Origin of the sequence: Paenibacillus pedocola, from assembly GCF_031599675.1 — a bacterium.
GTDB lineage: Bacteria > Bacillota > Bacilli > Paenibacillales > Paenibacillaceae > Paenibacillus_AQ > Paenibacillus_AQ pedocola.
On sequence record NZ_CP134223.1, the window covers coordinates 6,252,817 to 6,472,393 of the forward strand.

Consider the following 219,577-nt stretch of genomic DNA (forward strand, 5'->3'; position numbering starts at 1 on the left):
ACCGCTGCATGGCCGGAAAATCCGTGTTGCTGAATACCGGACGCACACTGGCGGTGAACGGGATGCCCGCCTCATACAGCCGGCCGGCCAGTTCTTCCAGCAGCGCCAGATCTGAGAACGGATAAATCTCCTTAATCACGAGATAAGGTCCGGCTGCGGGAGCAGCCTCCAGCCAATCCTTCAGCACAGCAGCTGCTGCTAGCACACTAGCATTGCCTTTCTCCAGGTAGGGGATATATGTGAAGTTCCCGGAACTAACAGCATACGGCACCTTGCGGCCGCTGTTCTTCAAGAACAGGCTGCCGTATTCCCGCTCTGCCTTACTGGAAGTAATATAAGGCACCTGCAGCAGCTTAAGATCCTCAGAGCGGAACGCCCCTGCCGTAAGCGTTGCGCTCTCCTCCTCCGCCAGTCCGGTGGACAGCTGCAAGGCCTGCTCCAGCCTGACCGGAGGTTGATAGCCAATATGCAAATATTGTCCGTTATACCGGTCTAAGTCTTCTATATACGGCTTATTCTGAGACAGCTTCAGATCAGACGCATTGATGACGGTTATGACGTTTGGGAACGCCGTCATCATCCCCTGCTCATAGCGGTCCAGCGCGGCCACTGTGACCTGCAGATGATACGCGGCCAGCTGGCGCTGCACTTCCCGCACATTGCCTTCCCGCGGGGTTCCCGCTGCCAGGCTGTCATACAGCAGCAGAACCTTGGGCTGCTGCATGGCGGACTGCGCTTCGGCGGCAGCGTGAGCCGGGACAGCCGGCTGGACTAATGCAGCTATAATCAGCAGCAGCGCCACCAGCAGCGTGAGCCCGGCATCCTTATGCCGGCTCATACGCTGACGCCCTCCTGCACATTCGGCATTTTGCCGGCTCTGTCCGCTGCCGGTTCGCGGCTGCTTGAGACTCTGCGCCCGATCACACCGGATACAGCCAGAAGCGAGACCAGATCAAACGCCAGGGTGAACAAAAATTCATGCTTCGAAATGTCCGCATCCCCCGCTCCGATGATGGAAACCAGAATCCCGGACAAACCTATCGCCATGCTGGCCACAATCAGCATCATCCGCTGCAAGCCCCTGAGATCCCGTGCCTTCAACGCTTTTACAAAAGAAGGCATATACAAACCGATGACCAGCACCATCCAGAGCAGGATGAACCCGAAGGTTTTGGGGGCCAGAATCCCCTTCAACAGACTATAGAGTGTAAAAAAGTGGCTCTGGGCCCGAAATTCCTTACCCGCCGCTTCCTCATAATTGCCCATGGCCGCCGGCTTAATCGAAAAGGCGCTCTGGGCAGCCACATTGAGCATTGAGCTGAGCTGGTCGGGATTCTTGACATAATATTTCAGGATGGAGACAAAACCGTATTTGCTGTAGAAGTCCTTCTCCAGAAGCGGCGAATTCACATCGACCGTCCCGTATTGCTCATAGTAAATATTGCTTTTTAGAATCGCATACTGCCTATTGATCCCGAAGGATTCCAGCGAAGTCTCCGGATTGGCCGAATCCTGCAGTACGCCGCGGGTCATCGCATGATACTGGTTGATGTTTACGAATTCCTTGGAGATGTTGAGATAAGTACCAATCCCGGCTGCCAGCAGCAGAATCAGCGAGACCACCGTAAGGCTGCGGAAAATCCGGTCTCTTCTTACCCACAAAAGCGAGAACCCCAGCACCGATAAAATAATGCCTACAGGAGCATTCTGTTGTTTGGAGGTCGTCAGAATCAGCCCGCTGATTACAAACAGTACCAGCAAAAAATAATCATTGTACCGTTTGCGGTATAACAGCAGCCATGCGGCAAAGATAAACAGCATCATGATCAGTACAAGGCTCTCACTGTAAAAAGAATTGAAATAAGCGGTGTATCCCGTATCGCCAAAAATGAAAACCGCCAGCACCGCCACGATCATCCCCTGCTTCCGGGTCATCCGGCACGTGATCGCTTCCACCAGCAAATAAATAGCGGCTACATAAAGAATCGTATAGAATGCCGCCTGGAACCGGATATCGAACACCGTGCTGCTGAACAGCAGTTTATTCAGGGCTATAGCCAGCTTGATGAACAGAGACTGGGAAGAATCAAGGGTCGCCCCATTCTCGTTATAGTATTGATAGATTCCAAAATGCTTCACGAAATAGCCAAAATACTGGCTGTCATAATCCGGCTGGCTGAAATAGAGTCCGTTGCTGTAAATATTGCGGAAAAAATCGCCGTTATCAGCCATCCCGATATAAGGAGCCGTAAACAGGGCGGCCACCGTAATCAGCAGTACTCCGAAGGCTGCTATAAAGGCTGGGGATGCACGGAAGCCGGCAAGCATGACGCCCTGCCGCAGGGTTGTTTTCACAGTGTTGTAGAGCATGCGGATTCACCTTCGTTATTGTTCGTTTTTGGGCTGATAGGAATAGGCTAATAAAGCCATCAGATTGTCAAAAGAGTACGCCTGTCCAGTATTCGGATCACCAAACCCGCCGTACAGCGGGCTTGCAGGATCTGTAATTCTGAACTCATTCATCCGCTCGATACCTGCTTCATAGAGGGCATCATCACCGGCCTCCGCACCAATCATCGCTGCTAACGCATAGATTGCCGTGGAGCGTATATCATTCGCCGGTTTTCCTTCACGGGTATATTGTCCGTACAGCGTACCTGCCTCGACCTGCTGCTTGATGAAGCGGATGCTCTCCGGACGCTGGCGGCCCACCTCTGCCAAATTCAGAATGCTCAGCAGCGATTCCACTGTATTGATATGTTCTGATCCGTACGCTCCGGACTTATAATCAAATCTCGTTTCATAGAAAGGAAATGAGTCTGACAGATAGCCTTGCTCAAGAATTCTGCTCATATTATCCAACAAAATATCTAAAGATTCGCTATCAATCGACAATTTTCGCAACACACTCAGATTAATATAACATAAAGTAATAAACCCGTTATTTTGTTGGTATAAATTGTCATATAGGTCATACATGTTTCCGTCTTTAACATTACTAGAATAGAATCTCCTGGAATATTGCTCAGCTTCCTCTGTATACTGCTGATTCCCGAAAACCTCTCCCGCAGCAAATAAAGCACCGATCATTCGCAGGTCGTCCACCGCCGCATTAACCGCGTACTGCTTCTGCTGCTTCGGGCTGTACCGGTAGCTGAATCCGCCTTCCATGCCGAAGGTCTGTTTGCCGAGCGCCCATTGCCGGGCAAAAAGCTGTGCATCACCGTTCCGGACAGCACTTAACATCATCAGGGAAGCCGATTCGCTTAATACCTCATGACCGGTGGCGGCTTCTGCCGACTGATCCGTATCCAGTAAATTGGTATACACCCCAAAGGGGCCGGTAAGTTTCGTATTTATGAAAGTATATAGTTCCTGCTTTTCTTTTACATGCTCTTCTGACGGCTGTCCCGGTCCGGCTGATGAGCTGGGCGAGACTACTGCACTTGCTGAAGGTACCGGCTGCGCCCCATTACTGCAGGCGGCCAAGAAGGCAAGAGACATCAGACAAGCAAGAACTGTGCTGCGTCCTCTACCCAAACCATCACTCCTCTATGAAAGGCGTTTTTTGTCGATAATTATATTACGGTAATATTAGTCACAAAGTTGACTGTTTTACCAATTATTTTGTGTCAAAATAACAAAATGATTCGTTTTTACTACTATTTTCTGTAAAAAAACGGACTTATAACACAAAAAGAGCTGCCTTCAGGTCGAAAACAACCCTGGGCAGCTCTATTGGTATGAAGAATAAATTAGATCATTCCGTTCCTATCCTTTGATTCTACGGTAAGTTTCTTCATCGGTGACAATATATAATCGTGCATCGGCCGGGACCGGCTGGTCCAGCTTACGGTTAATCCCCATATCGCTATGGTCGGAAATTAGGGTAGCCCCCTGAAGGAGCAGATCCTGAAAGGCTTCCCCGTAGGTTCGCCAGGCTGGATTCCGCGGCACTTCATAGATGTCATCGCCATGCTGGCGGCTGAGCAGCTGGCTGATCACCTCAGAATTCCCTTCCTGCAGTGCCGACCTCACGGCCAGCCTGGATATGGCATCATGCGAAAGTACGAACTCATTCACATGAACATGCCGGAAATTCTTAATATTCTTCTCCTGCATAATCTCGACTGTAGTATGTACCTGCGGGGCGATCCGCTCAATACTGGAGACGATCAGCAGCGATTTGCCGTCAATCAGCGAGGTTTCGTCTATGCGGTTGTCGCCAAATACTATAGCCGCTCTCGCTTCCCCGATGCCGGCCTTCAGCAGAATATCGTCGCTCGAGGCATCGCCGCTGATGAAATGCACCTGCTCCATCTGCTCCAGCGGATGCTGGCCTGTCTCATCAATGATCACAATCCGGCACTTCGGGTCATAACATAGAATCTCATCCACGGCCGCCTGCGTTTTCCGGCTCCAATTAATCAGCAGCACATGATTTTTCCCGTGAAAGCTCAAGGTTCCAGCCCCTCTCCTCCTCTGTATCTCCCCCATGGCCTCAACCACTTTACCGATGACCAGGCTTAACAGACCGATGCCAAAAATGTATAGAAAAATAGTAAACAGCTTACCGGAAAACGTCTTGGCAAAAAAATCGCCATACCCGACGGTAGACATCGTTGTCATTACCCAGTAGAACGCGTTGAACCAGTTGTTAAAGGTACCAGGCTCCAGTGTGTAGGCAATGGTGGCGCTCAGAACAACAAAACAAAGAATCATAAGTGCAATGGTCTTCTTCTTAAGAGCCATCAGCTTTCCTGATATCCTGAGGAGAAAATGCATCCGCCCGCCCCTCTTCCCTGATTAATGTGGTGCCCCGCACAGATGACACCGTGCGGGGCAGCCCCAGAAGCTTAAATGATCAGACTGCTGACGGCAAAGGAGGTTCCGATGAAAACCAGACAAAGCATGGTGCCCACGGCTACATTTCCCTTTTGCAGCTGTTCGGATATTCTGAAGCCAGGGGTAAACAGCTCAAATATCCAGTACGCCGCGATCAGGCAGACATACCCTACAGCGAACCACAGCATCATGTGCCAGATCGACGTATTCGTATAGGCCGCTACCCCAAGGATAATCGCCGTAGCCAGGAATTTGCCGCCGAGCGCCAGAGCCACAGCGACATTGCCCTTCTTAATCTCATCCATATCCTTAAATGGAGTCATCAGGGTAAAGACGACCATGCCGAGCACTTGCAGCAGAATGATCGTTAAAACACTTACTACCAGATTAATAACTATCGTCAATTTGCCCACCCCCGAAATTTCGCATAAGCCGAATCATAATCGGCGAAATCATGCACTTCCTCCAGCACTACAGAGGCTTTTTTTGCTTTCTCCAGTGCCGTGTAGCGCTTATCGTCTATCGGCTGCTTGATCCGGTTGCCGGAGGGCAGCTCAAGCACGGCGAAGTTTCTCGTCTTCTCCTGGTACTTGGTCTTGTATACCCCGACAAGGTCAACATCGGTGGTAATTGATACCTTCAGATTCTTCAGATCTTCCGCTGCCGTCTCTTGCGTCCCGTACGATTTGATCGTAGTCCAGGCGGACAGGCGGACCTCATTCTTTTGATCGGCATCTGTAGTCAACTCGGCATCCATAAACTGCAGTGTCCAAATCTTGTCGCCTGTAGCATAATTGCCGTCATTGGGCAGAAGCTCATTATCAGGCAATACAGTCATGTCGCTGCCGATCAAATCGCCCACTGTACTCTCCACTACCCGGTAATCCCAGGGTACACGCGATACGCTGGCCGTTGTTTCTGCTGAAGTCCCGGTATGAAATACACTGTCTTCGTTGCTGGAGCATGCACTCAGCAGCACCGCAAGCAGCAGCATACCCAAAACTGCACTCAGCCGGATCCTCGCTTTTCCGTTGATCCGCTTCTCTCTCAGTTGGTTCCTATTCAAGCTCCCTCACTCCTAGCGCGATAAAATGACTGGCATTGCCTGTAATCGGCCCGCCTGCCCGCCCGAGCAGCCCGCAGGGCTTCCCGTTGATCACGAACATGCCGGTCAGCAGATGAAGCTCACCCTCCGCCGTTTGAATCCGGGCCAGTTGTGCCCGCTTCTGGTACACGGTCGGGAATAATACACTGCTGTCAAAGCCTTCCTCATCCTGAAGCTCAAGTTCCCCGGTGTCGCCATACAGACGTACTGAACCGCCTTCACGTCCGAACACCGATTTGGACACAAAGCTTCCGGAGAATACCGGCTTATTGTAGGTCGGCAGGATGTAGCTGGAAATGGCCCCGCGTTCTTCTTCGGTAAACAGCAGCCCCAGTTCATACATGCCCCATACCGCGGCAATCAGTCCCTTGGACTGCAGCAGAATGCTGTGCGGTCCGTTGAACAGCTGCAGGCGCCCGGTCTCTATGGCATAAGCAAGGGCATCTCCGCCTTCGTCAACCGCCATCCATTCCTTCGGATACAGGGCGAACATCCGCTCAATTCTCCGGTTCTCCCCGTCATACACCGTTCCGTTATCAATCCATAAATCCAGACAATCCACACATTTAATGTCCAGGCCGCTGTGGCGGACCAGCGCCTCAATCGTGCCGGAATCCTCCTGATGAGAGCCATAGGCCACACAAGCTGCCGTGTCCGGGCGTTCCTCACCCCAGGCTCCGGCCAGCTGCTCCTTCATCCCAGCATTCGGGCTGGATATTCCGGCCTGCCCGCAGATCCATGGTGTCGCGATGGAAGCTTCCACATAACCTGTGGGTGTATCCGCATTCAGCTCCAGCAGCTTAATACTGCCGTCATCCGCCACGGCAAAATCAAACCGGGCATAACGGCTGATCAGGCCCGGTTCCGGCAGCGGCATGTCATCCAGCATCTGCCACAGTACAGGAGGGATGCCGAGCAGATCATACAGATCATGCCTGCGGTGGACGTACCGTACCGCTTTATCGAGGATCATCCATAACTTCCCGGAAGCCTCCTCCAGCTCCCTGTAAAGCTCTCCCGGCATGACTGCAATAGCATCCAGCCAGTACTCTTCCTCCCCAAGATCAGCCCAGGTAAAGCCCAGCTCACGCAGCTGTTCTACCCGGGGCGCCCGTTCCAGCGCTGACTGATCCAGTAATTGAAAGACACTCTCTACCTTGGTCATCCGCCGAAACCGCTCTTGCTGGAGCCGGACCGGGATGACGAACCGGACTTGCTGGAGCTTGAACTCTTGGAAGAGCCCAGGCCACTTGATGTGCCTCCGACCCCGCCGGCCTTGGAAGAGCCTCTTCGGGTGATGGAACCTGTGGAAGAGGTGGATGTCCTCGGCTTAACCACTGACCCGGCGACCGGCTTATTCTGAAAGCTGCCGCTGTTGTAAGACGGTGGTCTATAGGTAGTCCGTGTACCGCCGTAATAGGTTGGCCGGTCATTGTACCAGCCTCTGGACGAATAGAAGGAACCGCTGTTGAACAGCATGTGGTAGAGCAGCAGATCGTCCCAGCCAAATCCGGAGCTGTAGCCGCCGTAGTTATTGATGACTGTCGTTCCGCCTGAGGTAACAACTCCCGTCCCCTCCTGCACCGTCTCTCCAGCGTTCTCTTCCGGATAAGGAATGTTCCAGTCTACATTTTTGTCAAAATAAGCTTTGACCTCTTCGGTCGACCAGGAGACCAGCTGCGGTTCTTCTCCGCTGCCGCTCCCGGTGGCATGAACGCCTCCCGGAATGAACATCGCATTGGCCAGCAGCGCAATGCCCAGCGAGGTGGACAATACACGCAGCGGTTTGCCTTCCGCATTAAACAATTTGGACCCGGCTGATTCTCTGTCCGGTCCCTTCGGTTTTTGCTCATCGTTCTCCAACCTTTTTGCCTCCTTTCCTGACACCTACATTTAGTCTTCGGTCCGCATCGGGACGAGCAGAAGCTCCAGCTTCCCCTGGTCCACATTCAGCCGCCCTTCAACCGCTTCAAACTCCCGGTTGCCGACCACAATGTAATTGACATGCTCCAGCGCGGTAATCATATTCATACTCCACGTGCGCTCCTCAATGACGCGAAGGTCGCCCTCCGGCATTTTTTCCAGCAGAATGACACCCATTCCATTATCCACTTTATTACACTTCCTTCCTGTTAACTATTACGCTTCTGATACGCAATTATCCTCTTTTCGTTTCATCCTGAACAGGAACAGAAGGAAGGGAAAGGGTACTAAAAGACCTTTTGCACCCAGTTATCCATAATGCTGCCGGGATGAATTCCCAGTTCGCTTTGCAACAGCGCTTTGTAGTTCTCGTAGTGGTTTCTGAATCCCAGAAAATCACCCATATCCGCATAACTGCGCAGTGCCAGCCTGCAAATATCCTCCGAATAGGGATCTACCTCCTGCAAGGCAGTCAGCCGTGTAAGTGCCTGCTGCGGACGCTGGGAGCCCAGTTCATACTCTGCCGAACGGAGTGCCATCTGGAGATACTTGGCCCGCAGCTCCTTGCGCTTCGTCTCGGCCCAGTCATAATGATGCTCGCCTAAATAATCCCCGCGGTATAAGGCCAGCACAGCCTCCCGGCGCTCCCATTCCTGTTCGTTCTCCACAGGGCCGCCCAGCCAGCCGCGTACGAATTGCTCCACATCCAGCGCCACATTCCCTAGAACCAGGCGGTAGCGTTCCTGCGAAAATTCCACAACCACGTCCATCCCCCAGGTCTTCAGGAGCTTGCGGATATGATACACCGTTGTATGCAGATTGGTAACCGCCTTCTCCGGCTGGAAATCCGGCCAGACGAGATCCACGATTATATCCTTCAGGATCCATTGCCCGTGGTAATGAAGCATTAACGCGAAAACCTCCTGCGCCTTGCTTGTTCTCCACTGTGTTTTCCGCCCCGGGTCTTTCTGGTCCATGAACTCAAGCCGTTTGAAGCAGCGGATATAGGGATTGTCTCCGGCTGCCGGGGATACGGAAGCTTCCTCTGCCGGTTCTTCACGGCCCACCAGCCGCTCCAGCGTTTTGTTCAGCCGCTGGGCAGTAACCGGCTTTAGCAGATAATCAACCGCATTCAGTTCAAACGCATCAATGGCATAATCAGTGTACGCCGTAATGTAGACAATCCGGATACTGCGGTCCACTCCCATAATATGCTCGGCTGCTTCCAGGCCATTCATCTCCGGCATTCCGATATCCAGGAAGACGATGTCGGCCTTCTCCTGCTGCAGATGCTGGAGCCCCATTTTTCCCGAAGTGTATTTGCCGGTAATTTGCAGCCGCCCGTCTCTGGCCAGCAGGCGTTCAAGGTGCTGCAGCGCAGGTTTTTCATCATCTATCAATATTGCCTTCATAGGCCGGGTTCACCTCTTATTTGTCATTCTAAAGCTGCGTCCGTTCGAGGAATAGCGAAGGAAATCCGGGTTCCCGTGCCGGGAACACTCTCAATCATTAGGCCGGTTCCATATATTTTGAGCAGCCGCCGCTGAATATTTCTCAGACCAATGCCGCCTCCGGTACGTTCTTCCGACAGCACCTCACCAATCCGCTCATGGGACATACCGATTCCGTCATCAGAGACAGCAATTACCAGCTGGCGCGGCAGAAGCCTGATGGTCAACGTGACCGTTCCTCCGGATTCCTTTTGCATCAGTCCATGGTTTACGGCATTTTCGACTATCGGCTGAATGCTGAGCGGCGGGATCAGCTCCCTGATTCCCTCGGGCACATCGATTTCAATGTTCAGCCGTTCGTCAAACCTTGCCTTCTCCAGAGCCAGATAAGAGCGCACCAGCTCCAGCTCCTTCCCGATCGGTACGGTTTGTCCGCGGTTCTGAAAGTCAAAGCTGCTGCGCAGATATTGGCTGAGATCCAGCAGCAGATCGGTTGCCTTCTCCGGATCATCCGGACAAACCGAGATAATAGCATTAAGCGCATTATATAGAAAATGGGGCTTGATCTGCGCCTGCAGAAAAGCGATTTCCGTCTCAACAGACATGCGGATTGACTTGCGCATATCAAGCAGGGTCTGCGCACGCGCCCTGAATTCCCTCAGCTCCACAGGCTGGCTCAAATAATCATTGGCACCTGCCTCAAAAACGGCCTGAATATCCTCCGGGCGGTTCCCGGTTGTCAGAACGAGTATCGGCAGCTCCGATAAGATGAACCGCTCACGAATGGCTTGGCATAAAACCAATCCAGGCATTCCCGGTATAGCCCAATCCATGACGACCAGGTCAAGTTCAGGCTGCTTCTGCATAATCATTAGCGCCTCAGGACCGCTGACAGCCGTAATCACCTGATGCTTCTCCAGCCGGAGCGCATTGGACAGCACCTGCAGATTAACAGGATCATTATCAACAACAAGGATTGTGCAGCATTCCCCTTCCCGGGTCCGCACCGGCGAATCTTCTTCCAGCTCCGCCATGGCCGCAGTTTCCCAAACTGTGACTTCCAATAGCTCCTGGCCCAGAAGTGCCGTCCGTTCTTTCAGCACCGGCAAGGTAAAGCGGAATACCGACCCTTGTCCCAGCGTAGAGTGTACCTCTATCTTTCCGCCGTTCAGCTCCACCAGCTTCTGGGTAATACTGAGGCCCAGGCTGTTTTCGCGGTACAGTTTCTGGGCTCCTGTGACTTGCGGGTCATAAGCATCAAAAAGCGTCCGTAAACGCTCTGGTGCAAGTCCCGCTCCGGTATCAGCCACTTGAACAGCCACATAATCTTCTTTAACCTCCGCCGACACGGTTATCACACCCGCTTGGGTATAATTTACGGCATTTTCCAATAAATTGAACAAAATCTGGGCCAACCGCTGCTCATCCGTTTCAATCAGCGGCAGCTCCTCCGGCAGATTCAATCTGAAACTCAGGCCGGGATTACCAGTTACATGACGGGTAACCTCCATAACAGAAGAAGCTACGCTACGGAGATCTACAGCCTGCCGCTGCAGAAACAGATCCCCATGGTTCAGCTTGGCGAAATCGGACATATCATTGATCAGGGCGGACAGTCGTTTACCGGTGGAGACAACCATCGACAGCTGTCCGTTCTGCTGAGCATTTAAAGGGCCTGCCGCCCCCTCCGCCAGCGTCTGCGCAATGTTCACAATCCCCTGCAAGGGGCTGCGCAATTCACGGGAGGTAGCGGCCATGAAGTCATCCTTCAGCCCGTCCAGCGTGATCAGTCTGCGGGAGAGCTGCTCCACTTCAAGGAAAGAAGCGGCATATTGGCGGGCCATCACAATGGCCTGGAAGAATCCGAACAGAATAATTTCATAGGACAGCACGTAATAATGAAAGGCCAGATTCCAGACGCTGGCCAGATAGTAAATGATGACTACACTCAGGCTTTCGATGCTGACCATCATCAGGAACATGTTCTTCGGATTTTGCCTGGTCCCGGTGACCATAGAGTAGAGCACAAAGCTTATAGCCACAACGCCCCAGGTCAACAGCATTCCTTCCAGATAGCTGAAATACTGCGCCGGAACGAACACTGCGATCAGCAGAAGCACGGAAGTAATCGCTTTGGAGGCTTTCATAACCGCTTCGGGCATCGGATAGTTGATCGAGTTAGCTACGTATCTTAGCAGATAATAGTAGACAAGTGTGGAGGAGGCGAGCTGCAGCTTCAGCACAATTTCGTAGGGCAGACCGGGCATGACAGCTGAAATCAGCTTCTCCCCATGGGTCAGTATATACACAAGAGCCGCGAGGCTGAACAATCCCAGATACAGCGTAATTCCCCGGCTCGCCCTTATCCTGGAGAACATCAGCAGAAACAAGGCAAGCGTGAAAAATCCGAACAGCGTTGCCCCGTCCACAAACAGGGCAAATTCCCGGTGCTTCAGAATAGCCGACTGCCCCCCGATGATGATCGGCTGTACAATACCGCCGGAGGAATAAATGTAATTTGACACTTGTACTATAATCTCCAGCTTATCGCCGTTCACTGCAGCGAATCCCATGTATGGAATATTGTTAGATTTGCCCCCGGATGGAGTGGCCGCGGGGAAACCGCTGCTCCCGATCTCCTGGCCGTTCATGAATATCCGGCTTGCAGACCGGATATTAAGCGTACGCAGGCCATATACGACTGCCTGTCCGCCGGAGACCTTCGCCTGCAGACGGTAGGTGGCAAAGCCTTTGGCCTGCGTTTTTCCCGTAGCCGATATGTAGGTATTCCATTTCTCCGGCACGTTGATCATCGTAGACACTGCCGGAGCCGCCCGGCCGGACTCCCGTGAATGAAAATCCTCCGGCGTCAGCAGCCTGTCACGGTAAAACTCCCATTCCCCGTTCAGCTTCACGACCCCGTCCTGCTGGAAATCCCAATTCCGCAAATCGATCATGCCTTGCCTGGAAACCGGCATATCCTGTTTCACCACAAGGTTCTGAAGGATGGAGAACAACGGCACTATGCATACCAGCAGCACGCTGCACAGTATGCTTAGCCAATATTTCTTCATATTCTCTGCCCCTTTCTGGCCGCGTGTGAAAATTATACATTGGAATACTTTCGTAAATAAAGAAAAAAACCGATTCCACTTATTTCGGAATCGGCAGTCAAACTTTTAATAGATTGAATTGGAAGATTTTTATTTCATCTCTTGGGCAGGCGCCGGAGAAGCAGCAGCAACGGTATGATCCTGGGTCTTGGATAAAAAGATGTTCAGAACAATCGCTGTCAGCGATCCCGAAACGATACCGTTTTGCAGCAGCATTCTGGCGAATTCCGGCAGCTGGTCAAACATGGAAGGCAGTACTGCGGAGCCTAAGCCAACGGCAATGCTGCAGGCGGCAATCAGCAGATTGCCGTCCTTGCGCAGATCCACCTCGGACAGAATAGACATCCCGGAAGCGGCGACAGACCCGAACATCACGATCATTGCGCCTCCCAGCACCGCATTCGGCACAACGGTTGTCAGCGCCGCCAGCTTAGGCAGCAGACCCAGCACAACCATAATTCCGCCTGCCGCGAAGATCACATTGCGTGTCTTAACACGGGTCAGGGACAACAGACCGACATTCTGGGAGAACGCCGTATACGGAAAAGCGTTGAACAGCCCGCCCAGCATAATCGCCAGCCCTTCAGAGCGCAGGCCGTTTACGATCTGCTTCTCCTCCACCTTCTGATCCGTAGCCTTGCCAACCGCGAAATACACACCTGTCGATTCGACCATTGAAACGATATTGACGATAATCATTGTGAAAATTGCCGTCACACTGAACTGCGGCCAGCCGAAATAGAAAGGCTGGGCGATACTGACGTAAGAGGCCGTACCAACGGCAGAGAAATCAACCAGACCGAAGAAGTAGCCAATTGCCGTACCGGCAGCGAGGCCTACCAGCACCGAAACAGAACGCAGGAAGCCTGTAGCCAGCCGGTTCACCACAAGGATAACCAGCAGCGTGATCAAGGCCAGCAGCAGATTGCGGGGCTGTCCAAAATCGGCGCTGCCCTGACCGCCAGCCACATTGTTCATCGCTACCGGAATAAGCGACAGTCCAATGATCGTCACCACAGATCCGGTGACTACCGTAGGGAAGAACTTCAGCAGCTTCCCGTAAACCGGGGCTGCCAGCACTACAAACAGGCCGGATATAATAATCGCACCATAAGCGGTTGCCAGGTTAGAGCCCGAGGCAATGGCAATGATCGGGCTGACCGCGGTAAATGTGCAGCCCAGCACGACCGGAAGGCCGCTGCCGAAGTGCTTGCTGCCGATTACCTGCAGCAAAGTGGCCAATCCGCAGGTGAATAAATCGGCGGCGATCAGATAAGCCATCTGCGCTGCGCTCAAATTCAGTGCGCCCCCTACAACCAGCGGTACAATGACCGCCCCCGCGTACATCGCCAGCACATGCTGCAATCCCAGAGCGAATACCTTTTGCTTACTTAACATCCTGCACTCTCCTTAATCTGCTCTTCATTAGCGATAAAATGAACTTCTCCCGGAGCCATGGAAGAGATGCGTGCCAGTGCATGCACCGGAATGCCTCTCTTCTCCAGCAGGCTCCGCCCTTCCTGAAAGCTCTTCTCAATCACACAGCCCACGCCCAGTAGCTGTGCCCCTGATTCCATAACGATATCAACCAGTCCGACCAACGCAGCCCCGGTAGCGAGGAAATCATCAACGATCAGCACTTTGTCCTCCGGCCCCAGATATTTCTGTGAAATGCTGATCAGGTAGTCTTCCTGACGGGTAAACGAATGAACCGGTGCCGAATAGACCCCTTCTGACAAGGTAACAGCCTTCTTTTTCTTGGCATAAATAAAGGGAACTCCCAGCGCAATTCCCGCTGCCATGGCGAACTGGATCCCGCTGGCCTCCACGGTTAAGATCTTTGTAACCGGCAGATGTCCAAAGACTGTCTTGAACTCCTGCCCGATTTGCAGGGCAAGCTCCGTATCCACTTGATGGTTCAGAAACGAGTCCACCTTCAGTACGGTCTCCGACAGGATCAGGCCTTCTTCTCTAATACGTTCCTCTAATACTCTCATAACAGCAGCTTCTCTCCTTCAAGGTTCTTCCCGCCCAATCCTTTAGCGAAACAAAAAAGGACAGATTCACTTGAGCGTTTCTCTCAAGTGAATCTGTCCTTCTGGGCTTTTGTCCCTAAGTGGTGTAACACATCGCAGTGTCCGCATCGCTCGGACCAGCCTTTCCTATACCTCCGCACGGCATAGAAAACGGAACCCTAGATGCGCTATTTCACTCATAGTCGGACAATTACGATGGTTATCCGGTAGAAACTTATGGGCCATATTCCCAAGATTATATGAGTTGTTATATGAATAATCCGATTAAAACCTTTGTATATCTTACACGCTCTGTACGCTCCTTACAAGCTTTAATTCGTGAAAAATTTCAGCATTTAATGACAATTTTTCATGAGATACATATATTTCTTTCAGAACCGGTAGTGGGACAATAATAAAACAGCAGAATATCGCAGTGAATGCCTGAAAATCATACTAATTTATGGTTAAACTGGCCTTTTGCCCTTGTTTGCCCTATCACCGCATCTCTATTAAAAGTATAATTAGTAAAACTAGCGACATAAAGGCGGAATAGCATGAAAATAAAACAACAGATTTGGTTCGCGGCACTCGCTTCTATACTGCTGATTGGCAGTATGATTACTATATCTATTATCTATCTGGAAGGAGTTCCGCTTTATCTGTCTTTAGGGGCGGGTACAGCAGGCATTCTGCTTAGCACTTTCTTCCTGGCTGGCATTCACCGGAGCTTAACCCGCGGTATCGGCAGCATCCTTACAATATCGCAGGATATTGCCCAAGGTACACTTGATTCCTCGGGAAAGGCTACTGCCGATAGTGATGAATTGGGACAGCTGGCACAGTCCTTTTATACCCTTGGAATGGATCTGCACCACAAGACGGAAGAAGAACGCAGCCTGCGGCTGAAGGCCGAAGAACAGGCCTGGATCAATACCGAGGTGTCGGAAATGGTCCTGATGCTTCAGGGCTCCGTGCATTTGCAGACGGCGGCGCGAATCTTCATCGGCCGTCTGGCGTCTGCTGTCGGCGGAAGCTACGGGGCGGTGTACTTGGTACAGCATAACCAGCTGCAATTCACGGCCGGCTATGCTTTTGATGAAGCCTCCGTGAACCGTGAACCGTTCAGGCTGGGCAGCGGACTGGTTGGTCAATGCGCAGTTGACGGGCAAATGATCGTGATGCACCATCTGCCGGAGAATTACGTCAGGGTTCACTCCGGACTGGGCGAAGCAGCTCCCTCCACACTGATTCTGCTGCCGGTGCTTTATGAGACCGAGGTAGTCGCCGTGGTTGAGCTGGCCCTGATGAAAGAACTGGCCGACAAGGAGCTGCAATTCATCGAGCGGACCGGCCAGAACATGGGGGTTCTGATCAACACACTGGCCGATGTTGCCCGTATTGAGGAACTGCTCAGTGAAACTCAACTGCAGAAGGATGAACTTGAGGCGCAGACCGAGGAGCTGCAGGCCCAGACCCAGGAGCTGGAGGCGCAGACAGAAGAACTACTGGCGCAAACGGAGGAGCTGCAAGCACAGACCGAGGAATTGGCTACCTCCAACAATAATCTGCAGCAGCAGATGGAGCTGACCGCACGGCAGAAAGAGGAGATCCAGGAGCAGGCCGACGAGCTATTGGCCCAGACGAATGAGCTCCAGGACCAAAAGGAAGAGCTGCTGGCGCAAACCGAGGAGCTGCAGGCACAGGCCGAAGAATTGGCTACCTCTAACAATAATCTGCTGCAGCAGATGGAGCTGACCGCACGGCAGAAAGAGGAGATCCAGGAGCAGGCCGACGAGCTATTGGCCCAGACGAATGAGCTCCAGGACCAAAAGGAAGAGCTGCTGGCGCAAACCGAGGAGCTGCAGGTACAGACCGAGGAGCTGCAAGCACAGGCCGAAGAATTGGCTACCTCCAACAATAATCTGCTGCAGCAGATGGAGCTGACCGAACAGCAGAAAGCCGAGATCAAAGCCCAGGCGGAAGAGATCTTCATGGCCGCACAATACAAGTCGGAGTTTCTTGCCAACGTCTCGCATGAACTGCGTACACCGCTGAACAGCCTGCTGATCCTGTCACAGATTCTGGCTGAGAACAAGGAAGGTAATCTCGGTGTAAAACAGCTTGAATACGTGCATACCATCTTCTCGGCCGGCAAGGATCTGCTTCAGCTGATCGATGAGATTCTCGATCTGGCGAAGCTCGAGGTCGGCAAAATGACGCCTGTGCTGGAGCCCGTTGCGCTGCATGATGTCAGCACTCATCTGTTCCGCCGGTTCGAGCAGCAGGCGAAGAAAAAGAATATCCGCTTTGACGTCCATTGTGACAGCAGACTGCCGGAGCATCTGATGACCGACGGCCACCGGCTCCAGCAGATCATTAACAATCTGCTGTCGAACGCCGTGAAGTTCACTCCCGAGCAGGGTTCTGTCTCACTATCCATCCGCCCAAGCAGTGATGAAGTGATCTTCTCGGTCAGCGACACCGGGATCGGCATTGCTCCGTCCAAGCTGGACAGCATCTTCGAAGCCTTCCAGCAGGCCGACGGCACAACCAGCCGCAAGTACGGCGGCACGGGCCTGGGCCTCACCATCTGCCGTGAGCTGGCCACCCTGCTCGGCGGAAGAATCGAGGTCGATTCCCTGGAAGGCAAGGGCAGCACCTTCTCGCTGACTATCCCCGCTGCGCTGCCTGATGAGGATACACTTGCCCAGGTAGCCGCCTCCTTCGCAGCTGCGGCCACTATGGAGATCATTGACCCGGAACCTGCGGTCAAGGAACAATCCGCATTCCGGGAGTCCTTCGTACCCGACATTTCGATTTCCAATCCGAAGCTGCTGCAGTTCGCTGAAATGGACGATGACCGGAATAATCTCCTTAGCAGTGACACTCTGCTTCTGATTATCGAAGAAGATGCCGAGTTCGCGGCGATTCTGCTGCAGCTGGCCCGCAGCAGAGGCTTCAAGGCGATTGTGGCCTTCCAGGGTGACCAGGGTCTCGCTTTGGCCCATGCCTACAAGCCGGATGCGATTCTGCTCGACCTGCACCTCCCCGTTCTTGACGGCTGGTCGATCATCAGCCGGCTAAAGAGCCGGCCGGAGCTGCGCCACATTCCGGTACACGTCATTTCAACCACCGAAGAGAACCAGCAGAGCCTGGCGATGGGCGCCCTCTCCTTCTGGAAGAAGCCGAGCGACCAGACCGAGCTGGAGGCTTCCTTCCTGCAGATTGAAACGTATATCCGGCGTCCGGTCAAAAGCCTGCTGATCGTAGAGGACAACCAGCTGCTGCGCAGCAGCCTTGTGGAGTTCATCGCTCATCCCGATGTGCGCATTGTCGCCGTCGGTACCGGGCGGGAAGCCATGGAGCAGCTGAGCAGTCACCATTTTGACTGCATGGTGCTGGATCTGGGCTTATCCGACATCAGCGGCTTTGATCTGCTCGAGCAGGTCAAAACCAACCGCAAGCTGCAAACCCTGCCGGTCATTATCTATACCGGAAAAGATCTCAGCAAGTCCGACGAGCAGCGGTTGAAGCATTATGCCGAGAGCATCGTGATCAAGAATGTGCGGTCGATGGAGCGGCTCTACGATGAAACCGCACTGTACCTGCACCGCAAGCATGCTGACCTGCCGCCGGACAAACAGCTGCTGATCGAGAAGCTGCATAATCCGGAGGCCGCCTTTGCCGGGAAAAGCATTCTGCTCGTAGATGATGATATGCGTAATATTTTTGCGTTGTCGAGTGTACTTGAAGGCTATAATATGGATATCAGCTTTGCCCAAAACGGCCGGGAAGCGCTGGAGCATCTGGAACAGCATCCGGAAACCCAGCTTGTATTCATGGATATTATGATGCCGGAAATGGACGGGTATGAGACGATGAAGCATATCCGATCCAGACCCGAGTATGACCAGATGGTAATTATAGCCCTGACCGCGCGTGCTTTGGAGGAGGACCGGATCAAATGCCTGCAGGCCGGTGCCTCCGACTACATCTCCAAGCCGATTAACACTACACAGCTGGTTACTGTGCTCAAGGTATGGTTAATTCAATAACTGCCGGAGCTCAGCAACGGACCTACAGAACATTTTGACTCGGTGGGAGGAACTATGGAATATCCTGTAAATATTTTACTTGTAGACGACCGGCCGGATGAACTTCTCTCCATTCAGGCCCTGCTCGCTGACACACCCTATCAGCTGATTGGCGCAACCTCCGGGATGGATGCCCTGAAATGCCTGCTGGAGCAGGAATTTGCGCTAATCATTATGGATGTGCTGATGCCGGACATGGATGGCTTCGAAACGGCCAAACGGATAAAAATGCGCAAGAAATCGCGGGATATCCCGATTATTTTTCTAACCGCACTTACCTCCGAGCTGGAGAACTATATGATGGCCTATTCAGCCGGAGCAATTGATTTTCTGACGAAGCCCTTCCATCCCCTAGTCCTGAAAAGCAAGATCGACGGCTTCGTCCGCCTGTACCAGACCCGCAAGGAGCTGCAGATTAAATCGCAGGAGCTGGAATCGGCTAATATCGTGCTCACGGAACTGAAGGATACGGCGGAGCTTGCCCTAAGGATCAAAAGCGGCTTTCTCGCCATGATGAGCCATGAAATCCGCACCCCGCTCAATGGCATTATCGCAATGTCGGATGTGCTGAGAACCTCGGAGCTGACGCCGGATGATCTGGAGATGGCTGAAATCATTCATACCAGCGGTCATGCGCTGCTGTCTGTCATCAACCACATTCTCGATTTCACGAAGATTGAATCCGGCAAAATGGAGCTGGACTACGAGCTGTTCAACTTCCGCTCCTGCCTCAAGGAAACGATCGACATGTTCAGAGCGCTGGCCTTGAAACGCGACCTGCAGCTGGAAATGTTCATTGACCCGAATATTCCGGACCTGCTGGTCGGTGACCCCAACCGGCTTAGACAGGTACTGAACAATCTGATCGGTAACGCGATTAAATTCACCTCCAGCGGAAGTGTGAAGGTCCATGCGGGCCTCAGACAGGTGCTGGATGGTGTGCTGCAGCTGGAATTCGTCATTGAGGATACAGGCATCGGGATCCCTGCTGACAAAATGAAATATCTGTTCCAGCCCTTCACCCAGATCGGCGCGACCATTGATCACAAGTTCAAGGGGACGGGCCTTGGCCTCTCCATCTGCAAAATGCTGGTGGAGCTGATGGGCGGTACCATCTACGCCCGGCCGGATATGGAGCAGGGTGCGGCGTTTGTCTTTACGATTCAGGTCACCGAAGGCAGCCCGGATTAAGATCCGCTGCTCAAAACACACAAAAACCGCAAGTCTCCGGGATATGGAGCGCTTGCGGTTTTTGTGTGTTTATCCGGCTACGGCGTCTGCCGGGGGCAGTGCCCGGAGCTTATTCGCCGGTCAGTCCCGCCGGAGCAGGATGCGCAGTAATGTACTCCAGGGCGTTATAGATCATTTCCGCGGCTTCAGCACGCGTAATCCCCCTAGCCGGATGGAACTTGCCGCTGCTGTCCAGACTGGCGATGCCCAGCACCAGCGCCCGCTGGATGGAGCCGTCATACCCGGAGGTGAACTCCGCGTTGTCGGCGATGACCACCGGCATGATTTTGATCATCGGAAGATTGCTGTGCTTCTCGATGGTCAGGATCAGCTGATGGGTGAACTCCTCGCGCGTCCATTTCTTGCCGGGATCAAGGTCTGATGGCAGGCCGATATCGTTATTGGCCGCGATGATCAGCGCGTCCGCATACCAGGCATCATTATTGGCATTTGCGTAGTAGTCGGTCGCCAGCGGCGCTTTGAAGAACCGCAGCAGATCAATGTTCAGGTCAAAAGCGTTTACGAACATTTGAATCCCCTGCGCAGCTGTAACCGGAGCATCCGGGAGGAATTTAGTATCGCTTACCCCGTGGAGCACGCCCTGCTGCTGTAGCTGTACAATTTTATCTTTAGCCGGTGTGGCATTCAAGTCATCAAAGGATGCGGCGGCCGCCAAGCTCTGTCCGGCAAACGTCAGGGTCAGTACCGCTGCTGCCGACAGGGTCAGCCGTTTAAATGTAGTAGTCTTCATGATGGATCACCTCATAATAGTTTAGTTTGCGGGATCTGTGCTTCTTTCTTCCAGACGGGTGGGATGCAGAAAGGTTGCAGCTCCCCTAACGCTATCTTGCGAAGCGCCAAAAAGCCCGGCTCCCTGCGTTTGTCCGCAGGAAGCCGGGCTGGCCGGCACGACTATATTGATGATCGGATTGGGTGAGCTATGCTGTCTTGCCCGGTCCGTCTGCACTCCAGCGCTGAACCGGACTTGATGCGTTACAGCTGCTCCGCCCCGGTTGTCTGGACCTCAAGCTTCTTATGGTTGAGTACATTATCCTCCAGTACGGCGAACTTGTCGCCGTATTCTCTGATGATATGCTGCTCCCCCCAGGCGCATAAGGAATCCAGAATGGAGCGCAGTGATTTTCCGTAATCACTTAGCTCATATTCTACTTTGGGCGGTACCTGATTATAGCTGATCCGGTTGACAATGCCGTCCTGCTCCAGTTCACGGAGCTGCTGGGTAAGCATTTTCTGCGTAATGTTCGGCATATGGCGCTTCAAATCACTGGTCCGCATCTTGCCATGCGTCAGGTGGCAGAGGATGACGCATTTCCATTTGCCTCCGATAACCTCCAGCGTCGCTTCCACAGAGATATTATATTTTTTGGACATGAGGTCCTCCTGAAAATTATGTTATGGGTACTTTTTAGTACCTATATTACTTGAAAGTACGTACTATCCATTATTGCCTGCATAATTCATAATAGCATTTACCGGCCGGTGATTACCATACTATAGGAGTGGAAAACATGTCCTTAGAACAAAGAAGAAGCACCCTAGCGCTGCTGGCTCTGGCAGTCAGCGCTTTTGCTATCGGAACAACCGAGTTTATCAGTGTCGGCCTGCTGCCGCTCATTGCTGATGACCTGCATATATCCGTAACTGCGGCGGGTCTGACCGTCACATTGTATGCCCTGGGCGTCACCTTCGGTGCCCCCGTGCTGACATCGCTGACTACAGCGGTATCCCGCAAAACGCTGCTGATTGCGCTGATGGTGCTGTTCATTCTCGGCAACAGCCTTGCCGCCGCTGCTGGCGGGATTACCCTGCTGCTGATTGCCCGGGTGATCTCCGCCCTGTCGCACGGCCTGTTCATGTCAATCGCCTCAACGATCGCTGCCGATCTTGTTCCTGAGAACCGCAGGGCCAGCGCGATCTCTATTATGTTCACCGGCCTCACGGTCGCTACCGTCACGGGTGTACCGCTCGGTACGTTTCTCGGCCAGCAGCTGGGCTGGCGGGCCGCTTTTATCGCCATTGTCGCCACCGGCGTTGTCGCGCTGGCTGCCAACCTCATTCTCATCCCTTCAGGACTGCGCAAAGGCACCCGCACGCCGCTCAGCGAGCAGGTGAAGCTCGTGACGAACGGCCGGCTGCTGCTGGCTTTTGCCATCACCGCTTTAGGGTACGGCGGAACCTTTGTCGTCTTCACTTATTTATCCCCGCTGCTGCATGAGATCAGCGGCTTCAAGGAACAGACTGTCGCGGTTATTCTGCTCGTCTACGGCGTTGCCATTGCCATCGGCAACATGATCGGCGGCAGGGCAGCCAACCATAAACCGATGAACGCCTTGTTCTATATGTTTGCCCTGCAGGCGGTTGTTCTGCTGGTCCTAACCTTTACGGCCCCGTTCAAAGCCGCAGCCTTGATTACGATCTTCTTCATGGGGCTGCTCGCCTTTATGAATGTGCCTGGGCTTCAGGCTTATGTGGTAATCCTGGCGGACCGGTATGCGCCCAGTGCCAGAGATATCGCCTCTGCTGTTAATATCGCTGCCTTTAATGCAGGCATTGCCATCGGCGCTTATCTCGGAGGACTGGTTACGGATCACATGGGTCTGATTCATACCGCCTGGGCCGGAGCGGTTATGGTGCTTGGGGCAGTGTTTCTTACTGCCTGGAGCCGTGCGCTGGAGCGGAAGGACGAACGGACACTGGAGCATAAGGCCGCATAATCAATCAAACATTCAATCCGGCCTAATTCAGAGCACTAATTACATTTCGGAGGTTATGGATAATGACACAGCATACAGCACAGCATCTGCAAGATTGGACAGCATTACAGAACGGAGTGAATATGCCGTGGTTCGGCCTTGGGGTATTCCAGGTCGCTGACGGCGCAGAGCTGGTGGCGGCAGTGAAATCAGCCATTGCCCACGGCTACCGCAGCATTGATACTGCAGCTATCTACGAGAATGAGCGGGGAGTGGGGCAAGCATTGGCGGAAGCAATTGCCGAGAACAAGCTCTCCCGGGAAGATCTCTTTATCACCTCAAAGGTCTGGAATGCCGACCTCGGCTATGAAGCGACCATTGCCGCCTATGAAGCCAGCCTGGAGAAGCTTGGCCTGGACTATCTCGATCTATACCTCATTCATTGGCCGGTGGAGGGCAAATATAAGGAAGCCTGGAGAGCACTCGAAACACTCTATAAAGCAGGCCGCGTAAAAGCGATCGGAGTCAGCAATTTTCAGATTCATCATTTGGAGGATCTGCTGAGGGATGCCGAAATACGGCCGATGGTCAACCAGGTCGAGCTTCATCCCTACCTGCCCCAGCAGGCACTGCGAACCTTCTGCAGGGAGCAGGGCATTCAGATCGAAGCCTGGTCGCCGCTGATGCAGGGCGGGCTGCTGGATCAGCCTGACCTGCAGGAGATTGCTGCCGGATACGGCAAATCGGTTGCCCAGGTCATCCTGCGCTGGGATTTGCAGCATGGCATTGTGACGATTCCGAAGTCGACCAGGGAACAGCGGATTACCGAAAATGCCGCCATCTTTGATTTTGTCCTGAGCGCTGAGGATATGGCCCGGATTGACGGGCTGAACCGCGATCAGCGGGTCGGTCCGGACCCGGACAATTTCAATTTCTGATGCGCAGAAAGCCCCTCTTTCTCAGTGAGAAGGAGGGGCTTTGTTTGTCGTACTGCCTGTAAGCCGGTCAGACGCTACCTACCGCGGCAATCAGCACCGGCAATACAAGGAAGGAAGCCAGCGTGGTCCAGACTATACAGCGCGAGACCAGCGAAGGCGAGCTGCCGAAGCGTTCAGCCAGCACGACGGAATTAACAGCGACCGGCATGGAAGCCAGGATAAGCAGCACCGAGAACAGCGTGCCGGTTATATTCAGCAGGAGCAGAACGAGCAAGGCGATCAGCGGAGCCAGCAGCAGGCGGACGGTCAGACCCGTCCAGAAGGCGAGCTGCACATTGCGCTCCGTGTGGGCGGCCTTGACCTTGACCATCTGGGCACCGAGGATTGCCAGGACCACCGGCGAATACGCCCCGGCCACCATGGACACTCCTGTGGCCAGCTCATGCGGCAGCTGCAGGCCGAGCGCCCGCAGCAGAAAAGCCGCAATCGCCGCGTAGATGGCCGGCAGGGCGAACACCGATTTCACGGCGCTGCGGACATTAAACTGCGATCTGGCGGCGAAATATACGCCGATCGTATTGACGATGACCATCTGGGCGATGACATAAACGGATGCCTTGTCGAGCCCCAGCTGGCCGAAGGCCAGCAGTACAAGCGGCAGCCCGTAATTCACGCTGTTGGTAAAGGTGGAAATCAGGGTCAGTCCGGCTGCTTCCGGCGGAGCCAGTCTCAGGATCCGGCCGAGAAGTACCGCCACGATCCATAAGAACAGCAGGTTCAGCAGTGCAAAGGCAAGCGTCTTATAAACATCATCAAGGGAAATCTCAGCCTTAGCCAGCGTATCCAGAATGATCGCCGGGCTCAAAAAATACAAATAAAGCGTCAGCAACGGCTTAGTATCTAAATTCTTGTAACGGCCCAGCAGCGCACCGGCAGTGACGGGAATGGACAGCGGCACAATGACCTCTACTAAAGTCGACAACACAGTCTGAATCACGGCCAGGACTCCTCTGTTCTATAGTTAATCCCTACTATACCTCCGTAAACAGGAGCCGTCTAAGATATGGAAACAATATGCTTGATAGACAATGCCTATGGCAGCACATTACTTCCCGTAAGATAGTATTGTGCTATGATAGACAAAAACATCGTTTCCAGAAGGAGGCTGAATGAATATGAACGGACAAGAGCCTGTCGTTTTGACCAAAGGTGTACCGGGCGAGCCCTGCCCCATCGCCAAGACACTTGATGTCATCGGCACCAAGTGGACCTTTCTGATTATCCGCGACCTGCTGATTGAAGGCACCCTGCGGTTCAGTGATCTGCTGAAATCGCTGGAGGGGATCAGCCCGAAGACACTGTCGCTGCGGCTCCGTGAGCTGGAGAACCATGGCATCGTTGAACGGACGGTGTATCCCGAGGTTCCGCCGCGCGTGGAATATACGCTGACCCCCAAAGGTATACAGCTGGAAGGAATTTTTATCGAGCTCAAAAGATACGGCCTGGCACTTTAAGAAAACAGCTTCTTCGTCCACTCAGATATCTAAATTCTTCTATCCAAAAAAAGTTTTGGTCCGCGCGTCAGCGGCAGCACAAAACTAACTTTTAGGAAACTGTATGTCGAAAAGGTAACTACTTCCCTAATGGAAGTAATGAGAATATACTCTCCTCAAAGAGCAGCACAAACTTATCTTTAGGGGAGGAATTATTATGTTAACAGGACAAAAGATAGTCATTATCGGCGGAAGCTCGGGGATTGGACTGGAGACGGCAAAACGCGCTGCATCCCAAGGCGCGGAGCTTATCATTGCCAGCCGCTCCCGGCAGAAGCTGGAGCAGGCCAAGGCTGCCATCGGCGACAACGCTAAGGTTAGCGCTTATACGCTGGATGTGACGGATGAGGAGCAGGTGCAGGCTTTTTTTGCGGAAACCGGAGTCTTCGATCATCTGGTTGTCAGCGCAGCGGAAACGGGCGGCGGGGCTTTTCTGACTACGCCTACGGGTGCTGCGCGCGGGCTGTTCGAGAATAAATTCTGGGGCCAGTATTATGCCGCCAAGTATGGTGCGCCGAAGCTGAACCCGCAGGGGTCCATTACCCTGTTCTCAGGCATTGTGGCCTTTAAGTCCATGTCAGGCTCATCAGTGCTCGGTGCGGTGAACGCCGCTGTTGCCAATCTGGGACAGACCTTGGCTCTGGAGCTGGCTCCGCTGCGGGTGAATGTGGTCTCCCCGGGCATTATCGATACCCCTTCCCGCGCAGGAATGGCGGAAGCAGCCCGCAGCGCATTCTACAGCAGTACGGCTGCCAAGCTGCCGGTGCAGCGCATTGGTACAGCAGAGGATGTGGCGGAAGCGGTCCTTTATCTGATTCATAACGGCTTTGTAACAGGCACGGTACTGCATGCGGATGGCGGGCACCGCCTGATTTAAGACCATATATTTAGAAAAAATCCCCGTCCCCCGGCATGTAGTCAGGGAACAGGGATTTTTCATTACAAGGCTTTGATCTCCAGCAGCTCATATTTAATGACGCCCATTGGAGCATTAACGCTGATAATGTCGCCTACTTTTTTACCGATAAGCTCTTTGCCCAGCGGACTTTCGTATGAGATCTTGTTATCCAGCACATCGGCCTCAGCAGGTCCCACCACTCTATATTCGATTCTTTCCGAGTATTCCACATCATTCAGAATCACGATGGAGCCCACGCTGACTGCGCTCAGGTCCATGCTGCTGGCATCGACGATCTGGGCTTTGGTCAGCATTTTCTCCAGAATCATGATGCGGGTCTCCATGAATGACTGGTCTTCCTTGGCCGAGTGATATTCACTGTTCTCCTTCAAGTCCCCATAGCTGATCGCCAGCTTAAGCCGGGCCGCAAGCTCTTTGCGCCCTACTTCCTTGAGTTCCCTAAGCTCTTCCTCGAGCTTGGCCAAGCCTTCTTTGGTCAAGAATACTTCTTCATTGGACATGTTTCACAACTCCTATTTTTGCCTGCTTTATTGTATTCTACCCCATATTTCCTAAACATGCGAAACAATAAGTGGAGAATACACTGCAGAGGCGACCAATCCCTTACACATTCACTTCCTGGTTGGCGGAAGCAGATTTCACTGCGGCTGTGGAGGCTCCGCCCTGCCCTCCGCCAGTTCTTAGCAGGAAGGTCAGCGGAATGGCGAGTAGGCCAACCACAGTGGCAATGAGGAAAATGTCCTGCACACTCATAGTCATTCCTTGTGCTTTCAGCAAGGAGCCGGCAGCAGAAGCCGATCCACCCGTCAGCTCCTTCAGATGCACAAGGGACCGCGAAGACAGCAGTGAGCTGAACACGGCGATGGATAGTGCCCCCGTCGCCTGGCGGACCCAGTTCGTAACGGAAGAGGCATGGCCGGTGATCTGTTTCGGCACGGCAGACATCCCCGCATTAGTCACCGGCATAAAGGCCAGGGCAATCCCTATATTGCGCAGCGTCATCAGCAGAGCAATATACGTATGGGTAGCAGCCAGTGTAATGTGGCTGAGCTCCCAGGTCGAAATGCTAAGCAGCAGAATACCGCTGAGAATCAGCCAGAACGGGCCGACCTTGGAATACAGCTTGCCGACCACGGGCGACAATACCGCCATGACGATGGAACCGGGCAGCAGCACCAGTGCGGTCTTCAGCGGAGTAGACTGCTGGATATCCTGCAGGAATACCGGAATCAGGAATGTCCCTGAATAGAGGGCGACGGTGATGATGCAGTTAATGATCAGGCTGTACGTGAAGCGGTTCTGCCGGAAGACGGTCAGGTTCAGCAGCGGCTCCTTCAGGGACAGCTCTCTGCGGATGAAATAAGCCAGGGTGATGCACCCGGTAACCAGCAGCGAGAGCGTCTTCCAGGAGGCCCAGCCCCAGGCATTGCCTTTATTAAAGGCCAGAATAATGAAGGCACTGCTGAGAATAACCGTTACAAAGCCCGGCAGATCGAAGCTCCTGGACTCTCCTGCGCTCCGCTGGAAGGGCAGGCATTTAAGGGCTACTACAATGGCTATAATCCCTATAGGCAGGTTAATGAGGAACAGGGACTCCCAGCCGAAATAACCGGTCAGCCAGCCGCCCAGCGTGGGTCCGAATGCCGGGGCCAGCATGGAGGAAAGACTCCACAGGCTCATGGCAAAGGCCTGCTTCTCCTTGGCGATGAACTGATAGATCATAGTCATGGTCGTAGGAATAATCAGCCCCCCGAATACCCCTTGGAGAATCCGGAAGGTAATGAGTGAATGAATGCTCCAGGATACGGTACACAGTCCGGAGAACAGGGTAAAGCCCGACAACGCAAACACGTACAAATATTTGTAGCTCCACTTGTCGCCAAAATAGCCGACAACCGGAGCAACCACTCCGGTTGCCAGCAGATAACCGGTAATCATCCACTGGACGGTGCTGATTTCCGCATGAAAGTCCTTCAGGAATACCGGAAAGGCTACATTAATGGTCGTAGTGCTCAGGATCGCCATAAAATTGCCGAAAAATATCGCCAGTATAATAAGCCAGAACGATGAAGCATTTGCCTTTTGCTGATTCAATGGGTTCACTTCAACTTTCTATATCAAATAGGTGTATAATACAATTAATAATATATGTGTATTATACAACTATCAATTTGAAAGTCAATGTGACTTGTTTCATGGCACTTTCAAAACAGCTGGCCATTTTTAACCGTGCGCCTGTATTTTCACTTATACTATGGAGAAGAGTATTGAACAAAGGACTGAATAATCCAATGGATGAAAAAAATCTTGATGCCCTTAACAATGAGATGATGACCCTGATACGCCGTTCCACGCTGGACAAGAAGCATGGCGGGCTGGACCGCTCGTCCTATACCCTGCTCCATTATCTCTCCAGGCACGATAAGAGCGGCGTTAAGGCGCTGGCCGAAGAGCTCGGACTGGACACCTCAACCATCAGCAGACAGACCGCTGTGCTGGAGAGCAAGGACTATGTCGTGCGGATTCCTGATCCGCAGGACGGGAGATCAAGCTATTTTCAGATTACGGAGTTTGGGGCGCAGACCTTGGCTAATGCCCGGCGGCTCCGCCTGCAGCGGTATGAGGAGATTTTCGAAGAGTGGTCACCTGAGGAATGCCAAACGTTCCGCACGTTGCTGGCCAAACTTAACCGTAAGCTGACGGAGTAGCATTACTCCCCTTAAAAGGATTGACGAAAGCAGATACAGCTGGTAGATTAGATTAAATTAATCATACGGTTCAACTCGGAATTACATTTTAGCCAAAGGGGCTGATCCCTATTAACTTTGTTTTCTTTTCCCCTCATTTCCCTAAGAACAGTGCTGATTTCTGTACCCAGCTGCAGCGCCAGGGGGTCATCGTGCTCGGGATTGGTGACGCCGAATACGCCCATTTAGAGGACAAGCTGCAGCTCGCGCTTACGGAATATTACAAAGTGTCTGATCTGGAGAATTATGAGGAGATTCTGCGGGCCGTCGGCTATTTCACACATAAATACGGCAAAATTGACCGCTTCGAGTCGCTGAACGAATACTGGCTGGAGCAGGACGCGAATATCCGGACCGACTTCAACATTTACGGCACGAAGAACGATTTCGTCGCTAACCTGAAGCAGAAGTCCAAGATGAAAGAGTTTTTCCGCAAAAGCGGTGTAAGCACCGTTCAGTTCTCTACCGGAACTACCCGCGACAGTGTAGATGAATTCATCCGCAGTGCCGGATTCCCGCTGGTGGTGAAGCCGGACCTCGGTTCCGGAGCCAGCAATACTTACAAAATCAGCAATGAGGATGAGCTGCAGCACTTTTTTGATACGAAGCCTGCGGAGGTCTCCTTCATTATTGAGGAATTCATTGACGGGGTGATTCTCACATATGACGGGCTGGTGGATATTAACGGGGAAGTGCGGTTTGCCGTCAGCCATCTGTTCGAGAACAGCGTCATGGAAGTGGTCAACACCGATAACCATCTTTACTATTTCTGTCTGAAGGAGATCAGTCCTGAGGTCGAGGAGGCCGGACGGAGTATCCTGAAGGCTTTTGACATCCGGGAGCGGTTCTTCCATATCGAGCTGTTCAAGTCCAATAAGGATGGCCGGATCATCGCACTTGAGGTGAATATGCGTCCGCCCGGTGCGTGGATGACCGATGCCATTAACTTCTCATATGATATCGATGTGTATAAAGAATGGGCGGGCATGATCGCACATAATGAAGTCGGCGGCCCGTATGAAGGCAAATATTATACCGGCTATGCCAGCCGCAAGCAGCACAAGCATTACACGCACAGCCATGAAGACATTTACCGCACCTACGGCGCGAAGATTGTGAATTACGCCGAGATAGAAGAGGTATTCAGCAGAGCGATGGGCAACAGCGCCTATCAGTTCCGTTCTCCATCCTTAGAGGATGTCAGGGAAATGGTAAGGTATATACAACAAGAAGAGGGATAGGATGTGTTAACGGATGAAGACAAGCTACCGCAAGGAATACAGCCGTCACCTGCAGAGGGACATGGAGTATAAAGTATACGGCCACGCCGGCAAACCGATGCTTGTCTTCCCCACCTCGCTCGGCAGATTCTATCAGTACGAGGATTCCGGGATGATCGAAACGCTCTCCGGATTTATCGAAGCCGGGAAGCTGCAGATCTGGGCCTGTGACAGCATCGATGAGGAGACCTTTTTCTCCTCCCACTGGAACCATGAGGACAAGGCCATCCGGCATGAGCAGTACGACAAGTATATTACGCAAGAGCTGATTCCAGGCATTCTGGGCGAGAGCAAATGGAACAATGGCGGGGACGACCAGAAAATCATCATTTCCGGCTGCTCCATGGGCGCGTATTACAGCGCCAGCTTCTTTTTCCGTTATCCGCACTTTTTCGATACCTTAATTGCCCTGAGTGGCGTCTACTCCACCTATTATTTCTTCGGCGACTATATGAGCGAGAACGTCTACTTCAATTCTCCGCTCCATTACCTGCCCGGTCTGAGTGATGAGCATTACCTGGGTCAATACCGCAGCAGCAATATCATCCTCTGTGTCGGACAAGGAGCTTACGAAGACGAGATGCTTCATGAGACCCGTCTGCTCCAGGACCTGCTGCAGCGCAAAGGCATCCCTGCAAGGATCGACTATTGGGGCCATGATGTGAACCATGACTGGCCCTGGTGGAATAAGCAGATTCATTATTATGTCAGCAGCTGCCTCTGATATTCGCTATCGCTGCAGCAAGAAGAAACGGCTTCGCCGTCCTATTAGGGACGGTATCCGTTTCTGCGAAAAATAGAAGGATAAATTATAGCGTAAAACATATAAATTCTTATATTTCCAAAAAGCCCCGGGCTATATGCCCGGGGCTTTCTTGTGTTCCGTTATTCCGGCAAATGCTCTTTGCAGAACTGAGCCAGCTCAGCTTCCTCGTCCTCTTCCAGATCGAACTCCAGCAGCTTGCCGGTCGTCGTTTCCAGCAGATCGCAGGAGACTACCTTAACGTCTCCCTCTTCGACTTTGATCACTGCCCGGGCAGATACGCCGTTCTCTTCGTATAGCTCGTCCTCTTCCGGCACATCCAGATTGACGACGAACTCATATCGCTTGCCGCTCAGAATACCAAAAGGGTCTTTAATATTCTCAACGGTGTAACTCGTAAATGTCAGCACTGCGCATTCCTCTTTTCCTGAATCTCTGCCAAGCTATTGTATCACAAAATCAGGAACCGGCAATGATGCCCGGGCAGGGCGACCTTAGCTTACCCCACCACCGCTGTATCCGCTTTGGTCTTTCTGATCTGCTTGCTGCGCAGCTGGCCGCAGGCGGCGTCGATATCCACACCATGCTCCAGCCGGGTACTTACGCTGACGCCCTGCTTCTTCAAGGTGTCAAAAAAGGCCCGTACCGTCTCCCGCTCCGTCCGCTGGTATTGGCTGTGCTCATCCACCGGGTTGTAAGGAATCAGATTCACATTCACAAGCTGCCGGCGGCTGCCGATCAGTTCGGCCAGCTCCAGGGCATGCTCCTGGCGGTCATTGATATCCTTCAGCAGAATATACTCCAGCGTAATCCGCCGGTTCGTCTTCTCCAGATAGTAATCAATAGCCGGCATTAATTTCTCTATAGGAATCGCGCGGTTGATCTTCATGATCCGGGTCCGCAGCTCATTATTCGGCGCATGTAATGAAATCGCCAGGTTCACCTGCATATTGGCATCGGCGAATTCTCTGATTTTGTCGGCCAGACCGCTCGTGGAGACGGTGATGCCTTTGCCGGCAATCGCCAGCCCCTTATGATCCTTGATCGTGGTCAGGAAGTTCAGCAGGTGCGTAAAATTATCGAACGGCTCGCCGATACCCATTACCACGACATGGCTGACCCGCTGTCCAAGCCCGGCCTGATCCAGATGCTGCTGGACCTTCATAATCTGCTCCACAATTTCTCCGCTCGACAGGTCACGGCTCTTAGCCAAAAGCCCGCTGGCACAGAAGCTGCAGCCAATATTACAGCCGACCTGAGTAGTCACGCAGACGGACAGGCCATACTTCTGGCGCATCAGTACGGTTTCAATCAGGTTGCCGTCATTCAGGCGGAACAGGAACTTAATCGTGCCGTCGGCCGATTCCTGCTTCACATGCTCTTCCATCGTATGAAACACAAAATGCTCCGACAGCAGCCGGACGCAGTCCTGATTCATCTCCGACATATCTTCAAAGCCGTTGACCCGCTTGCGGTACAGAAACTCCCATACCTGTGAGGCGCGTGACTTCTTATGCCCGTGCTCCAGCAGCCATGACGCCAGTTGCTCCAGGGTTAATCCATAAATGGATTGTTTATTCATTATTTATCCTCTTTTCAAAACATTAAAGTTCGGTCTATAGTACTCATTCTCTCAAATTTATTTTATTAAAACAAGGGGAATTACCGCCTGCGGCCCCGGTATATGACAATTTCATTGCCAACACACAAAAAGCGCACCCCGGCCAAGAGTGCGCTCTTCCTGTTGATGTTATTTGAAAATGGCGAATTTCAGCCCTTTTTCCTTTAGGTAAGCAATAATTTCGGGTAGCACTTGAACCGTAATGCTCTTCTCATGCAGCAGATAAATGCCGCCGGAAGGATCGGTGTCATGGAAATATTCCACGATCTTCTCCGGGCTGTCCGCCTTCCAGTCCTCCGGGTCACGGTTCCAGAGCAGCACCTTTAGATGCTGTCTGCCGGCCTCTTCCGCCAGCTGCCGGTTCACCGCTCCATATGGAGGACGGAAGATCGTGACCGGGCCGGTAATCAGCTGCTCCAGTGACCGGTTCGCCCGGGCCAGATTATCCCGGTTCTCTTCTGCACTGTTCACCGTCAGATCGCTGTGGTCCCAGGAATGGTTGCCGACCGGCATCCCATGCTGATCCGCATAACGGACCGCTCCGGGGTAACGGCTGACATTCTGCCCGATGAACAGAAAATTCGCCGCTACGCCTTCCTTCACAAGAATATCTACGAGCTGTTCGGTGTAGCGCGACGGGCCGTCATCGAAGGATAAAGCGACATAGCCTTCCGGCAGGCTGTACTCATAGCTGTCTCCGGTAAGCTCAATCGCCTCATAGGACAGCTCCGGCTGTTCAGGCGGCTCCACAGGTATCGGCGCCGCCTCCGTTTGTCCGCTCTGGAGAGCAGCCAGCCGGACATCCGGGATATAAGCAGCTGGTGCACGCTCCTCCGCCCCCGGTCCAGCCGCTTCCACGGAGACATCCTGCTTCGCTTCCACACTGTTCGTAAACAGCTCCACTTCGCCATCCATACGCAGGAGGAACACCGCCAGCAGAAGGCTGAACACGAGGCCCCGCAGGAGGATGGGCCGGCTCCACAGCGCTGTCCGTTCGCGCTTGTGCCGTGGAGGTGCTGCCGGAACAGTCACTTCAGCCGCTTGCGGGGCTGTTTCGGCGGAAGGCGCTTCTTCTGGCAGCTTAAGCTGGGACAGCAGCGATTTATAGCTCTCCGAACAGGCAAAATACAGCGTTTCGCTGAATGTCCGGTTCATTTTGACCAGAGTGCTGAAATGGGTCCGGCGAAACGGGTCCCACTTCGTGTAAAGCGACAGCCGTACTCTCTGCCCTTCAAAAGGGCCTAAAGCAAGGAGTTGCAGGTATGTATATTCATCGATGCTAATAATCTGTCTCTTATGTAATCCGCCGCCGCGGGTTAGACCTACCTCCATCTGACAGCCATCCTGCCTGTGCTCAAGCGACAGCAGCTCAACCATCAGAGTGGCGCTTATGTCATGAACCGGCATAGGCTCTAGGTGTCCCCGTTTCCTTCATTGCGCTCTGCAGCGGGCATGCTGCCGCCAAAAGGAACCGTCATCCGGTTCGTGAAATCACTGATCATGCTGGAGAGGTAGGCTTTCTCCTGCCGGACCGTTTCGTACTTCTGTCTTAAATGGCTGTTTTCCGTTTCCAGCCTTCCGATCTTTTCTTCCAGCTCGTTCATCTTTTTCAGCTTTTCCGCGTGGGCCTCGTCATGCTTTTGCACCAGATTGGCGTACTTTTGCTGCTCCAGATCAATCGTGCTCTTTAGTTCATCCATTTCGCCTGACAAGGACGCATGAAGCTCGCGGTAGTCCTCAAGCACCTGGTCGACCTTAAGATTCCTCTCCACCAGCTTGTGCTCAAGCTCCATAATGTTCTTTTCCCGGTCTTCAATCACCTTATTCAGGTTCTTCAGATCCTTATTCAGCCGCTCCACATGTCCGCTGGAATGGGTCAGCCGGTCCTGCAGCTCATGATTATTGGTCTCGGTATGCGCTCTGGCCTGAATCATCTGCTCCACGGCAAAGATCAGATCGAGCGATTTCTTGTCCAGCTGCGCCTTGCCTGTAGAGATCAGGCTGGCCGGACTCTCACTCTTCTCGTAGCTGTCCAGGTCTTCCGGAGGGGCTTCCTCCACTTGCATCTTTGGAACCATGCCCGGCCTCAGCGTTTTATCCACCGCATCTCTTTTCTTGAAAAAAGGAGCAGCCATCTATAAATCACCTCATTATAATGTCAAAAAATGTCGAGCATATACGAGATTATTATAGATGATTTGCCCGGTGTATAAGTGAGCCTTAATGTCTAACTTTGCTAAATATATCCTAAGGCCCATTTTATCTGTTAAGGAAGGAGTACCCAAGTCTTTGGAACGACTTATGAACCCAAACACAGCAAAAAGCGCAGCCCCAAAGGACTACGCTTATGCATCAACAGCTTATTTATACAGTACTTTCTCAACATTGTATTTCGCCTTGAGCTTGTTCACGATGTATGTTTCATAAATCTCCCGGTCTACCGGATCTTCGACGATGCAGACTTCAATCTTGGTGACCTCATCGCGGTGCCCCTTCATTACCGATACAGTATCTTCAAAATGCTTTTTGATCCGGGGTCTAAGCTTTCTGGCTTTGCCCACAAACAGCAGCTCATCCTGATCATTGTAGAACATGAAGATGCCGCCGGCTTCCCGTGTGATCAGGTGGAAGTCCGTAAACCCGTAAATATGGCTTAGTACAGGGTTCTCCTGTTTGAATATGGTTACATCCGGTGCAGGAATTGTAATGCTGATCATTCGTGCTCACTTCCCTCTTATATATAGAAATAAATAGTATCACAGATCAAAGGGCCTGACTATTTCTATCTTCCGCCGGAAAGGTTGTTTTTAGTCCTCGGTTCACAAAGATTTCGCCTGCCGGTCCATAATCGAGCGGATGGTATCCCGAATGCCCTGCTCAAACGGCGTGGCCGGGATTTTGCCGGCGAGCTGCTTATATTTATCCCCGCTTAGGACAAGCGGCTCCTTCGTCAGATAGAGCATCTCCACGATCTCTTTCATCACGGGGAGGAATAATCCCAGCAGGGATAATCCGGCTGCGCCTACGGGAATAACCGGCTTGGACTTGCCGCTGGCCTCCCGGGCGAGACGGACGATCTCTTTGCCCGAAATGACGCCTGCCCCGGGAATGTTCCAGTTCTGTCCGTAGGCTTCCTCCCGTCCCGCCAGCTCCACGATCATTACCGCGGCATCCGGCAGATACACATATTCCCGGGCTACCGTCATATTGCCGATGAACATCGCCGGCTTGCCGGCGGCAATCGCCTCCAGCGTTGAACCCAGGTAGGACGCCTCATTGGCGGTCGGACCATAATAATCAGGCAGCCGGACTATAAGTCCCTTGGCCTTGCTCCAGCGCGGGCTGAAAAACATCCGTTCGAATTCGAGCTTAACCTTGCCCTTTTTCGTGTGCGGATTCTTCGGATGATCTTCATGAACCGGCTGCTCATCCACTCTTCTGCCATAAGGATAAATCCCGTCCACGGCCACAACCCGCGTACCCAGCCTGTTCGCCGCCTCCATCACAGCGATTCCCATCGGCAGCAGCTTAGTGCTCATTTCATGATAAGGTACCGAAGCGCTGTGGAAAATAACATCCGCCCCCTGTGCGGCCTTGAACACGTCATCAGCATTAAATACATCCCCGGTCTTCAACGTTAGACCCGCCGGATTCCCCAGCCCCGCTGCAAGCTGCGTAAGCTTAGGCATAGACCGCCCGAATGCAACCGTTTCGACGCCTCTTTTCAGCAGCTCCGCTATAATAACCGTTCCTGTTCCACCCGTAGCACCCAGTACAACCGCTTTGTTTAACATGTTCATTACCTCCTGATTTTAAAGTTGTTTTATTTGCTTCTTAATGGAATCGAAATTGTTAGTGACTGATCAATAACTATAAATGAAAATGTAACCTGTTTTGGCCGCCCGCTATTCTGCTGCCTGTTATTCTGCTGCCTGCTGTTAGTATAAGCCGTTTGTGTCATCAGTTTTTTGTTATTGATTAATCACTATTTAAATCATGCTTCAGGGCCTTACACCCTGAAATTCAAGAATAACTGATTGCTCCCCGCTGCGCAGGGCCCTACTAGTCCAGCTTCAAATGCTTCGGCTTAAGCGAAGGCATTTCCAGCACCATCGCGATATTGCAGAGCATGCCGTTGGCCATAAAGGTGCTTACTTCCACTTCGGGATTCGCTATTCCCGCTGCTATAAACTTTCCTTCGACCAGACGGATTACCTCCTGCATGCCTTTCTGCACCGCCTGGCGGATTGCCTCATCGCGAATGCCGAAGGCCTGCACCTGCAGTACAATCTCACTCGGATGTGTCTCCATCAGCTGCTCATACACACGGATGGTTTCATTAAGCAGTTCTCCTGGCGAAGCCGTAACACTCTGAAAACTGCGGATAATCCGTTCAAAAGCCCGGTCCAGCGCCGCCACAAACAGCTCCTCCTTGTTCTTGAACAGCTTGAAGATATAAGGCTGGGAAATCCCCACCTTCTCTGCCACCTGCGCCGTCGTCGCCCGGAAATATCCATGTTCCGCAAAAACTACAACCGCCGCCTCTAAAATCTGCTCCCGCCGGTTCACGCTGGTTGCTTCTGCCGTCTTGAGCCGGGGCGTGCCTGACTGTCCGCCTGTCATGTCTCTGCCTCCTGTTCCTGTTATTTCGATTGGTTATTGATCAATCACTTTCTTGATTGAAGTATACCCCGTGCCATTTCAATAATCAACCCTCAATTTAAGATTCCGCAAAAAAGGGCGGCACCGCCACCCCTGCATTCTAACCTTTAGACGTATGCAAAACATGCTCCGCACCTGTCACTTCTGATGATGGAAGGGACACGTCAGCTCTTCCGGAACAGCGTCCTTCGTCTCTTCCATCAAGCCAACAAAAGCCGGCTTCTGATAAATCAGGCGCGGGCTGAGGTTAAGCTCCCGGAGCTTATTGTCATTCCAAATCGGTGTAGAGGACGGCGACATGGGCGGAATCAGCCAATGCCATTTGCCGGATACCTCCCGGCCCTGCTGCTGCTCCTGTTCCTGAAACCGGACGAATTGGTCGGCCGCCGTATGATGGTCAACAATGCTGACCCCTGCCTGCTTGAAGGAATGCAGCACGGCGCGGTTCAGCTCCAGCAGCGCCCGGTCCTTCCACAGCGAAGTGTTGGTCGAACGGTCCAGTCCGAGCAAATCGGCCACCATCGGCAGGCGGTTATAGCGGCCGGCATCGCCCAGATTGCGGGAGCCGATCTCCGTCTCCATATACCAGCCATTAAAGGGAGCGGCCGGATAGCGGATGCCGCCGATCTCCAGAAGCATGTCCGAAACAACCGGAACGGAATACCAGCGCAGCTGAAGCTCGCCGAACCGTTCAATGTCCGGATGGCTGAGCGGAACTTCCTGCACCAGTTCCTCCGGAATCCTGAACCAGCGCGGCAGGGCTTCCCCGATGCTGATCACCAGCGGCAGTACATCGAAGTCACCGCCCTTGCCCTGCCAGCCGAGCCTACGGCAGACTACAGTGAAGGCATCGGAGGCAGGATCGCCGCAGCGGGGGTGCTCTCCATCTCCGGGATAACCGGCATAGCGGATCAGCTGGTGATTCCAGATGCGGATCACCTTGGCCGGATCATCACCACTTTGGAACACGGTCATCACCGGGCGGATGCGCCCGCCGTTAGCGGCCCGCTTCAGATGACTGAACAGCGCTTCGGCCACCTGCTCCGCGGTTTCAGCCCCGCGGGCATCAATAACCTCCAGTGTGTGCCAGAACAAGCGTCCGATGCAGCGGCTGTTATGCCGCCAGGCCATTTTGGCGCCATGAGCCAGCTCTTCTGCTGTATGGCTGTAGGTACCACACCGCCTGATTTCCTCACGCACAGCCTCGCTGCGGTCAATAAGCTCAGCCTCAGATTTCCCCAGCTCCCTGTAACATAACCGGAGGAATGCTTCCGCCTGCTCTATTAATTCTTCTCCGTTCAGCACTCCGTCATTTCTGCTCTCCATATGGCCCACTCCCTGTAAAATGCGTGTCACCAAGATGCTGCTCGTCAATAGCTCAATCATAGTAACTCCTGCCGGATTACGCAAGAATCTGGACGGGCGGCACCCGGACCTTATCTTTTATTCACTACAAATGCCACCGCGATCAAGGAAAAGACAGAGCAGCTGTTGAATATAGAACCTTGAGTCTTCCTGTCAAAATAGGGAAGAGACCAGCTCAGAAGCCCAGTATAGGAGGAATTTGCAGTGAGTACGATTATTCAGTTTCCTGAAGATTTTGTCTGGGGGGTCTCCACCTCTGCCTATCAGATTGAAGGGTCCCTGGACAAGGATGGCCGCGGGCCAAGCATATGGGACGAGCTCGCCGCCATCCCCGGCCGTATTTATAACGGCGATGATGCCAGCGTGGCCTGCGACAGCTATGAGCGCTACGAGGAGGATATCCGGCTGATGAAGGAGCTGGGTGTCAAAGCCTACCGCTTCTCCGTCTCCTGGCCGCGCATTTATCCGACTGGCAGCGGTGAAGTGAATCCGAAAGGGATAGCGTATTACAAAAAACTCGTCACAGCGCTGCTCGATAACGGCATTGAGCCCTTCTGCACGCTCTACCACTGGGAGCTGCCGCAGGCGCTGCAGGAGCAGGGCGGCTGGGAGAACCGGAAAACCATCGATGCTTTTGTGCAGTTTGCCGAAACCATGTTCCGGGAATTTGACGGCTTGATCAAGCACTGGATCACGTTCAACGAGCCATGGTGCATCGCCATTAACGGCCATCTGCTGGGCAGACATGCACCGGGCATTCAGAGCTGGCAGTCAGCCATCCAGGTCGCTCATCATGTGCTGGTAGCGCACGGCGCGACGGTACGCAAGTTCCGTGAACTGGGGACGGCAGGAGTCATCGGCTATGCGCCGGACATTTACTGGTACGAGCCGTTCTCGCAGAAACAGGAGGATGTGGATGCGGCCTACCGTGCTTTTTCCATCTATACCTGGTTCGTGACGCCGGTCTTTACCGGCAAATATCCCGAAGCCATGGCGGAATGGTTCAAGACCAAAGGCGCTGAACCGGTGATTGAAGCAGGGGATATGGAGGTTATTTCGCAAAAGCTTGATTTCCTGGGCCTGAATTTCTACGGCGGAAACATCGTGCGGCACAAAGCGGGGAATAACTATCTGGACCTCGAGCATGTGGACATCGGCTACGACAAATCCGACAAGGGCTGGTTTATTTTCCCGGAAGGGCTGTATTTGACCTTAAACTGGCTAAAAGAGCTGTGCGGCCCGCTGCCGATCTATATTACCGAAAATGGCGCCTGTTACAATGACGAGGTGATTGACGGACGGGTGCCGGATGAGCGGAGAATCCGCTTTTTGCAGAGCCATATTACCGAGCTGGGCCGGGCCATCGACTCCGGTGTCAACGTTAAAGGGTATCTGACCTGGTCGCTGATGGACAACTTCGAATGGGCATTCGGCTACTCCTGCCGCTTCGGGCTGGTGCATGTCGATTTCCGTACACAAAAACGGACGCCAAAGGAAAGCTATTACTGGTACCAGAAGCTGATCCGCAAAAACTGGCTGGAAATCGAGAGCAGATAATGAAGGCGCATATATAGTCAAAAAAAAAGCGGGTTCCGCGGCATCGCTCTTGGATAGCCTGCCTGGAATCCGCCTTTATCATCCTGACATAGAAACTGGAAACTTAGGAGCGTGAACCATGAGTAAATTCGGAATGTATGCGAAATTCACCGCCAAACCGGGCCAGCGCGATGCCCTGGCGGCCATTCTGCTGGAAAGTGCAGCTGCTGCCGAGGCTATAGACGAATGTGAGCTGTACATTATCAATATCTCTGATACTGAGCCCGATATCCTCTGGGTAACAGAGGTTTGGGGCAGCCCTGAGGCCCATGCAGCCTCACTCACCCTTGAAGACACCCAGGCTGCGATCCGGCGCGCCATGCCGCTGATTGCCGGTGTTGAGTCGACGAAGATCAAGCCGGTAGGCGGTAAAGGGCTGGTATTCGGCTAAAGCCGGAATTACCCCTGGCTGGCCTGGCTATTCGCTGTCCAATTCGGCCAGCCGGGCAATGATTCTCCGTTTGCGGTAGAGCATCTGCGCGGCATCCGCCACATCCTCCAGCGCCTGGCGGTTGATGAATGCGCCGAAAAACATCCCTGCCACCGGAACGGTCTGCAGCAGCTTCTTCCAGCCCCAGTTGTCACGGTAGACGGTAATGACCTCGCGCCAGCCCTGGATGGAGGAGACGGCGGTGTTTGATCCGGCTGTAATATCACCGTCGCCTCCGGCCTGCAAATTCAGCTCTCGGAGAATGGTCTGCTTACCCACGATGTCGGAAGAAGCAAACTGCATCACCTTCACTGTAAAGATCCGCTCGGCTTTCTCTGTAGGATTATATCCGTAGCATAACCCGATCTCCTGAATGACCTTCAGCGACAGGCCCAGAACAGCAGGAATATCGGCGGCGAGCGTGAACACACCGCCAAAGCCGGTCGTCGCTCCTTGCGCCGTTGCAACATTGCGGCTGCTCTGACTAAGCTTCTGTGCAGCGGCATCCATAACAGCCAGCGGGAACGGACCTTTCTCCGGGGCTCCCGCAGCCTTGCTTGCAGCTTCCATCAGCAGCCCCACCTTGCGGCCGGCCACCAGATAGTTGCCCCCATTCTGAATATAGCTGCCCAGCTCGTCCAGCAGCTTGCCCACCTTCTCGTGAATCACCTTCGGGGTGACCTTGTCGAGCAGTTTGAACGGCAGGCGGGTGATCCGGTCCCAGATCATCAGCTTATTCTGTTCCTTTTCCCACTTGGCAATTCCGGCAAGCGCAGCCTGCAGCTCCTCCCGTGTTTCCAGATGTGCGGATGGTTCCGCCGGTTCCAGCATATAATCGCCTCCTTATATCTCTTACTTCTATAACCCGATACGGGCGGTTTGAATGCGGTTGTCTGCGTTTAGCTCAGGATTTAACCACAGGAAAAAGGCATTCCCGGCCATTGCCGGAAATGCCGAGACCCTGCTGTCTATGACTTGCCTAGTCTTCGAACCGGTATGCTTGCTCTTGCAGCCCGGCCAATCTTTCTTTTTCGTCAGCCAGCCGTTCTTCAGTCAGCTCCACACCGTGTCTGCCGACCGAACCCTCCGGGGCATGCCGTACAGCTTCTTCAGCATGCTCCAGACTATTCTCTGCCTGGGTAAGGGTCTGCTCGTTCGGATGGCTCAGCGCCTGGGATACAGCATTATGCAGCTTCGTTACCGAGTCCTGCGCCTGATCCACTGTACTATTCGTGCGCAGACTGGATTCATAATGTTTCATACTAAGAACACTCCCCCTTCTCACGCTTTCGTTCCCCTTTAGCATGGATAGGGAGAGCATTTCTTATGCACCGCAGCTCCGGCAGGAGAATTCTATACCAGGAACATGGCGACCACTGTCATCGCTGCGAGGCCCAGCAGGACCGGCTTCAGATTGCGCCGGGCTAGTTCGAACGGGCTGACGCCGCAAATGGCGGCAGCTGGAATGAGTGCCCACGGAATCAGTGTGCCGCCGCCAACCCAGATGGCGGTCACCTGGCCAAGGGCAGTCAGCGTTGCGGCGCCGGAGTGAATCGCCGCCGCAAACATCTGGGCAATCGAGCCGGCCAGCGAGATGCCCGAGAAGCCGGAGCCGTCGAGACCAGTGATCGCCCCGATCACCGTCAGCGTTACGGCTCCTACCGCGCCGTTAAGCGGCACATGGTCCGCCAGGGCGACGCCCAGGTCGTTGACGATGCCGTGGGAGCCGGCCGGCAGCGTGCTGCCGTACAGTTCGGTAAAGGCGGAATCGCCGAGATAAAAGAAGGCGGCAATCGGAATCACCGGACCGAATACTTTGAAGCCAAACACGAATCCTTCGATCAGGTAGGAAGTGACCTTCTCCAGCCCCTGGTTGCGGTGTGCGAGCAGCGTGATGACAATCAGAATGAATACGGCCGTTCCGCCGATAAGTGCCGTGGCATCACCGCCCTGCAGGTCAAGGGCGAACATCCCCACTAAGTCCAGCAAGAACAGCAGCGGGATGGCAATCGCCAGCCCTTTTCTAAGATTTGCGCTCATGAACACCGGGGCTGTATCCTCCGCCTCAGCTGCCGTAAGCGGGCCTGCTCCGCCTTTGAAGGACACGAGTCCGTCTCTCCAGGTCCCGTTCTTCTGATCCCTGCGCATCATCCAGAAGGCGGCGACTGTAGTCACCAGGCCCATAACAATAACCAGCGGGATACTCGCCTCCATCACACTGGATACCGGAAGGCCGGCGGCATCCGCCGTCAGCTTCGGAGCTCCCTGGATAATATAATCACCGGATAATGCGATGCCGTGGCCGAACAGGTTCATTGCCATCGCCGCGCCAAGCGCGGGCAGGCCGACCCGCAGCGCCACCGGCAGCAGCACGGCACCGACCAGCGCAACTGCAGGCGAAGGCCAGAAGAAGAATGAGGTCACCATCATAATCAGCCCGATGCCCCAGTAGGCCATCGCCGGGGTGCGCAGGAAGCGGGTAAGCGGAGCGACCATCGCCTCATTGATGCCTGTGATAATCAGAATCCGGCTCATCGCCACAATGATGGAGATAATCATAATGGTGCCCAGCAGCTCTTTGGTCGCGTAGACAAAGGAGTTGAAGATCCCCGACACCGAACCGCTAAGCGTTTCTGTAGCCAGCAGCCCCAGGGCGAAGATCCCGGCCACACAGATCATGGTCGTGTCACGCCGCCGGATCAGCAGCGCCAGGATGAACACAATAAACACCAGATATACATAGTGGATCGCACCTAAATGGATGTCCATTATAGATAGCGCCTCCTTTCCTTTATAGCAAGATGGTGCTATATGCTATGCATCGGGTTAGGCGTTTGTTCGCGGAGTCCGGCGGGAAATGACAGTATTCGTCAGCCTCATAAAAAGCGGTATGGCTGGAGCAGCAGATAGCAAAAAACCACCCCGGCAAGCCGGAGTGGCGGTTTCTGTTAAGCTTTTATAGCGATAATAAAAAACCTGTGCTCAGTACTCCCGATATAACCTGTCTTGGCAAGCTGCTCCTGCAGCAGGCACAGCCGGTCATAACACTTCTCCACCGAGAAGCCGGGGAACTCCCATTCAATAATCTTTGCAAAGTACACCAGTGCCCCTACATCCTTGAACTTCAGCAAGGGAAAGGCTTCGGCCGACTGAACAATCGTAAAGCCGCTGCTCCGCAGCTCATCACTGACCTGCTCCGCGTTGAAGGCTTCATCGACCGGTGCGGCTTCGCCCCCGAGCAGAAACTCCGATAAGGCCCGGTTGTTCCGTCCGCCCACTTGCTGGGTAACAAAGACCCCTCCAGGCTTCAATATCCGCTTTACCTCCTGAATGGAGAATGCCTCATGCCGGTTTATGATCAGATCAATGCTGTTGTCATCAAACGGTAGGGAATCATCGCTAAACACCTGTCTCAGCTCGATTCCGTGCGGCGGGAACAGCTCCCTGCAAAGTTCCACATTGGGCGGATACGCCTCTGTAGCGTACGTCCTTCCCGGCGGAGGCGAGAGCGACAGGAGAAATTCACCGCCGCCTGTCCCCATATCGAGCAGGGCGCCCTCATTGTTGTTCATATATGTTCTAACTGCTGCTTCATAATCCCACGGCAGACCATCATCCTCCATCCGCCCGGATAATGCAGAGAAATCCCATCCCTTGAAGGAACGCCGTTCCTCCTGCAGCCAGCTGTGCTTCCATTCGCTGCTCAAATCACCTGTTCCCATAACTATACCCCTCTCGCATGTGTATTGCCCAACGCTCTGCGGATAAGGTGCAGCTGAGATCTTACCTGATAACCTATTCATTTCGAAACGCCCGGCACTATCCTGTTATCAGATTAGTCTGGCCGCACCGGGCAGTTACCTCGTGAAATCACCATGATTATAGCCCTCGCTTTTAGGGAATCTTAATTACCTTTTTATAGTAGCATAGCGGCAGAGCAAAGGGGAAGCCTGACGGCCCCCCCTCCCATACTCCTTATTACCACAGCGTAAATGTTATTTAGCCAAAGCACCCGCCGCCGCATCCTCGCCGCCGAGACGCCCGGAGGTGAAGGAGTAGCCGATGCCGACACCGTTGCCGACATAAGTATCATTAAACAATACGCCTTCCGATTCCAGACCGACAGCGTACAGGCCCTTGATTGGCACCCGCTTGTCATTCAGCACCTGGAACTTAGTGTTGACGAGTAATCCGCCGACCGAACCGAGATTGTTGATCTCTGCGATCACCGCGTAATAAGGTCCGCTTTCACCCATCGGAAGCAGATATTCCTTAGCTTTGCCGAACTCGGTATCCACACCGGTCTTAGCCGCTTCCTGATATTTAGTGAAAGCCTCAGTGAATACAGCCGCATCCATGCCGGCATTTTGCGCCAATTCTTCAATGGTATTGCCTTTGTAACCGTCCCCGTTAGCTACCATGGATTCGAACACTTTATCCGCATCCTTCCAAGGGTTGTCGAGCGTAAACTGATCGGCAAATGCAGCATAGAATTCCGGCGGCATTCCCGGCAGGGCAGGTGCTTTTACCCCTTTCATTCCTTTTGCCTTAAGCGCATCGATTTGTGATTGTGAGACAATAACCAGATGATAAGCTCCGTTAAAAGCACTGGTATTGGCCGCTGCTACAGCTGTAAGTGTCGCCGCTTCATCTCTGAATCTCGCCCCGGAAGGGCCGACGTTCATGAAGTTAGGCAGGTAGGTGGTCATCAGCGGATAGCTGGCCTCAAACGGCTCATACTGGGCTTTCAGCTTCTCTGTGGATCTGGCCAGGGTCTGGTGCAGCATCTGTCCGCCGAAATTATCAGGAACCTTCGCGCCGGCATCCCAGGACATCTGCAGGCCTTCCCCGATATTCTGGCCGAGTCCGCCGTTTACACCTTCGAAGCCGAAGGCTTCTTTGACCATTTCTTTGTTGGCGGCATAACCGCCGGTTGCCATCACAATGCTTTTACCTGTAATTTCGAGGGTTGTACCGTCCGCCTTCTCAGCCACTACTCCGGTTACCTCTCCGTTTGCGCCTGTAATCAGCTTCTTGGCCGTGGTTTCGGTAATGACCTGTCCGCCGCCTTTTTCCACCGATTCCGCCAGCATTGCCCGCAGCAATCCTTGTCGCGTATCATAAGCCGGCAGCATATGCAGCTGTTCTCCGGCGAAATTAATGAAGGTCGTCGGATAACCCTTTTTGGCCAGCCAGTCATAGGTATCTCCGGATTTCGTCACATACTGGCGGATAGCCGCCGCATCCACCCGCCAGTGGTTATTGGCGATCCAGTCGGAGATTTCCTTCTCGACGCTGATTTTAAGCCCGCTGCTGACTGCAGCTGAGGAATTATAGAATTTACCTGCCCAGGACAGATTGCTTGCTCCGCCGATGGTAGCGGTTTTCTCAATAATGATAACCTTTGCGCCTTTATCTGCAGCCGATACAGCCGCCGACACGCCGGATGCTCCTGCGCCCACGACGACAACATCAGCCGAGAGCTGTTCCGTTTTACCTTCGCCCGCCTTGGCGACTTCACGTGATTTGAACGCCTCTACGTTGCTGCCTGCCTGCTTAAGGGCATCTTCTACCGCAGCCAGAACGGCATTGCTGGACTCGGAAGCACCGCTGACCGCATCGACCGCAAGAGTCTGGCCGGCAATAATTTCGTCCTTAATCTTATTCATGGCCTCCACGCCGATGCCTGCCGTTTCACTCTGGCTGACGACCTTGATATCCGTAATGGTCTGCGCGGCATCCAGTGTAACCTCTACCCGGATTTTGCCGTCCTTGCCGTCGGCCTCCGCCTGGTAGGTTCCCGCTTTAAAAGAAGCCGGTATCTCGCTGCTGTCCGCCGCCCCCTGCGTGGCTTCAGGTGACGCCGATGGCTGCTCTGAAGCCGCCGGTTCAGCGGAGTTGCCGCTGCAGCCGCTGATGACAGCCAGGATCATAACGAGACATAGCGACAAAATGAACATTCTAGAAATGGTTTGCTTATGCACTTCTATTTCCCCCCATGTGGTTAGTGGCTGACCGTTTTCTCTGCTGTGGGCCGCCTATATGCCACCGAGTGTAAACCTTGGTGCAGCACCAAGGTCAATGAAATAGTTGTGAATTTTTTCTCAAAGTCCTTCTGGAAGATACAGTCCGGGTTTGTTTAGACAGGAATGTTGATCTCCAGATAAGATTTGTTCTCCCCTTTAACGCGTTCCGTAAAAAGAATCTTGCCGAATATATCGCCAGTAACCGTATAACACTGTTCCTCGGCGTAATCGAGCATAAACTGGAAGACCTTCTGTTCGATATATTCTTCATCAGAAGCGACGATAACCGCGGAGATACAGGTGCAGGGCGGAAGATACTCCACGCTGTCGTTCAGGCACACCCCAAGCTGCTCCTGATCCTCTTCAAGCAGGGCCAGGCCCCAGCTGTAATCAAACTCCCCGTCGCTGCTGATTCCGGCCGTGTTCCGGGTGCGGAAGGAATAGAAGGTGAACGGCAGCAGCTCCATCCAGGCTTGTACGGTTCTTTTGAGACAATCCTTCTGCAGCAGATGATTTTTGTTCGTCTGCCGGATCCGGTACATACCCGGCATCTGCTTAACCCGGCACTTGTAGAAGGATTCGCCGATGGCCATAAGCTCCTTATGGATGTCATTGATTTTGTCCAGCAGCATCGTGCTCCGCCGGATCTCTGCTTCTAATTGCAGCTGTGCGGCGGCGATAGATTCCACTACCCGCTCCGCCGGCGCCTCGTTGATCAGCTCCGCCACATCCTGCAGCGGAATCTGCATACTGCGGTACCAGCGGCTCGACAGCAGATTCCGGGCATCCAAATCATCGAAGTAACGATAATTGTTATGATGATCCTTCATCGGCCTGACAATATCATGTTTCTCATACAGCCGCAGTGTATCCGCTGTGATTCCAAGAATCGATGCGAACTCCCCGATAGAATATTTCATATAAAAGCCCCCCAGCTCTGGCGAAACTCATGGATTTCATATCCATAATGATACGGGGTTCCGGCCGGGGCTTTTGTGGTCTTTGTCACATGGCAGCAGCACCGGGGCCTGAACCCGGCCGCTATCCGGCACCCGGCCAACGCAAAAAGCGGCCCCGGAGGACCGCTCTGCTAAAGGTTATTATCGAAAACGATTTTGTGGAGAACGATTCTATTGGGAGCGTCCCTCGCTCAGATTCAGAACTGCCTTGCTGATGCGCCGCTGCCGCGTTTCGGCAGTCTTAGCCTCTTCAATGGACAGCACGAACCGCCGCTTATTGCTGTAGGACAACCCGTCGAAAAAGCTCCGGGCCGCAGGTTCCCTGTCCAGCGCCTCCGCAAAATCAGGCGGTACTGCCACTTCCCTGGGCTCGTTATCGAGTACAAGCTCTACCTCAATTTCCTCTCCGGCGCTAACGCCGGCGCCCTTGCGGTGCTCCGCACTAAGCGGAATGAGAAACTGTCCGCCCATAACAGCCACCGTGCTGGGATATGTATAGCCGCCAATCGTTACCTTGACCGCCGGCTTCTTGCTTGTGCCCAGGCTGGCCACAACCTCTGCCGGAACCGGTATCCCCGTTGCCGTCTTGCCGCCAAGTATTACAGTTGTCCGGAATTTCATCGGTCTACCCCCTGTCAGGATGCCACTCTATTAGTACTCCCATTGTAGAACGAAGCCTTGTACTTTTCCAGTCGCCTGCAGGTGCAGCTCTCGTATATACTTAAATATATCAATGAACGCTATGCGCGGAGGTGACTCCCTATGAATCTAACCGAAAAAGTGCAAAGCCTCCCCTTAACGCCGGGTGTCTATCTGATGAAGGACAGCCTCGGCCACATCATTTATGTCGGCAAGGCGAAGCAGCTGCGGAAACGGGTGCAGTCCTATTTTTACAATAACAAAGGCCACTCCCCGAAAGTGGTTCAGCTTGTCCGCAATATCAGAGACCTTGAATACAGGCTGACCGATACGGAATTTGAAGCCTTCATGCTGGAATGCCAGCTCATCAAAGAAATCAAGCCGATGTACAATAAAAAAATGAAAAATCCGCTGGCCTACAGCTACATCTCCATCCGCGCAGATAGGACCGGGCGCCGCCAGATTGAAGTGGGCTATGATCCCGGCCCTCCCGGACAACATCTGCATTTCGGGCCCTATACGAGCAGGAGCACCGTCGAGCGGGCGGTACAGGGGATCAAAGAAAGCCAGCGGATTCTCTGCAGCAGCCCGAACACCGGGCATTCGCTCTGCCTCAACCACTCGCTTGGCCTCTGTATCGGAATGTGCGGCGGCGGCGAAGCACTGGATACCTATAATATAATCATAGACCGGATTATCGCTCTTCTGGACGGAAGTGACCGAGGGATACTTAACGACCTGGAACAGCGAATGGACGAGGCGGCGGAGCGGTTTGATTTCGAGGCGGCCGCCAAATACCGCGATTATGCAGGAGCAGTCCAGGCACTGCTTCAGAAGGAGCAGGTCTCCCGGTTCACCGGAGAGAACAAAAATATTGCGTTACTGGAGCCGGTGGACGAGCATACCCTTAAACTGATCCTGATCAAAGGCGCAAGGATTCTCTTCCGCACCAAGCTGGATATAAGCCAGCCGGATATGGAACAGCTGCACCGCACGGTACTCGCGGCGGTCACCGGGCATTTCGCTGCTGCATCCTCTGAGCTGGCCGGAGAGATCAGCCGCCATACCATTGATGAAGCCCAGATTATCTTCAGCTATCTGAAGAGCAGCTCCGGCAGCTATCTGATTGTTCCGCAGGAATGGCTTGGCGGGAAGCCGGAGCCCTTACTGGAGGAAGCTGTTCACAGGCTTCTGGAAAATTCTATATCTACTCTTTAAAGATGGACGGCTCCTTAACGTACCACTCCGTCAAGCCACAGGTTGAACAGACGTAGGGGGCAAGTTCACTGGTTTTTTTGGCTGCAAATACTCTGTTCTGCTTTTTGATAGCAGAAAATTGCCCAACCGTATTTGTCGCTGTACATTCTATCAGCTTGACACCGCAATTCCGGCACATATGTATCATTTCAATCATCTCCTTCTATAATTTTCAAGATCTGATTCATATATCCGTCTCTTTCTACAGGAATGATTTTGTTCTGAAATAGGTGTACATCATAGTCATCCACATACCATCTTGCATCCGTTATTGAGAACTGATAGTGATGTTTGATATTGGTTATGGAATGCAGGGTCACCGTCTTTTTGACCGTTCCCTCTCCGATCAGATATACATTTTGCAGTTTCTGGACAAGCATCAACGTCAATATTTCACTACAGCTTGCTGTACGATGATTTACAAGTATAAATATTTTTTTAAAGCTATAGCCCTCACTATTAATTTTCCGGTGTATTACTTGCTTCTCCTTATAATTCAAGAGCAGCATGTCGCATATGGGAAGCAGTTGTCTGGCGATTTTCAGACAAGCCTCTAATTTGCCGCCGCTGTTATTTCTGAGATCCAGGATCAAATAAGTCATATGCTGGTACTTATGTAATAAACCTTCAATATTAATAGCCGACTCATCATTAAAGTTAGTAAAAGAAATGTACAAAATATCATGCAGCTTGATATCAGACTTTACTGAATCAATTTTTTTCCTCTTCACAAATGATTTACCCGGGTAAAAATAATTAAATTGAGTATAAACTGAATCTGTAGTACTGCTCACAAACTCCTGAAAATCCAGATGAGAAACCTTTCGTTTGTTCAGCAGAGTATGCTTTTTATCTTTATAAGCATCCTCCATTGCTAAGTTTAATTCTTTTTCTTCATATACCTCGACAAGCATTTTGACTAGCCGTTTGGGAATATAGCGATGCGGTCTGAGTGTGAGCATTCCTCATTCCTCTATTGTGTTACTTTCCTCAAATGTCTTAAGCAGCTTCTGTGTGTTGATTATTAAATTCTCTTTGTTCGGATTATTAACGATCCAGTAAGAAAACCATAAAGCGAATAGGGCCAGGACAAACGACAAGCCTGTGAGCTGCAGAGAAACATGTATCTCTTTTCCGTAATAAAACAAAAACAAAAAAGGATTGGCATAAATCAATAAGCCTGCCACAGATGCCAAAACCTGCTTGAATTTGGAGTAATCTGAATAATGAATTGTAGAAAACCCAATGATTGAGGCACCAATTACTATATTTAGGACATTTTGCAGCATTGCCTGAGTGGTTATATTGAAGTCTATACCGAATAGGAAGGGTCCGCTAAGAACAGCCAGCCACAAGATAATGTTTGAATATATAAAACCAATTACTGCAGTGTATAAAAGGTTTACCAACCATATTTTTTTTATTGATGTATTAGTCGCCAGTATGACTTCAGTGGATACAAGTTCTTCAATGGAGAAAAATACGAATGTCTGCAGGAGGATTACGCTCAGGGAATAAAATGCGATTATATTTTCTGTTTTTATATTCAACATTAACAATAAGAAAAAGTAAGCCGCCGGCAGGATAATGAATACGAGCATTCTGATTTTGCTTTTTTGGAATTCGTTATATTTCTTCCACATTAACGCTCTCATATTACAGGCTCCTTCTCACGATTCTTTCTTTCCTTATATCTCTTCTAAGAACAAAGTTCATTACGATTATCAATAGAAAACTTACGAGCACTGCAATTACGAACTCTTTTTTGTCCAGGTTTAGGATCAGGTAGTAAACAAGGTAATCAAGCAATAACACAGTAAATTTATATTTTTTACCAATCCGCCATATCAGTTTATATAACATCAGGTGATATGCAAAAACCCAGGCCAATAAGCAGGCAATCTCTAAGAAATTCATATTAAAGGATACGTCAGCTACATGAAGAGTCATAATATTGATGCCTGAAACTACAATACACTTACACATTAAATATACCGTTTTGCCAAGCCAGACATTTTCCACATTTATAGGCAATGCCAGTAAGGACTCTATGCTCTGATTCATATCCGAAATGATCATTTCCATCTGAAAAACAAAATATATGGCCAGCAGCAAATAAACATCATAATTTTGAAAAGAACTTTTATACCTGATTAAAACGTAGTTCCCAAGAATAATAAACAATAAAGAAACCAGATTGGATCTCGTCCTTAATTTATCCTTTTTAATTTCACGCCAAAATATAGTTTTATAAATGCTCATAGGCCTCCATACCAATTACTCATTAATAATTTTATTGTACAAATGCTTCAAATCATTGTTCACTTTCTTCATCTCCAGAATCTCCACATTATCGCTTACAATCCACCTGGACAAATGATTTGTCTCGTCCTTTAGTTGAACAAACACTCCCTCCTCGATTATTTTGCAGGATAGCACAAAGGGCTGGTCCTTTAGTTTGTTTATCAGCTGATTGTTGTCTTCCGACTTTAGAACATAGGTGTTGTCTGAATAAGCTTTCTCCAGTTCGTTGTATGTATTCATATGAAGAATACTGCCCTTTTTGAGAAATGCCACATGTGTGCACACCTCCTGTAATTCGTTAAGGTCATGGGAATTGAAAATAATCGTACATCCCTTACCTGTAAGCTCTTGGATAAACTCCTTTAGGAGCATTCTGCCTTCTACATCTAATCCTCTGCTGGGTTCGTCCAAAATTAATAATTCCGGTTCATTGATGAGTGCACGGGCAATAGCCAGTCTTTGTTTCATCCCCCTGGAAAAAAAGGTGATTCTATCTGATCTTTTATCAAACAAGTCAACCTTTTTTAGCAGCCGTCCTATTCTTTCCGATCTTTCCGGATATTTGGCTGAAGGGTAATAAATACGATCAAAGAATTCGAGGTTATCCCAACAATTCAGGTCTTTAAAAAGGCCGATATTGTCCAATAGGAAGCCTATTTTATTTCTGACTGGAGTATATTCCTTAGAAGACACATCAACATTATTTACCAGAATTTTACCTTCGGTGGTATTATACAGATTCAAAATCATTCTGATAATTGTTGTTTTCCCGGCACCATTTGGCCCCACAATAGAAAAGACAGACCCCTTGGTTATGTGGAGATTAATTTTGTTGATAATCTCTTGTTCGCCTATCCTTTTTGTAACATCTATTAATTTGACTTCCATAGTCCAGCCTCCAAGTTATACTCACAGCTTTTTTCGATATTGACCTTATTACATGCATTACATGCGTATTTAAACTCACACCGGATACACTTGCCGGATTTGTCCTTGGTATAAACAGGCTTATTCCAATACTCTTCTACAAGTATCTTTAATATGCTTGAAATGCCCATTCTGTTTACATTCCCGATCACCTCATCCCGTTTGCCCAGACAGCTTATGACATCGCCATTATGACAAATGGTTATTCTGCCGCTTAAGCACCAGTCATTCATTTTCTTAATAAAAAATTTATTCATCCCTGTTTTAATAATCGAGCTCTCTCTAATTACCGGATTCTGAACCGAGGTTCTCACAGTCCGCCATGATTGCTTGATAGCAAGCGGCAAAAAATCGATGTCTATTAATGCAATAGTCACATTGTCATATGGATCATAATTGTTCATGACTTGTTTAAGATCCCCTGGATTAAATAAATTAATATATACATTGGTCTCCAGCGGCAGTGCATCAATTTTTATCAGGCCATTGGTACTTATTGTGACATTGAGCTGTTGGTTCAATCCATAGTTAACGATGTCAACCAGATGAGGGAAAACAGCCGGTTCCCCACCCGTTAACACCAAATTTGTTACGCCAAAAAAGCTAAGCTCGTCAATGAGTTTATACCAATCATCTTCCCTCAAGCTGTTGGTATTATTTTCTAATTTTATACACATTGGGCAAAAAGCGCTACTACAAAAACTGCAGTCCAGATTACACTGATTAGTCAGTTGTAATATCGCGGAGCTGATTACGGGGGTATCTTTCCAAAACTTCTTCTGATTAAAAACATTTACCGTTCTGAGCTTATCTATAAATATTTTGGTATCCGAAAAAAACCCCCAGCCCATACTGCTTAAATCCTTAACCAGCTTCTCATCGGTGCTTACCTTTTCATTGCGTTCGCATCTCAACAATAACTGGGTGTTCTCTTCATCAAGCATTACCATTCTTTCTTGCAATAGATTGTGTATGACCGAGTTCTTCTCTCCTACTTCCAAATAACATTCAGGGTATAGATTAAAGTATTTATAGTTCAATTCTTTCTCCACCCTTCTCATAGATTGTATTGAAATAGTCAACCGTTATATCTTCAAAAATATCCGGTCTCTCTTCCAGAATGTTCAAGAAACTGGTCAGCCTCTCCCTAACAGAACGTTCAATGTTTGAACACAAGGAAGCTGACTTTACAAAGCCTTTATCCGTCGCACACTGTACAAAGCACATGCTGCAGAATCGGGTAAAGTTGCAATCCTCGCAATGATCACAGATGTTCTTGTTGTATTCATTGACGATGGACGTGATTTTCCCGTAATCCAAGCCGTCATCCACATTGCCGATCCAATGCTTCTCATTAATTTTTTCGCACATATGTATTTTCCCGTCTGCGGTCACGTATATTTTTTCTCCGGGAACACAAGTTGATGTAAATGGAAGGCACTCTGTGCGTCTTTCGTTAATAACCGAATGAAATGCCAGTTCAGAATAATTTATTCCGATCAGAGCATACAGAAATGAGTCCTTCTTGATCTTATTTTCACTAGCTAACTTATAGAATTTGGTCTGCAAGCCTGCCATCATCTCGTCGAATTCATTCAGATCACAGTGAGAGAACTGCTGATAATACGTAGAATTAACCGCCTCTACCCGCGCAAGCTTAACCATGAACAGATCTTCCTCATCCAGGAACTGCTCATAGTCAAAGAGATTGCTCTTCAAGTCATAACAGGCACTTATTCCAAATTTCGAATAATCCTTATAATTTCTTTTAAATTCACGGATATTGGCGATTACTTCGTCAAAACTGCCTTTACCGTTCAGCTTCACTCTGTTTCTGTCGTGGTTCTCTTTATTGCCGTCTAAACTGACAATGATGGAAAATCCGTTATCGACCAGAAATTTCTGTACATCCTTATCGAAAAGTACGCCATTCGTCGTTACATTAAATAATACTTCTCCATATTGCGTATAAGTACGCTTGGTATAATCAACAATTTCCATTATGGTTTTGATATTAATTAACGGTTCCCCGCCGTAAAAGCCTATAACAGGCTTCCTATTTGGATTTCTATACTGAATAATCTTGAAATTTTCAAAGTAAAAATCTATCGCTTTTTTGCCTACCTCAAAGGTAAGCTGAGCGTTTTCATATCCTTTCGTGTATTGATAGTGGTCTGAGTATATGCAATATTTGCATCTCAGATTACAACTGGAGGTGCTTTCCAGTATTAATTGTCTGAAACCGTTAGCATGCCGAAATAAATAATCTTGAACCTGCTGGGCGTCTACAGGGTATGATCTTAGACTCTGCCGAACAGGTATTATTGAGCTGTATTTATCGAAATGCTCTTCTTTAGTCCACGAGTCACCTGTAATTGGATTAATAATGCCTGTTGTGTCATCATAAAAGTACTTATTCCCTGCATTACTCTCTAAAAATAAACCTTTCATTTAATACACTCCCTATGAAACAAAAATTTGAAATCAAGTGCTTGTGAATAATTGCACTAAGGGAAGTAAACCAAATTACTTCCCTCATTAGCTACCGCTCATTATGGATATAAAGATTACGTTTAAGTATGTCCTAGCTGCTAGCTACATTGATACCGACTGCCCCGGCACTTGTAGTTGAACCGGCAATTTCCAGTGTAGCTGCTGCTGTGGCGGCTTGTCCCAGAATTGGAATAATACATGCCAAGCAAGCCAAGCAAGCTATACAAGCGACACAAGCATAACAAGCTACGCAACCAGCCAAACTTTCTTCTGTTCCAATCTCACGCATCCTTTTCCCTCCTCTCCCTATTGTGATTTAGCTCTTTTTTAATGAGCAGCTCCATTATAATTCCAATACCTGTCAAAAAAACAATGGGCGTCCGAACTGCAAAAATTAGAGTCCGAGTGGTATATTGTTTTAATTTTTTTGGGTTTTAACGTTTAATGGAATAGATGTTAATTATTAAATTCTATAATATAATTTATGTAAAAATATAGGATGTTATTGTATACTGTTTATTGTCTGTTTTTTGCGCATTCATTTGCAGGGAGGGTTAAAATTTGATTAACATTGCAGTGTGTGATGATGATATTAATGAGATCGCCCGGTTACAAAAAATGTTTGCAAGACTAGCTGTTTGCTCTTCATTTGACATACAAATTCATTACTTCACGTCTGGAGAGCAACTCCTCCGAAAATATAAAGAGCAAACGCCCTCAACATTTCAGATTTTAATGCTTGATATAGAAATGCCTGATATTAATGGAATTGACTTAGCCCAAGAAATACGAAATTTCCCGGACTTTGATGTGCAAATTGTCTTCCTGACAAATTACCCTGCTTATATACTGGATAGCCTGGACACCCAACCCTTTCAGTATTTAATAAAGCCGGTCCCTTATGAGTTTTTTGAATCCAAAATGATCAAATTGTTAAATCACCTGTATTCTCAGTCCAAAAAATATTTATCTATTAAAATTGAAGGAGAGGACTTTTTCTTTAGATATTCGGAGATTGTAGCCATACAGAAAAGCAAGAAGGTGGTTGGGCGGGACTATATGGAGATTATTACTACGTCGGAGGAATACTATACTTCCAAAGGAATATTATCGGAGATTTATTCAAAGCTGGAATTTCCGTTTCTGCAGGTTCATCGTTCAGTACTTATTAATCTGGATCATCTCCGTAAATTGACAGCATCATCGGTTATCATGATCAATGATTCTCAGTTCCCCCTCAGCCGTTCTAAATCCAAGCTCGTTAAAGAAGCATTGGCACGAAATTTGGTTACGGGTCTAAAAAGCAATGTTTAAAGAACTTTCAATATGGTATATGGGGGCTTCTTTGTTTTCTATTTTTATAGCCAAACGTTACTTTTCAATATATTTTCAAACGCTAAGGAATAACACATTCATTCGATTATTTTGCCTGTCTATGGGAAGCATTCTGTATACCCTATCAAATTCACTCATTCTGCCCATTATTGTTCACGCCTGTCTGACCGTTTCCGGAACCTTGCTATTTGCCGTTGTTTATAGAGATGGAGCTGCCCGGATCATGTACTATTCATTCAGATACGTATCACTGGTAGCCATAACACACATTGGTTCAAGCTGCCTTTTTTTTCTGCTTTTAAAATTCACACATCTGAATGTATCAAACGATGAATCCCATTTTTTAATTATCTTACTGTCATTGGTATTTTTATTTCTCCTTATAACTTTTAGCTCATCAATAAAAAAAGAACCTACACCCGGTTTGTCTAAATTGCAATGCTTCGCCTTCATCCTAATTCTTGTCAGTAATATATTTATCACAGCTTATCTGTTCATTAACAACAAGCACAACACGCTATATCTTCTTGCTGCGATGGCAATATCATGCACTTGCCTATTTATCATTTATTATTTTGAGTTGGCTGCCAAAGCCACTAAACTGTCTAAAATAAACAACCAGCTAAATGAACAATTTATAGCTCAAGATAACAATTTAAAACACATGACAAATACATTTAAGAGCATCCAGAGTGTAATTCACGATATCAACAAGCAGTTAATATACATTGAAAAATGTATTGTTGAAGATTTGTCGCAAGATGCTGTTATACATATAAACCAAATTCTTCGAAGAGTTCATAATTCATATCATCTTGTAAATACCGGAAACATAATCATTGATGCACTTGTGGGTTATACCCTAAATACTGCTAAACAAAAGAGGATTGAGGTTACCCATCAAATTCATGCTGTTCCGAATAACATCAGCATTGAGCGGTATGATCTATGTATTCTCATGGGAAATATTCTGGACAACGCAATAGAAGCTGTGGAGGGGATTGGACAGACGCCGAAGTGGATCGAGATCAATATTCACTCTAAGAAAAACTTTCTGATTATACAAGTTATCAATCCATATGAAGTCCCTCATGCTGAATCCGATTCCGGCAGGTATGACTGCAAAACACGCGGTTATGGCTTAGACAACATTAGAAATGTAACCGATAAATACGGAGGAAGTATGAGCGTCTTGAAAAATGAATCCACCTTCGATATCATTGCTGTCTTACCTTTCTCCAAAATCGCCTAAAAGAGAAGGCGGCCCTGTATACAGAGCCGCCTTCTCTTTTACTTTACTGCAAAACCTGCACTGGTGTACCAGATGCTTTAGGATGACTTAAGCCTTGGCACCGTTCAGGATTGCACTTACACCCTCGCTAAGCGGCGTAAGCGGACGCTGCAGCAGCTTCTCCAGATCGCTGCTCTCGATGTCCAGTGCCCCTTCACGGATTGCTGCCTGGATAGCTACTACTATCGGCAGTACCGCTTCCGGTACACCCGCCCCAGCCATCACACTGGAATATGTAGCATCATCCACCTGCTGCACGGGTACTTCCTTACCGAGCACGCTGCCGACAACCGCCGCCAGTTCCCCTTGGGTAGCCGGTTTACCGGATAATTCGTAGACCGAATTCTGATGGCCTTCAGCGGCGAGAACAGCGGCCGCAGCCTCTGCATAATCACGGCGGGTTGCCCAGCCAACCTTGCCTTCTCCTGCGGATGTCAGCCAAGGAGCTCCAGCTGCAGCAGCCTGAATCGAGCCGGCCTCATTCTCCAAATACCAGTTGTTGCGCAGGAAGGAGTACGGAATGCCGGATTCACGAATGAACTGTTCGGTTGCACGGTGTACAGGAGCAAGGAACAGCGAGCTGGAATCGGCATGCCCAACGCTGGTATAGACGATAAAACCTACGCCTGCACGAACTGCAGCGTCTACAGCCGCCTTATGCTGGCGGATACGTGTATCATTGTCGCCGTCTGCCGAGACAATCAGCAGGCGCTCCACACCGGCAAACGCCGCATCCAAAGTCTCCGGCTGATCGAAATCGCCGTGGCGGACGTCAACACCGCGGGCCCGCAGGCTATCCGCCTTCTCCGGGTTTCTTACACTGGCCACAAGACTGCCGGCTGGTACAGATTTCAGCAAAGCTTCTGCCACGATAGAGCCAAATTGTCCGGTTGCACCTGTTAATCCGATCTTCATCTCAATTTCCTCCATTTAAGAACTATTTATTTGTGTTGCTGTGCATTTCGTGTTGTATTCAAGGATTCGCGCTTCCTGTAACTATTGTAGTTACAAGTTGGCCGGTTGTCAAATCCTTTGTTTTTCGTGACGCAAAAAGCGGCCCCGCCCACAGCCTGGGGAGCCCGCCGTCAGTCCATTTATTTGTTAGCCTTCCCGCATAGTGCTATTCTTAACAGCATACGAATACCATTCCCGTTACTCAGAAAGGTTCTTTTATTATGCCTAAACCAAGAGCATCTGTTTATCAGCGTTATCTTCCATCCGTTAATCCAGACCCGGAATACAGCGGATCTGCCTATTGGTTCATCACCCATTCCGGCAAGCTGCTGGTAACGGAAGCTTCCGAACAAGCAGATATCCCGCAGCTGGAATCGCCGGATCAGCTTGCGGCAGCCCCCATCCGGACACTCTATCTTGGCCTGTTCGCCGGCACACCCTGCTTCGCGGCAGAGGTTCCGTCAGATATGCCTGAACCTGCCGGTATGGCCTTCCATCCTCTGCGCACCTTGTATGATGTGCTCGATGAGGATGTATTCCATCTGGCGGGAAGGGCCCTGCAGCTGCTGGCCTGGGATGAGACCCATCAGTTCTGCGGCAAGTGCGGCGCAGCAACCGTCCTCTCCGGAGCAGAGCATGCCCGGGTCTGCCCGGCATGCGGACAGGTCAGTTATCCGCGGATCGCACCGGCAGTGATAACCGCGATCCTGAAGGACGGCCAGATTCTGCTCGCCCATGCCCCGCATTTCCAGAATAATATGTACGGGCTGATTGCCGGCTTCGTCGAGCCGGGCGAGACGCTGGAAGACTGCGTGCAGCGTGAAATCAGCGAAGAAGTGGGCATCAAGGTCAAGAATATCACTTATTTCGGCAGCCAGCAGTGGCCCTTCCCCCATTCGCTGATGGTCGGCTTCCTGGCCGAATATGAGAGCGGTGAAATTGCCGTAGACGGGGTAGAGCTGGACCATGCCGCCTGGTTCACGCCGGACAAGCTGCCGAATATTCCGCCACACGTCAGTATAGCCCGCAAAATCATTGACTGGTACGTGGAGCAATATTCCTGACCTTCCGCAGGGGACACCGCCGGCCTATCCGCAACGCTTCTGCTGCAGCGGCTTAGCCGCTCACCGTCTTGAAATAGCGGTATACCTGCTGAAGCTTGCGTTCATGCTTGCCACGCGGACTCTCCATGCTTCCGAACTCAAAAAACTTCACCTTGCGGATTCCGACATAGTTGAACAATGCTTTGCGCATCAGGATCTTGTGCGCATTACCCAGCCACAGCAGCGGATAATGCGCCGGTCCCTTCATGACGGAGATACACACTACAGATTTCCCCTTCAGCAGCCCCTCCGGCAGTATCCCGCCCTTATCCTTGTAAGCGAACCCTGAAGCAAACATCTGATCAATGTACCCCAGGAGCATTGCAGGAGGCCTGCCCCACCAGATCGGATAGACCAGTACAATCCGGTCAGCCCAGATCAGCTGCTCCCTGTACACAGCCAGCCTCGGATCGCTGTGCATATCCCTGCGGCGTTTCTGTTCATTAAACACCAGCACCGGATCAAAGCCCTCCTCATATAAATCCAGCACTTTAATTTCTGTAACTTCAGCATTTTCCCGGCTGCCCCGCAGCACTTCTTGCAAAAAAGCATAGCTGAGGCTCTGATGATTCGGATGAGTATAGATAACCAGTGTGTTCATATCGGCACCCCTTTACTTATCATTTGATAACCAAAGGGTAGCACACCATGAATTTAGTTGTCAAATGATAATTGTTTTATGATAATTATTTTGCTATGGTTTCCTCTAGAGGTGATCCTATGGACAACAATACTTTATTTCAGAAATTCGTGACCTTCACCACCGCCGTCCATCAAATAACCAGCGAAATATCTAAAGATGTGAAATCCGAGGCGCTAACGCCTTTGCAGTATAAAATTCTCGAATATATTGCGGTAAGCCAGCCGGTGACACTGAGCGAAATCAGCGATTGCATGCATATGTCTATGCCTAATACGAGCCGCGAGCTGAAGAAACTAACGGAGAAGCAGCTGTGTGAGCGGCTGACCGATCCCGGGGACCGGCGCAAGCAGGGCATCACGCTGTCCGCTGCAGGTCAAGACATGATGAACGAAGCGTTCCGGCACATCGGGATCCGGTTCGCCGAGCGCACCGGACATCTGAGCGAAGCCGAACGCCAAGAGATCAGCCGGGCGCTTGATCTGCTGCAGGAAAAAGTATTTTATTGACCGCTATTTAATCAGGCTATGGACTGCCATCATTTACCACAAAACCAATCCGCCTTGCCGGAGTTCAACTGTATAGAACTAATTCTATCAGCAAGGTGATGAACACATGATGAAACGCAATACCGTAATTCTCTCACTGCTAATCCTATCCCTATGCGGCTGTGGAGCTGCCTATGCAGATCCCCTGCCGCAGGAGCAGGCAGCATCCGGGGCCATATCCGTCTATCTGGACGGCAAGCAACTTCACATGGAGGTCCCGCCGCTGAACGAGGGCGGAACCGTACTCGTGCCGATGCGCGGGCTGTTTGAAGCGCAGGGGGGCGAGCTGAGCTGGAACAATACGGACAAGACAGTTACTGCAACCAAAGATGGCACCACGCTTACTTATGAGATGGGGGCCTTGACTGCCGCCTTGAACGGGCAGAGCATCGATGTGGCTGTTCCCGGCCAGATCACGGGCGGTTCTGCAATGATCCCGCTGCGCTTCGTCAGTGAGGCCTTGGGAAATATCGTAGATTGGGTCCCAAGCACCCAATCCGTGCAGATCACATCCGCGATCATTTATGAGACCTCGATCCTCCGCGACGTAAATCTGCGCAGCTTGCCGGATGCCGGAAGTGAGCCTGTTAGTACAGAAATGCTCTCAGCAGGTACAAAGGTGCATGTGGTCAGCGTTGCCGATGCCCTCTGGTTGAAAGTAACGACCGAGGACAATCAGACCGGATACATCTCGGCGAAGCCGAAATTTACCGACTACACCAGCACCTCTCTTGCAGATAAGCAAGCGAAGGCCTTAATCGCCTATGGCAAGACCTTTTACGGTACCCCGTATGAATTTGGGGCTTCTCCCGATCAGACAGATACTTTCGACTGTTCTTCTTTTGTAAAACGTGTATTCGGGGATATTTTGTCCATCGAATTGCCCCGTGTCTCCTATGATCAGGCCAAGGAAGGCAAGGAGGTTGGGCTCGATGAGCTGCGTCCCGGAGACCTACTGTTCTTCAGCGCACGCGGCCTCGACATTGGCCATGTAGCCATCTATGCCGGGAACAATCAGATTCTGCATACCTATTCCTCTAAGCTTAATGTTCATATGGAAGCCTTTGACGGCCAGTGGAAGGACCGCTTTGTGACCGCCCGCAGAATTCTATAGTGATCATACAAAGAGCCCCTCAGAAGGTGCGGCCGGGAAACCGGCATCACGCTTTGAGGGGTTATTTGGCCATGTCTTTATAAGTGCAGTATGCAATACTCTTCAAAAGGAATAACCGGCGAATTTCTCCGCATTGCTTATGCTGGTCCAAATATCAGGACTCTCCCCGCCTATATGCCAATAGGCAATTCCGGCTAACTTCTGCTTCACCGCCAGATTGTATTTTGCCGTAAGGGACCGCCCGTCCTCCAGCCAGAGGGTATGCTTCAGCGACTGCCTGGTATAGCTGGCCACATATTGCCCCAGCGTGCTGTTCCATATAGGGTGCAGTGAATAGCTGCCCAAAAGCTGGTTCTGCTGAGTAAGCGATAGTTCAGCGGATGACGGAGTGATGCCGTTCTGCTTGAGCGTCCAGTCACGGGTGTATAGGGGCATTGCCAAAATCACCTTTTCGGCGGATACAGATTTCAGCAGTGTGCTTACCGCGTGCTGAACATAGGGCAGCGAAGCGTTAGAGCCGGGACTCATACTTCCGCTATAGTGCTCGTCATATCCCATCATCACCAGATAATCAGCCTGCCTGCCAAGTGCCGCATAATCAAAAGCCTCGGTCCAGTCTGTCCCGAGATCGGGCGACACATCCATCGACAGCACTGCGCCGAGCGCATGCAGCCTCCCGGCCAGCTGTGTAATGAAGGCGGTCAGCGAAGGCCTGTCTGCCGCTGCCACATTCTCAAAATCAATATTCAGCCCATCCAGGCCGTATGTACTGACTAATCCCGCCAGTTGATTAACCGCCGTATTCCTCGCTGCTGTATTGGACAGCATCTGATGTGTCGCCGCCTGATCAAACCGGTTGCCGACCAGCGGCCACACCTGCTTGCCGTTCTTCTTCGCCCAGGTTACCAGTGAAGCCGCCGTGGAATCCGGGACTACACCCGTACTCCCTACAAAATACCAGCGCGGAGATAAGGTATTCACATTCGACCGCAGAATATTACTCTCATACTCCGCGACTGTCTGGCCATACTGCCATCCAAGCACAATTTGCGGGTCCTTTGCACCCGCTAGCTCTGCCGTCCATTTCTCCTGCTGCAGCACCCGGTACAGGAGCACCGCCGTTTCCTGCCTTGTAATCGGGGCGGCCGGGCGGAAAGCGCCTGTTCCGTCGCCTTTCATCAAGCCTAAGCGGTTTACAGCTTCCACGGAACTGTCTGCCCAGGCAGCGATGGTGCTTGCGTCGGTAAACACCGTTGCCCCGCCCGCTGTGCTCCCCGTTTGCTTGAACGCTTTGGTTAACCAGACGGCCGCTTCCTGGCGCGTTACCGGATTCGCGGGTGCAAAGGTAGAAGCCGAGGTGCCGCCCGCCAGGCCCAGCTGAACCGCTGCCTGTATCCAGCCGTAATGCCATGCGCCCTTCGCGACGTCTGTATACGGAGATACAGGACTTGTCACAGGCTCAAGCTTCAGCAGTCGGCCCAGCATCGTAATGAACTCCGCTCTCGTCACCTTACCCTCCGGCGAGAAGCTGGTCTCCGAGATGCCGGTTAATATCTTCCGGTTATACAAGTCTATGATCTCATTCCTGGCATAGCTGGCTGCTATATCGTCAAATGGCAGCGTGTCCTCAGCGGACGTTGGCTGTGCATCCTGAATAAACAGTCCGGCTGCGCACAACACAGCGGCTGCCCCGGCTGCCAATCTCCCTAGTCTACTCTTCACGGATTTGAGACGCCTCCCCGGTATCAATTTGCCGAAAGTATACCAGAGACAGAGTCTATTATCATCGCAAAAATACTGGAAGCAAAATGAATAGTGACAGATTCCCGGGCAATCAGGCGTTTAATTAAAAACCCGCGTGGTTATGAATGTGGATAGAGCAAAACTTTGAGGAGGTCATTCTATGATGAAGGATTCCGGTTCAAATGGCGGAACTCCCCCTGCTGCGGGCGGTTCCGGCCTCACCGCGCAGGCAGTAGATGCTATTGAAGATTTGTCCGGCGTCCATCCCGGCTACCGCCGTGCGCATGCCAAGGGTATCTGCTGCCGCGCAGTCTTCCGCCCGAATGGACTCGCCGCCCCTTTCACTACTGCCGCACATCTTCAGGAGCAGGAGGTAGAGGCGGTTGTCCGTTTCTCCGGCAGCTCTACCGATCCGGCACTGGCCGATCTCCTCTCCCCGGCCAAAGGGATAGCGGTACAGTTCAGCTTGCCGGATGGCAGCATTACGAATCTGATCGGGGTGACGCTGCCGGTTTTTTTCGCCCGCACCCCTGAATCCTTTGTTGACATCGTGCGTTCCGTACACCGGGCACGCGCAGGCAATCTGGGCCCGCTGGAGCTGATTAAGGAGATTTCGGCCCACTTCACCGAGAGTAAGGCGAGCTTCCTTGCCCTCAAAAAGCTGCAGCCGCCGGCCAGCTATGCCGAATCTCATTATTACTGTATTCATACTTACTTCTTCGTGGATGCTGAGGGAAACAAGCAGCCGGTGAAATTCGAATGGACGCCGGTTACCGGCGTTCGTTCCTTGTCCCTGGAAGACGCCTCGCAGCAGCCGGACCATTATCTGGAGGATGAGCTGGAGCTGCGCCTGCAGGATGAGTCCCCTGTGTTTCAGCTCGCCGTTATTTTCGGTGAGGAGGATGACCCCACTAATGATCCGACCCATGCCTGGCCCGATGACCGGAGACGAATCGATATCGGGAGCCTGCACCTTACAGAAATTATAGACGAGCCCGACGGGCTGCTGATGGACCCGGCAGAGGTTCCCGCAGGTATAGCCTTGTCTGATGATCCTATCCTTCATTTCCGACACAGCGCCTATGGGGAATCCTTCCGCAGGCGGCGCGAAGAACACTAACCTGAGCACGAGAGGACGAGGTTACCGATGGAACAAGCAATGATTATTATCAATCCTACTTCCGGCAAAGAAGAGGGACTCGCATATATCACTATGGTGGAAGAGATTCTGACTGCGCAGGGGTACGAAATTACCGTTAATGAGACGCAAAAGGCAGGCGATGCTACCACATTCTGCATCGCGGCGTGTGAGGAAGGCTATGAACTGGTAGTTTCGATCGGCGGGGATGGTACACTGCACGAGGTGATCAACGGACTGGGCGGCCAGCCGCACCGCCCGAAGCTGGGGATTATCCCGCTTGGAACGGTTAATGACTTCGCCCGGGCCATCGGACTTCCCCTGGCTCCGGAGGAAGCCATTAAGGCGCTCGCCTCCTCCAGCACCCGCGAAGTAGATGCCGGCCGGTTAAATGACCGCTTATTCATCAATGTCGTAGCCGCAGGGGCCATTGCTGAATCGGTCTCTTCCGTAACCTCAGAGGATAAGTCGAAGCTGGGGGCACTGGCTTATTTCAAGGAGGGGATTAAAGAGCTGACAGGCAATACCGCTCATCACCTGAGCATTACCCATGACGGTGAGGTATGGGAAGGGGACTCTCCGCTGTTTATTGCCGCGTTGACGAATTCAGTCGGCGGCTTTGAGCGGCTGGCACCCGGTGCCGCCGTTGACGACGGCCTGATCCACTGCTTTATCCTCAAAGACCTCACGATCCTGAGTACCTTGACCGTCAGCCTCTCTCTCCTGCTCGGCAATCTTAATAATCATAAGGATGTGATTTACTTTACGGCCCGCAGCGTAACTGTTGAATCGACCGACATTATGCGGACCAATGTTGATGGTGAAGAAGGGCCGGCGCTGCCGATCCGGCTCAGCCTCCTTCCCCGTTATATCGAGGTCATCGTACCGGAGCCATGATCCTCCAGCTTGCCATGTATTCAGGCTAAGTGTTTCAGCAGTTTGCGGATATAGACGATCTGACCGATATGATAAGCATTATGCGTTGCTGCATTGCTGATGATCTCCCACCACCGGGCCGGCTCAGGGAAGCCGGTCACCTGTGCTTCCAGGCTGTCTTCCGCAAGGATGGTCTGCCATCGCAGCAGCACCTCCAGCAGAGCCGTGCTCAACTCACTGTAAGAGGAGTTCTCCGGCAGGATAAAGCTGGCGTTGTTGTCCCCGATCGGCGGCACCGCATCCACACGGCCTTCGGTATACCGGATCTGCCAGGTTTCATTCCAATACCGCAAATGCTGCGTCAGCTCGGCAATACTGTTACTGTCATCTCCCGGCTTCCAAAAGGCCTCCTCTTCCGTAATCCCCTGAACCGCCTGCATGAACGGCAGGTGCCAGCTGGGATCATTGGCACCCGCGAGCAATTGATTGACCAGCACTTCTTTGGCATGAACCATGGTTCTCACTCCTCCGGCTTATATTCACTTAATTTCCCCTGGTAGATTAATTCCAGCCGTCCGCTCTGGCGGAAATCATCCGGCGTCACTAGCGCAGGCAGCTTATTCCATAGCTTAATTCCGGAACGGTCCAGTATTTCCGCAACAAATTGCGAGCAAAAGTAAGAGTTGCTGAATTCAACCGGCTCTTTCAGCGCGATGCCGATTACACCGAGAATGTTGTACAGGTACTTCTGCTGGCTGCGGATAAAAATATGCAGGACCCGCTTCATTTTCTCCACTTCACGCTCCGTGACTTGAAGCTTGTAGATGACGCAGGTCGTATTCGGATATTTGCTGTAGGTGCCTGTCTGAATATCCTCCTTCACAAAGCCCCCGTTCAGGGGATTGCTGGGATGCTTTCTCCCGAAGCTGTACATCTCTGACAGATCACGGGTAAATGAGATTGAGGCATGGTTATATGGAGCCTTCGTGTAGCCCTGAATGAGCCTGGTAAACAGTGTTCCTGTATTCGTAAGCAAAATAAAGACCGATTGATCACCTGTCATTTTACAAATTTTCCCCTTATCATGTTCGGAGTTTTCCTCCATAATAACATATGATTCCTTTAATGGAATCCTATCCTGCAACAGGCTGGTGATTGCTGGTGAACAGCTCCTTATTCACGCTACTCCTTATTTTTGCCGGCCTATCGGCCGTCCATCTGATCTATCTGGCCGTGAGCAGACTTCAGAAGGACAAGGACTATACAGGCATCGGCTTCCGCATCAAAACCTGGTGGGGCATGCTGTTTATTTTCTGCCTGGCCACCCTCTTCAATTCCGTAGTTTCCCTGCTCTCGCTGATGGTGCTCTGCTTCTTCGCGCTTAAAGAATACTTCTCTATGATCCGCACGCGAAAAGCCGACCGCAGGCTGTTCCTGTGGGCTTATCTGGCTATCCCGTTGCAGTTCTACTGGATTTATATCGAGTGGTACGGGATGTTTATCGTCTTTATTCCGGTTTATGTCTTCCTGCTCCTGCCGCTCCCCCGGCTCCTTAACAAAGGAACACTCGGATTTCTGCGCAGCGTCAGCTCCACCCAGTGGGGGATGATGCTGATGGTGTTCGGGCTTAGCCATCTGGCCTATTTCCAGTTTGCCACCCCGGAATATGGAGCAGGACTGGTCCTGTTTCTGGTGGTGCTCACCCAGCTGAATGATGTGGTTCACTATCTGGCGTCGCTCTATTTCGGCAAACGCAAGGTGGTCCCGACCGCCAATCCGAATCTCACCTGGGAAGGCTTTATCTGCGGATTTGTGGCAACGACCGCCGTGTCGTATCTGATCTATCCTTACCTGACACCGCTCACTCCGCTGTTCGGATTGCTGTCAGGGATGCTGATCAGCCTGAGCGGCTACTTCGGCAGCTTAACCGTCTCCGTCCTGAAGCGTGACCTGCTGATCGGTGACGATGACAAGTTTGCTGCACTCCAAAAAAGCTATCTGAGCCGGGTCGACAGCCTGGCATATACCTCGCCGATCTTCTTCCACGTGATCCGCTACTTTTTCGATTTCATGTAAATCTGAACGGTGAACAGCGGGGCGTCTCTTGGGTTACCGTTGCCTGCTTTCGGCGGATTCAACGGTATTTATACCGTTCATTTCGCCCCGTTGCCCGCTTTCGGCGGATTCAACGGTATTTATACCGTTCATCTCGCCCGTTTCCCGCTCAACAAGAACGAACAAGCTGGCGCATTTCGCGCCAGCTTGTTCGTTCTTATTCTTAATTATTGTACGTCATCGCCGGTTGGAGGCGTGCCTCCCGCTGTTCCGCGGTCAGGTCTTGCCCCGCCGCCAAAGCCGCCCCGGCCTCCGCCCATGCCGCCACCCATACCTTGTGTGGCAGTGGTTACGCCTGATTCATTCAACCAGGTTACGCTATCAGAGATGTCGAAGGATACCACTTCGGTACCGCCGCTATAAGCGCCGTCTGCGTACAGTCCGTCCACTGCTGTGCCTGTAGAGGTTCCGCCGGTGGAGAGTGTGTAAGATCCGCCTTCTTTCAGATCCGGCGAGCTGATGACAACCGCCCGGTAGGTCTTCGAAGGAGCAAAGGTCGCAATCGTGTTTCCGTCACTGTCCTGCAGATTCACCAATTGTCCGGCCTCCTGCGAATCCGTGAACGTCATGGCGATCGAGTATTGGCTGGAGGCATCCGATGGAGCCTGAAGCATACCCGCACTTCCCGCTACTACCAGATAACCGCCGGTATTCTCGAAGGTTCCATCGTAATCCAAGGCACCGTTGCCGTCACCGGTCGGTCCATTGACAATCGCTGTTCCGCCGCTCATTGTGATCGAACCGTTGGAATCCAGTCCGTCACCTGTAGAATCGACTGTTAATGTACCACCGCTGATCGTCAGCAGGCTGCTGCCGGAGCTGCTGAACTGATCCTGTTCACCAGTGGTTTGTGCGGCATTCTCATCATTACCTCCTGATACGTTAATACCGTCATCGGAGGCTACCACATGCGTATCGCCGCCGGAGATCGTGATGTCGCCGCCTTCAATCCCTTCATAACTCTTCGTAATGTTGACGGTTCCGCCAGCAATGGCTGTCAGGCTGTCGGCATGCACGCCATCATCGCCGGCCTTAATTTCGAATTCTCCATCCGTAATAGATACATTGCTGTTGCTGTGCAGCGCATCATCTGCTGAATCAAGGGTGAAGCTGCCGCTGTTAACCGTAATGTCACCTCCGGCTTTAAGACCTTTTGCGCTTGTTGATTCAGTGTCTGTTGCTGTGTCTGTTGCTGTTGCTGTTTCAGTAGAAGCCTTCGCACTGCTGTCAGCAGGTGCAGCTCCTGGCTCGGCTTCGGCTGTAGCGCCTGCCACTCCGTCAGCTGCCGGCATTTCCGGTGGTGCAGCCTGATCCGTCCCACCACCTGATGCCGGAGCCTGGCCGCGCATTCCGCCGCCGCCCATTCCGCCAAAGCCGCCTTCATCATTGGTCTTCACTTCAGCGTTGGCACTGCCGCCGCCTGTAACCAGATTGTACGTACCTCCGTCGATCACGAGGGAAGTCTCACCTTGAATCCCGTCGTTTACAGCCGTAATATCAAAGGTTCCTCCGGCGATGGCAATGAAGCCTTTATCTGCATCTTCATCATTGGTCGATTTGATGCCGTCACCTTCCGCCTTGATGGTAATATTTCCGTCTTGTACAGCTACCAGATCCTTGCCGACCAATCCGTCATCCGCAGCCTGTACTTCAATGGTGCCGGAGACGATTTTCAGATCGTCTTTGCTGGAAACTCCGTCTTTATAATTGCCGGTAACCTTCAGCGTGCCCGTTCCATTAATCGTCAGATCTGCCTTACTGAAGATTGCTGCGCCCGGCTCCTCGGCCGCGGCATCAGCAAATACGTAGGCCGCTCCGTCTGTTACCGTGTTCTCTGTGCCATCCTCCAGCGTCATGATCACTTTGCCTGCTTCTTTAATGTAGACCGGTGCGCTGTCGTTGTTCGCAAGCTCTACCCCGTTCAGCACGAGATGAACGCTGCTGTCATCCTGAACATCGACGATAATCTGGCCGTCGCTCAGCGTTCCGCTCAGTACATAGGTCCCGCCGGCTGAGATCGTCACCGTGCTGCCGGAGGCTGTGGCTCCAGCGCCGGTTACGGTCGCACTAGCTCCATTCAGCGCAATTGTTGTTGCACTGTCCGCGCTCCAGGTTGCAGTAGTATCCTCTTCGTCAAAGGTTACGAGGTCCGCCGTCTTCACACTTGCCAATTGTACATTTGCCGCAGCCCCGCTCGTGGCAGCTGAAGTAGTCACTGCTGCCGCACTAGCTGACGAAGAGGTAGAGGCGTTGTTAGTTGCACTGCAGGCTGAGATGACCGCTGCCAGCAGCAGAATCAGGCCCGCCTTACTTGCCATAATAAATTTATTCATATGTGATCAATCCCTTCATTCTTCGTTTTAGTATTCCGTGGTAGTAGGACTCATGGTCAGCGACAGATCCAGATTGCCGTTCCGGGTACGGATGGCATCGAGGAATTCCTTCTGGCTGGTAGTTTCATTAAGCGTAACGGAGTAGACCAGTTCATACAGGCTGCCAAGCTCGGTAGTTCTGATCTTTTTCAGCTCATAAGCGACATTGAATTTGTTAAATACTTCGGCAAAAGCCTCTTCGTAGCCCAGATTCTCAGGAATCGTAACCTTTAGTGTTTTCTGCATCGATTTTCTAACGCCAAAGCCTGTACGGTTCAGGATCACCATGATAATGCAGAGAATGATGGTGAACAGGACCGCGTAACCGTAAGCGCCAACGCCGCAGGCAAGGCCCGATGCCATGGTGAACAGGACAAAGGTAATATCCTTAGGATCACCAGGTGCGCTTCGGAAGCGGATAATCGAGAAAGCCCCGGCCAAACTGAAGGCTCTCGCTACGTTGCTGCCGATTAAGAGGATGATTATGGCTACAATGACCGGCAGCAGCACCATGGTGAGGGTGAAGCTCTGCGAATACCCGGAAGGACTGGTCTTCATATAAGTCAGGCTGATTAGCGCCCCCAGAGCCAGGGAGATCAGAATAGTCAGCACTGCGTTGCCAAAGGTTAGCGCCGTAGAATCAGAGACGGCGGCGAAGATGGAATCAAGCATAGAGTACACTCTCACTTTCTACTTTGCTGTTTCTCAGCATTTTTTTATATTCATTGCCGTATTTGGAGAAGCTGGTGCGGTACATTTGATGCTCTGAGAGCATTTTGGACAGCCAGACCGGAATCGTCTTCTCGGCTTTGACTTCCATCAGCCATTGGCCCGGCTCCATCAGCAGTTCACCATGCGTGCCGTGCTCCATCTTGAGATCGTACCGCCGGCTTCTGATATTCGTATCAAAGGTGATTCTGAGATCACGGTTATTTTTGCAGAACAGCGCTTTACGGTCGTACGAGAGATACACCATCGGCTTAAGGTCATAACAGCTCAGGAAGTACTTGATTTCCTCAACGACCTGCTTGTTCATGTAATCCTTATATTCCGGCGGGATACCGGTGCGGACAAACTCGTAAGCTTCATTCAGCTTGAGCGGGGTTCTTCTTTTGTTGACGAGACCGAAGACCTTCTTCTTAATTTCCAGGTAGACCTTGGAGTCTCCGTTCGGAACACCGTAAGCTCTGAGGCGGAGTTTCTCTTTGTATTTCGGCTTGGACAGGCTGTTGCGGATCAGCGTATTGCTCGGTGTGTCATAGTACAGATTAGTAATGGAATAAAACTCATGCTGTTTGTTGTAATCGTCCGGTTCCATGTATTCGAGCAGTTCATTATAGAGCTGGTGGTAGGCTGTAGTATCGAACAAGTATTTGTTCTCATATCGGTTGAATACTTCGATAGCCATCGGGATCAGTTCCTTTCTCATTTGAGTAGTTCGCGTGTCTCGCTTGCTTATGAATGTATCTTAGCTGCTGAACCTTTAATGAATCTTAAATGCTTTTTACACTGCGTTGATTAATTTACACCCGCTTAACAAACGGAGATGGACGGCTGCAGAGGTCCCGAATACATTGCCGGCTATCAGGGATATCTAGTAGAAGCTTTATCTTTTGTTGCCGCGGTTAAGGTTGATTAAAGGTAATCTTGATATAATAGCGGAAGTTAAGCAGTACACATCAAGCAAGCAGAGGATGACAAACCTATGAGAATATTAATCGTCGAAGATGAGGTGCATCTGGCCGAGGCCGTAACCCAAATCTTGAAAAAACATAATTATTCGGTCGATGCGGTGCATGACGGCAGATCGGGCATGGACTATGCGCTGAGCGGGATCTATGATCTCCTGCTGCTCGACATCATGATGCCGGAGCTGGATGGAATCAGCCTGCTGCGGGCGCTCCGTACCAAGGGCGTAGCCACTCCCGTCATCTTCCTGACTGCAAAAGGAGAAATTACCGATATGGTGACCGGGCTGGACTACGGGGCCGATGACTATATCGCCAAGCCTTTTTCGTCGGAGGAGCTGCTGGCGAGAATTCGAGCAGTGCTGCGGCGTAAAGGCGAGATTCTGCCGGATGATGCGCTGAAGTTCGGGGATCTGGAGCTGAATACAACCAATTTGCGGCTTACAGTGAGCGGTAAGGAAATGAAGCTGAACCTGAAGGAGAGCGAGCTGCTGGAGCTGCTGATTCTGCGTAAGCAATCTGTAACCTCCAAGGAGCAGATTATCGAGAAGCTGTGGGGGTTCGATTCGGAAGCGGAGCATAACAATGTGGAGGTGTACATCTCTTTTCTGCGTAAAAAGCTGACGTTCCTCGGCTCGGGGACACGGATCAGCACGATACGGAATGTAGGCTATGTATTAGAGGTGAATGCCTGATGTTCACAAAGCTCAGAAACCGCTTCTTGATTGTGAATCTGGTGACGATCTCCGTAATGATGCTGGTCGCCTTTGCCACCATCTATGTTATCAACTACTTGGATGTGCGTAATGATATCAACATGGATCTGCAGCGGAGCGTGGAATTGTACCAGAAGCCTGGCAACGGGGAGCACCACGGCGGGATTACCAATGGGTTTGATGGCGGCGCGGATGGCGGGATTGACGACGGAATACAGCGTCAGAACGGCGGTTCATTCGGCAAGATAGGCGATCCTCCGCCGGAGCGTCTGATTTCCTTCATGATTGAAACTGACGCCGAGTGGAACCAGATAGGGACACCTGCATCACAGCTAACCATGGATGACGAATTTTATGCACAGGCGCTGCAGGAAGCCGTGGACATGGATACCACCCGGGGACAATTCGAGCTTGACGGCAGTCTCTGGATCTTTGAGATCAGGCCGACCACTGACGGGCATAAGCTCGTATTCCTTGACATTACCGCCAGACAGAAGATTCTCACCAACCTGATTTATACCTTCTCCCTTGTCGGTGTCGTGATGCTGATTATCCTGTATTTCACCAGCCGCTACTTTGCGAACCGTTCCATCAAGCCGGTAAAGGAGGCCTTCGATAAGCAAAAGCAATTCATCGCCGACGCCTCCCATGAGCTGAAAACACCGCTGGCCATCATCAATACCAATACCGATGTGCTGTTAGCCAATGAGGAAGACACGATTGTTAACCAGTCCAAATGGCTGCATTATATCAAATCAGAGACGGAGCGGATGGCGAAGCTGACAAATGATCTGCTCTATCTGACGGAAATGGATGATTCGCGCACCGGTATGATTCACGCTCCCTTCAACATCAGCGAAGCGGTTGAGAATATCATCCTGACCATGGAAGCCGTCATCTTCGAGAAGAATGTTGCGCTGGAGTATGAGATTGAGCCTAATCTGACCGTTCAAGGCAACAGTGAGCAGATTAAGCAGGTTGTCATGATTCTGCTGGACAATGCCGTGAAATATACGGGGCCCAAAGGCGAGGTGACCCTGTCTCTGCGCAGACAGTATAACGATGTAGTGCTGGCCGTCACCAACACCGGAGAGGGTATCGCTCCAGAGCATCTCACCCGGATTTTTGACCGGTTCTACCGGACCGATACCTCCCGCGCGCGTAAGCAAGGCGGCTACGGACTCGGTCTCGCGATCGCCAAATCGATCGTCGAGCAGCAGCATAAAGGCAAGATCTACGCGAAAAGTGTTGCCGGTGAATCGACTACGTTCTATGTACAGCTGTCCCAATAGCGTCTTTCGGTGAAACCAAGTGAAGGAACCTTCCGTATCAGAATTATTATGGAAGGAGGAGATTCTCAGCAATGTCCATGTTCAAAAGAATGCTCGCCAGCGCCGGAATCGGTGCCGCCGAAGTTAACCTTATGCTCCATCAGGATGTGGTGAAAGCAGGAGATACACTCAGCGGAATCGTCCGTATCCAGGGCGGCCGCGTAGATCAGAAGGTTAATGATGTGTACGCCTTCGTCAAGACCCGTTACGTGAAGGAGCATAATGATACCAAGAGCCATGTCGAAGCGACGATAGCCAAGTTTCTGCTTGCTTCCGGATTCACCGTGGAAGCGGAGAAGGTCTACGAGTTCCCTGTATCCTTCCAGCTTCCGGGGGTTACTCCGGTAACGATGGGCAGAACTCCCGTATGGATTCAGACGGGTCTTGATATCAAGGAAGCCGTGGATCCGAAGGACGAGGATCATCTCCAGGTACTGCCTCATCCGCATTCGGCGGTTGTACTTGACGCAGTAACCCAGCTCGGCTTCCGGCTCCGCGAGGTCAGCTGTGAATATGCTCCTCATTACGGCAAGAACAACGGGCTCCCTTTCGTTCAGGAATTTGAATTCTCACCTTCCAGCCAATTCCGCGGCCAATTGGATGAGCTGGAAATCATGTTCTACCCGGATGAGCATGGCGTTGAGCTGCTGCTGCAAGTCGACCGGAGAGCACGCGGATTATCCGGACTGTTCGCCGAAGCGCTTGATGCGGATGAGAGCTTTGTGAAGCTTCACTTTGACCGCAATCAACTGGCAGCGGGAACCGGCTATATCGCCGACCAGCTGCTCGCAGCCATCCGCAGACACGCTTAGTTGTAGCGCTAAGCCATATGATATGCAAAAAGAGCTGCCCCACTCGCGGGCAGCTCTTTTCTTCTATAAATTCAACTATGCAGAATTTCCTGCAGATAGGCGCTTAATACCCTGGCCGCCTGCTCATGGGCTAATCTGCCCGGATGGCTCCTCGCGCCTACGCTTTCCTCTGTAATATTGGGCAGCTGGAAGACTGAGACCTTCCGGTCTCCTGATTTCGCCGTGTAGCTATTTACTGCGCGGTAGATAGCCGGCATCATCGGAAGTCCCAGCATACCGTACACCCACACAATATGCGCCTCCGGGTTATATTGTCTGAGCTTCACAAGGAACGACTCAGCTGCGGCCTCAAAAGCCTGCAGATCCTCCGCGTTGACGGTGCCGTCATCGTTCACCCGCTGTTTATAGACTCGGCCGGTGGCCGGATCGGTCCATTCCGGGGAATAAAAAGCGCCGCCGTCATTGGTACCCAGATTAACGATCACTGCATCCGGCTGCCATGCTTCAAAGTCATTCCCCTGAGAGGCTCCGAGCGCTTCGTTCCGTTCCCCGCCGAGCACCCCGCAGACCTGCCCGTAATAATCCGGCAGATTGTGGTCCGGATTATTATCCCAGCTTGTCAGCACGCCCCATCCGCTCTGGGACAGCACCCGGTAATCCGCCTTTAGCGCTTCTGCGGTCATGGCCGTATAATTAGTTGCGCTGAACCACATCGGAATCCAGTCTTCCTCCGCCTTCGCGCCGATCACACCTTCTCCTGAAGTGATGCTGTCCCCGATGAACTCAAGCTTGAGCGCCCGGTCTGGAACCGGCAGGAACTCCCCGTCTAACTTAACGGCGTGTATCTGCAGACAGCACCGCGGATCGTCGCTCATGGCCTGCAGCTCTTTCACAATCCGGACATTCTTCACCACATCTTCATTCATGCCTCTGAATACACAGACCCAATACCTGCCTGCCGTTAACATCTGTCTGCTGACAGGAAAGGAATTAATCTCTATGCTGATCCACGGTTCATAGACATCGTAATCCGCCTCTACCTCCACCCACAGCTCTGAACCCTTGGCATTGAATTCAACCGCGCTCCCTGTCCAGAACAGGGTGAGAGGAGCAAGACTCCCCGAGGTTCTGCCGTGAACCTTCACATGTGCAACTTCGGATAAGGCCGCTTCCTTTAGCTTCCCGTTCTCTTTCATCCCATGTTCCTCCCGGATTTCCCTTACATAGCTTGAACTACTTATCCTTGCTTGATCGGTGCCGCCAGCACAATCTGTCCTCTGGGGGTTACTCCGCCGCCATCCGGCTCCAGCGTAATTGCCACGGTGTCGTATTCCTGCGGCTCAAAGGTATAATACAGCGCCCCGTTGCCGCCCTGTGACACGAAGGTGCCCGCATTCTGCGGGACGTCGCCCTTGATCAGCCAGACCTGATAGACCTCTGTACCCTTAAGCTCCGGCAGCTGCTCGGCCTGGACCACGAGATGCGTCCCGCTCTTGTCCGCGATAATGGTTGCCAGGCCTTTCGCCGCAATATCCGCGGCAGCCGGACTCAGCGCAACCGCCTCATTCACCTTGAGACCCTGCAGCGGCTCTGTACTGACAGCTACCTGCTGCTTCAGCCGGCCGACATCCTCGCGCAGCTGGCCGTTATAGACGAGCAGCACCACAACCGCTGCCGCGAGCCCAGTGCTGAGATAGCGCCATACGGGCAATCTTCTGGCCGCCGGCCCAGCCGTTTCCACTGTGATTTCCCGCTCCACCACAGGTGCATTAGGCGCCTCAGTTACAGGCTTACGCTCTACTTGAACCGGTGCATCTGCTTTGAATACAGAAGACATAATCCGCTTTTTCATCCCCAGCGGCGGTGCAACAGGCTCAGAGGCAAGAGGGAGCATGCCGATTACCTGGCGGTATTCCTTTACCAGTTTCTCACATTCCGGACATTCCTGTAAATGAACCTCGAACCGCTCCATTTCGTCATCCTGAAGTGCGCCCAGCGCATACAATTCGGCCCATTCGCATAAGTCATTTCTCTCTTCAGTCATGAGCATGATCCCTCCTTCCCCAGTGGATTAACCGCTTCTGTAGCTGCTTCATAGCCAGCCTGACCCTGCTTTTGACCGTTCCCAGCGGCACGGCAACACGAATGGCTACCTCCTGCTGCGTCAAGCCTTGGTAATAGATCAGATCCATGACCTGCTGCTGGTCCCTGCTCAGCTCCTGCAACGCCTCTCTTACCTGCTCCCCGACCATCAGCAGCTCGACCATATCCTCGGTCATGGTTCCGGTATCGCGGATCTCCTGCAATTCCTCTGAACCGGCTGGCTGCTGCGGAATTCCTGAATTCTTTTTACGGAGCTGGTCAATGGCAATATTTCGTGTAACCGTAAACATCCAGGTCGAAAGCTTGCCCTTAGTGGAGTCATACTGCTCCGCGTTCTTCCATATACGCATAAACAATTCCTGCATCACTTCCTCGGCCGCCATCGAATCCTTCACAATCCGGTACGCAAAGCTATAGATCATTCCTTCATACCGGTCGTAGAGCATTTCGAGGGCAGCCGGGTCTTTTTGCCTGATAAGCTCCATCAACTGCCCGTCGTCAGCGACATCGTACAATCTTAAGCCCCCCATTTCCCCTGCATAACCTCTAAGATGGATTTTTCGCATGAGCCTCTAAGTTGGATGAATATATATTTCAAATTTAATTTACTAAAAAGTGATCCAACTCCAGGTTTCCTACGTTCCACTGAGTATAACCGCTTTTGATTAGCGGCTCAACTTTGAATGAAGGAGTGATTGAATTGACAAAACTGCAAAGTAAGCTGGCTATCCTGATGCTGTGTCTGAGTTTATTTATACCTGTGCTTGCCAGTGCCCATGAAGTGGATACGAACGGGGCCGCACCAAATTTACAGGCAACACTGGGTGAGCTGCTCGGGGAGCATGCCCTGCTGGCTGTAATTGCGATGCAAAAAGGTTATGACGGAGCCGCAGATTTCGGAGATGCCGCCGCCGCTCTGGGCAAGAATACAGATGACCTCAGTGCAGCGATTGCTTCCGTCTACGGGCAGGCCGCAGGCGATGCCTTCAAACCGGTCTGGTCCTCCCATATCGGCTACTTCGTAGACTATGTCAAGGCAACGGCGGCTAAAGATGAAGCCGGTCGCCAGAAGGCGGTTGCTGAACTGGATGAATACCGGATGAAGCAGGCTGAGTTCTTCCACAATGCCAACCCGCAGTATTTCCAGACGGCTGCCATTGCAGACGGTCTGAAAATGCACATTGGCCACCTGCTGGATGCTTTCAACAGCTATGTGAATAAAGATTATGCCGTCGCTTATGCGGACACCCGGACAGCCTATGCGCATATGTTCATGACCGCCGCTGCACTGTCCGCCGGAATTGAGGCCCAGTTCCCTGCTACATTCCCTGCGGAGTCTGTAGCCTCACCGGGAATCGACCTGCGTGCCGGACTTGGACAATTGCTTGGTGAGCATGCCACCCTGGCCGCCCTTGCTATGCAAAAAGGCATCGACGGCGCACCTGACTTTACCGCTGCGGCGGGTGCCCTGAACAGCAACACCGAGGACCTGTCTGCGGCGATTGCCTCCGTGTACGGCAAGGCTGCCGGCGATGCCTTTAAGACGATCTGGACTTCCCATATCGGATATTTTGTGGATTATGTAAAGGCTGCTGCGGCGGGTGATGAAGCCGGACGGCAGAAGGCAGTTGCTGAACTGGAGGACTACCGGATGAAGCAGGCCGCGTTCTTCCATAGCGCGAATCCCGCTTACTTTGAAACAACGGTCATCGCCGGGGGGCTGAAGTTGCACATCGGCCACCTGCTGGACACATTCAACAGCTATGTAAATAAAGACTTCGCTAGCGCGTATACCTTCGAACGCACCGCCTATGCCCATATGTTCATGACGGCAAGCGGGCTGACCGGCGGCATCGTCGCCCAGTTCCCGGACAAGTTCCACGGGAAGACTGCAGCATCGGCTAAAGACATGACAACCATCTCGATGATGACAGGCAGCACTGCTGTAACCGTAAACGGTAAGACCAGCAAGATGGATGTTACCCCGGTTATGAAGAACGACAGCATCTTCATCCCGCTCCGTTACCTCGGTCAAGCCATCGGCGTCGATGTCACCTGGGATAACACTAAGAAAGCGCTCTGGATCAAGGATGGCGGGAATACCGCAGTGTTCTGGGCCGGACAGTCCTACATGGAGCTGAACGGACAGCGCAAGAACATCGGAGCTCCTGTCTTCCTGGATAAGGGCCGCGTACAGGTTCCCGTGCGCTTCATCGCCGAATTGCTCGGCTGGGATGTGAAGTGGACTCAGAGTAATGGGGCGATTACGCTGACTAAGGTAATGCCCGCAGCAACGGCCACCTCAATGGAGCATAGCCATTAATTAGCTGGCAGCTGAATAGCAATAGAGGCCATCCCTTGGCGGGATGGCCTCTATTGTCTAATAATTCTCCCCGCGGTAATACCGCTCCAGCTTATGCTCCAAGTGAACAAGCTGCGCTTTCTTCTTCTCGATATCCTCCAGCAGTGCCTGCCTCTGGTCTTCAATAAGCTTCGTTCTTTCCGGCAGGGTTGACGTTCCCGTCTTGACCATATCGTAGTACCTCTTAACCTCTTCCACACTCATTCCCGTCTCACGCAGGCATTTCAGAAATTCCAGCCAGCCGATCACATCCTCACTGTACAGCCGGTTATTCTGTTCATTGCGGACCGCTGGCTCCAGTAAGCCTTTGCGTTCATAGAACCGGATCGCCCCTATGTTCAGCCCTACCTGCTTGGCAACCTGTCCGATCGTAAACATCTCCATCACGTCCTGAAATTTTTAGTGTTGACCTACACTTAGTGTAGCATAGTAAGCTTCAAATTATTGATAGATTTTACTCCGAGAAAGAGGGATAACGATGACGAAGACAGCTTTGGTAACAGGCGCAAATAAAGGAATTGGACTGGAGATCGCAAGACAGCTCGGGGCAGCGGGCTGGAAGGTATTGCTCGGTGCACGCAGCACGGAGCGGGGTGAGGCCGCAGTTGCCGAATTAACCGGCCAGGGCCTGGATGTGGAGTTTCTGCAGCTGGATATGACGAATCTGGACAGTATTGAACAGGCCGCCGCTGCCATTCAGACACGCTACTCTGATCTGGCGCTTTTGATTAACAATGCCGGTATGCCGGGGGCGTTCTCCAGCTCGTTCAGCGCGACCCGGGAGGAGGATTTGCGGAACGCTTTTGAGGTGAATTTCTTCGGTACCTTCCGCCTGAATCAGCGTCTGTTCCCGCTCATGAAGCAGAATGATGGAACGATTGTGAATGTTTCAACGGATATGGCCTCTCTTCACTTCATGCAGCATGCGGAGTATGCGCTGAATGCGTTCGACTACAACGCCTCCAAAACAGCCAACAACGCCATGACCGTTGCGATGGCTATTGAACTCAAGAACAGCAACGCTCAGGTATTCGCAGTCACCCCCGGGTTCACGAAGACCGATCTGAACGGCAATGCCGAAGGCGGAAAATCCAAGGAAGACGGGGCAGCAATTATCGTAGGATACGCCACAGACGGCAAGCGCCATAACGGAGAATTTCTGGATCTGAATGGCATTTATGCCTGGTAAAAAGAATACGGTCGCCAAAAAACCGGGAAGGCCTCTGCTTTCCCGGTTTTTGTGCATCAGCAGCAGCTTCATAAGCCGTGACCTGCGGCTGCCCTGCTGTCCTGCTTACTCCTGATCCAGCGGCTGACGGATTCCGTCCTCATAGAAATCGAATACCAGCTGCTGCTGTGTGCCTTTTACCGCATAGAACACATCTGCCAGCGTCTTGCCCTTCCGTTTCTTCCCAAGCTCACTCTCCAGCCACTCCCGGGTCAGCCCGTGCAGCTTCAAATTATCCTCCACCAGCACACCATCCATAATCAGCTCGACAGGAAAATCCTGCGCACGCAGAGGAATGCCCATATCCTTTTTCGTTACAAACTGGTAGGCTTCCTTCTTCAATATAGAGACCTCTCCATTGTCTTCTAGTACGGCGTAGTCCACTTGTTCGATGTTGAAGATCCCCTTCTCCCTTAAGGATTGGTCCAGCGAATCCAGGGTATAGCGGATTTTTTTCATGTTGTTTTCCATGATCTTGCCATCTTCAATGAGTACGGTAGGAGAGCCGGAGATCCAGCTTCTCATCTTGCGGTTTTTTAGAGCCAGGAACGACAGCAGAAAAGCGGTAGCCGTAAACACCACAAGAGCCAGGACTAAATATGAGGCCTTCAGGCTGACATTAAACGCAAGGTTGGCCGCAAGAGAGCCCAGCGTAATACTGGTCACAAAATCATGAAAGGTCATATTTGAAATCGTCTGCTTGCCCAGTATTTTGGGGATGAACAGCAGCAGTACAACCGCTAGAATCGCCCGGATCAAAATTTCAGTATAGGTCATCCTTACCTCCTCCTCTCCCCATTATCCCCAAACGCCAACCACAACATATCCTTCAGAATAAATTCTCCCAAACGACAGGGACTGATATAATAAAGGTTATTTCCAACTCTGTTCTAAAGGAGAGCATATATGCCAATTAACGCGGTATTATTCGATTTTGACGGTACGCTTGCCGATACGCTGCCTTTATCATTCACTGCCTTTAAAGCCGTGTTCAGACAATACGAGAACAGGGATGTAACGAGTGATGAGCTGGTTGCGATGTTCGGCCCGACGGAGGAAGAGATCATTGAAGCTAATTTTAGCAATAAAGCTGCTGTGCCACAGGCTATTCAGGATTATTTCTCGATCTATGAAACAGGCCACGCCGGAGAATCGGTCCGGAATCAGGAGATTGCCGGTTTGCTGCAATGGCTGAAGGATCAGGGCATTAAGACCGCGGTGATTACCGGCAAAGGAAAACGCGCTTACCGCATCTCCTCTGAGGCGCTGAACATGCAGGAATTCTTCGGGCTGGCGGTTACAGGGGATGACGTGGAGAAGCCCAAGCCTGACCCGGAGGGTATCCATAAAGCGCTGGACATTCTGGGCATAGACCCGGCAGATGCTGTGTTCATCGGTGACAGCAACGCGGATATCCTCGCCGGCAAAGCTGCCGGACTGCGTACCTATGGCGTACGCTGGCTGTCTACTTATCAGAGCCAGACTTACGATGTGGAGCCGGATGGGGTGTTTAGCCACGTCTCTGAATTTCTTGAGCTGCTGGCGGAGAAACGCAGGTAGGGTAGGCACAGAATGTATGGAAGAGACCGCAGCCGCGCTGGCTGCGGTCTCTTTGCTGCCCAGAAAAAAGTAAAATCCGGCCTGTTTATGTAGAACAATAGTTCACGGCTTCACTCATCTTTACTCGCAATAGCACTTTGTTTAGCGAATGGGCACCACCTTTGTCACCCGTGCAGGGAGTCGCTTTCGAAAGGCGAATTGTTAATAGCAAAATACCCCAAGCGGAGGAATCAAAATGGAAATGTACAAGACCAAGGAAGTTGCAGAGCTGCTGTCCGTCAGCCAGACCACGATTAAACGTTGGGCCGCCATGTTCCCTAATGTCTTTCCAAAGGACCGGTTTGGGCACTATATCTTCTCCCAGCAGGAAGTCAGCCTGCTAAAGTCTATTAAAACCCGCATCGATCAGGGGGAAACCCTGGACCGCATTACCCTGACGGGCAACCATCAGCCTGTAGGGCCACTGCAGAGCACACGGCCGGTGCAGGCAGAGGATAAACCCATGCATGAAATGTGGTCCCGCATCAATCAAATCGAACACTCGCTGGACCAGAAAGCGGACGAGGTGGTCTCCGTACAGCTGCTCCGCCAGCGCGAGGAGCTTGAAGACCTGCGCCAGATGATCCAGCAGCTGGCGTTATCCATAGAAACGATACAACAGCCAGGACTCCAGGCAGCCGCAGCCCATGAAGAGCTGCACCCCGTTGCCGCCGCCAAGCTGAAGGCCCCGCCTAAGAAACGCAGCCTGCTGCGTACTTTATTCTCGCTGTGAAGTACAATCAGCCCAGGCCCCATGAATACGGGATCTGGGCTGATTCTATGTTACTCCTGCTGCTGCAATAAGCTCTGGGCTGCCTCCACTAACTGCTCTTTGGTCATCGACACGGAGTCCGTCTGGACATGATAAGCCACGGACTTGTCTCCGGTCTGACTGAGCCAAGTCACGTCCTGATGAACAGGGCTCTGCCCGAACAGCGACTGATAATTCTTCAAATAATGTGCGCTTATTCCGCCTATCTGGGCATCTTCAGAAGTAATCCCGGGAGGACTTAACTGAAAGATCACGGGATTACTATCACTGCCGGCAATCTGCCAGGTTAAATAAAGCGTATCACCAGCTGCATTGCGGTAAACAGAGGTATAGGTAGCCACAATATCATCGGTTGCACCGGTCTTGCGCCACAGCATCTCACTTCCCGATGTCTTGCCCTCGGCCTTCAGCTCATCCAGAATAGCGTAAGCATCCTTCCCTAAATTAGCCTGGAAAGGCGATGTCTCCATACCTTCGGCCAGATTATAGCCTCCCAGCAGGGTATCGGGAAGCTTCTCCTGGACACCCTGCTGCTGCAGGGCCGTTTTCCATGCCTCTAACGGAATAAGCAGCGGATTAGTGATGCCGAAGACAACAGGTGTCCCCTCTACCTCCAGGTCATAATCCCGAAGATATACGACGGCTGTTTCCCCGGGACTTAATTGTGCTTTTACTTGCTGCAGGGAACCACGGATCTTCGCCACATCCTCTTGCTTGAACTCCAGCTGCTGCTCTGTCCGGTTGCTGATAGACAGCTTACCGTGATCAAAGAACAGCTGCTTGCCCCCGGCATAGCCGAATCCACACACCAAGATAAGGATAAGTGTAACCAAGATGTACTTGGGCATTTTACTTTTTTTGAACATCAATGATTTTCCCCTTTGTTGCATCACCTGCTGCCTGTATTCCGCCATTATCCGGACATCCAGATCGGAAGGACACTTCCGGGAATCCCGTTCGAACTCCTCTGCCAGCTGCTTCTCAATAGACAAAGCCATCCCCCTCCTTTCGTACATCCTGCCCGTCGAACCTATGGCGTAATTGCTTAAGCGCATGATGATGCCTGGATTTTACAGTGCCTAACGGAATCTTCAAGAGCCTGGAGATTTCCTCTAGAGAACAATCCTGATAATAGCGGAGGACGATAACCTCCTTCAGCTTGAGCGGTAACGTCTGGAGGAGCAGCAGTAATTCCAGCTGGTCATCCAGCGCTCTAAACTGCATCTCTGCGGCAGAACCTGCCGACCTCTGAGTGCTGAGCTTCAGCTTCTCCGTAATCCGAAAGAGACGCCATTCCTTCCGCTTCCAGCCCCGCACCTGCCTGACAATCAAACCGCTGAACCATGAGCCGAAATTCTGCTGCGGATCATACTTATGCACACTTCTAAAAAGCTCAAGATACACCTCGCTCATAATATCACCGGCATCCTGCGGACGGGGGGCGAGATAGCTGATGAAGCGGTAAGCATGATCCCGTGTAGCTTCGTAAACGATTTGGAACGCTTGCTCATCTCCCTGGCTCATCCGGATAAGCCACGGGGTTAAATCTAAGTCCTTCATAAGGCCGGCCTCCATTCAGGTGTTACAAAGGATATTGGCTGGGTGGGGTAAAAAGGTTCAAATGGGCAGGAGGGAAAAAATAACGCCGTTCACTCTGCCTAAATAACGCCGATCCTATTCACCGGTGTTCAATCCACAAAAATATAGTTAAGATAACGGTAGAGTTACGCATCGGCTGCAATAGTAAAATTTATAGTGGGAAAACCTCCACCTAAACCTTTCAGTTTCACCGTAAATCAGACTTTAAATGGAAAACCTCTATCTAAATTCTCGGAAAATGCTCATTTAGAAATGTATGTAAGGAATTAGCGGGACAATTTCCCACTAGAATCTCTCTCTGTCCCTTCAAGTGATAATTAGATGGAGAAAATCCCACTACTATGCCTACACAAAGTTCAAAAAGCCTGTGCCTCTCAAGGAGCGCCTTTGGGACGAGCCACACTGCTTCCATGCTTAAAATTAGTTAGTTTATTCTGTACACCACCGCTTGCCGCAGGCAGGTTAAGAAGGAGCCGCCTATGTCTATCCTTGAAATCATTCCCTGGATTGTCACTTTCATAGTTTTGCTGTCCGTGGTGTGGATTGTGCTCTTAAGCTGGAGAAACGGGATCTCGCCGATGCCTACTTCCAAATCTGTCCGGCTGGCAGTTGCGGCAGAGGTGAACCGGATTCCGGGGTATGGGAACATCATCGAGGCGGGTTCGGGGTGGGGGACGCTGGGGCTGGACGTCATCCGTCATTGTCCCGGCAAAAGGCTGACCGGTATTGAGAATTCCAGCCTGCCCTTGTGGTTTTCTCAGCTGCATACTATGCTGCTCACCCGTTTCTTTCCTGCAGCCGGCAGCCGGGAGAGTCTGCGTAACAGGGTTTATTTTGAACGGGGAGATATCTATAAAAGCTCCTATAGCGATGCCGACATTGTGCTCTGTTATTTGTTCCCTGGCGCAATGAACCGCCTGTCGGAGAAATTCAAGCAGGAGTTGCCTCCCGGCGCAGTAGTGATCAGCGTCTGTTTTGCCCTGCCGAGCAGGCAGCCTATCCGTACTTTAACCTGCAAGGATCGTCTGCGGACCAAAGTATATGTGTATCACTACTAAGCTTCACTCTGTCCTTTCTGTGATAATACATATTTTCTGAAATAATAGACAAAAGGGGCATATAACCATCGCGCCTCTTCAATTTCTTCCTTAAAGTCTTTTCGAAGTATCTCAGCCTGACGAAATTCCAAATCAGCTGAGTATTCGTTGTCTTCATACAGATTCAGCATATCATAGAAGAATCCGCAATCTTGTTTCATGGCTTGATAGCCGTCTGCAAAATGACCGGAGGCCTTCAAAAAAGCTGACCAGGACATTTCCCTCCGCTCATACCGCAGAAACAAACAACCGATATGGAGATCAAATAATGAATCCTCGAAAGCTTCGAACGGCTCCGAAAAGGCGTAGGTATTCACAATCCTCTCTGCGTCTTTATTATAGCTGGTTACCGCAAGGTCAATAATCCAGTAGGGTGGTTTATCTAACTTTTCAATGATGTCGTCGCAGAACATGAAATAGTGCTTATACCAAATCAGCCCGGATTCAAGCATGATCGCCATTCTTCTTGCGAATTGTTTGTCCAGTTCTATCATCATATAAGAAAATCTGCCGAAGCCAGAACAACAGAGGTCTCGATTTGCCGCTCCGGAATATCCCAGTACCTTTGCAGGAGCGTCTTTTTCTCGTTCGCGGTAACCAGAGCAAATCCGTTTTTAATATAAAAAGAGATCGCCCAGGACGCAGCTTCCCAGGTGCCGATCAGGATAGGCCTCTCCGTAAGGGAAGTAATATGTCTTAACAGCGCAGACCCGATGCCGCCTTGACGCCGGGCTGTTCGGACATACGCATGCCGGATTAATGCCACCTCGCCTTTATCCTGAATGCCCATCACCCCCACAAGCTCTCCGTCCTCTTCGATCCCCCAGAAAACAACCCCATTCTCAATCTCCTGGCCCAGCTCTTCCCGGCTCATATACGGCTCGTGATACCGGTCAGCTGGAATAACCCCCTGGTACGCCTTGGCTGCATCGTTAATAATCCGGTACATGGTATCCTCATCTTGTTTCCCGCATAAGCGAATCATTCTAGCCCTCCCCTGTCTGGATGAATGTCATATTAGACAACCCTGTTTTAACAGCTAATCCCCATCCAAACTCCTCCTTACGTGATAGTTCAGCACGAATAGAGTTTAGACCCTTTCTCCACTGCATAGGCACACTCGCAAAGTCCGGGCGGATACGTCCATCCTGTACAGGCGGATTCCAGCACCAGTTACCTTGATATACTTCTGTATCATTTACCCATAGCCGGATCGAGTCGCTGAAACCAAGTGTTAGGATCGTCTCTTGCTGTTCAGCGACCATAAATACACTTTTCACTTCAACGGTTGCTCCCGGTTCCGCCTTATGTATTCTGTTGATGTTGAGAACGCCATTCTCCTCCACTAAGGCAGGTGTCCAATGCTGTTCCAAAGGCCTGTCCTGCATAAACACATTCGATACGTGCCATTCTGTTATAAACGTTTCGGATATAAGTGTGTCCAGGGCCCTTATGCTTCTTGATGCAGGTACCGGGTGAATTTCCTCTATAGAAAAGTTGCGGATATATGCCGGCAAGTAACTCCATACTCCCACTTTTCCGGATTGCCCGCCGTGCTGCAGGCTGGATAGAACAAGTGCCGGCTCTGTTGAGCTATTCCCAAAGTAAACTTTCGCTCCCTCCGGATCCACTTCAACAGTTAAATCCCTCCATTCGCCAGTTGTGTTCGGGAGCGGCTTCTGATAGAATGGCCCGTTATAAATCTGCCAAGTCATGGATCCATTCATAATGGGATCATATTGAATTTCAAGCGGAGCCAGATAAATTAGTTCATAATTCTCTGAATCAATTGCATCAAAAACTAAACCAACGAAACCTACTTCACCGGGGATAGCCACCTCAGCATGAAGCCGATACGCCTCATACCTCACCTCTTCACGCAGAAAAATAGCAGAATTCATTTTACTCAGATATAGCGCTTTTCTGCCCTTCCATTCAGAGGGACAGGCACCAGAATCCTCCACGTCGAATTTCTCCAAATCATCCCATAACGTATAAGACTGTTTTCTACCTGTCATTCCTACTACGCCCCTTCACTTCTTAGAAATAAAACCACCTTAAGCGTCCTCCTTATTTTATCAGATACCATTCGTTACAGGAAAATAATTCTATATTTAACACATGAAGCTTTCACCCGGGTAGGCTCAATTATTGCCGCAAAAAACCTCCGCCCATAAGGGCGGAGGTTCGGGTAACAATATTGGTCTATTGCTTAAAATGCTTTATTTCTTATTCGCCAGGAAAGCGTCGATCTGCGCTTGCAGCTCGGTCTGGATTTTCTCAACGCCTGCCGCTTTCAGCTGCTTGTTCAGGTCTGCAAGGCCTTTGTCGATATCGTCGATTACGCCGTATTCGAGCGGAATAGCGTAGCGGAGCATTACATTGCCGACATTGGCAATTTCCGTTTTCACTTTACTGTTGTCGAATACGAAGGTTTCCAGATCATAGTGGTAAACAGCCGACTCCCAGTTTTTAACGAAATCGGAAGCTTCCTGCGGGAAGGCTTCATTGTCGCGGTTAAGCGGCGAGTTGAAGTTCCAGTTGGAGAAGCCGGTATAGTTCGGGTTCTTGTCGAGTGCTTTGTATTTGTCATCGCCAACCGGTTCATAGTGTACGCCGCTGATACCGTACATCATCAGGTCATGCAGCTGTTTATCATTCTGCATCAGATTGATGAACATCAGGGAACGTTCCACATTCTTCGAAGTGGCATGGATCGATGTACCGTTCTGTGTCGAGATCGCTACTGATTTCTTTTTGCCTTGGTTAATGTCAGCCAGTGCTACTTCATAAGGCGAATTTTCCTGGCGCATCAGCGCCATCAGTGCACCAAGGGTACCGTTGTTGTGCGTAATCGATGCAGTTTTGCCTGCTTTGAAGTCAGCCTGATGGTCGTTTTTGCTGTTCAGTACGTTTTTCGACCAGGCATTGTTATCTGCAAGATCCTTGTAATAAACCAGCAGATCCTTGAATTCCTGTGTTTCATAAACGTTGAATACTTTGCCTGCCGGATCGTCTAATTTGAAGGCAAACGGAAGGTCAAGGTCGAACATATTCCATTCGTTCTGCTGCTTCAGCAGTACACGGTCCAGGTTATGATATTTCCAGTCGCCTGTTTCCGGTGTGAACGGGGTAACACCTTTTTCTTTTTCAGCGATCGTCTTCAAGTAAGTAGCATACGATTCCGGGCTGTTGATTTCAGGAAGATTGTATTTCTTGCGCAAATCCTCACGATACAGGATCATCTTCTCAACCGACTCGCCTCTGTTTTGCGGAACCATGTACAGCTTACCGTTAACCTTGGCCTGATCCCAGCTTACATCGGACATAGCTGCTACCGTCTCCGGCATGTATTTATTAAGCAGCTCATCCGTCAGTTCCAGGAATCCGCCTTTCAGCGCCTGGTCATTGTAGCCGGCCCAGTTCGCCGAATAGATGAGGTCGAAATCTTCATTAGCCGCGAGCTTCAGCGGATATTTCTGCGCCCAGTCGGACCAGTCCAGGAACTCGCCTTCTACAGTCGCATTGATCTTTTCTTTCAATACTTTGTTGATTTCTGCAAAAACACTATCATAATCTACCGGCTTAGGTCCCACAAAAATCATTTTCAGCTTCACTTCTTTGGATGTATCGATGGCATCTGAAGCTGCAGGATCTGTCGCATTCCCGGTGTCTGTAGCGTTATTTCCGGTCTCTGACGCATTATTGGTAGCCTCTGCCGGTGCATTGGCATTGTTATTACCGCCGCCGCATGCACTCAGAATCATAACGAAGGTTAAAACGAGCGCCAGCAACATCATTCTATTTCTTTTTAGCATCTCAAGCCTTCCCCCTTGTAGTTAGATATGAAATTTATTGATAAACCGGGTATACCCGGGTTCATCCTTTCACCGCGCCAATCGTTAAACCTTGGACAAAGTATCTCTGCACGAATGGATAAGCCAGCAGAATCGGACCCGTTGCCACGACGGTCATCGCCATCTTGAGGCTCTCGGTCGGAATCGCAGTCGTTACTACAGCCCCGGCACCCATCATTGCTTTACGCATACCATCCATATTGCCCAGCATCTTGTACAAATAATACTGGAGCGGCATCAGCTTCTCATCGGATATAAACAGCAGGGCATTGTACCAGTCATTCCAGTAAGCCAGGGCAAGGAACAATCCGATGGTAGCGAGCGCCGGCTTCGAGAGCGGCAGGATCAGGCGGAGGTAAATCTTGAAATCGCCCGCACCGTCAATTTTAGCCGATTCGACAATCGCTTCCGGAATGCTGCTCATAAACGACTTCATAACAATGATGTAGAAGACGTTGAGCATCATCGGTACGATTAAGGCCATTGGCGTATCCTTCATGTTGAGATAGTTGACAATGAGCAGGTACCACGGAACCAGCCCGCCGCTAAACAGCGTCGTAAAGAAGAAGAAGAATGAAAACTTATTTCGCCATTTGAAATCTTTACGGCACAGCACATAAGCAGTCATCGATGTCAGGAACAAACCAAGCAGCGTGCCGGTTACCGTAACCCCAATGGTTACCAGGTAGGCATTTATCATTTCCTGCGGGTATTTGAACAGAATGCTATAGGCCTCGGTAGAGAAGGCCGTCGGTATAAACTGGTAGCCATCCGTTACGATCTTCGTTTCTTCAGTAAGGGATGAAGATACGACAAGAATAAACGGGAAGATACATAAAACTGCGAGTATGATCAGGGATACATAACCAATGCCTGAAAATATTTTACGATCAAGCTGCTTCATATCGTTACCTCCATTATAGAAAACTAACTTCGTATACTCCTAGAAAAGGGCGCGGTCTTTGTCGTACTTGCGGACAGCGTAGTTTACAGTCATGATTGTCACGAATCCGAGCACCGATTGGAACACGCCAGCCGCAGCCGACATCCCTATATCATTGGAAGTAATCAGCGATCTGAATACGAAGGTATCGATAACGTCAGTCGAAGAGAACAGCAGCCCGTTGTTGCCGACCATGTTGTAGAACATCCCGAAATCTCCGCGGAAAATGTTCCCGACCGCCAGCAGCACCAGAATAATAATCGTCGGATACAGATTGGGTATCGTCACTTTCATGATCCGCTGAAAAATGTTAGCGCCGTCAATTTCGGCCGCTTCGTACATCTCGGTATCGATCCCTGAAATCGCGGCCAGGTACATTACCGTACCATATCCAAGACTCTTCCAGGCAGCTACGATTACCAGAATGTATGGCCAGTAGGCCGGTGTATTGTAAATATCGACAGGCTCAAGGCCGAGGCCCCGAAGCAGAGCGTTCACTGTGCCGATATCATAGTTGAGCAGGTTATAGGCAATCGCGCCGACAACGACCCAGGAGATAAAATAAGGCAGAAACAACGCCGATTGCGTAATTTTGCGGAACCATTTGCCCCCGACCTCGAACAGCATAATCGCGGCAAAGATCTGCAGAACGTTATTTACGGTGATAAACGCAATGTTGTATAGTGCCGTATTTCGTGTGACCCTCCAGGCATCCCCTGATTCAAAGAAAAAGCGGAAATTATCCAGCCCGTTCCAGGCGCTTCCGAAGATCCCTCCGGCGTAATCATATTTCTTAAAGGCAATTACGATACCCGCCATCGGGATATAAGCAAACAGGAGAAAAAATGCAACCGCCGGTGCCAGCATCAGTAAGAGAACCTTGTAATTTTTTAAATCGCTCCAGAATGTATGCCCTTTCATTTCTGCACCCCTCTCTTCTCTATATGTCTTATTATAAGAGGGGGCGGGCGGCAGGATAATTCAGCGAAACAACTAAACCTAATACTAATTCAACGATTCGACAAAAAAAATAAGCCCCCGTTCCGTCCGGAACAGGAGCCGCCTCTAATCGCTTCAAATTTTATGTTTCTTCCGGTACTCACCGGGCGACATTCCCATATGCTGCTTGAACTGTCGGTTGAAATAAATGATATTTTTATAGCCGGCCTGTTCCGCAATCTCATACACTTTTTTTGTCGGATCCTGCAGCAGCTCACATACCCGTTTCATGCGGAGTTCACCGACAAAGTCGCTGAACAGGCTGTTCGTTTCCACCTTGAACAGATGGCCCAGATAGTTGGGGGTGAAGTCGAAATGGGCGGCGACCTCGTTTAAGGTGATCTTTTGGTCCAGTCTGTCCTTCACATATTCTGTGATTTCATCGATCAGCTTCCGCTTCTGCCGCTGGCGCTTCAAATACAGCCGCTCCGACAGCTCGAAGAATCTTCTCCGCAGCCAGGACAGGATATCATGCACCGTTTCGAACTGGAACAGCACAAACGGCTGATGGGATTCCCAGTTCAGAATCTCGTACAAATGCTCATTCATTTGCCGCAGATCCGCATGAAGCTTGGAGGTAATCCGGATAATGATATCGTAAATCTCGTTTTTCTGGGATAGCGGGCTGTCCCCGGCAAACAGCTGCAGCAGACAATCGTCAATGGTGGTCAGATCATAGTCGAGCATAGCCTTAAGCATACGGTCTACAATTTCCTCTAAATCGGAAGCGATTCTCTCCTTCGGGTGCCACTCCGAGGCATCCTGGATAAGCCGGTTTTTACCGACAATCCACTTAATGCTGAGAGCAGCCTGGGCCTGCCGGTAGGAATCATGCAGCTTGACCGCTTCTGTGGTGTACATCCCTCTTCCAATCGTAATGGAGCAGGAAAACTGCTGATAAAACGCCCGGATCAGCTCTTCGAGCAAGGCGTTGAAATGCTGTTCCTGTACCGCAGCCAAGATCACAAAGTGATAATCATAGGTCATGATCACCATACCCAAATTATGCTCCTGGGCGAAATTCCGGATGAACTGGCTGGCCCTGCTGCTCCATGCGCTCCGCTCTTCTTCACTCCAGCCCTTCATCTTCCAGGCCATATCATCGATCTCCACGATGGCGACCGCCGACGCGCCTTGTAAGTAAGACGTAAGCACACTCTGCACATGCGCCTCCACCTGCCCCGGGGCAGACTCATTGAACCAGCGCAGCAGCAGCTCCTGATTAACCAGCGACAGCGTTTCGGATAAGGACATATTCTGCTCCCTCTCCTGCTTGATCTTGGAGCAGAGTCTGGACAGCATCTCGTGAAGCTCATCGTCACCCACTGGCTTGAGCAGATAATCGGATGCATTCAATTGAATCGCCTCTCTGGCATAGCTGAAGTCCTGATGTCCGCTGATAAAAACGATTTCCACCTCAGGATTAAGCTCCTTTGCCTTCCGCGCAAATTCCACCCCCGTCATGATCGGCATGCGGATATCGGAGAGAATAATGTCAATCCGGTGCTGCTCCATCAATTTCAATGCGGCAAAGCCGCTTGTCGCTGTTCTAACGCTATGCAAAGGCAAATGTTCGCTGCCCGCGACGCGACGCCTAAGCCATTCCAGATCGATAGCCTCGTCATCCACCAGCAGAATGTTAATTTCCATTGCCATACCTTTACTCCCCCATCACTTCACGTATTTCTGCATTCTCCACAGGTAAAATAATTTGCACGGTTGTTCCTGCCCCGTAATAGCTGCCGATCTGCATCCCAAAATCATTGCCGTATCTCAGCTTGATCCGTTCCTCAACGTTCTTCAGGCCATAGCTGCCCGTCTGGAACGTGCTCGAACGCATTTTTCGCAGCGTATCCGGCCGCATGCCAATCCCGTTATCAATCACCTTGAGTTCGATGCGGTCACCAAGCCGCTTTCCCGTAATCCGGATTGCGATCGTCTCCCCGAACCAGGCGTGCTTGAATATATTTTCGACAAACGGCTGCAGGATCAGCTTGATAATCGGAACCTGTAAAATTTCCGGATCAACATCATAATAGACCTCGAAGGCGTCCGCATATTTGACTCTCTGAATCTCCAGATACATTCTCACCTGCTCCAGCTCTTTTTCAAGCGAGATGTACACCTGGCCTTCATTCAAGGTAAGCCGGTAAAATTTCGACAGTCCCTGTACCATCTGCGTCACCTTCTCGACTTCGCCCAGGTTAGCCAGACTGCCGATGGTCGACAACGTGTTGTATAAGAAATGCGGGCTGATCTGGGCTTGCAGCACATCCAGCTCCGCCTGCTTTTTCTGGATACCCTGCACATAGACGTTATGGATCAGCTCCTGGATGCTTGCCGCCATTTGATTAAAGCTGTTCGCAATGTAAACAAATTCATCATTCCCCGGAAACCCGATCCGCTTGTAAAAGTTCCCTTCCTGAAAGGAACGGGCCAAATAGACGATCCGCTTTATTTTCTTGCCGGAAATGCGGGCAACCAGGAAGCCGATCACCGCCATCACCAAAAAGCTGATAGCGCACACGGTAGTGATCACCTTCTGCATCCGGCTCGCATCCTTGTTCAGATAGGTGTGCGGTACCCGTGCCTCGATGACATAGCCCGATAACGAAATATCTTCACTAATGATTAAATAGGCATCCTGCTTGGCCTGCTTGTCCACTGCACCCCGCTCATACAGCGTCAGTCCGCTAGCCTGGTCAATCAGGCGCAGATCCAGACCCTGGTCAACCGGAAAGGTATCGAAACTGCCGAACAGCTCGTCAATTCTCGCAGTAACCCGGATATAGCCGATAACAGCCGGGGCTGCATTTGAAGCAACCAGCTTGCGGAAATACGAAATGTTGCCCAGTTCGCGGTCGCTGTCCGCCTGCAACCACACGCTGTCTTTATTATTCGCGACAAGCGACTTGAACCATTCCGTATTCTCAATAGTCCGGAGGGGCAGCACATAATAATCGCTTCTGCCGATAGGGGCCGACATTTCATCCCCGGTAATTTCAAGCATCGACTCATTTACGGCATATAGCGCAAGTCTCAGCTTGTTCCCGTATAATTGCAGAGGAGCCTTCATATAAGGAACGATATCATCCCGCATTTTGAGCATATTCTCCAGAGGCTCTCCCCTAAACTGCAGCGCATTCTGGAAATTCGTATTGAGAAACAGCGAATTACTCATCCGTTTGATTTCATCGGTCTGGTATTCGATATTGTTTCTTGTCTGCTTCAGGGCCGTCCGTACATTCGTTTCTGCCATCTCGGTCCTGGATTCCACGAGCATCGTATAAGCAATATAACCAACCAGCATATCTGTCAGAAGTACAAGGATGAGATACGGGATCATCATCTTATAGGTAAACGGGATATACTTTTTACTGGACAAGAACCTCTCCATCGTCATGCTCCCTTATTTACGTGTTAATGCACACCTTTTTGTTTCATCCATTCTACAACGAACTGAAAGCGGTTACTATGGTTTCCGCCTGGAATGATGCGGAAACTTAGCTTACATCCGCTTCATTCGGTATATGATGATCCTCCGGTTACGGCTGCATTCCGTCCTCAATCCGCTTCATGAACTCCTCCACGGCGCTGTAGCCGAGCTGCTTGAGGTACCAGTTGTTGGCTGCAGCCTCGATCAGTCCGGCGATGTCGCGTCCCGGCTGAAGCTGAATCTCGATATGCGGGATCCGGACCCCGAGATATTCGCTAAACTGAGTCACCTGCTCCAGTTCATTGTTCAGGGAATTCTCCTGCCACGGGCATAGTTCGATGTCCAGAACAATCCGGGTTTCGTCCTGAAATGCCGTGCGGCCGTATTGGCGTACAACGTTAATCAGGCCTATACTCCGTAGGGCCAGGAACTCGCGTGTGGTCTCATTATGGGTTCCCAGCAGCGTAGCCGGGCCCAGCTTTTTAAGCACGACAATATCGTCCGCTACGAACCGGTGGCCTCTGCCAATGAGTGTATGCGCGGTTTCGCTTTTGCCGATGCCGGACTTGCCCCGCAGCAGGATGCCGATGCCCGACACATTAACGCATACCCCGTGAATCGACAGCTCAGGCGCAAGTGTCTTCACCAGATAGCTGTCCAGTTTGGCAATAAACTCTGTCGTCGTCTCCGGCGTCCGCAGCAGGGGAATGCCCTCCTGATCACAGAACAGGGTCAGGTAAGGGATTTCCTGCTGGCCTGTCGTGACAACGAAACATGGCGGATGATATTTTACAATGTTTCCGATATGCAGCATACGGTCCTCAACGCTTAGCGTCAATAAATAGTTAATTTCCTTGCGGCCGAGCACCTGCACCCGTTCCATAGGAAAAAAATCAAAATACCCGACAAACTCCAGGCCCGGTCTGTGCGTCCGCGGGCGGGTAATCGTGCGGTCCATACGGCTGGCTCCAGCAAGCACTTCCAAATGAAATTTCTCAGTAAGACTTTGAACAGTGATCGACTTCATAATTGTTCTCCTCCTGCGGGCTTCTCTTTTTCATGATTCCCCTAAATAGCTTGTATTCTAACCATGCTGATTATATATTAAAATCAATATATAAGACTTTAGACCCATAAAGCTTCATAATTACCAATAATAGCAAGAAGGTGTAGCGTATTGAGTTTGGAATCCTGTGTTGATTTAATCATGTGCTTTATTTTATTTTTATTGTTCATATACATATTTGCCTCTGTCACGATTACGAAATTGCACAAAGTATATTTAGCCTTTCACTTTTCCATGATGCTGTGGCCTTACTGCCAGTTCGCGATCAAAACCGTCTATAATCCGGTCTATCAGCTGTTTTATGTAAAGCTTGCCTTCGTGGATGCTGCTATGCTGACTACAGGCTGGTTTTTTTTCATCATTCTGATCTCCGGCCAAACCCAATTTCTAAAGCGGAAAATATTGATGCTCCTGTTTATCCCGGCCTTCATCTCCTCACTCGGTGTGGTGCTGAATCCGAACGGCTGGTTTGTTCTTCCGGTTAACGGCGGATATGTCGAAAGAATCTATGGCCCTATTTTCTGGATCAATATTTCCATCCTCATCATCCACGCCATTGTTTCCTTATATATTCTATATGTAGCGCTCGTCTCTGACCAGGCAGACCGGATAAAAAACCAGGTCATGTACATGCTTAAAGGGATTCTTGCGGTGACTGTGTTTCTTCTGCTCGATATCTTCCTGAATGTCGTCCTCGACGATTATCTGCCGGTCATTCCGGGATTCACTTCTCTGGGCATAGTGATATCCGCCATTTTCTTCCTGATTACCATTCACCAGGATAAAGTATTTGATATTGTGACCATCGCCCATCAGGACATTATTGATACGATGGAATACGGAATACTGGTGCTCGACGACCAGGAGCGGGTGGTAGAGATTAATCAGGCGCTGTACCCCTACTCGGCGCTGAAGACCGGTGACCGGTTCCAAATGGAAGCCATCCTGCCGGACAATGCAGATCATGCAGAACTCTTTCTGCATAAATATCTGAAACAGCCGGATGAGAGCGCTGAGATTGAATTTATGCATCCGGACAGCGGGTTATACATCAGTATTCATGTCGCACCTATTAAAGTCAGTGCAGTCAGGGTTGGGCGGATCATCACCTTCCAGAATATCACAGAGCTCCGCCGGCTCATTGATGAGACTAATCATCAGAATACCATTCTGCAGGAAAGAAATGAATCCTTAATCAAGATACAGGAGGAGCTATTTCAGACGAACCGCAAGCTTATGAAGATGGCCATCACCGACAGCCTGACAGGATGCTATAACCGTCATTATCTGACGCAGCAATTAGAGAAGGAAGTTAACCGGAGCCGGGATTATGCACTCCCGTCCGCACTTATCCTGATCGATATCGATTTCTTCAAAGCGGTGAATGACCGTTACGGTCACTTAGCCGGAGATGCGGTGATTTGCGGGACAGTCGAGGTCCTCCAGCAAACGCTGCGGCAGGATGATATTCTGGCCCGTTACGGCGGAGAGGAATTCATTATCTATTTACCCGGTACGGATGAGCCCCAAGCGCTTGCTATAGCGGAGCAACTCAAATCCAATATAGAATCCAATAAAATGAGTATCGACAATATAGACCATCCGGTGTCGGTTACCATCAGCATGGGTCTGCTAAGTGTCAATGATTTCAAGGTCCGGCAGCCCAAAGAGGCTTCTGCCTACCTGAGCGACTTGTTCAAAACGGTTGACCAGGCCCTATATGCCGCTAAACATCAAGGCCGCAACCGGATAGTTCCGGTTAAGGGGTAAAGCAAAAGACCAGTTCCGGGCGGGAGAATTCCGCCGCTGAACTGGTCTTCACTCTTTTATTGAAGCCTGACAAGCCCCAGTGCTAGTGCATGGCTTCCGCAAGCCCGGTAAAAATTACGCCCAGCGCATAAGCTCCGGCATCGGGATAACCGAGGCTCCGCTCGCCGACCGTACCCGCTCTGCCCATCCGGGCCACGATTGTTTCTGTCTGCTTGGCTCCTTCCACAGCGGCAGCCGCCGCCTTGCCCGAAGCCGTGCGGAAATCTTCGCCCTGCTGGGCACTGTTCTTCCACGATTCAGCGTAAGGAACCAGCGCATCGATGAGCGTCTTGTCACCCACCACAGCTCCTCTGCCAAATGCTCTTTCTCCGGTGTCCTGTATGCCTTTGACTACGGCAGCCATCATCTCAGCGAACTCCTGCATCGATAATTCGCTTCTGGCTCCGGCATATTTGCCCGCAGCCCGGAAGCCTGAACCCCAAATGGGACCGGAAGCCCCGCCGCAATGCTCCATAATTACCAGCGAGCAGGCATCCAGGAAGCTTCCGATATCCGAAATATGATTCTCCGTAATCTCTTTCCACTCTGTCTTTAACTGCTTGAACCCTTTGGCGACACTCATTCCAAAGTCACCGTCTCCGGCATGGGCATCCAGCTCACAGAACGGAATTTCATTCCGGATAATGATTTCGCTCATTTTATCTATGCCGTACAGCAGATTATTCAGGGTCAGCTTATCTCCCGCAATTCTGGCATAATCCGCATCCGTCTCACAGGTAAAGGGTACCGCCTGCTCCTGTTCCGGCTCCCTGACGGCCTCCGTATATTTCACCGGTTCGAACGGTCCCTGCAGGAACAAGGCGGGGGTATGACACTCGTCAGCAAGCAGCTCCTTAAGCTGATCATCCAGCTTCATTAGCGACAGGGAGGCCCCTGCCATATCGATGCTGGTCATGAAATTGCCGGCCAGTACGTTATGTACTGTTATTTGTCTGGCATCCAGTTCACGGACGACCGAGTTGCTCAGCAGATACAGCTCCTGAAGCGGGGTGCCGCCGAATCCGTTGACGAGTACAGTAACCTCCCGGACCTTGTCTCCGCTTGCATCCAGGCTCTCCAGTAAGGCGGAAACCATTCTGCCTGCCAGCTCGTCGGCTGTTACGACAGGCTCTCTGCGGATACCGGGCTCACCGTGAATGCCGACCCCATATTCCATTTCATTCTCCTCAAGCTTGAAGGTAGGCGTTCCCTTGGCCGGAACCGTGCAGGAAGTGAAGGCGAAGCCGATGCTCCGGGTATGATCAATGGCCTTTTGGGCCGCTTCCTTCACCTCCCGTAGGGACATTCCCCGCTCCGCTGCCGCACCGGCGATCTTATGCACCAGGACCGTACCGGCCACTCCTCTTTTGCCGACGGTGTAGAGGCTGTCTTCCACGGCAATATCATCATCGACCTTCACATAATCGACCTCTATGCCGTCTTCGCCCGCCAGAAACGCGGCATTCTTGAAATTCATCATATCGCCGCTGTAATTTTTGATAATTAACAAGGTTCCCTTCTGCCCCGCTGTAGAGCGGATCGCCTGGTACACCTGAATTTGGGAGGGAGACGCGAAGATATCGCCGCAGACTGCGGCATCCAGCATCCCTTTCCCGACGAATCCGGCGTGGGCAGGTTCATGTCCGCTTCCCCCGCCGCTGATTAACGTCACTTTGTCCGGATTCATCTGCTTCTTCTTGATGACTTTGTACTTGCTGTTGAATTCCAGTTCAGGATGGGCCAGCACCAGCCCGCTGCACATCTCCCGTACCATTGTCTCCGGTGTATTTATGATTTTCTTCATCTTATACCCCCTTGGCCAGCTTGTAGTTCCGGCCTAACTGGTCTGCTACCCGAATGGCTGCGGCAACAGCTTCTGCAGTGACCGGGAATGGCATCGAATGAATCGACTCTTCCGCAATGCAGGCTTTCTGCGCCACATTCAGCAGCTCTTCAGACGAAATGCTGTCCACTCCAATGTCTGCCAGGCAGACTGGAAGACCCACAGAGATACAGAATTCCAGTACCTCGTCCAGCTCGCTGCCGGCAGCATTCTCAAGCACCAGTTGGGCGATAGTACTGAACGCCACCTTCTCGCCGTGATAATAGTGATGCGTACCCTCAAGCGAAGTCAGACCGTTATGAATAGCATGTGCAGCTGCAAGTCCGCCGCTTTCGAACCCTAGGCCTGATAACAGGATGTTGGTTTCTATAATATTCTCCAGCGCAGGAGTGACCTGATTGCAGTCGCTCGCGACCTTGGCATTTAATCCGTCTTTGAGTAAAGTTTCATAGCAGAACTTCGCCAGCACAAGTGCCGTATTTGTTCCCTTAGCGGGTCCGCACACGCCCTCGCGTACACCGCAAGGCAGGCCAGCGTTAACATTAGAGTAGGAGTTTGAAGTCGCCCGGGCTTCGAAATAAGTCGAGAGCGCATCCCCCATCCCGGATACCAGAAATCTTGTCGGCGCATTGGCAATCACCGTTGTATCGATCATGACCACACTGGGGCTTTGCTTGAAATAAGCATAGTCATCGAACTGTCCCTCCGGTGTGTACAGAACGGCTGAATGGCTTGTCGGCGCATCGGTCGCCGCGATCGTCGGCACGATAATCAAGGCTTCGCCTTCGGCTACGCATTTCGCCGTATCAATGGCCTTGCCTCCGCCGAGGCCGATTGTACAGGAACAGGAATTCTCCCGGGCCAGCTCCTTGAGGCGTGCAACCTCTTCGCGGGAGCACTCGCCCCGGAAATTGCTCTCTACGAGCGTAATCTTGAATTTATCGGCGGTAAAATCAAGCTTCGCCTGTACACGCTTCACGTCATCCGGGTGGGCGATAAGAAGTGCTGAATTGCCGAAGGTCTGTACAAAGTAACCGAGGTTGAACAGCTCATCCTCACCTTGCACATATTTAGTTGGGCTGATAAAGGCTTTTCTCATCTGAACTCCTCCTAAAAGTTTTGCGGAAGATCCGCTTCTTATGAAATAACTCTGCAGCAAAACTGGCTTCGTAAGCATAGACCTAAGTTTTGCGGAAGATCCGCTTCTTTTGAAATAACTCTGCAGCAAAACTGGCTTCGTAAGCATGGCTAATTCCTTTTATAGGTCAAGTATAGTCTGCCCAATATCGATAAGCACTGTACTATCCTCACTAAATTAAGCGTTTTCAGATTGTGTTTTCTTGTTATATACTTGTCGGGTAGTATAATCTTGCACTCTAGTTCCCAAATACCTATGCTTTTGCAACCTTAAGGAGGACAACCATGAGCAATCCGCTGTTCAATCTGGAGAATATTATCGACCTGGAGAAATGGCATGTGCTGCAGGACTCCCTCGCGCTCGTCACCAAGATGGCGATTATTACCGTTAACTATAAAGGTATCCCCGTCAGCAAGCACAGCTACTGCCAGCCCTTCTGCCAGGGAGTGAGGAAGGATGACGTGCTGTCACAGTACTGCCAGAAATGTGATGCCCGGGGCGGCCTTGAAGCCGTAAGGCTCAATGCCCCTTATATCTATCAATGCCATTTCAACATTATCGACATTGCCATCCCGATCATCATAGATAATCAATACATAGGGGCAGTCATGGCCGGACAGATCAGGCTCCGTGATTCCGGCCACCAGCTGGAGCAGCTGGTCTCACGGCCGCCGAGTGCCGATACGGAAGACAAGTTCAAGGCGCTTGAAGCGGAGTATGCGTCTCTGCCTACCTTATCCTATGAAGAAGTATCGACCACTGCAGACATGTTATTCCACCTGTGCAATTATGTGGTAGGTGAAGCCATAGCGAAGAATACGACGATCCAAATGTACAAAAAAACGCTGCTCAGGGAACCGGCCTCACCCGCCATCGACTTTGCTCCTGCCTCCAATCAGGTCTACGGCCATCTTCAGGCGATGCAAAGCGAGCTGTCCCATACGCTGGTGGAACATTCGATTAAGGAGCTTAGTGTGATGCAGTTCCGGTCATCCAATCCGCTGCTGCAGCCTGCCTTTGATTATTTCTATCAGCATAAGCATAAGAATATTACCCTGAATGACATGGCCAAACAATGCCATATCAGCCCGAGCTATTTCAGCCGGATCTTCACCAAAGAGACCGGGGAGAACTTCTCCACCTTCGCTCCGCGGCTAAAGGTCGAGTGGGCCAAGCAGCTCCTGGAGACAACCGATCAGCCCGTCAATCAGATCAGCGACACGTTAGGCTTCTGTGATGCCGGCTATTTCATTAAGACATTCAAAAAGTTTGAACACCTCACCCCTTCCGTATACCGGACTATGTACCGTAATAAACAATAGGACTGACAGCACAGTGTTGAAATGGAGGAGCAATATGGAAGTTGCCAAGCGTCTTCATCCGGCGAGATGGTTCGGGAGGTTGTTGATACGCAAAAAGATTATGTATGTCTATATTCCACTGATTATTTTACCCTTATTCCTTCTGGGCTTCGTCTCGTACCGCGTATATACCGATGCTATCGTTAAGAAAACCGTCAACAGTGTGTCTGATAATTCCACTTTGATTATTACGCTGATGAACAGCATGCTGACGAATACGGAGAGTGCTGCTAATATATTAACCTTGAACCTGAATAAAGTTATCGCCGAGAAAACGCCCGGGCAGGGCGGGCAAGTCACCGATCTGCAGCTCTATACGCAAATTACCAACCAGTTAAGCTATGCGCTGCTGATTTTTCCCGATGTGGATTCGGCAGCTTTCATCAGCCGGAGCGGTGAAGTTTATGGTTCGACCATTGAGCTGGAAAAGAATGCTGGGCTGGTTCCAGAAAGCAGCATGCTCAGCAAACTGGAGAACTCCCGTAACTCCAACATCTGGTTCTCTATGGAGCGCCGCAGTTATCTGGTCACCAATGCCGAAGAACCCGTGCTCTCCCTCGGCAAGCGAATTGTCAACATCAATACCGGCGAGACGCTGGGTTATGTGATTCTGAATGTACTCGAGGATGCCTTATCCGGCATCTACCGTAATATCGGCTCGATCCAGGATGAATCCTTCCTCATTGCAGATCCGGATGGACTGGTGGTTTCCGCGCTAGAGGAGGACGAGGTCCTGCGGCCTCTCCCTCAAGGTCCTTTAAGAGACTGGGTGCTGGGACCTGCCGGACAGCATCTAATCCAGCCCTCTCCCACAGGAAAAATGCTGCTGGTCAGCGGTGAGATTTCCAGACTAGGCTGGAAACTGATCACCATGGTCCCCTATAACCGGTTGAACGAGGATACCAAAACAATTACCCGTTTGATCGTGCTCATCGGTTTTGTCTGCCTGCTGTTTGCGATTCTCGGTGCCGGCATGTTATCCAATCTGATTGCCAAGCCGATTATCAATCTGTCGCGCCATATGAAGCATGTGAATGAGGGCAATCTGGACCAGCACCTGCAGGTCAACTCCAGCGATGAAATCGGGATTCTCGCCTCCGGCTTTAATATGATGATGAACCGGGTGGAAGAACTGCTGAGTAACATCGGCAAAGAGCAGCGGGAAAAGCGGGAATATGAGCTGGCCTTGATTCAGGCCCAGATCAAGCCCCATTTTTTGTACAATACGCTTGATGTAATATATACGCTCTCGGATATGGGCAGGCCCAGGGATGTACAGCGGACCACGAAGGCGCTCGCCGATTTCTACCGCGTTGTCCTAAGCAACGGCCGGGACCAGATTACACTACAGGAAGAGCTGAACAGCGTGCGCGATTATTTATCTATTCAACAGATCCGGTATTCCGATGTATTCAACTTCAAGATCGAGATTGAACCGGACACGCTTTCTTGTATCATTCCTAAGCTCACCCTTCAGCCTCTTGTGGAAAATGCAATCTACCACGGTCTTAAGACGAAAGGCTCCTTCGGTGAACTGAAGATCACAGGATATCTGGAAGAAGATAAGGTGATCCTGAAAATCACAGATGATGGTGTCGGGATGTCCGAAGAACGGCTCCTCCTGCTGGAGACCGCCATGAAGGGGCAGGAGAAGCCGGTGGGGTATGGAGTAAGCAGTGTTCACGAACGTATCCGGCTGTATTTTGGGCCTGAATACGGATTACATATTACAAGTAAGCCCGGCCAAGGGACAGAGATCGCCGTTGATCTACCCTATCGGGCCGGTTAGGAGAATATCGTATGCAGACAGTGATGATTGTGGATGATGAGGTTATTTTTCGGGATTACCTGCGCGGTGTATTGGATTGGGACACACTGGGCTTTGAAATTACTGTCGAAGCCAAAAACGGTGTGGAAGCGCTGGAGCTTTGCGCCCATAACCCGGTAGATATTGCCCTGATCGACATTACCATGCCGTTCATGGATGGTCTGGAGCTGACCCGGCGGCTGAAAGAGCAATATCCCGAAATTAGCATCGTACTGATTACAGGCCATAATGAATTTGAATATGCGCGGACGGCCCTCAAGCTGGGCGTAGAGGATTACATCCTGAAGCCGTTTTCCAAGGACGAGCTGATGCTCACCCTCCTCAAGCTGCAGCAGGAGCACCGGAAGGTGCAGCTCGACAATTTCACCTATAAAGAAAATCAGCAGCTGGTGAAGGAAAGCTTCCTGAACCGGCTGATCAGCAGCGACCTCCTGCTTACCGATGAAGAGATCCTGACGCGCCTCGGGCAGTTTAAGATTCATATTCAGAATCCGGTATTCGTTGTCGTCTGTATCGAAATTGATCATATGGACCGCAAATGGCAGAAAATAAGCGAGCGCATGCTGATGAAATATGCCGTTACAAACATCCTGAACGAAGCCCTGGATGAAAGCTGGAAGCATCATATGTTCAACGGGCCGGAAGGGCGGATTATCGGGCTGGTGGAACATGCGGATGATCAGGCCAATATGACCCCTTCCTTGGACGGCTACCGGAAACTTGGCGCATTAATCAAGAAATATCTGAATTTCACGATTACCATAGGAATTGGCCGCAGTAAGGAAGGCTTCAAGAATATTCATGAATCCTACCATGAAGCGCTAGTGGCCCTCCAGAATAAGTTTGTCCTCGGCCATGACAGGGTGATCACTTACGAAGCTGTTGCCGGAGAAGTGGGCAAGCAGGTCTTTTATCCGGCAGAGGTCAACGATGAGCTGCTGATTGAACTCCGGATGCGGAATAGCGAGCAGGTGCAGCGGATTCTGGACAGTGTATTTGACTCTATAGTCGAAAGACGGCTGTCGATGGATTATGTGTATGTCATTTGCATCGGGCTGATCAGCGTCAATCTCGCGTATATCACAGAGTCGGGTCATCCGATTGAAGAATGCTTTGGCGAGAACTTTTTCCCGTACAATGAAATCCGCAAATTTGATTCGCTGGAAGGCACCTTCGAATGGATCAAGGAATTATTCCATAAAGCCATACGCTATACGGGCCAATACAAAAATACCAGAGCCGCGAAAATTGCCCAGTCGGCCAAAGCCTATATCGAACAGTGTTATCCCGATCCCGAGCTCCAGCTGGAGCAGGTTGCCCAGCATGTGTTCATCAATGCCAGCTACCTGCGGGCCGTGTTCAAGAAGGAATTCGGCATGACCCTAAGCGACTACATCACACAGTACCGGATGAAAAAAGCCAAGGAGCTGCTGGGACGGGGCGGCCAGCGCCTAGCGGACATCGCCGAAAGTGTAGGCTATAACGATGCAAGCTACTTCAGCAAAAGCTTCAAGAAATTCTACGGATATTCCCCAAGCGGGTACGAAAAGAATAGAACTTAGCTATTTCTTCTGCGCGGATATTACCAGAAGCACGCAGTTTTTGCCTTATCAATAGGGCCTGCTCTTACTATACTTAATTCAGAAACAACATTGAGAGGGGTCACTCAAATGAAGAAAATAGCAACAGCACTGGCAAGCTTAAGCCTGGTGTTTGTAAGCGCTTGTGGATCTGCAGGCAACAATGCCGACTCCGCAGATAATGGAGCTAAGGCAGCCAATAACGGATCTGCAGCTGTAGCGGAAGAAGCAACAGCAGCACCGGAAAAAGCAGTGAAGCTGCGGATTTACGCTCAATATTCCGATGATGACACGAAGCTTCCTTACGATTATGCTGTCGCTGAACTCAAGAAAGAAATGCCGAATGTCGAGCTGGAGCTGGAAGTGCAGGCCCAGGATGACGGGCAAAAGCTCAAAACCTATGCCGCAACCGGCAATCTGCCGGATATTTACCAGGCGGGCACGGACATTATCAATACCTTCAAGAAATCCGGCAACATCCTGGAGCTGGACCAATATGCCGATCTATATGATTTCAAAAGCAAGATGTACCCGAGTACAATGAATACGCTAATCAGCGAAGACGGTCATATTTATGCCTATCCGTATGCAGGCAACGAATTCATGCTCCTCTATTACAACAAAGAGCTGTTTGAGCAGAACAACGTTAAGGTTCCTACCACCTATGATGAGCTGATGACAGCCGTACAGACCTTTACCAAAGCAGGTATTACTCCGCTGGCGCTGTTCGCCAAGGAAAAGTGGCCGACCGTTGCCCTCTATGATGTATTCGCTACACGCGTGGAGCCACAAGGCATTCTGAAGCTGCAGAGCGGCGCAGCCTCTCCAAGCGACCCCGCCTACAAGCAGGCGGCCGAGCAAATCTATAACCTGGTTCAAGCAGGCCTGCTGCCTGACGGCGCAACCAACCTGAACTTTGACCAGGCGGCGTCCCTGTTCTATGAGGGCAAAGCAGCTATGTTCCTGAACGGGCAATGGGAAATCGCCACTTCCACGGAAAAGCTGGGCGACAAGGTAGACTGGATGTACTTCCCGGGCGTGGATGCAGCTTCCTATGAAGCGAATAAATATGCCTTTGTCGGCGGTGGCAATCCGGGGGGCTATGCCGTAAATCCGGATACGAAAGACCCTGAACTGGCAGCTAAAGTCGCTGCATTTATCTCCCTGAAATATGCTGAATACAAATATACCGAACGCGGCAATCCGCTTGTGGCGACGAAGGTTGATAAGCCGATTGTAAAAGAATATCCGGCCATGATGAAGAAGCTCTCCGATGATATCCCTAAGATCACCAGCACCACGGCCTTCGACTGGGGTCTCTCTGATGCTAAATTCAAAGCCGCAATTGAAGATGCAACGCAAGTCCTGATGACCGGCGGATACAGTGTTGAGCAATTTATTAAAGATGTATCAAAAGCAGTACCAGCCGCCAAATAAGCTGCTGCACACGAATAGAACCCGCCTTGACTGATTCCCGGGTGGGTTCTATCTTTTTGCTCTAATTCTTATCCACACTGCAGCTAACAGCAAGGGACGTGATAATAATGAAGAAATTTTTAGGAAACAAGACGGCGATTGCACTATTCACGCTGCCTGCTCTCCTTGTGTATACAATCATGGTATTTTACCCGATTATGCAGACCTTCTTCCGCAGTTTATATGAATGGGACGGTCTTACGGCGGGAACCTTCATTGGTCTGGATAACTATAAGAACCTGTTTACGGATAGCGTGTTCTTTACCTCTGTCTACAATGGGCTGATTTTTGCGGGCATCATCACGGTTACTCAAATCGGTATTGCCTCTATTCTGGCCTTTGCCATAGCCGATGGGGCCGTTAGAGGCCGCCGGCTGCTGCGAATCAGTTATTTCATCCCGGTGGTGCTGTCGGTTACCGTGGTCTGCCAATTGTGGCTGTCCATTTACAACGGGCAATACGGCCTGATGAATAAGCTTTTTGAGATGCTCGGCATGTCCTACCGTCAAGACTGGCTGTCGGGCAGCAAGTCGGCCATCATCGCTGTCGCCTTCGTTAATGCCTGGCAGTACATGGGCTACCACTTCGCCCTGCTCCTGGCGGGAGTAAGATCAGTGCCGGAGCAATATATGGAGGCTGCCCGTATTGACGGTGCGACCAAGCTGCAGGCGATCCGCAAAATCATGATTCCCATGATGGCCGAAACGTATAAATTCTGTCTGGTCTTCGCCGTTACAGGGGGCCTTAACGCTTTTGCCAATATGTATATTATGACCGGTGGTGGACCAGGGACTTCAACCTATACACTTACCTACCTGATGTATCGTTCCGCTTTCCGTGTAGGAGAGTTCGGTTATGGAAGTGCGGCGGCGGCTATGCTGGTCATCGAATGCCTCCTTGCCACCCTGATTATTAACCGTCTGGTTGCCAGAGAACGAATTACTTATTAAAGGAAGTGTACAAATATGGCCCAGCTACTCAAAAAGGTGCGACAATACAACCTGCCCGTTACAGGCTTTATGTGGCTGTATGCACTGTTATCGGTTTACCCCTTGGTCTGGATGATTTTTTACTCGCTCAAAAATAACGACGAGATCTTCGTAACCAATCCCTTCGGGTTCCCAACTCATTTAAGATTCGAAAACTATACGCAGGCCTGGTCCAACTATAATGTGCCGGTGTACTTCATGAACAGCGTGCTTGTCGCCGCAGCAACCGTTAGCGGAGCAATCATCCTGTCGGTTATGTTCTCTTATGCGACGGCAAGGCTGCAGTGGCGCCTGCGGGGAATTGCACACACCTACATCCTGATAGGCATGTTCATCCCGATACAGGTGATTATGATTCCGCTGGCTATTCTCGTCAGAGATTTCCATCTGGCCAATACGTATGGCGCACTCATTGTGCCTTATATCGCCTTTAACCTGTCATTCACCTCAATTGTGTTCTATGGTTTCTTCCGTAGTATTCCCGGCGAGCTGGAGGAATCGGCATGTATCGACGGAGCCTCCATCTACCGTACGTTCTTCAGCATCATGCTGCCGATTATTAAACCGGCGCTTGCCACGATGGTTATCTTCATCTTCCTGAACTCCTGGAATGAGTTCACGATGGCCGTCATCCTAATTACCAAAGAAAGCCTGAAGACCTTGCCGCTTGGCCTGCTGTTCTTCCAAGGCCAATTCACAACCGACTGGGGCGCCATGGGGGCGGCAATGACCATTGCCAGCCTGCCTACCGTCCTGATCTACATGATCTTCAGCGAGCAGGTCGAAAATGCGCTTACGGTCGGGTCGGCGGTAAAAGGGTAACAATGTCCCAGTTAATGTGAACCCAAACTTTTCAGCCCTTTCGCTTCCCTGTAGGAAGTCGGAAGGGCATTATTTGTATACTGGGGTATTTACCCACTCACCTTACACCGAGCGTTCCATAAAAACAGGCCCCCTTTTTATAGAGGACCTGCTTATCATTCATCCGTGCCGTAAGATTAATATTTCACGGTTATCATCTCAGACTGGCCATTACCCTTAGACGCAAGTAATGTCACGCTTCGCAAAGTATCGTTAACTTTGAGCAGAATCAAAGGCGACGCCCCTTGCTCACCGCTTGCCAGCACAGTCTGAGTCCCCTTTGTGTCATAAAGACTCCAGCTGTTATTATTCAGATCCTGCACAAATAGTGTGTTTCCGAGCAGCTCAGTTGTCCATCCGTACACATCCTGATCCGAGACAAATTTAGCAGTTAAAGATTGTATCAGCTTCCCGGTAGCCAGCTGGTAGCGGTAAAATGTCGGTTGTGGAGCCTCCGGGCTGATTATAGAGGCACCCATTCGTTCTTCATGTGATGTACCCACGAGCAGATCTTTCCCGGAAATCTGGTATTGAATGTTGTGTCCGCCCAGCCTCTGTTTACTGTCAAAAGGTATTGAATACTCCTGCTTGGTATACAAGTTAATTACACGCAGTAAATATGTGGTTGTTCCAATCCCCGAAGCATTATATTCGGCAACAACGTAAGGGTAGCCCGGATATTTAATGTCGGCAAGTTGAATGTTCTCGTAAGCATCACTAGGACTCATTTTAAGATTATATTTCACTGCGCTGGTCTTCCAGGGGCTCTGGAATAGCTGGAACTGTTCACTCGACACAATAGCAATTCGTTCCGGAACGTTTCCACTTGGTGCTGACCATCTTATATAAAAGGATTCGTTGTCGTTGTTAGTTGGAAGCTTAAGAGCGTAATGATAGTTGTCGCTGCTTAATTCCATTCCGTTATAGCCGAAGACGATTTTTTTAATCGCCTTTTTTTCTTCGGTTATAAGAACAATTTTTTGTGAAACATTGACTACAGCAAGATCATACACCTTAAGCGTCCTACTCCATAACACGGTATGAAGCGAAGTGTCCAGAACTTGAACCGTACTGGACTCATCTGCGTTCCGATTCAACAACAATACTTGATTGTCCTTAAGCGGGGTAACCGATGGTGCATAGATTCCTCCGCTTGTAAAGGCTGTATCCGGCAATGCAATTGAGGTGAAAGCAGTGCTGGCAGCACCTGCCGGTATCGCCAGCGCGTTTAGCATGAACAACAAAACAAGGGTAAACAATGAGATTTTTTTCATGTTCTCCTGTCCTTTCGAGTGCAATAACCATCTCTGATGACAGAGATGGTTATTGTATCTTTGTTATTTGGTAAAAAGATAGCTCTCTACAAGGCTGTTAGTCACTACATTATTAGTCGTATAATCGATGTGTCCCCCATGAAGCCAAACGTCATTTGCAAGACCAGGTACTTGTGCGGGATAAAGGAAACCGGCACTATTGTTAGTTAAGAATCTCGTATTTCTCCACACTGCCGGTGTGGTAAACGAATAATGGAAATCAGAGGTCGTAGAGGTAGGGTTATTCATCGCAATTGCGGTAACGCGCTTAACCGATCTCCCCGTTGAACCAAGATTAGGAAATTTAACTACATAAATGTCACTGAAGTTGATCTGCTCTCTTATTGTCAGAGTACTATCTGTAGAATAATAGTAGACTTTGTATCCGCTAATGGTATCTCCGCCGTTATATTTCTTGGATCTGTACACATATGTAAGCTCAGTTCCATTAGGTTGCGGATAATTATTGTCGTCACCTGTTGTAACTTGATGTGAAACTTTAGCATGAAAAACCGGATACCAGCCAGCAGCTGTGGTTTGAGAATAAACTCCTTCAAATCCTACTTCTGCTACACCATCGACCCCGGTATACATATAGGCAGCCTCTCCATAGCTATAAGCGTTAGTTATATCATAAGATGGGAATGTGACGGAGTCTGCTACAAGTCCATTATAGATGGTTGAACTGCTTGCAGGGGTCTGAAGCCTATGAAATGCCCCTGTGTTATTACCACTACTGCTTCCTTGATTAACAAGGGCTGTTGCGAGTTTGATATTAGATTTTCTGCTGGCAACTTTATTATCGTTGAACACGACTTTTTTATTAAATTCTGCTTTTACATCCCCTTTCTTTGAACTCGTAGCTTCCTGTAAGTTACCGTTCTCATCGATAACAAGAGTGAAGACCTCAGCATTTTTTAGTTTTTCTATTTTTTGCTTGGTCTCATTTTTCAAATCCCCACTGGCCAGCATATTGTTGACAGTACTATTGAAATCACTATCATCCATCCTTGAGACCGTTGCTGACTGCCTTGATACACCTCCATCTAACATCAATTCCGTTTGGATAGCATCTTTAATATTACTATCGTATTCCACTGGTACTGATTGCGCATTTGCCGTGAAATTTGGAACCATTGCGAATAAGAGCGACATAGACAAAATAAATTTAGTTTTTGTTAATATATTTTCTCCTTTGGCTGAATGGAATATATCTGAATGCTGGCCAGCAGTCTATTTAAATAGAAAAGTCATTGATTGGTATTTATTGTATCCTTTTATATCTTAATCCTTATATAAAAATTATAAATGTGCAAAACAACATATTTACAAAAAAAGGATTATAATATAGTATATTTATGTAATTTTACCAGAATAATATAAGAGGAGTGTGCCAAATATAGAAGCTCCCACATGTTTTAGTAAAGACGATGTTAATCAAAATTTGGTCCGTTCATTCCGCACAGAAGTAACAAAGCTTAGTGTGCTTATCTCTGTTGTATTGATGATCCTTCTCGTCAACGATGCAGGTGTAATCATTGATTTAATCTACTCATTGGAAGCGATGCAGGAAGGTATAAATCTAGAGGGGCTCGGAATCGGATTGAACTTAGCTGATTACAACTTTGGACTAAATGCTTTGTCTCTTTCCATGAAGATGGAAATGATAGGAATCGTTAGGGGAGCTGAACATACGTTTCCTGCCTTCCAAGAATGGAACAGCATTGCCGTACCGCTTTTGACAGATGGAAAAACAACTGGCTATATCACTATGTTTTTTAATAGAAACCAGCCCTCTGAGTTCGCCATTCCGTTTCTATATCAGTTAGGAACTGCTGTCACTCGAGGGGCGGAAGATAGAAAATCAAATCGAGATTTAAATAATCTTAATAAACAGTTTGATCAATACAAGCTGTCTCCAAGAGAACGGGAGGTTGCGACAAGCTGGTATTTGGAAAAGAGTGCTCTTTATATCTCTAGTCTACTTGGAATTACAGAGGGTACAGTACGCAACACTCTAAACAATATTTATACTAAAATGAATGTTAGCGACAGGAAACAGTTCATTAATAAACTGATTTGCTCCATGAACTAAACAGGACATCCCCTGAGATAATATCTAAACAGACCAAAAACAGCATGGCTCAAGCGGGAGTTCATTCCCCATCGGAGCCATGCTGTTTGTTGATTTCATTGTCCTATAATTTTTTCCTCACCGCAGGATTCATGTACTAGATTTAGAAATAAGCCTGCTTTTGCGGTGCTTCTTCACGCAGGCCCAGCGACTGTGTAATGGACGCCAGCACCTCCTGAAGCATTTCGGGATTTGCCGCCAGGGACACGCCATAGGAAGGGATCATTTCTTTAATCTTCGGCTCCCACTCCTTCATATGCTGCGGGAAGCACTTCTCCAGCACCTCCAGCATGACATGAACAGCCGTAGACGCTCCCGGAGATGCGCCAAGCAGCGCTGCTACCGAGCCATCGGCGGCGCTGACCACCTCCGTGCCGAATTGAAGCGTCCCTTTGCCATCCGCGGTATCCTTGATTACCTGCACGCGCTGGCCGGCAACGACGATTTTCCAGTCTTCGCTTTTGGCGTTTGGAATAAACTCGCGTAATTCATTCATCCGCTGTTCATTCGACAACATCAGCTGCTGAATCAGATATTTGGTCAGAGCCATTTCCTTGGCACCTGCTGCCAGCATCGTGAACAGATTATTCGGTTTAACCGAATTAATCAGATCCAGATTGGACCCTGTTTTGAGGAACTTCGGCGAGAAGCCGGCAAACGGCCCGAACAGCAGCGCCTTCGTATTGCCGATATACCGGGTATCCAGATGCGGAACCGACATAGGCGGAGCACCGAGCTTGGCTTTACCGTATACTTTGGCATGATGCCGCGCGACAACCTCAGGATTCTGGCAGACCATGAATAATCCGCTCACCGGAAACCCTCCGATATGTTTGGACTCCGGGATGCCGGTTTTTTGCAATAAAGACAGGCTTCCGCCGCCGGCACCGATAAAGACGAATTTGGCCGCATGGTATTCAATCTGCCCGTTATCCAGATTCTGCACTTTAACCTTCCACAAGCCATCGCCAGTCCGTTTAATATCCTTAATCCCGTGCTTGTAGTGGACCTCAACCTTCCGGCTTTGCAGATGGTCGAATAGCAGCCGGGTCAACGCGCCAAAGTTAACATCGGTGCCCGCGTCGGTTTTGGTTGCGGCGACCGGCTGATTCGGGGTGCGTCCCTCCATCATCAGCGGAATCCATTCCTTCAGCTTCCGGGGGTCATCGGAGAACTCCATCCCTTGAAACAGCGGATTTTTTGATAGCGCTTTAAATCGCTTGTTCAAAAAACTAACCGCCTGCTCCCCCTCTACCCAGCTCATGTGCGGGATCGGCATAATGAAGTCCTGCGGACGGCGGATTAAATTGTGGTTCACCAGATAAGACCAGAACTGTCTGGAGAGCTGGAACTGTTCGTTGATTTTGACAGCTTTACTGATGTCTACCGACCCGTCGGGCTTCTCGGACGTATAGTTGAGCTCACACAGTGCGGCATGACCCGTACCTGCATTGTTCCATTCGTTAGAGCTTTCTTCTCCCGCGCCTGCAAGCTTCTCAAACACTTTAATTTCCCAGTCCGGGGCCAGCTCTTTCAGCAAAGCTCCCAAAGTCGCACTCATGACTCCTGCACCAATTAAGATAATGTCTGTTTTTTTCTGTACGCTGCTCATAAAAAACCTTCCTTATCTCTTGTATATTTGCAATAAAGAAGCCGGGCCGCTCAGGGGCTAAAAGAAGCAAGGCTCCACTCAGGGATACTATGAAAAGGTTATCGGCTATTATCAGATAATTATATACAATTTGAAGCAAATAAAAAATCAAAAGTTCAGCGCCGCTGCCTCCAGCTGTCTAATCACTTCGGTGCGCGCCTGCTCCGTGAAATCCAGTCCGCCGCCCGTTTGAACGATCCGCCCTTCTCCGATCCGTCTGTCCAGCCAATCGCTGACAAAGCCCGGAGCGTATCCGCCCTGCCCGAACTCGCCGCCGAAGGCAATCATCGAAGGGTACACCTCAAGATATGCCTCACGGCTTGGCTGCGGATAGGCATTCGTATACAGCCAGAACTGCACATCATACATGAGCAGCGACAATTCATCTGCGTGAAAAGAGAAGTACCCCTTCTCTTCAACAATACGCGTGCACACCGCCCGGATTCTGGACTCTAGCTGCTCTGCTTCTGTTACCCGGCTGCACAGCTCCGTCAGCAGAGGCGAGAACCGGCCCTCTGTTACCTTGCGCAGATCCTCTTCCTTATCTTCCTCTAAGGTATCGAATACCTCCTCATTCACCAGCCCGCGGATAAAGGACTCGAAATCGGGCGCCAGATACGTAATTTCGTAGTTATCCTCCTGATCCACATGAATAACCTCGGGCTCCCCGTCCTTCCCGCAGTAGCGGTAATCCAGCATGATCACATCATGTCCGGCTGACGGACAATCGCAGATCACCACGCCAATGTCAGGATAACCCCATTCTTCAATCATGAACGGACTGCCCAGCTCTCCGCAGAGGGAGTATTGTTTGTCCCTGCCGATGCCCATAATCCCCGTGATAGCGACGTGATCCTCCGCCCAGGAGGTCGCTTCTTCTGTAGGAAAGCATGTATTATACGGAACACCGCCGTTGTGCTGCTTCATCAGCGCAATGTAGGAAGCCGGCAGCTTGTAGCCGAGTTCCTCCTCAACTGAGGCGATCAGCTGATCACCAGGCGGCTCCAAGACATATTCCTTCAGGGCATAGTCACTGTCATCCCAGAAGGCAGACAAGTCCATCCCTTCAAAAGGCACCGCCCGCTCCGTTTGCTCAGAATCTCTCTGCTGTCTGCTGAGCTCCCGTCTCATGGATGTCAGCTTTGCTTTAGCCGCCTTTTGCCAGCTCCACTCGAGCAGTCTTGCCGAATCGCCGTCATCCGGATCAAGGGCCACCGCGTGGCCGAACGCCTGCGAAGCTTCCTCATATCTCTTGAGATAATAATAAGAATATCCTATGCGGAAATGCCACAGCGGGTCATTCTGCCCTTCCCCGGCTACCTGCTGAAACTGCTCCAGCCCTTCCTCATAACGTTCCAGATTGTTATACGCTCTGCCCAGGCTGCTGATGATCCCGTAATCCCGTTCACCCGGAGGAATCTCCAGCAGAGTGTCAACAATACGCTGATGCTCGCCGTCCTCATGCCATTTTGCCAGCTGTGCGGTCAGGATAGTATCCATAGTCTGTGACCTGCCTCCCCAGTCGAAATATGATGCTATTATTCTACCAGACTGGAGACAGCAAATGGAAATCAGCAGAACCTTCACGCTAAAGGAAATAAGGTTCTTTTGTCGAATACCTATGCACTAACCGGCTATTTGTACAATTTTTGCCAATAACACCACGGGAGGAATGAATCATATGGCTTTTACGATTAACAATCTTAAAGATAACCATAATGTTGTGATTAAGGAGCAGCTCGGCGGATTTACTGTGATCGAATACAAAGAGGATTTGAGCAGTACCACGATGCTGGAAGCACAATCCAACTACTTCATGAGCAAGATCAATATGCGCAATAAGCAGCTGATGATCGAACTGAATAACAGTGAGGTTATGCTGAGCGCGGGTGCTATGCAGTATATGGTGGGGAATATTGAAATGACCTCAGGTGTGAAGGGTGTCGGCGGTCTGATGCGCAATATTGTATCCAGTGCAGTCTCCGGATCCAGTGCGATCAAGCCGCTTTATAAGGGGACGGGTACGATTCTTTTGGAAACCACCTACAAGTACCTGTGGTTAATTGACGTCGACAACGACCATATTGTCATAGACGATGGCATGTTCCTGGCTTGCGAGACCACGCTTGAGATCGCTGTAGCTGCGCGTAAGAACCTGTCCTCTGCCGCGCTCGGCGGAGAAGGCCTGTTCAATCTAAGTGCCCGCGGCAAAGGCATCCTGGCCCTGGAAGCTCCGATCCCCACTGAAGAAGCTGTTGTGGTTGAACTGCGGAACGATGTGCTGAAGGTGGATGGTAATTTTGCGCTCATGTGGTCCAATTCACTGGACTTCACCGTCGAGAAATCCGGAAAAACCAAACTGGGCTCCGCCGCATCCGGCGAAGGACTGGTCAATGTGTACCGCGGAACCGGCATGGTATGGCTGGCACCGCTGATGCAATACAAGAACAGCCCGTTCACACCTGCCGCTGCACGGCCTTAAGGGCCCGGCAAACAAGGCTTATCATAGTAGACATCTGCAATAAGTTAAGCCGCCAAGCGCGTGCCGGTACTCCACCGGTGCGCGCTGTTTGTGCTGTCACTCTTGTCTCTTGACTTAAGTCAATGAAGCGCCATTACCCGCTGAGTACAATAGAATTATCTACTCAAATAGGGGGTCATATTGATGTCTGCTGCAGTGGCACGAACCGGTGGTATTTCAATTATTCTGATGGCGGTGGCCGCCGCAATTTCGTACGGAACAATTCATGGAAGTCTTATTATTGAGGGGGATGCTGCCGCTACCATCAGCCACCTGACAGCTTCTCCTCTGCTGTTCAGAGTTGAAATTCTCGGCTGGGTGCTGATTATAGCCTGTGACATCATAGCCGCCTGGGCATTGTATACGGTTCTGAAGCCGGTGGATAAGGGACTGTCCCTGCTGGGCGCATGGCTGCGTCTATCCTATACAGCGGTACTCGCCGTTGCCGTCTCCTGTCTGGTTGTCGTCTCACTGCTTACAGGCAGCAGGGGGCAAGAGCTATCCGGCTTCACATCCGGTGAGCTGCAGGCGGAAGTGATGCTTTTTCTCGGGGCTTTTGAAGCGGTATGGTCAATCGGTCTGATTCTGTTTGGGGGCCATCTGCTGATTGTGGGGCTGCTGGCGTTACGGTCGCGGAACATTCCGAAGCTGCTTACCATTCTGTTGCTGCTGGCCGCAGCCGGTTATGCCGTTGTGCATCTGAGCCGCACCCTTGCTCCGGGGGGTGAGGATGTTATTCAAGTGGTGGAATGGATATTCATGCTGCCGATGACTGCGGGAGAGCTGGGCCTTGGCCTATGGCTGCTCTTCAGAATTCCAGCTCCGCGAATTCCCGGTAAATCCGCTTCTTGATCCGGCTCAGCGACTCCGGCGTCATTCCAAGATAGCTCGCCAATTGATGCTGGGGAACACGGCTGATGAGTCCCGGTCTTTGGTGAAGCAGAGCCTTCAGACGTTCTTCGGGCGTAGAAGCAATAAAAGCGGCAAACTCCTCCTGTACCTGCCCGAAGCTCTCTTCAATCATCCGGCGGGTCATCATCTCCAGCTGTGTGTGTTTGGCATACATCTCCCTCTCCGTATCCAGCGGGCCGACGACGAGTACTGAGTCCTCCAGACAGGTCAGCGTGTAATCCGACGATTTATCCGGCTTATGCGCATTAAAGATGGAGATCGCCTGCTCCTCGGTATAGAAGTTGGAAGTCACTTCCCGGCCTGAAACGTCAACGGCATGCTGCCGCACGCATCCCTTAAGGACAAAATAACATTTTCCCGGGACCTCTCCCTGTCTCAGCAGAACCGTTCCTTTACCGTAGGTTTCCACCAGGATTTCATCCAATATGGCGTGCTGCTCTGCCTCACTCAAAGAGGTCAGCCGGGTCATATATTGTTGCAATAGCTGCTTCATCCTCAGACCTTCCCTCCGGCTACAAAATGAACTGTGATATGCTCCATTGTAGCAGGATTTAGCAGGTCCAAATCACACATTTATGCCCTTTCGAGAATTAATTCCTTTTTTAAGCGGCCCAGCTGCAAAAGATGATGCCGGTAGTGCATCTCAACTAGCAGGAACCATTCCTCCGCACTCAGCCCGCCGAACCGCGGATGAGGCACCGTATTTTGCCGGGACGCTTCCGCGAGCACAGGTTCAATGTCCTTCATCCTCCGGATGACCGTGTGCAATCCTTGAATCAGCTGCTCTTTGCTCTCCGGCTGCTCCGGCGTATATTGCGGGGAAGGCGGAACCTGAACCCGGATAGGCGGAAAACTGCCTTGGGCAAAAATAGCCGCACCGGCCTCGGTTTTTTCCGCTGAAGCTCCCTGTAGTTCTTGAGCCGGCTCCAGGCATTGATCCACATTGCGAAGCTGCATATACAGCGCCGAATTAATGAGATGCTGAAACATCTGTCCGATAGACCACCCGTTGTCACTTGGCGTTTGCTTTAGTTGATCCAGACTGAATTTATCCAGCTCCTGCAGATAATATGCTGTTGTTTCTTCAAATCGTTGTAAGGCTTCCTTTGTTGTAACCATCGTTTTCAGCTCCCTTTGTCATCTTTCTTCCCAAGTATACAAAAGCGCTACTGACAACATTATGTCAGTAGCGTTTTAACATATTCTCCAATTCATTTCTCATCCGCTGCCGGAAGGATTCCGGCTCCAGTACAACTACTCCGCCTCCCCAGCTGAGCACGTATTGCAGCAATTCCTCCGGCTGCCGGACCCGAAAGGTCATCAGCAGCCCTTCCGGATGATCTTCTATGGTTTCTAAATAATAGTTATTCGATTCCTTCACCTTATCCGCCATGTCAGGCTGAACCAGAATGCGGACAAGAATATTGCGTTCATCCGGAGGCTTGTATGCCTCTAAATTGAAATCCGCCGGCAGCTTAAAGCCTGCTTCCAGTTCCATCAGCTCCGTCATCCGGGACAACCGGAAATGACGGATGTCCTGGCGCAGCTCACACCATCCCGTCAGTACCCATGCCCCCTGGTGAAGCACAAGTCCATAGGGAGCCACTGTACGCATACTTCGCCGGTTCCCGTCCGCTTCAGCGACTCTTTTGGCATAGCGGAAGCTTACTTTCCGCTCCTCTACAATCGCCCGGCGAATCGTCTCTAAGTAGGCCCTCTCTAGGAGCCGCCCCGCATCTTCAGCGGTTGCAAGCAGCCGGAAGCTTTTGCGTATCCGGGCGGCCTCACTGCTGACCGGTTCCGGCAGGATGGCTTCAATCTTCCTCCTGGAAGTCCGGGATTTGCTCCCGTAATGGGGATCAAACCACTGCTCAATGAAATCCGTCCCGATAAGCAGGGTCACGGCTTCTTCCACCGTGAAACTGACCGGCGGCAGGAAGTACCCGTCCATTAAGGTGTATCCCTGGCCGGGCGCCCCTACCACGGATACGCCGGCTTCACTCAGTGCCTGAATGTCCCTGTAGATGGTTCTTACGCTGGTTTCAAATATAGCGGCTAAATCCTCCGCCCGTAACATTTTACCCCGCTGCAGTTCAAGCACTATGGCTAGCATACGGTCCGTTTTGTTCATTTGGCAGCCTCCTTCCCGGGAGTTTGGTTTGATTTCATTCTGCTATCCAATAAGTATTGAGAAAGGCAGTCCTGAACCCGGCCCGTTCCATATTCGCGTGGCTGGCCGAACCGAACTCCACATCTGTATAAACCGTTTTGTTTTGACGGGATTGAGGTACAGTAGGGGGATTTCCTCCAACTAAACTCATGTGGACGGGAGGGAGACAGACCCTAGTAGGAATTTCTCCCACTACTATCTCCCAGATGGCTAAAAATCAGCCCGATTTCTGGCGAAAATGAAACCCACTCAACACACCTGAACTTATTATAATGATTTCTGCGCTTCCATTTCCACATTTAAACCTTGAAGCTGCCTGCAAGCGGGCTACCTTCCTTGGCCCTAAGTCTACGTGTTCAAAAAAGAGCAGCGATTCTCCGGTAAACGAAAGAATCGCTGCTCTGCTGTCTTATCTCTTTATGGAATCCCTGTTACAGTTACAATTCTTCAATTAACGCCTTGATTGAGCTATCGGTCTCCAAAGCGCGGATAATGAGCGACACGGCTTCGGCGCGCGTGGCATTGCTTCGCGGGGCGAAGGACGAAGCCGCTACCCCTTGAATCAGATTAGACGAGGCTGCCTGCTTAATGACTGCGGCTGCCCAGTAATCGCTGCTCACATCCGTGAAGCTTACCGGTGTGCCCGTCTGAAGAAGCGAATCGTGGAATTCGCAGTCACGAACAACGTGACTGTGATCTTGGCCTATTACCCGCCGTACCACAATTGAACGTGTGTGGGGGAGACTGGAACAACACTGGAATGGCGCTCTTCTGGAAACGGAGACAACGGTCTATCGCTACGCCAAGACCATGACGTGGAAAGGACAGCACCCGCTCGTTGTGGCTCCCGATTTCCCCCTCATATCTGAAAAATAAATGAACCCCTCACGGGACAAATGCTTATACACACTTTTACGTGGGTTCATATCTATGGAGGGTAAGAATGGGGAAGGGGATGTGAGAAGTTGAAATACAAAGTTAAAGTTCGCAGCGGCAGTAATTTCCGCAGCTTGTGCCGAAAAGTGAAACGGTGCCCGAGAAAAAGGATGGCTCCTCCAGACATCGGGTTACTGTTCGATGGTGCACTTTCCGCAGAAGTCACCGGAGGGCTCAACCAGGCTCTGGACAGCGGCATTCAGCAGCTTGTGCAAAGTGATGCCGTTACTGCCGCACAAATTGAAGCAAATATAGAGACGGTTGACGACCTTGATATCGATGCCACAGGAATTGGCCCGGAAGAAATGCAGTTGCTTACACAAGTGCCAGGGCTTTTGCTCGAAATGCCCCCGCCAGCGTTCACTACGATCATAATAGGTAATGGTACGGCTGCTCCTCCGCAGGTGGTTAGTCCTCAACAATTTAATTTTCTGGTTTTGAATGGGGATGACGATGATGACGCACCACCGCCTCCTCCTGCTCAGGCGGAAATTGTAACGCAACGGTTAATCATTGCTGAATTCCAAATCCCGCAATTCAAACTTGGTTTCATACCCTTGTCCAAACCTATAAAAATTCCTGCCCAAAGCAAAACGTTTACAATTCCTGCGATCAGCAAAACGCTTAGTATTCCTGGCGTCAGCGCGTCTGTTGGCAACCGATTCGGCAGAATAAGCCTGTCTATACCTGGTATTTCCAAGACATTTTCAATTGGCCCGTATAGAAAAAAGGTAACGATTGGACCGATTAATAAAACTATCCCCACGAATATTCCTATCCTGGAAATAGCTGAATCCACTCAAGTTCTTTATATTGATTTGAAATATCCGGCAATTTCCGGTACGAAAGATGTAAAAAAAATCGTAAATGAATGTTTTCAGAAGGCAAAAGATGCAGCAGTCCAGCAATTGTTGATTTATGTGGCTTTTGCAGCCTCCAGCGGTGGTGCGTCGCTCATTATTGCTTTCCAGCAAGCCTTTCAGGCATTCCAACAGACCTTTACGGACTGTCTTAAAGATAGTATAGAAAACTTAAGCATAGATATAGCAGGTCCCGGTCTGGCTACGAAGAATATGGGTCCATTCAAACCCTTTTATTTATTTTTTAAATAAATCAGCTTTCTTCAGGCCGCTTCAATAAATCTGCCGAAAATCGAATTTTAAGCCACTGACCTGAAAATTCAGACAGTGGCTTATTCTAGCTACTTAAGATTTGGCGTGATCAGCAAGTGTAATGTCACTTTCTGTTAGTTACAGAGCGGTATGGGGAAGGTACTATAATAGTTGATACAGCCAAAGGAGACCCTTATGCATGAAGTCTCAACCCTCTGACCCTATTAGAATCCCGCCACCCTAAACTTAACATAAGGATCCCTGTATGATATTCGCTGACATGACGTACCGTTTGCAAGTAGGAAGGAAGCCCGAAAAATACCGAGTAAAAAGAACGTTAACGAGCATGAATTCGACCTTAACCCAAGTCATAGCAGCTGCCTCCGGTTGGGTACCGGGAGCAGCTTATAGCCTAGCGTCTTTTTTCAGTGTCTAAAATGGGGTCAGTCCCATACGGAAGAATCGCTGCTCTGCTGTCTTATCGCTATATTGAATCCCTGTTACGATTACAACTCTTCAATTAACGCCTTGATGGAGCTGTCGGTCTCCAAAGCGCGGATAATGAGCGACACGGCTTCGGCGCGGGTAGCATTGCTTCGCGGCGCGAAGGACGAAGCCGCTACCCCCTGAATCAGATTAGATGAGGCAGCCTGCTTAATGGCTGCGGCAGCCCAGTAATCGCTGCTCACATCTGTGAAGCTTACCGGTGTACCTGTCTGAAGCACTCCAAGGTTCAGCATACGGCCGATGATCGTTACCATTTCGGCACGGGAGATCGTGGCCCCCGGTTTGAAGCTGCCGTCCGCGTAGCCGGTTATGATTCCCTTCTCCGCCAAAGCGCCGATATAACCGGCAGCCCAATTCGAGCCGGCATCCCGGAATTCAGCTCCAGCCGGATTAGCCTGCAGTCCGAAGGCACGGGCGATCATCGCTGTGAATTCAGCTCTGGTGACCGGAGCATTCGGACGGAAGGAGCCATCTGCGTACCCGTCGATAATCTGCAGCTTCACAGCTGCTGCAATCGTGCTGCCGCCCCAGTGGCCTATGGTGTCGCTGAATGTTTTGTTGATGTTCTTCGTTGCGGCAATGGCATCACTCACTGTTTTCCGGACCGTTTCCCGGCTGACTACACCCGCCTGGAAAGGATTCACTTGATCCACCGGTGCTTGTGTACCCGGTTGTTCCCCTGGTACTGCAGGATTGGCAGGGGCACTTGTTGTACCGCCTGTGGTCCCGCCCGGGGAGTTGTTTGAGCCTCCTGAATTCGGGTTGCCGCTGCTGGTCGTGTCGGTAATAATGAGCCCAACCTGATGGTTCTGATAGACAATCAGGGCGCTGCGCGTGCTAGGCAGACCGTCAATCTGGACGGAAGTGAACTCGCCGTTTCGCTGACTGCCGCCATGGGTAATAAGCGGGATCAGTCCGCCGGCAGGTACATAGTTGTTCGCAAAATGCACCTTCAGCTTCCCGTTCGTATTGACTGCCCCTTTAATGTCGAGTACATCACCCGCACCGGTAAGGTTGAGCTCGAGGGTGCCCTCCGCAGTCTGCGTGAAGTCTCCTCCGATCGTCATTTTGCCGTAGACGTTCTCCACTACCGAGCCGCGGGTGTTCAGCACACTACCGCTGCCGAAGGCCGTTGCCGAATCGCCTTCGAGGGTGCCGCCGCTTACCTGGGTACCGCCGGAATACGTATTGCTACCCGTCAGCTTCAAGGTGCCGGTGCCCTCCTTAGTCAGTTTACCTGTGCCGGATATATCGTTCCGCCAGCGGTCAGCTGCATAGAAGCCGCCTTTGCCGGCATCCATCGTTACTGTAACATCTGTATTGAAAGCGCTATATCCGTCAGCTGCGGCGAAGAGATTCAGCCTTCCCCAGCCTTCCGGATCATCCAGCAGCGGATAACCGGACTGAATTCCGGTAGTGGCCAGCACTGCCCGGCGCTGCTCAGCACTCAGATAAGGCAGCCGGGTTTCCAGTAGTACTTCTGCCCCCTTGGGAACAACCACAGGCTTGGCTGCGGAGTTGATCTGCGGGAAGCCGTAGGTCAGTCTCTGGGTGAACTGTGCCTTGTTCTTCTCATAATCGCTGAACCGGTCTTCCGCCGTCCCGGTCTCTGTCAACAGGGCTTCGTGAGCCTGATCATAGGCAGCCTTCTTCAGCTCAGCATTATCCGGATCAGCCAGGGTCGCCGCCGCGAGCGCTGTCGCCATGACGCGTCCGCCCATCACATCGAACGGAGAATGCATGCCCGCGATAATCCGGCTGTTCCCCATCTCTGAAGCCCGGGTCAGCAGCTCCTGGAACCGTTCGGGCACCGCGTAAGCAAGTGACAATGCGGCAAGATAGGAGGCGTTGGTATGACCGCTCGGGAAGCCGCCATCTGTAGCCGGTGTTGCGCTCATTGCCGGCACCAGAGTAGGCACGATGATCGAAGGGTCCTTCCAGCGAAACGGACGCATATAGTTGTAGAAATTTTTAGCCTGGGATGTTGATGCATAGTTGCCGCGGATCTTTCCGATCAGGTCAACCATTTTACCCAGTTCGGAATCTGAATTACCACCTTTATTAGCGCCGTTGCCGTCATTGTACTTCACCGTAGTCGCGTCAGCCGGGATGCTGGTAATTGTCGTGTACGTACCTGATTTGGCACGGTATACCTCGGACAGCGAACCAAGGCCGTCGGCAGCTCCATAAGTCTGGTTCCTGCGGTCATCGTAATACGCCATCTCTTCCTCTGCCTTGGTACGGGTGGCAGCAAGATCAGCTACATATTGAATGTTGGCATCCAGAATGCTGCTGTTCAGCTTGGTGCCGTTATCCCAGGATGTGCCGGGTGTCCAGAGCTCCAGGAATCCGGAGAGGATCCCGATGGCCGGGTTGGAGTAGACCGCCATATTAACCGGAGTGTTGTTCTTGTAGTTGTCTACGAAATGTCCCCATTTCGGAGCAGCCGGCAGTTCGATCGAAGAATCTGCTGAAGCCGCAGCCGCAGGATGTACCGTGACAGAATTAGTGAGGAGAACCAGACCCGCAGCAACAGATAGCAACCTTCTTTTAGACTGTGTGTTCAATTGTGTTAGCCCCTATCCTAATTAGTATTCGATTCGAATCGGTCTCAATGTAGCATCGCAGGCCCGGGTCTTCAATATGACAATTTCGCAATTCTATCAATTTGGGAACATTTCAGCCGGATTTAGCAATTTTATATTCCTTTAACATAAATCATGAATAGTTGCAGTAGGGACTAGTGTATAATCCGCCTGGGAGGAGAATACGCCTTGAAAAAATGGAGTTCAGCATTCACCAGCCTGGCTATATCGTACATTTCTATTGTTCTTGTCATTGTTCTCTTGCTCTGTTCTGTTTTTTATATTTATTTCTCAAGTCACTATAAGGAAGAATTGAGAAGCCGGAATCAGCTGATCCTTAAAAATACCGCCGGAACCATTGAAGCTTCCGTGCTGCAAAGAGTCCAGCAGATCTATCTGGAGGTCTCCCTGAAGCAGACGGCAACGCTGCGTCTGCTCGCCGGTGCTTCTTTTTCATCGAATCTCAGTAAAGTAAGCAGCCTTCAGGATATGCTCCAGGCGGAGGTGGCCAGCAACTCGGACATCATACAGGCGGTGCATCTGTATTCCCCAGGGCAGCAGGTTATGCTCTCCTCGCTCTATGGGCTGAAATACAACGCTGATCAGGGGACCGGTGCAGCGTTTTGGATGGACTGGATTAACGGAATGGGCAATAACCCCCTCAACAGCCTGTGGACTGAAGCACGCTGGGTGCCCGAAGATATCAGCTCCAGCGTACCGGGCGGCAGCGGCAGTCACCTGATCACCTATGCGCACAGTTATCCCTTTCAGTCCTCCGGCGCAGACAGTGATTTAATCATTGCAATAGACGTGAAAGAGAGCGCAATACGCGCCATAATGCAGAATATGATGCCCCCGCAATATCAGAGCACCTTTATTTCCGGCCCTTCCGGAAGCATGATGGCAGGTTCCGATCAGGCTCCGATGGCTCAGAGGGCCGGCTATGCTTCCAGCATTGCGAAGGCATGGACCTCTCCGGATGAAGCCGGGAGCTTTAGCGAGAACATTAACGATACCTCTTACGTGATTTCGTATCAGACGCTGCCATCGGCCGGCTGGAAAATATTCAGCGCCGCTCCGGCCAGCCTGTTCTATGAGAGATGGAGTGTTGTCCAGCAGCTCATCCTGGGAATTTGTCTGTTCGCCCTTGTACTGGGCATCGGCCTGTCGGGAATTCTGGCAAAAGCAAACTATAGCCCGATCAAACGGCTGCTCGGTACAATCAGGGACTTCACCGGCCCTGCGCCTGAGCAGGCCATGAACGAGTTCAAAGTCATCGACTCCGCCTTCATCCGTCTAAATGATAAAGTCAGCAGTCTGGAAGATACCCTGCAGGCCAGCACCCCGCATATCAAACAGAATCTGATCCTGAACCTTCTGCAGAACAGCACTGCCAGTGAACCTATGGCAATAGATCCGGAGTTCCTGGGGATCTCCCTGGAGCATACCCATTTCTGCTGTCTGCTCCTGAATACACGGGGGGCTTACACACACATGAGCTCCACTCATATTCAAACAGCAATGGCCCGGATAACCAGTCAACTGGAGGAAATCCGGTTTCCGGGAATCCGGATCATTGCCGAAGAGCTCCCGGACAAACGGATTATTGGAATTGTATGCGCACGTGAAGCATCCGGGGATCTTGTGGAGCAGATCTCGCAGCTTATGGTATCGGAGGGCAGGCAGCAGTTCCAGATGGAGGTGCAGCTCTCGCAGGGGCGCTGGGTAAGCGCAGTGGCTGATCTTCATATCAGCTATTCCGAGGCGCAGACGTTGATGAAATACGCCTATTTTCTACCCGAGACCGTTATTTTGAATGACCGGAGCCTCCTGGAGCGGGAGAGCAGTCTTGATGAAATTCCGCAGCCGGCCCTGCTGAAGTTCAAAGATAAGCTCCAGGCCCGCAAGCTTGACGAGATCGCTGCAGCTCTTGAGCAGTTGATTACTCCCATGCGCGAAGACCGCTTCCCTGCCGATTACTGCCACTTCATTCTGGCGAATACCGTGTTTGTCTACTCTGATTATTTGAAAAGCATCCGCTATAAGCATCCTGTTCACGGACACATGGATCTGTATAACGAATATATTGCCCTCTCCAATATCCTTCATTTCCGGGAGTGGCTCCTCCATTCGATTACGGCCTTCATCGCCGAGACCGAGAAGCGGAACAGCGACAGGGCACTGTCTACGATTGAAGCGGCCAAGCAATATATCGAGCGCCACCTGTCCGGGGATCTGTCTCTGGATGCTGTGTCCTCCAAGGTATTCATCAGCCCGAAGTATTTGAGTAAGCTTTTTAAGGAGGAGCTCGGCGTCACCTATACAGACTACATCACCGGCAGGCGTATGGAACAGGCCAAACGGCTTCTTGCAAATAACGATATGTCCATCGATCAAATTGCGGTTACGGTCGGCTATGGGACTACGGCTTATTTCATCAAGCGGTTTAAGGAGATGTATGGCTGTACGCCGGGGAATTACCTGCGTACCGTTAATGAGGTACAGCTGCTGCAAGCAGAGACTAGTTTTGGATAAGGATGGTATCTCATGATAAAAAACACATTCCGGCGTTATGCCGCCTTAACGGCCATGCCTTTGGTTCTGCTTGTCCTCAGTTTAAGCAGCGGCTGCACCCGACTGCAGGACTGGCGGTCGGCTGCACAGGAGCCTCCGGACGCTCCAGCTTCGGCCGCCCCCAGGTACACGATCTCCTGGACGATGCATCAGAACCTGCCGGTGCCCGAAGATGCGGAGATGGTGAGGTACGTGGAGGAGAAATTCAAGGTAAATCTGGACATCTGGAATCTGGCGAACAATAAATACGAGACGCTCCTTAATTTGAAGCTGGTCCAGGGTTCCGTCCCGGATCTGTTCCGGGTCAGACAGACTCAGGATCTGCTGAACTATCAGCAGCAGGGCCTGATCGCCGAAATCCCCAGAGAGATCCTGAACACGTATGCGCCTAATATCATGAGAGCTATCCGGAAATATGCGCCTGCTTACCAGGACTTTGGCGTGATCGACGGTAAGTATTACGGCATCCCTGTCGTCAATCCTACTAATATCTACCGGGTTCCTGTAGTCTACCGGCAGGATTGGCTGGACAAGCTTGGCCTACAGGTGCCACAGACGCTGTCTGATTTCGAGAAGATCATCTACGCCTTCGCGAATGAAGACCCCGACGGCAACAGCATCAAGGATACCTACGGCTTGTCTCTGGAAGGAATGAATGTGGTCTTCGGCGCATTCGGACAGATGGTCTTTACCGATCAGCTCTACTTCGGGAAGAAGGATGAGCAGCTGGTCATTGGCGCTTTGGAGCCGGAAATGAAGGAAGCTCTGCACTATCTCCGCAAATGGTACCGTGACGGGGTGATTGATCCGGAGTTTATCACCGGGGAGAACAAGGGCGGCTACAAGCATCTGTCCCATGCCTTTATCAATGGCCGGATCGGCATGACCTCTATGGGCAATTACTATCACTGGATTCAGGATGGTGATTACATGACCTGGAGCTATGATGGCCAGAAGAAGGCCCAAGAGGTCCCGGTGAAGGCCACTTTTAATGTGAAGGAATTAACTGCCAAGAATCCGCAGGCCCGGATTGTCTTCGGCCGGCCCTTTAGCGGACCGGAGGGCAAACGCGGCTCCAAAGCCTACGACATGCTGATGAGCTTCACGGCGGTCGGCGCGAATGCCGCTAGCGAGCCGGGCAAGCTTGCGGCCATCCTGCAGATTCTGGACTACGTCAGCGCGAATCCCGACCCGGATACAGATGCCGCGATGAAATACGGGGTTCAGGGGACGCATTGGGCCTGGGCAGGAAGCGCCAAGAAGGAGATCGTCCTGCTGCCTCCATATGAACAGACCTTCAGTTATCAGAATACGATCGGCACGAATATAGGCATGACAATGCCGGTCATGCCTGCGGACCGGAGAGAGCAGTGGGCTTCATCCCTGGGGCTGGATCAGGACGGAATCTACAACGCCCTGGGGGTTGCCACTCCCGCTCTGGTCAGGAACGGCCCTGAGCTTATTAAGCTTAGAAACCAGGCCTACATCGCTTTTATAACAGGGGAACGGCCGCTAGAGGAGTTCGGTGAGTTCGTGAAGGAATTTATGGCAGCGGGCGGTACTGAGGTGCTGTGGGAGGCGAATGAGTAGCCGGCAAACCGAAAGGACGGTATCATACGGATTATAATCCTGCGCCTATACAAAAAGACACCCGCCAGCTTGTGGCGGGTGTCCTTTATATCTAATATCTATTGGATATCCGTCGCTATACTGCCTTCTTTCACCCTTTTGCTTGGTCTTGGATACAGAATAAATAACAGAACAAACCATAGAGGAGTAAACAATAACGCCGGACGTGTTTCTTCAGCGATCAGCATAATAATGAGTATCGCAGCAAACAAAGCTAAAACTACATAATTAATTGCCGGCGTTAAGGGAGCTTTGAATTTGGATGCAGCCTGCAATTCCGGCCGGGTCTTCTTATATTTAATATGGCACACCAGAACGACGCCCCAAACCCATATAAAACAAATGGCACTGATCGTGGTCACAATTCCAAAAGCCTGCTCCGGAATAAGTTTGCTCAATAGAGCGCCTGCCGAAATAACAAGCGTTGAAATGAACAGCGAGTTTCCAGGTACATGATTCTTATTCAATTTGGAAAAGTGAGCGGACGCCTGCCGGTTCTTACCCAAATTATAGAGAATCCGGCTTGTCGAGAACATCCCGCTGTTGCAAGCAGAGGCGGCTGAAGTTAATACGACGAAATTAATGACCCCGGCAGCGATTGGAATTCCTACTAAGCTAAAGGTTTTCACAAAAGGGCTTTCTGACGCATTGAGCTCCGTCCATGGGTTAATGCACAGCAGGACAAAAAGCGCGCCCACATAGAAAAAGAGAATCCGCAGCGGAATTTTATTGATGGCCGACGGGATATTTTTCTCGGGATTGGAGGTCTCTGCTGCCGATACGCCCACCAGCTCTACACCGACATAAGCGAAGACAACCATTTGGAAGGAAAATAAGAACCCTTTAACACCGTTCGGGAATACGCCCCCGTGTTCCCAGAGGTTGCGTACCGTCACCGATCCTGCATCCGTCTTAAATCCCATAACCAGTAAAATAACTCCGATGCCAATTAAGGCGAGAATCGTGATGACCTTAATTAGAGCAAACCAAAACTCGAGCTCGCCGAAGTTTTTGACGGTCAATAAGTTAAGCCCTAATAAAATGACCAGGCAGGCGATAGCAGGTACCCATTGCGGGATATCAAACCAATATTGCACATACACCCCAACAGCGATGACATCGGCCATAGCCGTCATAATCCAACAGAACCAATACGTCCATCCGGTAATGAATGCGGCCCGGGGTCCGAGATAATCCCCGGCAATATCCGTAAACGATTGATATCCCGCTTTGGACAGCAGGAGTTCACCGAGTGCCCTCATCACAAAAAACACGGCAATCCCTACGATTAAATACGTAATCATAATGGATGGACCTGCCTGCTGAATCGCTTTGCCCGAGCCTAAGAATAATCCCGTACCAATTGTGCCGCCGATCGCAATCAGTTGAACATGCCGATTGGCCAGCTCTCTCTTTAATTCCGATTGTGCCATAACCCGTTCCCCCTTAATGAATTACATTGCAATGATGCCAATAAAAAAAGAGATTGGATGTCATCCAATCTCCCGGTTCATAAGAATATGAAATAATACTTGCCCTGCTGACAGCTGTCAGCATAACAAATACATATTCCTTACTCTTCTGTCCTTTTGCCTGAGATTGTGAACCCTTCGGCGCCGCGGTTTCCCGCAGTCTCTCCAGAAGCTGCTCCTGCTATAGTGTGATCCATAGCAATCATAGCTTGCGAATTATGAAGTTAGGTCTTACTGTCTTTCTGATATTCTAACATATTACTTGTGATGTGAATATTGAGGCAGTGATAAAAGTCTCCACTAATCCGTGGTAAATGGATCCAGTACGGCCAGGGGAGACATTCCCTAACCGACCAGCTTATCGGGCCACCATTCGCAGCAGCAAATCCACCGGCGGAATAGAGTAGCCCTCGCCTAAAACCATGACGCCGGAAAGGACCGTTAAATAAGCGGAAATCAGTTGCTCCGTATGCCCCTGCACAATTTCGCCTTTCTCCTGTCCCTCTGTAAAGATCGGTAGCAGCTGGTCAACATAGAGGCTCATAGGATGCTGCTCAATCAGCTTCCGGGCCGCTTCCGGAACCCCCTCGGAGTTGCGTGCCTGGTGCATCAGCATAAAGAACGGAGCCCCACTCTCATCCAGCATGGCTTCGGTCATGAGTCTTATCTTATCCAAAGGCGTACCTGGTGCTTGGTGCAAGTTCCCGAATTCGGCAAGCGAAGTTTCCACGGCTTCCTGTATCAATGTAGTGAACAAATCTTCTTTAGATTTATAGTAATGATAAAAAAGCCCGTGGCTCACGCCGGCCTCTTGTGCAATCATACTAATTTTGGTTCCTGTAATTCCACGGCGGGAAAAAACCTTAGTCGCCGCTTTTTTAATTTGCTCTTTCCGTTCGTCGTACAATTGCTGCAATTGATGCTCATTTAAACGTGGAATGGATGTTCCCCCCCTGCAAGGTTAGCTAAGAAAATTCCTTTTTATCTGAATTGCGATTTCTGCCGGAGCGTTCTTATTATCCGGTCCGAAATGATCTAATTGGGGAAACACGACGGCCTGACTTTCAGCGATCGTATGATTCAGCGTTTGAATCATTTCTTTTATAGTGTTCGGGCTTTTCCCGCCTGCCATTAATAGTGTACCCGCACCTATTTCCCGGTATTGCGAGTACAAAGCTTGAAAACGTCTGACTTCCCGGTGCTCCTTTAAATTTTCGGGCAAGAGCCTCTGGATTTTATCCCAGCGTTCCCCGCGTACCATTATACTCAAAATAAATTTTGCATACCACATTGGCAGTCGCGTTAGCGGAGTGTGTCCGGATCCTCTTACAAAACTTGCAAATGCTGCTCTGGAATCGTTCTTATCCATTGCTCTCTCGTAATCATCCAGCCAATCCCAGTTTGTTGTCTCTATACACACGCCGGGTTCATAAACGGCCAACCTGGTAACAGAGGGTTCAAGCCTTGCAAACTGCAGTGAGACAAGACCTCCGTAGCTATGTCCGAACAAAAAGGAGGCGCCCGTTACCTGCTTTATCATTTGGAGATCCTCGATTTCCTTCTCCATGGAATATTCCGGTCCTTGCGGACCGCTCCGTCCATGACCTCTCCGATCTATTACATGGACCGTAAATGAATCCGACAGTTCTTCGGCCAATTTTGCAAAATCACCAGAATCGCTAAGGGCCCCGTGAACGATAATCAAGCCCGGCCCTTTGCCGATGCTTTTATAACTAATTTCAGTGCCATCCTTCGAAACAATCGCGGAGGTTTTAAAAGCGGATTTAACATTTGACATTCTCCAGCACCACCGTTATTTTTGATTGACTCATTCAGTCAATTAAAATAATACTGGATTGCGGCTTCGTTGTAAATACATTTCCACTTGGAATGAGGCATGAATTGTCAAAAAGAATAAAAAGAGGCACCCTATGGGTGCCTTTGGCTTCTCCGCTATGAGGATTCAGCTAGTAAGTTCTGTAATAAAGAATAGCCTTGCTTTAAGCTTCTGCTATTGTCCGGATACCGCGCTGCCATACTCCGCGAATCGATAACGTGTCCGAAATATTCGCTGTCGGGTCCCCGTCAACCAACACCAAATCCGCCCGCGCTCCCTCTACGATAGTTCCGCGGTCGGTCAGGCCGAAACGGCGGGCTATTTTCGAGGTAGCTGACTGAAGGGCTTCTACAGGGGTGAACCCCGCTTCTACTAATAGCTGCATCTCATGGTGTACACTGGCTCCATGGGCAAGTCCGCCCAGCGATGGAACCGGTACTGAGACATCCGTACCCACCAGGATATCTACGCCAGCACGATGAAGATCCATTACATTCCGGTAGTTATCTTCCATGCTGCCTTGAGGGTAAGTATTGAAGCTGGCATTCAGCGTGTCGATCCATTCCGGACTGAGCTTGGAGCTCACACGCGGATCCCCCGCCAATTCCGATGCAGGGTTGCCGATAATCGAGGAGTTCAAGACGAGGCAGGGTGTAACAAAAGCGCCCGCCTCTGCAATCATTCTCACCAGCTCCGGAGTGTTTTCGGGCCGGTCAATAAATAAGTGAGCGAGTCCCTCAACCCCGACTTCTATGGCTTGCCGGGCAGATTCGGCAGTCAATACATGGGCAATTGCAATCTTGTGATGACGGTGCGCTTCCTCTACAGCGGCTCTCAGAATATCCTTACTTAGAACAGGCAGACCGGGCGCTGCTAATACTGTCCCTTCTTCAATCATAATCTTGATATAGTCCGCTCCTTCTCTTACTTGTTCGTTTACAAATGCCAGGGCTTCTTCCCGGTTTGTTACCGTGGGTGCCTCTCCATGGTCATGCGCATGGGCAGCCAGCATGGCATTGCGATCTTCCTCGCTCATCTTCTCCAATTCCTTCAGTACAAAATCCGGGATTTCGCCATCCCCCGGCATGAGTTCATCAGGATGACCGCCTGGAGGTGTGACCGCCATTCCGGCAGATCGTACATCGGCAATATCTCCGATTCCTTTCAATTGTGCCTCGCGGCCGCTTTTGGTGAATCCGCCCATCATTTCCAGTTCAGTTGTCACTCCGAATTTCAGTGCATCCCGCAGGCCCTCTACGGAAGTGTGAACGTGAGCATCTATCAGACCGGGCAGCAAAGTCCCTCCTTCTGCGTCGATAATGTCTGCATGCTCCGGTATTTCCCCGCCTACCGATAGGATCTGTTCGCCTTCTATCAGAACCGTAGTAGGTCTGATCACTTTCTCTCCGTCAAATACACGCACATTGGTGATTGCAGTAATCATTGTTTTAGCCTCCTATAATCAAATGCAATTTATGATTGAAATATAACAGTTTGAATTCTAACTGTCAATATAATTATTGATTGTTTTCTAACAGTTTGTCTTTGACATTTTGTTTACCGAAAATTAAGATATTCTTATCATTAGGTTTTAACCTATAGCAAAGGAGTCAGGCACAGGATGACGAAGCAAGCTTTGCATACCCCTTACTCCGATATCATCCGGGACATCGGGATGAAGATCAGAGGCATGGCCAATACCAGATTATCAGAGCTCGGACTTAACACTCAACAAGGACAGATGATGGGCTACATTTTTGAGAATCAGGACAAAGGCGTGATCCAGAAGGACCTGGCCGATCACTTTAACCGTACAGGAGCCACGATTACCAGTATGCTGCAAGGGTTAGAGAAAAAGGGGTACATCAAACGGGAGATTCCCAAAGAGAACGAGCGGCAAAAACGGATATACCTATTGAAAAAAGGGTCCGACCTCGTCGAAGAATTCGACGAAATCTTCATGGAAGTAGAGAACAGCATTACCCGGGGCCTTACCGAGGAAGAAAGCGAGACCTTCATGAAGTTATTGATCAAAGTTAAGGCGACTATGTAGCCTGTAGCACTCTCCCATAGAAGAAGACCCGCAGCGTGGCTGCGGGTCAACAACCGGCTCAAGCTGGCCGGTCAAAAATATCCTTATTTCTCTCCCCATCAATTCGGGTTTGCAACTGTTTTCTTCTTACGATATAAGCTCCATTTCTTCAGGTAATAGGCTGCAATGACGAACACAGCCATGATACCGGTATACGTCAAAATGACGTTGGCGACGTTCACACTGCCTCCCTTTTCCCCGCGGTTGAATCCAGACTGACCTTCACCGCCGGAAGGCCTTCCTTCTCTCATTCCGCCCCGCTCTCCGCCTCCGAAAGCCTCCTTGCCCCCGAAGCCTGTTTGCTGCGTGCCCGCGCTGAAAGCTGAAACCGAGCTTTTTAGATGAGTGACGTAAGACGTCTGGTTAATTTGGTACAGACCGAATAGCAGTATGATCAGAGTCAAGCCTTGGGCAACATACCGCATCCAGGCCCGGCTCTTCTTTATGCTGGTTATCTTCTTACACATGTTCACGACCCATTGCCAATGAAGCCCGACATGAATCCCGATCAATGCCAGCACCAAGAAAGATAGCGAGATATGGGTCATTTTAAACCAATTCTCATTGCCTACATTTATATTTGGAAAGACCACATGGGAAATTAGGATCCCGCTCACAATGATGAACGTCATGGAAACCAGCAACAGGAAATTCAGCGCATAACTGCCGCGTACCCTCCAGGATAAGCTGCGGTTAAACATTTTTAGAGTGACCCGCTTCACCCAACCCAGATTCAGAAGAATATGAGTGATGTACGCACCGGCAAAAAAGAGGCCTGCTATTTCGTGAAACGCCAACCCGCCTAACACATTTTTGTTGAAGAACAAGACGAACAATATGCTCATAACTATATCAAGCGCAAATTTAACATAATTGATTTTTTTCATTCCATTTCAACCCCCCATATCTGCTTTTTACTCAGTATGAGGCTCGAACCTTTAGTGAATCTTAAATTAGTTTTAATGCCTGTCATCCATAAAAAAAGAGTCGCCCAAACGGTCTGGGCAACTCTTTGTCTGCAATTAATGTTCAAGCTCAGTATAAATTTGAAAGGTCACACCGAATTTATCCGTTACATCACCAAATCCCGGGCTGAAGGGTTCTTCTCTAAACGGCATATTGACCTGCCCCTCTTGCCGCAAGGCTTCAAAAATCTGTTTGGATTGTTCTACGTCGTTCGTGGTAATACAAATGGTTACCCGTCTCCCGCTCTCAATAGGCGAACCGCCTGGGGCATCCGAAAACATCAGCTCTGTCACACCGACTTTTAGCTTAGCGTGTGCTACAAGGCTGCTCAGATCATCAGTGAACGTAGTAGGCGTGTCCGGCATGTCACCGTAAGTAACCATGGAGAGGATTTCTGCACCTATGGCTTGTTCATAAAACTGAATGGCTTCCCTTACGCGTCCCTCCAAAGTAATATACGGGGTAAGTTTTAACGTCATAAGATTGTTCCTCCTCAGGTTTGGATTCGTGATTCATAAGTATAGACGATCCGGGACCTGTTAAATCATCGGTATACCTGAAAAAAATTCCTGGTTATCGTCCAAGCCTGCCGGCAATCCAAATCGGGCAAATAAATCGGGGTCAATGAAGTAATGGATATGGGCAATCTTATCCTGTTTTATCTCAAGGACCTGAATGCTCCAAGGAGACAGCAGCCCATCCCGTCCGCTGGGTACATACTGGGCAAAAGCGGGAGTATTCCCGTTAGCCCGGACCGGCAGTAACCGGGAACCCAAACAATGGCTGCGTGTAATGTTGTAGAATGACGACAGATTTATACTGCCACGAACCCACATCGTAAATGGCGGCATCGACAAGCTGCCGTTCTCATGGAATAAGGCGATCAGCGCCTCAATATCGTACTGCTCGAAAGCCTCCATATATCGTGTAACCAATTGTTGATCTGTCTGGACATCCTCCTCATGGTATTCATCAGACCGAAGATTGGACTGCGCAATTGTCGCCCGTGCCCGCTGCAAAGCGCTATTGACGGCTGCCACGGTCATCCCCATCGCGTCCGCTACCTCCTTAGCCGACCAGCGGAAGACATCAAGCAGAATCAGTACGGCACGTTGCCGGGGCGGCAATTTTTGCATAATCGCAATAAAAGATAAGCGGATGGTTTCTCTGCTAACCAAGATATCGACCGGGTCATTAGCGGTATCGGGTGCGGGCCATACCCAAGCACTTCGAGGCATGCTGTCCTTAGGTTCCATAATAATAGCAGCCGGTTCTGAGAGATCCATCGGAAGTGCCCGGCGTTTTGCACTCCTTAACCTGTCCAGACAAACATTGGTGGCAATCCGGTACACCCAGGCTTTACGGGAAGAATACTGCCGGATCTGGTCCCGGTTCTGCCAGACGCGGATCATGGTATCCTGCACCGCATCTTCCGCCTCAGCAATTGACCCCATCATCCGGTAACAATAACCGGTCAGTTCAGAACGCAGCTCCTCCATCAGGTCTGTTTCTCTAAGCTCTTGGCTCATTGGCTTCCCTCCGTTTTAGGCACTCAAAAAGCTTCATCTTATGACCATTTTATCACTCCTTATCCATGTTAACGCCATTCTTCGGTCGATGTCATATCCAATCTTTCGACAATGTTGTATACTAAGTTTTTTGCTCCCGCTGTAGAGACTAATATGGGGCTTGGAAAGTTGAAAATGGCCCATAATGGGTATTCTGACTAAGGGGTAATACTTTAAGCAGGGAATTTTGTTAACCATCAAGGGAGGAAGTAGCAGCATGGCTGATTTAAACAAACAAAGAGTTGTGGAGAGTGTTCCGCAACGGGGATTTTTTGGACATCCTAAAGGGTTATTTACTCTGTTCTTCACAGAGTTTTGGGAGCGGTTTTCCTATTATGGAATGAGAGCTATCCTTGTTTATTATATGTATTACGAGCTGAGCCAAGGCGGACTCGGCATGGAGGAGAGCACAGCTCTCGCCATTATGTCTATTTATGGTTCACTTGTTTATATGTCCGGGATTATTGGCGGCTGGTTGGCGGACCGGATATTCGGAGCGTCAAGGGCTGTATTCTACGGCGGTATATTAATCATGCTGGGGCATATCACCTTGGCCATCCCGGGGAGTATTTCCTTATTTTTTGTTTCCATGGTTCTGATCGTGCTGGGCACGGGCTTGCTGAAGCCTAATGTATCCAGTATTGTAGGTGAGCTTTACAGCGAACATGATGGACGCCGGGATGCAGGATTCAGTATATACTACATGGGCATCAACCTGGGAGCCTTCATCGCACCGCTAATTGTAGGATACATCGGGGATTATAACTTCCACCTGGGCTTCAGTATTGCTGCCGTCGGTATGTTCCTGGGATTAATCATGTTCATCTCTACCAAGAAAAAAAACCTCGGTCTAGCAGGCACTTTAGTCGCAAGTCCCTTATCACAAGCCGAACGAAAAAAAGTATTCCTTATCTTCGGTATCAGTGCAGTACTTCTCGCTGTTATCGTGGCTGTTACGATTCCGTTAGGTCTGTTAACGTTTAAATCCTTTATAACGATCGTAGGTATTCTGGGAATTCTGATTCCCACCCTATATTTTATTGTCATGTTCCGTAGTCCGCTCACAACAAGCGTCGAACGCTCAAGACTCGTTGCTTATATTCCGCTGTTTATTGCAGCAATTATGTTCTGGGCGATTCAGGAACAAGGGTCAACCATCCTTGCCAGTTATGCAGATAAACGTACACAACTCGATTTTGCCGGTATGCATATTCGTCCAGCCTGGTTCCAGTCTTTAAATCCTTTGTTTGTGATCACGATGGCCCCCCTCTTCGCCTGGTTGTGGGTGAAGCTTGGGAAACGGCAGCCTTCGATTCCGAAGAAATTCGCCTTGGGTCTGTTATTTGCCGGATTATCCTTCCTTGTGATCCTGTTGCCGGCTTACTTTGGCGGTGAGGATTCCCTGGTTAATCCTTTATGGCTCGTTCTTAGCTATTTCATCGTTGTGCTGGGGGAATTATGCTTGTCTCCTGTAGGACTATCGGCTACGACCAAACTGGCACCCTCCGCCTTCTCCGCCCAGACCATGAGCTTATGGTTCTTATCCAATGCGGCTGCTCAGGCAATTAATGCGCAGATTGTTAAATTTTATTCGGCTGACACTGAGATGGTATACTTTGGTGTCATTGGAGGCGCAGCCATCCTCCTGAGTATTCTGCTCTACTTGTCCTCCCGCAAAATCCAGGGGTACATGAAAGGGATTCAGTAAAAGAACACTGTCTAGATGAACGTAAGGGTACCACTTCCTGTGGTACTTTTTTTTGTGTGATTTGACTAGTCTATAGGGAGTAAGAAGCAATAGCTTTTTCCAAACTAGGTTCCCAATATTTAGTATATAATGATTGTTAAAATAGCTACTAAATTCATATAAAAAGCACACTCGCAAAATTCGCGAAGTGTCCCAATTCTCTGACAGCGGATTGACATTAATTATTATTTTTCCGAAAACACATGCACCTGCCACTCCATTCTGACATGCTTTTACGCAAAAAAACGGATGCACCTCCTGCTAAGGAAGTCGCATCCGTACAATAACTTTCAAGGTGTTGATGGTTAAGAGTTAATCGCTAATCATTAGATATCAAGTGCAGCATGATATCCCTGATAAATTGCAGTCGTGATGGTAGACGCTTTAACACAATCTCCAATTTGTGCAACATAAGGTGCACAATCTATTAGCTCATCGACTACATTTCTTCTGGCCCGTTGTCCGAGTGCACAAATTACTGAAGTACCCGGAATAAGCTGCTCTTCCCCATTTGGATCAGCGCAAACGACACCTTCTTGGGTAACATACAGCCCTTTATATCCTAAATGAACGTGAATGTTGTTCTTTTCGATTTCTTTTAGCATAATCGGGCGATGTCTGATATTAGCATCTGGAGCCAGCTCCGTTCTCATCTCTACCAGATGGACAGTCTTACCTTCCTGCGCAAGGTGAATTGCTGCTTCAGATCCTGCCAGACCGCCTCCCAATACGACTACGCTGTCGCTGACCTTGTCCTTCTCCAGATAATAATCATTAACAACGACTACGTTATCACCACTCAGTCCAGGGATTGGGGGAACAATGGCACTGGAACCGACGGCTATAATTAAAGCGTCAACTTCTTCTTTCTCCGCATACTCTTTAGTAACCGTTGTATTTAAACGAATCTCAACACCGGCATCTTTGGCTAGTTTGCCGAGGGTAACCCCTAACTCATACATCTCATACTTAAATGGAATGGCCTGCTCTCCCCTTAAGATCCCACCGACCTCGTCAGACTTCTCACAAAGAATGACCTGATGTCCGCGTTTAGCTGCAGTAAGAGCTGCATATAATCCGCCCGGACCTCCTCCGGCTACCAGAACCTTGCGTGATTTAGGCGCAGGGTATACTTCCGTTCCATCCATTTCACGGCCAATTAACGGGTTAACCGTACAGCGTCTTGTCGAAGTCTCAGCACGTTCGGCCATACAGGTGAAGCATCTCAGACATTTAATAATATCCTCGTCGCGGTTGCTCATCACTTTTCTTGGAAGTTCCGGATCAGCCAGTAGTGCTCGGGCCATTTCGACAACATCCGCCTGACCGCTGGCAATGATTTCTTCCATTTGAGCGGGGTCATTTAATCCGCCAACTGTGGCAACCGGAACACTTACATGCTTCTTGATCTCTGCTGCAAGATATACATTACTGCCATGAGGCAAGAACATCGAAGGGTGTGTGACACCAAACCCTGTCTGATACGTTCCGGCAGATACATGAAGCAAGTCGACTCTGGATTCCATTAATTTAGCAATCTCAATACCTTCCGCCAGATCATAGCCGCCTTCAAATAACTCAGAACCACTCATTCTGAACTCAATGGGGAAGCCGGGACCCACAGCTGTACGGACACTGTCCAGTACCTCTTGTGCAAAACGCACCCTGTTCTCCAAAGATCCGCCATACATATCTGTTCTGCGATTGAAATGGGGAGAAAAGAACTGATTAATTAACCATCCATGCCCGCCATGAACCATAATCATTTCAAAGCCTGCTCTCTTAGCAAGCCCCGCACATTTACCATAAGCTGCTACGATGTCATCAATTAGTTCTTGTGTAAGCTCCTTTACTTCTCTGCCGTCAGGGCGGACTCCAGGGCTTGGTCCCCACTGGGCAAGTCCCTGCTTCTTATTTTTATCAGTTAGATAAGTTCCTGCATACTGTCCGGAATGAGATAATTCCACACTAGCAATGGCCCCGTGACGACGAATAGCATCTGCAGTATAAGTAAAACTAGCAAGTGAATCTACTGTCTGCAGATCGAGATGGTACATATGGGAAGCTTCTGTTTCCGGGTGAACGACGACTTCACTGACCGTAACGGAGGCAGCACCGCCCTTTGCTCTTAATTCATAGAAAGCAGTAGATTTGGGACCAATCGTGCAATCCGCTGTAATATCGGTTCCCCCCATAGGAGCACCAAACATTCTATTTCGGAAAGTCACATTTCCAAGGGTGATGGGTTTACTTAGGTTTGGATATTTTCTGTGCATGATTTCATACTCCTTATCTGTATCTATTTCTATCTAATTAGCAACTCTCTGATTCTTCTTGTTAGCCAACTTATATACAAATGTCAGAATAAATCCGGTGATGCCAAATACGGCTGCAATGACAAAGGCTCTCTGGTAACTGCCGTCTGTGCTGTAAACATTCTTCATAATGGACGGCCCAAAATATCCCGCTAATGCAAATCCAATAAACATGATTCCATAATTTACACTATTATTTTTTGCACCAAACTGATCGGCCGTAAATCCAGGAAATACCCCCATCAGTGAACCAAAACTTAGCCCGATGACGGAAATACCAATGTAAAATGTCACCACAGTATTTTCTCCTGAAAAATACAGCAACGTGAGTCCTGCTACCGATAAAAGAGAAGCAGCGGCAAGGGTATTGATCCGACCGATTTTATCTGAAATATAGCCGGCAAAAATTCGTCCGCCAGTGTTAAACAGAGCCAATATGGAAACAGCGGTTGTAGCGGCTGCCGCAGACAGGCCGACCATTTTTTGAGCAATAGGTGATGCTTGTGATGTACACATTAGTCCGGCAAAAGCCCCGCTTATCAATAACAAGATCATTACGTAAAATAGTGGACTGGCCAGCATGCCTTTCCAGTCTTTGTCGTTCTTTACCGGACGGCCAACAACATTATGAGCCTTTGGTGTCCATCCTGCAGGTACAAAATCAGATGGGCATTTCTCAATGAAGAAAGAAGCGGAACATATAATAACAAGAAATGCAATGCCGATGATAATGAATGCGGATGTTACACCAGATTTATTGATTAAACCATTGGCAATAGGAGGTATAATTACAGAGCTCAATCCATAAGCAGCCGTTGTTACACCACCAACTAATCCTCGTTTGTCAGGGAAAAACTTAATCGAGTTGCTAATTGTGCATCCATAGACCATTCCTGTTCCAAGACCAAGTACGATACCATAACTAAATACCAGGAAGCCTACAGATGTTGCAAACCCTGATAAAATCATACCTCCCCCAAATAACAAGCCTCCTACAAGGATTACTTTCTTCGGTCCGAACCTATCATTAATCCAGCCACCTGAGATCATCGTGATAGGACCTACGGAATTTGTAATCGTAAATGCAATAGCTAAATCACCCGGTGTTAAGTTAAGTCCTGTGAGCCCGCTCAAATATTCTGCCATTGGGGCAGCAAACACACTCCACGCGTAAATTGATCCAATACACAGATTAATAAAACAGCTCGCAATCAGAATAATCCATCTCTTTTTTGTAAGTTCCACTACGTTCGTTTTCTCCTTCACGATTGTATTGTGAATTTATTCACATCATTCGATTTAAATAGTAGCACAGGTTTTTATTTATATCAATACAAACATGTATGTATTTACATGATTAATAAAACATGTTCTTGATAATATGTACCCATTCTTATTATTGAACCGCCAAATATGTTATACTTAACCAAAATAAACGGACAAATATGTACAGAAAGAGAGCCTTATGAGAACTTTAAAATATGCCATTTTAGGATTGTTAAATAAAGAACCTATGACTGGTTATGATATAGCTAAAGAATTCAGTAAAGACTTAGGTGAATTTTGGAATGCAAAGCACAGTCAGATCTATCCGGAATTGAAAAAACTGAATACCGAGGGACTTATCACTTACGAAATTCAAATTAGCGGAGAAATACTAGAGAAAAAAATGTATTCGATTACGGAAAACGGCAAAGAAGCTTTTCTTCAATGGTTAAAAAAAGAAGAGCCTATTGAACCAACTCCCAAAGACGTGTTTAGGCTGAGAATGTATTTTTCTAATCACCTGGATGTATCCACCCGATTACATCTCTTAGAGCATCATCTGCATCAGCACCAAGACAGGCTGGAACATTTACGCAAAAATATGGAACGATATGAAAGTATACCTCCGCTTGAAAGTGAACATTTCGGTGATTATCTTGTATTAGATGGTGCAATTTTACGTGAAACTGTAACGATACAATGGCTGGAGAATTATATTTCCTATTGTAAAAAATAGAGCATCTATGGGAAGCTCCTTATACACTACGTTTTCAAAATAAAAGCAAAAGGGTTCGAGCATCTGTAGCTCGAACCCTTTTTGCTTTTTTTATACCCATGGACAGAGGTAGCGGATAAACGGGGGATTGTTGCAACTCCGGAGATTCGTTAGGATGATAGTAAAGTGTGACAGTGAATTCCGCAATACTTCAGCATTCCTCACAAATAGGAGGTTGTCCATGAAGCTAAACGGTTTATTCCTTCTCATCGGTTTGATATTGTCCGTCATATCTAAGTTACTTCAATCAGCCCTTCAAGAATTGCAGCAATGCATCGTTAAATTCCTTAGGGTGGGTAGCATTGAATCCGTGAGGGCCGCCCTCAATCACGACTAACTGACTGCCTGCGATCCGCTCATGCGCTTTTTGGCCACTGATCTCGACAGGAACGATTGCATCGGAGTTACCGTGGAGAATAAGCGTTGGCAGATTAAATTTCTCAAGGTCCCCGCGGAAATCGGTATAGCTGAATGCCGCGATGCAATCGAGTGTGCCTTTCGGCGACGCGAAAGCTGCAATGTCACGATTGTATAAGCGGAACGCTTCGTTTACTAAGTCCGTTCTGTCTCCAGAGGCGAAGAAATTGGTTGTGAACCCATCCAGGAACGCTAGACGGTCCGCCTTCACCCCGTCTTGAAATCCTTGAATAGTCGCATCGTCAAATCCGCCGTCTGGATTATCCGATGATTTGTACAGATATGGCGGGATTGCACCGGCCAGCACCGCTTTGGATACCCGCTCCATTCCATAAGTACCGATGTAACGGGCCACTTCGCCTCCGCCCATGGAGAACCCGACGAGGGTCACATCCTGGAGATCCAGGTGTTCAATCAATGTGTGCAAATCCGCCGCGAATGTATCATACTCGTATCCGTTCCACGGCTGGGAGGACTGGCCGAATCCGCGGCGGTCATACGTGATCACCCGATAACCGGCTTCCACTAGAGCAGGTACTTGCTTCTCCCAGGATCTTCCGCTGAGCGGCCAGCCATGGATCAGTACAACCGGCTTACCGGTCCCGACATCCTCATAATGAAGCTCGATTGCAATTCCATTCTCCTGTCCAACTGTAACGTTTGCCATTGATATATCCCTCCGTTTTTTGGTTTGACGACTCCATGAGCTTCCAGCTATTTGTACGTTTCTTCGATCCCCCTCTCACTGTTAAATTTATCTAAAATTCTTAACGTCCGGAATATACCAATTAATAGTCTAGCTGTCAACACCCAAATGAAATGGTTTATTTTGTCGAATTCATATGAAATAACTATAATCTTTATTACTCCTATGACTAAAGTTCTATTTGCTTAGTTGATATCATTTAGGGGGCTCAAATAACTAAAAGAAGACACACAGTCATCTCCAGTGAAATAGTTGATAAAATCCCAAGCGGGATCCACATGGGATGCGCGTAAACACCTATTCATGACAACAAAAACCAGCAGACCCATTCCGGGACCTGCTGGTTTTCTTGTGTGTAAGCAATTTCGGCGGACGGAGCTCAATACTGAAGCACAGGCTCCAGCACTTTATTCTGAACAGCGAGACTGTTCATAGGTGTATTGTTAATCCACGAAAGTGCAAGCGTTCCCTCACCCATATGAACGCCTACGACCGGGACAAAGGTCATAATTTCTGTACGCACAGAAGGCGACATTGCCTTGATCTCCGACTCCAGGCTCAGCGCCTCTTCCATATTGTTGGCATGCATAATACAAATATCCTGAATCAGCCGGATATCCTGGCCGAGTGTCTCCAGCAGCTTTTGCTTAGTCTTCTTGAAGGTGCGGATTTTGTCCACGACGACAACTTTGCCTTTATCGAATTTCAGCAGCAGATGAATCCGCATCAGCTGGCCCAGCAGAAGCTGGGAGCCGGAGAGCCGCCCGCTGCGGTGCAGCTGGCTCAGACTGGCAGGGATCAGATAGAAGGACATCTCTTCAATGATATTTTCGATTCTGTTCTTGATCTCCAGCGCAGAACAGCCTGCCTGCTGCCAGTGAACGCCGCGTATAATCATCTCACGGATCGGGTAAGCACCTACCTTGGAATCAATGCCAATAACAGTAACGCCAGCGATATCTGCTGCCTGCATCGAGGTATGGAAGGTCCCGCTAAGCTCGGAGGAACAATGTATCGCAATAATTTCGTCATAGTCTTCCTTCAAGCGCTCGTATAATTCCACGAACTCACCGATTGGCGGCTGGGAGCTGCCGACCTTGTCATTCTGGCGCATTTTATCATAGAACTGATCGGCCGTGATATCGATATTTTCTTTATAACATTCATTATTGATAATTAGGCGGAGAGGAACAATATAGACATGGTTATTCATGGCAAATTTAGAATCAATGGTGCTGGTGCTGTCGGTTACCCAGGCGATGGATTTCAAGGTCACAACTCTCTTTCGTGAGGGATTGGCTACGATCAGGAAGCAGCAGTTTCAACTATCTGCATATTCGTAAATTATACAGGAAGCCAAGCACCCGTATAGCGATTATGGGATAATCCCAGCACTTTTTTTCAACTTAATTCGACATAAATTCACATTATACATGATAGATATACCTATTAAAGAATAGACTGTGTATGGTATGTACGGGCCAATAAAAGGATGCAATCCACCCCAACTCCCATAGGTTGCCATTTCCCAAACGGGATACAGTCCTCTACTCCACGTTGTGGTTATCCATAACGAGAATGTAACCGTAAGCAGCTAATTTTTTTTACGGGCGCGGTAAAGCTGCGGTGTGACGCCGACAATCCGTTTGAACAGGTTGGAGAAGCTGCCCAGGCTGGTGTACCCCACTTGCTCTGCAATGTCGGTAATTTTGAGTTCAGTTTCTTCTAACAAGCGTTTGGCCTTCTGCAGGCGTTCTTGAATAATTACATCGGATATGGATAAACCGGTCTCTTTCTTGAACAGTCGGGATAAATACGCCGGGTTCAGATACACATGTGCAGCCAATTCATCCCTTGTAATCTCTTCACTCAGACGGGAACGGATATATTGTCTGATTTTGCTGACAACAGTGGAGGATACGTTATTGCTAGACTGCAATAATTGTAATGCAGCCCTGAGACTATCCAGAGCCCAGTTCTGCAAAGCGACCGCTTGTTTCGGATAATTCTCCTTCTCCATCAGGTATTTTAGCTTGGCGGATTCGTGTGCAGATAGACCCTTTTTGGCCAAAACGGTGTGAATAATGAAGAGGATGCCATGGATAAGCTGACGATGCAATTCATTCGTCCAGTGGTCTGCCTCAATATTGGAGAACCATAGTTTTACACGGCGGTCCAGCTCCCCGCGTTCACCAAGCTCAAGAATGGTCGCCCACTCTCCGAACAGGTTCATTGGAGCCGCTATTGGCATTGAATCAAGAGGTTGATTGCAGGCAGGATAGTCCGGAGTGAAAACTTGGCGGGAACGGATTAAATTGCGCTGCTCTCTCTCCGTTACGTAAGTGTAGGCACTCATAATCTCAGGTAGTAACACGGCAGGACTGATGTAGATTGACAAGGAGCAATGAAGCATCTGCTCACATGTATTCAGAAATGTCCGGCAGTTATGCTCAAGCGTAGGGCTGACGGAATTGCCGTTTCCCCTAACATAGATGATTGCCAGGTTGTGGCCTGCCTGATCCTGAAGCACTGCACCCTCCATCCCGTTCAGGAGTAATTCTTCTGCCAGATTGCGGAGTGCATATTCCATAATTGTCTCATCCCGCGCACTTAAGTTCTCCTTCCATTGCTCAAGGCCTAACAAAGCGATGACGTAGCGGTCGTCCGGCTTTAAATCTAAATCATAGGTATTTGCGGAGATCTGTAATGAGTCCAAGACGAGCGAAGCCCGTTGGCTAAGAATGTCCTGCCAGAACCGCTCCACCAGCAAGGGCAGCTGATGCTCCCATTTTCTCCGGTAATCTTGTATAAGTGCTTCGAACTGCTGGTGTTCTTTCTGTTTATTAATTTCGGCGATAGCTGTGCTTGCCACTCTCATCAATTCTTCATAATCTACAGGCTTCAACAAATAATGAAATGCCCCATGCTGGATAGCTTGCTGCGCATATTCAAAATCCGCATGGCAAGTAAGCATGATCGTTAGCGTGCCGGGAGAGTACTGCTTCACCCAGGCCAGTAACTCCAGTCCGCTTCTCCCGGGCATTTCGATATCGCAAATAAGTAAATCCACGGACTGTTGTTCCAGGCACGTGATGGCATGATCCACGTTCTCCGCAAGACAGACATCCGCAACGCTGAGCGTACTCCAGTTCACACCCTGCTGCAATCCAAGCAAGGCAAAATATTGGTCATCGACGATCAAAACTCTATACATATGAATGTTACAGCCCCCTTTGAATAGGCAGTCTTATCTCTACAACCCCGCCCCCCTCAGGAGCATTATGAAAGGCGAGCCTTGCACGGTTGTCATAGAACATCATCATGCGTCTGTATACATTCCATATTCCCAGATGACGATCTGTAGGCTTTTTTTCGTACAGTCCAAGATTAAGCATTTCAAGTTGACGCTCGGAGAAGCCCGGCCCGGAATCTTTGATTTGAATAGCAATACACGAATCTCCATTCAATCCGGCTTCTTCTCCAACCGTTATAACGACCTCGAAGGGCTTCGTGTTATTGATAAATCCATGTTTCATGGCATTCTCCACAAACGGCTGAATAAGCAGTGGCGGAATGGGCGTGTTCTCAAGCTCCTTCGGAAGCTGTTCCTGATAGGTTAGCTTGTCCGGATACATGACCATTTGGATCTCTATGTAGTTCCGGATATGATTCAGCTCACTGGAGAGCGTAATCCACGTATCGTTGGTGTTCATAATGAATCTGAAATAGGATACCAGATGGCCAATCATTTTCTTGATCAGGCTATACTTCTGAAGCTCTACGAGGTGAAAAACGATATTTAAGGAATTCATAAAAAAATGGGGATTAATCTGTGCCTGAAGGTGCTTCAATTCAGCTTGCTGCACTTTCATTTGCTCTTCATACACATCGATCTTGAGATTGCCGATTTGCTCGGCCATCTGGTTAAACTGCTGGGTAATGATCTGAAACTCCTTACTGTTGCCTTCCTTTAGACGGAAGTCCAATTGCCCCTTCCCCAGGATACGCATTCCGCTTATAAAATGCTGGATAGGCTTGAACACAAGCCTGCTCAACATAGCCAGAAGGATGCCCAGAATGATTATAATTGCAATGGGAATGGCATTGATGATCCGTTGGAATATCGGCAATTCGTCCAGAATTGATTTTTCGTCTAATAGGATAAAGACATTCAGATTGGAATAAAGTGAGGGTTTATCTATGAGCAAATAGTTATTGCCGTTGCTGAGACGAATAGAAGCACCCGATGGACTGAGTGGATCATTCAGGTGGTTACGGATGAGAGCAAGATCAGCGCCGGCGAATTGGCCCCATAACAGTGCGCCGTCATTAGAAATAATCCCGATCTGCTCACCGCCCCCTGTTGACTCCAAATGAGTCAAGGGCTGTGCCAATGAGTCAATGCTGACAAGAATACCTACAAGAAGCCGTCCGCTCTTATCCGGCAGCGCTTTGAATAACACCGGTTCCCCGCCGATCGTAACGGTTTCCCATTTAAGAGAAGCCGGAAGATTAGAAGCTTTGAGCCGCGAAGACAGGCCTGAGGTAATCATGTCTTTCTCCTGGTAATACTCCTTCTGGCTGCTGAGGAACAATTCATCCCGGTCCAGATGGTACACAAATACACTGCGAATGATAGTGTAATAGCTAACATCGCTATACCATTGGTCCATAAGCTTGCGTATGGACAAGTAATAATTGACACTGTCCGGACCGCTGTCTGAATACAGCTCCAGCAGCATGTTTTCATTTGCTGTACGCAGCAAATAATGGCTGGTCTGCTCCAGCAGCTCATCTAGTGTGCCTAAATGAAGGGTAAGCGTGTCCGAAGCAGATTTTGCAACCTTCTCCCGGACGATGTTGATCGAATAGATGTTGGTATAATACAAGAAGAGAAACAGAGGCGTTACCAGCAGTAAGACGAGTGCGCTTACTTTAAACCGCAATGATAATTTCACAGTGCCACACTCCTTAGGTACATTCACGCCCCAGCGGCAGGAAAGGGAAAGACTGTGTCAGTCTCCCCCCACGCCTCTGCTTATGGTTGCTTTGCTTTCCAGGCATCGTATTGCTTCTGAACCTCGGAACGGATAGCTTCAATGCCGTTAGCCTTCAGCTTTTGATTGTACTCTGTAAGCACTTTATCTACACCCAGACTGCCCGTTTCAAGCAACGGACGGAATTCCTTAATGATATTGCTGACAACAGATACCTGCGTTTTGACAGGGTCTGTATTAAAGTTGAAGCCGAATGATTTTACCTTATGGGCTTTCTCGTTGTAAGCTTTGAACTTCTCCCATTTGTCAGCGCTTTCGCCTTCCCATAAATAAGTAAGCGTCTGATTGCCGAACATCCACTCAATACCCGGTGCCCATCCTGTATCTGCACGGGTAGCAACCCCGTCGGGCAGTTTAATGAAATTCTCTTTGCCTTCCACTTTGACATACTGTCTGCCTTCCACGCCAAAGTCTATCAGATTAATCAGATGCTTATCCGTATGGAGAAGATTCAACAGCATCATCGTCCGCTCGGGATCAATGGAGGTGCGTCCAATCGCCATCATGGAATTACTGACGCTCGCTGTACTGATTTCGGGATCATTACCTTTCAGTTTCACAAGCTCGATCCCGGTAGCAATTGAGTCTTCTTTGTCGGAATCCGGTTTATCTGAACCAAATTTCATCCAGGTTTTTCCGGCTTTGAAAGCGTCTTCAGTACTTGTCTTGGTTGTTGCAGCATCCTTATTGATGTAGCCTTTGCTGAACCAGTCACTGTAGAGCTTCATCCGGTAAATTGCAGTGTCGGATTCCATGGAGCTGATAATCATCTTGTCTGTCTTTGTATCCAGTACGATGCCAGCGGGAGCGCCTGCCACCAGCTCATAACGGAAATTCTCTTCCATGCTCGGCTTGGTTTTGTCAAAGTAGCCAAGTGTATCCGAGCCGCTGCCGGAGAGCCAGATCGGCGCAATGGCGGGTTCTTTCTCCTTGATGGTCTGAAGCCATGGCTCCAAATCCTCGAGAGTATTGATAGAGTTAACATCGAATCCATATTTATCGATAAGATCTTTTCTGAACATAATGGTATGGCTTTCGCCAATTTCCTTGTTGGTTGGAATGGCGTAGATTTTGCCGTCAACGGTTCCGCCGTCAAGAAAACGAGGGTCCAGCGTCTCCTTGATTCCTTGCCCGTATTTGGCTAACAAGTCGTCGAGCGGCAGAAATGCGCCTTTGGCTACGTTGTTGGCGAAATCGGCCCAGTTAGGCGCAAAGGTTAAATCGACTTGTTCTCCGGATTGGTAGGCCAGAGCCATTTTTTCAGCCCAGGATGACCAGGGAAGTCCCTGGAAGTCAATCTCGGCGTTGATCTTTTCTTTGAGATATTTATTGATCTCCTCCACAACCGCCTTGGTGTCATTTTGAGGAAAATTCCCAACGGTATAGACGGTTAGCTTGCGGAAAGTCGAAATATCGGGATTGCCGGAACCTGTGTCTCCGGCAGTTGTGGCGGTCGCCTCCGATTCCGTCTTGGACGAAGTAGATGCATTTGAATTGCCCCCGCCGCACCCGGTAACGGCCAGTATGACGGCGGTCAGACAAGCAAGCACCGCGCCCGAACCTCTAGTTTTTTTCATTGTGATGAACCCTCCTCAATAGTATTATCATATATTCTAACTGGCATTTTTGCCAGAGTTAGACAGCCTCAACCTTTGATGGCGCCTATCGTAAGCCCCTTGGTAAAGTACTTCTGGAAGAACGGATAGATGAACAGAATAGGACCAATAGACACAATTACCATTGCCATTCGGAGACTTTCAGTAGGAACCGACTCCTGTACAAGCAGAGCTACTCCGCTTCCAGCCAATTGATTCTTGAAAAACTCTGCCTGACGGATCATTTGAATCATGACGTACTGCAGAGAGTACAAGTCCGTATTATTGATAAAGAGCATGGAATTGAACCAATCGTTCCAATACATCAGTGTAGTAAACAGAGCAATGGTGGCGAGAACCGGCAGTGAAATGGGTAGAACGAGCTGGAAGAAAATCCGCCATTCCGACGCCCCGTCTAATTTGCCGGATTCAATCATCTCTTCCGGTACAGTCTGCTGAAAGAAGGTACGGGCAATAAAAATATAGAATGCGTTTGAAAGTCCGGGAAGGATGAGCGCGATAAGGGAGTCTTTCAGATTCAAAAAGTTAACATACAGCAGATAGAAAGGTACAAGCCCTCCCGAGAACAGCATGGTAATCAGAAGGTAAAAATTAAAAGCTTTCTTGAAGGGAAAGTCCCTGCGGTAGAGGGGATACGCATATAACGCAATTAACAGTACCGCCAAAAGGGTTCCGGTAATCGTAACGGTCAGGCTGACCCCATAGGCTTTGGCAAGCGTTTCCGAATGGTTGAATAGATACTGGTAAGCAGACAGATCAATCTTGTCAGGCCAGAACTTATACCCCTGTAAGGTCAGTGCTTTTTCGTTGGTTAAGGAAATGGCGACGATCAGCAGCACAGGCAGGATACAGGCAAGGCTGAACGCAATGAAAAAAATATGAAGGATCATTTGGGCGCCTTTGGGGCCTTTTGAGTAAGATTTAGTGTTGGATGCAGTATTCATTAAGTTTCTCCCTTCTAGAAAAGTGCCGTATCCCGGTTAAGTTTACGGGCCAGGCTGTTTGCTCCGATGACAAGGAAGAACCCGATGACCGACTGATAAAAGTTGGCCGCGGAGGACATGCCCAGATCGTTGAGCTGTATCAGCCCTCTATACACATACGTATCAATAACATCCGTTGTAGAGCGCAGCGCACCGGAGTCGAGCGTAACATGGTAGAAGAGTCCAAAATCAGAGCGGAAAATACCGCCTAAGTTGAGAATGGTGAGAATGACCATGATGGGCGTAAGGAGCGGCAGCGTGATCCGGGTGATCTGCTGCCACTTACTGGCTCCATCCATCACCGCAGCTTCATACAGCTCCTCGCTAATGCCGGTTATCGCTGCCAGATAGATGACACTGCCTATGCCAATAGAGTGCCACATCTTGGTTAGCCACAAGATATAAGGCCAGGCATTGGGATGCATATAAGCATTGACTGAGGAATAGCCGAATAAGGGGAGAATGTGTTTGACCAGGAAGCCATATTCCGGGTGCAGAAAAGCATAAACAATAAAGCTGACGACAACCATGGATAAGAAATTCGGCATAATCATCACCGTCTGATAAACGCGTGAAGCCAGCCTGCTGGTTACTTCATTGATAGCAATGGCCAGGGATACTGAGAGAATCAAGCCTGAAATAATAAAAACAACGTTGTAGGCTACGGTGTTGACGGTCACCCGAAGGGCATCCGATGTGGCAAAGAGGAACCGGAAGTTGTCAAACCCCGCCCATGGACTGCCCATAATACCATCAACGTAGTTGATGTTTTTGAAGGCAATAAATAGTCCAAACATCGGGATATAACAGTTAATAAAGAAAACAATGGATGTTGGCAGAAGCATGAGCAGTAGCACACGATATTTCACAATATTCCGCAACAAACGCTTAAGGCGGCTCTGTTGCTGTGGAAGGGGCTTCCGCGCCACAGCTTCTACAGTTGATGAATTTGCCATAGGTTCTAACCTCGCTCTACATAATCTGGATGAGTTTATTATAGTTGGCGCAAGTACATCACTTCTCTCTTACAGATGACCTCCTTTATCCAAAAGTGACCTCATGCCCTAGCCCGATGTTGGTACTCCAGGGTTTAAGCGTATCTGTACCAAAAAAAGAAAAAGCCAGAACTAAACTCTTAAGAGTTCGCTTCTGACTTTTTCAATAATGTTACGATAAAAGAGGTTGTCCCCATCGCACTTTTCGCCTCAATTTCCCCGCCATGCAATGTGACGATACTTTTAGCGATAGCAAGTCCCAAGCCTGATCCGCCCGTATATTCTGAACGTGACTTTTCTACTCTATAAAATCTCTCGAAAATATAGGGAAGATCCACACTTGGTATTGATTTTCCATAATTCTTCACTTCAACTTCAACGGTTTCTTTCGAGTCTCTTACTATAAGATCAATATATTCCCCTTCTTTTCCGTATCTCATGGCGTTTTGAATAAGGTTCTCAAATACCCTGGCTATTTTGTTGCCATCTCCTACAATGACAGGATTATCACTCTTTATGAATGTCCTCATTTGCATGTTTGCTGCTTGAATTTGAATCCTATGCTGTACCACTAATTGATTTATCATTTCTTCAATATTTATGGATTGATCGCTTACCAGGGTTTCTTTGTTTTGGACATAGGTATATTCAAACAAATCATTAATTAAATGATGTAATCGTTCGGCCTTTGCATTCACAATCTGTATATAAGCCCGAAGCTCTACTTCGTCCCTGTATTCATCTTCATTGATAAGCTTCAAGTATCCGATGATAGAGGTTAGTGGTGATCTAAGGTCATGGGCAACATTGGTCACCAGATCATTTTTTATCTGCTCTGATCTCCGCTCTTCCTCAATGGCCTTACGGGCTTGAATTACTACATTATTAATATGAGTAGCAAGCTGATTTAAACCGGCTTCTGCTCTCTCTTCTACTTTATGATTAAAATTACCGTTAGCAATAAGCTCAACTTCACGTATCATATGATTAAATTCAATTGAAACATAGCGTTTTTTTTCAACTTGATAGAACAAGAACAGGTAGTAAAAGAAAATCAGCCCAAAAATCAAAGGTATAAGTATTGCCCGGAGAGGAGAGAGGATATTCATTATGAAGGCTACCGAACCAGACTGTTTCTGAAAATAATATGTTGAAGAAAATAAAATAGCTGCCGTTACCGCCGATGCTATTAGTGATAGCAGAACATAGAGAATTACTTTCCAAACCGGAATGGTTTTAATAATAAATAACGTATTATTTTTCAATTTTATAGCCAACTCCCCAAACCGTTTGAATAACCGCTTCTCCTGTTGCTGCAGAAATTTTATCTCTTAGGTTGCTAATATGAACCATAACGGTCTTATTAGATCCAGTACCGATTTCATTCCACACCTTTTCAAAAATCTCCTCTGATCCGAACACTCTTCCGCGGTTTTTGGCCAGTAAATATAAAATATCAAATTCAATCGCTGTCAACCTTATTTCTTGCCCCTGAGCATGAACCGTATGGCTTTGTTTATCAATTTTTAGGGAGTGGATATAGATACTATCCGGATCTTTAACCGTTGGCTGATAATTAGCTCTGCGTAACAATGCCTTTACTCTGGCTGTTAATTCCAAGGGATTAAAGGGCTTGATCATATAATCATCAGCACCAGTCATTAGACCAACGATTTTATCCATATCCTCCGTTTTTGCACTTAACATCAGGACTGGAATTTCATGCTCTTTTCGAATTTCTCTGCAGACATCCAGTCCATTCATCTTGGGCATCATAACATCTAATATCACGAGGTCAACAGAGTGACGCTCCATAAATTGAAGGGCTTCAAGTCCATCCTGAACTATAGAGATTTGATAGCCTTCATTGCGCAGATACACTCCAATTAACTCGGCAATCTCTTTATCATCATCTACAATAAGTATCTCTGTACTCATAGTTTCTCCCCTCAAACCCGAGCTCTATGTCACCCTAATCTTAACTTATTCAATATATGATTCCCATTGCTTCTCTTTAATAGTCCGTTTATTACTATATACCCCAAGATTGCTCCAACGGTATTGGCAATAAGATCATTGATATCTGTACTTCTGCCGTTGCCACAAATAATTCTGATGATCATCTGAAGTAGCTCAATAGATAAACTTAGAAAGAAACCGGAATAGGCTACGTTTTTTAATGATTCAAACTTTTTATGGAGTAATGGCAGATACACCCCAAAAGGCATTAACATAATGATGTTTAATATAAAAGTTTTTATGTCGATCGTTAATATTGGAATGAAATTAGTCGTTTTGTACCAAGGAGTCTGATTAGCATATTTTCCAATATTCACTTCAATGGGGAAGAACACTAACTGAATGACACACAATAGGTAAATACTAAACGTTATTATTATAAAATATTGGCCTACACTACGTTTCCTTTTTTTCCACAGCGCATCTGCAACCAGAAACAGAAGTACTAATAAGAATAAGGGTGCGAGAATATAGGTTGATTGAATTGTAAACATGATAGATTGTTCCATGCTACTTCCTCCTCATTTAAGATGTTAACTTAATCCTGACAAGAAAAATGGGACTGTTGAACAGTCCCGTTCAGCCCATCCAACATGCTTATTTCGTAACCGGAATGATATGTCCATCGATCGATATACTTGTAATCGTTGCTGCATCTAAGAAGACCTTTTTACCCTCTTTGTCTAAATTATAGTGCCATTCAAATCCCCGATCTGATGTACTTGTGGAGCCTAAATAAAGTTCAGTTTCCTTGCCGTCTGATGTTGATATGCTGATTTTAGGGCTATATTTCGGTAATTGATCACTGTGCCCATCTAAGCGTTTACCTTCAATGCCAATCCCGATGGTGGAAAAATTAACCGCTTGAACGGACAGCTTCTCTTGTTGCTGTGAGAGGGTCTGATCTACTCCAATAGTGTACGATGTACTGCTCTCTTGTGCTGTAAATGTATTCTGGAATGGACCCTTAGCAATAACAGCTCCTGTAATGCTATTCACTACGGCATCCGCCTGAATCGTAACCTTCTTACCTTTCAGACTACTTGGTGTATCGACATCAAACATGGCGATGATCTTTTTACCATCCTCTGTCACTCTTTGCTCCACCATGTAACTGGCATCCTTTGCCCAATTGAGTTCAAGTGCACCAATGGCTGCATCCTGCGGGAAAACCGTGCCGTCTTCGTTCTCAAAAGAAACGATAATGATCGCACTGTTTCCTGCAATAATGCTCTCTTCTACCGTTGTTTTAATTCCTGCCATTACCTTAGACTGATGAATTAAAGTCGCAGATCCCGCCGTAATTTCGGTATTCCCATTGAAAAACCCCTTGAAAACATCCCTGTCTGATGAAGCTAGCGCTGAGGTCCCCATCGCCATTAATGAGATTGTTGCCACAACCGCTGTACCTACTACCCACTTTTTTCTTTCCTTCATCGTTGTTTTATTCACATTCTGATTGTTGTTCATTGTACATTCCTCCAATTATTTATTTTGTGGTGTTCTTGGTGATGTACTTAGTTTAATCAGCAGTTTCTAAGTTCTTTTAAAGAACATCTAAAGATTTACTAAATTTTCAGGGGAGCCGGGGATTAAGCATCTGATTGTGGCTGATGAGGCTAGACTCTATGCAAAAAAGCACCGTACCCTCCACTTATGAAGAGTATGGTGCTGTTTATATTCCGCAGGCAGATTAGGCGCGGTACGATCATCTACTTTTTTGTTTTGTCAAACGGTGCGGATGGTTCCTCCGTCAATAACACACTCCCAGCCCGTAGTGAGCCTCTTGAGAAACTGTTCTATTTGGTCCATGTAACCCGGCACCGTCTTCACCCTGCTACTTATGATAGAGATTTAATAATTTATCGTAATATTCTTCACATGCACCAAAATTTTACAATGATAAGCTTAGTGATATATGCCTTATGACACTTTAGGAGGTAATTCAATGAGCAAGTATGACGAAGCCATGAAGCTGCTGGAAGAACAAGTGGGTAATAAGGACGGGCTGATTACTTTGTCCACCATCGCGCTGGAACCGGGAGCTAATGGCAAAAGCCGTCCCGCCGCCCGCATAGTGGACGCCTATTATGAGGACGGCGCGTTCTACACCGTCACTTACGCGACCTCAGGCAAGATGCAGCAGATCGCCCAGAACCCCGAGGTCGCCGTTTGTATCATCGTCGAAAACTTTACGGCCGATGGTATCGGTGAGAACCTGGGCTGGGTATGTGACGAGAAAAACGCGGAGATGATGACAAAGCTGCGCACCATATTCGCCGACTGGTACTACGAAGCCAATAACGACGAGGACCCTAATACATGCCTGCTGCGCATTCGCCTGATAAAGGGCCTCTGGAACGACGCCCATAAAGGGATCAGAAATGAGATTGATTTTGTCAACAAGACCGTAAGTTAAGGGGTCTATGTGGTTTATATTTTGCATGTTAGGCTGCTGCCGGTGACATTTGATAACAGACAACATTAGCCCAAAGGGAGTGTACGCACACTCCCTTTTTTTCGCTGTTGCTTATGGTAGGGTTGACCGCACTATCACTCACGGCAAGTTTCACGTACAGTAATGACGACATTTCCCTTCTTATGTTTTTGTTCGACATAACGATGGGCTTCAGGGATTTGTTCCAACGAATAGCGTCTATCGATAACTGGTTTTATGTTACCGGCTTCAAGTTGCTTTTGTAGGAAGATAAGGTCTTCAACTTTAGGCTTTTGTGACATATCCACGCTCACATATTTTCCGTTCGTACGCAGTGCTTTTTGGAATGTCGATTTTTTGATTTTCGATATCGTTTTCCCGACGGCATCAAAGATTAGATCATAGCTTTCTTCAAGCGCCATGAAATCCTGTTTCGTATAATCTATGACTTGATCGGCTCCTATAGATCTTACCATCTCAAGATTGGCAGTACTGCATACCCCTGTTACATCTGCCCCGTAATATTTGGCAAGCTGAACCGCATAAGTCCCCACACTTCCAGAGGCACCATAAATAAGGACCTTCATTCCGCTCGCGATATTCCCCTTCCTTAGAAAGTTCAACGCGGTTATTCCCCCTATGGGAACAGCGGCAGCCTCCTCATAGCTCACATTGGCCGGTTTGATGGCCACCAATCCATCTTCAGGCAAACATTTGTACTCGGCATATGCACCGAAGCCAAAACCACAAGACGCGAATACTTGATCACCGATCTTAAATCGTGTTACACCTTTGCCTGCGGCTTCAACTTCCCCGGCTAACTCAAACCCCAATATCGTTACTTTTTTGGGCCTTAAGAGACCATTGTACAGTCGTGCAAGGAATGGGTCGGCCTTTCGCATGCGCCAGTCCCCCGCTGTTACCGTTGCCGCATATATTCTGACCAATATCTCATTATCCTTCGGTGTAGGTTTCTCTAGCTCCTTCAGATGAAGAACATCGGGCGATCCGTATTTGGCATATACAATTGCTCTCATCCTCTACCCCCTATCTATTTCCCTCATTGCTCCTCTGAGTTTTCGTAAAAGAATACCTCTTCCACCCATCTTAGACTCCTCTCCTGTAGTAATATATTCTCGAAATTGAACCGGTTATGTCTGAAAGAAATCCGAAAGGTGAACAAGCCGATGCGCTTATCCAGTTCGTCCGCGAATGTATGACATCGCCTATAGTAAAGTATACTAAACATAATGTATACCAAACTATACATAAGGTCAACTTTATTATACAATTATCCGATCACATCTGACTCTTTTGGTGAACGTCCGAAAATGAATAAAGGCGAATTTCCATTCAACAATGAATGAGAATTCGCCTTTTTTATAGGTACCAGTTATTTTCGAGGCTTACTTTGCAATAATCGGCACGAATATATCTGATAGATGATAGCCCATTTTCTCTTTGAATATCTTAGGTGTAATGACATGGGTCATAACGTATCGCTCTGCTGGATCATTCTCGTTTGTTGATAGTTCGAAGCAACCGCTTGCCTCTACCCATGAACGAATAGATGCTTTCGTTTCCTCAATCGCTTCTTCCTCTGCGTCCGTTGTAGCCGCAACCGCATACAATCCCCCAGGAAAATCAACAACCTCGTATCCACCTGTATCCTCATGTCCTTCCGGCAGCGCAAAAAACCATTCCAAATACCGTTGCTTGACGTTATACCACATAAAGTCACGGGGTGTAATGTAATGCTTGACATTGATGGATGACCACCATTGGTCGAACGCTTCGAAATCCTCCATAGCCGATAGGTTTCCCGAATTAACAACTTTTAGCGGTGGAATCTCGATTACACGGATTCTCTCCAATTTCACTTACCTCCAAGGATAAATGTAGTTTCTTACCCAAGAGATTAGAGCAATTTGGATGAATTAGGAAATGATATGGATCACAAGCCAACTACTTAAGAACGCGCCTCCCAAAACGCATAAGACACTCCTGCAAACCGTGATCAATCGAATCTGCATAAAGGATCGACACAATGTCTCCGGCATTGAGCCGGAACTCGACCGGACCATCCAAAAGCATCTTTTTGAGTTGGCCCCCTCCGCCTCAATAAGCCCGTAACAGCTTGTTGAGCGGATTTTTCAAAAAAACTTGTCCCTTTGGCTACCTACACAATCTCTTTATTAAAATGTCCTCTTGTGTCTGTTTCCTGATTAAAGACAGCATGATTCATTGAGCCATTTAATTTACCTGACGCCATATTAATGACTTTTACAACCTGCTCTTTGGATTCAACTGTGAAGTTTAATCGGAGCGCCTCGATTCCTTTGATGTTTGGTAGCTCATCTAAAAGATTAAGCGTCTTCCCATTAAGAATAGTCGTTGTACAATCCTCATGGGAAATGATAGGGAAGGTTCCGTGCTCATCTTTTAACTCATAGCTCTTCGTTTTGCAGATTCTGCATTGATTCATTTTTTTCATCGGACAATATTTTGTAAACATCAACGGAGCCTTGCCATATACAATCATTTCCAGTGCAGGATAGCCGTCATTTTCTTCATAATAGGCATTCATTAAATCTTCAATTTGGCTCTTATTCAATTCATAAGATAAAGTGACTCGTTTTGCACCTAATCTATATAATTCATAGCAACTGGTAGCATTAATAACATTTAGAGAATAGTCCGTAACAAACGGATTTGTCTCTCTGTAGTGATAAATGCCGCCATATCCTCCGATTAGCAGCTGCCCTTCTTTTTCCTTATAATCATTCTGATTTCTTCTAACCACGTTTTCAAAATAGATTTCCTTAATTCCACAGCTCACGCAAGCATCATACTGTTCCTTAGTCGTTACAGAGGCCGTAAGGTATGGTTTTACAGGGGCAAAGCTTATTTTTTCTTTTGCTTCCAAAGCCTTGGTTCTTTTCTTCTGGCTGTTAAGCTTTAAGTCATATAAGCCCTGTACAATATCTCTTCTTGCTGCATTTAACAGTTTAGCTGGAATAAATGCATTGCAATCCTCATAATCGACATGATTGAGTTCGAATATCGTATCATTTAATCTTGAGAATTGCTTTATAACCTGGTCTTTTGTTGTTGGATTATTAATGGCTTCGCCCAGTATTTCCTCGCTTTCATATGAATAATTAAAGCCTAAGCCATCAGCCTCTATGAAAAGCTTTGAATCTGGATATGCATATACTCTAAGATCCAGGTTAAACCGCTTAAATTCTTTTTCCAGTGATGCTTCTAATTCTTTTTGGTAGTAATAATCCTTCGTTTTATATACTAAATCTCCCGTAGACATCTTTTCTGTAACTTTGATATAGCAGACATCATCTGCTTTGTTAATTAAGCCGCCATCTTTATCGTACAGTTTGGCAACCGTTAGATTAATATCTTCATTGTTATGACTTATTCGGATGGTATCGTTTTGATTCAAAGTACGTGTAAGTGTTATTTCATAACGATCTTTATCGATCTTGCTGATGGTTCCAATTGGATACCCAAAGTTATTAGGTCTTGAAATGTTTGTAATATTTCTCCGATCTTCGTGAAACAAATATCCTTTAGTAAATGTCCTGTTGAATGTTTTTTTGAGATTTTCTTTATCTTCTTCGGTTATTTTATGATCTAAGGCCATGCGATATTTTGATACAACATTAGCAACATACGTAGGTGCTTTCATTCTGCCTTCTATTTTTAAAGAATCGATTTCTTTTAAATCATGGATGTAATCGATTGTGTTTAGGTCCTTAGTAGATAGAATATAGCTTTTCCCTAAAGCTGTATCTGTTGTCTTATCGATTAGCTGATACTCCTTACGGCATGAACCCACACATCTTCCGCGATTTGCGCATCGATTGCCGAGTAATCCTGACATTAGACAGTTTCCCGAATAAGATACACATAAAGCACCGTGAACGAAAATTTCTAAAGGTATGTCAGCGATTCTTTTGATCTCTTTTACTTTTTCAATCTCAACCTCACGGGACAGAACAACTCTTTTAGCACCAAGTTCTTTAAATAATAAAGTTCCGTCTACATCGTCTATTCCCATTTGAGTTGAACAATGTGCTTCCATATCAGAAAAGTTTTTAACGATATAATCGAAAGCAGTCAGGTCCTGGACGATAATGCCATCAACACCGACTTTATTTAATTCATTTATCTGCTCTTTCATCTCTTCAACTTCGTTTTCAAAAACGATGGTATTCATTGCAACATAGATTTTAACGTCCCTCAGGTGCGCATACGTAACCGCCTCTTTTAACGATTCTAAATCAAAATTAGATGAGTATGCACGTGCACCAAATTTTTGCATTCCTAAGTATATTGCATCACAACCATTAGAAATTGCAGCTTTTAAAGCCTCCATATTTCCTGCCGGAGCTAGTAATTCAGTCATTTTGTTCTCCTTATACCCATAAATTAAAAAAAATTGTAGTTACTTGTGATACGTTCTCCGTAACATAGAGCTGCATCACCATAGCTATCCTTGAGTTTATCCCGATAGAGCAGCATGATGCTGTGACCCAGCGCATGGAGGATGTGACGCGGGCTTACTATGATTCAGTTGGACTAGGAGAAGCATACCGGCAGATGGAGGCCATGAATTGATGGAGCATGCCAATAGACCAATACAATTTCAAAAACGGTAGTGAAGATAAGATGGAACAGATGTATGTGAGTCAGACTGAAAAGCGAATACAGAGGCGGTTGAGCCATAGTGATAACGTAGCAGCAGCTTTCAAAGAATCGATTGATTCGCCAGGGGCTCCAGGTCAAGCTGAGGCACTTCAGTTGCTAGAATTTAACCAATTACAATTTTTTCTCCGTTACTTGTGGTACGGTTCACCGCGCTGGCTGTAACGGCAAGTCAAAAGCCGCCCAAGTACTGGACGGCTCCATTGTGTCACTTTACTAATTTAGGCTGAAGGATTAGCAAGGAAAAGAGCAATGTAATGATCATTGATGCGGAAGTCATTCCCACGATTAACTAACATACAAAATTGTTCATTTCGTTGTTCAATTAGACCAACACCAGAGAACAAATAACCTTTATGTTCACTGACTAGATCTTTTAAATCTTGGAAATAACGAGCAAAGTTAACTGGGGCATTATCAAAGAAATATTCTTCAAAATACACTCCAAAGAAATGATTACCGTCTTGCAGTCGAAGAACTGCTCTTTTCTCGCCTACTTCAACATTTTGAATGTAACCTTCTATACTTCTAGTCAAATTCAAATCATCAACAGTTAAATTGATAAGTGATCTATTTCTGACAGAAGGCTCCCTAACATTATCCTCTCCACTTGCTAGATCAGCATTTGGACCAGTCGTGGGAACAATATTTAAAGAGGTATTCGCACCAGAGTCTGGATCAACTGTCCGTCTGGATCTCTTCTTCTTTTTTCCAGATGTAAGTTTCTCAGTTCCTGCCGCTTCCTCTTTTCTCTTTTTCCTCAAATTGTCGAGTACACTTTTCACATGCTTATCACTTAATTCCATAGTTGATGTTGCCATGGATTTTTGTTTATTGGCTGTAGCTTCTCTTTCAAAGTAATCAATACAATCCTGTATGTGATCCTCTTTTTGCCAAGTTTTGAAGTGAGCTCTTACCTTCCCTTTGGGAACGTATGACAGTCTGGCTACGCAACCTGGATAAGTGCAGTACAAATTATTTTTGACATCAGTGTAATCTTCGTGTTGCTCAATATTAAAAACTGTAACCATTTCTTCATTTTCCTCGGTTTTATAAATTGCTTCATAGATTGGCATATACCGCAATCTTCCCTTCCAGGTTTTTATATTTTGGGACAGGAAGAAATCTACTATGTACCCCCTAGCTTTTTGCCGATCTTACAAAATCCGTTTCTTATATCCGAACGAAAGGCGAACATAAAATGAACATTTCATAATATCCTTGCCTAGTATGACTGAAGTCTGTTAGTATAAACTCATCGTGAATGGAAACGGGTAATTGTATTAAGTATGAAATCTCAATGTCCCCACATTGAGAGACTTACCGAACGGACAATGAAATACTTCTGTCCCATTATCATTGTATAATTTGCTATACCTAAAGTCAAAAAGGCTAAGGTCGCTATCAGGCGATTTTAGCCTTTTTTCATCCAAATTTCCCCAAATACCGACACTGAGCAACTGAAATCTCTCTCTTTCTTGTTAGCACTCTGTTTTACTGAGTGCTAGAAAATAATATTCGACAATAGACTCTTACTACCGATTCGGGCTAATTCTGGAGGATCTCATATGTACATCATTCAAACACAAACCAACATTAGCTCTCTGATGAATAACTTCTCAACTTCTACAACTCTCATTGCTTATATCAATCAATACTTCCAACACCTATAATCTGAACTCCTCAGCGACAAAGACGATACCGTCACCTTCGACCAGCACAACTCCATCATTCTTCTAGAACCAGACGACGATCTTCACAATCTCAACTACGCAGGATTGCACGGTGACGATCCCTTTACACGCTCCTTCGAGTTCGTAGAAATCTACGACCTTGGAGACATTACAGAATACTTTTGATGCTGGACAACGATTTTTTGGTCACATTTTTCGTAGTGGTCGGAGTACTTGATGAGGAGGCAGAACAATGGCTGAACGAAATCGCAATAAGGTGCCCAAACAGCAGACACACTGACCCCGACACACCGTGTACGTGTTGTACTTCGTAGCACAGACAATCACAACCTGAACCCTACGCTGATGGTTCAGACTTCTACCTTGCAATTGAAGAAACAACAGCAGATTGCCGAGTTTGTTTGGGAAGAAGATGGTTTTGCTGATGCTCCACATCTCCACTGCTCCAAAGTGCTGACAGCCATTCGCCGGGCAAGTGAGCTTTCAAACACACTTTTGTCTGTCACAATTAAAGATCCGTTTCAGATCAACGATAGTCCGCTCCCCTCAACAACCACATCTTCCAGCCTCAACGATGAATTAGAACTTGATGATCTTCCATTCTAATCAACATTCGCATCGTCCAATACCGCTTCAATCACACGTAGAATTTTCTTCTGTTCCTAAACGCTTCTGTAACGTAACTTGTCTACAATTTTGCCTGACGTGGTCTCTTGCTCTTGACTGCCTTCTGGCTGTAAGTAGAAATTAGTCACTGAAACGTCTAATGCTCCTGTCACTTTAGCAAGCACATCAACCGAGCATACCTTTTCTGCACGTTCCAATTTTCCTACGTAACTTTCGTGAACCCCTAATGCATGAGCCAGCTCTTCCTGACTCATGCCTTTCTCTTTTCGAAAATGCGAAAAAACTTGCCCCTACTTATGATACGGTTCACCATTACATCTAATAAGCGAAATCAATGCACTCTGATTGGGGTGCCTTAATTTGACAAAATAATACAATGGTATAATACTGGTTTTAAACAAAGCTGGAGGTACATTAATGAATAAAATTGGTTTTAATCAAAAACATAGTTCTAATTCTTACTATACTTTAAAGAGTAATTCTCTAATTGTATTGAAATTTATTCTGCCTATTTTTCTTACTATTATTTTATTGCTATTAATATTTTCTTTTTTCCCCCATACTGCTTGGATTTATTCTACGGGTTCCCCCTACTCCATAAAAATGAACGATTTCAGAGGGAGGATTGATAGTAAGGCACTCATTATTTCCTCAAAAGATAAACTTACTGGAACCATAGTAAATCAAAACAAATTGACAGTTAACTATAACAGCGCTAACTATAACATTGAACCGGGTGAACTCGTAATACGTTATGGACATTCTAGTTCGAGAGACTTTTGGGATACTATTAGTTCTGATTCCCTTATTCAATTGAGTATGCTCAATACGCATTTAGACAAACTAAATATAGAAAAGAAATATTTGTTACAAAAGTTTGATGATTTTCCAAAAAGCTATTTGATGTCTATGTCAGGGGATGAATTTGATATAAGTGCTGTTGTTTACGAAAAAAACTTCACATGGAATCTTCAAGGTGATTTAGAGGTGTTCATAAAAGGAAAAAGGTTTATTCAAGATACACCTGTATATGATTTGAGTTTTTCTAATAGTGATTCACAGCATCCCACTCTTTTTCAGTTGATTGGATTTACCAACGTAGAGTTAACTATACCTGAGGAGAAGGGTGAAATTCTATTCTCCGGTCAAAGTAATGAATCAAATAGTTTTTTTGAAAATGGTAATCTAAACTTTAATCAGACAGCAACAGAAAAACAATTCAGTTTGGATGGTAAATCACTAATAGTGACCTCACTCAAGAATGAAAATCTTAGTGTAGCTTATTCAAATAAAAAAAAATCCACTTTAGAAGTCTACGGAAATATTAGGAAAGCATCTTTAACAGGTAACAGCCTATTTCTAAACTTCAAACAATGGGCTGTAGAGAATATTTCTACAGTGGTTGGGACATTAGTTGCAATGTTTATAGGCTTTATTATTATCAAAAAGAATTAATATATTTAATCAACTTGACAAAATCAAGTTTCGCCCTACTTGTGATACGGTTCCCCCCGATTAATCTTCACCGCACGATAAATCTGCTCTACCAGCACCAGCCGCATGAGCTGATGGGGCAGCGTCATGCGGCCGAAGCTCATGCGCTGCTGGGCGCGGCGCATGACGTCATCGGAGAGGCCATGGCTGCCTCCGATGACGAAGACGACATGGCTCGTCCCGTAGGTGCCGAGCCGGTCGATTTCGGCGGCAAGCTCCTCGGAGCTCCAGAGCTTGCCGTCGATCGCGAGCGCAATGACATGCGCTTCGCTCTTGATGTGCGCGAGGATACGCTCGCCCTCGCGTACCTTCACCTGGACAACCTCAGCGTCGCTGAGATTGTCCGGGGCCTTCTCATCCGCCACCTCAATCATCTGGAACTTGAGGTAGGGGGTCAATCGCTTGGCGTACTCCGCAATGCCGCTCACCAAATATTTTTCCTTCAATTTGCCTACGCCGATGATTTGAATTAACATATCTTCCTCCTGTGGGATAACCTTATATAAACATCGTGCCGCTGGGAGTGTCCGTAACCATGTGCATGTCCTCTGCCCGGCCTTCGTTGTTCCTCTATAGAAACAGCAAAAGGACGTATCCGTTACGTCCTTTCCGCTTATTGATATCCTCTTATGTTTACCATATTTCCGGGTAAAAATAAACCGGAACCCGCCTTATTTCAGCTGTCCTTGTTGACTTGTTCCCCCTGCTATTTCAGCCCTTCTAACTGTTCTTGTTCTTCCCGCTGTGCTCTAGCCCTTTCCACTCTTCCCGCGGTAAGGCTATTCCAGCCCCTCCTCCTGCTCCGCGAACAGCTCGGGCTGCTCTGAGGAGTCATAAGCCTGTAGGACCGAATCCAGTAACCCGGGAAAACGCTCGTTCAGGTCGTCAGTGCGCAGCGACATAATACGCTGGGTGCCTTGTGCCCGTGTATAGACTACGCCCGCTTCGCGCAGTGTCCGGGCATGATGCGACATCGTGGATTTGGCAATCGGCACCTTAAAACTATTGCAGGCCTGCTCGCCATGCTTGCGGATTTCTGACACCACATATAAACGGATCGGATCACTAAGCGCATACAGCACAGAGGCCAGCTGGAGGTCCTTGCGGTCCGGATGATGAAGCAGCTTCATAAAAAAGACTCCTTTGAAATACAGATGAGTACTTAAATTTCTTTGTATTTTTGCATCTTCCTAATTGCATTTTACATCAGTGCATGCTATATTTCAATTGTTCGTAAGTAATCGAACTATCAAACATTTAGAGTTAAAGGAGTGGCAATCACATGAGCTCATTACATACCTCTGACGATCATGCAGGCAATTCAAACGCTGCAGTGGAAGCCACTCTTCCACGCGAAGGGCTGCTGACCCTGCTGTTCAGTGTCGCTGTAGTACTTGTCATTATGAACACGGCCATGTTCAATCTGGCGCTGCCTGATGTAACCGAGACCTTCGGGATCACAGCTGCATCCGCCTCCTGGATTGTTACCGGGTACTCCATTATGTTCTCGATCGCTTCGATCACGTACAGCCGGCTGTCAGATTTCCTGCCGATCCGGCGGCTGCTGATCATCGGACTGCTTACACTGGGGTTTGCGGCTGTAGCCGGCTTTTTCAGCACTAACTTTATCTTCCTGCTTATCGTGCGCATTCTGCAGGCGTCAGGTGCAGGGGCGGTCATGTCTCTGTCACTTGTCCTGTTCACCCGTTATGTCCCGCAGGCCCGCCGCGGCAAAGCGATGGCGACCATCATGTCCGCCGTCTCGCTGGGACTGGGCCTTGGCCCGGTCGCAGGCGGTTCCATTGTCGAGTATCTCGGCTGGCACTGGCTGTTCGCAGTAACGGCAGCCATTCTGCTACTGGTGCCATTGTTCCTGATCCTGCTGCCCAGAGAAGTGCCTGCCCGCGGCTCGTTCGATGTGCTTGGCGGAGTATTCCTCGGCGTCGGCACCACAGGCCTGCTGCTGTTCCTGACCAGCGGCCTGTGGGTTGCCCTGATCGCCGGTATGGCCGCGATTGCCTTATTCGTAGGCCGCATCCGCAGCACACCGGATCCGTTCGTGATGCCTGCGCTGTTCCGCAACCGCTCGTATCTCGTACTGGCGCTGGTCGGGATCGCCTCCTACCTGTGCAGCTTCGCTACCCTGTTCCTGCTGCCGCAGATTCTGACCCACCGCTTCGGCTTCAGCGCGAGCCATGCCGGGCTGGTGATTTTCCCCGGCTCACTGCTGGCGATCTTCGTCTCCCGCACCGTGGGACGGATCATCGACCGCTACGGCAATGCCGGAATCCTACGCTTCGCACCGCTGCTGGTGCTGGCGGCAACCGTGCTGTTCGCCTTCTTCGCCGGGCAGTCCTGGATTGCCGTCATGCTGGTCTATATGATTATGAGCCTGTCCTTTACCGTGCTGTCCAGCAGCGTATCGAATGAAATCTCGCGGATTCTGCCTTCTTCGCAGATCGGCTCCGGCATGGGGCTGTTCCAGCTGCTGCAATTCTTCAGTGGAGCGTTCAGCGTGGCGATGGCCGCCAGCGCCCTGGAATGGCAGCGCGGATTACCGCTCTCCACGGCCTACTCCAACATCTACTGGGGGCTGTCGATTGCCGCTCTAATTGCCATTGTCTCAGCAGTTGTCTACCGGCGCGGCAACAACCGCAGTAACCGCAGCAGCTCGCTAGCCGATATGGCGGATGCAGCAGACGCCTAATATATCATAAATACACCAAAACACCCTGCAGACCGCTCTCACGGCTGCAGGGTGTTTTTAAGTTACAGCAGTCCTTTAGACCACCAGATATTCCGCATTCTTCTCACATTCCGCACATTTCGCCGGCGGGTCCCAGTCCGAGAACTCGGTCTCCTTCAGATCCACAACATCCGGTGCATCCTCGTACTCGTCCACAAATTTGTCGATAGCCAGCTCTACGTGTTCCTTACACACTACGTACATTCAATCAAGCATCCCTTTCTGTGCCGCTGCGGTGTATACTTCTACTACTGTTCTACCACACTTCCCCGTAAAAAGGAACCTTCCGCAGCGTAAAAATCCAGCTTTATTCCCGTCCCGTAAACTTCGTGGTATCCCCGGCAATCAGCGTGAGCGCATCCTGCCAGAACGACAGGGAATGTACATCAATGTCCATCAGCTTCGCGGCATCTGCGATACTCCGGGTACTGGTTGCTGAGAGGAACTGCTCATAGCGGTTTACGAAGTCAGCTCCCCGCTTCTTGTACTGTGCAAAGAGCCCCTTGGAGAACAAAAGCCCGAAGGAATACGGGAAGTTCAGGAATTCATTGCCTGACATGTAATATCCGGCCTTGCTGATCCACTGGTACGGATGAATCGAATCCTGCAGTACACTGTCGCCGTAAGCGGCATGCATAGACTCCAGCATCAGCGCATTCAGCTCCTCCACGGAGAGAGGTCCGGATTTCCTGCGGGCATACAGCCTGCTCTCAAAACAATACCGGGCATAGAAATCTACAATATAATACCCGGCATCCGACAGTCCCCGTTCCAGAATAGCTTCCGCTTCCCCGGCGGGCGCAGACTGCAGCAGTTCATAGCCTATCAGACTCTCACAAAAAATCGACGCCGTCTCCGCAATCGGCACCGGATATTCCGTGTTGACCATACTTTGCCCGGCAAGACGGCTGCTGTGGTAGGCATGTCCGATCTCATGGGCCAGCACGCTCACATCTATATAATTGCCGTTAAAGCTCGTGATCATCCGGCTCTCCCCGATCGGGAAAATATCAACACACATGCCGAAATTCCCTTTGCCGCTCCGCGGCTCAGCATCGATCCAGCGCTGTTCGAACACCTTGCGGGCGAATCCGCCAAGCTCGCTGCTAAACCTGCTGAAGCCGTTAATAATCATCGCTTGGGCTTCGGCATAAGAGATGGTAGTCGGAGACTCCCCGCCTATTGGCGCAAACACATCATAAAACGGCAGCTGCCCGGGATAACCCAGCAGTTCAGCTTTTTTCGCATAATACCGGTGAAATACCGGCAGACTCTCCCGGATCGCCTGCAGCATTACTTGCAGTGTCTCCTGATCCATCCGCGAAGCGGCCAGTACTTTATGCAGCGGTGAAGCGTAGCCTCTCAATTCATACACCGCCGCTGCCTCACCGCATACGGCATTGATACATGCTGCGCTTTGTTCCGCTACACTGCGGCATGCTTGATGCTCAGCTTCTGCCGCTGCCTTCCGTACCGCAGCATCCGGGTCATAGACGAGATTCCGCAGCTCAGCCAGCGACAAACTCTGCATCTTCCCGTCCAGCTCCACATCTGTCCGCAGGGTGGACAGCGTCCGCATGTACAGGCGTTCCCAAGCTTTCGAGCCGGTAGCCTGCATCCGGGCAATCACCGCTTCGCCTTCCTCACTCAGCAAATGCTGCGATTTGCTCTGCAGCTCATGCAGATAGAAGCTATGCTGCTCAAGATAGACACTGGAAGCGATACTGGTCTCCAGCATATCCGGATGGACCCTGGCCAGCCATTTGCTGAAGCTTACTAAGGCTTCTCCTGCGCCAAGGGTGACCTCCTCCAGCTCGTCCAGCAGATTCATCGCTTCCGTATTACTGCTGTCAGCGCTGAAGCTTAATTCCGCGAAGCTGAACAGGCGGAGATAGATGCTTTTGTAAGCATTATATTGTCTAAGGAACTGCTCCATCACTCCGGCGGCATCTTGTCCATTATGTAACTGTGAGGCTGACCATGTACTCAGTTCCCCGGCAAGTGTCTCCACAAGCCTGCGGTCCTGCTGAAACGGCTCCGACTGAAAGGAAGGATAAATTGAGTCCAATTCCCATGTTAACTGCATTTTTAACCCTCTCCTTAACTCTTCAATTATATCACGCTTGCAAATTTGGAGGTCCATGGAAATAATAGATATAATCATACTATCCGGAAAGGAGCACCGCTCATGGTCAATCAGTCCATTACTGAAGGGGTCATCCGCACACGCTCAAAGCTGCGCAGAGATCTGCTAATTTCGATTTTTGATGAGTTCGACGGCGGTATTATGGCCCTAAGCCCGGTCAACCGGTCGGAGAAATACGGCAAAATGGCGCAGAGCGCCTTTTCGTTCTACCGCGGGAGCGCTTATCTGTTCTATTTTGATACAACCAGGCAGTACTTCCCTTACCATAGCTCACCCGCCCGTCCTACCTGGATTCAAGGGGATCTGCATTTCGAGAATTTCGGTGCCTTCCGCAGTGAAGACGGGGATATCGTCTATGATGTGAATGATTTTGACGAAGGGTATGTCGGCTCTTATCTCTACGATCTGCTGCGCATGGCGGTCAGTATTGCCCTTGTCGGCAGGCAGCTTGGCTACAGCGAAGCAGAGCAGCACAAGTTGATTGAGAGCTACGCAGCTGCCTATTCCCGGCAAATCCGCCGCTTCGCCCAAGGCAAAGACAATCCCGCTAACTTCGTCATCAATGAGGATACCGCCAAAGGGCCGGTGAAGAAGCTGCTCCGCAAGCTGGAAAAGCGCCGGCAGAGCCACTTTCTGGAGAAGGTTACCGCCCAAATGCAGAGCAGCCGGGTGTTCCTGGAGACCTCCGAGCTGCTGATCCCCGGTGCTGCCGAGCAGGCCGAGCTTGAACAAGCCTGGAGCTTCTATACGCAGACGGTAGTCACACGCAGCCTGAATGAGGAGCATTTCCGGATCAAGGACATTGCGGTCAAACGCGGTTCAGGAACGGCATCGATTGGGCTGGACCGCTACTATATTCTAATCGAGGGCGGTTTGGAGCAGGCTGGCGAAGATGATACCGTACTGGAAGTAAAAGAGGTCCGCGCCCCGGTTCCCGCCTATTTCATGCCGTATTCGGAGTCGTTCTGGCAATCCTTTACCCATCAGGGCAAGCGGGTATCCGCTACCCAGCAGGCCATGCACCACAAAGCTGATCCCTACCTTGGCTTCCTGACGTTGGGCGGCCGGGACTTCTATGTCAGGGAACGTTCCCCGTACAAAAAAAGGCTCAAGCTAGAGGATATTACGGACTCCGGGGAAATGATCCGGGTGCTGGAGGTGATGGGCAGTCTGACCGCCAAAATGCATGCCCGCGCTGATGCCGACGTCGACAAAGGAATCCTCAACTATCATAGCGAGCAGGAGATTTCCAAAGCCATGGGCCCCGATCCTGATGCCTTTGCCCGGTACATTGCAGAGTGGGCTTACAGTTATGCCGGACAGGTAGAGAAGGACTACGCTATGTTTAAAGATTGGGTAGTGGAACGATACGGTCTATAACAGGAAGAAACGTAAAGCACGTAGATTCTTATATTTTCAAAAAAGCTCTCTCTGTCCACAACCGGACAGAAAGAGCTTTTTAGTGTGCTATGTTCATTCGCCGGGGGCTTTACTCATAAACGCGCTTGGCCGGTCCAGCTCATACAGCTTGCGGTAGCGCGGTTCCCTGTCCATTAGCTCGGCATGGGTGCCGCGCATTTCCACCTGGCCGTTCTCCATAAAAATCACTTCATCCATTCGTTCTGCGCCTACCAGATGATGTGTGACCCAGATCAGCGTCTTGCCTTCCATCGCCTCGAACATGGTGGCCAGGAGCTCGCGCTCCGTGCGCGGGTCAAGGCCTACCGTCGGCTCATCGAGCACAACCACCGGCGTATTCTGCAGCAGAATACGGGCCAGGGCTATCCGCTGGCGTTCGCCGCCGGAGAAGCGCTGCCCGGCCTCGCGTACCGGGGTGTTGTAGCCTTCGGGCAGCGAAGTGATCAGCGTATCCAGCTTCGCCAGGGCTGCCGCCTGCTTGACCGCTTCCTCCGAGGCTTCCGGGTCACCGAGCCTGATGTTGTTCGCCACCGTAGTGTCGAACAGATGCGGGCTCTGGTTCAGCACGGCAATGAGCTGCGGAATCCGCTCACCGTAAGCGGCTGCGTCAACTCCGTTAATCGTTGCCGAGCCGACGGTTGGCGTGATCACGCCCTGCACGACCTTCAGCAGCGTGGATTTGCCGGCTCCGCTGCGGCCGATGACCGCAATCTTCCGGCCCTGCGGAATGTCGAGGGTCAGATTCTGGATTGACCAGTCATCTCCCGCTGCATAGCGGTATCCTGCAGACTTCAGTTCGATATGAGTCTGACCGGATGCCTGAATGGTCTGCACGGCAGCGGCGGCCAAAGCTGCAGCCTCTGCACTCTTGGCTTCTGCCGCTGCATGGGGCACCGCATCCTTCGCCGCTTCCACACCGTTCAAGCGTTCCAGGGAATTGCGGTACTGCGGAATTTTCTCGACGGCCTCGGAGACCGGCAGGAAAGCATCCGCAACAGGGAAAACTACCAGCACGAACGCTGCAATCAGCGTCCCGGCAATTGCGCCATCCGCAAATTGTCCTGCCGCCCAGTAGAGCATCGACAGCACGCCAAGTCCGACAATGGCCTGGCCGATGAACATACGCAGGCGCGACCAGCTGCGCAGCGCCCCGTCGGTGCGGGCGACTTTTGCCTCGTCCGCCTCATAGGTTGCCACGAACTGCGCCTGCCGGCCGCTAATCATCCAGTCGCCCATCCCGAGAACGGCATCGGTCAGCTTCTGGTAGAGCCGGTTGCGCTCCTGCTTCACCTGCCGCTGGCGGCTTTGCGTCAGCAGCAGCGAGATCAGCGGCAGCACGACTACCAGCACCAGCATATATAGCGCCATTAAGAGGGCAAAAACCAAATCGAACGTACCCAGTGATATCACCGCTGCCGCATAAATCAGCAGGGCGATGATACTTGGAAATACAGTACGCAGATATACATTTTGCAGATACTCGATGTCGTCGGCCAGCATCCCGAGAATATCTCCGGTGCGGAAGCGCGAAGACAGGAAGAGCGCCTGCGGCTCCAGAATGTTGTACAGCCGGATACGCATCTTCGAGAGAATCCGCAGAATCGTATCATGGCCAACCAGCCGCTCCACATAGTGAATGACTGCGCGGCTTGTCCCGAAGGTGCGCACGCCGACAATCGGCACATAGATCATTAGAATATTTTCCGGCGGTATGGAGGCTTTGGAGATCAGGAAGCCCGAGGTGTACATCAGGGACGAAGCCGAGAAGATCGTCAGCGCCCCCAGGGCAATGATCAGCAGAAACCGCCAGAAGTAAGCAGAAGCATAGGGAGCAAACCATCCTTCACGTTTCAATGGATTCCCTCCAGTTGACTTTGAATAAGCTCATAATAGGCACCCTTGCGCTTGATCAGCTCGTGGTGCGTACCGGTCTCGGCCACCTGACCCTGTTGCATTACGACGATCAGATCCATGTCGATCATCCAGTGCAGCCGGTGGGTCGCCAGAAATACCAGTTTCCCCTCAAACAGCGGAAGCATCGTTTCCTTAAGCTCATATTCAGTCTCAATATCAAGATGGGCCGTCGGCTCATCCAGCAGCATCACCGGACGACTGCTCAGCAGTGCCCGGGCCAGCGCAACACGCTGTTCCTGTCCGCCGCTGAGTGAGCGTCCGCCGCCGCCAATCATTTCATCGAGTCCGTTCGGAAGGGCGGAGACCAGCTTCGATAAACCGGCCGCCTCCACTACCGCAGCAACGTCTTCCATAGATGCCTCCGGATAATAGAACCGTACATTATCGGCCAGCGTTCCGCTGAAAATATACGGCTGCTGCGGAATATACGCAGTCTGTCTGCGCCATTCCTCATCGGTCAGCGCACTGACCCGGTTCCCGTTAATGACGATGCTGCCGGAGGTAGGGTGCAGGAAGCCGCCCAGAATATCGACCAGCGTCGATTTGCCGGCCCCGCTCTCTCCAATAATCCCAATCTTCACGGCGCCTGTCACTTCCAGGCTCACTTCTGCCAGCGAAGATATGCCGTCCGCTTCATATTGGACACCTACCTGCTCAAGCTTCAGCACACTGTCCGTCTTCCAGCTGAACGCCCCTGACTGAAGCGGCTGATCAGCCTTATTACCGTCAGCCTCAAGGGCCACGGCCTTGACGGTTTCCCGGTCGATGATATCCTTCATTGCTTCTCCGGCTTCTTTGCCGTCCAGGGTTGCATGGAAGTCAGCGCCAACCAGCCGGACCGGCAGGAAATATTCAGGCGCCAGAATCAGAATCGTCAGACCGGTGACCAGGGTCATCTCCTCATTAACCAGCCGCAGGCCGAGGCTTACGGCGACGGACGCAACAGACAGCATCGTGAAGAAGTCCATTGCGAAGGAAGACAGAAAAGCTACGCGCAGCGTACGCATCGTAGCCGAGCGGTATCGGTCGCTGACAGCAGCAATACTCTCGCTATGACTGCGGCTGCGTCCGAGAAACTTCAGCGTCTCCAGCCCCCGCAGCGAATCCACAAAGTGGTTGGAGAGCGTCCGGTACGATTTCAGCTGGCGGTCCATCTGCTTGCGGGCCGTCATCCCGATCAGAATCATAAAGACAATGATGATCGGCATCGTTAAGGTCAGAATGACCCCGCTTGATGTATCCAGCGTATAGATATACACGAGCAGCAGCCACGGCGTAACGCCCATGCCCACCATCCGCGGAATGATCAGTTCAAGGTACGTACGGAACTTGGTTACACCTTCAAGTACAATGGTAACCAGTGTCCCCGTTCCCCGGTCACCTGCCAGCCTTGGCCCCAGCTCGAACAGCTTGTCCATCATTTGTCTCCGCATACTGCTGCCGGTATTCTCCGCAAAACGGTAAGAAACCCGGCTCATCAGCATTGCGCAGGCATGGCGCACAAGAAACGCAAGAAGGAACAAGAGCATAGTCGCCCCTTGTTCCTTCAGCGGTTCTCCCGCAAACAGCGCAGAGACTACCTCTGCCAGCGATTTCGCCAGCAGCAGTATGGACAGGCTTTGCACCAGGGTAAGGAAGCCTACGATCAGAAAGACCGGCTTAACTCCTTTGTACCCAAGCAAATTTTTATCCATTAGTATTCAAGATGCTCCTTCTCGTGAACCCGTTTGTGGAAGATGAAATAACTCCAGATCTGATAGCCGAGCACGAACGGCAGCAGTGACAGCGCCACAATGGTCATAACCTTCAGTGAATAATGTCCGGATGCAGCATTCGTAATCGTCAAGTTGAACGCCGAATCAATCGAGCTGATCATGACCCGCGGGAACAATCCGACGAAGACCGAAAGAACCGACAGAGCCATTACCGCTCCCGTCATGCCGAACGCCCATCCGTCTTTCTTAATGCTCATGAAATAACCGGACAGTACATAAGCGGCAATCCCCAGAACTACCAGCACCATCAGCAGGGCTCCGCGTTGTTCAAATACATCTGTCATGAAGTAAGTCATGATTACAAAAGCAAGGAGCAATGCGGCCAGCGGAAGCAGCAGCTTCTGGGCCAGCTTGCGTGCCCGTACCTGCAGATCGCCAACGGTGCGCAGCGTAGTGAACATGAGCCCATGGACCAGGCAGAGCATGACTACCGTGAGTCCGGCTACTACTGTATAACCATTTACGATATCGAAGAATCCGGCATACATCTGCATATCCCCGTCAATCGGCAGCCCTTTGATGAAGCTGGCGAATACAACGGCAAGCAGGAAAGGCGGCAGGAAGCTTCCGAAGAAAATGCAGGCGTCCCAGGTTCTTTTCCAGGCCAGCGAATCACGTTTGCCTCTGAATTCAAAGGCAACACCGCGGGCAATTAGCGCCAGCAAGGCGAAGACGAACGGAATATAGAATCCGCTGAACAGCGTGGCATACCAGTTCGGGAAGGCGGCGAACATTGCCCCTGCCCCTGTCAGCAGCCATACCTCGTTGGCATCCCAGAAAGGTCCGATCGAGTTGATCAGCACCCGGCGCTCCGTATCATTCTTGGCCAGGATCTGTGTTTCCATTCCTACACCGAAGTCAAAGCCTTCCAGAAAGAAGAATCCGATAAATAAGACCGCAATCAGCACAAACCATAATTCATTAAGAGAAAGCATGCGTCGTTCCCTCCTTGCTATACGGATCATGTGATTCACCATGATCGTGATCCATGTGATAAGGGCCTTTTTTGATAACTTTCACAAACAAACCGATCAATACAATACCCAATATTGCATAAATGGCGTTAAAAGTAATTACTGAGAACAGGATCGAACCCGCCGAAACGTTAGGTGATACACTGTCTTCTGTCGTCATTAGGCCAAATACAGTCCAAGGCTGACGTCCGATTTCGGTCATAATCCAGCCCGCAGTATTAGCGATTGGCGGAAGCAACAGCCCCCAGAACATGAACCGCATAAACCAGGTATTCGGACGTTCCATCTTTTTACGCCACATCAGATACATCGCATACAGGCCGAGTACGACCATGAGCGAGCCTGCAACAACCATGATCCGGAAGCTCCAGAACGTAGTGCGCACAGGCGGGATATAATTCCCGGGACCATACTGTTGTTCATATTCAGCCTGCAGGGTATTCATCCCTTTGACGCTGCCTGAGAATTCACTATAGGAGAGGAAACTCAGCAGGTAAGGAATCTTGATTTCCCCGGAATTGACTTTATTTACAGGATCGATAAAAGCAGTGACCGTCCATGCCCCCGGGTCTCCACTGTCTTCCCAGAGTCCTTCAGAAGCGGCCATTTTCATCGGCTGTGTTTCGACCAGGTACTGTGCCTGAGCATGTCCGGCAACGGCCACACCCACCGAAGAGACGATACCGACAATCGCCGCAATTTCAAACGATCTTCTGAAGAAAGGCACATCCTGCTTCTTCAGCATTTTATATGCACTGATACCGGTCACCAGGAACGCGCCCGTTGCATAGGCGGCGAGCAGGGTATGCGGTAATTCAACCAGCAATTGTCCATTTGTAATCAGCGCCAGGAAATCATTCATCTCAGCCCGGCCATTATTCATTGCAAAGCCGACAGGGTGCTGCATAAAAGAGTTCGCTGTGAGAATCCAGAACGCCGACAGGGTAGTTCCCAGTGCAACCATCCAGATCGCCAGCAGGTGAATCTTCTTGGAAACCTTGTCCCAGCCAAAAATCCATAATCCGATAAACGTGGATTCCAGGAAGAAGGCGAGCAGCGCTTCAATCGCCAGCGGTGCTCCGAACACATCACCTACAAAGCGTGAATAGTCAGACCAGTTCATTCCGAACTGGAACTCCTGCAGAATTCCTGTTACTACACCCACTGCGAAGTTAATTAGGAAAAGCTTCCCCCAGAACTGCGCCATTCTTTTGTACTCTTCATTGCCTTTTCTGACGTACATCGTTTCCATAATCGCAATCAGCAGTGCCAGACCAATCGACACCGGTACAAAGAAATAATGAAAGATCGTCGTCGACGCAAATTGTATACGCGACAGCATTACTGTATCCATATTTCTCCCCTTCCTTCTCCCCATTCATTACATCTATTCTGTCAAAAATTTAAGGATCACAGTGTGACAATAATCACATTATACACCCCGTTTGGCGCTAAAATTCAATAAATTTGTGACAAATATCACAATATTATACCCAGAAAGCAAAAAAAATAAGACGGTTTCACCGTCTTGGATTTGTTCATCGCTCTATATTAAGCTTGACTCATAAAGGCATTGGTCAGGTAATGGAAATACCCTTCTTCAATGATTTAAGATCGCCATTGGAATTAAGCAGTTGCGACAGCATCTTCATGCTGCGGACCATTGGGGCATGACAGAGACGGCAAGAAGGCGCATGTTCAAATGCGAAATTGTCCCTCATCCATCCATTGCAACCATCATTGGTACAAGCCCAAATTGCGGTATTTTCTTCCGGTACTTCCTCCATAGGCTTTTTCCGGTAGTTCATTGCCGTTCCTCCCTTCCTTTATGTCACATGCCTGAGAAACAAGTAAAAAAGCATCTAACGATGCTCTTACAGGGTGCTGACAAATCCTTCGTTAGCGTTATTCTTCTGCTAAGATCAGGCTGTATTTGCGATGGTGAAGTTCGGTCTGATCTTTATAAAAAAAGACCGTCCCAACTTACAAAAGCGGGGACGGTGCTTCTATTATTACAGTTTTACAACGTTTTCGGCTTGTGGTCCACGGTTGCCTTGAACAACGTTGAATTCAACGCGTTGGCCTTCGTCCAAAGTTTTGAATCCTTCGCCAGTGATAGCGGAGAAGTGTACGAATACGTCGCTTCCGCCTTCAACTTCGATGAATCCGAATCCTTTTTCTGCGTTGAACCATTTAACTGTACCTGTTTGCATGTGTGTTACCTCCACAAATTTAAATTAATATGTTCTTTTTATCTTCAAACAAAGAAAAAATTCACACATTGAAAAAGGTTGTTACTCCAAATGACAGCCCTTTTCAATGTGAAAATTAGGTATCAATTGTATGATTATTCTCATGTTACCACACCCGCGGAACAAAGGCAAGCTGGCTTATCCGAAATTCTCCGTTTTTTCCCTTATAAGGAGTACTTTCCAATGTAAGGGCTGCCAGTCTACATATAAAGGAAAATTCCGCCTTGTATTATCCATTACCCAGTTCAATTTAGGCTGAAACGGTGCCGTCCCAAAAAATTATCAGGACGGCCAAGCCGCTTCCTTTTTCATGACTGCCTCTTCATTATATGCAGCTGATCCAGCTTTTATTCCTCCGGTTTCTCCAGAAGTTTCACCGTAACCTGATTCACTTCACCATTCCGGTAATAGGTGATTTTCAGCTCGTCACCGATCTTGGTCTGCTCATAAAGATATTTACGCAGCGAAAGAGTCGATGTAATCGGCTGATCATTAAACTTCGTAATCACATCGTTGAACTGAAGGCCTGCAGCCTGTGCCGGTCCCACAGCATCGAGTACGACTACGCCGTCTTTTACAGATGTCGGAAGATTCAGTTCCTTAACCTGATCCTCTGCAAGCGGTACATAGGGATTATTGAGATCTACCGAATAGACGCCCAAGTAAGAACGGGATATTTTGCCGTTAGCCGCCAGCTCATCAGCCGTCTCCATCACATGGTTAGCCGGAATGGCAAATCCGAGTCCTTCCACGCCGGTATCAGAGATTTTCATCGTATTGATCCCGATCACCTTGCCGTCCAGATCAACAAGAGCGCCGCCGCTGTTGCCTTCGTTAATCGCTGCATCCGTCTGGATTACTTCCTGTTCCCAATCATAGACGCCGTCCTGATTCAGCGATACCGGAATCGTCCGCTCCGTGTAGCTCACAATGCCCGAAGTCAGGGTGTCGCCAAGACCAAGCGGATTGCCAATCGCAATAACCGTCTCGCCGAGCCGCAGCTTGGAGGAATCACCGATCTGGGCTACGGTCGTAATACCCTTGGCATCCATGGACAGCACAGCAATATCCGTCACCTTGTCTGCTCCGACCAGAGTAGCTTTGTGAGTCACACCGTCCACCGTCACCACTTCCAGCTTGCCCGTACCTTCAATAACATGATTATTGGTAATGATAAAGGCCTTATCATCGTCTTTCTTATAGATAACTCCCGAACCGAGTGCAGACTCATCGAGAATATTGAGTTCCTTATTATCTTCCTTATGGTTAATGATGCTTACAACCGCAGGGCGTACCAGTGCCGCAGCCTGAATAATCCGGTCATACGGATCTCCGCTGCTTGCGGTTACCTTCTGGCCCACATCCAGTGTCTGAGCTCCGCTCTCTTCTGTCAGCTGACCTGTAACAAGACTGAATAATAGAACCGCAACAACCGCACTGACGACAGAGCTGATAACGGATACCTGCCAAGTTGCCAGGCTTCGCCGGGTTTTGTGCACCGTCCATTTCCGGCTGGTGAACACCTTGGAATTCTCCTGCTCTCTACTTTTGCGGCGTGACACTTTGGTTGAATAGAAATCATCATCGAACAATCCCACCGGTACATCCTCTCCCCTCTATTGCTAACTGCATTCAAGACCTGAACGCCAAGCAACCACGCCCGAGCTTATTGCTGTATCTCTTAGACTCCAGGAAGTGCTAAAAGATTTCACTTTATTCATTCACCACAATAGTGTGAGTTGTAAGCGCAAGGGGTCTTTGATTCTTGCAACATATCAGAATAATAAGCAAGTCTCAGGAATATTTTGCAACTTAAAAGACTACAATAATAGAAGTGCTGCTCACGACAAACGCTTAATCCGTTCAATATAATTGTATCACACGCCGGGGCACCGCCCACGATTTTTCTGCTGCAAAATACATGCAAATTTTTAACAGGTGAAGCGTTAGTTACAGCCGAAAAGGAGGAAATGGCATGGAATCTTTTTCTACCAGTATGGACCTTGTACAATTTATAGGCAAACTTGGTGATTTAAAGGACGAACACTATCATCTGATTCTGGTCCAGAGCGCCCTGATTGAACTGCTGATCGATAAGGGCATTATCTCACGCCAGGAGCTGGACCATAAAATAACGGAAGTAGACCGCCTTATGACTGGCTCACCTTATCCCATGGCGTAGGCTGGTCATAATAAGTATCGCACAATTTGAACTCACTATCTTTGTAGAAGCATCCCCGATCCTCCATCGCTCCGCGCACCGACATTTTGGCCAGGTCCATCATATTATGATCCCGGCTTAAGTGTGCCAGATAGGTCCGTTTGGTCCGTCCGGTAAGAATCTCGCTAAGTGCTGCTCCGGCTGCCTCATTCGAGAGATGGCCCATATCGCCAAGAATCCGCCGCTTCGTGTTCCACGGGTAACGCCCCATTCTCAGCATCTCAATATCATGATTGGCCTCCAGCACAAGAACATCCGCGCCTTCAAGCGCCACCCTTACTTTATCACTCACATAGCCAAGATCCGTCGCTACGCACAGCTTTTCCTTACCGTCATAAAAGTTATAGCCTACCGGTTCAGCCGCATCATGGGAAATCGCAAAGGATTCCACTCTCAGACTGCCGAAGTCCCGGTACCCGCCGGTCTCCATAATGATCCGGTTATGCTCGGGAATCGTGCCAATCCCTCTCTCTATCGCTCCCCACGTATTGGTGTTGGCGTAGATCGGAAGATCATATTTACGCGCCATGGCCCCGAGCCCCTTAATGTGGTCGGAATGCTCATGTGTAACCAGAATGCCGTCTATATCCTTACCTGTCAGCTCGCGCATAGCCAGCAGTTCATCGATCCGCTTGGCACTCAGACCGGCGTCAATCATCAGCGTTGTTTCCCCGTTTCGCACCACTGTCACATTACCGGTAGAACCGCTGGACAGCACTGTAAATGAAATCCCCATCTCTCCTGCTCCTTCTACTCTGTTGTCTTCGGACTGATAATGTCCGCACTTATGGCATCCACGTAATAAGCGTTGCCGTTCTCCAGCATAAACCGCCACATCGGCGAAGCTACCTGACTCTCGGAGTTGAACAATTCCCCGTAATAGCCGAGTTCAATCTCCTTCACTACCGAGTCTGCCGGAAAATACTTTTCAATCAGACTGCTGAGTGCCTGGGATGCCGGAAGCACCTTCTGCACATCCTTGTCTTCGCTGCTGCTGGCTCCAATCTCAATCTTCGGCCAGCGATAGGCTACGATCTTCTGATTGTTGTTAATCAGCTCCAGCCTTACTTGAAACAAGGAGTATTTGTTATCCACCAGCGGATGAAGCACGAACTTGCCGACCTCACTCTCCTGGGCATCAAAACGGTAATTGGCGATGTCCGTAATCTGTCCCTGAAGCTCATTGCTGAGTTCAGTGAACGAGGAATACATCAGCCCGCTGTCAATCGGCTCCTTCAGCGGAGCCGGCGGATCATTCTGCTCTTCTCCGGAGTAAATGTAGGTAATATCCGGCAGCTGAGGGGTAGCCGCTGGAATCGGGCACAGTACACGAATTCCCTTCTGCTCCATAACCGCCTGCGTTTCTGCCGAGAGGGAAGTAAAGTCCAGGTTGGCACTGGCCTGATCCCGCAAATCCATCCACAGCTGATAACACAGCAGCAGATTCAGTACCAGAAAAGCGTATATCAGCACATTTTTGGCTTTTCCCCAGTCCATACTTTCCCTCCTACAAGTTAATTTACTAACCGGCAAACCCTAATTCAATGTAAGCACACTTCCGTCCTCGAGTGTCACCCGCCAGACCGGCACCAGCCGCAGTGTTTCCCTTTGCTCTACAGGGATATAGGCTGGAATCAGATCCTTCACAGGTGAGCTTGAGCTGATGCGTGCCAGCTTAACCTTGAGTTCTTCTCCTCCGGGGAGCTCCACAAGCGTCTTTACCGCCTTATCTTCCTCCGTATACATCAGCGAACGCTCATAAGACGATACAGTTCCCTGCTGCAGCTCCAAATTGATGACACCATACTGCAGCTGCGGTTTGCTCAGGATCGGATAGGAGCCGTAATACTGCTGAAAAGAGACTTTGCGTTCCTGTTTATCTTCCTCCGTCGATGCCAGGCGATAGGTTCCGTTCCATCCCCCGTGCTGATTAACAAAATCGACCGCTTCCAGCGCATCCTTTGCAGGCGTACTGTCTCCGGCAGGCAGCGCCGCAGGATCACTATAGCTCATCCAGTTCTGCTCCTGGTCAACCTGAAGGCTGCGCTTGCTGTCCGTATAGATTTTGGAGCCGTCCTTCTCCGGAATATACCTTGTACTTCCTGCATCGAAGAACAGGTTGCTCTGCATTTGTTCTATGGTATACATCCCGGATGGCAGCTCCGCCTCAACCAGAGGAAGCTTCTGCTCAGGCACATAATAATCTCCGTTCACTGCCGTATAAGGCATCCAATTCGTCCCGAAATCGACATGCTGCTGCACGTCCTGGACGGTGAGATCGGCTTTTGCCGCTTCATAAACGATGTCACCTCTGGTGCTAAAAAACACTGCATGTGCCTTCGAGTCATTTTTCACATTGTAAATCCAAATCCGGTCAATGCTCTCCCCCTCAAAGAGCGAATCAGGAGACAGCTGCATGACCCGCTGCAGCAGCGTCACCGGTATGCCCGCACCGAAGGACAGCTCAATGCCGGGGTTCTCCTTCCGGATCTTGTCCCAGTCGAAATCCTGCACCGGGCGCCGCTGGAAGCTCTCAAAGCCGCGTCCTTTGAGGCGGCCTAGAATCAGATCATAAAAAGTAGAGTCAGGGTAGAACAATGTATGCTTGTCCCCGCCCATATGAATAATCATTCTATCCGGATAGAGCAGATTCTCAACCTTTTCTTCCGGGCCCATATTGTCTGTCTTGACATACAGGTTCTCTGACATTACCGCTGAGTCACTGCCTGGAAGCCGGTATATCAGATAATAGCTTTCCACCAGACTGCCCGCTACCAATAAGGCCAGAACCCAGGTTTTTATTCTTTCTTTCATCCCTCACTCCCCCTTTGCTGATGCAGAGGCAGCGTAAATGTGACGAGTGAGCCTTCGTTAAGCTCTGATTGCAGTGAAATCGAACCGCCATGCGCTTTGACAATTTCCCGGGCAATGGACAATCCAAGTCCGGTGCCGCCCATATTCCGCGAACGGGCCTTATCCACCCGGTAAAAGCGTTCAAAGATCCGTTCAATATCCTTCTTAGGAATCCCGATTCCGGAGTCCCGTACGGAAATAGCCAGCATGCCGTCCTCGCTCTTCACTGCCTGCAGGCTGATCGTCCCGCCCTCCGGCGTGTATTTCAGCGCATTGGAGACCAGATTGCCAAGCACCTGATCAATCTGATCACGGTCCAGCCAGGCGGAAGCGACATCCTTATGGACAACCGTGCTGATATGAATCCGCTTCTGGCGGATCTGGAAAGAGAACCGGTCAGCGACATCCTCCAGCATCTCGGAGATATCCGTCTGCTGAATACGCAGGCTGGATTCCTTGGAATCCAGCCGCGAGAGATGCAGCAGGTCGGTTACGAGGCGGATCATCCGCTCGGTCTCATTACGGATAACCCCGACGAAGCGTACAGCAAGCTGCGGATCATCGAGTGCTCCGTCATCAAGGGCTTCGACATAGCTCTTGATTGTCGTCAGCGGGGTCCGCAGCTCATGCGAGACGTTGGCCACGAATTCGCGCCGCGATTCCTCGAGATTCTCCTGCTCGGTGACATCCTGCAGCACGGCAATCGTACCGGCGATTCCGCCGCCTTCACGGCGGTGGATCGGAGTAAAGGTAACCCTCACGATATTGGGATCCCCTCCGCCCATCGGAGAGAGGTGAATCATTGCCGATTGGGCATTACCCTCCGCCAGCGATCCCGACTGCTCATGATTCAGGCCGAGAAGCTCATCGAGCGGCGCACCTTCCGGCAGAGGGCCTTCCGAGCCCAGCATGTGCGCGGCGCGGGTATTCATCAGAATGACCACCCCGCTCTCGTCGGTCGCTACAACTCCATCACTCATATTCGTCAGGATCGAAGCAAGCTTCTCCTTCTCCTCTTCGTTCTGAGACAGAGCTTCACGAAGCCTGCCTGTCATATAATTAAACGCCTGGCTAAGCTGCCCGATTTCATCATTGCCGAACTCCGGCATTTTTCGGTTAAACCGGCCTTCGGCAAGCGCGGTGGCATGCCGGGTCATCTCTTTAATCGGATGAGTAATCGTATGGGCGAGAATCACGCACAATACGGCAGTAAGCGCCAGTGCCAGGAGCAGTCCTGAGAGGAACACGCTGTTAATCCGGCTCATGGTAGCGTATAAATCCTTCATATCAGCGGCAATATAGATAGCCCCTACCACTTTATCGCCGGAAAGGACCGGCTTGGCTACGACCTTCTTCCGCACATTATCATCGGCAATAATATATTCTTCATTGTCACTGATGCCCTGCAGCGCCCGGCTGACCACAGTCTGGGTATTGCGCTGTCCGACATAATCATTCTGGGAGGGGACAGAAGTGGTAATGATCTTGCCGCTTGCATCAAGTACCTGGATCTCTGCACCGTTGATATACAGATTGTTGACCATGCCGCGCAGGCTCTCTACTGCCGTTTCTTCATCTGCGGTTCCGGCTTCGCTGCCGAGCTTGTCTGCAGTCAGGATGGAGAGCATCTCCGCCCGGGCCTTCAGATCCTTGGTGAAATTCTCAGTCAGTGAATTCTTCATCGAACTGACAAAATAAACCCCGATCAGCTGCATCGCCACTAGAATCAGCAGGACATAAATAATGGTCAGCCTGGCCTGAATCGTCCGGAAAAAGGACAGCCCTTTTTTCATCACAGGCCTCCGCTTTTGGGGCTATGCATCAAATAACCGAGTCCCCGCCGGGTGAAGATATATTCCGGTTTACTGGGATTCTCCTCAATTTTTTCTCTCAGACGGCGGATGGTTACGTCCACGGTCCGCACATCGCCGAAGTATTCAAAGCCCCATACGGCCTGCAGCAGGTGCTCCCGTGTCATTACTTTGCCGGCATGGCGGATCATATAGTAGAGCAGCTCATATTCACGGTGTGTCAGGTCCAGTGCTTCGCCGTCTTTATAGACCATATACATATCGGTATCGACGAACAGGCCGAAATGATGCACGCCCTGTTTACTCTCTGCCATTTCGCTTAGCGATCCGGGCGGAGTCGGCTTATGCTGGCGCCGCATCTGGGCCTTGACTCTGGCCAGCAGCTCACGTGTACTGAAGGGCTTGGTCACATAATCATCAGCGCCAAGCTCAAGGCCAAGGACCTTGTCAATCTCCCCGTCTTTTGCTGTGAGCATAATGATGGGGATATCCAGATGGGCTGAGCGCACCTCGCGGCAGACATCCATTCCGTCCTTGCCGGGAAGCATGAGGTCAAGCAGCATCAGATCGGGGCGAATAGATAGCGCAAGCTCCACCGCACTGTTGCCGTCAAAGGCGCAGATTACCTCATAGCCTTCTTTTTCTAAATTGAATTTTAAAATATCAGCAATAGGCTGTTCATCGTCTACTACCAGAATCGTTCCCATCTGCATATGCTCAGCTTCACCTTTCTCACCATACTTATCATTGATTCTTTTATTTTAACATACCTGTCCTATAGAACGTGAACTTAAGAATGTTCCATTAAAACTTCGTGCTTAAGTTCATCTTATATAGCGTCACATCCTACCTCCAGTCAAACTTAAAGCCGCCCGGAAAACTCCGGACGGCTGAGGGTAAGTTATGAATTATTTCAAGTATTTCAGCGGATTGACCGCCGTACCGTTCTTACGGATTTCAAAATGAAGATGAGTACCGGTCGAACGCCCCGTGTTGCCCATAATGCCAATCTTGCCGCCTTGCTCAAGCCGTTGTCCAACCGATACAGAAATACTGCTCAAGTGGCCGTAATACGTCACATACCCATTTTTGTGATCGACGATAACAACATTGCCATACCCGCTCTGCACTCCGGCGAAAGTAACGGTTCCTGCGTCGGCCGCTTTAATCGTGCGGTTGCCCGATACAAGGTCGACGCCTTTATGAACACGTCCCCACCGTTCGCCGAAGCTGCTGGATAATGCTGCGCCGCTGACCGGCCAGGCGAACATGCCTGTTCCTTCACCGACAACCTTCGTTCCCCGGTAGACTACTTCAGGCAGTGATTCCTTCACTACGGTCTGACCAAGCCACTCTTCCTTGACGACCAGGCCGTTTTCCTTCGTCAGCCGGTACTGCATTTCCTTCAGCCCGGTCTGGCCCGGGCGCACTACCTTGCTCTTGCCTGCTGGCAGCTGATCGCTGGTACGGACAATAACCTCAGGTTCTGTGACCACCTGTTCGGACACCTGTTCTACCGTAACTACCGTAAGCTCAGGCTGCGGAACCGTTAGTTGCAGCTCATCCCCGATCTGCAGGGTGAGCTCCTTCACCGCAGGATTGTTATGAAAAATCTCATCCTGCGTAATACTGAACCGTTTAGCAATTCCGGAGATCGTATCGCCTTCCTGTACGGTATAGACAACCGGTTCATCTTTGCCTTCGGTCAGTGCCTTGACCGCTTCCTCCACGTTCATGACTTTGTTGGGGTCAGCCTTTACCGGAACAATGCTCACTTCTTCCTCAATAGAGGCTGATTCGATCTTATCCCCACCGGCCGATGTAGCTAGAGTCTTGCTGCTGGCAGCCGACATCTTTTTCAGCTGGGCACCAGCCGCTGCCGCTACGGCCGGAACATAATGCTCCTTGACACCCTGCAGCACTGCATTGGCTGTCTCCTGATCCTTGACGATCCCGACAGATTTGCCATCGACAGTCAATTGTACGCCAACCGCGTATGCCTTGAGCATGCCATCCAGCTTGTCCAAGGTACCTTCACTATCAATTTCCGGTTTATACGCCTGCTCCTGCTCGGTAGTAATACCGCTTGTCTGCAGTACCATAACTGAATCCGGATACTTCGTCTGATATTCCTGCCGCTTCTCTTCGAACAGCCGGTCAAGTTCAGACTCCTCACCGATCTTGCCGATTTCTTCGCCCTTCACCAGTACCTTGTAATAGGTTACCGTGTTTGCGGCCACATATTTCTTCTCTGCCCCGACTAAAAAGGCAGACAACAGCACCAGACCGGCAGAAGCCGCAATCCAGGAGCGCCGCATTCTCCGCGGTTTAGGTTCCTGATGAAAGACATTGGCTTCGCTGGGAGCATGAATGCCCTGTTGAATCTCTGCGCTGAATTCCGCGGGTGTCTGTTCACTGCTCCGCAGCTTCCCCATCCGGCGCATGAATTTAAATCCCTTCATCAAACTCTCCCTTTCAATTGCCCGTTCAGTCCGCTATGCGAGCGGACAAGCTTGTTTTACGACCCCTTATATATATTCTGCTGCATCTATTTGTCTATTTGCGTTAGTGTGAATGATCATGTTGTCCTGAACTAAGAAGATACGGTTCTAAAGCCCTTAGCCAACCGGACAATATCCCCTCATCTAGCGAAAAATATAAGTATAAATCATGCCGTGAAACCTATGTTTTTCAGCCGTTTAAAAGGTTACAAAAAATTAACCCCTTCTAGTCCTTTTTTACTGTACCATAGCCGGGAGAAAAATTTCAACTTAGTTGTCATGGCAAAACCCGCGAAAATCGCGGGTTTTTATCCAAAATATGACGTTTAAACATTATAATTGTGTCAATAAAGTGACGCTTTTTTTAATTCTGTACATTCTCATCTGCTCCAGGTGTAAGCATTTTCATCAGCATCTCATATTCATCCTGATTCACGTATTTGGCAATGACTTCCTGTATTTCCTTCACTTCACTTTCTGTTAATCCGTCCTCCATCGCTGTAGAGATCTTTTGCATCTCCTCCTGTGGAAGCTTGGTCATCAGAATATTGAAAATGTTGGCCTTCTCCTCAGCCGGCAGGCTGTCCTTCAGCTCGCTCATCGCATCCGGTGTCATAACCAGCTGCTGATCCAGGCCTCCGTCACTCTGTTTGTCCGCATCTGCAGCTTCTCCCATAACGGCCAAGGCGTCTTCGGGGACCTTTTCCTCTACAGCCTTGTCACTGTCATTAGCGGGTGTATTGCCGGTTTTCTCCTTGTCCGTCTGGGTTGCAGCAGGAACGGTGTCCTTCAGATCGTCCTTGATATCCGTAGCATCCGCCTTCGCCCCCATTCCCGTCAGACTTTTCACAAAGCCGCCGATTCCCGGTTCCGGTCCATCCAGTTTAATATCAAAGCTTGCCAGAACAGACTGAATGTACGTATTGACTACATATGCGGTGGTCAATACGGACAGCGCGCTGGCCAGCACGACGATCAGGCATACGCCAATTGCACTTTTAACTATTTTCACCATCATCTCTCCTTGCCCTCTGTCTTATCCTATTTCCCGTAAGATCAGTCCTTTAGTGCTGTATTCTTCCAGTATTGACCAGATTAATCAGCGGGAAACCTGCAGCAGGCAAAGAGAGTACCGCCAGGGAATACACTGTGTACAAAAAAAAGGGCCCCATCCGGGACCCTTGTGATTTACAGCTTAGATATAGATAGGCAATACCTGATTCGTCTGCTCACGGTTACGTCCAACAGAGAAGATCGCAATCGGAATGCCTGTAAGCTCTGCTACACGTTCTACATAACGGCGTGTATTGGCCGGCAGATCGTCCAAAGTCTTGGCAGCGGTGATATCCTCATTCCAGCCTGGAAGCTCTTCATAGACCGCTTCACATTCAGCCAGCATTTTGAGACTGGCCGGATAGTGGGTAATTACCTCACCGCGGTATTTGTAGCCTGTGCAGATTTTGACCGTATCCAGGCCGCTGAGCACATCCAGTGAGTTGAGTGACAGGCCGGTAATTCCGCTGACACGGCGGGCATGACGCACAACTACACTGTCAAACCAGCCAACACGGCGGGCGCGTCCGGTTACAGTACCGTATTCATGGCCGGTCTCACGGATGTAATCGCCGGTTGCATCGTTCAGCTCTGTAGGGAACGGGCCATCGCCGACACGGGTTGTGTAAGCTTTGGCAACGCCGATAACCTGTTTGATCTTCGATGGACCCACACCGGAACCGATGCATACACCGCCGGCTGATGGATTCGAGGAAGTTACAAACGGATATGTTCCTTGGTCGATATCCAGCATTACACCTTGTGCACCTTCGAACAACACTCTGGAATCCGCGTCAATTGCATCATTGAGTACAACCGACGTATCGGTTACATAACCGCGGAGCACTTCTGCATATTCCAGATATTTCACCAGGATCTCTTCCACATCAAGCGGCTCTGCACCGTATACCTGTGTGATAACCTGGTTCTTCTCTTCCATTAAGTGACGAAGTCTAAGCTCGAATTCCTCAGCGTCCATCAGATCGGCGATCCGGATACCGTTGCGGGCAGCTTTGTCCATATAAGCAGGGCCGATTCCCTTACGGGTCGTGCCAATTTTGTTCGGGCCTTTACGGTCTTCTTCAAGCGCATCCAGCAGCATATGATAAGGCATAATGACATGGGCACGATCACTGATCACCAGATTTTTAGTGTCGAAGCCGTTCTCATGAATATAATTAATTTCTTGGATCAGGGCTTCGGGATTGATCACCATTCCGTTACCGATTACGCAAGTTTTCTCTTTATAAAATACACCAGATGGAATCAAGCTCAGCTTGAATTTCTTCCCGTCAATCAGAATCGTGTGACCGGCATTGTTACCCCCCTGATACCGGGCGACCACATCTGCGCTCTCCGCCAGAAAATCCGTGATCTTCCCTTTGCCTTCGTCTCCCCATTGTGTTCCCACGACGACTACCGTTGACATGTTCATTCCTCCGTAGGTGCTAGCTTAGCACCATTATTTATAATAATATGGGCTCTGTACAGCGTTCTTATGTACGCAGCCCTCCGGACGCTATGCGGTTTAACCCGCTAAAGCACAATAACCAGTGTAACAGCGGTACTTTTTAAAGTCAAATAAAAACGAACGATCACACAAGGAAATGTGCAATCGTTCGGATATTGTGCATAAATCGCCTAACCTGCAAATGGTTCAGCATGCGCCCGCTCGTAGTTGACGAACTTGTTAAAGTTCTTCAAGAAGACAAGCTCTACAGTCCCTACTGGACCATTACGTTGTTTGGCAATAATTATTTCAATAATGTTCTTCTTTTCCGTGTCCTGATTATAGTAATCATCACGGTACAGGAAGGCTACGATATCAGCATCCTGCTCGATGGAACCCGATTCACGAAGGTCACTCATCATCGGTCGTTTATCCTGACGCTGCTCTACACCACGGCTAAGCTGGGACAGGGCAATGACCGGCACATCCAATTCGCGGGCAATCTGCTTCAGTGTACGCGAGATCTCCGATACTTCCTGCTGGCGGTTCTCCCCGCCCTTGCCGCGTCCCTGAATCAGCTGCAAGTAGTCGATGACGATCATGCCAAGGCCCTTTTCCTTCTTAAGCCTGCGGCATTTGGCGCGGATATCCGTAACTGTAACCCCGGGCGTATCATCAATATAGATTTCCGCTTCCGACAGAGACTGAATTCCCATTGTCAGCTTGGACCAGTCGTCATCGCTCTTGAATTCACCGGTACGCATAATATTGGCATCCAGATTGGCTTCGGCGCAAATCATACGCTGTACCAGCTGCGGGGCCGACATTTCCAGACTGAAGATGGCAACCGTCTCTTTGGCGCGGACCGCCACATTCTGGGCAATATTCAGTGCAAATGCCGTCTTCCCTACAGAAGGACGGGCAGCCACAATGATCAAGTCATTGCGCTGGAAGCCGTTAGTCATATGGTCGAGATCGACGAATCCCGTAGGAATCCCTGATGTGCCGCCTTTGTTCTGATGGAGCAGCTCTACGCGGTCAAATACCTGCATGAGTACATCGCGAATAGCAATAAATCCGCTTCCGCTGCGGCGGTTAGAGATTTCTAAGATCCGCCGCTCCGCATCGCTTAGCATGATGCCTACATCTTCACCGCCGGTATAACCTTCGCTGACAATTTGCGTCGCTGTGCGGATCAGCCGCCGCAGCATCGCCTTTTCCTCAATAATTTGAGCGTAATAGTCCACGTTGGCCGCAGTCGGCACTGCATGCGCCAGCTTAGCCAAATAGCTGACACCGCCGATATCCTCAAGCTCTCCCCTGTCCTGAAGCCGGGACGTCAGGGTAATCAGGTCAATCGGCTGGCTCTCTTCTCCGAGCTGCACCATCGCCTCAAAAATCATCTGATGCGGTTTATCGTAGAAGTCTTCGGTATTCACCCGCTCCATCGCGGTAATCAGCGCTTCATCATGCAGCAGAACAGCACCTAGAACGGCCTGCTCCGCCTCCAGATTCTGCGGGGGAACCCGATCGAAAAAGAGATCTCCACCCATGTTACTCCTCCGTTACCTGAACCGTGAGGTTAGCCTTTACTTCAGTATGCAGCTTCACTTGAACCTGGAACGTACCCACATGGCGGATCGGGTCGCTCAGCTCAATTTTGCGCTTGTCAATAACGATGCCTTGGGCTGCAGCCAGGGTTTCGGCAATCTGCTTGCTGGTGATTGCACCGAACAGACGGCCGCCCTCACCCGATTTCGCTTTTAGCGTCAGTGTCAGTTCGTCCAGCTTCTTGCCGAGCTGCTGTGCTTCCGCCTTCTCCTGATCCTTGCGGCGCTGTTCAGCAGCGGCCTGGTTTTCCAGTGTTTTTACATTGCCTTCTGTAGCTGGACGAACCAGCCCGCGCGGCAGCAGGAAGTTGGCTGCATACCCTTCCGATACCTCTTTAACCTGCCCCTTCTTACCTTGTCCCTTAACATCTTTTATGAAAATGACCTTCATTCGAACAGCCCCTCTTTCGATTCAATTTCAGCCAGCACTTCCAGCAGTCTGGCCTCTGCTTCCTTACTTGTTCCTTCAAGCTGTACCGCAGCGTTGGACAAATGCCCGCCGCCGCCCAGCTTCTCCATCACTACCTGAACATTCATCCGCCCGAGTGATCGGGCGCTGATGCCGATCAGGCCGTCAGGCCGCTCACTGATGACAAAAGATGCCACCACGTTAGTCATCCCAAGCAGCGTATCGGCGGTCTGGGCGATAAGCAGCTGCGGGATTTTCATTCCCGGTGCGGTTACAACCAGCGCTATATGATCATACACCATTCGCGCATGCTTGATAATTTCGGCTTTGGAGATATACTCCTGCAAATCCTCCTTCAGCATCCGCTGGATAAGGATTGTATCCGCCCCGATCCGCCGCAGGAAACCTGCTGCTTCAAAGGTGCGGGACCCGGTATGGAGGGCAAAATGCTTCGTGTCAACCGTAATCCCGGCGAGCAGCATGGTTGCCTCCAGCGGACTAAGCTTGATCTTATCGTGGATATACTGCAGCAGCTCTGTCACAAGCTCACAGGTTGAGGATGCATACGGCTCAAGATATACCAGCACCGCTTCGTTGATGAATTCCTCACCCCGCCGGTGATGGTCTACGACCACAATCCGGCTGGCATATTGCACGAGACGCGGCTCCATCGTCATAGAAGCCTTATGGGTATCCACTACGATCAGTAGGGTATGCTCGGTCATGACCTGCAGCGCCTGCTCTGTAGTGATAAAGGTCTTGTACAGATCCTCGTCCCGCTTGATCTGCTCCATCATTCGGGTAATGGAGGGATTAGGGGTCTCCATTACAATGCTGGCTTCTACGTTGTACATCTGGGCAGCCTTGAGCAGGCCAATCGCTGCCCCTACGGCATCGATATCAGGGTTACGGTGCCCCATAATCAGCACCTTATCGCTCTCCTGCATCAGATCGCGCAGGGCATGGGCAATAACCCGCGCCCGGACTCTCGTCCGCTTCTCGGCAGCATTGCTCTTGCCGCCGTAGAAGGACAGGCGCTGGCCCGCCTTCACGGCTGCCTGGTCTCCGCCGCGTCCCAGCGCCATGTCCAGACTGGATTGCGCCAGCGCTCCCAGCTCGCTGGCAGACTCCGCACCATACGCGAGGCCGATGCTCAGCGTCATCGGCACCTTAAGGTCGGCCGTCATTTCGCGCACCTCATCGAGGATGACAAACCGGCTCTCCTCCAGTGCCTGCAGGCTGCGGTGATTAAGCAGCATCAGGTAACGTTCGGAAGACAGCCGCCGCAGATACACCTCGAACTGTTTGCTCCACTCGGTAATCTCACTGGCCACCTTGGCGATCAGCGAGGTACGCTGCTGGTCATCCATGCCCTGAGCCGCTTCATCGAGATTGTCCATCATTACAATGCCGATAGCCAGCTTCTCTTCTTCATAGCGATCACGCAGCACTACAAGCTCAGTAATGTCATATAGATACAGCATACGTTCACTAGGAATAATCACTGCCTGGTAATACCGGTCGTCAACAGTGATCTCCTGTCTGACATCCTTAAGTGTGCCGATATCCTTGGCGATTTCCCGCTTGACTGGGCCACTGCCCGTCAGAGCAGGCACTACATCAGGCAGTAATTCCTGCAGCTCTTCGCCTACCAGCGATTTGCGGCTAAATATATCACTGGCATTGCGGTTGTTCCACTCCACGGTGCGGTCCTCGCTGTAGAGGATGATTCCAAGGGGGAGCATACTGACCGCTTCACCTTCGACCCGCTTGATACGAAAAGACAGGCCGTTAATATATTCCACCAGATTGCGCCGGAACGCCAGCTCCGCCTGCAGCATCGAGAAGCACAGGGTGCCGGCCAGAAACAAACTGGTCACACCCAGAACCCAGTTGTAGATACTGACGATGATAATAAGGACCAGCAGCAGCATGAACGCCCAGACGGTATGATAGCCGTGCCAGCGTCTTTGCAGAAATTTAGGCATGACCTCTCACCCTATCGTTTCGATTTCTTCACAAGCTCCCGCAGCGGGAACGCAATATCGATAATACCGATAATCCAAAGCCCCGGCAGCCAGACAACGAGCAGTGACAGTAATATTGCCACAATTTTGCTCCACTTGCGCTCATGGACCAGGAAGAATACGAACCCGATGGTCTGAATCTTAAATACAATTTGGAGTAATGGCAGCAGATTGGCGGAGATCATCAGCATAAAGCTGCTATCCGAATTGCCAGAGAACAAGCTAATTACAACGCCCAGCAGATAGTACCAGATAAAAGATCTTGAAAGTCTCCATTCGCGCGCAGGCTTCAGCTTCGGAACCGCATAACCCATACTGTTAAGGATAGGGCGAACAATGGAGTGGGTGATTACAGCCATCATAAAGGAGCTTAGAATCAGTGTCATTGGAATGACCTGTATCGTCATATGACTGATTGTGTTTACATCCTCAGATGTAAGGTTGAACTCACTGATCATCGGATTGCCTGTACCCAGATCGGAGAGCGGAGACATTACCATTTGCATCATATCATTCACGTAAGTGGAAAGATCAAAATTGAACAGCGCTGTACCAATCACCAGCAGCAGCAGAAACTCACCCAGAATGGTAACGGTTCCTGCCATGATGGTGGACAATGCCGAGGAGCGTCTCTTATACCAGCGTCCCATAACTAAAGCCGGGATCAGGAAATACAGTGCTAACAATACGTAGACAGGTGTAATCAGGCCTACAATCAGCAGGATCGGCAATAGATGCACAATAAACTGTTTTGTACTCAGGGTAGTGAACAACACTACGGCCGGAATAGTTAAGAAAAGTGTAGTAATGATGAGCAGCGGGGTTGATAGAGATAGCAGCAGCAGCAAGTAGGCGATGCTCCATGCCACAGATGTCCAGCGAAATTTCAACAGTTTTCACCTCTTACGCATATGTTCTTCTAACGCAGATATATCCTGGTACCATTCTTCAAGCTGATGCCCTTCCTGCCTGTGCTTTCTTAGCTTCTCCAGCAATAAATCATCCAGTTCGCGGTAAGGAATGCCAAGTCTGCGGCCCAGGATATAAGAGCTCATAATCAGACTCGCCAGACTGTCGCCTACACGGGCGGTACTGCCTTCCCAAAGTGCTTTAAATAACCGTGAGACTTGATCGATTACTTCGGTCTTTAACCACTCAATAACCTTGGCGCGTTTGGCCACATCCAGATCCTTCGGCACATTGGGCACGTCTCTCTACCTCCGGCAAAAAGCATTATTCTCCATTATAGCATAAATATTTCCCAGTCACACGGGAGGGTCCGGCCGCCTTAAAACTGCAAAATCATGCCTTTCAAAAAAGGCCCGTATTCCGTTATCGCCGGAAATACAGGCCCTAAAGTTCATCTGCTTCTGCCGTGATGATAGGTTATAAAGATTCCTGCGATTGCCGGGAGACGACCTTCTCACAATATTCAATGATTTGACTCCGGCGGACAATACCGATGAACCGGTTCATGTCATCAACCACCGGCACAAAGTTCTGCACTTTAGCCAGGTTGATCAGATCTTCCATATCAGCATCGATCGAGACCGGCAGATTATTCATCCGCAGCGGTACATCCTTCAGCAAATATTTTGAAGCATTCTCAAAGGTAACCGTCCCGCCCGAATCCTTCATATACCAGAGCAGATCCCCTTCTGTCACCGTGCCGGCATATTCTCCGTTGCGGTTCAGAATCGGTACAGCGGTATAGCGGTGAAACTCCATCCGTTCCAAGGTCTGGCGCAGTGTTGAATCCAAGGTAACACAGGCCACTTCTTGTTTAGGAAGTAAAAAAAACGCAATATTCATCTCTTGATCCTCCTCAAAGAGTTCCGAAGGAATTAACCCTGCTATTTAGGGCACCCGTAGTAATACGCCTTACCCAGCAATTAGTTCCACTCCATTATACCATGAAGACAGGAAGCAGCAGCCACTAACATTACACATGGCTGCTGCATTCTTACTCTTATGGTATTTGCTACGGGTTGATTACTGTGCTGCTGCTGTAGCCGAAGGCTCCAGTGCATTTTCAGCCTTGCCCGGCTCGATCAGCTGGCTTACCGGAGTGCCGGCATTCATCCAGTTGTCGATCATCGTTCTGGCTTCGCTCAAATCCTCTTCATCGACGATATCATAATACACGCCGTCAATCTTCTTGCCTTCACCCATGACAGTAAAGCTGGAAATATCCATATCCTTGCCGCCCATGAACTTTTTGGCGAGACTAATAATGGTGGAAGGCTGCAGATCTGTCTTGAAGTTTTCGCCCATAATATCGAGCAGTTCAGGGATTTTGCCGATTTGGCTGATTGATAACATTTTATTCGCAACTACATCAATAAAGACCTGCTGGCGTTTCGTCCGGTTAAAATCGCTGTCTTCACGGTAGCGGGTATAATTAAGGGCTTCTTCGCCGTTATAGTTCGATTTGCCGCCTTCGATGGTGAATTTCTCATGATCGGCACCTTTGTTCACAATATCCTTTTTGATGGGCAGCGGAACACCGCCGATGGCATCGACCGCATCCTTAAGTCCCTGGAAATTGATCGTTGCATAATATTGAATGTCATGGCCGAGCAGTGCTTCCAGTGTATCTTTTGCCATCTGCTGACCGCCGAAAGCATACGCATGGGTGATTTTATCCTTTTTGTTGTCCTTGTGCCCGATGATTTCCGTATACGTATCGCGGGGGATAGAGATCAGCAGAATTTTGTAATCCTCCGGACGGATAACGGCATAGATCATCGTATCCGAACGTGCTGTCTCATTCGCCCGCTGATCTGTTCCCAGCAGCATTAAAGAGAACGGATCGCTTTTGTAGACAACGGGTTCCGCTTGTACAGTGGACGTGCTGTCCTTAACCAGCGGCTCATACGACTCTTCTGCCAGTTTGGACTCCACCCGGTCGGCCAGGAAAAGATCAAAGGCCAGTACAGAAAGCGGCTTTTGAAACAAAAAACCTCCGGCGAGAATGACTACAACGGCTATAAGGGCTATATACCTTTTTTTAAACTTATTTTTTTTCATTAATGGGTTCCTTCTTTGTGTTGGAATATACAGAATAAACAAATGATTGCTTGCGATCTATTTACAATGCTTGCCCGTCGCTTACCAGGCACTCATGTCTGAATTTCTCTAGGCCGTCTTACTTGCCCTATTCGGTCTTATTGTCCCCCCTTTCAGGAATTAGGGTCGTTCTAATTGTAGAATAAACCTGGAAAACTGCTTTGACACAAACAATATTTCTATTGTAATCACTTGTGCCTTAAAAAGAAATAACAAAAAACGACATTAATAGTACGTTAGCTGCTGGTAATTACTTAAGTATATGACGCTCAAAATTACGATTTGTTTTATTCCGGCAAAAAAAAACAGAACCGGCAGGCCCGATTCGTATACGTCACGGGGGCCTTGCGGTTCTGTTGCTGTTTAATCTATTTCCTTAATCCACCATTTGTCCGGCTCAATAATATTGCTCATGGAATCGACATGCACACCCTGCAGGCGCTTGTTTACAGCAGTAATATTCACCCGCTCTGCAAAAAAGATCATCGGCACTTCCTCATTAATCAGCTTCTGCCATTCATAATAAATCTGCTTCCGGTATTCCTTATCATAAGCTTTGTTCCCCACTCCTTCACGAATCAGCTCTTCGCTTTGCTCCGAGGACCAGCGGGAGTAGTTCCACAAATCGGTTGCCCGCCACAGTCCCGAAGGATCGGGATCGCTTGCCAGCCCCCATACTCCGTTGAATAATTCAACAGTAGGGTCATCCTTTTCCACTGCCTCATAAAAAAGATTCAGCTCCTTGAGTGCCCCGCCATTCAACCGTACATCTAGCCCAACATCCCGCCAGTTCTGTAAAATAGCCTGTGTCCGCTCTTCGGTCGTACTGCTGCCGCTCATAGCATCATAATGAATAACCAGCTTCTGACCCTTCGGATCCTCACGCATTCCATCGCCGTCTACATCGAGATAGCCCGCTTCATCAAGCAGAACCTCCGCCTTCTCCGGACTGTATGGATACGTATCAATTTCGGTATCGGCAATCTTGGCCCAGCTTGAGCTTGGAATCGGTGTCTCAATCAGCTTGCCCAGTCCATAAGAGTATTGGTTAATGATCTCTTCCCGGTCCAGGGCGTAATACATTGCTTTGCGCAGACGTTTGTCGGTGAATTTGGGGTTGTCCATCACATTCCGCTGTGCAGTTTCATCCCAATGGCCGAATTTAAAGCCTATGTATTCGTAAGACAGCTCCGCCGATTGCATTAGGAATATGTTGTCGAGTTCTTTAAGTGCAGCAAAGGTCTCCCGCGGCGCAGTACCAATATCAATGCCGCCCGTTTCCAAAAGTCCGGTAATTTCACTGTCCTTTACTACCTTATAGTTAATACCATCTAATAAAGCCTTGCCCTTATAATAATTATCAAACCGCTGCATCCGGACAAGCTGGCCAGGCTGAATCTCCTTCACCTCAAAGGGTCCAATGCCGATCGGCCTCTTGCGTACCTGATCACTGTCGGCCATATCTTTAACAGCTACTCCGCTAAAATATTTCTTATTCATCGGATACGGCCACAAGTTGTCGATGGTGTTCACACGTGCCGAATTTACGGTAATCCTGAGCGTATACGGGTCTATAACCTTTACACCGCTTAGCTGATCTGTTTCTCCGCGATGGTAGGCTTCTACGCCCTTTATCATTTCCACACTATAATACCTGGAGCCTGTATAATCAGGACTTGCGATCGTCTCCAGCGCAAATTTCCAGTCTTCAACCGTCAATTCATCTCCGTTATGCCAGCGGACCCCCGGTCTGATGTTGAAGGTAAATACGGTATGGTCATCGGATTCCTTCCAGGAAGCGATGTTAGGAACGGTAGTCAAATCATCCTTCACAGTAAACATGGCCTCGGTTATGAAATCAAGCACATTAGAATCATCTTCGCCCTCAAAAAACGCCGGATCAAACAGACCCTGGAACGGAGCAGTATATGCATAGGTAACGGTACCGCCTGAAATGGCTTTATCCTCAGCCTTGCTGTAGCGTACCGGGTAGGAATCGCCGCCTGAACCGGCGCCATTACATGCCGACAGAATAATAGTCATTACCAGCAGAAGTCCGCTGATCTTCGATTTAAGCATGAAGTCCTTCCTTTCTTCTATACCCGCAGTTAAGTGAAAGCGTTTTCCAATAATAAGCTATATATATCATATAATGCGTAAATTTTTAAATCATGAATTTAACAAACTACAATATTGAGGATAACCAATATTCGTGCAGATGTGAAGCCCAATAAATGGATGATGCATCTGAGAAGGTATTCCCCCCGGCAAAAAGGCCTGCCCCCCGGGCAGACCTGCAGGTATAAATCGCCGTTCAATCCTCTTCGTCTGTGTGAATGATGCTTAAACCCTCCACATGCCGTTTTCGCATCAGCTTGCGCTTTTTCCGGTCTTCCTTGGTCTCGAAAATAATATCAAAATCGTAGTCCTCCGGGTACAGCTCATCCTTAGACAAGTAGGGTTTAAGCCGTTTATGGTTGAAGCGCATTTTTTCCTTCTGGATCATTACACCGACTATGCCCATACTGTCTTGTTTTGCATAGACGATCCCTGTACGGTTAAGCGAGCTGACGTAAACGGCATCGCCAATTTCAAAGCCGGATGTCGGGTTTTTATTGTCTTTTGGCAAATTCGCTTCATCCTCTACCCTGGCTGGCTTTTCTTCCCCGGGATTTCTGCGCAGCTCATGCTTGGCATATGCTCTTATGCCCTTCCCTCTGCCTGCCGCCATCTCCGGACCCTGCTGCTCCCGCTGCTGTACCACGAGCTGGTGTGAACGCCGGATAACCTCCGCAGGAATGCCCAGCTTCTCGGCAATTTGCAGCGCGTAACTCTCTCCAGCCTCGCCGATTGTCAGCTTGTATAATGGCTGCAGTGTATCCTTATCAAACTCCATCCGCGCATTTTCGAAACCCGGGGTAGACGCTGCGAATACTTTTAACTCGCTAAAATGTGTAGTAACTATGATATTGGCCCCGCGCCGGTTCAGCTCCTCCAGAATGGCGATGGAGAGTGCAAAGCCCTCTCCCGGGTCTGTTCCCGCCGCCAGCTCATCAATCAGCAGCAGCACGCCTCTGCCAGCGTAGCGCAGCATGCCCTCTATACTCTTCATCTGGGCCGAGAAGGTGCTTAGAGACTGTGTGAGGCTCTGTCCGTCACCGATCACACTGATCATATTTGAGAATACCGTAAAATCGCTGTTCTCCTCCACGGGAACCAGCAGCCCTGACTGTACCATTGCGGTCAGGAGGCCCAGCGTCTTGAGGACCACTGTTTTCCCGCCGGTATTAGGGCCGGTAACAATCAGTGATTTGTAGCCCTGGCCGAACTCAAGGCTTACAGGTACCATATCCTTCAGTTCGGGATGTCTGCCGCCGTTCATCCGTAAGAATCCCCGCTCATTCAAGGCCACCTTCCTCGCCCCGAGAGTCCTGGCGTATTTAGCCTTGGCAAAGATGAAGTCATAGGTGCCTGTTACTTCAATATTAATACGCAGCGCCTCCTGCTCTTGCTCTACAAGGCCGCTCAGCATACTCAGGATGATGCTCTCTTCCCTGGCTTCATCCGCTGCCAGCAGCTCAAGCTCGCCCTGCAGGGCGGCTACCTCATAAGGCTCCACGAACACCGTCTGCCCGCTGGTGGACTGGTCCAGCACAGCCCCCTTCACCTGCTTGTGATACTCCCGTTTCACAGGGATGACATACCGGCCGCCCCGCATGCTGATTAGGTTCTCCTGAAGGATCGACTGATGCCGGGACATAATGCTCTCCAGCTTCCTTTGAAGCCGTTCCTTAGCCACTGCCAGCTTTTTCCGCACCCGTTCCAATCCCTTGCTTGCTTGATCATCAATTACCCCGAAGCGGATACAGCGTTCAATCTCTTCTCTTACCTGCTTCAGCTCCAGCAGCGACGCTCCATAAGCAGCAATACGCGGGGCAATCTGCTCTTTGGAGGCCATATACTTGCGCAGCTGACTGCAGCTGTTCAGAAAAGTAACGATGGCTGTGAAATCCTGCTCATTATAGAGATACCCTGTACCCATCAGAGACATGATCCATTCGATGCCCTCTAAGGAAGGCAGTGGAACACTTGCCCCGCGCTCCAGCAGCTCCTTGGCCTCTTCTGTTTCATCCATTGCCCGGTGTATAGCCGGCAGATAAGTCATCGGACTCAGTTCACTCACCATTCTCCGGCCTTCATAGGATACGGCATGCCGTGCTACATCCTTTTTAATATCCTCATACCCGAGTGTGCTTAGACTTTCCAAATTCACTGGTATTCCTCCTCTATTCTTCAACTGTCAGCGGTATTTGTTCCTAACGCAAAAAAGGGCAAAGACTGCACTATGCAGTCCTTGCCCTCATTTGAATGGTATTGTCCCCTTGATGTGCTGACCTCCGGCTTCACAACAAAAAATCATGCCCGGAAAACAGAAAAAACCGTGCTCAAGAGCACGGTTAATCACAAAGAGAACAATAGCCGTAAGAGGCCATGTTGACGCTTCGCGTGTTCTTAACTAATCATCCACTCTGCGATAAGAACTCAGTATGATTGCACATACTCAAACAGAGCAAGCCTCCGGTAATAACGAGTCCTGCTGCTACTTATCCTCAAGTGATATGAAATTGCTTAGTTAAGAACGCTCACCAACATCAAAATTTCCCCTTTAGTTATAGGATACCTGTAATTTACTACATTCTGCTAAGAGAGTCAATTCCCAGCGAAGAAATTGAACACCCAAGTGATTCCATTCCTGCTGTCAGCAACTTGTCCATGCAATGCCCCAAAAAAGGTCTTTTGCAGCTCAACCTGGACTTTTCCGCCATCCTCTACCAGCTTCCCGTAGATGCTGCGCAGTTCTTCTTCGCTCTCCAGTGCCATAATGATGCTAACATTCTCTGTTTTGGCACCCCGGCCATAATCATCAGAGAAATGGATCAGGCTGGACCCGAGCACCAGATCGGCATGCAGCAGCTTGCCGTTATGCTCATTCAGTACCTTGATTTCACCGCCAAATACGCTTTGGTAATACTCCACTGATTCACGTACATTCTCAATAATTACATAGGGGCTTGCACTGATCATCGTTATTCCTCCGGCCTTTTAATTGGACGGCTACCAGCCGTCACTTCTTCTTATTATATACAATGGCGGCGCTGGTTACCAAGCCTTGAACCGGCTAACACTACTCTTCCGCATACATAACAAAAAAGCAGCCGGTTTCCCGGCTGCTTCATAAAACGTCCTATTCCGTTGTGTAAGGCAGCAGCGCGATTTGACGCGAGCGTTTTACAGCAATGGTCAGAGCGCGTTGGTATTTTGCACTTGTACCAGTTACACGACGCGGCAAAATCTTTCCGCGTTCGCTGATGAACTTCTTAAGAAGCTCAGTGTCTTTATAATCAATGTGAGTAATTTTGTTCACAGTGAAGTAGCACACTTTTTTGCGCTTGTTGCGTCCACCACGACGTGCCGGTCTTTTGTCGTTGTCTCCGCCTTCTCTTTGTTTGAAAGCCATGTTCAGTTCAGTCCTTCCTTATTAAAATGGCAAATCATCGTCCGATATATCGATCGGTTTTCCATCGCCTGAAAAAGGATCTTGATTATTGTTGCTGCGCGAGAAATTGTTGTTATTTCCGCGTCCGCTGTTACCGCCGCCACCATAGGATGGTTCTTCGGGTACATTTCCGCCACTTGGCGCATTGCCACCTTCACGATTCTGCGAGGATTCCAGGAAACGGACATTATCGGCAATAACTTCAGTAACGTATACGCGTTTACCTTCGTTATTCTCGTAATTCCGTACTTGGATGCGGCCTTCTACGGCTGCCAGACGCCCTTTGCGCAAGTAATTGGCACAGGTCTCAGCCAGCTGTCTCCAGGTTACTACCGGGATGAAGTCCGCTTCGCGTTCACCGTTCTGGCCCGTAAAGTTGCGGTCTACGGCAAGCGTAAACTGCGTTACGGCAACACCAGCGGGAGTATAACGAAGTTCCGGGTCACGGGTCAACCGACCGATCAGAATGATACGGTTCAACAATTCAATCCCCTCCTTTTAAGCGATTCGTTACAAAGCTTGTCAAGATCTTAGGCAACGTCGTTCGTAATGAGATAACGAATAACTTCGTCGGAAATCTTCATGAGACGCTCGAGTTCAGTAACTACTGCAGGTTCTGCAGTAAAGTTAACCAAAACATAAACGCCATCACGGAATTTCTTGATCTCATACGCAAGACGGCGTTTACCTTGCACATCGTGCTTTGTAATTTCTCCGCCGTTGGAGATGACGCCTTGGAATTTTTCGACTGCTGCTTGAACGGCTTCTTGTTCAATGTCAGGACGAATAATGTACATGACTTCATATTTGCGCATAATTTTCACCTCCTTATGGTCTGCGGCCCCTGATCACGTCAGGAGCAAGGAACGAGCACAAACATAGACTCGCACCAAATTAATATACCAAATAATTCTGCTGATTGCAAGTGCTAATAATCCTCGGCAGATCATGGGAGCTTATGGGCTACATGAACAGCACCCGGCCGGCGCACAATATAACCGCATTACCACATCATCTGAGGAGGGAACAACATGGGTGAACAAACAGAATATGAAAAAGGCGACAAAGCACCAAACCCGGGAGTCTATACAGAAGTAGGAGAAGCCCGCAGCTTCCACACCCAAATTACGAATCCAAAACGCATCACGATGGAAAAGGGAGATACCTTCCCTGAGACCACAAACAAGGACCGCAAGTGGAAAAAGGTTGAAAAAGCCCGGGTTCATTAATTTTTTACTTCACATGTATAAGAAAACGGGCTCCGGCCCATAATAACCTCAGGCAGTACAAAAGAGAGGTGTGGTTCCGTTGGACGTCGTAGACGAACACAATCACTGGGATTCTGATTCAGCAACTATTGTAAGCCGGGAACAGTAAGGCTGGCCCTTAAAAAAGGTATCAGCTTTTGCAATACCCTATCACTTTAGCGGCTATAAACAGAGAAATTCCGAACATCATTGATGTACTGCCTCTGGAGAGAGATCCGCAAGGATCTCTCTTTTTGTTGTGCTTGGTGTGACAACACTTCAATTTCTGAAAACAAAAAAACCTCCGCCATAGCGAAGGTTATATTTATCAATAGTATTAGTTGTGCTGTAGTGGCGGAGAGGGTGGGATTCGAACCCACGCACGCTGTGACACGCCTAACTGATTTCGAGTCAGCCCCCTTGGGCCACTTGGGTACCTCTCCGCAGCAAGATTTATTATATCATGTCATTTATAGTTTTGCAAGCTTAATTATTTTGTAAGCCCTCTTCTTTTGAGCGCAGCACCTTTTTCAGGTTTTTCTCGAATTTGGCGCGGGGGATTAGCACACTGTGCTGGCAGCCAACGCATTTGATCCGAATATCCATCCCCATCCGGATGATCTCCATTTCATTGGTTCCGCAGGGATGGGGCTTCTTCATCTGAACAATATCCCCTAATTGAAAAACCTTCCGTTCCATCAGTTCTCCCCCTTTTCTCCCTCTTGAGCAGCAGCGACCTGTCTTCGCGGAATAGCACCGACAGCACTTGCCGCCTCTTCGGCCTGTGCTTCAAGCTCACGGGCCTTCCGCTCTGCCTCCGCCTCTTCAAGTGCCGTCTGTTTCTCCAGCGCTTGCTTAATATCGCTTTGGATCTGCCGCTGCGCTGCGTCTCTGGCATTAGGCTGGCAATTAGCCGCTACACGAATTACATATTCAGAGGTATTCATGGATTGAATCCCCAGTATATTCGGATAAGCCAGTATGTTTTCATTCCGCTCTTCGATCCCCTGTAACGCTTCGCCGATTAGAGCAAGTGTAGTTTCAAGTCCCCGCTCAATCTTCACCGGCACATCCACCACAGCCAAGGCATTAGCCAGAGAATAATTCGTTACGTTAACTATCGTGCCGTTAGGGATAATATGAACCTCGCCTGTAGTGCTGAGCAGCCTGGTCGTTCTGAGACCGATCATTTCTACGGTTCCTTTATAGGTTCCCGTCTGAATCACGTCACCTACTGCGAACTGATCCTCAAAAATGATAAAGAATCCGGTAATTACATCCTTGACCAAACTCTGCGCTCCGAAACCGATAGCCAGACCAACAACACCGGCTCCGGCCAGCAGCGGCCCAAGATTGAAATTGAATTCGGAAAGAATCAGCATAATCATGACAAAATTACATATGACCGTAACCACATTTTTCAGAAGCCCGCCTACGGTAGAGAAACGGCGGCTGTTTGCCAGTAATCTGCCCCTGGTTTCGCGTTCCATCGAGCGGTCGATAATTTGGTAAACGACCTTAATAATAACCCGGGTCAGAACAATGATTAGCAAAATCCTCAGACCTGAAAAAAGCACGTTCGCCCACATATTTGCATCCGTAACCCATTCCCACACTTTATCTTTGAAGTGGACCACCTGCTCTACAGCATTATCAGACGATTCCGCCTCCAATAGCCATTTATTCATTTGATCCCTCCTTATTATTCTACCTCTATGTAGCCGCTGCCCTCTCCATTCTTACTGAATATCCCGCGGATTTCAACATTCTGTTCGGCAATCAGTTTACGGACTCCAATGAGATCAGCTTTAAAAAATTGGATCGACATCGCGCACCCTGCGGTAATTTCTTTGGGAGTCGGGAAGATATCGATTTCGATTTCCGCATATTCAAGCAGCATTTCTGCGCGCAGCGCCTGCTGCGTAGAGTCAAATGCAATCAGCAGCTCTTCCTCCATGTCTACGCCTCCCTCTGGGCTTAAGGTCCTATCTCTTGTACCTGTAGTATAAAATCCCTCTTTCATCCATATACTAGGATCATTAACTAACATTCTCCCCGCGGACAGATGGCTTAAGCTATCAGCAATCTATGAAATGAAATGGCAGACTGCTGGTATTTTCGTAGAAGTTCCGCCGCAGAAAGGAAGATTATATGAATTTCTCTTCTCAAGCTGTACCGCTGCCAGAGCCGTCTTGTTTAAAAATATCACATGCTGATCCTAACATCTACTCGGCGATCATGCACCGTTTGCTTTTCCATTTTTCGCGTACCCGTCCGGATACTCCAATTGTGATTGTCTGTGTAGGCACGGACCGCTCTACCGGTGACTCCCTTGGCCCTTTGGTCGGTACGGCGTTAGCACGCTTTCATAGTCCCTTGTTCCATCTTTACGGAACACTGGACGAGCCTGTACACGCCGTGAATCTGGAAGAGACTTTGACTCTAATTCACAATCAATATAATAATCCCTTTATCATTGGCATTGATGCCTGTCTGGGGCACTCCGCCAGTGTCGGCTGCATCCAGGTCGTGGATGGCCCGCTGCGCCCCGGAGCTGGCGTGAATAAACAGCTGCCTCCAGTCGGAGATATCCACCTGACCGGTATTGTAAATGTCGGCGGATTTATGGAGTATTTTGTATTGCAGAATACCCGGCTGAGTCTTGTCATGCGTCTATCTGACATTATTGCCGTCAGCCTCTATTCCGCATTAAAACAATGGAAGCTCCATGCTAAATCTGCTGCAGCGCTAGAGCAATAACTTCCTTCTCCTCCGGTGAAAGCGGGTACTGGGAAGTTCCGCCTTCCAGCGGTTTGGAGTATATATATGAATTTTCGCGGTTGTGCAGGCTTGTTAATACCACACCACTGCTACTGTCATCAATAATTGCCATTGAAAAGCTCAAGTCATTTCCGCGTTCACCGAATGCGTTATACCGCTTCATCGCAACTTTTGATTTCATGCCGCGCATTTTAGTCTGTGCCGCTTCAATTAACGCCTTGTGTTCACGCTGCCCTTCTTCAAGCATTTCGCTCTGATTTTTGAGATCAATCAGCAGGCTTTCCAGATCCTCGACACCGTTCCCGCTCATCATTGCTTCGTATTTGCGCCGCATTTTACGCAGCTTGCTACCCTGAACAATCTGGATAATTACCAGCACCAATAGAATAACAGCAGCAGCAAATACAACTAATGACAACTGTTCACTTATTATTTGATTCAACTCTGACATATATGGACCATCCTTTTGTATTTATCTGCTGCCGTTCCGGCCATATAACTCAGCCATGGCATCCAGCAATCTGTTAATGTCTTGTTCTGTTGAGCTTACACCAACACTCGCCCGAACAGCTCCGCTCTCCAGTGTATCAACGGCTTGATGAGCTAATGGCGTGCAGTGCATTCCAGCCCGTACAGCTATGTTGTATCCCCGGTCCAGCCGGTGTGCAATATCTGCAGATTCCTGTCCCTCGATTGTAAAAGAAACAATTCCGCTCCGCGGAGCGCCGATGACAGGACCAAGCAGCCTTAACCCAGGAATTGCCGACAATCCCTCCATCATTTTCTGCGTCAACATCCATTCCTGATGATGGATATTTTGTGTGCCCAGAGATTTAATGATTTTCACACCGGCGAGCAGTCCGGCTATGCCCACTGCATTCTGTGTTCCTGCCTCATAGCGGTCCGGTCGCACCGCCGGTTGTTCACTGTTTTCGGATTGGCTGCCGGTTCCCCCGAGCATCAAAGGCTCCAGATCAAGCTCAGGCGAAATATAGAGCCCTCCTGTTCCTTGGGGACCGAGCAAGCCCTTATGTCCTGGAAAAGCAAGCAAATCAATGTTCATCTCTTTCACATTGATATCCAGTGAACCGGCACTTTGGGCTGCATCAACCAGAAAAACAGCACCATTTGCTTTGACGATATCGCCTATGTCCCCAATCGGCAGTATGCTGCCAAGCAGATTCGAGCTATGATTGCAGATCACCATTTTAGTATTAGGTTTAAAGAGCTTATTCAATTCCTGCAGATTGATTTGTCCCTCTTTATCGACCCGCAAATAATCAACCTCTACCCCCATTGTCCGGCGCAAATACTCTAGTGGCCTGCGTACAGAATTGTGTTCAGTCATCGTCGATATCACATGATGCCCTGGTTGAAGTGTACCCTTAATGGCCATATTTAGCCCCATCGTTGTATTGTGGGTAAAGGCAATATCCTGCGCATTTGATATTGCAAATAATTCAGCCAGCAAGGCGCGCGCTCTCACAAGCACCCTGCCCGTCCCTATAGCCAGCGAGTGGTTGCCGCGCCCGGCATTAGCCCCCGAGTGTTCCAGTGCTTCCATCATCGCCACAGCCACCTCTGGCGGCTTAGGCCAGGATGTTGCCGCATGATCCAGATATACCAGTGGCTCCATTCTTTAACCTCACTTTTCGAGTTTAAAAAACATACCCCTCCATATCCGTATTAAGGATACCTCAGGATATGTTTTCGGGCAAAGATATTCAAATCAGTTCCCCAATAGTTCGAGCAGTCTTTCCAAGTCTTGGGCACTATAGTAGTTGATCTCGATTTTCCCTTTGTCTTTACCTTGCTTAATTTTCACCGTGGTTTTGAATCTTTCACGTAACCCTTCTTCTACATTATCAATGTATGGATCACGTTTAACGATTTTCGCTTTCACTCCAGCAGTTGGTTTACGGTCAATATTCTTCACTACCTCTTCCAGTTGCCTTACACTCCATTGCTGTTCCACACATTGTTCGGCCAGCTGTTTTACAGTCTCGGAATCTTTCAGCGCCACAATTGCCCGGGCATGACCCATCGAAATTGTTCCACGTGAAACATAATCTTTAACTTCCTCCGGCAAAGTGAGCAGCCGCAAAAAATTTGCAATATGTGATCTCGACTTGCCTACCTTCAGAGATAATTCCTCTTGAGTCAGTGAGAACTGATCCATTAAGCCTTGGTATGCAACTGCAACTTCCATCGCATTCAGATTTTCACGCTGCAGGTTTTCAATCAGGGCAATTTCCATCACCTGTTGATCACTCAAACTTCGCACAACAGCAGGAATTGTTGCTTTTCCACAATATTGTGACGCACGGAATCTGCGTTCACCGGCGATAATTTCATATCCCTTTAACACGCTGCGGACAATAATCGGCTGGATGACTCCATGTTGCCTTATGGACTCGGCCAGTTCTTGAATTGCTTCTTCATTGAAATCCTTGCGCGGCTGATATGGATTAGCCCGCAACTGACCCAAAGGTATCTCCACAACCTTGTCATCTTCGTTGATCGACAAGGATGGAATTAATGCATCTAGACCTTTCCCTAAACGCTTACTCATAAGAGATCACTTCCTTTGCCAACTCTAAGTACACTTCTGCTCCTTTGGAACGGGTATCATACGTAATAATAGATTGTCCATGCGAAGGAGCTTCGCTAAGACGAACATTACGGGGGATAATCGTTCTATATACCTTCTCCTGGAAATACTTTTTAACCTCTTCAATAACTTGAATCCCCAGATTCGTCCGGGCATCAAGCATGGTCAGCAGTACTCCCTCAATTTTCAGATGAGTATTAAGATTTTTTTGTACTAAACGCACTGTATTGAGCAATTGGCTGAGCCCCTCCAGCGCATAGTACTCACACTGTATTGGAATAATGACCGAATCTGCCGCAGTGAGTGAATTAATAGTAAGAATACCGAGAGAAGGCGGGCAATCGATGATGATGTAATCATAATTACTTTTCACCGCATTGAGCGCTTTTTTGAGTTTCAGTTCTCTGGAGATCGTCGACACTAATTCGATTTCAGCACCTGCTAATTGAATCGTAGCCGGGATAATATCGAGTCCTTCGATCTGTGTCTGTAGAATTGTTTCTTGAGGGTTAGCCTCATTAATAAGTATATCGTAAATGCAATTTGCTACATCCGCTTTGTTGACGCCAACGCCGCTTGTAGTGTTGCCTTGCGGATCGATATCGACAAGAAGCACTCTTCTCCCCAAAGTAGCCATTCCGGCACCCAGGTTCACGGAGGTTGTCGTTTTACCAACGCCGCCTTTTTGATTTGCTATGGCAATAATCTTGGACACTTATTTCACCTCGAATTGTTAGAAAGAATCATCTTGTAGTTCGTGAAGTTGTAACGGCGCAGACCGTGAATTAAACGGCATCACTTATTGCAAGAAATATAGACAAATATACAGGTATTATTTTCAACGAATTCATCCGCCGGTATAATCCGATTGTAGTCATACAAAAGGCGGCCAATCACCTCAGGGCCGCCTTCAGCTTTTGAAACAATTTATCGTTTTGGGATCTGAATCACAATCTCATAATGGTCGCCGCGGTCATTTTCCGAGGTCTTTATCTCCATCCCTGAGCCTGATACCATATCAATGGATTGACGAATTGTATTAAGCGCTAGACGAACGTCCTTGGTGTAGGAAACCCGTTTTGATTTTTTTGTCTGGTTAACAGCTTTGTAAAAGGCAATGCGAGCTTCGGTCTGCTTGACATTCAAGCCCTTGGCGATAATCTCAGCGAGCACTTTCAGCTGCATTTCCACACTGTCCAGAGATAACAAGGAACGAGCATGTCTCTCTGTGATCTGTCGTTCCATGAGGGCTGTCTTAACTTGCTCAGGCAGCTGCAGGAGGCGAATCTTATTTGCGATCGTGGATTGGCTTTTCCCTAACCGCTGTGCCAAGCTTTCTTGAGTCAATTGATGAAGATCAATCAATTTCTGATAAGCAATAGCTTCCTCAATAGAGGTCAAACCTTCGCGCTGCAAATTTTCTATTAATGCAATGGATGCAGCCTGAGAATCATTGAACTCACGAACAATGGCCGGAATGGTCTCCAAGCCGAGCTTCTTAACCGCACGCCAACGCCGTTCACCAGCGATAATCTCATACAAAGAATCACGCACTCGCACAACGATGGGTTGAATAACTCCGTGAGTTTTGATGGTCTGACATAGCTCGTCTATCTTCTCATCATCAAAAATTGTCCGTGGTTGATAAGGACTGCTGATTACCTCATGAACCGGGATCTGTTTGATCTCTTCTCCGCTGCTCCGCTCGGTAAATCCAAAAAGCTTGGTGAATTGTTCTTTCATTCCGTTCATAACCACCTAGTTTCGTTATAGTACGATCCTCTTGACCTTGCCTGGAAAAAAGCTTATCGTACAGCATTCAATGCAGCCTGGAAGCTCCAGGTAAAAAGACGCTCATTTCTGGAAGGAACTCTATTTCAGATAGTCGCAGAAATTCTATCACTATATTATTCTATCACTTTTCCGCTCATAATCCTATTCTCCATAAAGACCTATTTTTCCTGCATTTATAAAGTCTACGTGAAAGCTATTTTAACCCGGATTACAAAATAACAAGCCTTTAGCGAGTAAAGGCTTGTTATTGGGGCTTGCTATATTCACATTTACATTGTTTCACGTGAAACAATCAGATCAGTGGAGATTTGGCAGGCATTCCTGCTTTGCGGGGATATTTGGCCGGTGTAGCTCCTGTTTTTCGGATCATTACAATGTGCCGCGCCGATTCCTCAACAGGCAGGCTGAATGACTCAACTTGCTTGAGTTCAGCCCGCAATTCCTTGAGGCTTCTTTTGGCTTCTGTTAATTCCTCAGCAGGATCATTACCCTTCATCGCTGCAAAAATACCGTCTTTTCTCGTGAACGGAAGACAGAATTCATTTAGCAGGGATAGACGTGCCACAGCACGGGCAGTAACTACATCATAGGCATCACGATGAATGAATTGTCTGGCTACATCCTCCGCCCGGCCGTGAATCAGCTGTACTCCGGTTAATCCTAAGGTATCACATACATGCTGGAGGAACGAAATTCTTTTACTTAAAGAATCCACAATTGTAAGCTTTAAATGCGGGAAACAAATTTTCAAGGGAATACCGGGAAAGCCTGCTCCCGATCCGATGTCTGCCAAACTTTTCACTTCATCCATGTTTAAATAGAATGCAAGAGACAGCGAATCGTAAAAATGCTTCATATAAACCTGGCTGCGTTCCGTGATTCCGGTAAGGTTCATCTTCTCATTCCAAGAGACCAGTTCCTGATAATAAAGCTCAAATTGCTCCAATTGCCGGGATTTAAGCTGAAGGCCCTGCTCCTGTAAAAGTGTAATGAACTGCGCTGAAGTACTGTCCATAAATTATCCTTTCGCCGCCGTAACACGGTTATAATGCTCTAAGTGTACAAGCAGAATCGAAATGTCAGCCGGTGTGACTCCGGCAATCCGTGAAGCTTGTCCGATAGAAATCGGGGCAATCTTCGTCAGCTTCTGCCGGGCTTCCATAGCCAGCCCATGAATCTCATTATAGTTAATATCATCAGGGATTTTCTTCTTTTCCATCTTTTGCAGCTTTTCCACATGAGCCAGCTGTTTCTCAATATATCCGGCATATTTAATCTGAATCTCTACCTGCTCCTTCATCTCTTCATCAAGAACTTCAGGGGCTGGAGATATTTGATCAACAAAGCTGTAAGCAAGTTCAGGACGGCGCATCAGAGTAAGCAGGTTACTGCCATCTACAATAGCTGCAGACTCAAATGCTGCTAATGCTTCATTGACTTCTACGGGTTTCACTTTTGTTTCTTTAAGCCGGACAATTTCACGTTCGACTGTTTCCTTTTTATTAAGGAAGGCTTCATAACGCTGCTGCGGTATCAAACCAATCTCATAGCCGATAGGTGTCAGCCGCAGGTCGGCATTATCATGACGAAGCAGCAAACGGTATTCTGCCCGTGAGGTAAGCAGACGGTAAGGCTCATTGGTTCCTTTAGTAACCAGATCATCAATCAGTACTCCAATATAGCCTTGGGAACGATCGAGAACCACCGGTTCTTTCTCCTGCACTTTACGGGCAGCATTAATACCGGCCATTACGCCTTGTCCTGCTGCTTCCTCATATCCCGATGTACCATTAATCTGGCCGGCAGTGAACAGTCCCGGCAGACGTTTGGTTTCGAGTGAAGGCCACAGCTGGGTAGGCACCATCGCATCATATTCAATCGCATAGCCGTTGCGCATCATTTCTACCTTTTCCATTCCTGGAATGGAGCGAAGCACTGCTAATTGAACATCCTCCGGCAGACTAGTGGACAGACCCTGTACATAGTACTCCGAAGTGTTTTTCCCTTCCGGTTCAAGAAAAATCTGGTGCTGCGACTTGTCGCTGAACCGGACCACCTTGTCTTCGATGGAAGGGCAGTAGCGCGGACCCGTCCCTTCAATAATACCGGTAAACATTGGAGCACGGTGAAGATTGTCATTAATGATCTGATGCGTCACTGGAGAAGTGTAAGTCAGCCAGCAAGGCAGCTGTTCGTTTTGCGACGATTTGGTTTCAAAAGAAAAGAACTTCGGCTTATCATCACCCGGCTGAATTTCTGTCTTGGAGAAATCAATCGTATCTTTATGCACACGCGGCGGTGTACCTGTCTTAAAGCGAACCAGATCGAAGCCCAGCTCACGCAGATTCTCCGATAGGCGAACTGAAGGCTGCTGATTGTTTGGCCCGCTCTCATAGGTCAGCTCACCCATAATTACTTTTCCGCGCAAATAAGTTCCGGTGGTCAATATAACTGTCTTACTACGGTATATAGTGCCAGTCTTGGTAATCACACCGGCACAGTGTCCGTCTTCAACGATCAGTTCCTCGACCATCCCCTGACGAAGCGTCAGGTTAGGCGTCTTCTCCATCGTTTCTTTCATGGCATGCTGATAAAGGAATTTATCCGCCTGCGCGCGCAGCGCATGAACGGCCGGTCCTTTACCGGTATTGAGCATCCGCAGCTGAATAAAAGTCTTATCGATATTTCGGCCCATCTCTCCGCCAAGCGCATCGATTTCACGGACTACATGTCCTTTGGCCGGACCGCCGATCGATGGATTACACGGCATGAATGCCACCATATCCAGGTTAATCGTAATCATCAAAGTGTTGCAGCCCATCCGGGCTGCAGCCAGTGCAGCTTCGCAGCCGGCATGACCGGCGCCTATGACCACTACGTCATAGCTGCCTCCTTCATAGCTCATCTCTTATTCCTCCTAATAGCTTCGTATAACAAGCTGAATTATATAATTTTATGCAGAGCAAGGATCCCATCCGGACCCCTTGCTACATATTATTTGCCTAGACAGAATTGCGAGAAAATCTGGTCTAGCAGCGAATCTGCAGCGGTATCACCGATAATCTCTCCGAGCTGTTCCCAAGCCAGACGCACGTCAATTTGAATCATATCAATTGGAACTAACATATCAGCCGCTTCATAAGCATCCTGCAGCGATTTATACGCTTTTTTGAGCAAGGCAATATGCCGCACATTACTGACATAAGTAAGGTCACCGGATTCCAGTTTGCCGCCGAAAAACAGCTCCGAAATGGCTTCCTCCAGCTTATCCAGCCCTTCCTCCTCCAGCACTGACATCGGCACAATGCTCGATTCATCAAAGAACGTAAGCAGCTTGGCTTTGTCCAGGCGTGGCGGTAAGTCCATTTTATTCATGATGACTAAGGCTTGTCTACCGTGGATTTGTTCCATTAGTGCCAATTCATCCTCATGCAATTCTTCATTCGCATTAAGGACAAGCAGGATCAGATCAGCATCACTGAAAGCTGCCTTGGAACGTTCTACACCGATTTTCTCAACGACATCCATTGTTTCCCGAATACCTGCGGTATCGAGCAGCTTCAGCGGGATATTGTTGATCGTTACATATTCTTCTATTACATCACGCGTTGTTCCCGGAATATCAGTCACAATCGCTTTGTTGTCACGGGCGAGCGCATTAAGCAAGGAGGACTTGCCGACATTAGGACGGCCGACAATTGCCGTCGTAATACCTTCACGCAGAATTTTCCCTTCATTGGCCGTCTTCAGCAGCTTATTAATACCTTCCATTACCTCACTGCTTTTCTCTTTAATGAACTCAGCCGTAAATTCTTCCACATCATGCTCAGGATAATCAATATTCACTTCAATGTGTGCCAGAGTCTCTATAAGGGTATGGCGCAAACTCTTTATCCGCTCGGATAACGATCCACTGACCTGTTTCAGGGCAACGGAAAATGCACGGTCCGACTTAGAACGAATCAAATCTATGACCGCTTCCGCCTGAGAGAGATCAATCCGTCCGCCCAGAAAAGCGCGCTTGGTGAATTCACCCGGCTCGGCTAATCGGATATTCTGCTGCAAAAGCAGATCCATCACTCTTCTGACTGAGATCACTCCGCCATGGGCACTGATCTCCACTACATCCTCTGTTGTGAAGGACCGTGGTCCCTTCATTACAGTCACCAGGACCTCTTCCATTCGTTCACCGTCCACCGGGTTAATAATATGGCCATAATGAACGGTATGGGAAGCAACTTCCGTAAGCGGGGTTGTACTGCGGAACAAAGGGGCAACCTCAGATATAGCTTCCGGTCCGCTCACGCGGATAATTGCAATTCCACCCTCGCCCAGTGCCGTCGAGACGGCAGCAATGGTGTCACTAAGCATGCTGTTTCTCACCTCAATATAGTGTTTAATTTAGAATGTGAATGCACTAAATTCTTATGGTTTTAAAAAAAGCAATGACCCCTTACATTGGTCAAGGAGTCATTGCGGCTGTATTTATCTCTACTTCAATGTTATAACGACGCGCCGGTTAGGTTCTTCACCCTTGCTAAGCGTGCTGACTTGACGATGATCCTGCAGCCTGGAGTGAATGATCTTACGCTCCTGCGGCGACATGGGCTCCAGCACAACCTCTTTACGGGTTCGAACTACACGGCCAGCCAACCGGTCAGCCAGTTCTTCTAATGTCTTCTTACGGCGTTCGCGGAAATTCTCCGCATCCAGCACCAGACGGATGAAACTGTCAGAATAACGGTTGGCCACAATATTAGCCAAATACTGCAGAGCATCGAGAGTTTGTCCTCTTCTGCCAATCAGGAGGCCGAGATCCGGACCGGAGATTTGCAGAATGGTCGATTCCTTGGTATGAACGATTTCCACTTCCACCGTGAGCCCCATGCTCTTGGCGACATCCACAATGAAATGAACGGCCTCTTGGTAAGCTTCCTCCACCGGTTGTCCGGAATCTTGGCGCGGCACACCGCCGCCAGCCTCCTGTTTGCTCTCTCGTGTTGACTGCTGAGGCAGTGACGGAGCACTCGCCGCTGACGCCGGTGCGGCTTCGGTAATCAAGGTGAGTTCCACCTTGGCACTTTTCGCACCGATCAATCCAAGGAATCCTTTTGACGGCTGTTCAAGTACGTTGACCGTGACCCGGTCCTTTTGAACTCCAAGCTGGTTAAGTCCCCGTTCTACAGCTTCTTCAATGGTTTTCCCTGTTGCGACGACTTTGCTCATTTTGACTTTTTGGCTCCCTTCTTTGCTTTGCCGCCATTGCCTTTTGCAGCGGGAGTAACATCCTTGCGGGCGCTTGTATCCTTGCCCTTCACAAGGTTCACTTCTTTGCCGGTACCGGCAGTTGCGACAGCCAACTTGGTCTTATCGTTGTTGCGGTATAAGAAGTAGTTCTGGATAATGGTGTAAAGGTTACTGTAGAACCAGTACAACGGCAGTGCTGAAGGGAAGTTGTACGACATGATGAAGATCAATACCGGGTATACCATCATCATGAACTGCATCGGACCCTGCTGCTGAACCGGATTCATTTTGGTCATCATGCGGGTTTGCAGGAACGTAGTTGCTGCAGCCAGCAATGGCAGAATGAACAGATGGTCAGGTTTACCGAGCTGAAGCCATAAGAAAGAATGCTCCCGCAGATCAGGGTTATAATAAATCGAGTTGTAAAGCGCGATAAAAATTGGCATTTGCACAATCAGCGGCAGACAGCCTGCCATCGGGTTAACTTTGTTTTCCTGGAAAAGGCGCATCGTTTCCTGCTGTACCTTTTCGGGCTCATCTTTATATTTTTTCTTAATCTTCTCAAGTTCCGGTTGAATCGCCTGCATCGCACGCGAGCTCTTTACCTGTTTCATGGTAAGCGGCAAAATTAGCGTACGGACAATAATAACCATTACAAGAACGGCCAGTCCATATTGTCCATTAAACCACTTTGCGAACGTATCCAGGGCGATGGCGAAATAATATACTACATTACTCTGCCAAAAGCCTCCGTTTTTCAAATCCTCCGTAGTATGCGTCACTGTAGTCGACGACGGAGAGCATCCCGACAGAACAGCGATCATTAGAACCATTAACCCGAGGAGAAGAAACATTTTTCCTCGTTTAGTCTTCAATAGAGACACTTCAAAACCCCTCTCTTAAACATTCCATTGCACCGTAAATCATACCATAATTATGAATACAAATAAACAAGCCTCTTCCGCAGCCATTACTTGCGTGAGGCCTTGAGCAGCTTGGCTTTGCGCAGTACATGGAGGGCACTTTTTTCGAGCTCCGCATAATCCATGTTCAGGGCTCCTTTTCTTACGATAAATACCATATCCAGCCCGCCGGCAATTTCCGGTTCGTGATGACGGATAATTTCCTTCACCAGTCGTCTCATCCGGTTGCGGACAACGGCGTTTCCGACCTTTTTGCTGACCGACACACCAAGCCGGAACCGCTCCACCTCTTTTCTGCTGAACCAGTACACAACAAACTGATGATTCGCAAATGACTTCCCATGGCGGTATACGCGGCTGAAGTCCGCACGGTTTCGTAATCGTAAACTTTTGTGCACGGGAATCTCCTATTCAAAAACCAGGCTTCAGGGAAGCTCCGGAAATTTATCTTCTAATTAGTATAGTCATCCGGCCGCCGCCATAAACGGCTTGTCCGGGATCAGGCATGTTCTTCCTTCGATCTGCGTATACATAAGAAGAAACGGCTTTGCCGTCCTTGTAAGGAAGGTATCCGTTTCTGCGAGTTAGAGAGGGATCATTTAGAGTGTGACACATATTAGCTCTTCTTCACTGCTAAAAAAGGCCCGCAAAGTGTAGCCATGAGCCTTTGCTGAGCCTAGAAAGTGTCCATTCACAAATAAGAAAACGGCTTTGTTCCATATAACAGGACGATCTCCGTTTCTGCCCTATATAAGGAAGCAAAAAATACAGCTCTGTATTTATGCCCCCTTATATTTAAAAAAGGACCACCGTAGTGGTCCCTAAGTGGCCTAACTTACGCACTCAAAACTTTTCTGCCTTTCAGGCGGCGGGCTGCCAGCACTTTACGGCCGTTTTTCGTGCTCATTCTTTTGCGGAAACCATGTACCTTCTTGCGTTTGCTCACATTCGGTTTGAACGTCGGTCTCATGTATTGCACCTCCCTTACAGGATCTTAATTACTGTCATATTAGCAGAAACGGTCTAAGCCGCTCTTTTGAGTAGGGACAGTATCTACAAGTATTATCAATTAAATTTGGAGACATATCCTCACAGAAAACACCTTTATATATTTAAACACAGAATTGGCCTAAAAGTCAACCGTTTCTCCGTACTCCCTCCACCACTCCGCAGATTGCTTATCCACAGTCCTTCCGATTCGAAAAACTAATCCACAAGCTTTCACAGTTATCCACCTGTGACTAAAAAATAAATCCACATCCACAAAAGTGAGCACAACCTGTGTATAAAAAAATAGGGGCTATGACGGAACCTGTCGAACGGTAAACAAATTATCAACAATATGTAGTGTTGTTCTTAAAAATTATACACAAGTGATTGAATTTGTGGATAAAATGGCCCGGCTCATTGAAAAACAAGGGTGGTTTTGCTATGATGGTATTACTTTTGAATGTGAATAGATTTGTTTGTTCTCTATATTATCAACAAGCTGTGGATAAAGTTGTGAACAATTCAAATTTATCCATATTTTTTTGTCTCTTGATATTGCATATTGGGGATAAGATTCAGCACGAACCCATTTTCTTCGACATTTCCACTTCATGGCTGACGCCACATTTGGAAGATTTAAAGGAGTGACAGTCT

198 protein-coding genes, 1 tRNA gene, 3 pseudogenes and 2 riboswitches (1 of these 204 cut by a window edge) are annotated in these 219,577 nt (G+C 49.5%); of the genes and pseudogenes, 53 read left to right on the forward strand and 149 right to left on the reverse strand.

Annotated features, from left to right (window positions below):
• The 13 genes from QU597_RS27735 to QU597_RS27795 form a co-directional block, all read right to left on the reverse strand.
• A protein-coding gene (locus tag QU597_RS27735; protein WP_310830693.1) for a hypothetical protein crosses the window boundary here: on the reverse strand, nucleotides 1-838 show its 5' portion. 740 nt of this gene lie to the left of the window's left edge; only the first 838 of its 1,578 coding nucleotides appear in the window; it begins with the start codon at nucleotides 836-838; the stop codon falls past the left edge of the window.
• The gene (wsfD, locus tag QU597_RS27740) at nucleotides 835-2,370 is read right to left on the reverse strand and encodes a glycan biosynthesis hexose transferase WsfD (RefSeq protein WP_310830694.1); all 1,536 of its coding nucleotides are present in this window, start codon (nucleotides 2,368-2,370) and stop codon (nucleotides 835-837) included. The genes QU597_RS27735 and wsfD overlap by 4 nt, the downstream gene beginning before the upstream one ends.
• 15 nt (nucleotides 2,371-2,385) lie before the next feature.
• Nucleotides 2,386-3,540 (reverse strand): glycosyl hydrolase family 8, encoded by a 1,155-nt coding sequence (locus QU597_RS27745; RefSeq protein ID WP_310830695.1) that lies wholly within the window; start codon nucleotides 3,538-3,540, stop codon nucleotides 2,386-2,388.
• 231 nt (nucleotides 3,541-3,771) lie between these two features.
• Nucleotides 3,772-4,752, reverse strand: coding sequence for a potassium channel family protein (locus QU597_RS27750; protein ID WP_310830696.1), 981 nt, complete (start codon nucleotides 4,750-4,752; stop codon nucleotides 3,772-3,774).
• Between the two features lie 104 nt (nucleotides 4,753-4,856).
• Nucleotides 4,857-5,249 carry a DUF350 domain-containing protein gene (locus QU597_RS27755; RefSeq protein WP_206102451.1) on the reverse strand — a complete coding sequence of 131 codons (393 nt, stop codon included), beginning with the start codon at nucleotides 5,247-5,249 and terminating at the stop codon, nucleotides 4,857-4,859.
• Nucleotides 5,246-5,839 (reverse strand): signal peptide protein, encoded by a 594-nt coding sequence (locus QU597_RS27760; protein ID WP_310833429.1) that lies wholly within the window; start codon nucleotides 5,837-5,839, stop codon nucleotides 5,246-5,248. The genes QU597_RS27755 and QU597_RS27760 overlap by 4 nt, the downstream gene beginning before the upstream one ends.
• Nucleotides 5,840-5,903: 64 nt before the next feature.
• Nucleotides 5,904-7,115, reverse strand: a complete 1,212-nt coding sequence (locus QU597_RS27765) for a glutathionylspermidine synthase family protein (protein ID WP_310830697.1) — start codon at nucleotides 7,113-7,115, stop codon at nucleotides 5,904-5,906.
• Complete coding sequence (locus QU597_RS27770; protein WP_370656223.1) at nucleotides 7,112-7,813, reverse strand: hypothetical protein; 702 nt, start codon at nucleotides 7,811-7,813, stop codon at nucleotides 7,112-7,114. Before QU597_RS27770 ends, QU597_RS27765 begins: the two co-directional genes overlap by 4 nt.
• A 30-nt stretch (nucleotides 7,814-7,843) precedes the next feature.
• Entirely contained in the window at nucleotides 7,844-8,050 is a 207-nt protein-coding gene (locus QU597_RS27775; protein ID WP_370656288.1) for a hypothetical protein, read from the reverse strand.
• A 110-nt stretch (nucleotides 8,051-8,160) separates the two neighbouring features.
• Nucleotides 8,161-9,285, reverse strand: coding sequence for a response regulator (locus QU597_RS27780; protein ID WP_310830699.1), 1,125 nt, complete (start codon nucleotides 9,283-9,285; stop codon nucleotides 8,161-8,163).
• Nucleotides 9,286-9,308: 23 nt separating this feature from the next.
• A complete protein-coding gene (locus tag QU597_RS27785; RefSeq protein ID WP_310830700.1) occupies nucleotides 9,309-12,398 on the reverse strand; it encodes an ATP-binding protein in 3,090 nt (1,029 codons plus the stop codon).
• 129 nt (nucleotides 12,399-12,527) lie between these two features.
• Complete coding sequence (locus QU597_RS27790) at nucleotides 12,528-13,835, reverse strand: nucleobase:cation symporter-2 family protein (protein ID WP_310830701.1); 1,308 nt, start codon at nucleotides 13,833-13,835, stop codon at nucleotides 12,528-12,530.
• Nucleotides 13,829-14,434 (reverse strand): xanthine phosphoribosyltransferase, encoded by a 606-nt coding sequence (locus tag QU597_RS27795; RefSeq protein WP_310830702.1) that lies wholly within the window; start codon nucleotides 14,432-14,434, stop codon nucleotides 13,829-13,831. The genes QU597_RS27790 and QU597_RS27795 overlap by 7 nt, the downstream gene beginning before the upstream one ends.
• A gap of 198 nt (nucleotides 14,435-14,632) precedes the next feature.
• Nucleotides 14,633-14,736: riboswitch (purine riboswitch) on the reverse strand.
• 273 nt (nucleotides 14,737-15,009) lie between these two features.
• On the opposite strand from QU597_RS27795, the gene QU597_RS27800 reads away from it, so the two are divergent.
• Entirely contained in the window at nucleotides 15,010-18,510 is a 3,501-nt protein-coding gene (locus tag QU597_RS27800; protein WP_310830703.1) for a response regulator, read from the forward strand.
• Between the two features lie 54 nt (nucleotides 18,511-18,564).
• Nucleotides 18,565-19,740: an ATP-binding response regulator gene (locus tag QU597_RS27805; protein ID WP_310830704.1), complete on the forward strand. Its 1,176-nt coding sequence runs from the start codon at nucleotides 18,565-18,567 to the stop codon at nucleotides 19,738-19,740.
• A 109-nt stretch (nucleotides 19,741-19,849) separates the two neighbouring features.
• Here the strand turns inward: QU597_RS27805 and QU597_RS27810 are convergent, their stop codons facing one another.
• Both QU597_RS27810 and QU597_RS27815 read right to left on the reverse strand, forming a co-directional pair.
• A complete protein-coding gene (locus tag QU597_RS27810; protein ID WP_310830705.1) occupies nucleotides 19,850-20,530 on the reverse strand; it encodes an S-layer homology domain-containing protein in 681 nt (226 codons plus the stop codon).
• A 242-nt stretch (nucleotides 20,531-20,772) separates the two neighbouring features.
• Nucleotides 20,773-21,171 (reverse strand): winged helix-turn-helix transcriptional regulator, encoded by a 399-nt coding sequence (locus QU597_RS27815; RefSeq protein WP_310830706.1) that lies wholly within the window; start codon nucleotides 21,169-21,171, stop codon nucleotides 20,773-20,775.
• Between the two features lie 137 nt (nucleotides 21,172-21,308).
• Here QU597_RS27815 and QU597_RS27820 point away from each other — a divergent pair, with 137 nt between their 5' ends.
• Nucleotides 21,309-22,514: an MFS transporter gene (locus tag QU597_RS27820; RefSeq protein ID WP_310830707.1), complete on the forward strand. Its 1,206-nt coding sequence runs from the start codon at nucleotides 21,309-21,311 to the stop codon at nucleotides 22,512-22,514.
• Nucleotides 22,515-22,576: 62 nt separating this feature from the next.
• Nucleotides 22,577-23,431 carry an aldo/keto reductase gene (locus tag QU597_RS27825; protein WP_310830708.1) on the forward strand — a complete coding sequence of 285 codons (855 nt, stop codon included), beginning with the start codon at nucleotides 22,577-22,579 and terminating at the stop codon, nucleotides 23,429-23,431.
• Between the two features lie 67 nt (nucleotides 23,432-23,498).
• Here QU597_RS27825 and QU597_RS27830 read toward each other — a convergent pair whose 3' ends face one another.
• Nucleotides 23,499-24,428 carry an AEC family transporter gene (locus tag QU597_RS27830; protein ID WP_310830709.1) on the reverse strand — a complete coding sequence of 310 codons (930 nt, stop codon included), beginning with the start codon at nucleotides 24,426-24,428 and terminating at the stop codon, nucleotides 23,499-23,501.
• A 178-nt stretch (nucleotides 24,429-24,606) separates the two neighbouring features.
• On the opposite strand from QU597_RS27830, the gene QU597_RS27835 reads away from it, so the two are divergent.
• Together QU597_RS27835 and QU597_RS27840 are read left to right on the forward strand one after the other, a co-directional pair.
• Complete coding sequence (locus tag QU597_RS27835) at nucleotides 24,607-24,945, forward strand: winged helix-turn-helix transcriptional regulator (protein WP_310830710.1); 339 nt, start codon at nucleotides 24,607-24,609, stop codon at nucleotides 24,943-24,945.
• Nucleotides 24,946-25,141: 196 nt separating this feature from the next.
• Nucleotides 25,142-25,861, forward strand: coding sequence for an SDR family oxidoreductase (locus tag QU597_RS27840; protein WP_310830711.1), 720 nt, complete (start codon nucleotides 25,142-25,144; stop codon nucleotides 25,859-25,861).
• Between the two features lie 62 nt (nucleotides 25,862-25,923).
• On the opposite strand, the gene greA is transcribed toward QU597_RS27840, so the two are convergent.
• Both greA and QU597_RS27850 read right to left on the reverse strand, forming a co-directional pair.
• Nucleotides 25,924-26,403, reverse strand: coding sequence for a transcription elongation factor GreA (greA, locus tag QU597_RS27845; protein WP_206102467.1), 480 nt, complete (start codon nucleotides 26,401-26,403; stop codon nucleotides 25,924-25,926).
• Between the two features lie 103 nt (nucleotides 26,404-26,506).
• Entirely contained in the window at nucleotides 26,507-27,997 is a 1,491-nt protein-coding gene (locus tag QU597_RS27850; protein WP_310830712.1) for an MDR family MFS transporter, read from the reverse strand.
• Between the two features lie 173 nt (nucleotides 27,998-28,170).
• On the opposite strand from QU597_RS27850, the gene QU597_RS27855 reads away from it, so the two are divergent.
• The 3 genes from QU597_RS27855 (at nucleotide 28,171) to QU597_RS27865 (ending at nucleotide 30,654) form a co-directional block, all read left to right on the forward strand.
• Nucleotides 28,171-28,611 (forward strand): MarR family winged helix-turn-helix transcriptional regulator, encoded by a 441-nt coding sequence (locus QU597_RS27855; RefSeq protein WP_310830713.1) that lies wholly within the window; start codon nucleotides 28,171-28,173, stop codon nucleotides 28,609-28,611.
• Nucleotides 28,612-28,802: 191 nt separating this feature from the next.
• Nucleotides 28,803-29,891 (forward strand): ATP-grasp domain-containing protein, encoded by a 1,089-nt coding sequence (locus tag QU597_RS27860; RefSeq protein ID WP_310830714.1) that lies wholly within the window; start codon nucleotides 28,803-28,805, stop codon nucleotides 29,889-29,891.
• Between the two features lie 13 nt (nucleotides 29,892-29,904).
• Nucleotides 29,905-30,654, forward strand: a complete 750-nt coding sequence (locus tag QU597_RS27865; protein WP_310830715.1) for an esterase family protein — start codon at nucleotides 29,905-29,907, stop codon at nucleotides 30,652-30,654.
• Nucleotides 30,655-30,815: 161 nt separating this feature from the next.
• On the opposite strand, the gene QU597_RS27870 is transcribed toward QU597_RS27865, so the two are convergent.
• The 8 genes from QU597_RS27870 to QU597_RS27905 all read right to left on the reverse strand — a co-directional run bounded on the left by QU597_RS27870 (nucleotide 30,816) and on the right by QU597_RS27905 (nucleotide 38,302).
• On the reverse strand, nucleotides 30,816-31,103 hold the full coding sequence (locus QU597_RS27870; RefSeq protein WP_236336655.1) for a DUF6509 family protein: 288 nt from the start codon (nucleotides 31,101-31,103) through the stop codon (nucleotides 30,816-30,818).
• 89 nt (nucleotides 31,104-31,192) lie between these two features.
• A complete protein-coding gene (gene rlmN, locus QU597_RS27875; RefSeq protein ID WP_310830716.1) occupies nucleotides 31,193-32,275 on the reverse strand; it encodes a dual-specificity RNA methyltransferase RlmN in 1,083 nt (360 codons plus the stop codon).
• 168 nt (nucleotides 32,276-32,443) lie between these two features.
• On the reverse strand, nucleotides 32,444-33,721 hold the full coding sequence (locus tag QU597_RS27880; RefSeq protein WP_310830717.1) for a polysaccharide deacetylase family protein: 1,278 nt from the start codon (nucleotides 33,719-33,721) through the stop codon (nucleotides 32,444-32,446).
• A gap of 5 nt (nucleotides 33,722-33,726) precedes the next feature.
• Entirely contained in the window at nucleotides 33,727-34,449 is a 723-nt protein-coding gene (locus tag QU597_RS27885) for a hypothetical protein (RefSeq protein WP_310830718.1), read from the reverse strand.
• A 225-nt stretch (nucleotides 34,450-34,674) separates the two neighbouring features.
• Nucleotides 34,675-35,031: a nucleotide excision repair endonuclease gene (locus QU597_RS27890; RefSeq protein WP_310830719.1), complete on the reverse strand. Its 357-nt coding sequence runs from the start codon at nucleotides 35,029-35,031 to the stop codon at nucleotides 34,675-34,677.
• Between the two features lie 102 nt (nucleotides 35,032-35,133).
• A complete protein-coding gene (locus tag QU597_RS27895; protein WP_310830720.1) occupies nucleotides 35,134-36,114 on the reverse strand; it encodes an NAD-dependent epimerase/dehydratase family protein in 981 nt (326 codons plus the stop codon).
• Between the two features lie 262 nt (nucleotides 36,115-36,376).
• Nucleotides 36,377-36,937 (reverse strand): TetR/AcrR family transcriptional regulator, encoded by a 561-nt coding sequence (locus tag QU597_RS27900; RefSeq protein ID WP_310830721.1) that lies wholly within the window; start codon nucleotides 36,935-36,937, stop codon nucleotides 36,377-36,379.
• 177 nt (nucleotides 36,938-37,114) lie between these two features.
• On the reverse strand, nucleotides 37,115-38,302 hold the full coding sequence (locus QU597_RS27905; RefSeq protein WP_310830722.1) for a nitric oxide synthase oxygenase: 1,188 nt from the start codon (nucleotides 38,300-38,302) through the stop codon (nucleotides 37,115-37,117).
• 243 nt (nucleotides 38,303-38,545) lie between these two features.
• On the opposite strand from QU597_RS27905, the gene QU597_RS27910 reads away from it, so the two are divergent.
• Complete coding sequence (locus QU597_RS27910) at nucleotides 38,546-39,898, forward strand: GH1 family beta-glucosidase (protein ID WP_310830723.1); 1,353 nt, start codon at nucleotides 38,546-38,548, stop codon at nucleotides 39,896-39,898.
• Between the two features lie 118 nt (nucleotides 39,899-40,016).
• Entirely contained in the window at nucleotides 40,017-40,328 is a 312-nt protein-coding gene (locus QU597_RS27915) for a putative quinol monooxygenase (protein WP_310830724.1), read from the forward strand.
• A 27-nt stretch (nucleotides 40,329-40,355) separates the two neighbouring features.
• Here QU597_RS27915 and QU597_RS27920 read toward each other — a convergent pair whose 3' ends face one another.
• From QU597_RS27920 to QU597_RS27950, 7 genes are all read right to left on the reverse strand, one after another.
• Entirely contained in the window at nucleotides 40,356-41,198 is an 843-nt protein-coding gene (locus tag QU597_RS27920) for an EcsC family protein (protein WP_310830725.1), read from the reverse strand.
• 148 nt (nucleotides 41,199-41,346) lie between these two features.
• On the reverse strand, nucleotides 41,347-41,628 hold the full coding sequence (locus QU597_RS27925) for a hypothetical protein (protein ID WP_054942473.1): 282 nt from the start codon (nucleotides 41,626-41,628) through the stop codon (nucleotides 41,347-41,349).
• A 92-nt stretch (nucleotides 41,629-41,720) separates the two neighbouring features.
• On the reverse strand, nucleotides 41,721-43,136 hold the full coding sequence (locus QU597_RS27930; protein ID WP_310830726.1) for a hypothetical protein: 1,416 nt from the start codon (nucleotides 43,134-43,136) through the stop codon (nucleotides 41,721-41,723).
• Between the two features lie 179 nt (nucleotides 43,137-43,315).
• A complete protein-coding gene (locus QU597_RS27935) occupies nucleotides 43,316-44,089 on the reverse strand; it encodes a class I SAM-dependent methyltransferase (RefSeq protein WP_310830727.1) in 774 nt (257 codons plus the stop codon).
• Between the two features lie 273 nt (nucleotides 44,090-44,362).
• Entirely contained in the window at nucleotides 44,363-46,351 is a 1,989-nt protein-coding gene (locus QU597_RS27940) for an FAD-dependent oxidoreductase (RefSeq protein WP_310830728.1), read from the reverse strand.
• A gap of 155 nt (nucleotides 46,352-46,506) precedes the next feature.
• Entirely contained in the window at nucleotides 46,507-47,313 is an 807-nt protein-coding gene (locus QU597_RS27945; RefSeq protein WP_310830729.1) for a MerR family transcriptional regulator, read from the reverse strand.
• Between the two features lie 210 nt (nucleotides 47,314-47,523).
• Nucleotides 47,524-47,973: a YdeI/OmpD-associated family protein gene (locus QU597_RS27950; protein ID WP_310830730.1), complete on the reverse strand. Its 450-nt coding sequence runs from the start codon at nucleotides 47,971-47,973 to the stop codon at nucleotides 47,524-47,526.
• 141 nt (nucleotides 47,974-48,114) lie between these two features.
• Between QU597_RS27950 and QU597_RS27955 the strand changes: the two genes are divergently transcribed.
• Nucleotides 48,115-49,209 (forward strand): UvrB/UvrC motif-containing protein, encoded by a 1,095-nt coding sequence (locus QU597_RS27955; protein WP_310830731.1) that lies wholly within the window; start codon nucleotides 48,115-48,117, stop codon nucleotides 49,207-49,209.
• Nucleotides 49,210-49,397: 188 nt separating this feature from the next.
• On the opposite strand, the gene QU597_RS27960 is transcribed toward QU597_RS27955, so the two are convergent.
• From QU597_RS27960 to QU597_RS27990, 7 genes are all read right to left on the reverse strand, one after another.
• A complete protein-coding gene (locus QU597_RS27960; protein ID WP_310830732.1) occupies nucleotides 49,398-50,210 on the reverse strand; it encodes a S41 family peptidase in 813 nt (270 codons plus the stop codon).
• Between the two features lie 3 nt (nucleotides 50,211-50,213).
• Nucleotides 50,214-50,903: a hypothetical protein gene (locus tag QU597_RS27965; RefSeq protein ID WP_310830733.1), complete on the reverse strand. Its 690-nt coding sequence runs from the start codon at nucleotides 50,901-50,903 to the stop codon at nucleotides 50,214-50,216.
• Between the two features lies 1 nt (nucleotide 50,904).
• On the reverse strand, nucleotides 50,905-51,510 hold the full coding sequence (locus QU597_RS27970) for a hypothetical protein (RefSeq protein WP_310830734.1): 606 nt from the start codon (nucleotides 51,508-51,510) through the stop codon (nucleotides 50,905-50,907).
• A 15-nt stretch (nucleotides 51,511-51,525) separates the two neighbouring features.
• Nucleotides 51,526-52,440 carry an ABC transporter ATP-binding protein gene (locus QU597_RS27975; RefSeq protein WP_310830735.1) on the reverse strand — a complete coding sequence of 305 codons (915 nt, stop codon included), beginning with the start codon at nucleotides 52,438-52,440 and terminating at the stop codon, nucleotides 51,526-51,528.
• Nucleotides 52,425-53,519, reverse strand: coding sequence for a radical SAM protein (locus tag QU597_RS27980; protein ID WP_310830736.1), 1,095 nt, complete (start codon nucleotides 53,517-53,519; stop codon nucleotides 52,425-52,427). Before QU597_RS27980 ends, QU597_RS27975 begins: the two co-directional genes overlap by 16 nt.
• Nucleotides 53,509-54,930: a radical SAM protein gene (locus QU597_RS27985; protein WP_310830737.1), complete on the reverse strand. Its 1,422-nt coding sequence runs from the start codon at nucleotides 54,928-54,930 to the stop codon at nucleotides 53,509-53,511. Before QU597_RS27985 ends, QU597_RS27980 begins: the two co-directional genes overlap by 11 nt.
• A 133-nt stretch (nucleotides 54,931-55,063) precedes the next feature.
• Complete coding sequence (locus tag QU597_RS27990; RefSeq protein ID WP_310830738.1) at nucleotides 55,064-55,261, reverse strand: hypothetical protein; 198 nt, start codon at nucleotides 55,259-55,261, stop codon at nucleotides 55,064-55,066.
• A 272-nt stretch (nucleotides 55,262-55,533) separates the two neighbouring features.
• On the opposite strand from QU597_RS27990, the gene QU597_RS27995 reads away from it, so the two are divergent.
• Nucleotides 55,534-56,286 carry a LytR/AlgR family response regulator transcription factor gene (locus tag QU597_RS27995; RefSeq protein ID WP_310830739.1) on the forward strand — a complete coding sequence of 251 codons (753 nt, stop codon included), beginning with the start codon at nucleotides 55,534-55,536 and terminating at the stop codon, nucleotides 56,284-56,286.
• Complete coding sequence (locus QU597_RS28000; protein ID WP_310830740.1) at nucleotides 56,279-57,559, forward strand: sensor histidine kinase; 1,281 nt, start codon at nucleotides 56,279-56,281, stop codon at nucleotides 57,557-57,559. Before QU597_RS27995 ends, QU597_RS28000 begins: the two co-directional genes overlap by 8 nt.
• Before the next feature lie 87 nt (nucleotides 57,560-57,646).
• On the opposite strand, the gene QU597_RS28005 is transcribed toward QU597_RS28000, so the two are convergent.
• A complete protein-coding gene (locus QU597_RS28005) occupies nucleotides 57,647-58,513 on the reverse strand; it encodes an SDR family oxidoreductase (RefSeq protein WP_310830741.1) in 867 nt (288 codons plus the stop codon).
• Between the two features lie 260 nt (nucleotides 58,514-58,773).
• Between QU597_RS28005 and nudC the strand changes: the two genes are divergently transcribed.
• Nucleotides 58,774-59,616 (forward strand): NAD(+) diphosphatase, encoded by an 843-nt coding sequence (gene nudC / locus QU597_RS28010; RefSeq protein WP_310830742.1) that lies wholly within the window; start codon nucleotides 58,774-58,776, stop codon nucleotides 59,614-59,616.
• Nucleotides 59,617-59,668: 52 nt separating this feature from the next.
• Here nudC and QU597_RS28015 read toward each other — a convergent pair whose 3' ends face one another.
• Nucleotides 59,669-60,256 carry an NAD(P)H-dependent oxidoreductase gene (locus QU597_RS28015; RefSeq protein WP_310830743.1) on the reverse strand — a complete coding sequence of 196 codons (588 nt, stop codon included), beginning with the start codon at nucleotides 60,254-60,256 and terminating at the stop codon, nucleotides 59,669-59,671.
• Nucleotides 60,257-60,375: 119 nt separating this feature from the next.
• Here QU597_RS28015 and QU597_RS28020 point away from each other — a divergent pair, with 119 nt between their 5' ends.
• Both QU597_RS28020 and QU597_RS28025 read left to right on the forward strand, forming a co-directional pair.
• Nucleotides 60,376-60,804 (forward strand): MarR family winged helix-turn-helix transcriptional regulator, encoded by a 429-nt coding sequence (locus QU597_RS28020; RefSeq protein ID WP_310830744.1) that lies wholly within the window; start codon nucleotides 60,376-60,378, stop codon nucleotides 60,802-60,804.
• A gap of 106 nt (nucleotides 60,805-60,910) precedes the next feature.
• Nucleotides 60,911-61,957, forward strand: coding sequence for a C40 family peptidase (locus tag QU597_RS28025; RefSeq protein WP_310830745.1), 1,047 nt, complete (start codon nucleotides 60,911-60,913; stop codon nucleotides 61,955-61,957).
• 102 nt (nucleotides 61,958-62,059) lie between these two features.
• On the opposite strand, the gene QU597_RS28030 is transcribed toward QU597_RS28025, so the two are convergent.
• The gene (locus QU597_RS28030; protein ID WP_310830746.1) at nucleotides 62,060-63,679 is read right to left on the reverse strand and encodes an S-layer homology domain-containing protein; all 1,620 of its coding nucleotides are present in this window, start codon (nucleotides 63,677-63,679) and stop codon (nucleotides 62,060-62,062) included.
• 181 nt (nucleotides 63,680-63,860) lie between these two features.
• Here QU597_RS28030 and QU597_RS28035 point away from each other — a divergent pair, with 181 nt between their 5' ends.
• Together QU597_RS28035 and QU597_RS28040 are read left to right on the forward strand one after the other, a co-directional pair.
• Nucleotides 63,861-64,820 carry a catalase family peroxidase gene (locus tag QU597_RS28035; RefSeq protein ID WP_310830747.1) on the forward strand — a complete coding sequence of 320 codons (960 nt, stop codon included), beginning with the start codon at nucleotides 63,861-63,863 and terminating at the stop codon, nucleotides 64,818-64,820.
• 27 nt (nucleotides 64,821-64,847) lie between these two features.
• Nucleotides 64,848-65,735 (forward strand): diacylglycerol/lipid kinase family protein, encoded by an 888-nt coding sequence (locus QU597_RS28040; protein ID WP_310830748.1) that lies wholly within the window; start codon nucleotides 64,848-64,850, stop codon nucleotides 65,733-65,735.
• Nucleotides 65,736-65,755: 20 nt separating this feature from the next.
• Here QU597_RS28040 and QU597_RS28045 read toward each other — a convergent pair whose 3' ends face one another.
• Nucleotides 65,756-66,229, reverse strand: coding sequence for a DinB family protein (locus tag QU597_RS28045; protein WP_310830749.1), 474 nt, complete (start codon nucleotides 66,227-66,229; stop codon nucleotides 65,756-65,758).
• A gap of 5 nt (nucleotides 66,230-66,234) precedes the next feature.
• Nucleotides 66,235-66,777: a hypothetical protein gene (locus QU597_RS28050; protein ID WP_206102492.1), complete on the reverse strand. Its 543-nt coding sequence runs from the start codon at nucleotides 66,775-66,777 to the stop codon at nucleotides 66,235-66,237.
• Between the two features lie 98 nt (nucleotides 66,778-66,875).
• Here QU597_RS28050 and QU597_RS28055 point away from each other — a divergent pair, with 98 nt between their 5' ends.
• Nucleotides 66,876-67,790 (forward strand): phosphatidate cytidylyltransferase, encoded by a 915-nt coding sequence (locus QU597_RS28055; protein WP_236336684.1) that lies wholly within the window; start codon nucleotides 66,876-66,878, stop codon nucleotides 67,788-67,790.
• 206 nt (nucleotides 67,791-67,996) lie between these two features.
• Here QU597_RS28055 and QU597_RS28060 read toward each other — a convergent pair whose 3' ends face one another.
• Genes QU597_RS28060 through QU597_RS28070 form a run of 3 tightly spaced genes read right to left on the reverse strand, consistent with a single transcriptional unit; the run spans nucleotide 67,997 to nucleotide 71,609 of the window.
• On the reverse strand, nucleotides 67,997-70,162 hold the full coding sequence (locus QU597_RS28060; protein ID WP_310830750.1) for a carbohydrate-binding domain-containing protein: 2,166 nt from the start codon (nucleotides 70,160-70,162) through the stop codon (nucleotides 67,997-67,999).
• A gap of 27 nt (nucleotides 70,163-70,189) precedes the next feature.
• On the reverse strand, nucleotides 70,190-70,873 hold the full coding sequence (locus QU597_RS28065; RefSeq protein ID WP_310830751.1) for a DUF4956 domain-containing protein: 684 nt from the start codon (nucleotides 70,871-70,873) through the stop codon (nucleotides 70,190-70,192).
• The gene (locus tag QU597_RS28070) at nucleotides 70,866-71,609 is read right to left on the reverse strand and encodes a polyphosphate polymerase domain-containing protein (protein WP_310830752.1); all 744 of its coding nucleotides are present in this window, start codon (nucleotides 71,607-71,609) and stop codon (nucleotides 70,866-70,868) included. Before QU597_RS28070 ends, QU597_RS28065 begins: the two co-directional genes overlap by 8 nt.
• 297 nt (nucleotides 71,610-71,906) lie before the next feature.
• Here QU597_RS28070 and QU597_RS28075 point away from each other — a divergent pair, with 297 nt between their 5' ends.
• The 3 genes from QU597_RS28075 (at nucleotide 71,907) to QU597_RS28085 (ending at nucleotide 74,748) form a co-directional block, all read left to right on the forward strand.
• The gene (locus QU597_RS28075) at nucleotides 71,907-72,584 is read left to right on the forward strand and encodes a response regulator transcription factor (protein WP_054942503.1); all 678 of its coding nucleotides are present in this window, start codon (nucleotides 71,907-71,909) and stop codon (nucleotides 72,582-72,584) included.
• On the forward strand, nucleotides 72,584-73,897 hold the full coding sequence (locus QU597_RS28080) for a sensor histidine kinase (RefSeq protein WP_310830753.1): 1,314 nt from the start codon (nucleotides 72,584-72,586) through the stop codon (nucleotides 73,895-73,897). Before QU597_RS28075 ends, QU597_RS28080 begins: the two co-directional genes overlap by 1 nt.
• 71 nt (nucleotides 73,898-73,968) lie before the next feature.
• Entirely contained in the window at nucleotides 73,969-74,748 is a 780-nt protein-coding gene (locus tag QU597_RS28085; protein WP_310830754.1) for a sporulation protein, read from the forward strand.
• 71 nt (nucleotides 74,749-74,819) lie between these two features.
• Here the strand turns inward: QU597_RS28085 and QU597_RS28090 are convergent, their stop codons facing one another.
• From QU597_RS28090 to QU597_RS28100, 3 genes are read right to left on the reverse strand one after another with little or no spacing between them, the layout of a single operon-like run.
• Nucleotides 74,820-75,944 (reverse strand): SGNH/GDSL hydrolase family protein, encoded by a 1,125-nt coding sequence (locus QU597_RS28090; protein WP_310830755.1) that lies wholly within the window; start codon nucleotides 75,942-75,944, stop codon nucleotides 74,820-74,822.
• 41 nt (nucleotides 75,945-75,985) lie between these two features.
• Nucleotides 75,986-76,792, reverse strand: a complete 807-nt coding sequence (locus tag QU597_RS28095; RefSeq protein ID WP_310830756.1) for an anti-sigma factor — start codon at nucleotides 76,790-76,792, stop codon at nucleotides 75,986-75,988.
• A complete protein-coding gene (locus QU597_RS28100; protein ID WP_310830757.1) occupies nucleotides 76,785-77,366 on the reverse strand; it encodes an RNA polymerase sigma factor in 582 nt (193 codons plus the stop codon). Before QU597_RS28100 ends, QU597_RS28095 begins: the two co-directional genes overlap by 8 nt.
• Nucleotides 77,367-77,542: 176 nt before the next feature.
• Between QU597_RS28100 and QU597_RS28105 the strand changes: the two genes are divergently transcribed.
• Nucleotides 77,543-79,174 (forward strand): copper amine oxidase N-terminal domain-containing protein, encoded by a 1,632-nt coding sequence (locus QU597_RS28105; protein ID WP_310833431.1) that lies wholly within the window; start codon nucleotides 77,543-77,545, stop codon nucleotides 79,172-79,174.
• A gap of 57 nt (nucleotides 79,175-79,231) precedes the next feature.
• On the opposite strand, the gene QU597_RS28110 is transcribed toward QU597_RS28105, so the two are convergent.
• Nucleotides 79,232-79,591 carry a MerR family transcriptional regulator gene (locus QU597_RS28110; protein ID WP_206105348.1) on the reverse strand — a complete coding sequence of 120 codons (360 nt, stop codon included), beginning with the start codon at nucleotides 79,589-79,591 and terminating at the stop codon, nucleotides 79,232-79,234.
• Between the two features lie 100 nt (nucleotides 79,592-79,691).
• Between QU597_RS28110 and QU597_RS28115 the strand changes: the two genes are divergently transcribed.
• Complete coding sequence (locus QU597_RS28115) at nucleotides 79,692-80,402, forward strand: SDR family NAD(P)-dependent oxidoreductase (protein ID WP_310830758.1); 711 nt, start codon at nucleotides 79,692-79,694, stop codon at nucleotides 80,400-80,402.
• 105 nt (nucleotides 80,403-80,507) lie between these two features.
• Here the strand turns inward: QU597_RS28115 and QU597_RS28120 are convergent, their stop codons facing one another.
• Nucleotides 80,508-81,218 carry a DUF421 domain-containing protein gene (locus tag QU597_RS28120; protein WP_310830759.1) on the reverse strand — a complete coding sequence of 237 codons (711 nt, stop codon included), beginning with the start codon at nucleotides 81,216-81,218 and terminating at the stop codon, nucleotides 80,508-80,510.
• A 129-nt stretch (nucleotides 81,219-81,347) separates the two neighbouring features.
• Here QU597_RS28120 and QU597_RS28125 point away from each other — a divergent pair, with 129 nt between their 5' ends.
• Together QU597_RS28125 and QU597_RS28130 are read left to right on the forward strand one after the other, a co-directional pair.
• Nucleotides 81,348-82,001, forward strand: a complete 654-nt coding sequence (locus tag QU597_RS28125) for an HAD family hydrolase (protein WP_310830760.1) — start codon at nucleotides 81,348-81,350, stop codon at nucleotides 81,999-82,001.
• Between the two features lie 235 nt (nucleotides 82,002-82,236).
• Entirely contained in the window at nucleotides 82,237-82,773 is a 537-nt protein-coding gene (locus QU597_RS28130; protein ID WP_310830761.1) for a MerR family transcriptional regulator, read from the forward strand.
• A 50-nt stretch (nucleotides 82,774-82,823) separates the two neighbouring features.
• On the opposite strand, the gene QU597_RS28135 is transcribed toward QU597_RS28130, so the two are convergent.
• Nucleotides 82,824-83,804, reverse strand: a complete 981-nt coding sequence (locus QU597_RS28135) for a hypothetical protein (RefSeq protein WP_310830762.1) — start codon at nucleotides 83,802-83,804, stop codon at nucleotides 82,824-82,826.
• Nucleotides 83,794-84,372 (reverse strand): sigma-70 family RNA polymerase sigma factor, encoded by a 579-nt coding sequence (locus QU597_RS28140; RefSeq protein WP_310830763.1) that lies wholly within the window; start codon nucleotides 84,370-84,372, stop codon nucleotides 83,794-83,796. The genes QU597_RS28135 and QU597_RS28140 overlap by 11 nt, the downstream gene beginning before the upstream one ends.
• A gap of 518 nt (nucleotides 84,373-84,890) precedes the next feature.
• Between QU597_RS28140 and QU597_RS28145 the strand changes: the two genes are divergently transcribed.
• Nucleotides 84,891-85,469: a class I SAM-dependent methyltransferase gene (locus QU597_RS28145; RefSeq protein ID WP_310830764.1), complete on the forward strand. Its 579-nt coding sequence runs from the start codon at nucleotides 84,891-84,893 to the stop codon at nucleotides 85,467-85,469.
• Here QU597_RS28145 and QU597_RS28150 read toward each other — a convergent pair.
• The 9 genes from QU597_RS28150 to hprK form a co-directional block, all read right to left on the reverse strand.
• A complete protein-coding gene (locus QU597_RS28150) occupies nucleotides 85,466-85,969 on the reverse strand; it encodes a hypothetical protein (RefSeq protein WP_310830765.1) in 504 nt (167 codons plus the stop codon). The genes QU597_RS28145 and QU597_RS28150 overlap by 4 nt on opposite strands.
• Before the next feature lie 32 nt (nucleotides 85,970-86,001).
• Nucleotides 86,002-86,493, reverse strand: a complete 492-nt coding sequence (locus QU597_RS28155) for a GNAT family N-acetyltransferase (protein WP_310830766.1) — start codon at nucleotides 86,491-86,493, stop codon at nucleotides 86,002-86,004.
• 1 nt (nucleotide 86,494) lies between these two features.
• The gene (locus QU597_RS28160; protein ID WP_310830767.1) at nucleotides 86,495-87,526 is read right to left on the reverse strand and encodes a hypothetical protein; all 1,032 of its coding nucleotides are present in this window, start codon (nucleotides 87,524-87,526) and stop codon (nucleotides 86,495-86,497) included.
• 204 nt (nucleotides 87,527-87,730) lie between these two features.
• Nucleotides 87,731-89,326: an ABC transporter substrate-binding protein gene (locus QU597_RS28165; RefSeq protein ID WP_310830768.1), complete on the reverse strand. Its 1,596-nt coding sequence runs from the start codon at nucleotides 89,324-89,326 to the stop codon at nucleotides 87,731-87,733.
• A gap of 61 nt (nucleotides 89,327-89,387) precedes the next feature.
• Entirely contained in the window at nucleotides 89,388-90,269 is an 882-nt protein-coding gene (locus QU597_RS28170; protein ID WP_206102512.1) for a carbohydrate ABC transporter permease, read from the reverse strand.
• A 39-nt stretch (nucleotides 90,270-90,308) separates the two neighbouring features.
• Nucleotides 90,309-91,229, reverse strand: coding sequence for an ABC transporter permease (locus QU597_RS28175; protein WP_310830769.1), 921 nt, complete (start codon nucleotides 91,227-91,229; stop codon nucleotides 90,309-90,311).
• 153 nt (nucleotides 91,230-91,382) lie between these two features.
• The gene (locus tag QU597_RS28180) at nucleotides 91,383-92,963 is read right to left on the reverse strand and encodes a response regulator (RefSeq protein WP_310830770.1); all 1,581 of its coding nucleotides are present in this window, start codon (nucleotides 92,961-92,963) and stop codon (nucleotides 91,383-91,385) included.
• A 4-nt stretch (nucleotides 92,964-92,967) separates the two neighbouring features.
• Complete coding sequence (locus QU597_RS28185) at nucleotides 92,968-94,704, reverse strand: sensor histidine kinase (RefSeq protein ID WP_310830771.1); 1,737 nt, start codon at nucleotides 94,702-94,704, stop codon at nucleotides 92,968-92,970.
• Nucleotides 94,705-94,852: 148 nt separating this feature from the next.
• Complete coding sequence (gene hprK, locus QU597_RS28190) at nucleotides 94,853-95,770, reverse strand: HPr(Ser) kinase/phosphatase (protein WP_310830772.1); 918 nt, start codon at nucleotides 95,768-95,770, stop codon at nucleotides 94,853-94,855.
• Nucleotides 95,771-95,920: 150 nt separating this feature from the next.
• Here hprK and QU597_RS28195 point away from each other — a divergent pair, with 150 nt between their 5' ends.
• A complete protein-coding gene (locus QU597_RS28195; protein WP_310830773.1) occupies nucleotides 95,921-97,579 on the forward strand; it encodes a histidine kinase N-terminal 7TM domain-containing diguanylate cyclase in 1,659 nt (552 codons plus the stop codon).
• A gap of 82 nt (nucleotides 97,580-97,661) precedes the next feature.
• Here QU597_RS28195 and dhaK read toward each other — a convergent pair whose 3' ends face one another.
• Both dhaK and QU597_RS28205 read right to left on the reverse strand, forming a co-directional pair.
• On the reverse strand, nucleotides 97,662-99,422 hold the full coding sequence (gene dhaK, locus QU597_RS28200; protein WP_310830774.1) for a dihydroxyacetone kinase subunit DhaK: 1,761 nt from the start codon (nucleotides 99,420-99,422) through the stop codon (nucleotides 97,662-97,664).
• Between the two features lies 1 nt (nucleotide 99,423).
• The gene (locus tag QU597_RS28205) at nucleotides 99,424-100,560 is read right to left on the reverse strand and encodes a glycerol dehydrogenase (RefSeq protein ID WP_310830775.1); all 1,137 of its coding nucleotides are present in this window, start codon (nucleotides 100,558-100,560) and stop codon (nucleotides 99,424-99,426) included.
• Nucleotides 100,561-100,883: 323 nt separating this feature from the next.
• Between QU597_RS28205 and QU597_RS28210 the strand changes: the two genes are divergently transcribed.
• The 6 genes from QU597_RS28210 to QU597_RS28235 all read left to right on the forward strand — a co-directional run bounded on the left by QU597_RS28210 (nucleotide 100,884) and on the right by QU597_RS28235 (nucleotide 108,655).
• Nucleotides 100,884-101,921: an AraC family transcriptional regulator gene (locus QU597_RS28210; RefSeq protein WP_310830776.1), complete on the forward strand. Its 1,038-nt coding sequence runs from the start codon at nucleotides 100,884-100,886 to the stop codon at nucleotides 101,919-101,921.
• Between the two features lie 34 nt (nucleotides 101,922-101,955).
• Nucleotides 101,956-103,749 (forward strand): sensor histidine kinase, encoded by a 1,794-nt coding sequence (locus QU597_RS28215; RefSeq protein WP_310830777.1) that lies wholly within the window; start codon nucleotides 101,956-101,958, stop codon nucleotides 103,747-103,749.
• Nucleotides 103,750-103,760: 11 nt separating this feature from the next.
• Nucleotides 103,761-105,350: a response regulator gene (locus tag QU597_RS28220; RefSeq protein ID WP_310830778.1), complete on the forward strand. Its 1,590-nt coding sequence runs from the start codon at nucleotides 103,761-103,763 to the stop codon at nucleotides 105,348-105,350.
• A gap of 108 nt (nucleotides 105,351-105,458) precedes the next feature.
• Nucleotides 105,459-106,805: an ABC transporter substrate-binding protein gene (locus tag QU597_RS28225; RefSeq protein ID WP_310830779.1), complete on the forward strand. Its 1,347-nt coding sequence runs from the start codon at nucleotides 105,459-105,461 to the stop codon at nucleotides 106,803-106,805.
• A 107-nt stretch (nucleotides 106,806-106,912) separates the two neighbouring features.
• Nucleotides 106,913-107,794, forward strand: a complete 882-nt coding sequence (locus QU597_RS28230) for a carbohydrate ABC transporter permease (RefSeq protein WP_310830780.1) — start codon at nucleotides 106,913-106,915, stop codon at nucleotides 107,792-107,794.
• Nucleotides 107,795-107,809: 15 nt separating this feature from the next.
• On the forward strand, nucleotides 107,810-108,655 hold the full coding sequence (locus QU597_RS28235) for a carbohydrate ABC transporter permease (protein WP_310830781.1): 846 nt from the start codon (nucleotides 107,810-107,812) through the stop codon (nucleotides 108,653-108,655).
• A 176-nt stretch (nucleotides 108,656-108,831) separates the two neighbouring features.
• Here QU597_RS28235 and QU597_RS28240 read toward each other — a convergent pair whose 3' ends face one another.
• Nucleotides 108,832-109,968: a hypothetical protein gene (locus tag QU597_RS28240; RefSeq protein ID WP_310830782.1), complete on the reverse strand. Its 1,137-nt coding sequence runs from the start codon at nucleotides 109,966-109,968 to the stop codon at nucleotides 108,832-108,834.
• Between the two features lie 63 nt (nucleotides 109,969-110,031).
• Entirely contained in the window at nucleotides 110,032-111,105 is a 1,074-nt protein-coding gene (locus QU597_RS28245) for a hypothetical protein (protein WP_310830783.1), read from the reverse strand.
• Nucleotides 111,106-111,397: 292 nt separating this feature from the next.
• Between QU597_RS28245 and QU597_RS28250 the strand changes: the two genes are divergently transcribed.
• The gene (locus QU597_RS28250) at nucleotides 111,398-112,102 is read left to right on the forward strand and encodes a helix-turn-helix transcriptional regulator (protein ID WP_310830784.1); all 705 of its coding nucleotides are present in this window, start codon (nucleotides 111,398-111,400) and stop codon (nucleotides 112,100-112,102) included.
• A 142-nt stretch (nucleotides 112,103-112,244) separates the two neighbouring features.
• Here the strand turns inward: QU597_RS28250 and mqo are convergent, their stop codons facing one another.
• Nucleotides 112,245-113,753 carry a malate dehydrogenase (quinone) gene (gene mqo, locus QU597_RS28255; RefSeq protein ID WP_310830785.1) on the reverse strand — a complete coding sequence of 503 codons (1,509 nt, stop codon included), beginning with the start codon at nucleotides 113,751-113,753 and terminating at the stop codon, nucleotides 112,245-112,247.
• Between the two features lie 147 nt (nucleotides 113,754-113,900).
• Nucleotides 113,901-115,292 carry an SMI1/KNR4 family protein gene (locus QU597_RS28260; RefSeq protein WP_310830786.1) on the reverse strand — a complete coding sequence of 464 codons (1,392 nt, stop codon included), beginning with the start codon at nucleotides 115,290-115,292 and terminating at the stop codon, nucleotides 113,901-113,903.
• 181 nt (nucleotides 115,293-115,473) lie between these two features.
• On the opposite strand from QU597_RS28260, the gene QU597_RS28265 reads away from it, so the two are divergent.
• Together QU597_RS28265 and QU597_RS28270 are read left to right on the forward strand one after the other, a co-directional pair.
• Nucleotides 115,474-116,274, forward strand: a complete 801-nt coding sequence (locus tag QU597_RS28265; protein ID WP_310830787.1) for an AIM24 family protein — start codon at nucleotides 115,474-115,476, stop codon at nucleotides 116,272-116,274.
• 183 nt (nucleotides 116,275-116,457) lie between these two features.
• Nucleotides 116,458-117,165: a DUF4386 domain-containing protein gene (locus tag QU597_RS28270; protein WP_310830788.1), complete on the forward strand. Its 708-nt coding sequence runs from the start codon at nucleotides 116,458-116,460 to the stop codon at nucleotides 117,163-117,165.
• Here QU597_RS28270 and QU597_RS28275 read toward each other — a convergent pair.
• The 4 genes from QU597_RS28275 to QU597_RS28290 form a co-directional block, all read right to left on the reverse strand.
• Nucleotides 117,122-117,718, reverse strand: a complete 597-nt coding sequence (locus tag QU597_RS28275) for a Crp/Fnr family transcriptional regulator (protein WP_310830789.1) — start codon at nucleotides 117,716-117,718, stop codon at nucleotides 117,122-117,124. The genes QU597_RS28270 and QU597_RS28275 overlap by 44 nt on opposite strands.
• 80 nt (nucleotides 117,719-117,798) lie before the next feature.
• Entirely contained in the window at nucleotides 117,799-118,344 is a 546-nt protein-coding gene (locus tag QU597_RS28280) for a DinB family protein (protein ID WP_310830790.1), read from the reverse strand.
• Between the two features lie 64 nt (nucleotides 118,345-118,408).
• The gene (locus QU597_RS28285; RefSeq protein ID WP_310830791.1) at nucleotides 118,409-119,356 is read right to left on the reverse strand and encodes a helix-turn-helix transcriptional regulator; all 948 of its coding nucleotides are present in this window, start codon (nucleotides 119,354-119,356) and stop codon (nucleotides 118,409-118,411) included.
• Nucleotides 119,357-119,832: 476 nt separating this feature from the next.
• On the reverse strand, nucleotides 119,833-120,015 hold the full coding sequence (locus QU597_RS28290; protein ID WP_310830792.1) for an S-layer homology domain-containing protein: 183 nt from the start codon (nucleotides 120,013-120,015) through the stop codon (nucleotides 119,833-119,835).
• Between the two features lie 15 nt (nucleotides 120,016-120,030).
• Between QU597_RS28290 and QU597_RS28865 the strand changes: the two are divergent.
• Nucleotides 120,031-120,247: pseudogene (locus tag QU597_RS28865) on the forward strand (ISAzo13-like element transposase-related protein); the annotation flags it as partial.
• Nucleotides 120,248-120,360: 113 nt separating this feature from the next.
• Nucleotides 120,361-121,443 carry a hypothetical protein gene (locus tag QU597_RS28295; RefSeq protein WP_310830793.1) on the forward strand — a complete coding sequence of 361 codons (1,083 nt, stop codon included), beginning with the start codon at nucleotides 120,361-120,363 and terminating at the stop codon, nucleotides 121,441-121,443.
• Nucleotides 121,444-121,681: 238 nt separating this feature from the next.
• Here QU597_RS28295 and QU597_RS28845 read toward each other — a convergent pair.
• Nucleotides 121,682-121,818, reverse strand: a pseudogene (locus QU597_RS28845) (MFS transporter); the annotation flags it as partial.
• A 131-nt stretch (nucleotides 121,819-121,949) separates the two neighbouring features.
• A complete protein-coding gene (locus QU597_RS28300) occupies nucleotides 121,950-124,517 on the reverse strand; it encodes an S-layer homology domain-containing protein (RefSeq protein ID WP_310830794.1) in 2,568 nt (855 codons plus the stop codon).
• Between the two features lie 207 nt (nucleotides 124,518-124,724).
• Between QU597_RS28300 and QU597_RS28305 the strand changes: the two genes are divergently transcribed.
• Together QU597_RS28305 and QU597_RS28310 are read left to right on the forward strand one after the other, a co-directional pair.
• The gene (locus tag QU597_RS28305; RefSeq protein WP_310830795.1) at nucleotides 124,725-127,070 is read left to right on the forward strand and encodes a helix-turn-helix domain-containing protein; all 2,346 of its coding nucleotides are present in this window, start codon (nucleotides 124,725-124,727) and stop codon (nucleotides 127,068-127,070) included.
• Between the two features lie 12 nt (nucleotides 127,071-127,082).
• Complete coding sequence (locus QU597_RS28310) at nucleotides 127,083-128,699, forward strand: type 2 periplasmic-binding domain-containing protein (protein ID WP_310830796.1); 1,617 nt, start codon at nucleotides 127,083-127,085, stop codon at nucleotides 128,697-128,699.
• Between the two features lie 98 nt (nucleotides 128,700-128,797).
• Here QU597_RS28310 and QU597_RS28315 read toward each other — a convergent pair whose 3' ends face one another.
• From QU597_RS28315 to QU597_RS28330, 4 genes are all read right to left on the reverse strand, one after another.
• A complete protein-coding gene (locus QU597_RS28315) occupies nucleotides 128,798-130,171 on the reverse strand; it encodes an amino acid permease (RefSeq protein ID WP_310830797.1) in 1,374 nt (457 codons plus the stop codon).
• A 138-nt stretch (nucleotides 130,172-130,309) separates the two neighbouring features.
• Nucleotides 130,310-130,389: riboswitch (glycine riboswitch) on the reverse strand.
• 179 nt (nucleotides 130,390-130,568) lie between these two features.
• Nucleotides 130,569-131,126, reverse strand: coding sequence for a TetR/AcrR family transcriptional regulator (locus QU597_RS28320; protein WP_369698834.1), 558 nt, complete (start codon nucleotides 131,124-131,126; stop codon nucleotides 130,569-130,571).
• 45 nt (nucleotides 131,127-131,171) lie between these two features.
• Nucleotides 131,172-132,008 (reverse strand): alpha/beta fold hydrolase, encoded by an 837-nt coding sequence (locus QU597_RS28325; protein WP_310830799.1) that lies wholly within the window; start codon nucleotides 132,006-132,008, stop codon nucleotides 131,172-131,174.
• Between the two features lie 202 nt (nucleotides 132,009-132,210).
• Entirely contained in the window at nucleotides 132,211-133,491 is a 1,281-nt protein-coding gene (locus QU597_RS28330) for an amidohydrolase family protein (RefSeq protein WP_310830800.1), read from the reverse strand.
• A 177-nt stretch (nucleotides 133,492-133,668) separates the two neighbouring features.
• Here QU597_RS28330 and QU597_RS28335 point away from each other — a divergent pair, with 177 nt between their 5' ends.
• A complete protein-coding gene (locus QU597_RS28335; RefSeq protein WP_310830801.1) occupies nucleotides 133,669-134,100 on the forward strand; it encodes a MarR family winged helix-turn-helix transcriptional regulator in 432 nt (143 codons plus the stop codon).
• Between the two features lie 98 nt (nucleotides 134,101-134,198).
• Here QU597_RS28335 and QU597_RS28340 read toward each other — a convergent pair whose 3' ends face one another.
• The 3 genes from QU597_RS28340 to QU597_RS28350 all read right to left on the reverse strand — a co-directional run bounded on the left by QU597_RS28340 (nucleotide 134,199) and on the right by QU597_RS28350 (nucleotide 136,634).
• Entirely contained in the window at nucleotides 134,199-135,026 is an 828-nt protein-coding gene (locus tag QU597_RS28340) for a DUF4405 domain-containing protein (RefSeq protein WP_310830802.1), read from the reverse strand.
• Between the two features lie 135 nt (nucleotides 135,027-135,161).
• Nucleotides 135,162-135,584: a VOC family protein gene (locus QU597_RS28345; RefSeq protein WP_310830803.1), complete on the reverse strand. Its 423-nt coding sequence runs from the start codon at nucleotides 135,582-135,584 to the stop codon at nucleotides 135,162-135,164.
• Between the two features lie 60 nt (nucleotides 135,585-135,644).
• Nucleotides 135,645-136,634, reverse strand: a complete 990-nt coding sequence (locus tag QU597_RS28350; RefSeq protein ID WP_310830804.1) for a sigma-70 family RNA polymerase sigma factor — start codon at nucleotides 136,632-136,634, stop codon at nucleotides 135,645-135,647.
• A gap of 256 nt (nucleotides 136,635-136,890) precedes the next feature.
• On the opposite strand from QU597_RS28350, the gene QU597_RS28355 reads away from it, so the two are divergent.
• Nucleotides 136,891-138,381 carry a peptide MFS transporter gene (locus QU597_RS28355; RefSeq protein ID WP_310830805.1) on the forward strand — a complete coding sequence of 497 codons (1,491 nt, stop codon included), beginning with the start codon at nucleotides 136,891-136,893 and terminating at the stop codon, nucleotides 138,379-138,381.
• A 365-nt stretch (nucleotides 138,382-138,746) separates the two neighbouring features.
• On the opposite strand, the gene QU597_RS28360 is transcribed toward QU597_RS28355, so the two are convergent.
• Together QU597_RS28360 and QU597_RS28365 are read right to left on the reverse strand one after the other, a co-directional pair.
• Complete coding sequence (locus QU597_RS28360; RefSeq protein WP_310830806.1) at nucleotides 138,747-140,696, reverse strand: oxidoreductase; 1,950 nt, start codon at nucleotides 140,694-140,696, stop codon at nucleotides 138,747-138,749.
• Between the two features lie 33 nt (nucleotides 140,697-140,729).
• Nucleotides 140,730-141,980 carry an L-lactate MFS transporter gene (locus tag QU597_RS28365; protein ID WP_310830807.1) on the reverse strand — a complete coding sequence of 417 codons (1,251 nt, stop codon included), beginning with the start codon at nucleotides 141,978-141,980 and terminating at the stop codon, nucleotides 140,730-140,732.
• 220 nt (nucleotides 141,981-142,200) lie between these two features.
• Between QU597_RS28365 and QU597_RS28370 the strand changes: the two genes are divergently transcribed.
• Nucleotides 142,201-142,737 (forward strand): PadR family transcriptional regulator, encoded by a 537-nt coding sequence (locus tag QU597_RS28370; protein WP_310830808.1) that lies wholly within the window; start codon nucleotides 142,201-142,203, stop codon nucleotides 142,735-142,737.
• 286 nt (nucleotides 142,738-143,023) lie between these two features.
• On the opposite strand, the gene QU597_RS28375 is transcribed toward QU597_RS28370, so the two are convergent.
• The 11 genes from QU597_RS28375 to QU597_RS28425 form a co-directional block, all read right to left on the reverse strand.
• Nucleotides 143,024-143,860: an alpha/beta fold hydrolase gene (locus tag QU597_RS28375; protein ID WP_310830809.1), complete on the reverse strand. Its 837-nt coding sequence runs from the start codon at nucleotides 143,858-143,860 to the stop codon at nucleotides 143,024-143,026.
• Between the two features lie 418 nt (nucleotides 143,861-144,278).
• The gene (locus tag QU597_RS28380) at nucleotides 144,279-145,169 is read right to left on the reverse strand and encodes a DegV family protein (protein ID WP_310830810.1); all 891 of its coding nucleotides are present in this window, start codon (nucleotides 145,167-145,169) and stop codon (nucleotides 144,279-144,281) included.
• 324 nt (nucleotides 145,170-145,493) lie between these two features.
• Nucleotides 145,494-147,113, reverse strand: a complete 1,620-nt coding sequence (locus QU597_RS28385; RefSeq protein WP_310830811.1) for a response regulator — start codon at nucleotides 147,111-147,113, stop codon at nucleotides 145,494-145,496.
• Nucleotides 147,114-147,120: 7 nt separating this feature from the next.
• Entirely contained in the window at nucleotides 147,121-148,857 is a 1,737-nt protein-coding gene (locus tag QU597_RS28390) for a sensor histidine kinase (RefSeq protein WP_310830812.1), read from the reverse strand.
• An 80-nt stretch (nucleotides 148,858-148,937) separates the two neighbouring features.
• Nucleotides 148,938-150,533 (reverse strand): ABC transporter substrate-binding protein, encoded by a 1,596-nt coding sequence (locus QU597_RS28395; protein WP_310830813.1) that lies wholly within the window; start codon nucleotides 150,531-150,533, stop codon nucleotides 148,938-148,940.
• Nucleotides 150,534-150,601: 68 nt separating this feature from the next.
• Entirely contained in the window at nucleotides 150,602-151,516 is a 915-nt protein-coding gene (locus tag QU597_RS28400) for a carbohydrate ABC transporter permease (protein ID WP_310830814.1), read from the reverse strand.
• Between the two features lie 14 nt (nucleotides 151,517-151,530).
• Complete coding sequence (locus tag QU597_RS28405) at nucleotides 151,531-152,511, reverse strand: ABC transporter permease (RefSeq protein ID WP_310830815.1); 981 nt, start codon at nucleotides 152,509-152,511, stop codon at nucleotides 151,531-151,533.
• Nucleotides 152,512-152,690: 179 nt separating this feature from the next.
• Nucleotides 152,691-153,815: a sensor histidine kinase gene (locus tag QU597_RS28410; RefSeq protein WP_310830816.1), complete on the reverse strand. Its 1,125-nt coding sequence runs from the start codon at nucleotides 153,813-153,815 to the stop codon at nucleotides 152,691-152,693.
• Nucleotides 153,805-154,488 carry a response regulator transcription factor gene (locus QU597_RS28415; RefSeq protein WP_310830817.1) on the reverse strand — a complete coding sequence of 228 codons (684 nt, stop codon included), beginning with the start codon at nucleotides 154,486-154,488 and terminating at the stop codon, nucleotides 153,805-153,807. Before QU597_RS28415 ends, QU597_RS28410 begins: the two co-directional genes overlap by 11 nt.
• Nucleotides 154,489-154,517: 29 nt before the next feature.
• The gene (locus QU597_RS28420; protein ID WP_310830818.1) at nucleotides 154,518-155,078 is read right to left on the reverse strand and encodes a VanZ family protein; all 561 of its coding nucleotides are present in this window, start codon (nucleotides 155,076-155,078) and stop codon (nucleotides 154,518-154,520) included.
• A gap of 88 nt (nucleotides 155,079-155,166) precedes the next feature.
• On the reverse strand, nucleotides 155,167-156,039 hold the full coding sequence (locus QU597_RS28425; RefSeq protein ID WP_310830819.1) for a hypothetical protein: 873 nt from the start codon (nucleotides 156,037-156,039) through the stop codon (nucleotides 155,167-155,169).
• Between the two features lie 478 nt (nucleotides 156,040-156,517).
• Here QU597_RS28425 and QU597_RS28430 point away from each other — a divergent pair, with 478 nt between their 5' ends.
• Complete coding sequence (locus QU597_RS28430; protein WP_310830820.1) at nucleotides 156,518-156,988, forward strand: pyridoxamine 5'-phosphate oxidase family protein; 471 nt, start codon at nucleotides 156,518-156,520, stop codon at nucleotides 156,986-156,988.
• A gap of 134 nt (nucleotides 156,989-157,122) precedes the next feature.
• Here the strand turns inward: QU597_RS28430 and QU597_RS28435 are convergent, their stop codons facing one another.
• From QU597_RS28435 to QU597_RS28450, 4 genes are all read right to left on the reverse strand, one after another.
• Nucleotides 157,123-158,043 carry an NAD(P)-dependent alcohol dehydrogenase gene (locus QU597_RS28435; RefSeq protein ID WP_310830821.1) on the reverse strand — a complete coding sequence of 307 codons (921 nt, stop codon included), beginning with the start codon at nucleotides 158,041-158,043 and terminating at the stop codon, nucleotides 157,123-157,125.
• A 369-nt stretch (nucleotides 158,044-158,412) separates the two neighbouring features.
• Nucleotides 158,413-158,880 carry a GyrI-like domain-containing protein gene (locus QU597_RS28440; protein ID WP_310830822.1) on the reverse strand — a complete coding sequence of 156 codons (468 nt, stop codon included), beginning with the start codon at nucleotides 158,878-158,880 and terminating at the stop codon, nucleotides 158,413-158,415.
• Between the two features lie 305 nt (nucleotides 158,881-159,185).
• The gene (locus QU597_RS28445) at nucleotides 159,186-161,429 is read right to left on the reverse strand and encodes a U32 family peptidase (RefSeq protein ID WP_310830823.1); all 2,244 of its coding nucleotides are present in this window, start codon (nucleotides 161,427-161,429) and stop codon (nucleotides 159,186-159,188) included.
• 520 nt (nucleotides 161,430-161,949) lie between these two features.
• Complete coding sequence (locus tag QU597_RS28450) at nucleotides 161,950-162,804, reverse strand: hypothetical protein (protein WP_310830824.1); 855 nt, start codon at nucleotides 162,802-162,804, stop codon at nucleotides 161,950-161,952.
• 981 nt (nucleotides 162,805-163,785) lie between these two features.
• On the opposite strand from QU597_RS28450, the gene QU597_RS28455 reads away from it, so the two are divergent.
• Entirely contained in the window at nucleotides 163,786-164,028 is a 243-nt protein-coding gene (locus QU597_RS28455) for a hypothetical protein (protein ID WP_310830825.1), read from the forward strand.
• Nucleotides 164,029-164,084: 56 nt separating this feature from the next.
• On the opposite strand, the pseudogene QU597_RS28460 reads toward QU597_RS28455, so the two are convergent.
• Nucleotides 164,085-164,315 (reverse strand): annotated as a pseudogene (locus tag QU597_RS28460) (helix-turn-helix domain-containing protein); the annotation flags it as partial.
• 151 nt (nucleotides 164,316-164,466) lie between these two features.
• On the opposite strand from QU597_RS28460, the gene QU597_RS28465 reads away from it, so the two are divergent.
• Entirely contained in the window at nucleotides 164,467-165,504 is a 1,038-nt protein-coding gene (locus tag QU597_RS28465) for a hypothetical protein (protein WP_310830827.1), read from the forward strand.
• A gap of 35 nt (nucleotides 165,505-165,539) precedes the next feature.
• Here the strand turns inward: QU597_RS28465 and rlmH are convergent, their stop codons facing one another.
• Both rlmH and QU597_RS28475 read right to left on the reverse strand, forming a co-directional pair.
• Nucleotides 165,540-166,019, reverse strand: coding sequence for a 23S rRNA (pseudouridine(1915)-N(3))-methyltransferase RlmH (gene rlmH, locus QU597_RS28470; protein WP_310830828.1), 480 nt, complete (start codon nucleotides 166,017-166,019; stop codon nucleotides 165,540-165,542).
• 303 nt (nucleotides 166,020-166,322) lie between these two features.
• Nucleotides 166,323-166,673: an ArsR/SmtB family transcription factor gene (locus tag QU597_RS28475; protein WP_310830829.1), complete on the reverse strand. Its 351-nt coding sequence runs from the start codon at nucleotides 166,671-166,673 to the stop codon at nucleotides 166,323-166,325.
• A gap of 152 nt (nucleotides 166,674-166,825) precedes the next feature.
• Here QU597_RS28475 and QU597_RS28480 point away from each other — a divergent pair, with 152 nt between their 5' ends.
• Nucleotides 166,826-168,250, forward strand: coding sequence for an MFS transporter (locus QU597_RS28480; protein ID WP_310830830.1), 1,425 nt, complete (start codon nucleotides 166,826-166,828; stop codon nucleotides 168,248-168,250).
• A 75-nt stretch (nucleotides 168,251-168,325) separates the two neighbouring features.
• On the opposite strand, the gene QU597_RS28485 is transcribed toward QU597_RS28480, so the two are convergent.
• Both QU597_RS28485 and QU597_RS28490 read right to left on the reverse strand, forming a co-directional pair.
• On the reverse strand, nucleotides 168,326-168,493 hold the full coding sequence (locus QU597_RS28485; RefSeq protein ID WP_082452016.1) for a CxxH/CxxC protein: 168 nt from the start codon (nucleotides 168,491-168,493) through the stop codon (nucleotides 168,326-168,328).
• A gap of 103 nt (nucleotides 168,494-168,596) precedes the next feature.
• A complete protein-coding gene (locus QU597_RS28490; RefSeq protein WP_310830831.1) occupies nucleotides 168,597-170,375 on the reverse strand; it encodes a M3 family oligoendopeptidase in 1,779 nt (592 codons plus the stop codon).
• A gap of 102 nt (nucleotides 170,376-170,477) precedes the next feature.
• On the opposite strand from QU597_RS28490, the gene QU597_RS28495 reads away from it, so the two are divergent.
• Nucleotides 170,478-171,815: a DUF2252 domain-containing protein gene (locus QU597_RS28495; RefSeq protein ID WP_310830832.1), complete on the forward strand. Its 1,338-nt coding sequence runs from the start codon at nucleotides 170,478-170,480 to the stop codon at nucleotides 171,813-171,815.
• 93 nt (nucleotides 171,816-171,908) lie between these two features.
• Here QU597_RS28495 and cydC read toward each other — a convergent pair whose 3' ends face one another.
• From cydC to QU597_RS28530, 7 genes are all read right to left on the reverse strand, one after another.
• On the reverse strand, nucleotides 171,909-173,708 hold the full coding sequence (cydC, locus tag QU597_RS28500; protein ID WP_310830833.1) for a thiol reductant ABC exporter subunit CydC: 1,800 nt from the start codon (nucleotides 173,706-173,708) through the stop codon (nucleotides 171,909-171,911).
• Nucleotides 173,705-175,462 (reverse strand): thiol reductant ABC exporter subunit CydD, encoded by a 1,758-nt coding sequence (cydD, locus tag QU597_RS28505; protein ID WP_310830834.1) that lies wholly within the window; start codon nucleotides 175,460-175,462, stop codon nucleotides 173,705-173,707. Before cydD ends, cydC begins: the two co-directional genes overlap by 4 nt.
• On the reverse strand, nucleotides 175,462-176,478 hold the full coding sequence (gene cydB, locus QU597_RS28510; protein WP_310830835.1) for a cytochrome d ubiquinol oxidase subunit II: 1,017 nt from the start codon (nucleotides 176,476-176,478) through the stop codon (nucleotides 175,462-175,464). Before cydB ends, cydD begins: the two co-directional genes overlap by 1 nt.
• The gene (locus QU597_RS28515) at nucleotides 176,465-177,871 is read right to left on the reverse strand and encodes a cytochrome ubiquinol oxidase subunit I (RefSeq protein WP_310830836.1); all 1,407 of its coding nucleotides are present in this window, start codon (nucleotides 177,869-177,871) and stop codon (nucleotides 176,465-176,467) included. The genes cydB and QU597_RS28515 overlap by 14 nt, the downstream gene beginning before the upstream one ends.
• Nucleotides 177,872-178,094: 223 nt before the next feature.
• Nucleotides 178,095-178,325 (reverse strand): cold-shock protein, encoded by a 231-nt coding sequence (locus QU597_RS28520; protein ID WP_310830837.1) that lies wholly within the window; start codon nucleotides 178,323-178,325, stop codon nucleotides 178,095-178,097.
• A 204-nt stretch (nucleotides 178,326-178,529) separates the two neighbouring features.
• Nucleotides 178,530-178,730, reverse strand: coding sequence for a cold-shock protein (locus tag QU597_RS28525; protein WP_039878010.1), 201 nt, complete (start codon nucleotides 178,728-178,730; stop codon nucleotides 178,530-178,532).
• 386 nt (nucleotides 178,731-179,116) lie between these two features.
• Entirely contained in the window at nucleotides 179,117-180,367 is a 1,251-nt protein-coding gene (locus tag QU597_RS28530) for a S1C family serine protease (protein WP_310830838.1), read from the reverse strand.
• A 377-nt stretch (nucleotides 180,368-180,744) separates the two neighbouring features.
• Here QU597_RS28530 and QU597_RS28535 point away from each other — a divergent pair, with 377 nt between their 5' ends.
• Complete coding sequence (locus QU597_RS28535) at nucleotides 180,745-180,951, forward strand: hypothetical protein (protein WP_310830839.1); 207 nt, start codon at nucleotides 180,745-180,747, stop codon at nucleotides 180,949-180,951.
• On the opposite strand, the gene QU597_RS28540 is transcribed toward QU597_RS28535, so the two are convergent.
• From QU597_RS28540 to rpsF, 21 genes are all read right to left on the reverse strand, one after another.
• Complete coding sequence (locus QU597_RS28540; RefSeq protein ID WP_310830840.1) at nucleotides 180,920-181,726, reverse strand: MBL fold metallo-hydrolase; 807 nt, start codon at nucleotides 181,724-181,726, stop codon at nucleotides 180,920-180,922. The two genes, QU597_RS28535 and QU597_RS28540, sit on opposite strands and share 32 nt — an antisense overlap.
• A gap of 14 nt (nucleotides 181,727-181,740) precedes the next feature.
• Nucleotides 181,741-182,487, reverse strand: a complete 747-nt coding sequence (gene yycI / locus QU597_RS28545; RefSeq protein ID WP_310830841.1) for a two-component system regulatory protein YycI — start codon at nucleotides 182,485-182,487, stop codon at nucleotides 181,741-181,743.
• 39 nt (nucleotides 182,488-182,526) lie between these two features.
• Entirely contained in the window at nucleotides 182,527-183,804 is a 1,278-nt protein-coding gene (locus QU597_RS28550) for a YycH family regulatory protein (protein WP_310830842.1), read from the reverse strand.
• Nucleotides 183,801-185,636: a cell wall metabolism sensor histidine kinase WalK gene (gene walK / locus QU597_RS28555; protein WP_206102589.1), complete on the reverse strand. Its 1,836-nt coding sequence runs from the start codon at nucleotides 185,634-185,636 to the stop codon at nucleotides 183,801-183,803. The genes QU597_RS28550 and walK overlap by 4 nt, the downstream gene beginning before the upstream one ends.
• Nucleotides 185,636-186,367 carry a response regulator YycF gene (gene yycF, locus QU597_RS28560; RefSeq protein WP_054942622.1) on the reverse strand — a complete coding sequence of 244 codons (732 nt, stop codon included), beginning with the start codon at nucleotides 186,365-186,367 and terminating at the stop codon, nucleotides 185,636-185,638. The genes walK and yycF overlap by 1 nt, the downstream gene beginning before the upstream one ends.
• Before the next feature lie 195 nt (nucleotides 186,368-186,562).
• Nucleotides 186,563-188,116, reverse strand: a complete 1,554-nt coding sequence (locus tag QU597_RS28565) for a peptidoglycan DD-metalloendopeptidase family protein (RefSeq protein WP_310830843.1) — start codon at nucleotides 188,114-188,116, stop codon at nucleotides 186,563-186,565.
• Between the two features lie 403 nt (nucleotides 188,117-188,519).
• Nucleotides 188,520-189,173 carry a hypothetical protein gene (locus tag QU597_RS28570; protein WP_310830844.1) on the reverse strand — a complete coding sequence of 218 codons (654 nt, stop codon included), beginning with the start codon at nucleotides 189,171-189,173 and terminating at the stop codon, nucleotides 188,520-188,522.
• Between the two features lie 177 nt (nucleotides 189,174-189,350).
• Nucleotides 189,351-190,637: an adenylosuccinate synthase gene (locus QU597_RS28575; protein ID WP_236336811.1), complete on the reverse strand. Its 1,287-nt coding sequence runs from the start codon at nucleotides 190,635-190,637 to the stop codon at nucleotides 189,351-189,353.
• A 212-nt stretch (nucleotides 190,638-190,849) separates the two neighbouring features.
• Nucleotides 190,850-192,211: a replicative DNA helicase gene (dnaB, locus tag QU597_RS28580; RefSeq protein ID WP_236336812.1), complete on the reverse strand. Its 1,362-nt coding sequence runs from the start codon at nucleotides 192,209-192,211 to the stop codon at nucleotides 190,850-190,852.
• A gap of 1 nt (nucleotide 192,212) precedes the next feature.
• Nucleotides 192,213-192,659: a 50S ribosomal protein L9 gene (gene rplI / locus QU597_RS28585; RefSeq protein WP_054942626.1), complete on the reverse strand. Its 447-nt coding sequence runs from the start codon at nucleotides 192,657-192,659 to the stop codon at nucleotides 192,213-192,215.
• A complete protein-coding gene (locus tag QU597_RS28590) occupies nucleotides 192,656-194,665 on the reverse strand; it encodes a DHH family phosphoesterase (protein WP_310830845.1) in 2,010 nt (669 codons plus the stop codon). The genes rplI and QU597_RS28590 overlap by 4 nt, the downstream gene beginning before the upstream one ends.
• A gap of 11 nt (nucleotides 194,666-194,676) precedes the next feature.
• Nucleotides 194,677-195,594, reverse strand: a complete 918-nt coding sequence (locus tag QU597_RS28595; RefSeq protein WP_310830846.1) for a DUF2232 domain-containing protein — start codon at nucleotides 195,592-195,594, stop codon at nucleotides 194,677-194,679.
• Between the two features lie 6 nt (nucleotides 195,595-195,600).
• A complete protein-coding gene (locus QU597_RS28600; protein WP_206105356.1) occupies nucleotides 195,601-195,903 on the reverse strand; it encodes a MazG-like family protein in 303 nt (100 codons plus the stop codon).
• Nucleotides 195,904-196,090: 187 nt separating this feature from the next.
• On the reverse strand, nucleotides 196,091-196,516 hold the full coding sequence (locus tag QU597_RS28605; protein ID WP_206102597.1) for a CBS domain-containing protein: 426 nt from the start codon (nucleotides 196,514-196,516) through the stop codon (nucleotides 196,091-196,093).
• A 180-nt stretch (nucleotides 196,517-196,696) separates the two neighbouring features.
• A complete protein-coding gene (locus QU597_RS28610) occupies nucleotides 196,697-197,734 on the reverse strand; it encodes an LCP family protein (protein WP_310830847.1) in 1,038 nt (345 codons plus the stop codon).
• A 402-nt stretch (nucleotides 197,735-198,136) separates the two neighbouring features.
• Nucleotides 198,137-199,852 carry an oligopeptide ABC transporter substrate-binding protein gene (opp4A, locus tag QU597_RS28615; RefSeq protein ID WP_310830848.1) on the reverse strand — a complete coding sequence of 572 codons (1,716 nt, stop codon included), beginning with the start codon at nucleotides 199,850-199,852 and terminating at the stop codon, nucleotides 198,137-198,139.
• A gap of 235 nt (nucleotides 199,853-200,087) precedes the next feature.
• Nucleotides 200,088-202,046 carry an endonuclease MutS2 gene (locus QU597_RS28620; protein WP_310830849.1) on the reverse strand — a complete coding sequence of 653 codons (1,959 nt, stop codon included), beginning with the start codon at nucleotides 202,044-202,046 and terminating at the stop codon, nucleotides 200,088-200,090.
• A 437-nt stretch (nucleotides 202,047-202,483) separates the two neighbouring features.
• A complete protein-coding gene (locus tag QU597_RS28625) occupies nucleotides 202,484-202,858 on the reverse strand; it encodes a VOC family protein (RefSeq protein ID WP_310830850.1) in 375 nt (124 codons plus the stop codon).
• Between the two features lie 160 nt (nucleotides 202,859-203,018).
• Nucleotides 203,019-203,291 carry a 30S ribosomal protein S18 gene (gene rpsR, locus QU597_RS28630; protein ID WP_019914552.1) on the reverse strand — a complete coding sequence of 91 codons (273 nt, stop codon included), beginning with the start codon at nucleotides 203,289-203,291 and terminating at the stop codon, nucleotides 203,019-203,021.
• 21 nt (nucleotides 203,292-203,312) lie between these two features.
• The gene (ssb, locus tag QU597_RS28635) at nucleotides 203,313-203,813 is read right to left on the reverse strand and encodes a single-stranded DNA-binding protein (RefSeq protein ID WP_054942635.1); all 501 of its coding nucleotides are present in this window, start codon (nucleotides 203,811-203,813) and stop codon (nucleotides 203,313-203,315) included.
• 47 nt (nucleotides 203,814-203,860) lie between these two features.
• Nucleotides 203,861-204,145 (reverse strand): 30S ribosomal protein S6, encoded by a 285-nt coding sequence (gene rpsF / locus QU597_RS28640; protein ID WP_054942636.1) that lies wholly within the window; start codon nucleotides 204,143-204,145, stop codon nucleotides 203,861-203,863.
• A gap of 216 nt (nucleotides 204,146-204,361) precedes the next feature.
• Here rpsF and QU597_RS28645 point away from each other — a divergent pair, with 216 nt between their 5' ends.
• Complete coding sequence (locus QU597_RS28645; RefSeq protein ID WP_054942637.1) at nucleotides 204,362-204,559, forward strand: YjzC family protein; 198 nt, start codon at nucleotides 204,362-204,364, stop codon at nucleotides 204,557-204,559.
• A 370-nt stretch (nucleotides 204,560-204,929) separates the two neighbouring features.
• On the opposite strand, the gene QU597_RS28650 is transcribed toward QU597_RS28645, so the two are convergent.
• The 4 genes from QU597_RS28650 to QU597_RS28665 all read right to left on the reverse strand — a co-directional run bounded on the left by QU597_RS28650 (nucleotide 204,930) and on the right by QU597_RS28665 (nucleotide 206,534).
• Nucleotides 204,930-205,020, reverse strand: a tRNA-Ser gene (locus tag QU597_RS28650).
• 43 nt (nucleotides 205,021-205,063) lie between these two features.
• Entirely contained in the window at nucleotides 205,064-205,276 is a 213-nt protein-coding gene (locus QU597_RS28655) for a DUF951 domain-containing protein (protein ID WP_310830851.1), read from the reverse strand.
• Entirely contained in the window at nucleotides 205,276-206,265 is a 990-nt protein-coding gene (locus QU597_RS28660; RefSeq protein WP_310830852.1) for a mechanosensitive ion channel family protein, read from the reverse strand. Before QU597_RS28660 ends, QU597_RS28655 begins: the two co-directional genes overlap by 1 nt.
• Before the next feature lie 14 nt (nucleotides 206,266-206,279).
• Entirely contained in the window at nucleotides 206,280-206,534 is a 255-nt protein-coding gene (locus tag QU597_RS28665; protein ID WP_310830853.1) for a putative Se/S carrier protein, read from the reverse strand.
• Nucleotides 206,535-206,728: 194 nt separating this feature from the next.
• On the opposite strand from QU597_RS28665, the gene yyaC reads away from it, so the two are divergent.
• A complete protein-coding gene (gene yyaC / locus QU597_RS28670; RefSeq protein WP_310830854.1) occupies nucleotides 206,729-207,337 on the forward strand; it encodes a spore protease YyaC in 609 nt (202 codons plus the stop codon).
• On the opposite strand, the gene QU597_RS28675 is transcribed toward yyaC, so the two are convergent.
• The 12 genes from QU597_RS28675 to rpmH all read right to left on the reverse strand — a co-directional run bounded on the left by QU597_RS28675 (nucleotide 207,309) and on the right by rpmH (nucleotide 218,903).
• On the reverse strand, nucleotides 207,309-207,809 hold the full coding sequence (locus tag QU597_RS28675; protein WP_206102605.1) for a DUF4446 family protein: 501 nt from the start codon (nucleotides 207,807-207,809) through the stop codon (nucleotides 207,309-207,311). The two genes, yyaC and QU597_RS28675, sit on opposite strands and share 29 nt — an antisense overlap.
• A 21-nt stretch (nucleotides 207,810-207,830) precedes the next feature.
• Nucleotides 207,831-208,994 carry an aminotransferase class V-fold PLP-dependent enzyme gene (locus tag QU597_RS28680; RefSeq protein WP_310830855.1) on the reverse strand — a complete coding sequence of 388 codons (1,164 nt, stop codon included), beginning with the start codon at nucleotides 208,992-208,994 and terminating at the stop codon, nucleotides 207,831-207,833.
• 93 nt (nucleotides 208,995-209,087) lie between these two features.
• On the reverse strand, nucleotides 209,088-209,930 hold the full coding sequence (locus tag QU597_RS28685; protein ID WP_310830856.1) for a ParB/RepB/Spo0J family partition protein: 843 nt from the start codon (nucleotides 209,928-209,930) through the stop codon (nucleotides 209,088-209,090).
• Nucleotides 209,923-210,684 (reverse strand): ParA family protein, encoded by a 762-nt coding sequence (locus QU597_RS28690; protein WP_236336834.1) that lies wholly within the window; start codon nucleotides 210,682-210,684, stop codon nucleotides 209,923-209,925. Before QU597_RS28690 ends, QU597_RS28685 begins: the two co-directional genes overlap by 8 nt.
• Before the next feature lie 212 nt (nucleotides 210,685-210,896).
• Nucleotides 210,897-211,712: a nucleoid occlusion protein gene (gene noc / locus QU597_RS28695; protein ID WP_054942646.1), complete on the reverse strand. Its 816-nt coding sequence runs from the start codon at nucleotides 211,710-211,712 to the stop codon at nucleotides 210,897-210,899.
• A 343-nt stretch (nucleotides 211,713-212,055) separates the two neighbouring features.
• Nucleotides 212,056-212,778, reverse strand: coding sequence for a 16S rRNA (guanine(527)-N(7))-methyltransferase RsmG (rsmG, locus tag QU597_RS28700; protein ID WP_310830857.1), 723 nt, complete (start codon nucleotides 212,776-212,778; stop codon nucleotides 212,056-212,058).
• 3 nt (nucleotides 212,779-212,781) lie between these two features.
• Complete coding sequence (gene mnmG, locus QU597_RS28705) at nucleotides 212,782-214,668, reverse strand: tRNA uridine-5-carboxymethylaminomethyl(34) synthesis enzyme MnmG (protein WP_310830858.1); 1,887 nt, start codon at nucleotides 214,666-214,668, stop codon at nucleotides 212,782-212,784.
• Between the two features lie 89 nt (nucleotides 214,669-214,757).
• The gene (mnmE, locus tag QU597_RS28710; protein ID WP_310830859.1) at nucleotides 214,758-216,134 is read right to left on the reverse strand and encodes a tRNA uridine-5-carboxymethylaminomethyl(34) synthesis GTPase MnmE; all 1,377 of its coding nucleotides are present in this window, start codon (nucleotides 216,132-216,134) and stop codon (nucleotides 214,758-214,760) included.
• Between the two features lie 120 nt (nucleotides 216,135-216,254).
• The gene (gene jag, locus QU597_RS28715) at nucleotides 216,255-216,989 is read right to left on the reverse strand and encodes an RNA-binding cell elongation regulator Jag/EloR (protein ID WP_206102612.1); all 735 of its coding nucleotides are present in this window, start codon (nucleotides 216,987-216,989) and stop codon (nucleotides 216,255-216,257) included.
• Nucleotides 216,986-217,894 carry a YidC/Oxa1 family membrane protein insertase gene (locus tag QU597_RS28720; RefSeq protein ID WP_206102613.1) on the reverse strand — a complete coding sequence of 303 codons (909 nt, stop codon included), beginning with the start codon at nucleotides 217,892-217,894 and terminating at the stop codon, nucleotides 216,986-216,988. Before QU597_RS28720 ends, jag begins: the two co-directional genes overlap by 4 nt.
• Nucleotides 217,895-217,980: 86 nt before the next feature.
• A complete protein-coding gene (gene rnpA / locus QU597_RS28725) occupies nucleotides 217,981-218,331 on the reverse strand; it encodes a ribonuclease P protein component (protein ID WP_206102614.1) in 351 nt (116 codons plus the stop codon).
• Nucleotides 218,332-218,768: 437 nt separating this feature from the next.
• The gene (gene rpmH, locus QU597_RS28730) at nucleotides 218,769-218,903 is read right to left on the reverse strand and encodes a 50S ribosomal protein L34 (RefSeq protein ID WP_019914530.1); all 135 of its coding nucleotides are present in this window, start codon (nucleotides 218,901-218,903) and stop codon (nucleotides 218,769-218,771) included.
• Nucleotides 218,904-219,577 lie beyond the last annotated feature (674 nt).

Excerpts from the sequence above, each read along its gene's own strand:
- QU597_RS28205 (WP_310830775.1), bottom strand. The coding sequence starts at position 100,560 with ATGAGAAAAGCCTTTATCAGCCCAACTAAATATGTGCAAGGTGAGGAT.
- QU597_RS28325 (WP_310830799.1), bottom strand. The coding sequence starts at position 132,008 with ATGTCAAATGTTAAATCCGCTTTTAAAACCTCCGCGATTGTTTCGAAG.
- QU597_RS28685 (WP_310830856.1), bottom strand. The coding sequence starts at position 209,930 with ATGAGTAAGCGTTTAGGGAAAGGTCTAGATGCATTAATTCCATCCTTG.
- mqo (WP_310830785.1), bottom strand. The coding sequence starts at position 113,753 with ATGAGCAGCGTACAGAAAAAAACAGACATTATCTTAATTGGTGCAGGA.
- mnmG (WP_310830858.1), bottom strand. The coding sequence starts at position 214,668 with ATGAGCTATGAAGGAGGCAGCTATGACGTAGTGGTCATAGGCGCCGGT.
- rplI (WP_054942626.1), bottom strand. The coding sequence starts at position 192,659 with ATGAAGGTCATTTTCATAAAAGATGTTAAGGGACAAGGTAAGAAGGGG.
- QU597_RS28165 (WP_310830768.1), bottom strand. The coding sequence starts at position 89,326 with ATGCTAAAAAGAAATAGAATGATGTTGCTGGCGCTCGTTTTAACCTTC.
- QU597_RS28085 (WP_310830754.1), top strand. The coding sequence starts at position 73,969 with ATGTCCATGTTCAAAAGAATGCTCGCCAGCGCCGGAATCGGTGCCGCC.
- QU597_RS28680 (WP_310830855.1), bottom strand. The coding sequence starts at position 208,994 with ATGGAGCCACTGGTATATCTGGATCATGCGGCAACATCCTGGCCTAAG.
- QU597_RS27840 (WP_310830711.1), top strand. The coding sequence starts at position 25,142 with ATGTTAACAGGACAAAAGATAGTCATTATCGGCGGAAGCTCGGGGATT.
- QU597_RS28495 (WP_310830832.1), top strand. The coding sequence starts at position 170,478 with ATGGTCAATCAGTCCATTACTGAAGGGGTCATCCGCACACGCTCAAAG.
- QU597_RS27905 (WP_310830722.1), bottom strand. The coding sequence starts at position 38,302 with ATGGAGAGCAGAAATGACGGAGTGCTGAACGGAGAAGAATTAATAGAG.
- QU597_RS28310 (WP_310830796.1), top strand. The coding sequence starts at position 127,083 with ATGATAAAAAACACATTCCGGCGTTATGCCGCCTTAACGGCCATGCCT.
- QU597_RS27890 (WP_310830719.1), bottom strand. The coding sequence starts at position 35,031 with ATGATCAGCATTACAATTCCTGCACCGGATGTAACCATATTCAAACAG.
- QU597_RS28005 (WP_310830741.1), bottom strand. The coding sequence starts at position 58,513 with ATGAAGATCGGATTAACAGGTGCAACCGGACAATTTGGCTCTATCGTG.
- opp4A (WP_310830848.1), bottom strand. The coding sequence starts at position 199,852 with ATGCTTAAATCGAAGATCAGCGGACTTCTGCTGGTAATGACTATTATT.
- QU597_RS27800 (WP_310830703.1), top strand. The coding sequence starts at position 15,010 with ATGAAAATAAAACAACAGATTTGGTTCGCGGCACTCGCTTCTATACTG.
- QU597_RS28485 (WP_082452016.1), bottom strand. The coding sequence starts at position 168,493 with ATGTACGTAGTGTGTAAGGAACACGTAGAGCTGGCTATCGACAAATTT.
- QU597_RS28280 (WP_310830790.1), bottom strand. The coding sequence starts at position 118,344 with ATGGTTACAACAAAGGAAGCCTTACAACGATTTGAAGAAACAACAGCA.
- QU597_RS28590 (WP_310830845.1), bottom strand. The coding sequence starts at position 194,665 with ATGCCTAAATTTCTGCAAAGACGCTGGCACGGCTATCATACCGTCTGG.
- QU597_RS27885 (WP_310830718.1), bottom strand. The coding sequence starts at position 34,449 with ATGGCTGCTCCTTTTTTCAAGAAAAGAGATGCGGTGGATAAAACGCTG.
- QU597_RS27750 (WP_310830696.1), bottom strand. The coding sequence starts at position 4,752 with ATGGCTCTTAAGAAGAAGACCATTGCACTTATGATTCTTTGTTTTGTT.
- QU597_RS28025 (WP_310830745.1), top strand. The coding sequence starts at position 60,911 with ATGATGAAACGCAATACCGTAATTCTCTCACTGCTAATCCTATCCCTA.
- QU597_RS28130 (WP_310830761.1), top strand. The coding sequence starts at position 82,237 with ATGGAAATGTACAAGACCAAGGAAGTTGCAGAGCTGCTGTCCGTCAGC.
- QU597_RS27920 (WP_310830725.1), bottom strand. The coding sequence starts at position 41,198 with ATGCTGGAACCGGCGGAACCATCCGCACATCTGGAAACACGGGAGGAG.
- QU597_RS28170 (WP_206102512.1), bottom strand. The coding sequence starts at position 90,269 with ATGAAGCAGCTTGATCGTAAAATATTTTCAGGCATTGGTTATGTATCC.
- rpsF (WP_054942636.1), bottom strand. The coding sequence starts at position 204,145 with ATGCGCAAATATGAAGTCATGTACATTATTCGTCCTGACATTGAACAA.
- QU597_RS28040 (WP_310830748.1), top strand. The coding sequence starts at position 64,848 with ATGGAACAAGCAATGATTATTATCAATCCTACTTCCGGCAAAGAAGAG.
- QU597_RS28175 (WP_310830769.1), bottom strand. The coding sequence starts at position 91,229 with ATGAAAGGGCATACATTCTGGAGCGATTTAAAAAATTACAAGGTTCTC.
- QU597_RS28240 (WP_310830782.1), bottom strand. The coding sequence starts at position 109,968 with ATGAAAAAAATCTCATTGTTTACCCTTGTTTTGTTGTTCATGCTAAAC.
- dhaK (WP_310830774.1), bottom strand. The coding sequence starts at position 99,422 with ATGAAGAAAATCATAAATACACCGGAGACAATGGTACGGGAGATGTGC.
- QU597_RS28120 (WP_310830759.1), bottom strand. The coding sequence starts at position 81,218 with ATGACCTATACTGAAATTTTGATCCGGGCGATTCTAGCGGTTGTACTG.
- QU597_RS27795 (WP_310830702.1), bottom strand. The coding sequence starts at position 14,434 with ATGAGAGTATTAGAGGAACGTATTAGAGAAGAAGGCCTGATCCTGTCG.
- QU597_RS28375 (WP_310830809.1), bottom strand. The coding sequence starts at position 143,860 with ATGGCAAACGTTACAGTTGGACAGGAGAATGGAATTGCAATCGAGCTT.
- QU597_RS28285 (WP_310830791.1), bottom strand. The coding sequence starts at position 119,356 with ATGAACAAAACGGACCGTATGCTAGCCATAGTGCTTGAACTGCAGCGG.
- QU597_RS28045 (WP_310830749.1), bottom strand. The coding sequence starts at position 66,229 with ATGGTTCATGCCAAAGAAGTGCTGGTCAATCAATTGCTCGCGGGTGCC.
- QU597_RS28060 (WP_310830750.1), bottom strand. The coding sequence starts at position 70,162 with ATGAATAAATTTATTATGGCAAGTAAGGCGGGCCTGATTCTGCTGCTG.
- QU597_RS27950 (WP_310830730.1), bottom strand. The coding sequence starts at position 47,973 with ATGAAATTCCGGACAACTGTAATACTTGGCGGCAAGACGGCAACGGGG.
- QU597_RS28020 (WP_310830744.1), top strand. The coding sequence starts at position 60,376 with ATGGACAACAATACTTTATTTCAGAAATTCGTGACCTTCACCACCGCC.
- QU597_RS28355 (WP_310830805.1), top strand. The coding sequence starts at position 136,891 with ATGGCTGATTTAAACAAACAAAGAGTTGTGGAGAGTGTTCCGCAACGG.
- QU597_RS27930 (WP_310830726.1), bottom strand. The coding sequence starts at position 43,136 with ATGGACATCCATTTAGGTGCGATCCACTATGTATATCTGGTGTTTATT.
- walK (WP_206102589.1), bottom strand. The coding sequence starts at position 185,636 with ATGAAAAAAGGGCTGTCCTTTTTCCGGACGATTCAGGCCAGGCTGACC.
- QU597_RS27985 (WP_310830737.1), bottom strand. The coding sequence starts at position 54,930 with ATGAAAGGTTTATTTTTAGAGAGTAATGCAGGGAATAAGTACTTTTAT.
- QU597_RS27780 (WP_310830699.1), bottom strand. The coding sequence starts at position 9,285 with ATGAAGGCAATATTGATAGATGATGAAAAACCTGCGCTGCAGCACCTT.
- QU597_RS28405 (WP_310830815.1), bottom strand. The coding sequence starts at position 152,511 with ATGGCAAATTCATCAACTGTAGAAGCTGTGGCGCGGAAGCCCCTTCCA.
- QU597_RS27835 (WP_310830710.1), top strand. The coding sequence starts at position 24,607 with ATGAACGGACAAGAGCCTGTCGTTTTGACCAAAGGTGTACCGGGCGAG.
- QU597_RS28480 (WP_310830830.1), top strand. The coding sequence starts at position 166,826 with ATGAGCTCATTACATACCTCTGACGATCATGCAGGCAATTCAAACGCT.
- QU597_RS28315 (WP_310830797.1), bottom strand. The coding sequence starts at position 130,171 with ATGGCACAATCGGAATTAAAGAGAGAGCTGGCCAATCGGCATGTTCAA.
- QU597_RS27820 (WP_310830707.1), top strand. The coding sequence starts at position 21,309 with ATGTCCTTAGAACAAAGAAGAAGCACCCTAGCGCTGCTGGCTCTGGCA.
- QU597_RS28155 (WP_310830766.1), bottom strand. The coding sequence starts at position 86,493 with ATGATTCGCTTATGCGGGAAACAAGATGAGGATACCATGTACCGGATT.
- rpsR (WP_019914552.1), bottom strand. The coding sequence starts at position 203,291 with ATGGCTTTCAAACAAAGAGAAGGCGGAGACAACGACAAAAGACCGGCA.
- QU597_RS28090 (WP_310830755.1), bottom strand. The coding sequence starts at position 75,944 with ATGAAAGAGAACGGGAAGCTAAAGGAAGCGGCCTTATCCGAAGTTGCA.
- QU597_RS27960 (WP_310830732.1), bottom strand. The coding sequence starts at position 50,210 with ATGCTCACACTCAGACCGCATCGCTATATTCCCAAACGGCTAGTCAAA.
- QU597_RS28180 (WP_310830770.1), bottom strand. The coding sequence starts at position 92,963 with ATGGCAATGGAAATTAACATTCTGCTGGTGGATGACGAGGCTATCGAT.
- QU597_RS28655 (WP_310830851.1), bottom strand. The coding sequence starts at position 205,276 with ATGGAACGGAAGGTTTTTCAATTAGGGGATATTGTTCAGATGAAGAAG.
- QU597_RS28665 (WP_310830853.1), bottom strand. The coding sequence starts at position 206,534 with ATGGAGGAAGAGCTGCTGATTGCATTTGACTCTACGCAGCAGGCGCTG.
- QU597_RS28575 (WP_236336811.1), bottom strand. The coding sequence starts at position 190,637 with ATGTCAACGGTAGTCGTCGTGGGAACACAATGGGGAGACGAAGGCAAA.
- QU597_RS27865 (WP_310830715.1), top strand. The coding sequence starts at position 29,905 with ATGAAGACAAGCTACCGCAAGGAATACAGCCGTCACCTGCAGAGGGAC.
- QU597_RS28080 (WP_310830753.1), top strand. The coding sequence starts at position 72,584 with ATGTTCACAAAGCTCAGAAACCGCTTCTTGATTGTGAATCTGGTGACG.
- yycF (WP_054942622.1), bottom strand. The coding sequence starts at position 186,367 with ATGCAGATGGGAACGATTCTGGTAGTAGACGATGAACAGCCTATTGCT.
- QU597_RS28675 (WP_206102605.1), bottom strand. The coding sequence starts at position 207,809 with ATGTCAGAGTTGAATCAAATAATAAGTGAACAGTTGTCATTAGTTGTA.
- QU597_RS28660 (WP_310830852.1), bottom strand. The coding sequence starts at position 206,265 with ATGAATAAATGGCTATTGGAGGCGGAATCGTCTGATAATGCTGTAGAG.
- QU597_RS28645 (WP_054942637.1), top strand. The coding sequence starts at position 204,362 with ATGGGTGAACAAACAGAATATGAAAAAGGCGACAAAGCACCAAACCCG.
- QU597_RS28475 (WP_310830829.1), bottom strand. The coding sequence starts at position 166,673 with ATGAAGCTGCTTCATCATCCGGACCGCAAGGACCTCCAGCTGGCCTCT.
- QU597_RS28265 (WP_310830787.1), top strand. The coding sequence starts at position 115,474 with ATGGCTTTTACGATTAACAATCTTAAAGATAACCATAATGTTGTGATT.
- QU597_RS28445 (WP_310830823.1), bottom strand. The coding sequence starts at position 161,429 with ATGACTGAATTACTAGCTCCGGCAGGAAATATGGAGGCTTTAAAAGCT.
- QU597_RS28335 (WP_310830801.1), top strand. The coding sequence starts at position 133,669 with ATGACGAAGCAAGCTTTGCATACCCCTTACTCCGATATCATCCGGGAC.
- QU597_RS28050 (WP_206102492.1), bottom strand. The coding sequence starts at position 66,777 with ATGACAGGTGATCAATCGGTCTTTATTTTGCTTACGAATACAGGAACA.
- QU597_RS28570 (WP_310830844.1), bottom strand. The coding sequence starts at position 189,173 with ATGATGGTGAAAATAGTTAAAAGTGCAATTGGCGTATGCCTGATCGTC.
- QU597_RS28385 (WP_310830811.1), bottom strand. The coding sequence starts at position 147,113 with ATGTATAGAGTTTTGATCGTCGATGACCAATATTTTGCCTTGCTTGGA.
- QU597_RS28550 (WP_310830842.1), bottom strand. The coding sequence starts at position 183,804 with ATGAAAGAAAGAATAAAAACCTGGGTTCTGGCCTTATTGGTAGCGGGC.
- QU597_RS27805 (WP_310830704.1), top strand. The coding sequence starts at position 18,565 with ATGGAATATCCTGTAAATATTTTACTTGTAGACGACCGGCCGGATGAA.
- QU597_RS27760 (WP_310833429.1), bottom strand. The coding sequence starts at position 5,839 with ATGCTGCTGCTTGCGGTGCTGCTGAGTGCATGCTCCAGCAACGAAGAC.
- rlmN (WP_310830716.1), bottom strand. The coding sequence starts at position 32,275 with ATGAATAAACAATCCATTTATGGATTAACCCTGGAGCAACTGGCGTCA.
- QU597_RS28565 (WP_310830843.1), bottom strand. The coding sequence starts at position 188,116 with ATGAAGGGATTTAAATTCATGCGCCGGATGGGGAAGCTGCGGAGCAGT.
- yycI (WP_310830841.1), bottom strand. The coding sequence starts at position 182,487 with ATGGACTGGGGAAAAGCCAAAAATGTGCTGATATACGCTTTTCTGGTA.
- QU597_RS28145 (WP_310830764.1), top strand. The coding sequence starts at position 84,891 with ATGTCTATCCTTGAAATCATTCCCTGGATTGTCACTTTCATAGTTTTG.
- QU597_RS28625 (WP_310830850.1), bottom strand. The coding sequence starts at position 202,858 with ATGATCAGTGCAAGCCCCTATGTAATTATTGAGAATGTACGTGAATCA.
- QU597_RS27880 (WP_310830717.1), bottom strand. The coding sequence starts at position 33,721 with ATGCCGGTTCATGACATAAGCGCCACTCTGATGGTTGAGCTGCTGTCG.
- QU597_RS27900 (WP_310830721.1), bottom strand. The coding sequence starts at position 36,937 with ATGACAGGCGGACAGTCAGGCACGCCCCGGCTCAAGACGGCAGAAGCA.
- wsfD (WP_310830694.1), bottom strand. The coding sequence starts at position 2,370 with ATGCTCTACAACACTGTGAAAACAACCCTGCGGCAGGGCGTCATGCTT.
- QU597_RS28095 (WP_310830756.1), bottom strand. The coding sequence starts at position 76,792 with ATGACTGAAGAGAGAAATGACTTATGCGAATGGGCCGAATTGTATGCG.
- cydD (WP_310830834.1), bottom strand. The coding sequence starts at position 175,462 with ATGGATAAAAATTTGCTTGGGTACAAAGGAGTTAAGCCGGTCTTTCTG.
- QU597_RS28035 (WP_310830747.1), top strand. The coding sequence starts at position 63,861 with ATGATGAAGGATTCCGGTTCAAATGGCGGAACTCCCCCTGCTGCGGGC.
- QU597_RS28065 (WP_310830751.1), bottom strand. The coding sequence starts at position 70,873 with ATGCTTGATTCCATCTTCGCCGCCGTCTCTGATTCTACGGCGCTAACC.
- QU597_RS28270 (WP_310830788.1), top strand. The coding sequence starts at position 116,458 with ATGTCTGCTGCAGTGGCACGAACCGGTGGTATTTCAATTATTCTGATG.
- QU597_RS28450 (WP_310830824.1), bottom strand. The coding sequence starts at position 162,804 with ATGCCAATCTATGAAGCAATTTATAAAACCGAGGAAAATGAAGAAATG.
- QU597_RS28395 (WP_310830813.1), bottom strand. The coding sequence starts at position 150,533 with ATGAAAAAAACTAGAGGTTCGGGCGCGGTGCTTGCTTGTCTGACCGCC.
- QU597_RS28075 (WP_054942503.1), top strand. The coding sequence starts at position 71,907 with ATGAGAATATTAATCGTCGAAGATGAGGTGCATCTGGCCGAGGCCGTA.
- greA (WP_206102467.1), bottom strand. The coding sequence starts at position 26,403 with ATGTCCAATGAAGAAGTATTCTTGACCAAAGAAGGCTTGGCCAAGCTC.
- nudC (WP_310830742.1), top strand. The coding sequence starts at position 58,774 with ATGCCTAAACCAAGAGCATCTGTTTATCAGCGTTATCTTCCATCCGTT.
- QU597_RS28345 (WP_310830803.1), bottom strand. The coding sequence starts at position 135,584 with ATGACGTTAAAACTTACCCCGTATATTACTTTGGAGGGACGCGTAAGG.
- QU597_RS27915 (WP_310830724.1), top strand. The coding sequence starts at position 40,017 with ATGAGTAAATTCGGAATGTATGCGAAATTCACCGCCAAACCGGGCCAG.
- QU597_RS28150 (WP_310830765.1), bottom strand. The coding sequence starts at position 85,969 with ATGGCGATCATGCTTGAATCCGGGCTGATTTGGTATAAGCACTATTTC.
- QU597_RS28520 (WP_310830837.1), bottom strand. The coding sequence starts at position 178,325 with ATGAACTACCGGAAAAAGCCTATGGAGGAAGTACCGGAAGAAAATACC.
- hprK (WP_310830772.1), bottom strand. The coding sequence starts at position 95,770 with ATGAAGTCGATCACTGTTCAAAGTCTTACTGAGAAATTTCATTTGGAA.
- noc (WP_054942646.1), bottom strand. The coding sequence starts at position 211,712 with ATGAAAGAACAATTCACCAAGCTTTTTGGATTTACCGAGCGGAGCAGC.
- QU597_RS28360 (WP_310830806.1), bottom strand. The coding sequence starts at position 140,696 with ATGCACAGAAAATATCCAAACCTAAGTAAACCCATCACCCTTGGAAAT.
- rsmG (WP_310830857.1), bottom strand. The coding sequence starts at position 212,778 with ATGGACAGTACTTCAGCGCAGTTCATTACACTTTTACAGGAGCAGGGC.
- QU597_RS27955 (WP_310830731.1), top strand. The coding sequence starts at position 48,115 with ATGAATCTAACCGAAAAAGTGCAAAGCCTCCCCTTAACGCCGGGTGTC.
- yyaC (WP_310830854.1), top strand. The coding sequence starts at position 206,729 with ATGAATTTCTCTTCTCAAGCTGTACCGCTGCCAGAGCCGTCTTGTTTA.
- QU597_RS28160 (WP_310830767.1), bottom strand. The coding sequence starts at position 87,526 with ATGACAGGTAGAAAACAGTCTTATACGTTATGGGATGATTTGGAGAAA.
- QU597_RS28260 (WP_310830786.1), bottom strand. The coding sequence starts at position 115,292 with ATGGATACTATCCTGACCGCACAGCTGGCAAAATGGCATGAGGACGGC.
- QU597_RS27815 (WP_310830706.1), bottom strand. The coding sequence starts at position 21,171 with ATGTCCAAAAAATATAATATCTCTGTGGAAGCGACGCTGGAGGTTATC.
- QU597_RS28350 (WP_310830804.1), bottom strand. The coding sequence starts at position 136,634 with ATGAGCCAAGAGCTTAGAGAAACAGACCTGATGGAGGAGCTGCGTTCT.
- QU597_RS28185 (WP_310830771.1), bottom strand. The coding sequence starts at position 94,704 with ATGGAGAGGTTCTTGTCCAGTAAAAAGTATATCCCGTTTACCTATAAG.
- QU597_RS28425 (WP_310830819.1), bottom strand. The coding sequence starts at position 156,039 with ATGAACAACAATCAGAATGTGAATAAAACAACGATGAAGGAAAGAAAA.
- QU597_RS28230 (WP_310830780.1), top strand. The coding sequence starts at position 106,913 with ATGAAGAAATTTTTAGGAAACAAGACGGCGATTGCACTATTCACGCTG.
- QU597_RS28400 (WP_310830814.1), bottom strand. The coding sequence starts at position 151,516 with ATGAATACTGCATCCAACACTAAATCTTACTCAAAAGGCCCCAAAGGC.
- jag (WP_206102612.1), bottom strand. The coding sequence starts at position 216,989 with ATGAGCAAAGTCGTCGCAACAGGGAAAACCATTGAAGAAGCTGTAGAA.
- QU597_RS27970 (WP_310830734.1), bottom strand. The coding sequence starts at position 51,510 with ATGAGCATTTATAAAACTATATTTTGGCGTGAAATTAAAAAGGATAAA.
- rlmH (WP_310830828.1), bottom strand. The coding sequence starts at position 166,019 with ATGTTAATTCAAATCATCGGCGTAGGCAAATTGAAGGAAAAATATTTG.
- QU597_RS28340 (WP_310830802.1), bottom strand. The coding sequence starts at position 135,026 with ATGAAAAAAATCAATTATGTTAAATTTGCGCTTGATATAGTTATGAGC.
- QU597_RS27785 (WP_310830700.1), bottom strand. The coding sequence starts at position 12,398 with ATGAAGAAATATTGGCTAAGCATACTGTGCAGCGTGCTGCTGGTATGC.
- QU597_RS28525 (WP_039878010.1), bottom strand. The coding sequence starts at position 178,730 with ATGCAAACAGGTACAGTTAAATGGTTCAACGCAGAAAAAGGATTCGGA.
- QU597_RS27775 (WP_370656288.1), bottom strand. The coding sequence starts at position 8,050 with ATGGGTGTCATTCTGCTGGAAAAAATGCCGGAGGGCGACCTTCGCGTC.
- QU597_RS28415 (WP_310830817.1), bottom strand. The coding sequence starts at position 154,488 with ATGAGTACAGAGATACTTATTGTAGATGATGATAAAGAGATTGCCGAG.
- QU597_RS28330 (WP_310830800.1), bottom strand. The coding sequence starts at position 133,491 with ATGATTACTGCAATCACCAATGTGCGTGTATTTGACGGAGAGAAAGTG.
- QU597_RS27895 (WP_310830720.1), bottom strand. The coding sequence starts at position 36,114 with ATGAACATGTTAAACAAAGCGGTTGTACTGGGTGCTACGGGTGGAACA.
- QU597_RS27790 (WP_310830701.1), bottom strand. The coding sequence starts at position 13,835 with ATGTTAAGTAAGCAAAAGGTATTCGCTCTGGGATTGCAGCATGTGCTG.
- QU597_RS27975 (WP_310830735.1), bottom strand. The coding sequence starts at position 52,440 with ATGGAAGTCAAATTAATAGATGTTACAAAAAGGATAGGCGAACAAGAG.
- dnaB (WP_236336812.1), bottom strand. The coding sequence starts at position 192,211 with ATGGGTGGAGATCTCTTTTTCGATCGGGTTCCCCCGCAGAATCTGGAG.
- rpmH (WP_019914530.1), bottom strand. The coding sequence starts at position 218,903 with ATGAGACCGACGTTCAAACCGAATGTGAGCAAACGCAAGAAGGTACAT.
- QU597_RS28210 (WP_310830776.1), top strand. The coding sequence starts at position 100,884 with ATGAGCAATCCGCTGTTCAATCTGGAGAATATTATCGACCTGGAGAAA.
- QU597_RS28430 (WP_310830820.1), top strand. The coding sequence starts at position 156,518 with ATGAGCAAGTATGACGAAGCCATGAAGCTGCTGGAAGAACAAGTGGGT.
- QU597_RS28235 (WP_310830781.1), top strand. The coding sequence starts at position 107,810 with ATGGCCCAGCTACTCAAAAAGGTGCGACAATACAACCTGCCCGTTACA.
- QU597_RS28465 (WP_310830827.1), top strand. The coding sequence starts at position 164,467 with ATGAATAAAATTGGTTTTAATCAAAAACATAGTTCTAATTCTTACTAT.
- QU597_RS27935 (WP_310830727.1), bottom strand. The coding sequence starts at position 44,089 with ATGGGAACAGGTGATTTGAGCAGCGAATGGAAGCACAGCTGGCTGCAG.
- QU597_RS28435 (WP_310830821.1), bottom strand. The coding sequence starts at position 158,043 with ATGAGAGCAATTGTATATGCCAAATACGGATCGCCCGATGTTCTTCAT.
- QU597_RS28490 (WP_310830831.1), bottom strand. The coding sequence starts at position 170,375 with ATGCAGTTAACATGGGAATTGGACTCAATTTATCCTTCCTTTCAGTCG.
- QU597_RS27945 (WP_310830729.1), bottom strand. The coding sequence starts at position 47,313 with ATGAAATATTCTATCGGGGAGTTCGCATCGATTCTTGGAATCACAGCG.
- QU597_RS28115 (WP_310830758.1), top strand. The coding sequence starts at position 79,692 with ATGACGAAGACAGCTTTGGTAACAGGCGCAAATAAAGGAATTGGACTG.
- QU597_RS28605 (WP_206102597.1), bottom strand. The coding sequence starts at position 196,516 with ATGAATATTGCGTTTTTTTTACTTCCTAAACAAGAAGTGGCCTGTGTT.
- mnmE (WP_310830859.1), bottom strand. The coding sequence starts at position 216,134 with ATGCTTAGTGACACCATTGCTGCCGTCTCGACGGCACTGGGCGAGGGT.
- QU597_RS28125 (WP_310830760.1), top strand. The coding sequence starts at position 81,348 with ATGCCAATTAACGCGGTATTATTCGATTTTGACGGTACGCTTGCCGAT.
- QU597_RS28275 (WP_310830789.1), bottom strand. The coding sequence starts at position 117,718 with ATGAAGCAGCTATTGCAACAATATATGACCCGGCTGACCTCTTTGAGT.
- QU597_RS28515 (WP_310830836.1), bottom strand. The coding sequence starts at position 177,871 with ATGGATACAGTAATGCTGTCGCGTATACAATTTGCGTCGACGACGATC.
- QU597_RS28610 (WP_310830847.1), bottom strand. The coding sequence starts at position 197,734 with ATGAAAAAAAATAAGTTTAAAAAAAGGTATATAGCCCTTATAGCCGTT.
- QU597_RS28110 (WP_206105348.1), bottom strand. The coding sequence starts at position 79,591 with ATGTTTACGATCGGACAGGTTGCCAAGCAGGTAGGGCTGAACATAGGG.
- QU597_RS28070 (WP_310830752.1), bottom strand. The coding sequence starts at position 71,609 with ATGGCTATCGAAGTATTCAACCGATATGAGAACAAATACTTGTTCGAT.
- QU597_RS28220 (WP_310830778.1), top strand. The coding sequence starts at position 103,761 with ATGCAGACAGTGATGATTGTGGATGATGAGGTTATTTTTCGGGATTAC.
- QU597_RS28015 (WP_310830743.1), bottom strand. The coding sequence starts at position 60,256 with ATGAACACACTGGTTATCTATACTCATCCGAATCATCAGAGCCTCAGC.
- QU597_RS28535 (WP_310830839.1), top strand. The coding sequence starts at position 180,745 with ATGGAATCTTTTTCTACCAGTATGGACCTTGTACAATTTATAGGCAAA.
- QU597_RS27810 (WP_310830705.1), bottom strand. The coding sequence starts at position 20,530 with ATGAAGACTACTACATTTAAACGGCTGACCCTGTCGGCAGCAGCGGTA.
- QU597_RS28370 (WP_310830808.1), top strand. The coding sequence starts at position 142,201 with ATGAGAACTTTAAAATATGCCATTTTAGGATTGTTAAATAAAGAACCT.
- QU597_RS27965 (WP_310830733.1), bottom strand. The coding sequence starts at position 50,903 with ATGAGAGCGTTAATGTGGAAGAAATATAACGAATTCCAAAAAAGCAAA.
- QU597_RS27925 (WP_054942473.1), bottom strand. The coding sequence starts at position 41,628 with ATGAAACATTATGAATCCAGTCTGCGCACGAATAGTACAGTGGATCAG.
- QU597_RS27765 (WP_310830697.1), bottom strand. The coding sequence starts at position 7,115 with ATGACCAAGGTAGAGAGTGTCTTTCAATTACTGGATCAGTCAGCGCTG.
- QU597_RS28000 (WP_310830740.1), top strand. The coding sequence starts at position 56,279 with ATGTTTAAAGAACTTTCAATATGGTATATGGGGGCTTCTTTGTTTTCT.
- cydB (WP_310830835.1), bottom strand. The coding sequence starts at position 176,478 with ATGCTTTCTCTTAATGAATTATGGTTTGTGCTGATTGCGGTCTTATTT.
- QU597_RS28420 (WP_310830818.1), bottom strand. The coding sequence starts at position 155,078 with ATGGAACAATCTATCATGTTTACAATTCAATCAACCTATATTCTCGCA.
- QU597_RS27825 (WP_310830708.1), top strand. The coding sequence starts at position 22,577 with ATGACACAGCATACAGCACAGCATCTGCAAGATTGGACAGCATTACAG.
- QU597_RS28215 (WP_310830777.1), top strand. The coding sequence starts at position 101,956 with ATGGAAGTTGCCAAGCGTCTTCATCCGGCGAGATGGTTCGGGAGGTTG.
- QU597_RS28540 (WP_310830840.1), bottom strand. The coding sequence starts at position 181,726 with ATGGGGATTTCATTTACAGTGCTGTCCAGCGGTTCTACCGGTAATGTG.
- QU597_RS28140 (WP_310830763.1), bottom strand. The coding sequence starts at position 84,372 with ATGAAGGACTTAGATTTAACCCCGTGGCTTATCCGGATGAGCCAGGGA.
- QU597_RS28225 (WP_310830779.1), top strand. The coding sequence starts at position 105,459 with ATGAAGAAAATAGCAACAGCACTGGCAAGCTTAAGCCTGGTGTTTGTA.
- QU597_RS27990 (WP_310830738.1), bottom strand. The coding sequence starts at position 55,261 with ATGCGTGAGATTGGAACAGAAGAAAGTTTGGCTGGTTGCGTAGCTTGT.